This is a genomic window from Citrobacter braakii (assembly GCF_002075345.1).
Taxonomy (GTDB): Bacteria; Pseudomonadota; Gammaproteobacteria; order Enterobacterales; family Enterobacteriaceae; genus Citrobacter; species Citrobacter braakii.
In genome coordinates this window covers 631,650-837,849 of sequence record NZ_NAEW01000001.1, presented here as the reverse complement: position 1 = coordinate 837,849, position 206,200 = coordinate 631,650, and the positions used below count along the sequence as shown (strand labels likewise).

The following is a 206,200-nucleotide window of genomic DNA, read 5'->3' as shown; positions in this document are numbered from 1 at the left end:
GCTTCTCCCAGAAAATGCCGCACACCTCCGGTGAGTGGGCTCGCCGGAAGCTGCGGATAGAGTTTGAACCGTGGCAAAAATTTGCGCTGGGCGTGCCGTTTGGCTGGGTGCGAAAAGATTCAGGCTACCCGAGTAAACAGCGTGGTGTGTGGGTGGAGGGAAGTGCAGGCGTGGCGTTACTGGCCAGAAGGCTGGGTGAAGATGCTATTGCGACGGATATTCTGGCCCGGCTGGCACCGCTGCGCACACGTTACGGTTATATCGACTCATGTGATTACCCGGACGATGACGATATGCCGCCGTGGCCCTCATCCTGTAATACAGCCTGGATGATCCTGGCATGTAATCCGCAGGGATTCTGGAATGTGGATTCACCTGCTATAGATGCCGGATATTATCGGTATTAACCAGACGGATAATTACCGCGCTGTGATTGTATGAACGATGCCAGCAATGAGCCCGTTTCTATGACAATGGCGCAGGCGCAACTTGATCGCAATGATGAGATTTATCGCCGTCAGCGTGAGATGAAAAACGAACTGGATAAGCTGGAGGATTTAGAGGAAGTCAGAGAATTTGATATTGAATAAAATCATTCCCCAAAACGGATTTTATCTTATTGAATTTGCTGGCCTTTTAATATGAGCAATTTAAGCTAAAATGTGGATAAGTATCTATGTAACGACTTGATAAATAGGAGGTTATTTTTATTTTTCCCACCTTCATCCTCGCCAGGTGAAACGCATCGAGACCGAACATGCTTAGCTCCGCAGGCAAAATTGATTTGGCGCAATTCTAAGGCTGCGAAGCAATGGAAGGCAGAAACAGAACAGTTCTTTTTAACCATAACAGTTGTCGTGCTGTTATAGGTTGGCCTGGCTGATATGAAATCTGGAACCTGGATTCCTGTTATCAAATAGCGTCCACGTCTTGAAACACGCGCCTTAGGCAAGGAGCTGTCAGTAACAATGTTGTAAAACTGTTAACTATAACAGTTATAAAAAATGCCCTGATTATGTAAACTGATATATACAGTGCGTGTCACCGACACCGATTATCAGGACGAAAAATGAAAAAATACCAGCGACTGGCTGAGCAAATTCGCGATCAAATCGCGTCTGGCGTATGGCAGCCCGGCGATCGCTTGCCATCCTTGCGCGAGCAGGTGGTCAGCAGCGGCATGAGTTTTATGACCGTCGGACATGCATATCAGTTGCTGGAAAGTCAGGGCCGGATTATCGCCCGGCCGCAGTCGGGTTACTATGTTGCCGCGCGCCCTGAACGTGAGCTGGCAGCGCCGCAGGCGCAGGTGATGCGCGATGAAGCGGTGGATATCAACACCTATATTTTTGATATGCTGCAGGCCAGCCGGGATGCGTCAGTGATGCCATTTGCCTCTGCATTTCCCGATCCGCGTCTGTTTCCCCTCCAGCAGTTGAACCGCTCGCTGGCGCAGGTCAGTAAAACCGCGACCGCCATGAGCGTGATAGAAAACCTGCCGCCGGGAAATGATGAGCTGCGCCATGCCATTGCCCGCCGCTATGCTCAACAGGGGATGACCATTTCACCTGATGAAATTGTCATCACTACCGGTGCGCTGGATGCCCTCAACCTGAGCCTGCAGGCGGTTACCGAACCGGGAGACTGGGTGATTGTCGAAAATCCCTGTTTTTATGGGGCGTTGCAGGCCCTGGAGCGATTACGGCTGAAGGCGCTTTCAATTGCCACCGACGTGAAAGAGGGGATCGATCTTACCGCGCTGGAGCAAGCGTTGCAGGAGTATCCGGTAAAAGCCTGCTGGCTGATGACCAACAGCCAAAATCCGCTGGGTTTTACGCTCAGCCCAGAGAAAAAGGCGCACCTGGTCGCATTGCTGGAAAAATATCATGTAATGCTGATAGAAGATGATGTCTACAGCGAGCTGTACTTTGGTCGCGAAAAACCACTGCCTGCCAAAGCCTGGGATCGCGCCGACAGCGTTTTGCATTGTTCATCCTTCTCGAAGTGCCTGGTGCCCGGATTTCGCGTGGGCTGGGTGGCGGCCGGGAAGCATGCCCGACGTATTCAGCGACTCCAGCTCATGAGCACGTTATCCACCAGTTCCCCCATGCAGCTTGCACTCGTGGATTACCTGTCAACCCGGCGCTATGACGCGCATCTGCGCCGCTTACGCCGTCAACTGGCGGAACGCAAACAGCAGGCCTGGCAAACGTTGCTGCGCCATCTTCCGGCGGAAGTCAAAATTCACCATAACGACAGCGGCTATTTTCTGTGGCTGGAACTGCCAGAACCGCTTGATGCAGGCGTGCTCAGCACCCAGGCACTGGCGCACCATATCAGCATTGCACCGGGAAAAATGTTTTCGACCTCGGGGAGCTGGACTCGTTTCTTTCGCTTTAATACCGCATGGCACTGGGGAGAGCGTGAGGAACAGGCTGTGAAACAGCTGGGAAAATTAATTCGCGAGATGATGAAATAAAACGTAACGCGCTATTCAATATAAAAGAATAGCGCGTTCTTATTTTCGAAATAGAGAATACCTAACCCCGATGTTATTTATATCGGGTGCTACCATACAAAAAATCAATAGTTCTTACTATTGCCACCGTTGCACCTAACTCCTTGTCTATACTCCAGAAGATTAAAGCTCCCGTTCAGCGTCAGTAGCGTAATGAGCGTTAGCTCACAACCTGATTAAATTTCCTTGCGCCAGCAGGAACGCTTACAACACCCCGACTATTTTTAGGAAAGGACATATATTTACGGCAAGGCTGCCGCTCAATATTTTTTAGACAGGAGTAAGACGTTATGAGCAAGCAGTTTGCCCTCAGTAGCCTGTGCGCACTCAGTATGACGCTGATGACTGCACAGGCAGCCGAACCCCCGACATCCTTAGATAAACCGGAAGGCCGTCTGGATATTATTGCCTGGCCGGGCTACATCGAACGTGGACAGACCGATAAACAATATGATTGGGTCTCGCAGTTTGAGAAAGAGACCGGCTGCGCGGTCAATGTTAAAACAGCGGCCACTTCTGATGAAATGGTCAGCCTGATGGCAAAAGGCGGCTACGACCTGGTTACCGCTTCCGGTGATGCCTCATTGCGTCTGATTATGGGAAAACGCGTTCAGCCGATTAATACCGCGCTGATCCCTAACTGGAAAAGCATCGATCCGCGCGTGGTAAAAGGCGAGTGGTTTAACGTTGGCGGAAAAGTTTACGGCACACCGTACCAATGGGGGCCAAACCTGCTGATGTACAACACCAAAATCTTCCCAACGCCGCCGGATAGCTGGAACGTGGTATTTGTTGAGCAAAAACTTGGGGACGGAAAAAGCAATAAAGGGCGCGTTCAAGCCTACGATGGCCCGATCTATATTGCCGATGCTGCACTATTCGTTAAGGCGACTCAGCCGCAACTGGGCATTACCGATCCCTATCAGCTCACCGAACAACAGTATCAGGCGGTGATCAAAGTCCTGAGCGATCAGCACGCGCTGATCCATCGCTATTGGCACGATACCACCGTGCAAATGAGCGACTTCAAAAATGAAGGTGTGGTGGCGTCCAGCGCCTGGCCTTATCAGGCGAACGCCCTGAAAGGAGAAGGCCAGCCTATTGCCACGGTCTTCCCAAAAGAAGGGGTTACCGGATGGGCTGATACCACCATGCTGCACAGCGAAGCCAAACACCCGGTGTGCGCTTACAAATGGATGAACTGGTCATTAACCCCGAAAGTTCAGGGCGACGTCGCAGCCTGGTTTGGTTCTCTGCCAGTCGTACCTGAAGGTTGTAAAGCCAGCCCGCTGCTGGGTGAAAAGGGCTGTGAAACCAACGGCTATAGCTACTTTGACAAAATTGCCTTCTGGAAAACGCCGATCGCAGAAGGTGGCAAATTCGTTCCTTACAGTCGCTGGACGCAGGATTACATCGCCATTATGGGCGGTCGTTAATTCCGCTGGGGGTTTTATGACGTACGCAGTGGAGTTTCATAACGTCTCGCGTCTGTACGGGGATGTTCGTGCAGTTGATGGGGTGAGTATTGCGATTAACGACGGTGAGTTTTTCTCTATGCTGGGGCCATCCGGCTCCGGCAAGACCACTTGTCTGCGCCTTATTGCAGGGTTTGAGCAACTGTCAGGCGGCGCAATCACCATTTTTGGTAAGCAGGCCAGCGAATTGCCGCCCTGGGAACGGGACGTCAATACGGTATTTCAGGATTATGCGCTATTCCCGCATATGTCGATTCTCGACAATGTCGCCTACGGACTGATGGTCAAAGGTATTGATAAAAAACAGCGTCACGCTAAAGCACGTGAAGCGCTGGATAAGGTTGCGCTCGGTTTTGTTTATGAACGCAAACCATCGCAACTTTCCGGTGGTCAGCGGCAACGCGTGGCGATTGCCCGCGCGCTGGTCAATGAACCGCGGGTCCTGCTGTTGGATGAACCGCTCGGGGCATTGGATCTTAAGCTGCGTGAGCAGATGCAGCTGGAACTGAAAAAGCTACAGCAATCCCTGGGTATCACCTTCATTTTTGTCACCCACGATCAGGGTGAAGCCCTGTCGATGTCCGATCGTGTGGCGGTGTTTAATAATGGTCGCATCGAACAGGTGGATTCTCCGCGTGAACTGTACATGCGTCCGCGCACACCGTTTGTGGCAAGTTTCGTCGGGACGTCAAATGTTTTTGATGAAACGATGTCAGCGAACGTTTGCGGGCTACAGGGTATGTTTTCCCTGCGTCCGGAACACATTCGCTTGAATGATACCAGTGGTGAAGTCCAGGCCCGGGGGGTTATCCAGGCGGTGCAGTACCAGGGCGCGGCGACACGTTTTGAGCTGAAACTTGTCGGCGGTGAAAAATTACTGGTTAGCCAGGCGAACCTGACGGGAGAAATGCTGCCGACAACGCTGTCGCCGGGTCAACAGGTGATGGCATCGTGGTCACGCGACGTGATGGTACCGCTGGTTGAGGAGAGGTGAATGGCTATGAATGTCTTACATTCGCCTCCACAGTCGACAAGTCTGAACCGGATCTCAGGGTTCTTCTGGCGTAATCCGGGTCTGGGGCTGTTTTTGCTGCTCCTCGGACCGCTGATGTGGTTTGGGATCGTCTACTTCGGCTCATTACTGACGCTGTTGTGGCAAGGTTTTTATACCTTCGATGATTTCACCATGTCGGTCACGCCCGACCTGACGCTGGCGAATTTGCAGGCGCTGTTTAATCCCGCCAACTACGACATCATTTTGCGTACCCTGACGATGGCGGTGGCGGTCACCATTGCCAGCGCGATTCTGGCGTTTCCGATGGCGTGGTATATGGCGCGATATACCAGTGGCAAAATGAAAGCCTTTTTTTACATTGCTGTGATGTTGCCGATGTGGGCCAGCTACATTGTTAAAGCCTACGCATGGACGTTACTGTTGGCTAAAGATGGTGTGGCGCAGTGGTTTTTAACCCATCTGGGGCTGGAGCCTCTGCTGCTTTCGTTCCTGACGCTGCCTGCGGTAGGCGGCAATACGTTGTCGACTTCAGGGTTAGGGCGTTTTCTGGTGTTCGTCTACATCTGGCTGCCGTTTATGATCCTGCCGGTACAGGCCGCGCTGGAGAGACTTCCTCCTTCGCTCTTACAGGCCTCCGCTGATTTGGGCGCTCGTCCGCATCAGACTTTCCGCTATGTGGTCCTGCCACTGGCGATACCCGGTATCGCGGCGGGGTCGATCTTTACTTTTTCTCTGACGTTGGGCGATTTTATCGTGCCGCAACTGGTGGGGCCGCCAGGCTATTTCATCGGCAATATGGTGTATTCGCAACAAGGGGCGATCGGCAATATGCCGATGGCGGCGGCATTTACTCTGGTGCCGATTGTGTTAATCGCACTGTATCTGGCGTTCGTGAAGCGTCTGGGAGCTTTCGATGCACTCTGAACGCGCGCCCTGGTTACTCAAACTGGCGGCATGGGGCGGGGTTATTTTCCTGCACTTTCCCATCCTCATCATCGCCACCTATGCTTTTAATACTGAGGAGGCTGCTTTTAGTTTTCCACCACAGGGGTTAACGCTGAAGTGGTTTAGCGTTGCGGCGCAACGTAGCGATATTCTGGAATCGGTGACGTTGTCACTTAAAATCGCTGCATTGTCGACGGCCATTGCTCTCGTTCTGGGGACGCTGGCCGCTGCCGCACTGTGGCGCAGGGACTTTTTTGGTAAAAGCGCAATATCGCTGTTGCTGCTGTTGCCGATCGCGCTGCCGGGGATTATTACCGGTCTGGCGCTACTGACGGCGTTTAAAACTATCAACCTGGAACCCGGTTTTCTCACCATCGTGGTCGGCCATGCGACGTTTTGCGTGGTGGTGGTATTTAACAACGTCGTGGCGCGTTTTCGCCGTACCTCATGGAGTCTGGTTGAAGCGTCTATGGATCTTGGCGCCAACGGCTGGCAAACCTTTCGTTATGTCGTGCTGCCAAACCTGGCATCGGCACTGCTGGCGGGAGGGATGCTGGCGTTTGCTTTGTCGTTTGATGAAATCATCGTGACAACGTTCACCGCCGGACATGAAAGAACACTTCCTTTGTGGCTGCTCAATCAACTGGGTCGACCACGAGATGTGCCTGTCACCAACGTTGTGGCATTGCTGGTAATGCTGGTGACAACACTGCCAATTTTAGGGGCCTGGTGGCTAACGCGTGAAGGCGACACTCTCGCCGGAAACGGTAAATAAACGACGATATGGGAAATTGCTATGCAACATCAATTACTGATTAATGGCGAGCTGGTCAACGGTGAAGGTGAAAAGCAGCCAGTCTATAACCCTGCCACTGGAGAACGCATTCTGGAGATTGCCGAGGCGTCAGCCGGGCAGGTTGATGCGGCGGTACGTGCAGCAGACTGCGCATTTGCCACCTGGGGACAAACCACACCGAAAGTTCGTTCCGAACTGCTGCTGAAACTGGCGGATGCTATCGCCGATAACGCGCAAACCTTCGCTGAGCTGGAATCGCTTAACTGTGGTAAGCCGCTGCACTGTGTCCTTAACGATGAAATTCCGGCAATCGTCGACGTTTTCCGCTTCTTCGCCGGGGCAGCTCGTACCCTGCAAGGACAGGCGGCCGGAGAGTATCTGGAAGGGCATACGTCGATGATTCGTCGGGATCCGCTGGGCGTGGTGGCCTCTATCGCGCCGTGGAACTACCCGTTGATGATGGCGGCGTGGAAGCTGGCACCGGCGCTGGCGGCGGGTAACTGTGTGGTGATTAAACCGTCAGAAATTACCCCGCTAACGGCACTTAAACTGGCAGAATTTGCCAAAGATATTTATCCGCCTGGCGTTATCAACGTGCTTTTTGGCCGTGGCAAAACGGTGGGTGACCCGCTGACCGGTCATGAAAAAGTCCGGATGGTTTCCCTGACCGGCTCCATTGCGACCGGTGAACACATTATCCAGCACACCGCGCCTTCGATTAAGCGCACACATATGGAGCTGGGCGGCAAAGCCCCGGTCATCATTTTTGATGATGCCGATCTGGATGCAGTGGTGAGCGGCGTGCGAACCTTTGGGTATTACAACGCCGGACAAGACTGTACCGCCGCTTGTCGAATCTATGCCCAGAAAGGCATTTATGACGCGTTGGTTGAGAAACTCGGTGCCGCGGTTGCCAGTCTGAAAATCGGTGCACCGAATGACGAATCGACGGAGCTGGGGCCGGTAAGCTCGCAGGCGCACCTCGATCGCGTGACTAAAGCGGTCGATGAAGCCAAAGCACTGGGGCATATCAAAGTCATCACCGGTGGTAAAAAAGTGGACGGCGCAGGCTACTATTTTGCTCCGACGCTGTTGGCCGGGGCGAAGCAGGAAGATGCTATCGTGCAGCGGGAAGTTTTCGGTCCGGTGGTCAGCGTCACCGTATTTGAGGATGAAGATCAGGTGCTGGCGTGGGCTAACGATTCGAAATACGGCCTGGCATCCTCCGTCTGGACTCGGGATGTGGGGCGCGCGCATCGATTTAGCGCTCGCCTGCAGTATGGTTGCACCTGGGTCAATACCCACTTCACGCTGGTCAGCGAGATGCCGCACGGCGGACAAAAACAGTCTGGTTATGGCAAGGATATGTCGGTTTACGGGCTGGAAGATTACACGATTGTTCGCCATGTCATGATCAAGCATGAGTAATATCTGAAGCGCGAGCAATAAATGCGGCACGGATAGCTAAATACTGGCAAACGTGTGTCTATATTATTCGCGCCACTGGCCTCGTCGCCATCGGACGGCGGTAAGTTGGAAATATCCGCGAGGTCAGGCTAATTGATACAACAAAGCCCCGGCTTAACGTCGTAATGCCTGTCAATTAAGCATTACGGCGAACATGTGATTTCGGCTCAGGGTTCCGTTCACCTCAGCGATATCAATTCTCTGAGGCTCAGACACCCGTGAACGTGCAAGAGAGGCTTACCGCCGCCTCCATGCGGGCAGACTCGGTCAACCGTCAACGCCTCATCGATTTTCAGCCGGAACGGGGTCATCGCTGCAACGCACTGACTTCCAGTTAAATCTGTTTTGCTGTTCAGATATATTCCAATAAAAACGCAGGTGGTCAGGTGTGGGCTGGTCCGGCTGAAAATTGCCGACGTGTTTCCGGAAGGCCGGGAGAACCCGCAGGGATGCGGGTTCAGGGCGCGTTTTACAGGGAAGTTTCCTCGCGCCCGGCCCGGTAGCCTGGAGGAATAAACGGAGGGGACCACGAAGTGGCAATTTTCCCGCCGGGAGCCGGGATTGTTAAGGGTACGGCGATAGTACCCTTAACACGTTCACAGGTCGTATTGCCTCAGAGATGTGACAAACATAAGGTGAACGTAGCAATACGCCGGAGGCAACAGACTCATTACCTGCGTATGTGCCACTCATCCTCGTTAACTGGCAAGCATTACAGCTTAATGTCAGGAGGATCGTCATCCGGTTATCCGCGGCGCAAGCTGCAAATCCAGGCGAGTAGCGCACAGACGCTCAGAACCAGCCCCAATTGTTGCACCATGCCTGCAGCCCCCAGCATCATTCCCAGCAACAGGTAATAGCTTAATCCGAATAATGCACCGGCGGCCCCGGCCTGTTCACGATAGTGGCGTAGGGCCTGACTCAGCACATTAGGGATCGCGATGCCATAGGCAATCACCGCGCCGAAAACCGGTATCAGAATCCACGCGGAGTGCTGTAACCACCACGCGGCGAGGCCTGACAATGCTGCCAGCGCACAGGCATAACGTACCCTCTGTTCCGACGTCAGGTCTGTCGTCAATAATCTCCGGTTCAGCAGGCTGCCCGACAGCGAAGCAAACGCAAGTAGTCCCCCCGTCCAGCCAAAGGCTCTGGAACTCCATCCCAATTGACCGAAAAGAAACGGAGCCAGGCTGTAATAGCTAAACAGCATGGTGTTCAGCAGCGCAACCAGCATGGTATTTTTCCACAGTTCGCGGTCACGCATCATGCGGGAGAGCAGTGCAGCAAGGCTGGGTCTGAGCGTATTTTCGGGCCGGGTTTCTGGCAGCATGGTCGCAGTCAGTAGTAGCAGTAGCAGCGCCAGCAGCACAAGGGCAATAAATACACCGGTATGACCATACAGGCTGACCAGCCAACCTCCGCTTAGCAGGCCGAAAACGGGACTCAATGCCAGCGCAGCGCCCATCACGGAAAAGACGCGGGATAGCGCGGTTGATTCATACGTGTCCCGTAACATGGTCTGTACCACCACTGACCCGGCAGCCGCGCCGATGGCTGAGATCATCCGTGCCAGCAGCAAAACGCTGAAGTCAGTGGCAACCACGGCCAGGGCACAACCTGACCCATAGCAGATAAGTCCTGCCAGCATCGCCCAACGTCGACCGAGGCAGTCGCTCAGCCAACCCCACATCGCCACGCCGACGGCGAAGGCAATAAAATAAACGGAGAGTGTTTGCGCCGCGCGCTCACTGCTTACGTGATAAGACGTGGCGATTCCTGGCAATGCCGGGCTATAAATGGTTTCCACCAGTTGTGGAAACATAATCAGCAAAGTAAGAAGCCATAGCGGCGGGCGGCGAAGAGTGTTCATAGCAATATCCAGAGAGACAGAAAACTGGCGGGCATTATTGCTGAAAGGGATGTGTCGCATTACCATTATCAAGACTTTAAATATCAAATATCGGACAGATAATGGAAATTGCCCCGGATGATGATTTCGATGCGGATAGCTTTGATAAACCGGTAATCGGGATTGCCTCCGAGATGGGCGTACACGATTCCGGCCGGCATAGCCATCTTCGTCATCAGCTACTTTTTTCGGCAGCGGGAAGCATTACGATTGAGCTGGAGCATGCCCTGTGTCTGCTACCGCCACGGCGCGCGGTCTGGATCCCGGCTGGTACGGTACATCGCGCCATAATGCGTGGGGTGATGGCTTATCGTTCGTTGTATTTTTCAACTACATTGCCGTTATCTAAGTTACCGCTGCAGATAGTCGACGTTAATCCTCTCTTTTTTGAAGTAATAGAACGTATGGCTTTCTGGCCGTGGGAAATGCCTGCCGCGCAGCAGGCCAGTCTTATCACCGTTTTCTGTGAGGAAATGCGGGCCGCCCACAGTGAAAACTGGACGTTGCAGTTTCCCTCAGATCCGCGGCTGAACGTGTGGCTTGAAGGAGTACGTATGGGCGAATTGCCACCACGACTAAATCAATTATCCCAACGGGTTGGGGCATGCGAGAGGACGATCAGTCGAATATTTACCAGGGATACCGGGATGAATTATCAGAGCTGGCGGCAGCAATTTAGACTATTAAAAGCCATGGAGATGCTGGCTGACGGGGGGCAGATCAGCCAGGTGGCGCAATATCTGGAATTTGTCAGTGACAGTGCTTTTATCGCTTTTTTCCATCAGCATACCGGCACAACACCGAGCCGTTATGCGGGCAATATAATGCCGCAGAAGGATTAGGGGTATTACATACTAAGGATAATTTACCGGGTGGCAGGAGAGTGGGAAAATCGTGTACTAATGGCAGAGAGAAGAGTCTCTCTGCCAGCGGACGCTGCAATTAATCAAGAAGAACGACATCAAGCAAACCAGCCAAACCTTGCGGAAATCAGACTGAAAAGTCCTACAGCAGCAAATATATTTATCAGCACCACAGTTTTACTGGAAACATTCATTTGTGCCACCTTTCGTTTTAACCCTTATGGGTATAGTACGGGTTATAACTATCCGCAATAGTACGGATTCTGAACATAATGAAAACGGCTTGTTTTACCGGCGTTTCTCTTAAAATAATTAATAAAACTTGATGTGGGTCATGAAAAAGAGCATATTGCGCGCGATTTTACCTTTCGGCCCGGATGCCTGACATGTCTCTGTACCAAAAAATGTTGGTTTTTTATGCGGTGATGGCCGCTATCACGGCAATCATCACCTGGTTTCTTTCCCGCGATAAAAAGCGGATTCGTTTTCTCAGCGCGGTATTAGTCGGGGCGACCTGGCCGATGAGTTTTCCCGTCGCGTTAATGTTTTCTCTCTTCTGATGACGGCGTAAACGCCGTTTCAGGAGGAAAGCAGGGCATCTAATCGTTTTTTGTCGGCTGCGCAAACATCCTGCGGATGCTGATATCCCACGTTTTCATTGGCGCGGGTATACAAAGCGACCAGCCAGTCGTAAACGTAACGGCTTGCACCATGCGAAGGTTGTTCATCCAGTTTCGTCAACCGTAACATCGGCTGTTGCGCCGGGGCACTAAAAATAGCCGATCCTTTTTGGATCCTGCTGGCCGGACGCTGTTCTTCTGCCACGCTGGCAAATCCAAGCCAGGTAATAAAATCCCCAATATCGGCGTGAAGCTGCGCAGCGCAGACGTTTTCTCGCTGCATAATGCGCTGTAAGCGTTGCGGCATCTCCAGCCGATAGCTGGTGGTAACGAGGATATCAGCAACCTGCCTTAGCGTACGCGGCTCGAGACGTAAACGGCGCGCATTATTTTCATCGCGACACCACTGGCGCACGTGGTTAACCCACATTTTGTGCGCCTGATACCCGGTCTCTTTGCTTTCCGGCGAGTGCGGTGTGTCACGCACCTCGGCAAACAGGTCAATCTCTTCATTAAATAATCCGCTCACCTGTTCCTCGCGCGGCTGCTGAACACGCAGCAGCGACTCAAAGAGGCGCATCGGCGGAAGCAAACCGTCCAGGAGTTCGCCATGCTTTGCCGCCTGGGCCTGGAGCTGGCGGATCACCGACTCATTGCTACCCGATTCGGTTTCAACGGGGTTAATCCAGCCGATCAGGGTTTCGCGTACACGCTGCTGGTGCTGCTCACGCAGGGAGGTCAATCTCGCCTGGCGTTGCTGGGGCGAGGTTGCCTGAGTCAACCATTCGACGAGGCGTTGTAAGCTGTGTTTATCCAGCGCCTGCAGCGTGCCCCAGTGCAGTCCGGGCTTGCCCATTAATTGCTGCACAGATTCATCAAGATTTTGCTGAGTGCTAAACCGCGCATCCTGCGGAGTAATGGCCCAGACCACTCCCGGCAATGCGGCGTCATGTACGGGCTGAGTGTCGTTAACCCAGCCCAGTAGTTTGCGGGTGATGGCGGGCGTCTGGGAGCGGGTAGATACCGCATTACAGATTAAAAGTACATCCGGTTGCAGATGCTGGCGATAATGTTCCAGCATCCAGCCTAATTTGGCCTGCCACAATGGATGGGGATGAACATCCGGGGCGAGGGGAATATCCAGCAGATCGACATTTTCCAGTACAGCGTCTTCAACTGTCAGGACCAGCTCGCGCGTGAGCAGCGCCAGCGAAGCCTGAGAAAGGCTGACCGCATTGAGCAACTGTTCATTTTCTATTGGATGAACCACCACATCGCTTTGCGCCTCATTCCCGTTCAATGCTACCTGAGTCAGGAAACTCTCGGCAGGTAAACCAAAATGGTCAACCAGCAGGCTCAGCGGAGCCGCGAGTTCTTGCGCGCTCCCGGTTTGTTGCAGCGTATGCGCCAGCGCCAACCACTGTTGCGTCAACTCTGGCTGTTCTCCCCACAGTAACGCCCAGGCGTTTGCCCGGGTAGTCAGATCCAGTGCGGGTAGCAGCGTGGCAAACTGATGCCATAGCGCGTCGTCAAATTGCTGTTGTCTGGCCGGTACGCAGGCGCGCCAGAAACGACCAATTGCCGCGACATCCTGCGCGGTAATGCCCGGCACCGGATGACGCTGGCGCAACGTTTGCCATTTTTCCAGGCGCGCCTCAATAATCGATTTCTCGACCTGGCGGTTGTCCGCAAGCGCACAGAACTGGGTAATAAATAGCTGTACCAGTTCGGCTTCACTGAGTAGCCGCAGGCGCAACGGCCATTCACCATCGAGCGGATTTTCATCACGCGTAAAGCGGATCGCCATATTGGTTGGCGCATGACCAGGATTAATATGTGAAAAGTAATCAAAGCTGCGATCCGGGGTAACGATATTCACTTTGCCATTGGCGTTGCTGCACAATGCTGTGAGCAGGTGCGCTTTTGCCGATTGCGAATGTCCGTAAAGCCCAACGCATCCTCGCGATGAAAAGGTCGTCTTCAACGCAGATTCATTAACGGCGGCCAGGGTGAGCTGTGCCAACAGGGCATCCGCTTCATCATCAAGACGCGCCGCACGCTGACGGGTATCAGTTACCCACTCGATGGCGGCCTGCGCGGTGTTTAACATCTTACTCATTTCAGGTACACGCTCCCGCTATCAATCCAGTAATGGCTCCCGCTATGGCGTCGGTCTGCCAGCGTATTCAGTTTTAACGTTAAGGCATTGGCGGTAACGGGAGTGCCATCCTGTAACCACGCATCGCTCAGTACGAAAAATTCCGGGCCGCTTTCTTTGCTACCACCGCGTAGCTGCAGCCGTACATTCAACACGCCATCTCCGGCGATGGTTTTTGCCAGTTCGGCAGAATTTATGCTGAGCGTATACAGCGGTGTGGCAGGCCAACGGCTGTTGGCCAGTTGGCGGAAACCTAATGTTACGTTGCCGCGCAATGGGAAGTGCAGGCGGGCATCCAGTTTCGCGCCGGGCTTATCCAGATCGATATCGTGATACCAGATGTTCTCATCACGCAGCGTATTGACCGTATTATCCAACACGCCGAGATAACGTACAGTCGAGTAAGCGCCGATATCGGCAGCTTTAAAGTTGAAACGCGGCAAGCGTAGATCCAGCGCCAGGCTACACAACATGGCACCAACTGCTGCGGTGGATTTGGGGTTACCAATCCGCCCTTGTTGGCTGAACGGATACCACTCATGTACGCGGTAGTTATCCATCCAGATCATACGATTAACCGGAACGGGCTGCAGATGGCGGATCAACGCCTGTACGCCCGGTAAACAGGCGGGTCTGCCGGTCACTAATAAAATATCGCAGCGATAGTGTGAAATGGCCTCACAGACCGCGTGCAGTGGGGAGGTCAGGGTAAACTGGCCCGCCAGTAACGCTTCTTGTAACTGCCGGAACTGCACCTGTAACGGCACGCTCAACACATCAAACGCTGGCGATCCCGCAGGCAACGCATGATCGATAGCCTGCTGGATGTAATTCAGCACGTTGCGCGTTGGTTGCTGGCTCAGGAGTTCGCCAAAGGTGGCATGCAGACCCGCTACCGGATCGTTAATATCACTTTGTTCCCAGGCTGAAAGTACCGCATGACCGAGCGGCATAAAGAGTTGTAACGCCGTTTGTTGACGCAAAATCGCCTGGGTGTCGATGCGTCCGGAATCGCCAAATAGCGTGGCCAGCAATGCGGCGGCGTCGGTCACGCCAGCCTGTTGCAGACGGGTTTGCAGCGCAGGCAACACGCAACGCTGAATCACGTCCAGCAGCATGTCATCGCCCGCAACCTTAAAGCCTTCACGGAACAGCAGGTGCGGGGTAATTTTGACGTTTGTACCCACGCCGTCATCAAGCTGGTAATGGACGACGGCCATATCCGTTGTCCCGCCGCCAATGTCGATCGATGCCACGCGCAGCGCACGACCTTTAGTCTCACCAGGCTCCGGCAAACGGTCCGGGCGGGCAAGGGCGTTAAAGAACGATTCGGTGTGACCATCGTAGTGAGAGATAGCTTCGTTATACAGCCACACCAGTTGCCCGCAGCTGGCCTCATCCCATTCCATCTGGATCTCAGGTACGGGAACCACGCTCTTTTCCTGCTGTTTACGGGTGGTGAAGTCTTCATCCTGCGGGTGCCAGCCCATTGCTTTCCAGACCAACGCAATGGCTTCAAACATGCGCAGGCGGAAAATCTCACGCTCCTGTTTGGGCATCGCCGACGGCAGGGTCAGGATCAGCGTACGCAACTGACGAGGAGATGCCGGGAATCCGAGGCGCAAACGCGTCGCCACGCTGTTAATTTGCCCCAGCGCCTGGGCCAGTATTTCGCACAACATATGCGTCATCAGCGTACTGCGGCTGTATTGCGGTGAGAATACCGGCAGACGATCATCCTGCGGCAGGCTGAACAGCGGTTGCCCGTCATCGTTCATCAGGTTCATCAGCGGGAAGGCGGTAGCCAGTGGTTCGCGCTGGGTTTTGCCATTCATCTGGCTAAAGCGCCAGTCATGCAACACCGGCGTTTCGTCCCACAGATAACGGCGCGGGCTGGAGATCCCACTGCTGCCTTCAGTGCCCATGCGCTGCATTGCCAGCTTTCGGGCTTCATCGCCAACGCGGACAATCGACGGCCAGATAAAGGCATCATCACGACCGCTCTCCACGGAAAAGTGCTGCTTACCAAAACGCGCTTCGGAAAACTCCAGTCGGCTGGTGAACAACGGATCGTTGAGAAACTGTGGCTCGCTTAACGAACGCACCTGCAATTCGGCTGTCTGGCGCAGTCCGTCATTGGCATCCCCGTGATCTTCAATCAGGACGCCACAGGTATGGGTGTTACCGATATCCAGGATAAGATCAACGGGAATGGCGGGCGTGCTGAGGGTATGCGTGACCAGTTTCACTTCCGGAACGGAAAGCTGCTCGCCTAACAGGGTCAGCACATTCAGCCAGTGCGCCTGATATTCAAAGTTACGCAGCGCCTGCTGGATCTCTTGTTCTGAGCGGTTCTCATGCTGTGTGACATGATGCATAAAGGATTCGCGCAACCAGCCGTCAATCCAGGTCTGGTCGAGGAAATCGGCAATTTCGTTGTCATGCCAGGCCAGCGCAAATCGCGTACCGTTCAGCAGGTCATTTTCGTTGGGGGTTAACGCCGCAGGGGCATTTTCAGTGAGCTGGCTGTCCAGCGCCACGGTGACGCGGTGGGTGTTGCCCGCGCTGTCAGGTTGCGCCAGCTTTCGCACCTGTACGCGCGCCCAGTTATCCGGGCCTTCAACGAACGTACGCGGCGGATTAAAGCGCAGGAACGGCAGCGGCAGCCAGACACCGTCGAGCACGTCCAGCGAATAATGCAGCTTCTGGGTGCTTTCCGGCTTCACCACTTCGGGCTGACCGCCGGTGCTGCCAGGTAAGGTATAACGTCCGGTTGTCAGATCGAAATCCAGCCGCAGCAGGGGACCGTTTGCCGTTTTGCGCACAAAGCGACCATGATGCGCAGATTCCTGCGGCGTCAGGCCAAAATCCAGAAATTGCACACCGCTATTGGCGATGAGCGTCACGCTCTGTTTGTAGTCACACAGATTCACCAACATAAAATCAGGCACCTATCTTTTTGATCGTCAGAGGGATTTCCGCGTGATCGTCATAACGTGCGGTACAGGCGGCGACGTCATTGGTTCCCGCTTTGCAGGTAATTTCCGGCATCGGATAACGTGACCCGTCCGTACAACGGGCATTCCCGCGACTCTTAATCATTAATTCACCTGACTGATGCAAACCGGAGAAAATCTCGGCACGACAAACAATATTGTCGCCATGAACCACGCGCGCAGTACCTTTATTGGCCTGGATCTGATAGCGCAGCGACGGCGCTTTACCGCTAACCGGATCTTTAACATCAACCATTACGCGCCAGTTACCGTTGAGAAAACGCGTCGTTCCTGCCTTCATCTGGTTGGCATCCATCACCAGCGCATCTTTTGGAATCGCGGCGATCACGACCGGTCCCTCGACAGGTTTTTCTTTTTTGGCAGCCGGAACCACTTCAGCCCGATGCAGCGGCAGTGCAGATGTCAGTTCTGGCAGCGGTGCCATATCTGCCTTAGCGACGACTCTTGGGGGAACAGCGGGTACGGGCGGGGTGGGCTGTTGCTTCCACAGCAGCGGCCCAACCATGGCTGCAATGATCACCGCGGCAACGGGCAGGCTCCACAAAGGCAGGCGGCGTGCGGGTTTCTTCTGTGCGAGCGGCGGCGAGACTTCCGGTTCGTTAACAACGACCGGGGGTTGTGGTTCAGGTTCAGCCGGTTTAGGTAGCTCAACGACTGGAGTCAGCAAAGGTGCGTCGGCCTCGACGAAGGTGATTTGGGCAGTGATTTCCTCTTCCGGCTCAGGCTCCGCTACGGTGACGACCGGAGGAATATCGGCAAGGCGCAGGCAATCGAGCACATCGTCGCGAGGATTTTCATTCAGATTGATGAAACCCCAGAACGTAATAACGGGTTTACCTTCAACCAGAAACACGTGATTCTCACCAGGAAACTGGATGGCTTTTTCCAGCAGTGAGCCAAACAGTTGCAGGGAGGTTTTACCCGATTGCAGACTTTTACGGCTCAGCGCCGCCGCATTTTCCAGCGTGCTTCCCAGATAGCGCAGCGCACGAAAACGGGCCTCTTCATCAGCGGCTTTCCATGCAACGGCTTTCCCTTCAATCGGCGAATACCAGTCAACGCGATCGCCGTTGTCGTTAATTTGTGGGATCGCCAGACAATCCACCATCGCCTGCTGTTTACGCAGGCGAAGCGTTTCACGAATTTGCAATGCTGAATCAAACACGGCCTGACCACCGCCGCCCACGGCCTGATAGTCATCCAAATTGCCGCTGCGCAAGAGAGTTTTTGCCACGTTGTTACCCCTTAGACTTCTTCACGTATCTACTTTACGTTTTATAAAAACGAGCAAACGGTGGAAGAGAGGCAAAAAGGGGCGAATTTTCATGGCATAGAGTGCCGGGAAAAATCTTGACGTTTTGAAAAAGACTTAAGGGAAATTAATTCGCTTAGGGTGATGAATTATTCAGCGAAATACACCGGATTAGAATAACCTGATAGTGATTCGTTATTGGTCAGTTTTTGTCAGCTATGCTCTGATATCCCGGTTAATAATAAAATAAGAAGGCTTATAACCATGATTGCAAGGAAAACGTTACTCGCGCTGGCGCTCAGCGCCGTCTTACCATCAGGCGCGGCGTTCGCGGCCAATACTGACACTCTCATTTACTGCTCAGAAGCGTCGCCAGAGTCATTTAACCCGCAAATCGCCAGTTCCGGTCCATCGTTTGTGGCCAGCTCACAGGTGCTCTACAACCGACTCATCAATTTTGATCCGGTAAAAAATACGCCAGTTCCGTCTCTGGCAACGGACTGGACGATTTCGCCGGACGGTAAGACCTACACTTTTACCCTGCGTCAGGGCGTGAAATTCAACAGTAATAAATTCTTCAAACCAACCCGTGACTTCAACGCTGATGACGTGGTTTTCTCGGTATTACGACAGAAAGATGCCGATCATCCGTACCACAAAATTTCTCAGGGAAGCTACGAATACTTCAACGATGTCGGTCTGGATAAACTGATTAAAGAAGTGAAGAAGGTCGATGATTATCACGTTCAGTTTATCCTTAATGAACCTAATGCCGCGTTTCTTGCCGACTGGGGAATGGATTTTGCCTCCATCCTCTCTGCGGAATATGCCGACGTGATGCTGAAAAAAGGCACCCCGGAAAACGTCGATAACTGGCCAATTGGCACCGGGCCATACGTGTTGCAGCAGTACAAGCAGGATTCGCAAATCCGCTATCTCGCCAACCCGAACTACTGGGACGGCGCCGTCCCCACGAAGCACCTGATCTTCTCAATCACGCCAAACGTTCAGACCCGATTGGCGAAACTGCAAACCAATGAATGCCAGATAATTCCGGCACCTGCGCCCGTACAGTTTGACGAGATTAAGAAGAATAAAGATTTGACGCTGCATTCGGTTGAAGCGCTGAACGTCGGCTATCTGGCGTTTAATACCGAGAAAAAACCGTTTGATAACGTGCTGGTGCGTCAGGCGCTTAACTACGCGACAGACAAAAAGGCCATTATTAACGCCGTCTTTTTAGGTTCCGGTACGGTGGCAAAATCGCCAATTCCGCCGAATATGTTGGGATTCAATAAAGATCTGCAGGATTACGCTTATGACCCGCAAAAAGCGAAAGATCTGCTGAAACAGGCGGGACTGGAAAACGGCTTTGAAGCGACGCTGTGGTCAATGCCGGTTCAGCGCCCATACAACCCGAACTCCCGACGGATTGCCGAGATGATCCAAAGCGACTGGGCGAAGGTTGGCGTGAAGGCGAAAATTGTGTCGTACGAGTGGGGCGAATATCTCTCCGGAATGCGTAAAGGTGAGCATGACACCGCGTTGTTCGGTTGGATGTCAGACAACGGCGATCCGGATAACTTCGCCGATGTACTGCTGGGTTGTGACAGCATTAAAACCGGATCTAACGCCGCGCGCTGGTGCGATAAAGAGTATAATTCGCTGGTTCAAAAGGCGAAACTGGTGAGTAAACCGGAAGAACGCGCCGCGCTTTACCAGCAGTCGCAAGAGATTTTCTACCAACAGGCTCCGTGGATCGCGTTGGCAAACGGGAAAACGTTTTACGCGACGCGCAGCAACGTCAGCGGATACAGCGTTAGCCTGATGGGCAGCGATTTTTCAAAAGCAAAATTAAATTAATGAGTTAAGGAGAGGTTATGTCGCATCTGGATGAGGTCAGCGCACGTGTTGATGCCGCCATTGAAGAGAGCGTCATTACGCATATGAATGAATTGCTGATTGAACTCAGCGATGATGTCGTGCTGAGCCGGGAAGAACGTTACAACCAGCAACAGCGTTTGCGTACGGCTATCGCACATCATGGCCGTCAGCATAAAGAGGATATGGAAACCCGTCGCGAACAGTTGACCAAAGGCGGCACAATCCTTTAATTCGTTGTTGCCAGATGGCGAAGTAACACCTTATCCGGCCTGCATGTTCAGGCCGGATAAGCGCAATTAAAACGAACGTCTCGCCACCAGCCAAGCCCCAACAACCAGCAGCACCGCGCCGCAGACCGGCCCCACCAACGCCCGCAGCGGCACGCCATGACTGCGCAGAATATCCAGCACCAGTCCGCCGATTAACTGGCTGGCCACCAGCACCGCGATAGTGGTTGCTGCACCCACATTTTGGTATCCACTGATGCTGGCAAAAACAAAGAACGATCCCAGCAAGCCAGGGATTAGCGTCCACCAGCGCACGTTGGAAACCAGTTCCCCAAACCCCGCCATACCTTGCTTAAACCACAGTATGCTGACAAACAGCACGATCCCGACCAGCGAGTTAAGTAACATGGCGATGAGGATCGTCGAGGACGTCTGCGTGATGCGTACCATCAAGGTATTTTGCACCACCAGACCAATACCTGCGGCAATCAGAAAGGAGAGGGTTAGCGTCTGGTTCATCTGCTGGCATCCGGTTCGCGGCGATCGTCTAACTGCAACTGCATAAAAGTCAGATCCAGCCAGCGCCCAAATTTCGTGCCAACCTGTGGCATTTGCGCGGTGGTTTTAAAACCCAGCGTACTGTGCAGATGCAGCGACGCCTGATTCTGAGACTCAATGCCCGCAACCATCACATGTTTGCCGCACGCGCGGGCTTCTTCTATCAGTCTGCTGAGCAGCGCTCGTCCCAGGCCTTTACCCTGATGAGCAGGATGGACATATACCGAATGTTCAACGGTATGACGGAATCCATCAAAGTTACGCCAGTCGCCAAAGGAGGCGTACCCTGTAATTACGCCATTCTCTTCACTCACCAGCACCGGATAGCCCATCAACTGGCGGGCTTGATACCATGAGATACGGTTTTCGGCATCGACCGTTTGATCGTTCCAGATAGCCGCCGTATGCAGTACCGCGTGGTTGTAGATTTCTGCAATGGCGGCACAGTCTTCTTTGCTGGCAAATCGAATGGACATGTTGAACCTCAGGGGTTGTTCACTATAGTATTACAATATGAATACTATTGAAGACAGCATAAATCAACGGATCGGTGCAAGAATTCGCATTGAGCGGGAGTCTCGCGGCTGGTCTCTGACGGAACTCGCTGAACGCGCAGGCGTGTCGCGGGCGATGATCCATAAAATAGAGCGCGGTGAGAGCAGCCCTACGGCCACGCTGCTGGGCAGGCTCTCCGGTGCCTTTGGTATCAGCATGTCTATGCTGATGGCGCGGGCCGAAATGCAGGAGGGCAAGCTGCTGCGCTTCGCTGATCAGCCTGTCTGGCACGACCCGCAAAGCCACTATCTGCGCCGCCACGTTTCACCGCGCAGCGATCTGCCTATTGATCTGGTGCAGATAGAATTGCCTGCCGGAAGCGATATCCCGATGCCAGCCTCTTCCTACGTGCAGGCAAGACAACTTATCTGGCTACAGCAGGGGGAATTGGTCTTTGTGGAAGGGGACGTGCGTCATGAAATGCGGGCTGGCGATTGCCTGGAGCTTGGCCCACCGAATGATTGTCGGTTTATCAATGAAACCGCACACCCCTGCGTTTACCTGGTTGTGCGGTTAAATCATGTCGTCAGCTAACTGGCGGACACAGGCTGCTACTATTGATGGAATCATGCCAAAAGCAGAGGAGCACATCATGGGTCAACAGACTAATCGCAATCGCCGCTGGGTACTGGCTTCCCGCCCGCATGGCGCGCCGGTCCCGGAAAACTTCCGTCTTGAAGACGATGAGGTGGCAACGCCGGGTGAAGGCCAGGTTTTGCTGCGCACCATTTTTCTTTCCCTCGATCCCTACATGCGTGGACGCATGAGCGATGAGCCGTCTTACTCCCCGCCGGTAGAGATTGGCGGCGTGATGGTTGGCGGGACCGTGAGTCGCGTGGTGTCCTCCAACCATCCTGATTACCAGCCTGGCGAGTGGGTGCTGAGCTACAGCGGCTGGCAGGACTATGACATCTCCGACGGTAACGGGCTGGTGAAGCTTGGCGATAATCCCGAACATCCCTCCTGGGCGCTGGGAGTGATGGGGATGCCAGGATTTACTGCTTATATGGGGCTGCTGGATATCGGTCAGCCAAAAGCGGGGGAAACGCTGGTTGTGGCCGCCGCCACCGGCCCGGTTGGCGCAACGGTAGGGCAGATTGGTAAGCTCAAAGGCTGCCGGGTGATCGGGGTTGCAGGCGGGGCAGAGAAATGCCGACATGCCACCGAGGTATTAGGCTTTGATCTCTGCCTCGATCACCATGCACAAGATTTTGCGCAACAGCTGGCAAAAGCCTGTCCGCAGGGGATCGATATTTACTACGAAAACGTTGGCGGCAAGGTATTTGACGCCGTTTTGCCATTGCTCAATACCTCTGCGCGCATTCCGCTGTGCGGACTGGTCAGCGGTTACAACGCCACATCGCTTCCAGGCGGACCCGATAGATTACCTTTGCTGATGGCAACGCTACTGAAAAAGCGTATCCGGATGCAGGGCTTTATCATTGGTCAGGATTATGGTCACCGTATTCAGGAGTTTCAGCGGGAGATGGGGCGCTGGGTTAAAGAGGGCAAAATCCATTACCGCGAGCAAATCACCGACGGTCTGGAAAATGCGCCGCAGACCTTTATCGGCCTGCTGACGGGCAAAAACTTCGGTAAAGTGGTGATTCGTCTTGCAGACGATGCGTAAAACGGATGGCGGGAGTCATTCCCGCCAGTGTTACTCAAAACGCCAGGCCAGATTAATCCCTACGCCATAGTTTCGTCCTGGCGCCGGTTCGTAATATCGACCATTTGCCTCATTCACTATCACCGAACCGACGTAGGACTTATCAAACAGATTATCCACCCGACCGAACAGGTCGATCATCAGACTGCGGTAATAAAATTTATAGCCGGTATTTAAACCCACTACGGTATAGGACGGGGCTTGCGCCGTATTTTCATCATTGGCCATAATGTTGCTCATATAACGAACATCAGTTCCCGCATACCAACCTTCATCAGGCACGTAGCCCAGCGAAGCAAATCCCATGTTTTGCGCAATGCCAGGCAGGCGGTTGCCGTTGCAGTTTTGATCGCCACAGACGTTGCTGCGGTAGGTCGCATCCAGCCAGGTCCATGCAGCTTTTACGCGCCAGCTTGCGGCAAAGCGTTGGTCCCAGGATAACTCACCTCCCTGACGGCGAGTTTTTCCAGCGTTTTTGTAGGTTGTCCGCCCGCCGCTACTGCTGTCAACCACGATCTCGTCATCGGTATCGGTCTGGAATAGCGCTGCGGTAAACAGCCCATCGCCGATACGCGTTTTACTGCCGATTTCCACGGTATCGTTTGTGGAAGGCTGTAGGTCAAAATTCATCCCACTTTGGCCGTCGGAGCGATAAGACAACTCGTTGATGGTGGGCGTTTCGAACCCGCGTCCCGCGGCCAGGTAGACGTTCCAGGCATCGGTGATGGCGTATTTTAACGATCCGGCAGGTAACCACTGGTGATAGCTGACGTCACCGCTGTCATCTGCGTTACCAGGCGTAATATAGCGATCGTTAGAATCAAACCACACCGAACTGTAGCGAACCCCGGCATCCAGCGAGAGTTTCTGCGTTAATTGCCACTGGGTTTGCAGATAGGGATCGACATTCCACATCAGGTTACGTTCGTTACGTCGTAAGTCGCCTTTCTGACCATATTCTGGCACGCCATCATCAAGGCGAAAGTTGTTGTAGCCTTTACGGCTTTCGCTCAGGTTTTCGTAATTCAGACCGGTGGTGAAGGTCACGGGTATGCCCAGTTCGCCACGGTGAGTCCAGCGGTTGTCTATCCCTTGATAATGACGTTGCAGGGTAATAACGCCTCCGGCATGAGAGGGTTTTAACTGCGGGGCCATCGGGATCGACTGATACTGAGTGGTTTCACGCTCCCCCGCATAGGTCATGATGCTGATATCATCCTTCGCGCTAAGCTGGCGTTCATAGCGCAACCCCGCCTGGGTCTGCTTGATGGTTTTTCGCGTGTTGTATTGCTCAGCGCGGGGAGATTGCTGCGGATTGGCCTGCCACTCCGACTCGGTAAGACCACCAGGATCGTCAGCTTTACTCTCTACGCTATTGAAAATCAGGGTTAGTTTGCTCGTATCGTCCATGCGCACGCCCAGTTTGGCATTGGCCAGATTTTTTTGGGCGCTGCTGCGATCGCGATAACCATGGGTAGTAAACCGGGTTGTGGAAACGGTGTAATCCACATCCCCTCGCTGTGTGCCATCGCCCAGTGCGCCCGTTGCTTTTAACCCGTAGCGCCAACTGCCAAAACTGCCGTAATAACTGCTGGCTTCAATGGTTGGCGGCTCATGTCCCGTTTCAGTGCTGACATTTATCACTCCACCAGACGCATTGCCATACAGAGCAGAGAAGGGGCCGCGTAAAACCTCAATATTTTGTACGCTGCTGATATCAATGTTGGATGTTTGACCCTGCCCATCCGGCATGGTTGCCGGGATCCCGTCGACATACAAACGAATGCCGCGGATGCCATAAGTGGTTCGCGAACCAAATCCGCGAATCGACAACTGGAGATCCTGGGCGTAGTTTTGCCGATTTTGCACCTGTAGCCCAGGGACGCTGGTCAGGGATTCAGACAGATTAATTCGCGGCGTTGCCAGACGCATATCTTCTCCGTCAACGACGCTGACGGCGGCAGGGGTGTCCAGTTCAGAAACGGACTGTGGTGTCGCGCTAACGATCAGCGTTTGATCGTTTATCTCACTTTCTGCCACGGCATAAGGCGAGAGGAAGACAGGCAGTAAAGAAACAGGAAGTGCAGTGTAGCGGGCTGAAAAAATCGTCATGAACAAGGCCAGTTAATGATGCTTACGCCGTAAAACCGGCGATAAGCGCGTGAATTTTTTTATAAAAGATGAATTTTAGCGCTGCTGAATTGCGCTAATTTTCGGGCAATGACAACGATTGTAGTCAATATGTGAAGAAGTGCTCCACTTTGAGATGAATAATGATTACTATTCTCATTCCTAAAAAAGGCAAAACCATGATTTTGCTCATTGAAGCTATGTGAAGCAGTAACAAACGAATTTATCAAAGGGAGTCGTCATGTCTTTACGTCATCTGTTTTCGCCGCGTCTGCGTGGTTCTTTACTGTTAGGTTCACTGCTCGTTGCATCATCTTTTACTACGCAGGCTGCAGAAGAACTGCTGCGCAAAGCCGTGGGCAAAGGCGCCTATGAAATGGCATACAGCCAGCAAGAGAACGCGCTGTGGCTGGCGACTTCGCAGAGCCGCAAACTGGATACCGGCGGGGTGGTTTACCGTCTTGACCCGGTCACCCTCGAAGTGACTCAGGTTATTCATAACGATCTCAAACCGTTTGGCGCCACCATCAACAACGCCACGCAAACGCTGTGGTTCGGCAACACGGTAAACAGCGCGGTGACGGCAATGGATGCCAAAACGGGCGCGGTGAAAGGACGTCTGGTGCTGGATGCGCGTAAGCGTTCTGAAGACGTTCGCCCACTGCAGCCGCGTGAGCTGGTCGCCGATGACGCCACCAACACGGTATACATTAGCGGTATTGGTAAAGAGAGCGTGATTTGGGTGGTGGACGGTGATGCCATTACATTGAAGGACACCATTCAAAATACCGGCAAAATGAGCACCGCTCTGGCTGTCGACAGCAAGGCTAAACGCCTGTACACCGCCAATGCGGACGGTGAATTCATCACCATCGATACCACCACCAACAAAATTCTCAGCCGTAAAAAGCTGCTGGATGATGGAAAAGAGCATTTCTTCATCAACCTGAGTCTGGACACGGCGGGCAATCGCGCCTTTGTCACCGACTCTAAAGCGGCGGAAGTGCTGGTAATCGACACACGTAATGGCAACGTCCTGGCAAAAGTCGCCGCGCCGGAATCCCTGGCCGTGCTGTTTAACCCGGCGCGTAACGAGGCCTACGTGACCCATCGTCAGGCCGGCAAAGTGAGCGTGATCGACGCGAAAAGCTATAAAGTCGTTAAAACGTTCGAGACCCCAACATTCCCGAATAGCCTGGCGCTCTCCGCCGACGGTAAAACCCTGTACGTTAGCGTGAAACAGAAGTCCACCCGCGAGCAGGAAGCCACCCAGCCGGACGATGTTATTCGTATTGCGCTGTAATTAACCGGAGGGGGAAACCCCTCCTGTCACTTCTGTAAATCCCCCGATACGCCTCGTTACACCCCGCCAGTAGCCTGACCTACTTCAGGGACTTACACTACGCCCTCAACGGCTAACTGAATAACACGGGAATACCATGAAAAAGCCATTTATCTGTCTTTGTGCAGGCGTAATGCTGTTTACATTGGCAGGATGCACCACCGATTACGTCATGACGACCAAAAGCGGACAAACCATCACCACCCAGGGTAAGCCAAAACTGGATAAAGACACGGGAATGACCAGCTATACCGATCAGGATGGGAATGCGCGGGAAATTAACAGCAACGACGTAGCGCAGTTGATTGAAGCGAACTAAAAAAGAAGGCCTGAAGGATTAACCTGTCAGGCCTTCTGCCGTTATGGCGCGGTGCGGTGGATCTCTGCAACGCGTTTACGCACGCCGAACCAGCCCGCGACCAGCAGGATGGCAATCAGCGGTAATGACGCGATGGTATAGGTGCCGTTTGGATAGTCAAACGCCATCAATACCAGTACGCTCACCAGGAACAGCAGCGTTAACCACGAGGTAAACGGTGCGCCCGGCAGTTTAAAGCTGACGTCTGCCGTTTTACCTTCTTTTATGGCCCGGCGCAGACGCATCTGACAGACCATGATAAATCCCCACGATGCAATAATGCCCAGTGACGCGAAGTTCAACACGATCTCAAACACCTGTGACGGCACCAGATAGTTCAGGAATACCCCGACGACATACACGACCAGCGTGGCGAGGATCCCGGCCCAGGGCACCTGTTGACGGCTCATTTTAGCCATGAATTTCGGTGCCGAACCGCCCATCGACATGGAGCGTAAAATACGCCCGGTGCAGTACAGCCCTGAGTTAAGGCTGGAAAGCGCCGCGGTGAGCACCACAATATTCATGATACTGCCAATGTACGGCACGCCCAGTTTGGAAAAGAAGGTCACAAACGGGCTTTGCCCCGCCTGATAGGCGTTCCAGGGCAGTAGCAGAACCAGCAGCACGACAGAACCCACATAGAACAGACCAATACGCCAGATAACGCTATTGATTGCTTTCGGCACCATCGTTTGCGGATCTTTGCACTCACCGGCGGCGGTACCCACCAGTTCAATAGAGGCAAAGGCGAAAACCACACCCTGTACCAGTACCAGCGCAGGCAACAGGCCATGCGGGAAGAAGCCGCCGTTGTCGGTAATCAGGTGAAAACCCGTGGCGTTACCATCCAGCGGCTTTCCGGTACCTAAAAAAACGGTACCTACCACCAGGAAAATCACAATTGCCAGTACCTTAACCAGCGCAAACCAAAACTCCATCTCCGCGAACCATTTCACGCCGATCATGTTCATGGTACCGACAATAGCCAGCGCGCCGAGGGCAAACACCCACTGCGGCACGTCGCCAAATGCGCCCCAGTAGTGCATATACAACGCCACCGCGGTGATATCGACAATGCCGGTCATCGCCCAGTTGATGAAGTACATCCAGCCAGCCACATAGGCGGCTTTCTCACCTAAAAATTCACGGGCGTAGGAAACGAAGCTACCGCTGGAAGGGCGATGTAAAACCAGTTCGCCGAGCGCGCGCAGTATAAAGAACGAAAAAATACCGCATACCAGATAGACCAGCGCCAAAGCCGGGCCGGCCATCTGCAGGCGTGCGCCTGCCCCTAAAAACAACCCGGTACCAATTGCGCCGCCAATGGCGATCATTTGTACCTGTCGATTGCCCATCGCTTTGTGATACCCCTCTTCGTGAGCATTCAACCAGCGTCGTTTCGCCGCATGTTGTTCCGCGGCTTGCGTGTTGTTTGTGTTCATTACGATTCCTGTTGACCTGACAAAAATACAACATCCTTATTGCCGCACCTGCTGCGGCGAAAACAGCCTTACCCTTCATTGTGTTACGGGGGAAAACTGCCGGCCGAGCATCCTACATTCAATTGATTGGTTCCGCAAAGCCCCGGTAACAAGAATTCAGCATTTTTATGCAGCCGGTACTGGCGCGGTGTGGCCTCGATTCAGCCAATAAAGGAGAAGGGCGTTTATACCTGTAGAGGTTCTACGCCGGAACCGCCGAAACCCAGTTTAAGTCCGGCAACAAGAGTATCCAGATCGATAAGTTCATTGCTGCTCTGGAGGGTGTAATGCCCGTTCAGTAAAATGTGCTGCAGGCCATCTGTGATATCCGGGTCAGCGCCTCGACGCCTTTGGTATTATCTTCGGCTTCCAGTCTCTCCAGCAAACGTGACAGGAACACGGAGTTGTAATAAATGATCGCATTGGAGATCAAGCGCCCACACTGGGTACTGATGTCCGTTTCAGTATCATTTTTCCCTGTTAACTCTTTCTTACCGCCGACTTTGGCGACTGATGCACGTAACTGGTGATAAGATTAAACGCGATTCTGGGAGCGACGGATATTGCGTTCCAACTGCGGGTCACGCAGATACTTCAGCGTGTAAATACTGCGAACCAGCCGATCGTATTCAAATATCGCCTGTCTTGTCGGGTTGGCCGTTGTATATGTACATAACTTGCGGATCAGCGTTCCCTACGTCATTTCCTTCAGCCCAGGCGTGGCGACGATGCGATCAAGAGTGCTTTTTTCGCGTGTGATAAGGTCCAGAACAATGTGCCCGCAGGCTGGATCAGGCATTTTTTATGTGCTGACGAATCCTTTTATCGGACGCTTTCCCGAGAAAAGTAATGAAAAACTGGATGTAATGAAATTAGCATGGAGCGGTTATGTACAACAACAATGAAGTCATCAGTTATCTACAGGCTAACAGGATCCTTGCATTAAAGCTCGATCATGCAGTTTCTGCCGTCGGTCAGCAGGTTACAAATCAAGTTGAAACCTTGGGAAAGGGCGCTACCCGTCTGCTGTATTACACGTCCTGCTTTACCGATGAATATAATGATATTTGCCAGCAGCAAAAAACGGAGGATCTGCGCTTCAGGAATGCTGTTATTCGCATTATCCAGCATGGTGACGTTGTCTATGAAATGCTTCGTGTCTACTTTGAAGAAGTATTCAAATACAAAACTAATGCCCAATTAGAGCATATTAAAAAAGCACTTATGGCTGTAAATGTTCATATCGCGTCCAGCACCCTTACCGGTGCGGGGTACGCTTTAGCGGTCGCTACCAGCGTCCGTATCGGATTGCATCTAAGTATGCAACTCAGTGCTCTTACGGGACGTGCAGCGGGTACGACTGCGGGGGTTGTGGCCACGTACGGCTTGGTTCAGAAAGCGGCGGATAGTGCTCGTCGTCTACACGTCCAGTATCCAGCTTATTACTCTGCACTTTACATGCAACAACTGGATATGATGTATTTCCTGATTGAACCGGTATTTGAGCGCGCGGGCGCACTTGAAGCGCAATGGTCATCTGATTCCGGTATAGCAAATATCATCACCCGGATGATCAGATAACCATGATTCGATCACTAAAGAAATTTCTACTGTGGCAGCTCAGGTTTTTATCATCGCTGTACGGACCTGTAATTTTTACGATTATTTTCGCATTGCTCCAGGGATATTTTTTCCCTGACAGCCCTGTCTGGCCTACAGGCGTATTCGCCATAGTTATGATTGTTATTTTCACGCGTTACTGTAAATGGTGACAGCGTTAATATCACAGTTACTTAAATCATCACTGATAAGGAAATTATATGTCTACTCCCGCTCATTTATGGCTTGAAGATGAAAATGGAGCGCCGATTGTTGGCAGTTGTTTAATGCCCCTGCGTTTGGGTTCCATCGAATTAAAATCATTTTCGCACGGCGTAACCATTCCAGTAGACCCCAATTGGGGCAAACTTACAGGGACGCGCGTTCATAGCCCGATCACGATAGTGAAGGAATTTGATCAGACAACACCGCTCCTGTACCGCGCTGTCTGTGAAGGCCGAACCATGAAGAAGGCGACAATCAAGATGTACCGTATCCTGGAATCGGGCATCGAGGCGGAGTATTTCAATATCATTCTGGAAAACGTCAAGTTCACAACGGTTGCGCCATACCTGTCACCTAACGGTATGAGTAGTACTCACCTTGAAACGCTCGAGTTGCGTTATGAGGCGATTACCTGGAAGTATACGGAGGGTAATATTATCTATCGAGACTCATGGAACGATCGTTGTTGTGCCTGATGACGAGGGGCACCAAAGGAGGAAAGAAAATGGTCGACTTAACTTCTGAACAACGGCAGTTGGCGAAGATAGTTCATGATAATGATGATGCTCAATTATTGCGGGCTGTTATGACTATATGGATGCCTTTAAACGGGGGATGGACAGCGCTTCAAAAGTCCAGATGCCTGCAATACCCTGGATATTTCGCTTTGCAAAATGGATGGAAAGGCTGGCTCAGGGCATTGCTGATGGAGTCATTGAGGTACCGAAAGATCACTAAAAGCAACGGACCGGAAATTTCGGCGGTTCCGGCGTAGAGCCCCATGTAGAGGAGTGCGCTTATCGAGACATTCACCCAATAAGCGCCGTAACGTTATGCCGATACGCCAAAGACCTGAACGGCCTGCTGTAAGCGTGATGAACGCTGGGTCAGATCGGCGGTGGCGTCGGTGACGCGCTCCACCATCTCGGCATTATTGTGTGTCATGGTGCCAACGCGTGAAATTGAATCGTTAATCAGATCCAAAGCCTGGGTTTGCTCACGCGTGGCCAGACTAATGTCTTTGATCATCATCGACATCTGCAGTACATCCCCAATCATCCCGGTGAGATGCGTTTCCGTTTGCTCCACCATTTTGACGCCGCTATTAACATTGGCGACGTTCTTCTCAATAAGCTGTTTGATCTCTTTTGCCGCAGACGCCGAGTGTTGGGCCAGATTGCGGACTTCTGCCGCGACAACGGCGAAGCCACGCCCGGATTCCCCGGCTCGCGCGGCCTCAACCGCGGCATTAAGCGCCAGAATATTGGTCTGAAAGGCGATGCTGTCGATCACGCCAATGATGTCAACGATCTGCCCGTTGTCACGCGATATCGCCTGCATCATGGCGATAGTTTGTTTCATGATATCGCCGCCTTCTGCAGCGTTGGCGCTGGTTTTATCGGCCATGGTCATGGTATGTGCCGCCGTCTCAGCGGTTTGTTGTACCGCGCTACCAATTTCTTCAATGGCCGCAGCGGTTTGTTGCAGGTCGGCAGAGGTTTCTTCTGAACGCTGATGCAGCGCCGTACCTTCTTTTGACACCCGCTGACTGATAGCGCGAATACCGGAAATTTGCGTACTGACGTCATCGACCAGAGAATTCAGATTAAGCCCGGACTGATTAACCAGTCGCATTAGCATTCCGATCTCATCCACCCGATTTAAATGACAGTTATCAGGTTTACGTCCGGACACCACTTTCTTCATTTGCGTCAGGAGCGTATTAACTGGCTGACAAATTTGATACTTAAGGTAAATAGCCAGCGCCATAAATAACACCAGCAAGCCACCCGACTGAATAAATGGATTAAACGGGGCGAAGATAAATAGCAAGGCGAGCAGGGCCGTCACCCCTAAAGAATAATTGACGCGCTGGCTGATATTCAGCCATTTAAACATGGAGGTCCATGCCAATAAGCCGCGACGAATGATAATCCCTTTAAAAAGTCGAAAGCCTTTAAACTGCTGACTATTCATTTTTTGGTATAAACTTTCGCTGTGAGTTATTTCATCACGCGAAGGAACGGTACGCACGGAGATGTAACCGGTGAGTTTTTCATTGTGCCAGACCGGCGTAACGTTGGCGCGAACCCAGTAATGGTCACCATTTTGGCGACGGTTTTTCACCATACCCGTCCAGCTGTCTCCCTGCTGTAGCGTGTACCACATATCAGCGAATGCAGCGGGAGGCATGTCAGGATGGCGAATAATATTATGCGCTTCGCCCATTAATTGATCTTCGTTAAATCCGCTGGCATCGATAAAAGCAGAGTTAGCGTAGGTAATATGACTTTCTTTATCCGTCGTTGAAAGCAGCGTCGCTTTGTCGTTAAGTGCGTGCTCAATTTGTGTAACGGGCATGTTACTTTTCATAGAGGCCCCATAATGATATGTATAATCCATACAAAAATCCCCGCAATAAAATCGGGAGGAATATTAAAAAGCCGTTTTAAACCGTTTTAATAAGAAACGCTGCATTCTCTACTAATCATCATTTCTGTGGAAGTATTTAAATTAAAAAATCTCTGTGGAATATTCATTCAGGGTCATAAAACTGAAACATTTTATACAACCGCATAACGTTTTAAGTCATTTAACCTGACTTAACGTAAATCGCGTTAAAAAACGTTTTCGCAAAAAGAAAACTGGCATGAAATGATTTGGATGTTATTCCCGTGAGACCAACGACCCTATTATATTTTGTAGGCCATACATTCCGCGTGTTTTCAGTTTCGTGTTCCGACCAGTACAAGGCGATCCGAATTTTAACCCTGACAGCGTCAGGGCTGGTTATCTACTTTTTAGCTGAGTAAATGTGAATTAAATGTTTCTGCATGGTTATCTGATAATTTAATAATAATGACATGTTAACAAGCATAGGCCCGTAACATGTCATATCGCCTGAGTATTCTGGATAAAAGCCCCCTCGGGGAAGGTGAAACCGCCGCGATGGCGCTTGCCCGGACGTTGCGTCTGGCGCAGCAGGCAGAAGAGTGGGGATACCATCGTTTCTGGATCGCGGAACACCATAATACGCCACAGCTGGCCAGCCCATCACCGGAGCTGGTGATTGCCTGGATCCTCGGGCAAACCCAGCGTATTCGCGTTGGCTCCGGTGGCGTGATGCTGCAACATTACAGCCCGTACAAAGTGGCGGAAAACTTCAATCTTCTGGCCTCGCTGGCACCCGGGCGTGTCGATCTCGGCGTAGGGAAAGCCCCTGGCGGCTTACCACTGTCGACTCAGGCACTACAGCAAGGAGTGCATCAGGATGAAAAAGGCAGTTTTGCCGACCAACTTTCCCAGCTTAACGACTGGCTGACGCTGAGCGGCACGGAAAGCGGGGAAACGGTATTTCCGACGCCAATTCCACCGTTACCGCCGCAAGGATTTGTCCTGGGAGCCAGTGTGCAAAGCGCACAGTTAGCAGCGCAATTTAATTGGCATTTTATCTTTGCCGCACACCTCAACGGTGACCGCGCGTTATTGCGTGACGTTTTGTCCTTCTGGCAGACCCACAGCGCACGTCCGACGATAGTTGCCGTCCAGGTGATTGTGGCTGACAGTAACGATACCGCCGCGCAGCTTGCGGAAAACGTGCAAATCTGGGGCGTGGAGCTGGGGAATGGTCAACGTGTCACGGTAGCCAGCGAAGAGCAGGCGCTGGCATTCGCCGCGCAGGCCGGCAGTCCGCCACGCAAAATCGCGCGTCGTGAGCAGGCGTTGTTACACGGCACGGCTCAGGAGGTGATGGCGAAGCTGAATGCCCTGCATACGCAATTTGGCATTGATGAGTTCATTATCGACACGCCAGTGGCGGAAGGTCACGCGCGTCTGACATCGCTGCGGTTGTTGGCGCAAGCCCATAACGCCGTGGAGGTGCTCTGATGACTCTGGCCTCAACGCTTATCAACTGGCGTCGTGAATTACACCAGCACCCGGAACTTTCCCTGCAAGAGGCGGCAACGACGGCGCGCATTCACGCCTGGCTGCACGCAGCGGACGTCGAGATTTTGCCGTTCGACCTGAAAACCGGTCTGGTCGCGGAAATCGGGCAGGGAGAAGATGTCATCGCGCTGCGAGCGGATATCGATGCGCTACCGATAGAAGAAAGCGCCGATGTGCCGTTTCGCTCCCTCACTCCGGGAGTGATGCATGCCTGCGGGCATGACGTCCACACCAGCGTCATGCTGGGCGCCGCGCTGCTGCTTAAACAACAGGAAACACACTTACCGGGTCGCGTACGTATTTTGTTTCAGCCCGCTGAAGAGAGTTTCGGTGGCGCAAAAACGCTGATCCGCGCCGGTGCGCTGCACAACGTTGCGGCTATTTTTGGCATGCACAATGAGCCAGGTTTACCGGTGGGGGAATTTGCCACACGCGGCGGTGCGTTCTATGCCAACGTCGATCGCTTCGTGCTGCGTATTAATGGCAAGGGCGCACATGCGGCGCGTCCGCATGAAGGCAGAGATGCCATCCTGCTCGCCAGCCAACTGGTCACGGTGTTGCAAAGCGTTGCCAGTCGCGACGTTAACACACTGGATTCAGTGGTGCTTAGCGTGACCCGTATTCAGGGAGGAAATACATGGAATGTGTTGCCAGAATCCGTTGAGCTGGAAGGGACGCTCAGAACGCACCGGACTTCGGTGCAGCAGCAGGTTAAAGCACGGGTTAATGACATCGCCGCCGGTTTTGCCCACGCCTTTGGCGCACAAATCGACGTTATCTGGCATGCGGGGCCGACCGCGTTGGTAAACGATGCACGTTGGGCCGATATCGCCACCGCCGTGGCGAAACAATCAGGCTACACCACCCACCATGCCGACCTGCATATGGGCGGCGAGGATTTTGCTGTCTATCTGCAAAATACGCCTGGGGCATTTGTCAGTATTGGCAGCGCCAGTGAATACGGATTACATCACCCGGGCTTCAATCCGGACGAACGTTTAATTGAACCTGCCGCGCATTACTTTGCACAGTTAGCAAAAACGGCATTCGCACATCTTTAAGTTTACCGGTTGGGTAGGGGTTATTATGGCTGAAAATCGGCAACTACGGCTCGGCACTATTCTGCATGGCGCAGCGGGAAATATGTCCGCATGGCGTCATCCGGCGGCGCAGGCCGATGCCAGTATTAATTTTGATTTTGTCAAAGAGACGGCGCTTATTGCGGAAAAAGGGAAGCTGGATTTTATTTTTGTCGCCGATGGTCTGTATATTAATGAAAAATCAATTCCACACTTTTTAAATCGCTTTGAGCCGCTGACGGTATTATCTGCTTTGGCCAGCATTACCCAAAATCTGGGATTGGTTGGCACGGTATCCACGTCATACAGCGAGCCGTTTACTACCGCACGGCAGTTCGCCAGCCTTGATCATCTCAGCCAGGGGCGAGCCGGATGGAACGTGGTCACATCACCTCTGGAGGGTTCGGCAAAGAACTATTCCCGTGCCCAGCATCCAGAACATGCCCTGCGTTATCGTATCGCCGATGAATATTTACAGGTGGTGAAAGGACTGTGGGATTCCTGGGAAGATGATGCTTTTACCCGTAATAAGGCAAGCGGAGAGTTTTTTAATCCGCAAAAACTGCACACGCTTAACCATCATGGAGATTATTTTCAGGTCGCAGGGCCGTTAAATATTGGGCGCACGCCACAAGGCCGTCCGATTATATTCCAGGCGGGCGCTTCACAGGATGGTAAGAAATTAGCGGCGCAGCATGCCGATGCTATTTTTACCCATCAGGAGTCGCTGGCGGAGGCCAAAGAGTTCTATCAGGATGTAAAAAGCCAGTTGGCCTACGCCGGGCGACATCCCGAACAACTGCATATATTCCAGGGCGTCAGCGTGATTGTTGGCGACAGCGCAGAGGATGTTGAGCAGCAGTATCAGACTACCGCTGCGCTGGTCTCTATTACCGACGCGCTGAACTACCTGGGCCGCTACTTTGAACATCATGATTTCGCCCAATATCCACTGGATGCACCGTTCCCGGATCTGGGTTCCCTTGGACAAAACAGCTTTCGCAGTACGACTGATGAGATCAAACGCAACGCGCGTGAGCGTGGCTTAACGCTACGCCAGGTTGCTCTGGAAGCGGCCAGTCCACGCCCACGTTTCAGCGGTACGCCACAACAGGTTGCCGATGGTCTTCAGCAGTGGTTCGACGAAAAAGCCGCAGACGGTTTTATCATCCAGGGGGGAACGCCAGATACCTTCCCGCGTTTTGTCGAACAGGTTGTCCCCGTGCTTCAGGCGCGTGGCCTGTTCCGCCATGAATATCCCGGTACGACCCTGCGCGCAAGCCTGGGACTCGCGACACCTGCAAACCAATTCACACAATAAGAGAAAAACGCTATGCAGAAAAAATCAGTCTTCCTCGCGCTGTCACTGGCTTTCAGCGCTAACGTCTGGGCAAATGATGTGACTATTAACGGTACGGGCGTAAGCCTGGAAGCCAATAAAACGCCAATCAATACGGCAAAAAATCCGCAGGCGATTGCGCAGTTGCCCGCGAACCTGCACCTGGCCGTGCCGGGTAAATTCACCGTGGCGATTGCCGGGTTAAGCCAGCCGCCGCTGACCGTCTTTGCCGATGACAATAAGACACTGATCGGCAGCGAGGCGGACATCGCTCGTCTGGTGGCTGACAGTCTGGGGCTGGAACTCAACGTCGTGCCCACGTCATGGGAAGACTGGCCGCTGGGCGTCACGTCCGGCAAATATGATGCCGCGATCAGCAATATTACCGTCACCAAAGCCCGCAAAGAGAAATTCGATTTCGCGACGTATCGTAAGGACTCCCTTGGCTTCTATGTCAAAACCGGCAGTAAGCTGAAGAAAATCGAGCAGGCAGAAGATATCGCCGGTCTGCGTATCATCGTCGGTTCGGGGACAAATCAGGAAGCCATCCTGCTCGCCTGGAACGATGAGAACGTGAAGAAAGGGTTGCAGCCGTTTACGCCGGTGTATACCAAAGATGATGCCGCGCAAACCCTGGCTCTGCAGTCAGGCCGCGCCGATGCTTACTTCGGTCCTAACGTTATCGGCGCGTGGAAAGCTGCACTCAACGGTAAAACGCAACGGGTGGGCAGCGTTGATGGCGGTTGGCCAAAAGCGGCACACATCGCTGTGACGCTGAAAAAGGACAGCGGTCTGGTTCTGCCGGTACAAACCGCCCTCAACGGCGTAATTGGCAACGGCGACTATGACAAGGTGCTGAACCGCTGGGGAGAAGGGGTGGAACGTATTCCGCAATCTGAAATCAACCCGGCCGGTTTAGGCGACTAAGGAGGTCATCGTGAGCGATCAATTTCGCGTGGTCTCACCTGAAGCCAGCGAGCTGCAGCCAATTTTGAACGGTCTGTTCGGTGAATATGCCGCCCGCTATGGCGATTATTTTTCTCGCGACGCTGAAGTGGAGCTGACCGAATGGTATCTGGCACCGCAGGGACTTTTCGTGGTACTGGAGCGCAGCGGCGAGATTATCGCCACCGGGGCCTACAAACCTTACGACAAAGACACCGCCGAGATTAAGCGCATCTGGACGAAAAGCAGCCTGCGTCAGCAGGGGCTGGCGGCGCGCGTGGTGCAGGAGCTGGAACGCAGGGCGCTGCTGGCGGGCTACAGCCGGATTTATCTGACCACGGGATTTCGCCAGCCAGAGGCCGTGCGACTTTATTTAAGCCAGGGCTACGATCCGCAATTTGATACAGCGCGCGATCCCGAAGAGTACAGCCTGCCACCGTTTGATGGCCGGCTGCGCTTTACCAAACTCTTGACCATCGCCGGTCAGGCCAGAATAGCCTGAGGAGAGAAGATGAAAACGACGGAGAGTATTAAAGTCGTACCGGCGCGCTATCCTATGCGCACCGCAGGAGCAGTCATTGCCTTGTTTGTCCTGGCGGTGATTATCCAGTCCGTGGCGTTTAATCCGCGCTGGGAATGGGGCGTGTTTGCCCGTTGGTTCTTTGATCCGGTTATCTTGTCCGGCCTTGGGCAAACTCTGCTACTGACGCTTATCGGTACGCTGTTGAGTATTATCATCGGTGGTCTGCTGGCGCTGGCACGGCTTTCATCTTCCTGGTTGCTGAACGGTCTGGCATGGGGATACATCTGGCTGTTTCGTTCGTTACCGCTGATTGTGGTGCTCATCGTTTTGTACAACTTCTCCTATTTGTACGACACGCTGGCGATTGGTATTCCGTTTACTCCCATTCAATGGGGCAGTTTTGAGACCATCAATGTACTCGGCCAGTTTTCCACCGCGGTGGTTGGCCTGACGCTGGTGCAAAGCGCCTATACCGCTGAAATTATTCGTGGTGGATTTTTAGGGGTTGACCATGGCCAGTACGAGGCAGCGGCAGCGCTGGGCTTACCCGCATGGCGACGTACGCTGCGGATTATTCTGCCGCAGGCGCTGCGTACTATTTTGCCTGCTGGCTTCAATGAAATCATCAGTCTGGCGAAAGGGACGGCGATGGTATACGTGCTGGCAATGCCAGAGCTGTTCTACACCATCCAGATGATCTACAACCGCACGCAGGAAGTGATCCCGCTGTTGATGGTGGGTGCGGTGTGGTATCTGGTGATCACCAGCGTCCTGTCGTTAATTCAGCACCTGGTCGAACGCGCGCTGGCCCGCAGCGAGCGACGTTCAGCAATCAATACCGCCCGGGTGAGCCGTGCAGAAAAACGCAACCGTCAACGTCCGCAGCAGGAGGCCGTCCATGTCCCACTCGCCTGAAGGCCATATTTCCATTACCGGCGTCAGCAAATACTTCGGTCGCCACAAAGCGCTGGATAATGTGTCGCTGGAGATCCCTCCCGGAACGGTAACGGTTATTCTTGGCCCGTCCGGTTCAGGGAAATCCACACTCTTGCGGACGATCAACCATCTGGAGCGCGTCGATGAAGGGTTTATTCAAATCGATGGCGATTACATTGGTTATCGTCGGCAGGGAGACAAACTGTATGAGCTGAAAGAGGCGGAAATTTTGCGCCAGCGCGTTAACGTCGGCTATGTGTTCCAGAATTTTAATCTGTTTCCGCACTTAACGGTGCTGGAGAATTTGATTGAAGCGCCCATTGCGCACGGTCTGGCATCGCGTAAAGCCGCCACCGAGCGGGCATTAACTCTGCTTGATGCCGTTGGCCTGCGTAATAAAGCCGATGCCTGGTCGCGTCATCTCTCCGGCGGTCAGCAGCAGCGTATCGCTATAGCCCGTGCGCTGGCGCTAAATCCACGCGTTATGCTGTTTGATGAACCCACTTCAGCGCTGGATCCTGAACTGGTAGGCGAAGTTCTGGATGTCATCAAAGCACTGGCGCAGTCGGGAACCACGCTGGTTGTGGTGACGCACGAGATTGGGTTCGCCCGGGAAGTGGCGGATCAGGTGGTGTTTATGGTCGATGGCAAAATCGTCGAACAGGGCAGCAGCGAGCAGGTGCTGAATCATCCACGCCACACGCGCACCCAGCAGTTCTTGTCGAAAGTGCTGTGAACTTCAAGGGAAAGATAGGCAGGTCTGCATAGACTGACGAATGCTGCTCTACACTTAGGGTTTTAACTTTGGGGGGTTGCAGCATGATTAAGGTCTATGGGGGGCCGGGCTGGGGATCGGCCATCAGTGAAGTGATGCTCACACTGGCGGAGATCCCTTACAGCTTTATTGATGTTGATGGTTTTGACCGCGACGGGCCTTCGCGGGAGTTGCTTAAAAAAATGAATCCGCTGTGCCAGGTGCCCACACTGATACTGGAAAATGGTAACGTGATGACGGAAACGGCGGCGATCGCCCTGATGATCCTCGATCGTTGTCCTGAACTTGCGCCACCCGTTGGGCACGCTGAGCGCCAGCAGTTTCAGCGTCTGTTGATATGGCTGGTGGCAAATGTCTATCCAACGTTTACCTATGCCGATTATCCACAACGCTGGGTACCAGACGCCGCGGCGCAGTTGAAAAAGAACTGTATTGAGTACCGCAAATCGCTTTATATGTGGCTGAACGACCAGCTAAGCGCTGAGCCGTACGCGTTTGGCGATCAGCTAACACTGCTGGACGTTTATATTGCCGTTATGCGCACCTGGGGGCCGGGGCATGACTGGTTTCAGGACAACACGCCCAATATCAGCGCCATCGCTGACGCGGTTTGCCAGCACCCGCGACTGCGTACTGTACTGAAAAATAATAAGATTATTTAAACAAAAAAACGCTGTTCCGCAGGAGTGCAAATCCCGGAACAGCGGGCGAACTATCGCCATAAGCTTACATTACGCGACGGACGGGCTCAGCGTAATACGATCCAGTGGCCCCACGATAAACAGATAAGAAATCAGGCCAATCAGCCCCATCGAACCGACGTACAGAATGGCGTAATCGAATGACTGGGTATTCGCCAGAATGACGCCAATCACCAGCGGCGTGATAATACTCGCCATATTGCCGCACATATTGAATACGCCGCCAGCAATGCCGAGCACTTCTTTTGGGGAAGTATCGCTAAGTACGCACCATCCCAGATTGCCAAAGCCTTTGGCGAAAAATGCCAGACTCATCGCCGCGATAACCACAAATTCTGACGAGGTGTAGTTAGCGATAACGATGACACAGGAAAGTAACATTCCGCAGATAACGGGTAGCTTACGAGCAACCGTCAGGCTGTAGCCGCGTTTTAATAGCCAGTCTGAAAAAACGCCCCCTAACAATCCACCGATAAAACCGGCAATAGCAGGAATACTGGCGACAAACCCCACTTTAAGAATCGACATTCCTTTAGCCTGATACAGATAGGTAGGAAACCAGGTCAGGAAGAACCAGGTGATTGACGTCACGCAGAACTGCCCGATGTAAACGCCAATCATCATGCGGTTGACGCAGACGCTTTTTATTTGCGCAAAGGTAATCTTCTGTGGCTCTTTTTTATTTCCCAGCGACGGTTCGCCACCGCCTTCCCGGATATAGTCAATTTCCTGCTGGTTTACCTTCGGATGATGCATAGGATCTCTGACTTTTACCAGCCAGAAGATGCCAAGAATAACGCCAATCGCCCCGATGTAATAAAAAACAAAGTGCCAGCTGAGATTATGCAAAATAATCGTCATTAACGGTGTAATTACCCCTAACGAGATATATTGCGCGGCCTGGTAAACTGAGGTGACAAATCCTCGTTCGTTATTAGGAAACCACTGCACGCTTAATCGGCTGTTGGCAGGAAAGGCCGGAGCCTCAATGGCACCCATCAGTAAACGTAAGATAATCAATACCACAAGTGGACTGGCGTACAGATAAATGGTGCCCTGAAACATGGTCACCAGCGACCAGCCAATCAGGGCGCAGCCGTATACCAGACGAGAACCGTAGCGATCAAGTAGCCAGCCGCCAGGCAATTGCATAATGACATAAGAAATACCGAAGGCAGAAAAGGCCAGCCCCATTGCTTCGGGATCAAAACCTAATTCTTTGCTCATAATCGGAGCCACGACGGATAACGTCGCGCGATCGGCGTAATTAAATACGGTGGCAAGAAACAGAAATATCAAAATACCGTAACGCACTTTTGTGCGCTTTATTATTGTGTTCATCACCCACTCCTTTCATAAGGTTGAGAGCGTTTCTGTAGGGAAGAGGGCGGGTATTACTTACCCGCCAAATAAATTATGGATGTTTACCAAACTCGCAGGTTAATTGCGTCCAGCGGCGTGTCTGCTCGCTGATGCTGAACCCCAGACCGTGACGGTCGGAAACCCACATCCGCCCATCGCGCAGCTCAAGCTGTTCATTAAATAACGGGTTCAGCCATTCGAAATGTTCCAACCATGGCTCAAGCGGGTAAGCGGCGGACAGATGCAGGTGAACTTCCATGGCAAAGTGCGGAGCCAGTTTGCGACCGTGTTTCGCCGCCAGGTCCATAATTTTCAGAAACGGTGAAATTCCCCCCACACGCGGTGCATCGGGCTGCACAAAATCACTGGCATTACCGAGGATCAGCTGTTCATGTTCGCGGAAGCTGGTCAGCATTTCACCGGTAGCAATCGGGGTATCAAGCGCGGCGGCCAGTTGGGCGTGACCTTCCACATCGTAGGCATCCAGCGGCTCTTCAATCCAGATCAGATTGAACTGCTCCATTTTTCGTCCCATACGAATGGCGGTTTCTCGATCCCACTGCTGATTGGCATCGACCATCAGCGGGAAGTCATCGCCCAGCGCTTCACGCACCGCGGTTAAGCGGCGAATATCCTCGGCGCAGTTTGGCTGACCAACCTTGAGTTTGATGCCGCCAATGCCGTTTTCACGGGAAATAACGACGTTTTTGAGCACCTGATCCAGCGGCGTATGCAGGAATCCGCCGGAAGTGTTGTAACACTGCACGGAGTCCCGGTGTGCACCCAATAGTTTTGCCAGCGGCAACCCTGCACGCTTGGCCTTCATATCCCACAAGGCGATATCGATAGGGGAGATAGCCTGAACCGCCATGCCACTGCGCCCCACGGAAGCTCCAGCCCACAGCAGCTTGGTGTAGATCTTGTCGATATCGTTTGGATCTTCGCCTAACAGGTTATCGGCAATTTCTTTGGCATGAGCATAGATTCCCTGGCCGCCAGCCCGTTTGGAGTAACTAAATCCAACGCCTTCAAACCCGTCGCGACTGCGGATCTCCGCGATAATAATGGCAACTTCGGTTAGGGGTTTCTGGCGACCGGTCAGCACTTTGGCATCGCTCACGGGTGTTGCCAGAGGAAGGAAAGCCAGGGACAGCTTAACCCACTCGATACGGTCGCCGGTTTCAGCCGCGGTTTTTGCATTGGCTGATTTGGCATACGTTACGGCATCGGAATTCGCACTTAATGACATTTTAATCTCTCCTGGTGATAACAAATGATTGCGCTAACATTTTTAGTGTTAGCGCAATCATTGCGCCAGCGAATTGAATGCGTTTTGAACAATCGCTCACAAATACTGAGACGAAAGGGCAGTAACTTGTTAACAGCATCACATTCCAATACTTTATGGGTAAATGCACAAGTCATTATGATGGCGCTATCATTTCAGATGGCGCTAATTAACTAAGCTGCTGTTTTCTCAGCGTTATCGTAGAGGGGCGCTGGCAATAGCCGAAATCATGATGAATAATGCCAGGATAAATCAGCGATTTTTGACAAGGGCATCGACAGTGAAAAATCCCAGACCTCCGCGCGCACCCACGCTGGAAGATGTTGCCCGTACCGCGGGATTGTCGCCCATGACGGTGAGCAGGGCGTTGAATACCCCGCAACTGGTGCGCCCGAGAACGGTTGAAAAAGTGATGCAGGCGGTACGCGCCACTGGCTATATTCCCAACGCGCTGGCCGGGGGGTTGGCGTCGCGTCGCAGTAAGCTTATTGCTGTGGTTGTCCCACAAATTAACAACAATATGTTTGTCGATACCATCCAGTCATTAAGCGATGAACTGGCTGAACGCGGATACCACATCTTGCTCTGCGTGTCGGGTTATACGCCGCAAACAGAGGCTGAGCTGGTGGCGACGCTGCTTTCTCGTCGCCCGGATGGTGTAGTGCTCACCGGTATCCATCATACCGCCGAGCTGAAAAAGGTGATTCTTAATGCGGCCATCCCGGTCGTGGAAATTTGGGATTTAACGCCAACGCCCATCGATATGCTGGTGGGGTTTTCGCACGAAAAAGTCGGGCAGGCGGTAGCAGACTATTTGCTGGACAAAGGGTATCGCCGTCCTGGTTTGCTATGGACCGCCGATCGCCGGGCAGGCCAGCGTAAACAAGGACTGTGCGATGCGCTGAGTCGTCATGGTATCGCGGCTGGCGCACAGGTGGATGTCCCGCTTCCTGCCTCTCTGGCATTGGGGCGTAGCGGGTTGGCACAGCTATTGGCTGAACGCGCGTTTGATGTCATCGTCTGTAGCTCAGATACGTTAGCTCAGGGGGCGATCATGGAAGCCGAAAGCCGTGGTCTACGCGTGCCGCAGGAATTAGCGGTAATCGGTTTTGGCGATCTCGACTTTGCCGCCAGTAACCGACCAGCCATCACCACCGTCAGCGTCGACAGACGGGCTATTGGACAACGCGCCGCCTCTCTGCTTGCCGATCGTATCGAACAAATTCCGCGTGAAGACGATATTATTGATGTTGGATTTCACCTGGTGGAACGAGAATCCGCATAAGTTAACTGCATCCCAAAACAATAAGGAATCTGCTATGCCGCACGTCGATATCAAATGTTTTCCTCGCGACCTGAACGACGAACAAAAATCCGCGCTGGCGGCGGATATTACCGACGTCATTATTCGTCATTTGCAAAGCAAAGACAGTTCAGTGAGCGTGGCGCTTAATGAAATTGAGCCCGCGGCGTGGCAGGGCGTGTGGGATGCGGAGATTGCGCCGCAGATGGCAAGGTTGATTAAAAAACCCGGCTACAGCATGTAAGAAAAAACGGGCGGAAAATCCGCCCGTTTTGTCGTGCCATTATTCAGCTGCTGTTATGAGTTTTCCACTGGTGACAAACGTTCCGGCCCCAAGGTGATGCAGGGTATTGAGCTTGCCATCATCAAACTGCCAGCGTCCTTCCACGAAGGCTCGCTCATCAGCGGCAGCCGAGACCACTTCACCAAACAGCGTGTCATATTTTTCCTGTGCCGCAGTGGCAGGCAACAGGCGGCACTCCATCCAGGCCAGACATTTTGCTTCAATCAGCGGTAAACCCAGTACCGGTCCCTGCACCACGGGAATGCCGTAGCAGTTGAATTTATCTTCCACACGACCGGAAACGCTGCCTACGGCCCAGGTCCAGTTGGCGGCGGCAACGCCCGGAATAACGATGCCGAATTTGCCGCTACGTTCAATGAGCTCACGTGACCAGGCGGTCTTGTCGACAACAATCGCGATCCGCGGTGGTTCAAACTCCACGGGCATTGACCACGCGGCAGCCATCACATTTCGCCGCTCGGTATGCTCATCCCGGCTGGTGATTAATATCGTTGGGCCGTGATTTAGCAACCGACTGGCATGTTTTAATTCGATCGGACGAAAATGGCTCATGGATGCTCCTTGGCTGAGAGATAACACACCACAATAAACATAGATATTAACGGTATTAGCGATTTTGTCGCCTCGTCTGGAGGAACAACGCACAAAATCGACGGCGCAAAATTAAAAATGCGCTATAAGTACTGCATTAATCGAACAGGAACTCCGTATGACGCCTTTTTTAACCGCTTATTTTGCCCGTATTGGCTGGTCAGATTTGGCCAGGGTCAACATTGAAACCTTACGGGCGCTACATTTACTGCACAACGCCGCCATACCTTTTGAAAACCTGGATGTATTGCTTCCAAGAGAGATGCAGCTTGACGATTTGTCATTGGAGGAGAAGCTGGTGACGGCGCGTCGCGGCGGCTATTGTTTTGAACAGAACGGAGTATTTGAGCGAGCGCTACGCGAAATCGGTTTTACCGTACGCAGTCTGCTCGGACGAGTGGTACTGGCGAACCCGTCAAGCCTGCCACCACGCACGCATCGTCTGTTGCTGGTTGAGTTGCAGGGAGAGCAGTGGATCGCCGACGTTGGCTTCGGCGGGCAAACGCTGACGGCGCCGATTCGTCTGCAGGCGAATGTTGAGCAGAAGACACCACACGGCGAATATCGGCTGATTCAGGAAGGTGAAGACTGGATCCTACAGTTCTGTCATCACGAACACTGGCAATCAATGTACCGTTTCGACCTGGTCGTACAGCATCAGAGCGATTATCTGATAGGCAACTTCTGGTCCGCTCACTGGCCGCAATCACATTTTCGCCATCATTTGCTGATGTGTCGTCATCTGCCTGACGGCGGGAAATTAACGTTAACCAATTTTCATTTCACCCATTATCAGGATGGACACGCGGTAGAACAGATTAATCTACCTGACGTCGCCAGTCTGTATGCTTTGTTGCAGGAGCGGTTTGGCCTGGGCGTGGATGACGTGAAGCATGGCTTTACCCAGGATGAGCTGGCGACGGTAATGGCGGCGTTTGATACGCATCCGGACGCGGGGAAATAGGGGCATCGGGATTAGTGCCGGATTGGCGTAATCGCCTTATCCGGCCTCCGGGAACAATTAAAAATCTATCGTCCATTCTGCGTGAAACAGGATCACCGCCGAACCGGTAATGGTGACTTTTTCTGGCTGGTTATCACGGATAGTCACCGTCACATCAACAATACCGTCGCGCCCGAGCGCACGGCCCTGATGTCCCTGAACACGTAACGTTTTCCCATCATGCGCCATCAGCCCATGGTGAACCAACCACGCGCCCATTGGACCGTTGGCATTGCCGGTAACCGGGTCTTCCACAATCCCAATTGCAGGCGAAAACATGCGGCCATCGGTGGCGTTTTCGCCCGGGCGGATTTGAAAAGGAAAGAAGCCGTTACAGCCAATTTGTTGGCTGATGGCTGTCAGAGCCTGCAAATCAGGGGAAAGGGCGTCGAGGTCCACCTCGGGCTTGAGCGGAATCATCACTTTCGAATGCCCGGTGGTAGCAACCTGAATCGGCAAGCCTGCCAGCATATCGTCTTCGCTCAGGTGTAGGGCATCGATAATCGCACCACGAATAGCCCCTTCCAGCGGAGGTTCAAATCCGGGTACGCCTTGCTCAAGGCTAATACGATAGTCATTCCCGGTAGCTTCGATATCCACCCGATGACGACTAGCCAGCGAGGTTTGCCAGACTGTACTGTTGCCCAAACCAAGCACGTTTGCCCGCACATAATGTGCAGCGACGGTAGCATGCCCACAGATAGGAACTTCGACCGTCGGCGTGAAATAGCGGATGCGAACATCGCTGTCGTCGCTGGTCAGCAGGAAAGCGGTTTCCGAATGACGCAGCTCGCGAGCAATGAGTTGCATCTGCGCTTCGCTCAGTCCGTCAGCATGCAAAACCACGCCTGCTGAATTGCCGCGAAAGGGTACCGAGGTAAAGGCATCGACGTGGTAAACCTGTGGTTTCATTAACGTTCTCCCTGGAATGGAGAAGCATCATAACGTGCAAAATACCGGATGGCGATGATCGCTATCTTATCCGGCCCACGGTACCTGGTTGTAGGCCGGATAAGGCGTGTCGTCACCCGACATTTCAATGCGAATTTATCGGCGTGAACGCACTATTTGATAGCGGCGGGTAAAGTACTCAAACGGCGCGCTCCACACGTGAACCAGGCGTGTGAACGGGAACAGCAGGAAGATAGTCATCCCCAAAACCAGGTGCACACGGAAAATCAACGCCACGCCATCCAGATGCGCAGACGCGCCGCCCTGGAAAGTCACCACCGACTGCGCCCAACCTACCAGTTTCAGCATTTCACTGCCGTCAGGATGCTGCGCAGAGAATGGGATGGTGGTTAAGCCGAGGATACACTGAATCAGCAGAACGCAGAGGATCAGGATATCGGCAGTGGAGGAGGTTGCACGAATGCGCGGATTGGTCAAACGACGTACCAGCAAGCCAGCGCCACCGACCAGCGTCAGCACGCCACAGAGCCCACCGGCGATCATCGCCATCTGCTGCTTCACCGCAATCGGCAGGAACCAGGCATACATCCAGTGCGGGGTTAACATGCCAAACAGGTGCCCGAAAAAGATCCCCAGAATGCCGATGTGGAACAGGTTTGACCATAACACCATGCCGCGTTTGTCCAGCATCTGGCTGGAAGAGGCTCGCCAGGTGTATTGCCCGTAGTCATAGCGTAGCCAACTGCCGAGGATAAACACCGTGCCACAGAGGTACGGGTAGATATCGTAAAAAAAGACGTTCAGGTACTGTATCATTTCGGGCCTCCCGCGCTGACGTCGACATACTGAGGTGCCACGTCCTGGCTAAAGCGTCGTTGATAGTTTTGTAACGGTGAACTGTCACAGGCGGTGGCGTTATCCTCGATAAACTTCACCTGTTCCTCTTCCCAGACGGCATCCAGCGCCTGTCGGGTATCGTCGCGGGTTTCCGTGCCAACTTGTTTAGTGACACTGTCACTTGAAAGAGGGCTTCCGGCAAGCAGTAGCAGGGCGTCAAACAGTTGATACCACGGCGTATCACGCTGTTTCAAACGCCCCCCCAGCAGCGCCAGAATCGGTGCGACGTTCTGCAATCCTTCTTTGGCCTCCGCTTCCGGCAACACGCTTAAGTACTCCAGATACAGCGGCAGATGATCCGGCAGTTCGCGGCAGTCGAGCTGCAGTCCGACCTTTTCGTACTGCGCCAACAGATCAACCATCGCCTGGCCCCGATCGCGAGACTCGGCGTGCACGTGCTCAAACAGCAGCAGAGAGGTGGCCCGACCCCGGTCAAATATCTCACACCATTCGGCTTGTTTATCCAGTAATGGCGCATTGAGCAGCCCTAGGCTAAATTCGGTAAGCATTGGGGCATCGCTGGCCACAAGCGCCAGCGCCTCGTCTTTACACTCCCACAGCAACTCGTCGGGATATTCCATCAGCAGGCCGATAACCTTCAGGATTTGCATTATTCACCCTCCGCTTTATCACGCACTTCGGTGATGTCGATGGCGTCAATACGACTGCTGTTAAACAGGTTGAATTTGGTATCTGAACCATGGCAGCCGTCGCCAAAGGTAAATCCGCAACCGTTTTTCTCCGGGAACGCATCACGCGCCATTTCACGGTGGCTGGTCGGGATCACGAAGCGGTCTTCATAGTTGGCGATGGCCAGATAGCGATACATCTCTTCAACCTGCTCAACGGTCAGACCCACTTCCTCAATCGCGCGGGTGTCCGTAACGCCTTCTACGGTTTGCGAACGCATATAATGGCGCATGGCCATCATTCGTTTTAGCGCGCGCAGCACCGGACCGGTATCGCCCGCGCTAAGCATGTTGGCAAGGTACTGAACCGGAATTCGCAGTGATTCAACCGCTGGCAGAATGTTGCCATTGTGCGGCAGTCCCCCCGCGTCAGCGACCGACTGAATCGGCGACAACGGCGGTACATACCAGACCATCGGCAGGGTGCGGTATTCCGGGTGCAGCGGCAGCGCCAGCTTCCAGTCCATCGCCATCTTGTAAACGGGCGAACGTTGGGCCGCTTCGATGACGTTGTGCGGAATACCTTGTTTTAATGCCTCTTCAATGACCGCCGGGTCGTGTGGATTGAGGAACACATCGCACTGACGCTCGTAGAGATCGGTCTCATGCTCGGTGCTGGCAGCTTCTTCGATGCGGTCGGCGTCATACAGCAATACGCCAAGATAGCGGATGCGTCCCACGCAGGTTTCCGAACATACCGTCGGCTGGCCGGACTCAATACGCGGGTAGCAGAAAATGCACTTCTCTGATTTACCGCTCTTCCAGTTAAAGTAGATTTTTTTGTACGGACAACCGCTGATGCACAAGCGCCAGCCGCGACATTTATCCTGGTCGATCAACACGATGCCGTCTTCTTCACGCTTATAGATGGCACCGCTCGGGCAGGTGGCGACACAGCTAGGGTTCAGGCAGTGTTCGCACAAGCGCGGTAAATACATCATGAAGGTGTTTTCGAATTGCCCGTACATCTCCTTTTGCATTTTCTCAAAGTTACGGTCGCGGGCACGTTTTGAGAACTCACCGCCGAGCAACTCTTCCCAGTTAGGACCCCAGATAATCTTGTCCATCCGTTTGCCATCTATCAGCGAACGCGGACGTGCGGTGGGCTGATTCTTGCTTTCCGGCGCGCTATGCAGATGCTGATAATCGTAGGTAAAGGGTTCGTAATAATCATCGATTTGCGGGATCACCGGGTTAGCAAAAATTTTGGTGATAACGCCCATCTTGCCGCCCAGGCGCGGCCTTATCTTCCCGTTAACATCGCGAACCCAGCCGCCTTGCCACTCTTCCTGATCTTCCCAGTTTTTCGGATAGCCAATGCCTGGCTTGGTCTCAACGTTGTTAAACCACGCATATTCCATCCCTTCACGTCCGGTCCAGACGTTTTTACAGGTGACGGAGCAGGTGTGGCAGCCGATGCACTTATCCAGATTAAGAACCATGCCTACCTGTGAGCGTATTTTCATTTTTTCGCCTCCTGTACCTGATCGCGACCTTCATCATCCAGCCAGTTAATATTTTTCATTTTTCTAATCATGATGAACTCATCGCGGTTAGAGCCGACTGTGCCGTAATAGTTGAAGCTGTATGCCAGTTGCGCATAGCCGCCGATCATGTGCGTGGGTTTCGGGCAGACGCGGGTGACTGAGTTATGGATCCCGCCGCGCATACCGGTGACTTCCGAGCCAGGGATATTCATGATTCGCTCCTGAGCGTGATACATCATGGTCATTCCCGGCGGCACGCGCTGACTCACCACAGCCCGCGCGGTGAGCGCGCCGTTGGCGTTAAAGGCTTCAATCCAGTCGTTATCCTCAATGCCCAGCTCTTTAGCATCGGTCTCACTGATCCAGACAATGGGGCCGCCGCGCGACAGCGTCAGCATCAGCAGGTTTTCGCTGTAGGTAGAGTGGATCCCCCATTTCTGATGCGGAGTCAGGAAGTTGAGCGCTTTTTCCGGGAAGCCGTTAGGCGGAACTTCGCGCATATTGCTGACGCTACGGGTATCGATAGGCGGACGATATGCCACCAGACTTTCACCAAACGCTCGCATCCACGCGTGATCCTGGTACAACTGTTGGCGACCGGACAGGGTTCGCCACGGGATCAGCTCGTGGACGTTGGTATAGCCTGCGTTATAGGAGACATGTTCACTTTCCAGCCCGGACCAGGTGGGGCTGGAGATGATTTTGCGCGGCTGCGCCTGAATATCGCGAAAACGGATTTTCTCGTCTTCTTTGTTCAACGCCAGATGCGTATGCTCGCGTCCGGTCATCGCTCCCAGCGCTTCCCAGGCTTTCACCGCCACCTGACCGTTCGTTTCCGGTGCGAGGGCGAGGATCACCTCAGACGCGTCCAGCGCGGTGTCTATCAGTGGTCGGCCTTTCGCCGGACCTTCGCGTTTGGTGTAGTTAAGCTTGCCGAGGAAATCGACCTCCGCCTGGGTATTCCACGTAATACCTTTCCCGCCGTTACCGAGCTTGTCCATTAGCGGACCAAGCGAAGTGAAGCGTTCGTAGGTGGCGGGATAGTCACGTTCCACGACGGCAATATTGGGCGCCGTTTTCCCCGGGAGGAGATCGCATTCGCCTTTACGCCAGTCCTGAATGTCAAACGGCTGCGCCAGCTCTGCCGGGGAGTCGTGTTGCAGCGGTTGTAATACCACATCCGTTTCTTGCCCAAGGTGCCCGACGCAAACCTCAGAGAAGACTTTGGCGATGCCTTTATAAATTTCCCAGTCGCTCTTCGATTCCCACGCAGGATCGACCGCCGCCGACAGCGGGTGAATAAACGGATGCATATCCGAGGTGTTCATATCGTCTTTTTCATACCAGGTGGCGGTCGGCAAAACGACATCGGAGAACAGGCAGGTACTCGACATACGGAAATCGAGCGTTACCAGCAGATCAAGCTTGCCCTCTATCGCCGCGGACTGCCATTCCACCTCTTCAGGTTTAATACCTTCGCTTGAACCGAGCGCTTCCCCCTGGATCCCGCTTTCGGTACCCAGCAGATACTTGAGCATGTATTCATGCCCTTTACCGGAGGAGCCGAGCAGGTTAGAGCGCCAGACGAAGAGATTACGCGGATGGTTGTTACCACTATCCGGCTGCTCGCAGGCAAAACGAATTTCACCCGATTTCAGCGCCTGTGCAGTGTATTGCGCAGGCGACACTCCCGCTTGTTCTGCCTTTGCTTTGACGGTCAGAGGGTTGAGGTTGAGCTGCGGCGCGGACGGCAGCCAGCCCATTCTTTCTGCCCGCACGTTAAAGTCGATCAAATGTCCGCTAAACTTCGACGCGTCAGCCAGCGGAGAGAGGAGTTCCTGAGCGGTGAGTTTTTCATAACGCCACTGGCTGGAGTGATTGTAGAAAAACGAGGTGCTGTTCATCTGACGCGGCGGGCGGTTCCAGTCCAGCGCAAAGGCCAGCGGCAACCAACCGGTTTGCGGACGCAGTTTCTCCTGACCCACATAGTGCGCCCAGCCGCCGCCGCTTTGTCCCACACAACCGCAGAACACGAGGATGTTAATCATTCCACGGTAGTTCATATCCATGTGATACCAGTGGTTGACGCCAGCCCCGAGGATAATCATCGAACGGCCATGGGTTTTGTGCGCCGTATCGGCAAACTCACGGGCGATTTGTTCGATATGACGACGAGGGACACCGGTAATTTGCTCTCCCCAGGCCGGGGTGTAGGCTTTCATTTCGCTGTAATCTTGCGCGCTATGAGCGTCATCCAGACCGCGGTCGAGGCCGTAATTCGCCAGCACCAGATCATAGACGCTCACCACCGGGCAACGGCTGCCATCGGCGAGGGTAAGATGTTTTACCGGCAGTTGACGAATCAGCACGGGTTCCTGTTTCACGCTGCGAAAATGTGGGTTTTCGTTACCGCCGAAGTAGGGGAATGCCACGCCAGTCACTTCATCATGCTGACCGAGCAGCGAGAGGGAAAGTTCTGTTTCAGCGCCAGCCGCCAGTGGCTCCAGGTTCCATTTACCTTTCTCGCCCCAGCGAAAACCGATAGACCCGTTCGGGACCACCAGTTCGCCAGCAGTGTTAAAGGCCACGGTTTTCCACTCCGGATTGTTACTTTCGCCCAGACCATCGACAAGGTCTGAGGCGCGCATCATGCGCCCTGGAACGTAGCTGCCATCTTCCCGGGCATCCAGCAAAACCAGCATCGGCATATCGGTATAGCGACGACAGTAATTGATGAAGTAATCGCTTGGATTGTCGAGGTGGAATTCTTTCAGAATCACGTGGCCCATCGCCATCGCCAACGCGCTGTCTGTCCCTTGCTTGGGGGCCAGCCACTGGTCGCACAGTTTGGCGACTTCCGAGTAATCCGGCGTAATGGCAATCGTCTTGGTGCCTTTGTAGCGTACTTCAGTAAAAAAGTGCGCATCCGGGGTACGGGTCTGCGGCACGTTTGACCCCCAGGCGATGATGTAGCTGGAGTTATACCAGTCGGCGGATTCTGGAACATCGGTCTGTTCGCCCCAGGTCATCGGTGATGCAGGCGGTAAGTCGCAGTACCAGTCATAGAAGCTCAGGCAGGTTCCGCCCAGTAGCGAAAGATAACGTGTGCCTGCGGCATAGGAGACCATCGACATAGCAGGGATCGGGGAGAACCCGGCCACGCGATCCGGGCCATAGGTTTTCACCGTCCAGACGTTGGCGGCAGCAATGAGCTGATTAAGCTCTTTCCAGTTGGAACGGATAAAACCACCGCGCCCGCGTACCTGCTTGTAGCTCTGGCATTTTTGCGGGTCGTTCATAATGGATTCCCAGGCCAGCACCGGATCGGGCTGGCGGGACAGGGCGTCGCGCCACAGTTCGATCAGACGTTTACGCACCAGGGGATATTTCAGACGGTTGGCGCTGTAAAGATACCAGGAGTAGCTGGCACCGCGCGGGCAGCCACGGGGTTCATGATTTGGCAGGTCAGGGCGGGTACGCGGGTAGTCGGTTTGCTGCGTTTCCCAGGTCACCAGTCCGTTTTTGACGTAGATTTTCCAACTGCATGAGCCGGTACAGTTAACGCCGTGGGTAGAACGCACAATTTTGTCGAACTGCCAGCGCTGACGATAGCTGTCTTCCCAGTCCCGGTTGGTGTGCATCACTTGCCCGTGCCCATCGGCAAACGTATCGCCCTTTTGTTTAAAGTAGCGAAAGCGATCGAACAGTTTACTCATGACATAACTCCTGCTTTGAGAATATTGCCGACGGTGAATCGAACGGTAGGCCGGATGGCGGTTAACGCCTTATCCGGCCTATCGAACTGTCCGATCCTGCGGTATCCATTTTGTTATTTTTTTTGTGATTTACGGCCATAGACCAGCCAGGTCACCAGCACGCAGACGATGTAAAACACGAGGAATATTTTCATTGCGCCCACCGGAGATCCGGTCAGCGCCAGCGATGAACCAAACGCTTTGGGGATGAAGAAGCCCCCCACAGCGCCAATAGCAGAGATGAATCCCAGCGCGGCAGCGGTATCGGTTACCGCCTCACGTTGGGCCTGTTCTTCAGTACCACCGTGCAGCTTCACCCGGTATATGGTGATTTTGCGAAAGATCACCGCGATCATCTGGAAGGTTGAGCCGCTTCCCAGACCCGCAGTCAGGAACAAGCCCATAAACACCAGGTAGAAGGCGACAAAGTTTCCTTCGCCTGACCCTGGCAGGGTGAGAAACAGCAGGGCGCTAAACAGCGCCATAAAGATGAAGTTAATTAACGTGACGCGCACACCGCCGAATTTGTCAGAGATCACCCCACCTGCCGATCGCGCAAGAGCGCCGATGAAGGGGCCGAAGAACGCCAGTTGCAGGATATTCACGTCCGGGAACTGAGTTTTCGCCAGCATGGCAAAGCCTGCCGAAAAGCCGATAAATGAACCGAAGGTGGCGAGATACAGCAGGCTTAATAACCACAGATGAAAACGCTTGAGGACCGGCAACTGGGAAGCAATTGAGGCCTTCGAACTGGCAATATCGTTCATTCCCATGCCTGCTGCTAAGGTGGCTATCAGCAGTAACGGAACCCAAATCCATGCGGCATTGGCCAGCGACAATAACGAGCCGTCGGCTTGCGGTACGCCCTGTACGCCCAAAAAGGTAAAGATAGGCAGAAAGATCACTAGCGGCGCGATCAACTGCATCACGCTGACGCCAAGGTTGCCGAGACCACCGTTAACGCCTAATGCGCTGCCTTGTTTCGCTTTGGGGAAGAAAAAGCTGATATTACCCATGCTGGAGGCAAAGTTTGCGCCAGCAAAACCACACATCAGCGCAATGATAATAAATACGCCAAACGGAGTAGCGTTATTTTGCACGGCAAAACCGAGCCAGACGCAGGGAATAACCAGAATAATCGTGCTAAAAATGGTCCACCGGCGCCCACCAAATATAGGTACCATAAAGGAGTAGGGAACGCGCAATATTGCGCCAGAAAGAGAAGGCAATGCCGTTAATAAAAACAGTTGGTCAGTGGTGAAATTAAAACCAATTTTATTCAGATTGACAGCCACGGCGCTGAACAACATCCAGACGCAGAACGCCAGCAACAGACAACTTACTGATATCCAGAGGTTTCTACGTGCAATATGCTTACCTTTGTTTTCCCAAAAGGCGGGGTTCTCCGGTTTCCAGTCAGTTAAAAGATAACGATTATTTTTCTCATTTGATGCTGCCATATTATTCTCCATGCCCATGCCGTTCATGAAAAAGAAATAAACGCACACAGCGCCGCGCGAGTTCTTTTTAGAAACTATTGAAAAGTTTTGGGAATATTGACTGAAAGAATAGATAAAAAAGCGCAATAACGCGGCGTGATGAGGGAATTACATGTTGCTTAAGTGTTACCAATTGTAAAAATAAAAGATGTATTATTAATTCATCTATAACATCAATTAACTAACTCTAACGTAATCATACGATCCAAATGGCGTTCGAATGCAGGGTCGGCCATTTCCTCAATGCCTAAGACATAGATGCCATCCAGGCCGCAAACCAATGCGATTAAGCGCCAGGCCACCTCGGCCGCATCCGGTATTGCTGAGAATTCACCTGCACTCTGTCCTTGAGTGATGATAGCGGCGGTTTCTTCATGCCACATCCGCATGGTTAGCAGGTAGGCGCTTTTGATTTCCGGATCTTTATCCGCCAGGACCTGCGCTTCACGCCACAGTTTAATGTAGGGTTCGAACCCACCATCTTCACAGCCCAACATAGCATGCAGTCGTTCGCGGAAGCTGGCGTTATCACTGACCTGTTCGGCATCCAGAAGAGTCCGTATCAGTTGCACAAAAGCGAGGGATTTTAACTCACCCGCAGAGGTAAAGTGATGGTGTACCTGCCCGGTGGACACCTGAGCTTCCGTGGCAATACGCCGCACCGTCATAGCAGTAAATCCTTCCTCAAGCGCGACACGCATGGCCGCTTGCAGAATAACTTCCCGACGTTCGTCCCGATTCAGATAGCTCATCTTTCCTCCTGTACCCGTATAGCACGCAGTCTAACAAAAAGTTGGACATACGTTCAAATTTCCGTAGGATCGCTAAAGCTGGACACGTGTCCAGTTTCAGTTTCGTTAGGGAGTTTTATGTTTCGTCAGTGGTTAACGTTAGTCATTATTGTACTGGTCTACATCCCTGTTGCGATTGATGCAACGGTGCTGCACGTTGCCGCGCCCACGCTGAGTATGACGCTGGGTGCCAGTGGTAACGAGCTGCTGTGGATCATTGATATTTATTCTCTGGTAATGGCCGGAATGGTATTGCCAATGGGCGCGCTGGGCGATCGTATCGGCTTTAAACGTCTGCTGCTGTTAGGGGGCGGATTATTTGGCCTCGCATCGCTGGCCGCTGCCTTTGCCCACAGCGCGGGTTGGCTAATTGCCACCCGGGCCGTATTGGCGATTGGGGCGGCGATGATTGTTCCGGCAACGCTTGCGGGCATTCGCGCCACATTCGCTGAGCAACGGCATCGCAATATGGCGCTCGGTGTCTGGGCTGCCGTGGGTTCCGGCGGTGCGGCATTTGGCCCACTGGTTGGTGGGATGCTGCTGGAGCACTTCTACTGGGGATCCGTATTCTTAATTAATGTACCGATTGTCCTGGTGGTAATGGCCTTAACCGCACGTTTAGTGCCGCGCCAGGCCGGACGTCGCGATCAATCGTTAAATTTCGGTCATGCAATAATGCTGATTGTCGCCATTCTGCTGCTGGTTTACAGCGCTAAAACCGCGCTGAAAGGGCATACGGCGACCGCTGCCATTGCGTTGACGCTGTTAACCGGCGCGTTACTGTTGTGGCAGTTTGTCCGCATCCAGCTTGCCGCTTCCCACCCGATGATAGATATGCGGCTGTTCACGCATCGCATCATCTTGAGCGGCGTTGTGATGGCGATGACCGCCATGATAACTCTGGTGGGTTTCGAGTTACTGATGGCTCAGGAGCTACAGTTTGTTCATGGTTTAACACCGTATCAGGCGGGACTGTTTATGCTGCCGGTGATGCTGGCAAGCGGCTTCAGCGGCCCCATTGCCGGTATACTGGTGTCACGCCTGGGATTACGTTGTGTGGCAACGGCGGGTATGGCGCTTAGCGCCGTCAGTTTTTACGGCCTGGCGATGACAGATTTCAGTACTCAGCAGATTCAAGCCTGGATATTAATGGCTTTGCTCGGTTTCAGCGCCGCCAGTGCGCTGCTGGCCTCAACGGCGGCTATCATGGCGGCAGCCCCGGCAGAAAAAGCCGCAGCCGCGGGCGCCATTGAGACAATGGCTTATGAACTGGGGGCCGGGCTTGGGATCGCTATCTTTGGTTTGTTGTTGAGCCGCAGCTTTTCAGCCTCGATTCTGCCGCCTGTCGGACTTAATCCACAGGAGATAGAACGAGCCTCATCGTCAATGGGTGAGGCGGTGCAACTGGCGCACTCGCTCCCGTCGTCGCTGAGTGAGGCGTTGCTGTCGGCTGCTAAAGAAGCCTTTACCTGGTCGCACAGCGTGGCCTTAAGCAGCGCCGGCAGCATGCTTATCGTATTAGCGGTAGGAATGTGGTTCAGTCTGGCAAAGGTACAGCGTCAATAACTAATGGGCTAAATGACAGGGGTAATCCATCTCTTCGACTTCTTTCCCACTCAGTCGAGCGTATTGCCCCGTCAGCCTCCAGAACGCAGGCTGTGTTTCCGTATAGATCTCTGCCGCTAAAACCAGGCGGCGGCGATCCACCTCATTCAGCTCCAGCAGCGTCCACGGCACAAAATAACGATCGCTACCCGTTAGGGTAAACCACAGCGGGCACCCGCAACCGGAACAGAAGAAACGTTCACCACGATTTGAAGAAGGGAAGTGCGAAGGTTCTGCTGAATCTGGCGACATCAGCGGCTGAGCGCTGGCTTCCAGATACATAGCGATGCCACCTGACCACTTCTGGCACAGCGTACAATGACAGGCATAGACATCCAGCATTTCGACGTCGACGGTAAAATGACTCTGCCCGCAAAGACAACGACCAGTGAATGTCTGCACGGCATACTCCTTATGACCGAGTCTACATTAAGAGAAAAAGCCAGCCCTGGAAGGACTGGCTTTGTATTCAGACTACAACAAAATTAGAACTGGTAGTTCAGACCAACAGCAACGATGTTGTCAGTGCTTACACCGGCAGCTCTTGTGAAGTTGTTGGCATCCAGCAGGTTGATTTTGTAATCAACGAAGGTGGACATGTTTTTGTTGAAGTAGTAGGTCGCGCCCAGGTCTACGTATTCAACCAGATCCTGGTCGCCGAAGACTGCAATATCTTTACCTTTGGATTTCAGGTAAGCAACGGACGGACGCAGACCGAAGTCGAACTGGTACTGAGCAACAGCTTCAAAGTTCTGTGCTTTCTCAGCGATACCAGCAACTTTAGAGCCATAGGTGGTCATGTTGCGAGTTTCGGAGTAGGTGGTTGCCAGGTAGATGTTGTTCGCATCGTATTTCAGGCCAGCAGCCCATACTTCAGCGTTTGCGCCGTTAGCTTTGAAGATGCTGTTATGGTTGTTCTGCTCGTCGGTACGGTCAGATTTCGCATAGGTTGCACCTACGCCGAAGCCTTCGTACTCATAGGTAGTAGACAGACCAAAGCCGTCGCCGTTAGCTTCCTGAACGTCGTTACGGTCGTTTTTGCCCTGGTACTGAGCAGCAAAGTTCAGACCTTCAACCAGACCGAAGAAGTCGGTGTTACGGTAGGTTGCAACGCCAGTAGTACGGCCAGTCATGAAGACGTCAGTCTGGGTCCAGGTATCGCCACCGAACTCTGGCAGAACGTCGGTCCATGCGCCGATGTCGTAAGCTACGCCGTAGTTACGACCGTAGTCAAAAGAACCGTATTCAGCGAATTTCAGACCAGCGAATGCCAGACGGGTTTTATCTTTGTCGGAACCCTGATTTTCAGAACGGTTGCCTTTAAATTCATATTCCCACTGACCAAAACCAACCAGTTGGTCGTTGATCTGAGTTTCGCCTTTGAAGCCCAGACGCGCGTAAGTTTTGTCGCCATCGCTGCTGGTATCGTTAGAGAAGTAGTGCTGAGCGTGAACTTTACCGTACAGGTCCAGTTTGTTACCGTCTTTGTTATATACCTCAGCTGCGTTTACCGCACCTGCCGCCAACAGGCTAGTCACTGCCACTGCAACTAATTTAAGTTTCATTCTAAATAATCCTTATAATTATTTCTTGGTGTGTTTCCTAAACCATTGCTAAACGAAGGGGTTCGTCAATGGCAAACCATTTTTAAATGACGCAGTGGTATAAGTTCAATAATAAGTTTCATAATATTGCGAAATATTTGAAGTTGTGTGATCTAGATCTACATAATATAGCTGATTGTATTAATCTTAATATGTGACAGATCGGAATGGGTATATTTACATGGGGAACTATTGTGCAGGCTATGATTTAAATGGCGTTAGTTTCGCAGGTGTAATATATACATGTGAAGAGATATAGATGACCGAGTAATACTTTCGGGCGTTAATTAATTTCCATATATTTAACATTTAATTAAAAAAATACAAACATAAACCGCAGTGGAATGAACAATTATTATTCATTAAATTGTCTAAAGTATAGCCGGATTTTATTTGTTTGTGATAAAACCCGACTTTTTTTCAGGCACGCCGCGTTGCCAGCCAGCAAAGCAGAGACCCCGCGCAGACCATCAGCGCTCCTTGCCAGAAGGATAGTGACAGCGGGGCGCTGAGCAACACCGCCGCCAGCGCAGAGGAGAGCACTGGAGTAAAATAAGACCCGACGGCCATAACGGTCACGTTGCCATGCAAAATGCCAATATTCCACGCGGCATAGGCAAATCCTAACGTTAATGCTGCAGTGAACATTTTAATCGTCACCGAAGTGCTGAAAACCATTTCCGGTTGAGGCGTAATAAAATAGTAAACCCACAAACTTGCCGCCGTTAGTAAAACGAACACGGTGATGCCGTTAAAACCTTTTGCATATTTATTGGTCACCGTGCAATACGTTGCCCAGATAAAAGCGCCGAGAAAGGCGAGGAAATAGCTAAGCGGGCTGCTGGCAACATTACTGATAATTTCTCCAGGATTGAGGCCGTTTTCGCCCCCCAACACCCAACAAACCCCGGTCAATGCGATGATTAATCCGGGAATCACCAACCAGGTTGTTTTTTGGCCATTAAATAAGATGGCGAATAATATTGTCAGACTTGGCCAGAGATAATTGACCATACCCACTTCAATAGCCTGGTGACGAGTAGCGGCATAGCCGAGGGCCAGCGCTAAGCATATTTCATAGCTAACAAAAAGCACGCTACCGGCGATTAAATATCGCACAGGAATTTTTCTGATATTTGGGAATCCGACGGTAAATATCAGCAACAGGCCGCTTAATGTAAAAATCATCGCCGCGCCGCCTGCCGGCCCCAGTCCTTCGCTTACCCCACGAATAAGCCCGACCATCGTGCTCCAGAGCACGATGGCAATAAGCCCAATTAACGTTGCTTTTTGTTTTGTCATGCTGATTGTCTGTCCATGGTACTGGCAAAAATTAAGCTGAAATGTATAGCACCTTTACACCGTAGCGCGCTAATTAATTCCCTTTTGTCTACTCCCTTATGGGTACAAAGGTTAAGCGAAGTGCACTATTTAGTAGCGGAACCGTTTCGTTATTGATTTGACGCAAAAAAAATATGGATATAGCTGATAGTTTCGTCGCGAAGTTGTACATGTCATCTTTCAATCATGCCGCGCTGGCGCAATTTGAGAGATTTCCTGTACGAATCCCTGCAAAAAAGAGGAAAGCAATGGACGTCAGCCGCAGACAATTTTTTAAAATCTGCGCGGGCGGTATGGCGGGAACAACAGTAGCCGCTCTGGGTTTTGCACCCAAAATGGCACTGGCTCAGGCGCGAAACTATAAGCTGTTGCGCGCCAAAGAGATCCGAAACACCTGCACATACTGTTCCGTAGGTTGCGGGCTATTAATGTATAGCCTGGGAGATGGAGCAAAAAACGCCAAAGAGTCGATTTACCATATTGAAGGGGATCCGGATCATCCGGTGAGCCGTGGGGCATTATGCCCTAAGGGCGCAGGATTACTGGACTACGTGCACAGTGAAAACCGTCTGCGTTACCCGGAATATCGCGCTCCAGGCTCCGACAAATGGCAGCGTATCAGCTGGGATGAGGCTTTCACCCGTATCGCGAAGCTGATGAAAACTGACCGCGACGCCAACTTTATTGAGAAGAATGAGCAGGGCGTAACGGTAAACCGCTGGCTTTCTACCGGGATGCTGTGCGCATCAGCGGCAAGTAATGAAACCGGCATGCTGACGCAAAAATTTGTGCGCTCACTCGGCATGCTGGCAGTAGACAACCAGGCGCGCGTCTGACACGGACCAACGGTAGCAAGTCTTGCTCCAACATTTGGTCGCGGTGCGATGACCAACCACTGGGTTGATATTAAAAACGCCAACGTCGTGATGGTGATGGGCGGTAACGCCGCTGAAGCACATCCGGTGGGATTCCGCTGGGCGATGGAAGCTAAAAACAACAATGATGCCACGCTAATTGTTGTTGACCCCCGTTTTACACGTACAGCCTCGGTAGCGGATATTTACGCGCCAATTCGTTCCGGCACGGACATTACGTTCCTGTCCGGCGTCTTGCTGTATCTGATTGAAAACAACAAAATCAACGCTGAATACGTTAAGCATTACACCAACGCCAGCCTGCTGGTGCGGGATGATTTTGCTTTTGAAGACGGCCTGTTCAGCGGTTACGACGCGAAAAAACGCCAATACGATAAATCGTCCTGGAACTACCAGTTCGATGAAAACGGCTACGCGAAACGCGATGAAACGTTAACCCATCCTCGCTGTGTCTGGAATCTGCTAAAACAGCACGTTTCCCGCTACACGCCGGATGTGGTGGAAAACATCTGCGGTACGCCAAAAGAAGACTTCCTGAAAGTTTGCGAAGTGCTGGCTTCCACCAGCGCAGCGGACCGCACCACCACGTTCCTGTATGCGCTGGGCTGGACACAGCATACCGTCGGGGCGCAGAACATCCGTACCATGGCGATGATCCAGTTGCTGCTCGGCAACATGGGGATGGCAGGTGGCGGGGTCAACGCTTTACGCGGTCACTCCAACATTCAGGGTTTAACCGACTTAGGGCTGCTCTCTACCAGTCTGCCAGGCTACCTGACGCTGCCGTCAGAGAAACAGGCCGATCTGCAAACCTATCTGGCCGCTAACACGCCAAAAGCGACGTTGGCCGATCAGGTGAACTACTGGGGCAACTACCCAAAATTCTTCGTCAGCCTGATGAAATCTTTCTACGGCAATGCGGCGCAGAAAGAAAACGACTGGGGCTTTGAGTGGCTGCCGAAGTGGGATCAGTCCTACGACGTCATCAAATACTTCAACATGATGGATAGCGGGAAAGTCACCGGCTACATCTGTCAGGGCTTTAACCCGGTCGCGTCCTTCCCGGACAAAAACAAAGTGGTGCAGTGCCTGAGCAAACTGAAGTATCTGGTGATTATCGATCCGCTGGTGACCGAAACCTCAACGTTCTGGCAGAACCACGGCGAATCAAACGACGTTGATCCGGCTTCTATTCAGACCGAAGTCTTCCGTTTGCCATCCACCTGCTTTGCGGAAGAGGACGGCTCCATCGCCAACTCCGGTCGCTGGCTGCAGTGGCACTGGAAAGGTCAGGATGCCCCGGGTGAAGCCCGCAACGACGGCGAAATTCTGGCCGGTATTTATCACCGTCTGCGAGACATGTATCGCACTGAAGGCGGTAAAGCCGTAGAACCCGTGCTGAAAATGAGCTGGAACTATAAGCAGCCGGACGAACCGCACTCCGAGGAAGTGGCAAAAGAGAACAACGGCTATGCGCTGGAAGACCTCTATGATGCCAACGGTGTGCTGGTTGCGAAGAAGGGCCAGTTACTCAGCAGCTTTGCGCTTCTGCGCGATGATGGATCTACGTCATCGTCCTGCTGGATTTATACCGGTAGCTGGACCGAGCAGGGCAACCAGATGGCCAATCGCGATAACGCCGACCCGTCAGGTCTCGGTAATACGCTGGGCTGGGCCTGGGCATGGCCGTTAAACCGTCGCGTGCTGTATAACCGCGCTTCGGCGGACCCGCAAGGTAAGCCATGGGATCCAAAACGCATGCTGATCCAGTGGAACGGCACGAAGTGGACGGGGAACGATATCCCCGACTTCAACACCGCAGCACCGGGCAGTGGCACCAATCCGTTTATTATGCAGCCGGAAGGGCTGGGTCGTCTGTTCGCTATCGATAAGATGGCGGAAGGTCCGTTCCCGGAACACTACGAGCCGATGGAAACGCCGCTGGGTACGAACCCGCTGCATCCGAACGTGATCTCCAACCCGGCAGCGCGTCTGTACGAAGCGGATAAGTTACGCATGGGCACAAAACAGGACTTCCCGTACGTCGGGACGACCTATCGTCTGACCGAACATTTCCATACCTGGACCAAGCACGCATTGCTGAATGCGATTGCCCAGCCAGAGCAGTTTGTGGAAATCAGCGAAACGCTGGCGGCAGCGAAGGGGATCTCCAACGGCGATCACGTCAAAGTCAGCAGCAAGCGTGGATTTATTCGCGCAGTTGCCGTGGTTACCCGTCGTCTGCGTACTCTGCACGTCAACGGTCAGCAGGTTGAAACGGTTGGGATCCCGATCCACTGGGGCTTTGAAGGAGTCGCGCGTAAAGGCTATATCGCCAACACCCTGACGCCGAATGTCGGTGATGCAAACTCGCAAACGCCGGAATACAAAGCGTTTTTAGTTAACATCGAGAAGGCGTAAGGGAGGCGAACATATGTCTATGGAAACGCAGGACATCATCAAACGGTCCGCAACAAACGCCATCACGCCGCCGCCTCAGGCCCGTGATTACAAAGCTGAGGTCGCAAAGCTGATCGACGTTTCCACCTGTATAGGCTGTAAGGCCTGTCAGGTGGCATGTTCAGAGTGGAATGATATCCGCGATGAAGTCGGCCACTGCGTCGGGGTGTATGACAACCCTGCCGATCTTAGCGCCAAGTCCTGGACGGTGATGCGGTTTACCGAAACCGAACAGAACGGCAAGCTCGAGTGGTTGATTCGTAAAGACGGCTGTATGCACTGTGAAGATCCGGGCTGCCTGAAGGCATGCCCGTCTGCCGGGGCTATCATCCAGTATGCCAACGGGATTGTTGATTTTCAGTCAGAGCACTGCATTGGCTGCGGCTATTGTATTGCCGGGTGTCCATTTAATATTCCGCGCCTCAATAAAGAGGATAACCGCGTGTATAAATGTACGCTGTGTGTGGACCGCGTCAGCGTCGGGCAGGAACCTGCCTGCGTGAAGACCTGTCCGACCGGGGCAATCCATTTCGGTACCAAGCAGGAAATGCTGGAAATGGGCGAACAGCGAGTGGCAAAACTGAAAGCACGCGGTTATGAACATGCCGGTCTCTACAACCCGGAAGGTGTGGGTGGCACGCACGTGATGTACGTTCTGCATCATGCCAACCAGCCGGAGCTGTATCACGGCCTGCCGAAAGAACCGCAGATCGATACCTCTATCAATCTGTGGAAAGGGGCGCTAAAACCGCTGGCCGCTGCCGGATTTATCGCCACCTTCGCCGGACTGATTTACCACTACATTGGTATCGGTCCGAATAAGGAAGTGGACGACGACGAGGAGGATCATCATGAGTAAGTCGAAAATGATTGTGCGCACGAAGTTTATCGACCGCGCCTGTCACTGGACAGTGGTGATCTGCTTCTTCCTGGTGGCGTTGTCGGGGATTTCGTTTTTCTTCCCGACTCTGCAATGGCTGACGCAGACATTCGGTACGCCGCAGATGGGGCGCATTTTGCACCCGTTCTTCGGACTGCTGATCTTCGTGGCGCTGATGTTCATGTTTGTACGCTTTGTTCACCACAACATCCCGGATAAAAAAGATATCCCGTGGCTGAAAAACATTGTGGAAGTGCTGAAAGGCAATGAACACAAAGTGGCGGACGTGGGTAAGTACAATGCCGGGCAGAAAATGATGTTCTGGTCGATCATGAGCATGATTTTCGTGCTGCTGATCACCGGCATCATTATCTGGCGTCCGTACTTTGCGCAGTTCTTCCCGATGCAGGTCGTGCGCTATAGCCTGCTTATCCATGCGGCTGCGGGGATTATCCTGATGCACGCCATCCTCATCCACATGTATATGGCATTCTGGGTGAAAGGATCGATTAAAGGCATGGTCGAAGGGAAAGTGAGCCGTCGCTGGGCGAAGAAACATCACCCACGCTGGTATCGCGAAGTTGAACGACAAGAAGCGAAAAAAGAGAGCGAGGAAGGGGTTAACTAACTCCTGACGTGCCCTGATCGTAATGGCGCTACACCAGTAGCGCCATTTTTTTTGCCAAAAAAACGTCATATTTCGATAAGCCGGATGACGGGCCTACACGCGCATTTTGCTGATGTAGGCTGCCATCCGGCAATACGGTTTACTCCAGTTGTGAGTTCAGGCGCTCAATCTCCTCACGCCATTGCGCCTGTAACAGCGGCTTTTGATGTTTCGGCTTGCGCGCAAGATCGTCAGCCAGACGCTGCTCCAGCTCAAGAAGTTGTTCCAGCAATCCATCGCTGTCACCGCTTATTTCGGCTCTCGCATCGACCACCGTTTTTGGAACGGTTATCTCCGAGGATGTTTCCCGAATACGCGCATTGACCGCGTCCAGATCGTGCCATTCACTGAGTTCGCCCTTGTCGATCAACCAAAACCGGTTACAGCTTTGGCTAATAAGCTGACGGTCGTGACTGACCAACAACACACCGCCGTTATAGCTTTGCAGCGTTTCTGCTAACGCCTCTTTACCTTCCAGATCCAGATGGTTGGTCGGTTCATCGAGCATCAGCAGGCTGTAGCGCGCAAGCGTTAGCCCAACAAACAGCAGCCGGGAGCGCTCACCGCCGCTTAGGGAACTGATCCGCTGCGCGTGACGAACCCACGGAAAACCCGCGCTAATCAGCGCCATTTTGCGGATATCAGGCTGCGGAGCAAACGGCTCCAGCGCGTCAAATAACGAATCGTTATCTGCGAGTTGGTGCAGTGTCTGGTCGTAATACCCCAACGTAACGCGCGGGTGCAACACCAGTGAAGGTGATGCCAGTTGTGAGTGAAACTGTTGCCAGATAAGCCTTAACAACGATGATTTCCCACAACCGTTGCGCCCGACAATCGCCACGCGATCGCCGCTTTTTAACCGGAGACCGGCAATGGAAAACAGCGTATCGGCGTCGGGAGCAGGGGCCACGGACAGATTAGTCATCTCCAGCAAACGATCCGCACGCAGGGCATCTCCCTGCAATGTTAGTGTCCACTGACTTCCTGACGTCACTTCAGTCTGTACCTCTTTCAGGCGCTGTACCTGCTTTTCCATCTGCTTGGCCTTGCGGGAAAGATCTTCGTTGTCGTAGACCCGCCCCCAGGTAGCCAGCCGTTTGGCGCTGGCGGTCACCCGGTCTATCTCCTTTTGCTCAGCCTTATGGCGCAGAGCATCGCTGATGTCTCTTTCTGCCAGAGCCTGACGCGCTGCGCTACAGGGCAGATCGAAGGCATGAAGAGTTCGATCGCGCAGGATCCAGGTTCCGTGAGTCACCGCGTCTAACAGCTGCGGGTCGTGGGAAACCACCACAAAACTGCCAGACCAGTTTTGTAAGAACTGTTCCAGCCACAGTAATGTTGGCAGATCCAGGTGGTTACCCGGCTCATCCAGCAGCAGCAGGTCAGGGTTTCGCATCAGCGCCCGCGCCAATAACAGACGCGTGTGTTGGCCGCCGCTCAGCGTGTGTGCTGTCAGAGATAAATTCTCCGGCGTGAACCCCATTTCGGCGAGCAGTGCTTCAACTCGCCACTGCTGACCTGCGCGTTCATGCTCGGGCAGTTGAGCCAGAACGGCTTCCTGCAGCGTGAGCGGCAGTATTTCGTCAGGCAGATGTTGTTCTACACGGGCGAGATGGCAGTGATTTGCCTGCGCGATAACCCCACTGGTCGGCGAAATTGTGCCATCGAGCAGTTTTAACAGCGTGCTTTTGCCGCAGCCGTTGTAACCGATAAGCCCGATGCGGTCGCCTTTTTTCAGGGTAAAGGAAAGATCGTCGAATAGCGTGCCGAATGCCGTATCAACGTGTAAGGATTGTGCGGTTAGTAATGTGCTCATTGTTGCTTACTCAAGAGTTACAGGCGTAAAAACGCCTCGTCAAACATCGCTGACGATAACCCGGTAAGCCCGAGAGAAGGGGATTTAGAAGTTAGCTTCGCTCAAGCAGAAGTTATCGCAGCACGATACCGATAACGCTTGAGCACTGGCGATCGCCAAAAGCATGTGAAACGATAAAACGTTCACAGTACAGCATAAGTATCCTCCTTTTGTTTTTCAGAATGTTAATCGGTAGCGAAAGTGTAATCGTAAGTCACGCAGTCGCGCAAGTTCTGAGCGCCCGGCAGCAGAGTGCCGCCGGGCAAACCGTCAGATAGAGGTACGACGGTAGTCGCGGTATTCTGCCTGCCAGAAATTATCGTCAATCGCCTGTTGCAATGCTTCGGCGGAGGTTTTCACCGCCACGCCTTGCTGCTGGGCCATTTTGCCGACGGCAAACGCGATGGCGCGGGAAACGGTCTGAATGTCTTTCAGCTCAGGTAACACCAGTCCTTCGCCGTTGAGCACCAGCGGTGAATACTGCGCCAGCGTTTCACTGGCCGACATCAGCATTTCATCGGTGATACGCGATGCGCCAGAAGCAATTACCCCCAGACCAATACCCGGGAAGATATAGGCGTTGTTACATTGGGCAATGGGATAGATTTTCTCTTTCCACAGTACCGGTGCGAACGGGCTACCGGTCGCAACCAGCGCGTTACCCTCGGTCCAGGCGATAATATCCTGTGGCGTGGCTTCTACGCGGGAAGTCGGGTTAGACAGCGGCATGACGATCGGACGCGGGCAATGCTTATGCATTTCGCGAATGATCTCTTCGGTAAACAGGCCAGTCTGTCCGGAAACACCAATCAGGATGTCCGGCTTAACGTTGCGTACCACATCGAGTAACGACAGCACATCTTCTTGCGTATCCCAGTGCTGCAGATTTTCGCGTTTTTGCACCAGTTTGGTCTGGAAAGAGAGCAGGTTCGGCATCTTATCGGTTAACAGGCCGAAGCGATCGACCATAAACACGCGTTGACGCGCCGCTTCTTCGCTTAAACCTTCACGCTGGATTTGCGCGATGATCTGCTCGGCAATTCCGCAACCGGCGGAACCTGCCCCGAGGAAGACAATGTTCTGTTCGCTTAACTGGCTACCGGCCGCACGGCTGGCCGCAATCAGCGTGCCAACGGTTACCGCAGCGGTACCCTGAATATCGTCGTTAAACGAGCAAATTTCATCGCGATAGCGGGTCAACAGTGGCATGGCGTTTTTCTGTGCGAAGTCTTCAAACTGCAACAGCACGTCCGGCCAGCGATGCTTCACGGCCTGGATGAATTCATCGACAAATTCGTAGTATTCATCATCGGTGATACGCGGATTACGCCAGCCCATATACAGCGGATCGTTGAGCAGTTGCTGGTTGTTGGTTCCGACGTCCAGTACCACCGGCAGGGTGTAGGCCGGGCTGATCCCACCACACGCGGTATACAGCGACAGTTTACCGATTGGAATACCCATCCCGCCGATCCCCTGATCGCCAAGACCCAAAATACGTTCCCCATCGGTGACAACGATGACCTTGATATTGTGGTTAGGAACGTTTTGCAGGATATCGTCCATATTGTGGCGGTTCTGATAAGAGATAAAGACGCCGCGCGCGCGACGATAAATCTCGGAGAAACGCTCACAGGCCGCGCCGACCGTTGGGGTATAGATAACTGGCATCATCTCATCAAGGTGATTATGCACCAGCCGGTAAAACAGGGTTTCGTTGGTGTCCTGGATGTTGCGCAGGTAAATATGTTTATCGATTTCGGTTTTAAATCCCTGATATTGGATCCAGGCGCGTTCAGCCTGTTCTTCAATCGTCTCGACCACTTCCGGCAGTAACCCCAGCAGGTTGAAGTTACGGCGTTCTTCCGCACTGAAAGCACTCCCTTTATTCAGTAAAGGGAATTCCAGCAGAACCGGGCCAGCGTAGGGGATGTAAAGGGAACGCAGTTTTTTAGTTTCGTTTTCCATGTCACTCACTCTTTTTTGAATAACCGTCCCTGGCACTCTTTATGATCGTATGTGGCCTGTCCGCCAGGGAAACGGCCGAAGTATAAAGCATTGTGAATGGGTTAAGGGGTTTTATAAGCAAAAACACCACTGCGGTTGCAATGGTGTTTATCTCGTTATTCAGTCAGACGTGCGAAAGGCTATTTGCCGTCAGCGCGGCGCTTTCTTCCGGTAGGATTATTGACCACGTTGGTTTTGTCACCTTCGGTCACGACTTTGCGTTGGTTTGAGATTTTGTGGTCCAGTCCGAGAATATGACGGGCCTGACGGTTCGATTTCATTCTAACTCCTTAATCCTGTTACTGGTTTCAAGGGCGAGTCCGTATGAGAACGGACGAAATACAACCTGATAGAAAGCCGAAGTTGAAAATAGCGGCTTTCTGGATGGTCGGTCATTTCAGCTGAAAGGTCAATGCTTAAGCGGCAAATGAGAACTATCCCGTATGTGCCATGCTTTTTCTCAGCCGTCCTATACTTGTAACTCCAACGACAACACAGGAGAGCGGTAATGACTATCCATAAGAAAGGTCAGGCACACTGGGAAGGCGACATTAAGCGCGGTAAAGGTACCGTGTCGACCGAAAGTGGGGTGTTGAATCAGCAACCGTATGGGTTTAATACCCGATTTGAAGGGGCGAAAGGCACCAATCCTGAAGAGTTGATTGGCGCGGCGCATGCAGCCTGCTTCTCAATGGCGCTTTCGCTCATGCTGGGCGAAGCGGGTTTTACCCCAGATGCCATTGATACCACTGCCGATGTTTCTCTGGATAAAGTGGATGCCGGATTTGCTATCACCAAAGTCGCGCTACACAGTCAGGTGAGCGTCCCGGGGATAGATGCCGCCACGTTTGACGGCATCATCCAGAAAGCAAAAGCCGGCTGCCCGGTATCACAGGTACTGAACGCGGAAATCACGCTGGATTATCAGTTAACATCGTAAAGAAGGTGTGCCGGATGCGACGGGGTCTTATCCGGCACCAGATGTCTTTATTGCGCCACCCAGCCGCCATCCATATTCCATGCCACGCCACGCACCTGCGACGCCCCGTCTGAGCACAAAAATAGCGCAAGCTCACCCAACTGTTGCGGCGTGACGAATTCGCGCGACGGCTGTTTTTCCGCCAGCAGGGCGTCACGCGCGGCGTCAGGCTCAGCGCCTTCGGCAATACGTTTATCGATTTGCTGCTGGACCAACGGCGTAAGCACCCAACCGGGGCACAGCGCATTGCAGGTAATACCCGTCTGCGCGGTCTCCAGCGCAATGGTTTTGGTTAATCCCACCACGCCGTGCTTCGCTGCCACATAGGCGGATTTCTCTTTTGAGGCCACCAGGCCATGAACAGAAGCGATATTGATGATGCGTCCCCAGTTACGCGCACGCATGCCGGGAAGCGCCAGGCGCGTGGTGTGAAAGACAGAAGAGAGGTTAATGGCGATAATCGCGTTCCATTTATCAACCGGGAAGGTCTCCACCGGTGAAACATGCTGGATCCCGGCATTGTTGACCAGAATATCCACCCCGCCAAATTCGCTATCGGCATAGCGCATCATGTCGGCAATTTGCGCTTCATCGCTCAGGTCCGCGCCATGATAGCCTGGCGTTTTGCCATATTGTGCAATGGCATCTTTGGCGGCTTCCACATCACCAAATCCGTTAAGGATCAGGGTAGCGCCCGCTTGCGCCAGCACCTGTGCGATGCCTAATCCAATACCGCTGGTAGAGCCGGTAACCAGAGCGGTTTTTCCCGTTAAGTTCATGATGATTCTCCTTAAACAATTCCGGTGGTGTAGAAGACGCCGATAACAAACAGCACGGCCAGACTTTTAATTACGGTAATGGCGAATATCCCGCCGTACGCCTGACGATGGCTAAGACCGGTTATGGCCAGCAGGGTAATGACCGCACCGTTATGTGGCAGGGTATCCATACCACCACTGGCCATTGACGCCACGCGGTGGAAGACCTCGAGGGGAATATTGGCGGCATGGGCGGCGGCAATAAAAGTGTCAGACATGGCGGCGAGGGCAATACTCATCCCGCCAGACGCTGAACCGGTGATCCCGGCAAGCGTAGTGATACTGATAGCCTCATTGAGCAGCGGGTCGGGAATGGCCGCCAGCGCTTTTGACAGCACAAGGAAACCTGGCAGGGCGGCGATCACTGCGCCAAAACCGTATTCTGATGCGGTGTTCATGGCCGCGAGGATCGCGCCGCCAACCGCCGTTCGGCTCCCTTCCGCCAGGCGACCTTTAATGTTGCGATAGCCGAAGAGCACCACCAGCAGGATCCCAGAAATCAGCGCCGCTTCTACCGCCCAGATAGCGGTGATTTTACCGACTTCGGTGGTAATCGGTTTGGCAAGGCCCGGAAGTTCCAGTTGATGCGTAGCGCCATACCATTGCGGGATCCAGTGGGTAAATAGTAGGTTAAAAACGCCAACCAGGATCAGCGGAGAGATAGCAATTATCGGGTTCGGCAGGTTAATGTTATCCGGCGTTTCCGGCTCGTTTAACAGTTCAGTACCATACCCTTCATTCTTTGCCTGCGCTTTACGACGCTGGCGCTCGAGATAAACCAGACCGACAACGATGATAAACAGAGAGCCGATCAAACCCAGCCAGGGCGCGGCCCAGGCGTTAGTTCCAAAGAAGCTGGTCGGAATAATGTTCTGGATCTGCGGCGTGCCTGGCAGAGCGTCCATGGTGAAGGAAAACGCGCCCAGCGCAACGGTGGCCGGAATCAGGCGCTTCGGAATATTACTCTGACGGAACAGCTCCGCCGCAAACGGATACACCGCAAATGCCACCACGAACAGCGATACGCCGCCGTAGGTCAACAGTGCACACACCAGCACAATCACAGGGATGGCGTGACGACGCCCGAGAATGTTGATGGCGGCGGCAACGATGGAGCGAGAAAAACCCGATAACTCGATTAACTTGCCAAACACAGCGCCCAGTAAGAACACCGGGAAGTAAAGCTTCACAAAACCGACCATTTTTTCCATAAACAGGCCGGTGAAGGCAGGGCCGACGGCGCTGGGTTCGGTGAGCAATACAGCACCTAATGCCGCGATGGGGGCAAACAGGATGACGCTATATCCGCGATAGGCTGCCAGCATCAGCAGGCCCAATGCTGCCAGGGCGATTAATACACTCATCATGACTCCTCAATATCATTGTTATAGTGGGGGTACAGAAAGAGAAGTTACGGTTTCAGGGCAAAGCGCAGCTGATGCTCTCTGCGTTGCTGGATATATTCCTTGCGCGAATCATCCCAGCGATAAAATCCCTGGCCGCTGCGCAAACCGGTATCACCGTTAGCCACCTTGTCAGCGACCAGAGACATCATGTCGCTCCCGGTTGCCAGCTCCGGTAGCAGATGCCGACAAATGTCCTGTACCGTAGAAAGTCCGGTCATATCCGCCGCCTCCAGCGGACCGACCATCGCATAGCGACGACCGAGCGAGGCGCGCATTACCTGATCCACCACCTCTGCGCTGGCGATCCCGCTTTTTACGATATGCAACGCTTCACGCAGCAGAGCGAACTGCAGGCGATTACCGACAAACCCCGGCGCGGCGCGGTCGAGCACAACGGCTTCCAGTTGCATCGAAAGCAGCAGCTGTTGCAGTTCCTGCAGATATTCCGGCTTCGTGGCCGTGCCGGGTACAATCTCAACCAGTGGAATAAAATGCGGCGGGTGCCAGAAATGGGCGATTAACAACCGCTCAGGATGGGCGAGCTTCTCTGCCAGCGCATCCGGCGGCAGGCCGCTGGTGTTACTGGCAACTGCGCCAATGTCTGCAATACGGTTGCTATCGGTGTCGTACAGCCAGACATCGTGACCATAACGGACGAAGTGGGTGGCAATACCGACACCCATTAAACCCGCGCCCAGTACGCAGATATGCTTACTTTTCATGAGATACCTCCTGCGGGCGCTCAACCGCCAGCGCCACCCCCTGACCGCCGCCTACGCACAGCGTAGCCAGCCCTTTGGCGGCATTACGGCGGGCCATTTCGTGCAGCAAAGTCACCAGAATTCGGCAACCTGACGCGCCAATGGGATGGCCCAGCGCAATCGCGCCGCCGTTTACGTTCACCCGATTGCTGTCCCAGTTCAGGGATTCGCCAACCGCCAGCGCTTGCGCGGCAAAGGCTTCGTTGGCTTCAATGAGATCGACATCATTCAACGTCCAGCCAGCTCGCTTCAGGCACTGAAGTGATGCCTCTACCGGCCCAATGCCCATAATCGCAGGGTCGACGCCGGAGACAGCGTAGCCCGCCACTCTGGCAAGAACCGGCAGATTGAGTTCTGCTGCTTTGGCGGCGCTCATCAACATCACCGCGGCGGCGCCATCGTTGATTGAAGAGGCATTCCCGGCGGTCACCGTGCCGTTACCTGGGCGAAATGCTGGTTTGAGCTGCGCCAGCTTTTCGGCCTGCGTATCCGGACGAGGCTGTTCGTCACGATCCACGACACGCGGCGGTTTTTTGCCCTGCGGGACGCTGACTGGCGTGATTTCCGCGCTAAAACGACCGGCTTCAATGGCGGCGGCCGCTTTTTGCTGTGAGCGCAGGGCAAAGGCGTCCTGCTGCTCGCGACCGATCACGAACTTATCCGCCAGATTTTCCGCGGTAATCCCCATGTGATAGTCGTTAAACGCATCCCACAGACCGTCATGCACCACGCTGTCTTTCATGCTGGCATGACCGAGCCGCAGTCCCGCCCGGGCGCCGTCGAGGAAATAGGGCGCATTGCTCATGCTCTCCTGCCCACCGGCAATCACAATTTGCGCATCGCCGCAGCGAATCGCCTGGACCGCCTGATGCACCGCCTTCATGCCCGAGCCGCACACCAGATTGAGGGTTAACGCGGGCGTGGTGACCGGCAGTCCTGCGCGTAACGCCGTTTGCCTGGCAGGGTTCTGGCCGCAGCCTGCCGTCAGAACCTGGCCGAAGATCACTTCATCAATTTGCTCAGGTGCCACGGCGGTTTTTTCCAGCAGCGAACGGATCACCACTGAACCTAGTTCAACCGCGGAAAGCGGCGCCAGCGCGCCATGAAAACTGCCAATTGGGGTGCGCGTTGCCGCGACAATAACAACATCCTGCATGGTCAGCTCCTCAGCTAAAGTGCATTTCGGGGACATTTTCGGGAACGATCAGCTTGCCGGCGGTTCTGGCGACTATCTCATCCACGCTGATGCCCGGCGCTCGCTCGCGCAGAATGAACGCCCCGTCGGAAATCTCCAGCAGCGCCAGATCGGTAAGCACACGTTTAATACAGGCCACGCCGGTCAGCGGCAGGGTGCAGGCGGGAAGCAGTTTCGACTCGCCGCTTTTAGAGGCATGCGTCATCACCACGATGATGTTGTCGGCTCCGGCAACCAAATCCATCGCGCCGCCCATGCCTTTCACCATTTTTCCGGGGATCATCCATGAGGCGATATTGCCGTTAACATCCACTTCAAACGCGCCGAGCACCGTCAGGTCGACGTGACCGCCGCGGATCATGGCGAAGGATTGCGCCGAGTCGAAGATTGCCGCGCCTTTGCGCGCCGTCACGGTCTGTTTCCCGGCGTTGATCATGTCAGCATCAATTTCATCTTCAGTGGGAAACGGGCCCATACCCAGCAAGCCGTTTTCCGATTGCAGCATTACGTCCATGCCTTCAGGAATGTAGTTCGCCACCAGAGTAGGAATACCAATCCCGAGGTTGACGTAATAACCGTCTCGCAGTTCGCGGGCGACACGCATCGCCATTTGTTCACGCGTTAACATGGTCAGGCTCCTTTCTGGCGCAGGGTGCGTTGTTCAATACGTTTTTCAAACTGCCCCTGGATAATGCGGTTAACGTAAATTCCGGGGGTGTGAATTGCGGCGGGGTCCAGCTCTCCGGGAGGGACAATTTCTTCAACTTCCACGACGGTAATACGCCCAGCGGCAGCCATCAGCGGATTAAAATTCTGTGCGGTGTGGCGATAAATAACGTTGCCGTACCAGTCGGCTTTCCAGCCTTTAACCAACGCAAAATCACCGGTTATCGCCTGCTCTAAGATGTAAGGGCGTCCGGCAAACTCGCGAACCTCTTTCCCTTGCGCGACCGGGGTTCCGTATCCGGTCGCGGTAAAGAATGCCGGGATCCCAGCGCCGCCCGCGCGCAGTTGCTCAGCCAGCGTGCCTTGCGGCGTCAGGATAGCTTCCAGTTCACCGCTGAGAACCTGCTGCTCAAACAGGGCGTTTTCACCTACATAAGATGCGACCACTTTGCGTACCTGGCGCGTTTCCAGCAGAACGCCAAGGCCAAAACCATCCACGCCGCAGTTGTTTGACACAACCGTAAGCCCCTGAACCTCCCGACGGCGTACTTCGGCAATCAGGTTCTCAGGGATCCCGCATAAGCCAAAACCGCCCGCCAGCAGCGTCATGTTATCGGTCAGTCCTTCCAGCGCCTCTTGATAGGTGGCAACCCGTTTATCCAGTCCAGCCATACACTTGCCCCTCCTGTTGTCCTTGCCGACATCATTGGGGGTGAAAAATGATTTGTTAATTTTAAATTTGTGACTCACTAATTGGGTTTTTTTATCAATTTAATGTTAATTAAAGGTATTCAACAAGTTAAAGGAATGCGAAATGGGAATGAGCATCAAACAGTTACGCGCGTTTTTAGCGGTAGCTCACACTCTGAATTTTGCTCATGCCAGTGAAAGACTGAATATGTCGCAACCCGCTTTAAGCCTGGCGATTAAAGGACTGGAGGATTCACTGGGCGGGGCGTTACTGTTGAGAACCACCCGCAAAGTGACCCTGACGCAGGAGGGAGAAACGCTGCTCAACATGGGGCGACAGCTGCTGGCGGACTGGGAGAATACGGAAGAGGCAATGCGTCAGCGCTTTACGCTGCAGCGCGGGAAAATTTCTATTGCCGCCATGCCCTCATTCGCCGCTAACGTCCTTCCATCGGTACTGAAAACGTTTCGTGATTCCTACTCCGGGATCAACGTAACGGTACATGACGTGATTAACGAACAAGTGATTGAGATGGTCAGTGAAGGGCGGGTGGAGATGGGCATTGCCTTTGAGCCGGACTCTTCAGGGCATCTGCATTTCACCCCGCTCGGCGTGGATCGTTTTATCGCGATTGTTCCGCCGACATGCAAACTGGCGGGCCGGGATCGTATTGCGTGGCGCGAATTACTGACGCTGGATTTTATCACTCTGCAACGTCCTTCCGCCGTGCGCCTGATGCTGGAAGAACAGCTGGTGCAAAGTGGGCATACGCTGGAAGTGGCGCTGGAGAGCCATCAACTGGTGACGGTTGGTCGCCTGGTGGCGAGCGGACTGGGCGGCAGCGCCGTGCCCGCATTGTGCCGTACGCAAATGACAGAGCTGGGCGCAACCTGTATCGATCTGGATACGCCGGTGATCCAGCGTCGGATCGGCGTTTTGCGTTCGGCGCATCATAAGTTATCTACCGCTTCTGAAGTGCTGGTGGATTCACTGAAAAAGGCGTATTGCACCTGACTCTCACGCAATACGCCAACCGCTCAGCTCATGCAACCGCCCGCCAGCAGCGAACTTCACCACCGCTATCACTTTTCAGCAATGCCTGTTTCTTCTCACAGCCGCTGGTCGCCAGTGGGCATCTGTCACGGAAAAAACAACCCTGGGGCAGCGTTCGGTTCCCCGGTAGTTCGGTTTTCCGTAACACCAAATCCTCCGCCAGCGGTGCTCCCGTTTTAGGGACCGAATCCAGCAATAACCGCGTGTAGGGATGGGCGGGCTGCGTGAGTACCTGCTGCGCATCGCCCAGCTCAACAATTTGCCCGAGGTACATCACCGCCACGCGGTCGCTCATATGGCGGACCACCGACACGTTGTGCGAGATCAGCACGTAGGTCAGGTTTCTGCGCGCCTGCAATGACACCAGCAGATTGAGAATTTGTGCTTGCACGGAGATATCCAGCGCCGAAGTAGGTTCATCAAGCACAATCACGTCCGGCTCTGATGACAACGCCCGGGCGATGGCAATACGCTGGCGCTGTCCACCGGAAAACGCATGCGGCAGGCGGTCGAGATATTCAGGACGAATTCCCACTTGTCGCGCCAAATCTTCAGCAAGCATACGGCGCTCACGTTCTGCAGGACGTTTTTGGATCCACACCGGTTCGGTGATAATCCGCCATACCGGTAAGCGCGGATCCAGCGATGAAAGGGGATCCTGAAAGACCATTTGCATACCGGTATGCTGCTTGTCACCACGGCGTGCATAGTTGCCCTGACTGGGTTTCAGCATCCCCATCAGCAGTTGCGCCAGCGTACTTTTTCCACAGCCGGACTCGCCAACAATCCCCAGCGTTTCCCCCTGACGGATCTCTAAATCCAGACCATTGAGCGCATGCACCCGTTCCGTTACCTTGCCGAGCCAGTTTTTACGCGCAGGGAAGTTGACATGAACATTCTGCAGCGCCAGTAAAAAATCAGACATGTGTTGTCTCCAGTTGCGGATACCAGCAGGCAGATTGTTGATCCCCGCCTCCCTGACTGCGTAACGCAGGTGTTTCTTCACAACGGGGGCCAGCGGCAAAGCAGCGCTCGCGAAACGCGCATCCCGTCGGTAAGCAGGTTAAGTTCGGCACGGTGCCGGGAATGGCGGGCAGCAATGCGCGCGGCTCGCCGTGTTCCGGCGCGCATTTCAGCAGACCAATGGAATAGGGATGCATCGGGCGTTGAATAACGGTTTGCGTTGGGCCACTCTCAATCACGCTTCCGGCATACATGACGTACAACCGGTCGCATAACTGTGAAACCACCGCCATATCATGGCTGATAAATAACACGGCTGTCCCGCTGGCTCGCGCTTTTAACTTCAGCAAACGCAGCACCTGCAGTTGCACCGTGACGTCCAGAGCGGTGGTCGGTTCATCGGCAATAATAAGCTCCGGTTCACATGAAAAGGCCAGCGCTATCATTACGCGCTGGCGCATCCCGCCGGAAAGCTCAAACGGGAAACGCTTCATGACTTCCGCCGCGTCCGGGATTTGCATCTCCTGGAGTAAAGCGATGGCTTTCTGACGGGCATCCGTGCGGCTTAACGCCTGATGATGGCGGATAACCTCCACCATTTGCTGACCGATGCGTCGGGTCGGATTCAGCGCCGTCATGGGTTCCTGAAAGATCATCGCTACGCGTGCGCCGCGCCATTGGCGCATTTGCTTCTCGCTGGCATTGAGCACATCTTCCCCCAGCAGCGAAACGCGTCCCTGGTGGATATGATAACTGCCTTCCGGCAGCAGACGCATGGTGAGCATGGCCGTCACGGACTTACCGGAACCGGACTCACCAACCACGCCAACGATTTCTCCGCGGTTGATATGCAGCGATACATGGTTAAGCGCATGCACGTCAGCTTTATAGCCGGGAAAACTCAAATGCAAATCTTCGATTTCCAGCACGGGTTGTGTCATGACTGTTTTCCTCCGGCTTTCGGGTCAAGCAGATCGCGAATACCATCGCCAAAGAGATTAAAGCCTACGGCGGTAATCAGAATGGCGGCGCCGGGGAAAGCGCAATACCACCACTGATCAAGCACATAGTTACGGCCTATTGCGACCATCGCTCCCCATTCAGCGCTGGGCTGCTGTGCGCCCAGACCGATAAATCCGAGCGTGGCGGCCATCAGGATCGCACTGCCGATATCCAGCGACGCTTGCACAATTAGCGGGGGCAGAGAGTTACGTAAAATGTGCCAGCTAATCAGATGCCAGCGTGATGCGCCGTAGGTCCGCGCCGCCTGCACATAGGTAAACTGGCGCACTACTAACGTTTGACCGCGTGCGAGGCGCACATAAAACGGAATACGTACGATAGCAATCGCCAGCATGGCGTTAAACAGGCTTGGACCCAACGCGGCGGCCAGCGCCATCGTCAGCACCAGCGAGGGAATGGACAGCATAATGTCCATTATTCGCATAATAATTGCATCGGCGCGTCCGCCCATTACGCCAGACAAACAGCCCAGCAGCGAACCCAATCCCCCGGCGATACCCACCACGACCAGCCCCGCAACGACCGATTGTTGGCTACCCACCAGAACGCGGCTGAACAGATCGCGGCCGACTTCATCGGTACCAAACCAGTGAGCGGCTGACGGGGGCAGCAGGCGCGCACTCAAATTGATGGCATTAGGGTCGTGAGGGGTTATCCACGGCGACAGCACCATCAGCAGCAGTATCAACACAATGATGACCCCGCCAACCAGCGTCAGCGGGCTGCTTTTCATCATCCAGAACAGTTTAGCCCAGTCCGTGCGACGGCGTGCTGTCTGAGGCGCGGCTGGCGTTTCTTGTGTGAGCATCATTGTGCGTCTCCGCGTCCAATTCGTGGATCGATCCACAAGTAGAGTAAATCCACCACCAGGTTAACCAGCACATAGGCGAAAGAGACCACCACGGCAAATCCCATTACCGCCGGGAAGTCGAGCGCCTGAATCGACGTCACCACCCAGGCGCCCATTCCCGGCCAGGCGAAGACCGTTTCAGTCAGAACCGCACCGTAGAGCAGATCGCCCAATGCCAGGCCGAGAACGGTTATCGAGGGGATAAGCGCATTTGGCAACGCGTAACACAACACGATGTACCAGCCCGGCAACCCGCTGGCGCGAGCGGTGCGAATGTAATCTTCACTCAGTTGCTCCAGCATGGCGGAGCGAATCTGGCGGGCAACGATCCCCAGGTGCACAAAGGCCAGCGTCAGTGATGGCAGGATCAGGTGCTGAAGCGCATTGAAAAAGACCTCGCCATTGCCTTCCAGCAGTGCATCAATCAGATAGAACCCGGTGACGTGAGTTGGCGGATCCAGCCAGTCGTCTAAACGTCCACCGCCGGGTAAAATTTGCAGATGACCATAAAACAGCACGATAACCCCCAGCCCCAGCCAGAATGCTGGCGTGGAGATACCGGTGATCGCCATCAGGCGAACGAGGTGATCAAGCCAGCGGTTGCGCCAGACCGCAGATAAAATGCCCAAAGGAATACCGATAACCAGCGCCAGCAACAAGGAGCAGAAAGCCAGCTCAAGGGTGGCCGGGAAGAAGATGCGCAGCTCATCCAGCACCGGACGTCCGGTGCGAATAGAAGTGCCTAAATCACCGTGAAAAATGTCGCTGACATAGCGAAAAAACTGGACATACAGCGGCTGGTTCAGCCCCAACTGTTGGCGAATATTTTCGACAATTTCATCACTGGCGCGATCGCCCGCCAATAGCCGCGCGGGGTCGCCAGGTATCAGGTGCGAAATAATAAAAGTGATTACGCAAACACCGATAACCACCAGAATAAGTCCCCAGCATCGCTGGCGTAAAATGCTCCAGAACGTCATTAGCTTCCCCTTGCGGAGCCAGAGCGGCTCCGCATTAACGTGGCTTATTTACTCATGGTGGAGATATTGAAGACCTGTTCCAGCATGGGGTTGAATACAAATCCTTTGACGTCTTTGTTCATCGCCAACTGATAGTTTTTCTGGAATAAATAGACGTAGGCGGCTTCATCAATCACGATAGTTTGCGCCTGCTGGTAGTCATTGGTTCTGGCAACCTGATCGGTCGTGGCCAGCGCGCTACGCAGCAGCTTATCGACCTCACCGTTTTCATAGAATGAACGGTTACCCGGCAAGCCTTTCTTATCTGACTCAAACCAGTAGTTCATAAACATGTACGGATCGGCGAAATCAGGGCTCCAGTTGCCAATGGCAATGTCGTAATCTCCTTTGCCCACGCGGTCACGCATGGTGGCGTTCGCCAGTTTTTCCAGCTTGACCTTAATGCCCAGTTTGCCAAGGCTTGCCTGGGTCGCGAGCGCGATAGGTTCCCAGTTGGGATCATTATCCGAGTACAGGAAGCTCAGGCTGTCAGGTTTGGTGGCAACTTTCTCCCACGCCGCTTTCGCTTTGGCTTCATCGAAACTGTACTGCATGGCCTTGTCGTCAAAACCCCACATGCCTTCAGGGATCGGACCTCGCATTTGCTTACCGTTGCCGCTCAGGATCCCGTTTACCATGCCTTTATAATCGGTGGCCCACGAGATGGCGCGGCGTAAATCCACCTGATTGAGCGGCGCTTTACTGTTATTCAGATACAGATAGGTCACGCGCAACGAGGGATAATCCGCCACGTTAACTTTGCCTTCCTGTTTTAAGGCGGCAAGCTGGTCAACCGGAAGCGCATCGGCAATGTCGATATCACCCCGCGACAATTGCAGACGGCGAGAGGCGCTTTCACCGATGATTTTTACCGAAACCCGCTTAAACGCCGGTTTTGCACCGGCATAATATGGGTTAGGAACCAGCACCAACTGCTGTCCCTTTTGCCAGCTTTTGAGCATGAAGGGACCGGAGCCTGCCGTGTTCTGCGCCAGGAATCCGCGGGCATCGTCTGCGGCATGCTCTTTTAAGACGGCCGGGTTAATAATTGAGGCCCCGTCATTGGCCAGCGTATACAGGAACGGCGCAAATGGCTGGCTGAGGGTAAACTTCACCGTATTGTTATCGATAGCCTCGACCTTCAGATCTTTCGGGAACGCTTCTGCAGGCCCCTGGCCGATTTTGAGCAAGCGTTCAAAAGATTGCTTTACCGCATCAGCCGTCACCGGCGTTCCGTCGGCGAATTTGGCATCGTTTTTCAGGATAAACGTCCACTCTTTCTGGTCGTCAGAGGCCTTCCAGCCGCTGGCCAAATCGCCTTCAACTTCCGTGGAGCCTTTACCGCCATCTGTTTTGTACTGAACCAGCCGCTGATAAGAGGGATAGGTGACCGTCCAGTCGTTGTTATCGATGGTCACGGCGGGATCGAGCGTCTGCGGATCGGCAGCTTTGCCGATCACCAGCATATCTTTGGGAACGGCGGCCTGCGCAGCGGGCAGGGCAAACGCCAGCGCAACGGCTATCAGAGCGGGGCGAAAAAACGCGTTTAACGCAGGTGTAGTCTTCATAACCAGGCTCCAGAATTAAAGGGAATGTTGTGTTGTTATGGGTGTGACAGTGTAACAATCTATCTGATCGTCAAGCAGCGGATAGCGGGCGGCATCAGGTAATTCAAAATGCCACCACTCGCTGGTGATACCGACAAAACCGCCGCCGAACATAATGGCATTGAGCAGCAGGCGGTTGCGCTGCGCAGCCGGAGGAACAGAAGGGTGCCAGGCATGGGAACGGTCGTGCATCTCATCAAAGCCGGCGCCCATATCGAGAAGATTGCCACGATCGTCCATTAGCGTAACGTCAATGGCCGTCCCGCGGCTGTGATTGGATCCTATCGCCACATCAACAACATACTGAGGATCTGGACACGCATTCCACAGCACCGCCTGCGCCTGCTGCGGGCGATACGCGTCGTATACCACAAGTTTCAGGCTCGCCAGTTGCGCAATACTGATGCTTTTCGCCAGCGCAGTGACCGCCTCGGTGTGCAACAGGCAACGAGCTTCCCGGTAGATAGGGGCGCCGGTAATGTTGTCTGCCGTAGCGTATTTAAGATCGATATGCAGCGACGGGAATATCACCGACAGATCGACCAGTTCTGGGGTTTCTGACATAGCACGTTTCCTGTTTATTGTTCGAATTGACCAAATTGTTGTTGTAACTGGCGATTGGTTTGCAGGCGTTCTGCGAGGGAGTCACCCAGTTGTGCCACCACCGCAGAGAGTAATAAGTTGAACAGACAGCTCACCGGAGCCAGTGAGTCCCAGAAATGTCCGGTGTCAGTTTTCACCTGAAGTAAGTCAATGGAATAGTCTCTGGCCCACGGGCACCACACATCGGTGATTAACGCCAGCGGAATGCAGCGTTCTGTGGCAACGCGGCAATATTGTCGCGAGATAGCGGAATAGGCGCGCATATCGGTAATCACCACGTAAGGCTGGGTGAATCCTGAATTCAGCGACTCGACCCAACTGCCGGAAAGACCTTCGGAGTAGCTGACTTTAGGCCGCAGGTATTCCAGGTGACTGAAAAAGGCGTTAGCGATCCCGCGGGTGGACTGGATCCCAAGGATATACACGGCTTCCGCATGTGCCAGCCGCTGCGCTATGCGTAAAAACGTTTCGCCTTGCGCGAGTTGATAGACATAGGTAATGGCGTCGATTTCCAGTAACAGCGACTGCTGCGCGCGATCTGGCAGGCTTTGTTGCTGGTGCCAGGAGTCCAACCGCTCGTTCATCCCCCAGGGTTGATAGGCGACGACGGGTAGCTCCCGCAGGCTGGCTTTTGCATCTTCCAGATTGCGAAAGCCCAGTTTACGCAGATAGCGTCCAACGGTAATGCCGCTGGTTCCGGTCGCTTTAGCAATACCATCCGCGGTTTCAGGATCTGCACAGCATGGGCTAACAGCCACCCGGCCACGCGCTTTTCGCTGGGCGTCAGTTGGCTAAAGGTCTGCTCTATACGGGTAAATAACTCCGGTTTCGCTGTCATTACCTTCTCGCTGTTAATTGTTTGTCAGAGTACGGGTCACTGTTAGCAAATTAACAATGCAGGACGCGTGCCATGTTGGTAACAGCGGCACGCTGACCATTTTTGTTAAAAATCAACCCATATCCATTAACTAATGATCAACATTTGTGCAGCGTAGTTCAGTTTTGGTGCAGCGACAGGGGAAGAGGGGTATGAATCTGCTGATTTCGTCGGAACGATCACATTGTGGGCACGTTTTACGCCCAGACATCAGAATCAGTAATGTGAAATATAAATTTCAGCCATATCAATGGTGGCAATCTTTATTCTTATGACGTTAGGGGTATTATTTTTTGCGAACTACATTAACGGTTTGAAGCGCAAGTGTAGATATTATTTATATTATAAATGGAGTACTACAATGAATAAATTCTCCCTTTCTACAGCAGGTATTCTGGTCGCAGCGCTGTTAACCAGTGTCAGCGTCAATGCAGCAACTGATAACGCTAAAACTGAAGTGACTCCAAAAGGCATGAATTGCCAGGAGTTTATTGATTTGAACCCGCAAACTATGGCCCCGGTGGCTTTCTGGGTGCTCAATGAAGACGAAGATTTCAAGGGTGGCGATTACGTAGACTATAACGAAACCGTGACTACTGCAGTTCCTCTGACCGTTGAACTTTGTAAAAAACATCCGCAGAGCGAATTAAGCAAAATAAAAGACGAAATCAAAAAAGAATTATCCAAATAAGATTAAGTCATTATTAAAACCCAGCCAAAGTGCTGGGTTTTGCTATTTGTGACAATGTCACCTATTTATTTTGTGATACTTAAGAAAACTTTATAAAGATATAAACGCCTGTGCCGATACTGGATAAAAGTTAGCCTTTTGCAGAAGGAGTTTGTATGGCCTGGTATCCTACTCGTATTTCAACGCGTTTAACCATCGGCGGCATTCTGCTGCTTGCAGTCACGACCTTTGTTATTGTGGTGATTATGCTCTGGCGTGGTCAACCGCGCGTCGTTGAAATCAACACCGCCCTGATCGAAGAAACAGGGCAAGGTTTAACCCGCCAGTTGAGTACCGTATTGTCCCGAATTGAAGGTGAGACCGTCAGCTTGTCACGACTGGCTGAGGTGCTGCCAAATGATGAATCTCTTTATCAAAGCGTCGTTCCGCATCTGATTGGTGAAGATAAAGATTCGATTATTACCGGCGGCGGTATCTGGCCAGAACCAGACGCTTTCACCGCAGGTGTGGAGAAAAGAAGCTTTTTCTGGGCGCGTAATGCTGAAGGTAAACTGGTGTATTCCAACGACTATAACGTCGAAGGGTCAAGCGGATACCACAATGAAAACTGGTATCAGCATGCTAAAGGACATTCACAAAACAGTTGCTTATGGTCTGATGTCTACCAGGACGCCAGTTCAGGCGTCAACATGGTGACGTGCAGCGTACCCTATCAACTGGCGGGCAAGTTTGCCGGTGTCGCCACCACCGATATTCGCCTGGATAACGTCGCCACTTTCATGCAGCAGCAGGGAAACAGCACCGGTGGTTACGCGTTTATGGTGGACAAGCAGGGACAAATCCTCTATTTCCCGCAGGCCGATCTGGCGAAATATAAAACCATTAACGATCTGGCGCAAAGCGCGCAATGGCTTATCCCGGTGGAAAACGGTCTGAAATCTCTGCGCCCAGCGGACGGGGTGAAAACAGTTACGCTTGCAAATGATAACGTCCTGAATTCGGCTTCACGGGTGATGCTGTTCCCGATGGCGGATACCGGTTGGGTTGTTGGTCTTGCGACGCCTGAATCGCGTATCGTCGGCCTTGCCAAAGTGATGATGCAGGACGTGCTGGAAGTGTTGATCCCGATCATGACCCTGTTGCTGGTGGGATCCTGGCTGGTGGTTCGCCGACTGATTTCACGTCTCGATGATACCCGTCAGGCTCTCGATGATATTGCGCAGGGAGAAGGCGATCTTACCCGTCGCCTGGATGTGCGTGGCAAAGATGAGATTTCCGCTATCGCCGAAGCGTTTAACTTGTTCGTCGATAAAATCTCAGCCATTCTGATCACTGTCAGAAGCAGTAGCGTAGTGGTGGCGAATAACGCTGTCAGCCTGGCAGACAGTAATATGGAACTTTCATCTCGCGTGACGCAACAGGCCGCTGCGCTGGAAGAGAGTTCAGCGGCGATGGAACAGTTAAATGCGACCGTTCATCAAAATGCCAGTAATACACAACTGGCGGATGAACTCTCTGATAGCACCGCGCAAACGGCCAACCGCTGCGGCGATGTTATGCAGGGTGTTATCTCTACAATGGATAACGTCAGTGCCTCATCCGGCAGAATGGTGGAAATTGTCGCGGTTATCGATAGCATTGCGTTCCAGACCAATATTCTCGCCCTGAATGCCGCGGTTGAAGCCGCCAGAGCAGGTGATGCCGGGAGAGGGTTTGCCGTTGTGGCCTCCGAAGTGCGTACGCTGGCCCAGCGCAGCGCCACTGCCGCGCAGGAAATAAAAGCATTGATTGATGAATCCGTTTCTCATGTAGGTAGCGGAAGTCAGCAAATTCACAATGCGGGCGAACGTCTGGGAGAACTGGTCAGTAATGTACGTCAGGTACGTCAGTTGATGGGGGAAATACGCGTTGCGGGTGAAGAACAACGCAAGGGTGTTTCCGAAGTTACGCTGGCCGTTACCGAAATGGACAGCACCGTTCAGCAAAACGCCTCGTTAATAGATGATGCCGCCGCGCGAACGCAGGCGCTGAAAGAGGAGGCGGAACAGCTGGCGATGCTGGTCTCATCATTCAGATTGCCTGAGCCTTCAGTTGCCTGATGGATCGGTTAAGAGCGTCCGTATTACCGGGCGCTCTTGCGTTATAAATCTAATTCGGACGACCATTAACGCCCCCAACGACTGCGAATATAGGTCACGGCTTCCTGCGTTTGCGGCTGATTAAGGTAATCTTCGCGAAACAGAATTGTGCCGTTAATGTGCGGTTCAGACTCGTTCAGATCGAGCTGTTTTTTCAGCTCCGGCACACCGCCTTTGACCGTCCAGTCAGGTTCTTTTCGCGACGGCTCACCGACTTTGTACAACGCCACCCCAATATACAGGCGGGTGTTGGTTGATTTGACGACATCTGCCCACCATTTCGCCAACACATCGTAACGCGCCGCGTCGCGGGCAAAAGGCCAGTACAGCTGCGGGGCGATGTAGTCCAGCAAGCCTTGTTGCACCCAGCGGCGGGTGTCCGCATACGATTCATCATAGGCTGCCGCGCCGCGCGTGTCGGAGCCCGCCGGATCGTGCGAACGGTTGCGCCACACGCCCGCAGGGCTGACGCCAAATTCAACTTCAGGTTTGAGTTTCTTAATGGTTCGTGAAACCTGCGCGATCAGGCGTTGCGTGTTATCGCGCCGCCAGTCAGCTTTGGAGACAAATCCCTGGCCGTATCTTCTGAAGGTCTGGCTGTCGTTGAGCGCAGAGCCGGGAGACTCGGTATAGAAGTAATCATCGAATTGCACGCCGTCAACCGGGTAATTCTCAACCACTTCCGCCACGATGCTGGTTATCCAGTCACGCACTTCGGGAATACCGGGATCTAACACAAAACGCTCGCCCGAGGTACGGATCCAGTCCCGATGCAGGACATAAACGCTGGAAGGCGTCTGTGACAGCGTGTTGTTTAATTCGGTAACCGTTGCCGGTTTAGTGTTCACGGACACGCGGTAGGGGTTAAACCAGGCATGGACTTTCATTCCGCGTTTATGCGCTTCATCGAGCATAAACCGTAACGGATCGTAACCCGGATCCTGACCAATCTTACCGGTCAGGGTATCTGACCACGGCAAGATTGTAGATTGCCACAGCGCAGTGGCATCGGGCTTCACCTGGAAAAAAACGGTGTTAATACCAAGACGTTTCAGGTTATCCAGCTTGTCCGTCAGCGCCTTTTGCTGCTGGCTGATACGAACGGCAGGCGAGCTGATGTTGACGGATGAAATCGGCGGCCAGTCAAGACGCGAAACCGTTGCCAGCCAGATACCGCGTACCGGCTCCTTGCTCTGCTGTGGTTTGCCTACCGGGGGCTGTGGGGTGATTTTTGAACCTGGCGGCTGTGAAGAACAGCTGCCAAGTAGCAACATACTGCCTACGAGCAGCGCGAACCATTTCATGTTGGTTCGCGGCAGCCTGGCTCGGGAACGGGCGAGAATATTCGCCAGTTTTTTCTGATAATTTGCTGAAATAAAACCGGATGCTGACATCAGATTTTGCTCTTAATTCTTCTTGTTGCGGCTGTTAGCCCAGGGATCGAACGCCGGTTCGGTGGTGTTACTTGAGGCCAGATCATGCAGTGAATCCAGGTACAGCGCTTCAACTTCTGCCCGCGCCCAGGGCGTGCGGCGCAGAAACTTCAAACTGGATTTAACGCTCGGCTCATTTTTAAAGCAGTTGATATTAATGCGTTGCGCCAGCTCAGCCCAACCATAACGATCAACCAGTGCATTGACCTGCATTTCAAGCGTTACGCCATGTAAAGGGTCTTTAGAAATATGAGCATTCATATGAAGTCCAGTTCAGTGGTTCCAGATTTTGTCAGTAGTGCAACGGGAAGAAGGTTACAAGAAAGCGGGGCGACCAGCAATGGCATCTGTTCCTCAGGCTTTCATGATTAAGAAGTAAACATCAGCCAAACATTGCTGAAGAAAAGATCTGGATTAGATGCGTTCATTAATCTTAAGTAGGTATTTATACCTGGATTGTTACTTCAGCTTCTCTTTATTTATGTATTATTGCTGTCATTCGACTATTAAAATTAAAAAAACAAAAGTTCTAAAAAAACAAAAATAATATATCCATAATGTTAACCATTGATAAAATTAAAGTAACATTTAGTAAAACATGGATATTTTGTTTTTCATGGACGAGAGTTTACATATCATGATATAATATTGCGGAAAAATTTGCAGGCTATTAATCTGCATGTAATGTAAATGAATTTCTGAGGAGACTATTCCAGTGGGACGTAAATGGGCAAATATTGTTGCTAAAAAAACTGCTAAAGACGGTGCAACGTCTAATATATATGCAAAATTCGGTGTAGAAATCTATGCTGCTGCCAAACAAGGTGAACCAGACCCAGAATCAAACTCAGCTTTAAAATTCGTTATTGAACGTGCGAAACAAGCACAGGTTCCTAAACACGTTATTGATAAAGCAATTGATAAAGCCAAAGGCGGCAGCGATGAAACGTTCGTGCAAGGGCGTTACGAAGGCTTTGGTCCAAGTGGTTCACTGATTATCGCTGAAACATTGACGTCAAATGTTAACCGTACGATTGCTAATGTCCGCTCAATTTTCAATAAAAAAGGCGGGAATATCGGAGCGGCAGGTGCTGTCAGCTATATGTTTGACAATACCGGGGTGATTGTATTTGCAGGAACAGATCCTGACCATATTTTTGAAATTTTGCTTAATGCTGATGTAGATGTTCGCGATGTAACCGAAGAAGAGGGAAACATCGTTATTTATACTGAATCTACAGACCTTCATAAAGGAATTGCAGCCCTGAAAGCCGCTGGGATTACTGAATTCTCAACAACAGAATTAGAAATGATTGCTCAATCAGAAGTTGAACTTTCACCAGAAGATTTAGAAATCTTTGCAGGACTCGTAGATGCCCTTGAAGATGACGATGATGTTCAAAAAGTCTATCACAACGTTGCAAACCTCTAATTATAAATAAAGGAATCTGTTATTGCGGCAGATCTTTAACTTATAAAGTTGTTACAAAAATATCTAGCCCGATACATTGATTATAAAAAAAGAAAAAATTTACGGTAGAAAATCAAAGTGGCTGTCTGCTTTTGCTCAAGGCAGACAGTCATGTCCAGCAGTTTTCAGTCAGGATTAGCAGGGGGAGCTTTTCCAGGAATGAAAAAACCGCTTCCTGGCTTCCTGACTCGAAGGCGACAACAGCTCTGACCTTATCGTTTTTCATCACTGTGTACCAACCGGAACCGCCAAACTAAGAATGGCTAAAGAGGGATCTGCATTCGGGGTCATCTGACGAAAACTTTTTACCATAGCAGATAAGGGAGGGGTAAGGATTTGATGGAACGGCGTCAGTTAAGGGGTATGAACTAAGCATTCATCAAATACCAAATTGCATTTAACATAATATACATTATGCGCACTAGTGTTGAGTAAGGTAGAATCTGATGCTTTATGGTAATCCTTGTGCTGCTCGATAATGATGGTCAAACCTCTTTTCAAATGCCGTTACCAGCGCTAACCATTTTCGACCTGTGCCACATCACTCACTGAACATCAAAACTGATAACTGTAGTTCACGCAGGCAAACCACAGACATGCCAATCTGTCTTCCTGGCATATTTCTGCCCTTATCCTTCATTATCATATAATCTTCTAAATGAAATGGCTCACCGGCAAGGACTTATGCGGCCCTTTCTGCCTTTTTCTCTCATACTGGAGATTCATTCATGGCTGACTGGAACCCTTCGCTTTATCTGCAATATGAAACTGAACGTTCAAGACCCGCAGCGGAATTACTCAACAGAGTGGCGTTAGAGAGTGTTCGTTCAGTTGTTGATCTTGGCTGTGGTCCGGGAAACAGCACGGCATTACTGCATCAGCGCTGGCCTTCGGCTGTAATAACCGGGGTTGATTCCTCACCCGCCATGCTGAATGAAGCGCGCAACGCATTACCGCAATGCCATTTTATTGAAGCGGATATCAGTCAGTTCCAGCCCGAGCATCCTGTGGATCTGCTTTACGCAAATGCGTCTTTACAATGGGTACCCGATCACTATGAACTATTGCCGAACCTGGTATCGCTGCTGGGTCGCAACGGCGTTCTGGCCGTACAAATGCCGGATAACTGGCTGGAACCCACGCATGTTCTGATGCGCGAAGTGGCTTATGAACAGGGTTTCCCGGACCGGGGCCGTGCGCCACTGCCTGGCGTACATGCCTACTATGATATTTTGACCGAAACTGGCTGTGAGGTGGATATCTGGCGCACCACGTATTATCACATTATGGATTCTCATCAAGCAATTATCGACTGGGTAAGTTCTACAGGCCTGCGCCCCTGGTTACAGGATTTGAGAGAAAGCGAGCAACGTCAGTATCTGGCGCGCTACCACGAACTACTTCAGGAGCAATATCCACTGCAGGAAAATGGCAAAATTTTACTGGCATTTCCCCGATTGTTTATTGTTGCGCGCCGCAATAATTAAGCATTTATCATCAGATAGATCACAGGAATAGAGGATCGCCTATGAGCGCCCTCGCCTTTTTAACATAAGGATCTAGTGACAATGCGAGGCATCTGCTAGTGTCTTGCCACGTGTTTCTGACGGGAGTTATTATGTCTAAAGTCTACATTGGTGGGTGTCTTTGTGGTTCGATCCGCTTCACGGCCAGCAGTCCTAATAATTCCCATACCTGCTCCTGCGATATATGCCGGAAACATACGGGCGCACCGACCGTCGTCTGGATTGAGTTTGATGCAGAAAATGTAGAATGGACGGGAAAAGCCGGAAAACCGACAACCTGGCGCTCGTCAGAAACGAGTTGTCGAGCCTTTTGCCCTCAGTGCGGCAGTTCCGTGGGCGCTATTGATGACGCCCCGGTAATTGCACTTTTAGCCGGGGCTTTTGATGATCCTAACGATGAAGACCTGGCACCTGAGTTTCATTCGTTTTCCGATATGCAGCCAGCCTGGTGGCAAAACGAACGTAACTAAGTTAGTTGGTAATGCTTATCAGGCATGTGTTTTGCTGGCACATTTGTTTCATCGTTCATCTGCAGCAAATCAATTTCGATCGCATTGCAAATCGCATCCAGCGGCAGGTCATTGTTCTCTGTGCCAAACGGATCTTCAAGCTCTTCTGCAAGCGTGTCGAGCGAGATAAATGTATAGGAAATAAGCACAGAGATAAACGGTGTCATGTAGTGCAGATCCACCACTAACGCGAATGGCAGCATGATACAAAACAGGTATACCGTGCGATGAAGGATCAAAGTATAAGCAAACGGGACCGGCGTATTCGCAATCCGCTCACAACCAGCCAGTACCGCAGACATATCGTTTAACCTATTGTTTAAACTATGAAATAATATGTCTGACAGTTGACCATTACGCCTGCGCACGGCCAACCACTCTCCCATCAACAACAAAATGCGGTTTGCTGGAGATTGTGAGGCAAATACCGTCTGCAGATCTTTCTCGCTGAGGTACTTCGCCAACGGCTCTGCCTGCGGCTTTCGACGTAAAGTCATGCGTAAACAGTGGGCAAACGCGATTTGCAGACGAACAAACTCCCCTAATTCGGCGTCGTCCGGTAAGGTGGTTTTTACCTCACGCAGTAGCGATCGGGAAGCAATCATCAACTGCCCCCACAGGTGTCGGGCCTCAACGTAACGTGAATAACAGGCGTTATTGCGAAAACCTAAAAAGATTGCAATCGCCACGCCGAGAATGCTGAATGGCGCCAGGGTGAATTTGATTCCCAGCATCGTATACCACGGAAGCATGATAATAACGGCGATGGAGAGCAGGAAGTTTAGCAGCAGTCGTGAAAAGATTTTGGATAATACTGACCCATGCCAAACGAATATTAGGCGTAGCCAGTGTTGTTGGGGGCGAACGATCATGGTTTTCTTCGGGAAAATGTGAAATCCATCACATTAGACGCGATCATGATCAATGTTGCAAGTTAATCGCAACATTAACTAAACAACTTTTGCGCTGCCAGAACCACCGCGCACCGGAGTTACAGAACGGTGTAGTTATTAATAAACAATAGTATGTTGTAACTAATGAATGTTCTATAAAAAACCCGGCCTGAGCCGGGTTGTCTTCTTAGCACAATGGCTTAACGGCTTCACGCATGCCTTTGGCCAGAATGGTATCCAGATCGGCTGAAACCTGCTCCACGAGTCCGGAAACCTGAGTCAGATCCTGTTCCCAGTGTTCTTTAACGCCCAGTACCGATTTGACTAACTCGTCGGTGCTTATCTGGCGGTCATGATGCTGGGACCACAGCTGTTGAAAACGTGCCACCCAGTGCGCATCATCCTGGACCGGATAAGCCTCACCGTTACGCTCTCCACGATAGAAAGCAATCAGCGCGGCAAGCGCAAACGTCAGGCGCGCCGGCAGTTTGCCGCTGGCCTGTTGCCCTGCCAGCAGCTGCGGCAAAATACGGGTACGGAATTTAGTCATGCCGTTCAGGGCAATAGACAGCAACTGATGCTTGATGTACGGATTGCAGAATCGACCGGTCACCGCGCTGGCGAAAGACGCCAGCTCATCGCGGGGTAAATCCAGTACCGGAATGATCTCTTCATAAATCGCTTTTTCAACGAAGGCGCAAATCTCTGCGTCATTCATCGCCTCGCCCACGGTGTCCAGCCCTGCCTGCCAGGCAACGGGAACCAGTGCGGTGTGTGCGCCGTTGAGAATCGCCACTTTTCGTTCTTTGTACGGTTTGATGTCATCAACAATCAGGACATTAAGCGGATATTTATCCAGACGCAGCTCTGCAGCTAATGACTTCGGTCCCTGAATAACGAACAGATAGAAGTGTTCTGCAGTGTCGAGGAAGGCATCGTGATAGCCCAACTCAGCTTCCAGTTTCTCCACTTCGTCACGCGGATAACCGGTAACAATGCGGTCCACCAGCGTGGAGCAAAATGCGTTGGCCTGATCCAGCCACTGAATAAATGCCTCTGGCAGCGCCCACTCCTGAGCGTAGCGCAGGACCAGTTCACGCAGCGCATCACCATTGTAATCAATCAGTTCGCAAGGAATGATAATCCAGCCTTTATCCGACGCGCCATTAAAATGGCTGAAGCGTTCGAACAACAATCGGGTCAGTTTAGCCGGATAACTCACCGCCGGTGCATCCTCAAACTTATCGCCCGCGTGGTAGCTGATGCCCGCTTCAGTCGTGTTGGAGAACACAAAACGCATATCTGGATTATGCGCCAGCTTCAGGAACTCATTGTATTCGCTATAGACGCTGATTTCGCGGTTAACCGAACGGATCAAACGGGCATCGCTTACGGCCTCGCCCTTCTCATTCAAACCACGAATGATGGTGGTATAGAGACCATCCTGCGTACTCAGCGATGGCGGGAAGGTACTTTCGATGGGACGAACAATGACTACACCAGCGTTCAGATCGGTATGTTCGTTCAGCAAATCGACTTGCCAGTCAACAAAGGCGCGCAGGAAGTTTCCTTCACCAAACTGAATAATGCGTTCAGGATACTGAGCACCGGGGAAATCGCGACGATTTAGTGTTTGCACAATGGGTTCCCTTTTTAATTAGTCATACAACCTGATTGAATTGGTCCAATAGGTTAGCAAACTTTAATACATTGAAACCCTGTTTTGATCAATCCCCGGCGAAAAATTAGAGAGTTTTGTAGAAAAGTGTGGTCCCGGTCAGCTTCCCGTCAGGCATTTTTGCATAGTCCGGTATCACCCCTACTTTTTGCCATCCACAATTGTGGTAGAACAACTCAGCGCTGCTGCCCGTCGCTGTATCAAGCACCAGCAGCGTTTTCCCTTGCTGACGCGCGCAGTTTTCGAGTTCGTTCATCAACGTCCGGGCAACACCACCGCGCCGCGCTGAGGGGTGAACCAGCAGCTTGGCGACATCAGCACGATGAGGTTGGTTTTCGGGTTGATCGATAATGAGCTGGACGGTACCGACAAGCACTCCCTGTGCGTTCTGCGTACCCAGAACAATCCTTTCTCCACGGTCAACGCTTTGCGCGACGCTCATCCAGAAAGGCCGTGATTTATCACCACTAAAAGGGAGCATAAAGCTGACAGAGGCGCCATCATTGACGCATGTTTCAAGGATGTCGCTGAATTCATCGATTCTCGACAGAATCTGGGCCGCGCTCAGCACAAAGCAGGGTTTACAGGAAGCCATTTTTTTCTCCTTAGAATGACCCCTTCATACTGCTTTTAACAATTGCACAACACAAGGAGTCATATCATAGGATTATGTTATCTATGGCTTGTTCATCTGGATCACTAGCCAGTGATAGATAACCGTGACAACGTAACGCTGCTGTTCATCGTTTAACGCCACACCCTGAGGGATATCATGCCATTTCGCCAGACATCCCCGACAACAGGTCGCCGTAGCATGTTGAGCGATAAATACCGGATGCCCGCGCATGGGTGTCTGCTTACCGTCATTGGCAGGAAACGCGGGCGCCAGCCGTTTGGCAATAAAATCCGTGGCGTGTTGTTCGATAACCGGCGCGCCTTTATCCAGACAATACTGCCTTTCTTTCTGGCCAAGGCGAAATCGCGAGCGAAACGTTGATTTCGCCAGCCGGGCAAAAAGAGGATCGAGCGTGTTCATCAGTAAACCGAGCGCCCCAGTTGTTGCGTTAATTGCTCCAGCACGGCGATACCCGCCAGCGAATTTCCCGCCGCATCCAGTTCCGGACTCCAGACGGCAATCGCCATCTCGTGAGGCACGATAGCCACGATACCGCCCCCCACACCAGATTTCGCCGGTAAGCCCACTCGCCAGGCAAATTCCCCTGCGTTCTGATACATGCCACTGGTCGCCATCAGCGCGTTGATCTGTCGGGCCTGCATGGGCGTCACCACGGGCTCAGCAAGATGAAAAGCATGTCCCTGATTCGCCAGAAAGACGAACGTGCGCGCCAGTTCCACACAGCTCATTTTCAGTGCGCAGTAGTGAAAGTAATTTTGCAAAACGGTGGTCACGTCGTGGTGAAAATTGCCAAAGGACTTCATTAGCCAGGCAATAGCCGCGTTACGCGCCGAGTGCTCAAACTCAGAACGCGCCACCGTCGCATCATAGGCGATATCCGAAACGCCGCTTAACGCCCGTACCACTTCCAGCATCCGTTGACGCGGTGCGCTCAGACGTCCTTGCAGCATATCGCAAACCACCAGCGCCCCGGCGTTGATAAAGGGATTGCGTGGGATCCCTTGCTCCATTTCCAGCTGCACCAGGGAATTAAAAGGATGCCCGGAAGGATCCTTGCCGACGCGTTGCCAGATCTCATCTTCCTGATAGTGACGCATCGCCACGACCAGACTGAGCACCTTTGAAATTGACTGAATAGAAAAGCGCTCTTGCGCATCCCCCGCCTGATAGTGCTGCCCATCGACGGTGCAAATAGCAATACCCAGTTTTGAACCGTCGACAGAAGCTAAGGCAGGAATGTAATCAGCGACTTTACCCTGACCAATCAGCGGACGAACCTGCTGCACAATGGTCTCTAAAATTGAATTGTCCATGGCCCTGGCCACAACATGCTCCTTGTTCGCAGGTATGAAAGGCCTGCGAGTATAACAGAGCTGAATACGCAGCGTCAGGCCGGAAGGCGGAATCTGGCCACGGTCTGCATGAGCGGGTGAGATTCATGCCGTAGACAGAAACATTGCAGAATTTAAGGCCGGTGCCCCCGTCGGAGGCACCCACACCATCAGAGGCGGTTTTTCCAGACGGTCTGTACATTACAAAACTCATGCAGACCAAAGTGTGAAAGCTCGCGGCCAAAACCACTTTTCTTCACGCCGCCAAATGCAACGCGGGCATCGCTGGCGCTGTAACCATTGATAAATACGCCCCCACACTCCAGGCGTGACGCCATCTTCTGCGCCAGAGCTTCATCCGCAGTGAACACCGTGGCTGATAAGCCGAAATCACTGTCATTAGCCAGCGCTAAGGCATGTTCCGCATTCTTTGCAACGGTAATCGCTGCAACCGGGCCAAACAGTTCCTGACGAAAAGCCGTCATCTCCGGGGTGACATCCCCCAGAACCGTCACGGCATAGTAATTGCCCTGACCCGCGATTTTTTCCCCGCCGAGAAGTAACCGCGCGCCTTCGGCAAGGGAGGCTTCGACCTGCTGATGCAGCTCATCGCGCAGATCAAATCTTGCCATCGGACCCAGATCGTTTCCTTCGTTCAGCGGGTCGCCCATTTTGAGCGCGCTCGCGGCCGCCACAAAACGAGCCGTAAATTCTGCCGCAATTCCTTCTTCGATAATAAAGCGCTTTGCTGCCGCACAAACCTGTCCGGTGTTCTGATAACGACCGGCGACCGCCGCCTTAACGGCCAGATCGAGGTCAGCATCATTAAGGACAATAAACGGATCGGAACCCCCCAGTTCAAGCACGCATTTTTTCAACGCCGCACCCGCCTGAGCACCAATCGCCGCACCGGCTCGAACGCTGCCCGTCACCGTTACCGCCGCGATACGCGGGTCATTGATCATCTGACTTACCCCGGCGTTATCGGCATTCACCCAACCGTAAACACCCGCGGGAACGCCCGCATCAGCAAAAACCTGCGCGATAATCGCAGCACAGCCGGTTACGTTTGGCGCATGCTTTAACAGATAGCCATTTCCGGCCAGCAGAATTGGAATGGCGCCGCGAAGTACCTGCCAGAGCGGGAAGTTCCACGGCATGATCGCCAGAATAGTTCCAACGGGGCGATACTCAATCACCGCCTGGTTGTTCTCCACCAGCGTAGGTTCCGGGTTGAGCATCGCCGGTCCATGTTCGGCGTACCAGTCACACAATGCGGCTGATTTGGCAACTTCACCACGCGCCTGCTTAATGGGTTTCCCCATTTCACGTGAGATACACTGCGCCATCTCTTCGGCGCGATGACGCAGAGCCTGCCCGATATGACGCAGCGTTTGCGCACGGTGCTCAACGGCAGTGTGTTTCCATTCGCGGTAGCCATTCGCGGCAAGGCTCAGCGCATGTGCAATCTCTTCAGTACTGGCCCACGGCATTGCCGCCAACCTTTCACCGTTGGTAGGGTTAACGGAAATCGCATGTGTTGCTGCTGTGATAGTCATAAGTGCCTCTCTTTATCGCAGGGTATGGTCATATCATGCGCATATTTACTCTTTCTGAAAAATGAATAATATTAACCACACCATTCACGAACAGAGAACATTATGGATCTGACGCAACTGGAAATGTTCAACGCCGTCGCGGAGACAGGCAGTATTACGCAGGCCGCCGCGAAGGTGCATCGCGTGCCATCCAATCTCACCACCCGTATTCGCCAGCTTGAAGCCGACCTTGGCGTCGATCTGTTTATTCGTGAAAATCAGCGTTTGCGGCTTTCCCCGTCCGGGCACAATTTTTTACGCTACAGCCAGCGGATCCTCGCCCTGGTTGACGAGGCGAGAATGGTCGTCGCCGGCGATGAACCGCAGGGGTTGTTCTCTCTTGGCTCGCTCGAGAGTACTGCCGCTGTGCGGATCCCTGCCACGCTGGCTGAATACAATCAGCGTTACCCCAAAATTCAGTTTGCGCTGGCGACAGGTCCTTCAGGCACGATGCTGGACGGCGTGCTCGACGGGACGCTGAACGCCGCCTTTGTCGACGGCCCAATTACTCATCCAGGTCTTGACGGAATGCCAGTCTACCGTGAAGAGATGATGATAGTCACTCCGCACGGTCATCCCCCTATCCAGCGGGCCAGCGACGTTAACGGTTGCAGCATTTACGCCTTTCGCGCCAACTGTTCCTATCGTCGCCATTTTGAAAGCTGGTTTCATACCGATCGCGCAATGCCCGGCACCATTCATGAAATGGAGTCGTATCACGGCATGCTGGCTTGCGTCATTGCCGGTGCGGGTATCGCGCTGATCCCGCGTTCGATGCTGGAGAGCATGCCAGGACACCATCAGGTCCACGCCTGGCCGCTAAGCGAAAACTGGCGCTGGCTGAATACGTGGCTGGTCTGGCGCAGAGGGGCAATGACAAGGCAACTGGAAGCGTTTATTGAGGTATTGAACCCTCAGTTGTCGAAAAGCACGGAATAATTCGCGATTCTCAAACAACGCCATAAATAGCGTTCCGGGTGAATTCGCACGCCCGGAATTTCATTAATAATGAAACAGTTAAAATTACGCGAAATGTTCGGCAGTCAATTTTGCCACCCAGTCAATGAAATGGGATCTGCATCACGAAATGATTGTATTTTAGCCAGCAAAAGTTTTAAGATCGTGGCCTTACCTTTTCGCAGCTAATCCACCTAATTGATATGACAACAGACACTGTTTCCCGCAAGGTCGCGTGGCTTCGGGTAGTTACGCTTGCCATTGCCGGTTTTATTTTCAATACCACCGAGTTTGTCCCTGTCGGTTTGTTGTCCGACATCGCACAAAGTTTTAATATGCAGACCGCTCAGGTCGGGATCATGCTGACGATCTACGCCTGGGTTGTCGCCCTGATGTCGCTGCCTTTCATGCTGCTTACCAGCCAGGTAGAACGCCGCAAACTTCTGATCTGCCTGTTTGTCGTTTTTATCGCCAGCCACGTTCTCTCTTTCCTGGCATGGAATTTTACCGTGCTGGTGATCAGTCGTATCGGTATTGCTTTTGCCCACGCTATTTTCTGGTCGATCACCGCATCGCTGGCGATTCGCCTGGCTCCTGCCGGGAAACGCGCGCAGGCTCTCAGCCTGATTGCGACCGGCACCGCGCTGGCGATGGTGCTGGGCCTGCCTATCGGGCGCATTGTTGGCCAGTATTTTGGCTGGCGTACCACCTTCTTCGCCATCGGTATGGGGGCGTTAGTCACCCTACTTTGCTTGATTAAGCTCCTGCCAAAATTACCCAGTGAGCATTCCGGTTCATTAAAAAGCCTGCCGGTTTTATTCCGCCGTCCGGCATTGATGAGCCTGTATCTGCTGACGGTGATTGTGGTCACCGCGCATTACACGGCCTACAGCTATATCGAACCGTTTGTACAGACCGTCGCCGGGCTGAGCGCAAACTTTGCCACCGTGCTGCTGCTGGTTCTGGGTGGCGCGGGTATTGTCGGTAGCGTCATTTTTGGCAAGCTGGGTAATCAACATGCTTCCGTATTGATTAGTAGCGCCATTGCCCTGTTGACGGTGTGTCTGGTGCTGTTACTGCCCGCAGCGGACAGCGAAATGCATCTGGCCGTCCTGAGTATATTCTGGGGCATCGCCATTATGTTGATAGGCCTGGGTATGCAGGTCAAAGTGCTGGCGCTGGCCCCGGATGCCACCGACGTCGCAATGGCCCTTTTCTCAGGTATCTTTAATATTGGGATAGGCGCTGGCGCGCTGGTGGGAAATCAGGTGAGTCTGCACTGGTCAATGTCTACGATTGGTTACGTAGGTGCAGTGCCTGCGATTGTGGCGTTCATATGGTCGGTGATTATCTTCCGTAAATGGCCAGTATCACTGGAAGAGCAGCCTCAGCATTCATAAAAGCGTGCCCGGTAGACAATACCGGGCACGTTGTTTTAAGCGTAAGTTTTAATGATTTCCAGCACGCCGTTAATAATAAACTGCACGCCCATACATACCAGCAGGAAGCCCATCAGTCGGGAGATCGCCTCAATACCGCCTTTGCCGACCAGGCGCATGATCCCGCCAGAACTGCGTAAACAGCCCCACAGGATAACCCCGACCACGGCAAAAATAATCGGCGGTGCGACCATTATCACCCAGTCCGGAAACTCAGCCCCATGTCGCACGGTGGACGCCGAGCTGATGATCATTGCAATCGTACCCGGACCCGCGGTGCTTGGCATGGCCAGCGGAACAAATGCAATATTGGCAGTCGGTTCATCTTCCAGTTCTTCTGATTTGCTTCTCGCTTCCGGAGAGTCATGTGCCTTCTGCTGTGGAAACAACATTCGAAAGCCGATAAACGCAACGATTAACCCGCCCGCGATACGTAACCCGGGAATCGAAATCCCGAAGGTATTCATCACCAGTTGTCCGGCATAATACGCCACCATCATGATGGCAAACACGTAAACGGACGCCATGAGTGACTGACGGTTACGCTCTGCGCTGTTCATGTTGCCGGCAAGGCCGAGGAACAACGCCACGGTGGTTAACGGGTTTGCCAACGGTAACAGGACTACCAGCCCCAGTCCTATTGCTTTAAACAAGTCCATCATAATGTCATCTTTCCTGTGCGTTAATCGTCAACGGCAAGTATACGGTGAAATCCGGGAGATAAGCCATTTTCGCGGTGTAAGGATTCATTTTTCATCCGCACGTATAAACCATAATTTTCAAACCGTTAAAATTCCACTCGCCAGATATTGAGTCCGATGATTTAGCAAAACGTGGCATTTGCTGACCCATTCATTTGACTTATATTTGCCTAAGCAATAATATCAGCCGTGACTAACTACTTGCCAGGGCAACCATTGTGAAAAGCACCAGTGATCTGTTCAACGAAATCATCCCACTGGGTCGTTTGATCTACATGGTTAATCAGAAAAAAGATCGTTTGCTAAACGACTATCTGTCACCGCTGGATATCACGGCATCGCAGTTCAAGGTGCTCTGCTCCATCCGTTGCGCGGTGTGTATTACCCCTGTCGAATTGAAAAAAGTGCTGTCTGTCGATCTCGGCGCCCTGACGCGGATGCTGGACAGGCTGGCCTGTAAAGGCTGGATAGAAAGGCTTCCGAATCCACATGACAAGCGAGGCGTGCTGGTGAAACTCACCGAGCATGGCGCGGCAATTTGCGAGCAGTGTCATCAATTAGTAGGGCAAGACCTGCACCAGGAACTAACAAAAAACTTAACGGCGGATGAAGTGACCACGCTTGAGCATTTGCTGAAGAAAATCCTGCCGTAAACAGAAAGAGGTATGACGATGTCCAGACGCAATACTGACACAATCACTATTCATAGCATTTTGGACTGGATCGAAAATAACCTTGAATCGCCGCTCTCGCTGGAAAAGGTGTCAGAGCGTTCAGGTTACTCCAAATGGCACCTGCAACGGATGTTTAAAAAAGAAACCGGTCATTCACTGGGTCAATACATCCGTAGCCGTAAAATGACTGAAATAGCGCAAAAATTAAAAGAGAGTAACGAGCCGATCCTTTATCTGGCGGAGCGTTACGGCTTTGAGTCCCAGCAAACGCTGACCCGGACATTCAAAAACTATTTTGATGTTCCGCCGCATAAATACCGTATGACGAATATGCACGGCGAATCACGCTATTTGCTGCCACTCAATCAATGTAATTGCTAATCGCCAGTTAACGACGTAACCGAGGAAATCATGAAACTTCTGTCTTATGCGATGCTGGCCCTGCTGTATGTTGTTTCAGGCCAGAGCATGGCGGAACAGACCGCGCAGCCTGCCACACAAAACAGTCGTGACGCGATGATTATGCCGCCTGCGCACGATCGGTCCCCGTTCGATTTTAATCATATGGGTGCAGGCAGCGACAAATCCGACGAATTAGGTGTGCCTTATTACAATATGCGCAACCTGTAATTTTTTTGCCCCGTCACTGCGGGGCTTTTTTTTACCCTCTCGCCTGCGCAGTCTTACGCAACCGAAAGCCAAACACATTAATGTACAATCCTGCCATGATCAGCAGCGCACCGAGCAGTTGTAATCCGGTAAGCGTTTCATCCAGCAGCACGGCCGCGCTCGCCAGTCCAACAACCGGCACCAACAGCGACAACGGCGCGACACGCCAGGTTTCATAACGCCCGAGTAAAGATCCCCAGATGCCATAACCCACAATGGTCGCCACAAACGCCAGATAAACCAGTGACAGAATGGTGGTCATATCTATCGCCACCAGACTTTGGATAATTTGCGTTGGGCCATCGAGAAGTATTGAGGTGAGGAAGAATGGGACAACAGGAATCAACGCACTCCATACCACTAACGACATCACGGCCGGGCGTGACGTATGCTGCATGATTTTTTTATTAAAGATATTACCGCTGGCCCAGCTTAGCGCCGCCGCCAGCGTCAGCATAAAACCGAGCATGCCAACATGCTGTCCGTTGAGACTGGCCTCAATCAGCACCAGCACGCCAAATATGGCCAGCGCGATTCCTACCCGTTGTTTACCTTGCAGACGTTCACCAAAGGCGAATGCCCCCAGAATGATGGTGAAAAACGCCTGAGCCTGTAATACCAGAGAAGCTAACCCGGCAGGCATACCGAATTTGATGGCGCTAAAGAGAAACGCGAACTGCCCAAAACTGATGGTCAGCCCATAGCCGAGCAGCAGTGAAAGCGGAATTTTCGGCCGGGCAACAAAGAAAATCGCCGGAAATGCCACCAGTAAAAAACGCAACCCAGCCAGCATTAAGGGTGGCATATTGTGTAGCCCCACTTTGATGACGACAAAGTTCAGCCCCCAAACCACAACGACCAGTAACGCTAATAACCCGTCTTTACGCGACATACCACCGCCCCTGCGAATATTAAATTTTTGTAAACAAATTAAAGTAACGGAAATCGTTGTGCCGTAACAGATCATTAATTCAGGTAGGCCACACAGGGCATTTTCGGACAACTTATTGAGTGTACATCACACTTTTAGCATGCTATTTGTTTCTGATATCTAAAAAAAACATAACAACATGCATTGTCGGGCAGGAAAATGAATATCTCTCTGAGAAGGTCCACTCTCGCGTTACTCGCGTCATCATTGTTATTAACGATTGGGCGTGGTGCCACGCTGCCCTTTATGACGATCTACCTCAGCCGACAGTACAATCTGAGCGTCGACCTGATCGGTTATGCGATGACGGTCGCACTGACCATTGGCGTCGTGTTCAGCCTTGGCTTTGGTATTCTGGCCGACAAGTTTGATAAAAAACGCTATATGCTGCTGGCTATCTGCGGCTTTGCCTCTGGCTTTATTGCTATTCCACTGGTGCATAACGTAGTGGTAGTGGTTTTGCTCTTTGCCCTGATCAACTGCGCCTACTCCGTCTTCGCCACGGTGCTGAAAGCCTGGTTTGCCGATAATCTCTCGGCGACCAACAAGACAAAAATTTTCTCGCTTAACTATACCGTGCTGAACATCGGCTGGACCGTAGGCCCACCGCTGGGCACGCTACTGGTGATGCAAAGCATTAACCTGCCGTTCTGGCTCGCTGCTGCATGTTCAGCACTCCCTCTGGTGTTTATCCAGACCTGGGTAAAACGTTCACCAGCAGCATCAGAAGGTTTGAACGCCGCAGTTTGGTCCCCCTCGGTACTGCTGCGCGACAGAGCATTATTCTGGTTTACGCTGTCAGCATTTTTGGCGTCATTCGTTGGTGGTGCCTTTGCGTCCTGTATTTCGCAATACGTTATGGTGGTTGCAGACGGCGATTTTGCCGAGAAAGTGGTGGCAGTCGTCCTGCCTGTTAACGCCGCCATTGTGGTATCACTGCAATATGCCCTCGGGCGCAGGCTCACCGCCACCAATATCCGCCCGCTAATGACTGTAGGCACGCTGTTCTTTGTGGTCGGTCTGGTTGGCTTTACCTTCTCCGGCAACAACCTGGTGTTATGGGGCATTTCTGCGGCCTTTTTCACTATCGGCGAAGTCATTTACGCACCGGGTGAATACATGCTCATCGACAACATCGCGCCTGCAGGAATGAAAGCCAGCTATTTTTCCGCCCAGTCGTTAGGCTGGTTGGGCGCAGCGGTAAACCCATTAGTCAGCGGCGTCATTTTAACCACATTGCCGCCGTGGTCGCTGTTTGTGGCGCTGATGGTGGCGATCGTTCTTGCCTGGGCGCTAATGATAAAAGGCATGCGCGCCAAACCCTGGGGCCAGACGGCGGTCTGCTAATGATGATCGCGACAGAGCCAAAGCCGCTCTGTCGCGAATCTCAAATGGCGACCAGCCCTCGAACGCCTTCGGATTCCATATTTTTACCGTCACCGCTTTGAATAATGCTGCCTCGCGACATGAGTAAGTATTTGTCGGCCAGTTGCTGCGCAAAATCATAGAACTGCTCCACCAGCAAAATGGCCATGTCACCCCGGTGCGCCAGTTGAGAAATCACCTGCCCAATTTCTTTAATCACTGACGGCTGGATCCCCTCCGTGGGCTCATCGAGGATCAACAACTGCGGGCGACTGGCCAGCGCTCGTCCAATCGCCAGTTGCTGCTGTTGCCCGCCGGACAAATCTCCGCCCCGCCGATGTTTCATCTCCTGTAGAACCGGAAAGAGCGCATAGATATCATCCGGCACACGTCTGGCCTCCTGTGCTGAAAAACGGGAAAGGCCGAGCAGCAGGTTCTCTTCTACCGTCAGACGCGGGAAAATATCGCGACCCTGTGGTACATACGCCACACCGGCCCTGACCCGCTGATGCGGCTTCCAGTGAGTGACATTTTTCTCCTGCCAGAGCACACTCCCGCTGCGGGCAGGAATAAGCCCCATCAGGCACTTCAGAAGCGTCGTTTTCCCCACGCCGTTACGCCCCAGCAGACATGTCACCTCGCCGATACGCGCCTCAAAGTTCACACCTCGCAGAATATGGCTGCCACCATAATATTGATTCAGTTCTTTCACCTGCAGCATCTGTGCTCCTTAACGCCCGAGATAAACTTCAATAACCTGCTCGTTGGCCTGCACTTCGCGCAGACTTCCCTGAGCCAGAACGCGTCCCTGGTGTAAGACCGTGACGCGATCGGCAATGGTTTCGACAAATCCCATATCGTGCTCAACAACCATCAGCGAGTGCTTCCCGGCAAGCTTACGAAACAGCTCCGCAGTGTATTCCGTCTCCGCATCCGTCATGCCCGCCGCGGGTTCATCCAGCAGCAGTAAATGCGGCTCCTGTACCAACAGCATGCCAATTTCGAGAAACTGTTTTTGCCCGTGAGAAAGCAGCCCGGCGCGGCGGACCCGCTCGTTGCCCAGCCGCAACAGCGCCAGTATTTCATCTATACGATCCCGTTGTTCGCCCGTGAGGCGCGCCCGTAAAGAACCCCAGACAGATTTATCGCTTTTCAGCGCCAGCTCCAGATTCTCCTCTACCGTTAACGCTTCAAATACCGTGGGTTTCTGAAATTTCCGCCCAATCCCCTGACGTGCAATGGCGATGGGGTCCAGCGTTGTTAAATCGGTCGACTGATCGTATATCGCCCGACCACTTTGCGGCCTGGTTTTGCCGGTAATAACATCCATTAGCGTCGTTTTTCCGGCACCGTTGGGACCAATGATGCAACGCAGTTCCCCAACGCCAATATTGAGCGTGAGATCCGTTAACGCCTGGAAGCCATCGAAGTTAACGTTAATTTTTTCCAGCTGGAGCACCGGGTCCGTTTGGTTGCGAAACCGATCGCCTGGCATCTGGCGAGTAAAAAGCCCTTCATCTGGCTGCATTATTTGTCTCCCTTGCGAAACAGACCCATCACACCACGAGGTAAAAACAACGTAACGCCAATAAAGATCAGGCCAAGAAACAGTTGCCAGTATTCCGGCATAATGACGGTAAACAGGCTTTTAGCGCCGTTCACCAGTACGGCGCCAAATACCGGGCCAATCAGGGTTCCACGCCCGCCGAGGGCAACCCAAATCGCCGCTTCTATCGAGTTGGTCGGCGACATTTCGCTGGGGTTAATGATTCCCACCTGCGGAACATACAACGCCCCCGCCAGGCCGCACAGCACGGCGGAAAGCGTCCACACCAGCAGCTTGAAACCTTTCGGATCGTAACCACAGAACATCAGACGGTTCTCGGCGTCGCGCACGGCAGTGAGAATTCGACCAAACTTACTGCGGGCCAGCGCCAGTCCCAGCCATATTGCCAGCACCAGCAGTATGACCGTCGCCAGAAACAGCGCGATACGGGTTGAGGTCGCGGTCACCGGAAATCCCAGAATGGTGGTAAAACCGGTAAAACCGTTATTTCCCCCAAAGCCGGTTTCGTTGCGGAAAAACAGTAACATTCCGGCGAAAGTCAGGGCCTGAGTCATGATGGAGAAATAGACCCCTTTGATTTTTGAACGGAAGGCAAACCAGCCAAATACCAGCGCCAGCAGGCCCGGCACCAGCACAACCAGCAACATCGCCCAGATAAAATGTTGCGTTCCCCACCAAAACCAGGGCAGCTCGGTCCACGACAGAAACGACATAAAGGCCGGTAATCCTTCGCCGGAAGCCTGGCGCATCAGATACATTCCCATCGCATATCCCCCCAGCGCAAAGAAAATACCGTGGCCCAGCGAGAGCATTCCCGCATAGCCCCACACCAGATCCAGTGCCACCGCCACAATGGCATAGCAGAGAATTTTCCCGGCCAGAGTCAATGTCCACACCGATATGGCCAGCGGATGATCCGCAGGTAACAGCGCCAGAAACGGCAGAATAATCAGCGCCAGCAGTAAACCCAGCCCCAGGACGCGTGTCGCGCGTGGCGCTTTACGCGCCAGCGTTAATGTCATTGGCATCGTCATCAGTCAATAACCCTCCCTTTCAACGCGAACAGCCCCTGAGGACGTTTCTGAATAAACAAAATAATCAGCACCAGAATCATAATCTTACCGAGAACCGCTCCCACCTGTGGCTCAAGAATTTTGTTGAAGATCCCAAGCCCAAACGCAGCGGCTACACTCCCCGCGAGTTGTCCCACGCCGCCCAGCACCACCACCAGAAACGAATCGATAATGTAGCTTTGCCCCAGCTCCGGTCCTACGTTGCCTAACTGCGAGAGCGCTACGCCCCCCAGTCCGGCAATCCCTGAACCAAGACCAAAGGCCAGCATATCCACTCGTCCGGTAGGTACGCCGCAGCAGGCCGCCATATTGCGATTTTGCGTCACCGCACGTACGCGCAGTCCGAGACGGGTTTTATTCAACAACAGCCAGGTGAAGAACAGCACCAGAATGGCAAAGCCAAGCACCACAATTCGGTTCCACGGCAAAATCAGATTGGCATAAACCTGAATGCCCCCGGAAAGCCATTCCGGATTTGCGACTTCAAGGTTTTGCGCGCCGAAGGACATACGCACCAACTGGATAAGCATCAGACTGATCCCCCACGTTGCCAGCAGGGTTTCGAGCGGACGCCCGTATAAATGGCGGATCACTCCGCGCTCGAGTAGCATTCCAACCCCAGCAGTAAGCAAAAAGGCGACCGGAAGCGCAATAACCGGATACCAGGCCAACCATTGCGGGAAAAACTGGCCCATCAGCTGTTGCACCATCCAGGTACCGTAAGCGCCGAGCATTAACATCTCACCATGCGCCATATTAATGACGCCAAGTAAGCCGTAGGTTATCGCCAGACCCAATGCCGCCAGCAGCAAAATGGAGCCCAGCGACAATCCCATAAATGCCTGTCCAAGAAGATCGCCAACCTTCATGCGATGCGCGATGGCATTCAGGCTTTCGTCAGCGGCAGCACGAACGCGGGCATCAGGTTCATGTTCAGCATGGGTGAATGGCTGCAGGCGCGCCTGGGTTTCAGGATCGTTCGACGCCCCTAGCAGTTCGATTGCCTGACGTCTGATCTCAGGCGAGGTGCTGGTCAGTTGCAGGTTTGCCAGTGCAATAGCCAGTAAGGATTTCACGTCAGCATCGGGCTCCTGGGCCAGTCGTTGCTGCAAAAACGGCAGCATCCCCGGCTGGGCCTCACGCTGTAATGTACGCGCTGCCCCGCTCCTTTGCGTGACACTGTCACTTAAGAGCTGGTGGACGGCCAAGGTTCCGGCAACCAGATTACGCAGACGGTTAGTCAGGCGGATTTTTTTTAGCTCGCCGTTCGGACCTGCCGCCGTTCCTAGCGGTTGTACGTGCGACCCGTTCATGATGAACGCGTTTTTCGCGTTATCTGTCAGCAGGTTCTCATCACTCAGCGCTTTGAGCACCGGCAAGCGTTGAACGTCGGGTTTTACCGACCATTGTTCTAGCAAGGCGGCCTGCTGAGTCCGGTTGGCGGCGGTAAAGGTATCGGCATCTGCGGCCTGCGCTATCCACGGCAAAAGCCACGTCAGCAACAACACACCACGAATAAAGCGCATGGCTTTCATGAGCATTCTCCAAAGCGTTGCCCTCCCGCAGGAGGGCGTAAGATCAGTTGCTGGCGGTTTTAACGGGCTGTTCAGATTTTTTATCATTACCGGCGATATACGGACTCCACGGCTGGGCGCGAACCGGCGCTTCGGTTTGCCACACCACGTTAAACTGGCCGTTGCCTTCAATCTCGCCAATCATGACGGGTTTATGCAGGTGATGGTTGGTCGCATCCATGGTCAGGGTAAATCCTGATGGTGCCGCGAATGATTGTCCTGCCATAGCCGCCCGGACTTTATCCACATCGGTAGTTCCGGCTTTTTCTACTGCCTGCGCCCACATATGCAGGCCAACATAAGTGGCTTCCATAGGGTCGTTGGTCACCACCGAATCAGCATTCGGCAGCTTATGCGCTTTAGCATACGCCCGGTAATCCGCGACGAACTTCTTGTTGGCCGCATTATCTACGGACTCAAAGTAGTTCCACGCAGCCAGGTTGCCCACCAGCGGTTTAGTATCGATACCGCGCAACTCCTCCTCACCCACAGAGAATGCCACCACCGGTACATCCGTGGCTTTCAGGCCCTGGTTCGCTAACTCTTTATAGAATGGAACGTTAGAATCCCCGTTGATGGTCGATACCACCGCCGTTTTTCCCCCTGCGGCGAATTTTTTAATACTGGCAACAATGGTCTGGTAATCGCTGTGTCCGAATGGGGTATACACCTCTTCGATGTCTTTATCGGCCACGCCTTTCGAATGCAAAAAGGCGCGTAAAATTTTGTTAGTCGTACGCGGATAGACATAGTCCGTACCCAGCAGGTAGAAGCGCTTAGCGCTGCCGCCGTCCTCACTCATCAGATACTCAACCGCCGGGATCGCCTGCTGATTAGGCGCAGCGCCGGTATAAAAGACGTTAGGCGACATCTCCTCACCTTCATATTGCACCGGGTAAAACAGCAGACCGTTCAATTCTTCAAATACCGGTAAAACCGATTTACGCGAAACCGATGTCCAGCAGCCGAAAACCGCCGCTACCTTGTCCTGGCTCAGTAACTGACGTGCTTTTTCAGCAAATAACGGCCAGTTCGAAGCCGGGTCAACCACCACCGGTTCCAGCTTTTTGCCCAATACACCGCCCTGCGCATTGATTTCATTAATAGTCATCAACGCCACATCTTTCAGCGGCGTTTCGGAAATAGCCATGGTGCCGGATAACGAATGCATGATGCCAACCTTAATAGTGTCGGCCGCCTGAACGCTAAAACTCATTCCCATTGCGACAACAGAGGCGGAAAGCGCAAAAGCTTTTAAAAATGTACGACGCTGCATAGTTTCACTCCTGAAATTAGTCGTGTTGAAAGCTCCGGTGCAGCCGGGCAGACAAAACGGTGCAAATTAAGGGTATTCAGAAGTGATAAGGCAAAAACGATGCCAGATATTAAAACATCATATAAAATCAATGAGTTATAATTTTAGGCACAAAGATCAGTATTAATTTTTGCCGCCAGAAGGATTAATCGCGTGAAAGATTGAACCACAATGAGACAACTCTGCATTATAAACGTGCAACAATCTGTGTCCGTCACACACGGTCATAACGGCGCGCCCCGGTATAAAAACATGGTTATTTGTTCGCGGATAACCGTGTCTTGTCACTATTATTTATTTTTCCCGACGTAATCATGTCAAAATTTTACTTTTCCGCCGAAATAATCACACAGTTCAGCCTTTGTTTAAGATTGAATTGCTACTATAGTCATAAGCGAGGTGAACTTAAGGTAAGAGAGGAAACTCACAAATAAAGGAGCATTTACTATGCTGGGTAATATGAATATTTTTATGGCTGTTCTGGGAATTATTTTATTTTCCGGTTTCCTGGCCGCGTATTTTAGCCACAGATGGGATGATTGATGAACGGAGATAGTCCTGAACCGACCAGGCCCCTTGCTGCGTAGCTGCACAAGGGGCCATTTTTATACCTGAATTCCCCCTCCCGGCACCTTTTCCCTGATGTACAGATAAAAAAAACCGCCGGATAAACCAGCGGTAAATGCTTGCATGGATAGATTTGTGTTTTGCTTTTATACGCTACCTGGCAATTCCCTGCGAAGATAACGGATAGTTGGCTAATCTATCATCGACAACCCCAATGAACGTTAAACGAAACGTAACTACCTTCTATAAGACATGTTGGCCGCTAATGAGATTCTTGCAAACCGTACAGTAATCCATGTCATCGCAATGGTTATAAAATGAGCTATTTATTGCTTCATAGTGTATGGTAAGCACCCCATCACAAGGACAATCAATATGTCGATACTCAAAGATATTAAGATGCGTACTTTACGACCAGTGAAAAGTACCTGTCCTCACTGCTGCCGCCAGTCAATGCACAGCCTGTCGAGAATAAAAAACAACATAACGTTAGTCTGCCCCAACTGCGGCAATACCTACCTTCCTTCCCAAAGCAAACCAGTCAAGTAACGTAAGAACAGGAAAACAATGCCGACCTTTCACCAGCAGCACTCCCTACCCGAGCGTCTCTATGAGATGCAAGGCATCAATACCCAACAACGATTCATTTTGCTGAAGAAAAAATCCAGCTAACAACCGGGCACCACGCCCGGTTCAATTTTCTGGCTGACCTGTCTTAAGCGCTCAAGCCACGATGTTCCAGCATGGGTTCCATGCGCGGTTCACGCCCGCTCCACTGGCGATAAAGTTCAGTTAAATCAGTGCTGTTTCCGCGGGACAAAATTGCTTCGCGGAATTTCTGTCCGTTTTCACGGGTTAATCCGCCCTGCTCTACGAACCACTGATAGCCGTCATCGGCCAGCATTTGCGTCCACAGATAGGCATAATAACCTGCGGCATAACCGCCACCGAAGATATGGGCAAAATAACTGCTGCGATAACGCGGCGGCACGGCCTTGAGATCCAAACCTTCCGCCGCCAGCGCCTGCTGTTCAAATTGATCGACCGGATGAGATGACTCGCTCAACTCCAGAGAGTGCCAGCGCATATCCAGCAATGCAGCGCTGAGCAGTTCGGTCATGTCGTAACCTTTGTTAAACAGACTGGCTCGCTGCATTTTATCCCGCAATGCCTGCGGCATTTGCTCCCTGGTATCAACATGTCGGGCAAAACGGGCAAAGACCTGAGGATGGCTCGCCCAGTGTTCGTTGATCTGTGAAGGAAACTCAACAAAATCACGCGGAGTGTTGGTCCCAGAAAGCGTGGCATAACGCTGAGTGGCGAACAGACCGTGCAATGTATGTCCAAATTCATGAAATAGCGTAATAACATCATCCCACAGCAGCAATGCAGGCTGATCCTGCGCAGGTTTTTGATAATTACAGACGTTGTAAATAACCGGTCTGGTTTCGTTAAGCAGCGATTGCTCAACAAAATTGCCCATCCAGGCTCCGCCGCTTTTTGATTCCCGGGCAAAGAAATCACCGTAAAATAGCGCCAACCCTACGCCATCATGATCGAATATTTCCCATACCCGAACATCCGGGTGATAAACCGGAATGTCGAATCGCTCAACGAATTTGATGCCAAAGAGTTGATTGGCCGTCCAGAAAACGCCCTCGTTCAGCACCGAATCCAGGGCAAAGTAAGGTTTGAGCTGTGCCTCATCAAGGTCATATTTCTCACGACGGACCTGCTCGGCATAAAACGACCAGTCCCAGGCCTCGGCGCTAAACGACTCGTGTTCTTGAAAGATAACGTTCTGGATTTCAGCCTGCTCATCCAACGCCCGCGCCCGCGCGGCTGGAACAATAGATCGCATAAATGTCAGTGCCGCTTCCGGCGTTTTTGCCATCTGGTCGGCAATTTTCCAGGCTGCGTAATTGGCAAAACCAAGCAGTTGCGCCTGCTGCATCCGGATTGCTACCAGTCGCTGAATAATAGCTCGCGTGTCGTTGCCATCATCATTTTCAGCCCGCGTCCATGCGCGGGTGAACAGTTTTTCGCGGGTCTGACGATCGCGTAAAACCGCAAGCGCCGGTTGCTGTGTTGTGTTTAATAGCGGGATAACCCAACGCGCTTCAAGCCCTTTCGCCCTTGCAGCTTCGGCAGCAACGGCAATTTCTTCTGTGCTCAGCCCCTCCAGATGCCGGATATCATCCACCACCATAGCACCTGACGTGTTGGCTGCCAGCAACCGTTGATTGAACTGGCTGGTCAGCGTGGCTGACTCCGTATTGAGCGCTTTAAGTTTAGCTTTATCGGTCTCGTTCAGTCGGGCGCCGGCCAGTACAAAACGCTGATACACGACCTCCAGCAGACGTATTGATTCGCTATCCAGACTTAACGTACCACGCCTCTGCCAGACGGCTTCGACACGGGCGAAAAGCGCGCCATTGAGATAAATATCATTGGCAAGGTTCGCCAGCTCTGCGGAAAACTCTTCGTCAAGGCGCTGTAGTTCATCGTTGGTGTGCGCCGCCGTCATTGCGAAGAAAACGCTGGTCACACGCGTGAGCAGCCCCCCGCTTTGTTCAAGCGCCAGCAACGTATTAGCAAAATCAGGAACCTGTGAGTTTTGCACAATAGCGTCGATCTCGGCGCGTTTTTGCCGCACGCCCTCATCAAACGCTGGACGATAATGCTGCACGTCGATCTGATCAAACTGCGGTGCCTGATACGGCAATGTGCTGTGGTGTAAAAATGGATTCGTTAACGACATCTTTCACTCCTGAAAACGATTTGTTTACCAGAGTAGACTTCCCGGGAATCGACCGCAATCGCGTTAAGCAGGAATAGCTCTGAACGGAAATGACGTGCTATGGTAGTACTACATAAAAAGCGTTGAGGAACAGTGAGATGATCGTTTTAGTAACCGGAGCAACCGCAGGTTTTGGTGAGTGCATTACGCGTCGTTTTATTGAGAATGGGCATAAAGTTATTGCCACCGGACGCCGCCAGGAGCGCCTGCAGGAACTCAAAGATGAGCTGGGTGACCGCCTCTATACCGCGCAACTGGACGTACGTAATCGTGCATCAATTGAAGAGATGCTGAACGCCTTACCCGCTGAATGGCGCGATATTGATGTTCTGGTCAACAACGCGGGTCTGGCGCTGGGCCTTGAGCCAGCCCACAAGGCCAGCGTTGAAGACTGGGAAAATATGATCGACACCAACAACAAAGGCCTGGTTTATATGACCCGTGCCGTTCTGCCAGGCATGGTTGAGCGCAACCGCGGTCATATTATCAATATCGGTTCTACCGCGGGAAGTTGGCCATACGCTGGTGGGAACGTCTACGGTGCGACCAAAGCGTTTGTTCGCCAGTTTAGCCTGAATTTACGTACTGACTTACACGGCACTGCGATTCGCGTTACCGACATTGAACCTGGTCTGGTTGGCGGTACGGAATTCTCTAACGTACGTTTTAAAGGCGATGACGCTAAAGCTGAAAAAGCCTACGAAAATACCACTGCGCTGACCCCGCAAGATGTTACAGAAGCGGTATGGTGGGTGGCGTCCTTACCCGCTCATGTCAACATTAACACCCTTGAAATGATGCCTGTCACACAGTCTTTTGCCGGACTGAGTATTCATCGGAGCTAATTTCTCTGCCCGGCCTTGCGCCGGGTATAGATAGCCTGAAATAAGTGATAAGATCTCCGGGTTAACTCTCTAAAAAGTAAGAATGAATGACCGTAGAAACGCAGCTCAACCCTACACAACCGGTAAATCAACAGATTTACCGTATTCTTCGTCGTGATATCGTGCACTGTCTGATTGCACCCGGTACGCCGCTGTCGGAGAAAGAGGTTTCCGTACGCTTTAATGTGTCACGCCAGCCGGTACGAGAAGCATTCATCAAACTGGCAGAGAACGGTCTGATTCAGATCCGCCCGCAGCGTGGCAGCTACGTAAACAAAATTTCGCTGTCGCAGGTGCAGAACGGCTGTTTTGTTCGCCAGGCAATTGAATGTGCCGTGGTCCGCCGCGCCGCATCACTGATCACTGATAAACAGTGCTATCAGCTCGAACAAAATCTGCATCAGCAGCGCATCGCGATTGATCGAAAACAAATCAATGATTTCTTCCAGCTAGATGACGAATTTCATCAGAAACTGGCTTTAATCGCCGAGTGCCAACTCGCCTGGGACACCGTTGAGAATATTAAGGCCACGATTGACCGCGTTCGTTATATGAGCCTGGATCATATCTCTCCGCCTGAAATGCTGCTGCGTCAGCATCACGATATTTTTACCGCACTTGAGAAACATGATGGCGATGCCGTAGAGCGCGCAATGATGCTGCATCTCCAGGAAATTGGTGAGTCCGTTCAGCTAATCCGTCAGGAAAATAGCGACTGGTTCAGCGAAGATTAATATTACGCTCACCTCACACCGAGGTGAGTTTCTCCTGCCTTCCCCCTCTCCCGCACATCTGCATAAAAAAAGCTGTGATTTTGATCGAAAACAAAAAAAATCATTAACGAGAAGCGTATTTATATTGCGCCCGTTACGTGGGACTAGAGCCCACGGGCTTTGACGGTAAGTTGGAAAGGAGAAAACACCATGAAAACATACGATCGTAACCGTAACGCAATCACCACTGGCAGCCGCGTCATGATTAGCGACACCGGACTTACAGGCCGCATTACAGCGATAGATACCGATGGCCTGACCGCTGAGCAAATTCGCCGCGGGAAAACAGTGGAAATCGAAGGGTGTGAAGGTAAATATGCCCCCCTCGAACTGATTCGTTTGGGCATGAACTAATTGGTGTGAATGCCAAAAAACAATGCGCCATCTGGCCTGTTTATAGCCAGATGGCGACTTAAATGATGTTCTCGTTACTTCAGTTTTGCAGCATACTTCGCAACGGTTGCTTTCGCCCCTTCAGCCAGTAAAGCAAGATAGGCTTGTGTGACCTGGTTCTTGAACAATTCTACCTGCGGCAGTTCACGACCAAAAATAGCATCGATCGCCAGCAGCGCCTGGACACGATCTTCGCCCTCGTTACTGCTATGCACCGTTTTCTGGATCACCGGTAACAGCGGATCGCTGATTTCAATCGCCTGACCCTGATCATCGACACCGCCGACGTAACGCATCCAGCCGGCAACGCCCAGCGCCAGCAGTTCAAAGTGGCTACCGTGCGCAATGTGCCAGCGAATGGAGTCCAGCATACGCTGCGGCAGTTTTTGACTGCCGTCCATCGCGATCTGCCAGGTGCGATGACGCAGTGCCGGGTTGCTGTAGCGCTCAATTAACAGATCGGCATAGTGCGGAAGATCCACACCTTTCACTTTTAACGTGGGCGCTTGTTCCTGCAACATCAGCGCGCGCGCGGCGAGGCGATAATTTTCATCGCCCATGCAATCGTTAATGTGCTGATATCCCGCCAGATATCCCAGATAAGCAAGGAAAGAGTGGCTGCCGTTGAGCATACGCAGTTTCATCTCTTCAAACGGAATGACATCAGCAACCAGCTCCGCTCCCGCCTTCTCCCATTCAGGGCGGCCAGCGACAAAGTTATCTTCAATAACCCACTGACGGAACGGTTCACATGCCACGCCTGCCGGGTCGCGTACGCCGGTGATGTGTTCAATTTTGTCCAGCGTATCCTGGGTAACTGCAGGGACAATACGGTCAACCATAGTCGACGGGAATGTGACATGTTGTTCGATCCACGCAGCCAGTTCCGCATCCACCGCCCGGGCATACGCGGTGACAACATTGCGTATCACATGACCGTTTTCCGGCATGTTGTCGCAGGACATCACGGTAAAAGCGGGTAACCCCGCAGCTTTGCGGCGTGCAAGCGCCTCAACCACAACGCCTGGCGCAGTTTTTGGCTGTTTTGGATTTTGTAGATCGGCGGAAATCATCGGGTTGTCTAACATCAATTGACCGGTCGCCGGAGAATGGCAATACCCTTTCTCGGTAATGGTCAGGGAAACAATCGCAACCTGCGGTTCACTCATCGCAGCCAGTACGCTTTCCAGACCATCAACCTGCGCATGCAGCGCATTTTTCACCACGCCCACGACTCTTGCAGTCCATGCATCCGCAGACATTTCTGCAACGGTATACAGGTTATCTTGCTGTTTCAGATCGGCAATCTGCTGCTCGCCGCCAATCAGGTTCACTTCGCAATAGCCCCAGTCACTGCCGTGATCCGCAGCGAGAATGTCAGCGTAAACCCCCTGATGTGCGCGGTGAAATGCGCCAAACCCCAGATGAACAATACGCGGGACCAATTTTGTACGATCGTAGTCGGGAAGTGCAGCCTTTGCCGTTAAGAGCTTGTTTTGCATGGTATGACCTACTTATCAATGAAATCAGGATTGATTCAGAGTAACGCCTGTATGGTTGTATGTTTTGATTTGCATTAAGCTTTTAATGATTGGTATGACATCACTTAAAGCTGTGTACCATAAAAGGTAAATTTGGCGGCATATTGCCGCCAAAGGATATTAATGTTTCTGCCACTGCTGGTATTCACGTTTAAGCCTTTGCGGTGCAGTTTCCGGCATCATCAGCAAACCAATAACTGAGATGACGCCAAGTACAATCACATAGGTTGCGAGTCCATAATAATGTCCACCAGTTACTTGCAGAATTTTTACTGCTACTAAACCAAGAATCCCACTACCAATTAGCGATCCCAACTGCCAAATTAATGCTATTCCGCTACAACGAATATGAGTCGGGAAAAGCTCTGGGAAATAAGATGCCTGAGGTGCATAACACATACTATGCCCAACGCTCAGTACCAGGATCATTACTATTTGCGTAAGCCAAAAGCTATCCTGATTAATTGCAAGGAAGAAAGGAATAATCATAACAACCTGGAGCAATGCGCCGATAATATAAACTGGTTTACGCCCAATTTTGTCGCATAGCGAGCCCATCATCGGTATTGCAATTATTTCTATAATCACCGCAACAATCATTGTCTCCATCAAGATATTTGCATCGAGATTGTTTGCCTTACCGTATGCAAGGACAATCACTGTAAACATTGCAAATGTGCAGGCCTCAATCAGCTTCGCACATACTCCCTTAACGACAATTCCCGGAAAATCACGGATAACTTCAACTAATGGACGTGATTCTTCTGCTTTTGTCTCCCTAATCTGAGCAAAGACTGGTGATTCATCAATTTTTAAGCGGATAAATAACCCAACAATAACCAGCAACAGACTTAACAGGAACGGTATACGCCACCCGTAATCCATCATTGCCTCTGGAGAAAGTGTGGCATTTAACAACGCAAAGAGTGCTAACGGCAGAAGAAAACCAACTGGGGCACCGATTTGAACCCAACTCGAAAAAAATCCACGATGTTTGGGCTCAGAATATTCAGCAGTCATCAATACTGCACCGGCTTGTTCTCCTCCAACACCAAAGCCCTGTAATACACGAATAAATATAAGTAAAGCTGGAGCCCATACACCTATTTTTTCATATGTAGGTAACAACCCAATACAGAATGTCCCTAAGCCAACGATTAATATAGTAATAACCAGTGCTTTTTTGCGCCCGACCTTATCGCCAATATGCCCAAAGACAATTCCTCCTAATGGTCTAGCCAGGAAACCAACGGCATAGGTTGCAAAAGCAGCCAGCGTACTAATTAACGGATCGTCACTTGGGAAAAATAAATGACCAAAAAAGAGTACGGCTGCTGTCCCATATGCAAAGAAGTCATAGTATTCGGCAGCAGTACCAATTGCGGAGGCTGAAGCCACTCTGCGAATAATGGGTTTATTATCTACGTTATTTTTAATATCGACTGAACTAACCATAAGTTTTACCTTCTGTAGGGTATTGAGTTAATCAACATCTTTCGTACGTAAAATTTATATTTACCAGTTCCACAACGTGCCATCTTCCAGACGAGCAACAGGCAGATATGCAGGGTCATACGGATATTTCGCCGCCAGCTTTTCATCAAACTCGATCCCAAGACCTGGTTTGTCTCCAGGATGCATATAGCCGTTATCAAAGGTCCAGTTGTGCGGGAACACTTCCAACATTTGCTCGGAATACCCCATATATTCCTGTACGCCGAAGTTCGGCACCCACAGATCAAAGTGCAACGCGGCGGCCATGCATACTGGAGACAGATCGGAAGGTCCATGCGAACCGGTACGTACCTGATACAGCGACGCGAAATCGGCAATTCGACGCATGCCAGTGATACCGCCCGCATGGGTGATGGTGGTGCGGATATAGTCGATCAATTGCTCTTCGATAAGCTGTTTGCAGTCCCAGATGCTGTTGAAAACTTCCCCTACCGCAATCGGCGTGACCGTATGCTGGCGGATCAGGCGGAAGCATTCCTGGTTTTCAGCCGGGGTTGGGTCTTCCATCCAGAACAGACGGTATTGCTCGATGCTTTTGCCGAAACGGGCCGCTTCAATTGGCGTCAGACGGTGGTGCATATCGTGCAGAAGATGTTCGTTGAAACCAAACTTATCGCGCACGGCTTCAAACAGTGTTGGTGTGAAATCGAGATATTTCTCCGTTGACCATAACTGCTCCTCTGGCCACTGCCCTTTGGTGGCGGGTTCGTAGGCCAGTCCTTTGCCTTTAGACATACCGTAAGTGGTTTTCATACCCGGCACGCCGCACTGCACGCGAATTGCTTTAAAGCCCATCTCTTTATGGCGCGCATAATCTTCAAGTACGTCATCAACGGTATGGCCTGTGGTGTGACAGTAAACCATAACGCCTTCACGAGATGCACCGCCGAGCAACTGGTACAACGGCATATTCGCCGCTTTCGCTTTGATGTCCCACAATGCCATATCCACCGCGGAAATCGCCGACATGGTGACCGGACCACGACGCCAGTACGCGCCTTTGTAGAAAAACTGCCAGATATCCTCAATTCGGTGCGCATCGCGACCAATCAGCTGCGGACAAACATGATCTTTCAGATAGGACGCTACGGATAACTCGCGTCCGTTTAACGTGGCATCTCCCAGCCCAGTGATCCCATCGTCTGTCGTAATTTTCAACGTGACAAAATTACGCCCCGGACAGGTGACAAACACTTCAGCCCCAACAATCTTCATCTCTTATTCCTTGCATTTGTTCTTGTGATGCAGGAAATTTACCCAACTGAGCTACTACCATACAAGTATGAAGATCAAAAAAGCGCTGATTGATCACAAAAAAGGCGCTATGCGCGCCCCCATCCAGCCACAATAATCAGCATGCCGCACAGGGCCACCAGCGCACCTGACCAGTCGTACAGGCTAAGTTTTACGCCGTCAACAATGCGTAGCCAAAGCAACGCAGTCACCACGTAAACTCCACCATAGGCCGCGTACACACGCCCGCTTGCTGCCGGATGCAGCGTCAGTAACCAGACGAATAAGGCCAGTGACATCCCGGCGGGTATCAGCAGCCAGGCCGTAGCCCCTCGCTTAAGCCAGAGCCAGGGTAAAAAGCAGCCAATGATTTCGCATAACGCGGTGATGAAAAAAAGGAATGTGGTCTTAAGCATTGATGTTATTCAGTTACCTTCGGTTTAACCATGATACGACAGAATGTCGTTAGCGTATCCATCTCCGCTGAGTGGGTATGCCCGCAAGCCAGAATAGTGTAGAATTTAACCCTGTTTTATTGTTTTTCCCCTTTCCCATAAAAGGAATTCGCCATGAATATGACACTGACCAAACGCCTGTGCCTGACGGCTATGCTGACGCTGGCTGCGGCTGTGTACACCTCTTCCGCTTTTGCTGAAACCAGTAAACTGGTCATTGAATCCGGGGACAGTGCGCAAAGTCGTCAACAGGCAGCAATGGAAAAGGAACAATGGAACGATACGCGTCAGTTACGCCAGAAGGTCAACAAGCGTGCAGAGAAAGAGTGGGACAAAACCGACGCAGCTTTCGATAGCCGTGATAAGTGCGAACAGAGCGCTAATATTAATGCGTACTGGGAGCCCAACACCCTGCGCTGCCTCGACCGCCGCACTGGCCGCACCGTTGCCCCATAATGATTGCACTTTGAAAGATATTGAAAGGATACGATATGACTAGCGCCCTCAGTGTTAAGCTGCGCCCGCTGGAGCGTGAAGATTTACGATTTGTCCATCAGCTTGATAACAACGCCAGCGTAATGCGTTACTGGTTTGAAGAGCCTTACGAAGCATTTGTTGAGCTGTCAGATCTGTATGACAAGCATATCCACGACCAAAGCGAACGTCGCTTTGTTGTGGAATGCGACGGTGAAAAAGCCGGACTGGTGGAGCTGGTTGAAATTAACCATGTGCACCGCCGGGCAGAATTCCAGATCATTATTTCGCCGGAATATCAGGGCAAAGGTTTGGCTTCCCGGGCTGCTAAGCTGGCGATGGATTACGGCTTTACCGTACTTAACTTATATAAGCTGTATCTGATCGTTGATAAAGAGAACGAAAAAGCCATCCACATCTACCGTAAACTCGGGTTTATGGTCGAAGGCGAGCTGATTCATGAATTCTTTATCAACGGTCAATACCGCAACACTATCCGCATGTGTATCTTCCAGCAGCAGTATCTGGCAGAACATAAAACGTCAGGTCCCAACCTGCTGCAACCTACCGCTCAATAAAGACTGACTAATAGTAATCGATGGTGTTTTCAATCGAGTAATGGTGTTCAACTGCCGGCTTCACGCTCTCGTCAACGATAACAAGCTGGCAGTTGACCGGATTAGCATAGTCATCATACTTGCACGTTTGTTTTACATTACCTAACGGATGGTTATTGAGCAGACTTACCGCGGTGTAATCCAGCTTCTTCAAGGGGTCAACCGACGGTTTGGCATCAACCTGCAAGGTATTGTCCTTATTGACGGTGGTTTTACCCAGCGGGTAGCCTTCCGCATCATAGCGATATTGCACCTTCATCTCTTTTCCCGTGGCGGAAACGACAAAACCGTTATCGTCGGTATCCCATACCACGCCCGCCGCAGGCAGTTCTGCTAACTGACATTTACCCTGTAAGCGGATCCGTTTTTCCAGCGTTTTGGCGTCCCGGTAATAGTTAGCATCAAGGACCAGCGCCATGCCGGTATTGCTTTCAATATCATGCAATTCAAGCGTATCGAAGCACCCTTCCTGTGAGAGCGTACCGACAACGCGCTTGGTGACTACACCTTTGTCATTAAGCAGCGTCTGGCTGAAATCTTTTACTGGCCCGCGCAGCGGATCGAAATCAAATTCATTGGAAAAACTGGCCATTTCCGGCGTAAAGGAATCCAGGCCTTTGGCGTTATCACACCCGGCCAGCACGACGCACAGGAAACCTAATAAGATCTTTTTCTTCACATTTTTCACCGGGATAAGAAGATAATTCTCAATCATATTAGCAAATACAGTTATTTACACCAGAAATGCTAATCTTAGTCCAGGTCGATCATAAAGGAGCTGATGATGAAATACATAACAGGAATTGCCGCGCTCTTACTGGCCGTCGCGTCCCCGCAGGTTTTGGCGGCACCGGCGTCATGTGAACGTGTGAAAAGTGATATCGAACAGCGCATCATTAATAATGGCGTTGCTGAATCCAGCTTTACGCTGAACATTGTCCCCAACGATCAGGCCGATCAGCCTGATTCACTGGTCGTGGGACATTGTGCAAACGATACGCACAAAATTCTCTATACCCGAACCAACAGTGGCAACGCCCCTGCCAATAGCACCCCTGCCCAGGACGGGCACGTCGCCGAACCGCAATAAATCACGCCCTCCGTGCGCGGAGGGTCACTCCAGTTTGATATGCATTAAGATGACATACCCATAACTGGGTAAACTCAAACCATTATTAGCATGCTATTAATTTCGTTATAGAAATTAATATATAGCGATAACTATAATGGGGTGAGTAATGTCAAAAACTGAGCAATACGGAGGCATTAGCCGCAGGACGTTAGTGAAATCCTCGGCAATCGGTTCGCTGGCGCTTGCCGCGGGTGGGCTGTCGTTACCTTTCGGAATGCGCACTGCCGCCGCAGCGGTACAGCAGGCGATACAACCCGTTGAAGAAAAAGTGGTTTGGGGCGCTTGTTCCGTAAACTGCGGCAGCCGTTGTGCCCTGCAACTCCACGTTAAAGATAATGAAGTCGTTTGGGTGGAGTCCGATACGACCGGGGACGATATTTATGGTCAACACCAGGTTCGCGCCTGTTTGCGTGGCCGCTCAATCCGTCGACGGATCAATCATCCGGATCGCCTGAATTACCCCATGAAGCGCGTGGGCAAACGTGGTGAAGGTAAATTTGAGCGTATAACCTGGCAGGAAGCACTGGACACCATCAGTGCCAGTTTGAAAAATACCGTGCACAAATACGGTAACGAGGCCGTGTATATCAACTACACCTCTGGCATTGTAGGCGGCAACATTACTCGCTCCTCCCCTTATGCCTCGCTGGTCGCTCGCCTGATGAACTGCTATGGCGGATTCCTGAGTCATTACGGCACCTACAGTACCGCACAAATCGCGGCGGCAATGCCTTATACCTACGGTTCAAACGAAGGCAACAGCACCTCCGATATCGAAAACACGAAGCTGGTGGTGATGTTCGGCAATAATCCCGCCGAAACGCGTATGAGCGGAGGTGGAATAACTTACTTCCTGGAACAGGCCAGGGAGCGCTCTAATGCCCGGATGATCGTCATCGACCCGCGTTATACCGATACCGCAGCGGGTCGTGAAGATGAATGGATCCCTATTCGTCCAGGCACCGATGCTGCATTAGTAGCCGGAATCGCCTGGGTCCTGATTCACGAAGATCTCGTTGACCAGACGTTTCTGGATACATACTGCATTGGTTACGACGAGAAAACCCTGCCCGCCGACGCACCCGCTAATGGGCACTACAAAGCCTATATTTTGGGCAACGGTGATGACGGTATCGCTAAAACTCCCCAGTGGGCCTCACATGTTACCGGGATCCCAGCCGAGCGCATTATCAAACTGGCTCGGGAAATCGGCAGTACAAAACCCGCATATATTTGTCAGGGCTGGGGCCCGCAACGCCAGGCTAACGGCGAGCTGACCTCACGCGCAATCGCGATGCTGCCGATCCTGACCGGCAACGTTGGCATCAACGGCGGCAATAGCGGTGCACGAGAATCAACCTACACCATCACGATTGAGCGTATGCCGCTGCCAGAGAATCCCATTAAGACCCAGATATCCTGCTTTAGCTGGACCGACGCAATCGTCCGGGGCCCGGAAATGACCGCTACCCGCGATGGCGTACGTGGGAAAGATAAGCTCGACGTGCCGATTAAATTTATCTGGAACTACGCGGGCAACACCATCACCAATCAGCACTCAGATATCAATAAAACGCATGAGATCCTTCAGGACGACACGAAATGCGAAATGATTGTGGTCATCGAAAACTTCATGACCTCTTCGGCCAAATATGCCGATATTCTGTTGCCTGATTTAATGACCGTCGAACAGGAAGACATCATTCCTAACGATTATGCAGGCAACATGGGTTACCTCATTTTTATTCAACCCGCGACGTCGCCTAAGTTCGAGCGCAAACCGATCTACTGGATAATGAGTGAAGTCGCAAAACGTCTTGGCGATGATGTCTATCAACGGTTTACTGAAGGCCGTACCCAGGAGCAGTGGCTTCAGTATCTGTATGCAAAAATGCTGGCTAAAGACCCCGCGCTCCCGACTTATGACGAGCTGAAAAAAATGGGGATCTATAAACGCAAAGATCCTAACGGACACTTTGTCGCCTATAGAAAATTCCGCGAGGATCCACAGGCCAACCCGCTCAAAACACCGTCTGGCAAGATTGAAATTTACTCCAGCCGACTGGCGAAAATTGCCAGTACATGGGAACTGCAAAAGGACGAGGTAATCAGTCCGCTTCCCGTTTATGCATCCACGTTTGAAGGGTGGGATGACCCGAAACGCAGTTCATTCCCGCTGCAGATGTTTGGTTTCCACTACAAATCCCGCACCCACTCCAGCTACGGCAATATCGATGTTCTCCAGGCATCCTGTCGTCAGGAAGTATGGATCAATCCCATCGATGCCCAAAAACGGGGGATTGCAAATGGCGATATGGTGCGAGTCTTTAACGATCGCGGTGAACTGCGTATCCCGGCAAAAGTAACGCCACGAATTTTGCCCGGAGTAAGCGCAATGGGCCAGGGTGCATGGCACGATGCCGATATGGCTGGCGATAAGATTGACCACGGCGCCTGCGTCAATACGCTGACAACTCAGCGCCCGTCGCCGCTGGCAAAAGGCAACCCACAGCATACTAACCTGGTCGAGATCGAGAAGGCATAAGGACTAACCCATGACAACTCAGTATGGATTTTTTATTGATTCCAGCCGTTGCACGGGGTGTAAAACCTGCGAGCTGGCCTGCAAAGATTACAAGGATCTCACTCCCGACGTCAGTTTCCGGCGTATTTACGAATACGCTGGAGGCGACTGGCTGGAAGATAACGGCGTCTGGCAACAGAATGTCTTCGCCTATTACCTCTCCATTGCCTGTAACCACTGCGAAGATCCGGCCTGCACCAAGGTTTGCCCCAGCGGCGCTATGCATAAGCGTGAAGATGGTTTTGTGGTGGTGGATGAAGACATATGCATAGGCTGTCGCTACTGCCACATGGCCTGCCCGTACGGCGCACCGCAGTACAATGCCGCCAAAGGTCATATGACCAAGTGCGATGGCTGTCATGACCGCGTGGCCGACGGCAAAAAGCCCATCTGCGTCGAATCCTGTCCGCTGCGCGCGCTGGACTTTGGTCCAATTGATGAGCTGCGCAAAAAGCACGGTGAACTGGCGGCGGTCGCTCCGCTGCCAGGTGCGCACTTCACCAAACCGAGTATTGTGATCAAACCCAACGCCAATAGCCGCCCGACCGGGGATACCACGGGTTATCTGGCGAATCCGCAGGAGGTGTAACATGGGCAATGGATGGCATGAATGGCCGCTGGTCCTGTTTACGGTGCTGGGCCAGTGCGTGGCCGGAGCGCTGATAGTGAGTGGCTATGGCTGGCTGACCGCTAAAGACGAGGTGGCAAAACAACGTATCGTGCGCAGTATGTTTTTTCTGTGGCTGATAATGGGCATCGCCATTCTCGCCTCGGTAATGCACCTGGGTTCGCCACTGCGCGCCTTTAACTCGCTGAACAGAGTTGGCGCATCTGCGCTGAGTAACGAAATCGCCAGTGGTTCACTGTTTTTCGCCGTCGGTGGCCTGTGGTGGCTGGTGGCGTTTCTCGGTAAAATGCCCGCAGCGTTAGGTAAAATCTGGCTGCTGGTGGGCATGCTGCTGGGTCTGGTATTTGTGCTGGCGATGACCAGCGTCTACCAGATAGACACTGTCCCGACCTGGTATAACGGCTACACTACGGTGGCATTTTTTATGACGATGTTGCTGAGCGGACCGCTGTTTGCCGCCCTGCTACTGCGTGCTGCGGGTGTTTCCTCTGGCACCGCCAGATTCGCCTACGTGAGCGTTTTGGCCCTACTGGTGATCGTGGCGGTTATTGTTCTGCAGGGGCTGTCGCTCGGCGGGATCCACAGTTCGGTACAATCCGCCAGCGCGCTGGTTCCCGACTACGGAAGCTTGCAGGTCTGGCGCATCATTCTGCTGGCCGCCGGTCTGGGCTGCTGGATATGCCCGCTGATCCGTCGTAAAGCACCATCCGTCGGCGGCCTGGCGCTGGGCTTAGTGTTAGTCCTCGCCGGTGAAATCATTGGCCGCGGATTGTTTTACGGTTTACATATGACAGTCGGAATGGCTGTTGCAGGTTAACTTTCGGGTGCGGGGCAACCCGCACTGTTCAGGATTGTTTGCATGACCCATTTTTCGCAAGGTGACAACTTTTCTACCGCGGCGCGTGTACTCGGCGCACTGTTTTACTATGCGCCAGATAGCGCGGAAGCCTCTGCTTTAGTCAGCGCGTTAAGAGCCGATGGCTGGCAGGCGCAGTGGCCGCTCGATCAGGCAATGCTTTTCCCGCTGGCAGCACGGCTACAAGCCGAGGTCGATGAGCCTCTCCCGCAGGCCTGGCAACGCCTGTTTGTCGGTCCATATGCGCTACCCTCTCCGCCCTGGGGATCTGTCTGGCTGGATCGCGAAAACGTGTTGTTTGGCGACTCTACGCTGGCACTTCGTCAGTGGATGCGGGACAACGGCATCCAGTTTGCCATGCAGCAAAATGAGCCAGAAGATCACTTTGGTTCACTGCTGTTGCTGACGGCCTGGCTTGCTGAAAATGAACGCCACACCGAGTGCGAACAGCTGCTGGCCTGGCATCTGTTCCCGTGGTCATCCCGCTTCCTTGATGTGTTTATCGAAAAAGCTGATCACCCGTTTTACCAGGCGCTGGGGGAGCTGGCCCGTCTGACGCTGGCGCAATGGCAGTCGCAGTTACTGATCCCGATAGCCGATAAGCCACTTTTTCGTTAGTTTCACCACAGGCAGGATGTGTCCTGCCTGTGTAGCATCCTGTTGCGCACGCTTAGCTTTTGCTTCTGTTGCCAAATAGCCGCAAAATAAAGCGTCTGAAATTTCCTGTCTGGCCACTCATGCATCATTTACATGCTTATCCTGACCTGCGCGCCATGTTCCGCCGCCTGCTGATTGCTGCGGTGATTGGTATCCTTGCTGCGTTGGCCGTCGCAGGATTTCGCCACGCCATGCTCCTTCTTGAATGGTTGTTCCTGAGCAATGACACAGGGAGTCTGGTCAACGCGGCAACAAACCTTTCCCCTGTAAGACGCATGCTGACACCTGCGTTAGGAGGGCTGGCGGCGGGTTTGCTGCTTTGGGGATGGCAAACGTTCAACCGGTTACGCCCGCAGGCTCCCACTGATTACATGGAAGCCTTGCAAACTAACGGACAATTTGACGTCAGTGCAAGTCTGGTGAAATCGCTGGCCTCGTTACTGGTCGTCTCCAGCGGGAGTGCCATCGGGCGCGAAGGTGCCATGATTTTACTGGCAGCGCTGGCAGCCTCCAGCTTTGCTCAACGCTTCACCCCGCGCACAGAATGGAAGTTATGGATTGCCTGCGGAGCCGCTGCGGGTATGGCCGGAGCGTATCATGCCCCACTGGCGGGCAGTCTATTTATTGCTGAAGTGTTGTTTGGCACCTTGATCCTCGCGTCACTGGGACCGGTGGTGGTATCCGCCGTCGTCGCCTTGCTCACCACCAATATGCTGAGCGACAGCAATGCGCTGCTGTATGCCGTGCACTTCACACGGGAACTGCATGCGCTGGAATACGTCATGATCATCAGTACCGGTCTGGCTGCCGGCGTTTGCGGACCGCTATTCATGTGGTTGATGACCATCAGCCATAATGGTTTTTTGCGCTTAAAACTCTCGCCCCCGTGGCAACTGGCGCTTGGCGGGCTGATCGTTGGCCTGATGTCATTGCTCACGCCTGCGGTCTGGGGTAACGGCTACAGCGTGGTGCAGTCATATTTACTCTCCCCACCGCTGCTGGCCGTGGTGAGCGGGATCTTCATCTGCAAATTACTGGCGGTGCTTGCCAGCAGTGGTTCCGGTGCGCCTGGCGGTGTGTTTACGCCAACGCTGTTTGTCGGTCTTTCGGTGGGTATGCTGCTGGGACGAGTGTGGGGATTATGGCTTCCGGGTCCGGATGAGATTGCCATTCTGCTGGGATTAACGGGGATGGCCACGCTGCTGGCAGCGACCACGCATGCGCCAATAATGTCGACACTGATGGTTTGTGAAATGACCGGGGAGTATCGTCTGCTCCCCGGATTGCTGATTGCCTGTGTGGTGGCGTCTGTGCTGTCGCGAACGTTACGCCAGGACTCTATCTACCGACAACACGCTGCCGAGCATTGACAGACGGATGTACTGAGACAGCTCGCGCTGCTCTGCGCGAGGCAGATAAGGCAGTTCACCGATCAGCGGTGCGGGTAATTTTTTGCCCAGCACATCAATGATTTCCGCATAATGCGCTAGCCCCGGGTTGATTCGGTTCGCGACCCAGCCAATCAAAGGCAGTCCGTCACTGGCAATCGCCTGCGCGGTGAGAATGGCATGATTAATACAGCCTTCCTGGATACCCACCACCATCAGCACCGGCAGTTGTTCCTGCACCACCCATTCAGATAACGGACGCAGATCGTTCATCAGGCTCCGCCAGCCTCCGGTGCCTTCCACGACAACGTGATCCACTTTTTCGCTGAGGCTTGCGAGGCCGTTGGATAACAGGGTGTAATTGACCGGACCACTATGCGCTACGCTGCTTTCATCCTCACTCAACGCAATCGGGTTGACCGCCTCGTAGGGCAGTTCGATAGTGGAGACGCTTTGCAGCACCAGCGCATCTTTGTTGCGCAGACCTTCAGGTGTCTCTTTGCTTCCTTTGGCCACGGGTTTGTAGCCCGCAACGCTTTTACCCCCTGACGCTAACGCTTGTAGTAATGCGCGGGAAACCACGGTCTTCCCAACAGAAGTGTCTGTACCTGTAATAAAGAAACGCTTCAGCATCACTAACTCCACCGTTATGCTTTGAAAATATAAGTCAGGAAAATAATACAGTGGAGAAAGTCTAAGGTATGACGACGAGAATCGGCTTGAGATAGCGCAATTTTTCGTACAACAGTTAAAAAATGTTAACCCTGTAATAGACGAATCAACAAAGAACCGTTATACATCGCGTCCTTCACGAGCGCCGCCCCTGCCATCGTCCCTTGATTGGTGAACTGCGTACTTTCGACGACAATATGCTGACTGTAGGCCGGGAGCGCTTGCTGACGAATGCTGTCAGCAATAGTGGGAAACAAAATATCCGCCGCTTTACTGAGCGGAGAACCAATCAATATCTTTTGCGGGTTGAACAAATTCACCATGATGGCCAGAATCCGTCCGACATGGGTCCCGACGCCGCTAATGATATCTTTCGCCAATAAATCCCCCTGCATCGCCGCCAGACACAGCGCGTCTACCGTTAACGGTTGCCCGTGTAGAGAAGAACTCATTGACTGCTTCAAGCGTACCTGTGCCAGTTCGAGCACGCTGTCGACGCTGGCGATCGTTTCCAGGCAACCATGGTTGCCGCAATAGCAGCGTTTGCCGTAGGGGTCCACCTGGGTATGACCAATTTCCACCAGGCTACTGCTGCCGGCATGCAGTAGATGACCGTCGGTGATTACTCCGGCCCCCACGTTATGATCGATCACCACCTGAATGACGTCGCGTGCGCCGCGCGATGCGCCAAAAAGCGCCTCGGCCATAGTCCAGGCGCTGATATCATGCTGAATATAGACCGGCACGCCGGTATGATTTTCAAGCGCTTCACCCAGCGGCATCTCTTTGACATCGTCGTAGAATGGCATGCGATGAACGATACCGTTTTCAGTATCAATAATGCCGGGTAAGGTAATGGCGATGGAGGTTAAGCGCTCCAGCTTTTGCTGGTGGCGGATGAAAAACTGATCGACCTGGGTAATAACGCGTTCCAGCAATGGTGTTTCACTGACCAGCGCCATTTCAAGACAATCTTCAACCACCAGTTTGCTGCTCAGATCGCGCAGCGCCAGAAAGATCTCGCCGCGACTGATACGAATGGATAAATAGTGCCAGGCTTCCGTTTCCACAACCAGCCCAACGGCCGGACGTCCACGGCTGCCCGCTTCCTTGATTTCCAACTCTTGCACCAGGTGCGCTTCGAGCATTTCGCGGACAATTTTAGTAATACTGGCAGGCGCCAATTGTGCCAGGCGAGAGAGATCAATACGCGATACCGGACCCAGCTGATCAATCAGGCGATAAACCGCGCCCGCATTGGTCTGCTTAATTTGATCGATATGCCCAGGCTGACTATCAGCAACCACCACTTACTCCCTTTATTTTCGCGCTCCGAAATAATCTGCGGGCTATGGTGAAGCACTTCAATGGCTTCCGTCAACTTTTTACTTAGCCTTGTGATTTACTGCACATTTTCGCCCATTTTTAAACTAAATTAATCGCCTGAACGGCCGCCAACAGTTGCTCGCGAAAGCGTTGCGCGGCGTGACTTTGCTCATGATGTTTTGGCCACACTAGCCACATTTCCGAAACGGCATCTTCTTCCGCTATCGGGATCCAACACATTTCATACAATTGCACCCGTTTAAAGGAAGCGGGAAGAATGGAAACGCCTAATCCTGCGGCCACCAGCCCGATGATAGTCATCGCCTCGCCAACCTCCTGAGTGATAGTCGGCTTCAGTCCATAGCGACGCATGAGGCCAAGAATATCGTCATACAACCCCGTCCCCACATGCGGATCAAAAAAGACAAATGGCTCATTGGCCAACTCCGCCAATGTGACCACCGGCTTTTGCGCCAGCGGATGCGCGCGCGGGATCATCGCCATCAGCGGCTCATGCAGAATGATTTCACGCTCCAGCGTTTCCGGAAGCTGCGTGTTGCGCAGAAGTCCCAAATCCAGCGTTCCTTCATTGAGCGGGGCAATTTGCTCGCGCGTGTTCATTTCACGGGTTTGCATATGTACAGCGGGGTAGCTCTGGCGAAAGAGGGATAACGTATCTGAAACCGCTTTGATAAACGGTGCCGATGACGTAAAGCCGATACGCAATTCCCCCGCTTCACCCAGATGCAGACGCTCAGCCCTGGCAGCGGCCTCATTAACCAGCCCCAGGATCTGCCGACTGTCTGCCAGAAACTGCTTTCCGGCTGAGGTCAGCGCCACGCTGCGGTTAGTGCGCGCCAGAAGTCGGGCGCCGACCTGCTGCTCGAGGATCTGGATTTGCTGGCTCAGCGGCGGTTGCGAAATATTCAGCCGTGCCGCCGCCCGGCCAAAATGCAATTCTTCGGCAACCGCTACAAAGTAACGTAAATGACGCAGCTCGATATTCATATTTTTAAAATATCATTTGAGATTATTAATATATTAGACAGAATAATGCGATTTTCATACTCTTAAAGCTAGTCATGTAGAGGTAATTGATTGAGCAAGGATTTCAAGTGAGCCGTACAACAACTGTCGATACCGCGCCGACAAGCAATGTTGATGAACAGAGAGTTACCCCGCCGGATAGTTTTATCAAACGCGGAACATCCCCATTTATGCGCGTCACGCTGGCGCTGTTTTCGGCCGGACTGGCGACATTTGCTCTCCTCTATTGCGTGCAACCCATACTGCCAGTGCTCTCGCACGAGTTTGGGGTCTCTCCCGCCAGCAGCAGTATTTCGCTTTCCATCTCAACGGCGATGCTCGCGATCGGTTTACTGTTTACCGGTCCACTTTCCGATGCGATAGGCCGCAAGCCGGTGATGGTTACCGCCCTACTGCTCGCGTCCTGTTGTACGTTGCTTTCGACGATGATGACCAGCTGGCACGGTATTTTAATCATGCGTGCGCTGATAGGTCTTTCGCTCAGCGGCGTGGCGGCAGTGGGAATGACCTATCTGAGCGAGGAAATACATCCCAGCTTCGTCGCCTTCTCAATGGGCTTATATATCAGCGGTAACTCGATTGGTGGTATGAGTGGCCGTTTAATAAGCGGCGTGTTTACCGACTTTTTTAACTGGCGTATCGCGCTGGCGGCGATCGGTTGTTTTGCCCTCGCCTCCGCGCTGATGTTCTGGAAAATCTTGCCGGAATCTCGTCATTTCAGACCAACGTCGCTGCGACCGAAAACGCTGTTTATCAACTTTCGTTTGCACTGGCGCGACAAAGGGTTGCCGCTGCTGTTTGCGGAAGGTTTTTTACTGATGGGGTCGTTTGTCACGCTGTTTAATTACATCGGCTACCGTCTGATGCTCTCGCCGTGGGAACTCAGCCAGGCGGTTGTCGGTCTGTTGTCCGTGGCCTATCTGACCGGGACCTGGAGCTCACCGAAAGCGGGGTCGATGACCACCCGCTATGGACGTGGTCCGGTAATGCTCTTTTCAACCGGCGTGATGCTGATTGGACTGTTGATGACCCTGTTCACGTCGCTGTGGCTGATCTTCGCCGGGATGCTGCTCTTTTCAGCCGGGTTCTTTGCTGCGCACTCTGTGGCAAGCAGTTGGATTGGACCACGGGCAAAACGCGCTAAAGGCCAGGCATCTTCCCTGTATCTGTTCAGCTATTATCTGGGTTCCAGTATTGCCGGTACGCTGGGTGGCGTATTCTGGCACAGCTACGGCTGGAACGGCGTGGGCGGATTTATCGCCCTGATGCTGGTGCTGGCGTTGCTGGTCGGTGCACGTCTGCACCATCGTCTGCACGTATAATCCACGATGCCCGGGTTCCGGGCATCGCCTTCATCAACCATGCTGTAACGTCTGAGCCCCCATTTGCAGGGCTATAACCGTCCCGTTCATCGCTATATGCAGCATAACCGGCATCAGCAGGCCGTTGCTTTTCATTCTGGCGATGATCAAAACCTGCGACACAAGAAACAGCATCAGCAACGTGCGCAGATCCACATACTGGGTATGCATGATGGCAAAAATGACCGATACCACCACCGACGACAGCCAGGTTTTATTATTGAACCAATACTGGAATGCATTGAATAAACAGCCCCTGAAAACAATCTCTTCATACACTGGCGCAATAAATATCAGGGTCAGAGTGGATAACCACAGCGCGTAGCTGTTTAGGGATATCTGGCTGGTCACCCACGCTTCGGTTTGTCTGAGGCCCAGAAACCATGGCAGGATAAGCTGAATAAACAGCAGCGCCACGAACAAAATGGCAAACCATCTGGCGTTGAAAATTCCCTTTCCCAGCCCCTCTCTTTTTCTGAAGAAGAAGTAATACAGCGGGACCAGCACAACAAATTCCAGCGCAAACAGCAGCGGAAAAAGTAGCCCTTTGGCAAGCAGAACCTGGCTGGCGGGGAAAAACAACGGAAGAAACGTGAGGCCAAACATCAGCAAAAACATGGTAAAACAGCCAGCAACCGCTTGGGTCCTGACGATATACAGGTTGTCGGCATCCAGTGACATACGATCTCCTTGCGCTTATCAAAGATAACTTGATGAATTATCAATATATGATAAAAATTCTCATTATCACTGGCAACCTACCAACTTTTACGCAATGCCCACGGTTTACAACGCGTATAGCGTTACAGACTCTTTTCAGCGGAACATTCTCATCAGCTACTCAGTGGGGAATCCGCCAGCGGCAACGAAAAACGGAAACAGGCCCCTGCCGTTGAATTAATCAGGCGGATATCTCCCCCATGCAGTTCGAGCATTCTGCGCACGATCAGTAAGCCCAGACCACCACGCTCAGCCCGCTGCTCACGGGGTAGTAACGCCGTCGGGCGCTGAAATAATACTTCGCGAACAGCCTCTTCGACGCCAGGCCCGCTGTCCTGCACTTCTGCTAACAAGCGGTCTTCATCACGCCAGACTTTTAGCCACACTTCGCCCCCGTCAGGCGTATGACGGATAGCGTTATCCAGCAAATTCGTGACGATTCTTTCCATCATCGATAAATCGGCATTCACCAGCGGTAACGGACCAATTACGTCAAGGTGCAACTGCAAATGACGCGTGGCAACGGGTAGATCAAATTTCTGTGCCACATCCTGGATCAGCTCGCCAATAGCAAAACGTTCACGCTGTGGTTTTATGCCGCCATGCTCAAGTCTCGCCAGCTCAAAAAGCTGTTGTGACAGATGGCGAACCTTATGCCCCTGGCGCAGTGCAATGCTTAGATAATGCCGGTTTTCCTCCGGCGTCATCGTATCGGCTTTCAGCGACAGCATTTCCAGATACCCCAGCAGTGAAGTGAGCGGCGTACGTAAATCGTGCGAAATATTGGCGATAAACTCTCTGCGCTGACGATCGCTGTCAGCTAATAAATCCCATTGGTGGGCAATTTTCTGTGCTAACTCGATAAATGCATTGTTCAGCAACGCAATTTCATTCGCCGGAGCTAAATCGGGCTTTTTCTGCGCCAGCTGTTTGATGACGCTAATGCTGTCCTGCTCCAGATTAACCACCTGACCGGTCAGCCTTTTCACCGGATTCGTCACCCATCTCCACACCAGGTACCCCGCGATTGCACCGGCTAATAAAACCAGTATTAACGTCCCGGTCACGGTGTTCCAAAGCGTTTTTTGCCAGGCGGTATTCGCCAGCATATTGAGATCTTCGCCCTGGAGAATAATGTACAAATAGCCATGCAGCTTGCCGTTAAATAAAACTGGCGCAGCGCTGAATACCTTTTGCTGGCTGCTGCGCGGATCATTGCCATAAACGGGCAGCTCGTCCGAATTAAGGAAAACCTGGATCGGCTGTACGCTAATGTTCTGGCGCTGAATATGCCCAGGCGGAGCGGCATCAGCAAGTATCTCGCCTGACGGTGAAACCAGATACAGCTCCACGCTAGGGTTGAGCGTCATCAGGTGATTGAACAGTCCTTTTAAGGTCTGCCGATTAACCTGCCCGCTGGCATCAATAAGCGACTCACTTTTGACAATTTTGCTTGCCAATTCCAGCGAGAGCCTTTGCACCATGGCGTCGCCATACTGTTTACTGCTGCGGATCTGGACAACGCTGACCGCAACCGCGCAAATCAACATAATAGCGGTAAAGACCAGGGTCAGACGCTGGCTCAGCGACAATCGATAAATCATGGTTGATGCTCCGCGTTAACCGCAGCAAGCTTATAGCCTCGTCCCCAAACGGTAAGAATAATTTCCGGCTCCGCAGCATCTTTTTCAATTTTGGTGCGCAGGCGATTAATATGACTGTTCACCGTATGCTCATATCCTTCGTGCTGGTAGCCCCACACCTGGTCTAACAACGCCTGACGCGAAAAGACCTCCCCGGGATGGCGGGCGAAAAAATAGAGCAGATCGAATTCACGCGGCGTTAAATCGAGGGATTTACCCTGCAGGCGGACTTCCCGGGCTAATGGATCAATCTCCACACCATGGACGGTGATAATCCCCGCCTCCATACGCAGGTTCTGACTCATCGCCTCCTGACGGCGAAACAACGCCTTCACCCGGGCCATCAATTCCAGCACCGAGAAAGGTTTGGCTAAATAATCATCAGCGCCCATTTCCAGCCCCAGTACGCGGTGAGTTTCACTGGTGCGAGCGCTGATAATAATGACAGGTAGATAGAAACTCATTTGCCGAATGCGACGACAAATTTCCAGACCGTCCACCCCCGGCAGCATTAAATCGAGGATAACGGCATCCCAGACGTGCTTCTCCAGTAGCTCGACCGCTCGTGCCCCATCAGCCTCATGAATAATTTCGTACCCCTCATCCTTCAGGCTAAGTTGCAAAAGTGAGGCGATATCGCTGTCATCTTCCACCAAAAATATCTTTTTCGCGCCTGCCATCAGTGTCATCCCCCTCTCGTCATGCTGAAAGCTTACCTCAGGCAAGGGGCGGAAGTTATCACAAAATTTTTAACTTTTCGTGAGGAATCAGGGATACGCATGCGTCCAGTATGTCGTTATAGATAGGTCAGGCATCAACAGGGAAACGTCGATTTGTTTTCCTTAACATGAAAATAAAAAGGAAAAGTTATGCAGAAAAAACATCCACTTCGGGAAGCTGATGTTACCGCCGAGTCCGTTTTTTTTATGCAACGACGACAGATCCTCAAAGCTCTTGGGATAGGCGCGGCGGCGGCTTCGCTCTCTTCCCCGACACAGGCCGGTCTGTTGAATTGGTTTAAAGGCAACGATCGCCCGTCTGCACCAGCGGGCAAACCGCTCGAGTTCACAAAACCAGAGATCTGGCAAAACAATCTGCCCTTGACGCCGGAAGACAAGGTAACGGGCTACAACAATTTCTACGAATTTGGTCTGGATAAAGCCGATCCTGCCGCGAATGCCGGTAGCCTGAAAACCGATCCCTGGACGTTAACCATCAGCGGTGAAGTGAACAAACCTTTAACGTTGGATCATGATGCGCTGACGACTCGTTTTCCATTAGAAGAGCGTATTTACCGGATGCGCTGCGTTGAGGCGTGGTCGATGGTTGTACCGTGGGTCGGCTTTCCTTTGCATAAATTATTGGCGCTGGTTGAGCCCACCAGCCACGCCAAATACGTCGCCTTTGAAACACGCTACGCGCCTGATGAAATGCCCGGCCAGAAAGATCGCTTCATTGGTGGCGGGTTGAAGTATCCCTATGTTGAAGGTTTACGTCTGGATGAGGCCATGCACCCGCTTACCCTTCTGACCGTGGGCGTGTATGGCAAAGCGTTGCCGCCGCAAAACGGAGCGCCAATACGCCTGACCGTACCCTGGAAGTACGGCTTCAAGGGCATTAAATCGATAGTCAGTATTAAGCTGACGCGTGAACAGCCGCCGACGACCTGGAATATGTCGGCACCTAACGAATACGGTTTTTACGCCAACGTAAATCCGCAAGTCGATCACCCCCGCTGGTCTCAGGCCACAGAGCGTTTTATCGGTTCGGGTGGCATTCTCGATGTGCAGCGACAGCCCACGTTGCCTTTTAATGGTTATGCCGATGAGGTGGCTTCTTTATATCAGGGCATGGATCTACGGGAGTATTTTTAAGTGAGGTTAACCGCAAAACAGATAACCGGCCTGAAAGTACTGCTGCATCTCGCCGGTTTATTACCCCTGCTATGGCTCTTCTGGGCCGCGCAGCGTGGTGAGTTGGGGGCCGACCCGGGTAAAGATATCCAGCACTTTACGGGCATCACCGCGCTGAAGTTTCTGCTTGCTACCCTGCTGGTGTCACCGCTTGCCCGCTACGCAAAGCAGCCGTTGTTGTATCGCACCCGTCGATTATTAGGGTTATGGTGTTTTGCATGGGCCACGCTGCATATGACCAGCTATGCGCTGCTGGAGTTGGGTATACAAAATCTGGGATTATTGGGACGTGAACTGGTTTCACGCCCATGGTTAACGTTGGGCATGACTGGTTGGATAATCTTATTCCTGCTGACGCTGACCTCCACGCAAGCCGCGCAACGTAAAATGGGCAAACGCTGGCAAACGTTGCACAACTACGTCTACCTGGCGGCCGTTTTGCTTCCGCTGCATTATCTGTGGTCGGTAAAAGTGTTATCACCGCTCCCCATTATTTATGCCCTCTATTTTCTCGTGCTACTGGCTTTTCGCTATAAAAAGCTGTTACGCAAAGTCGGGTACAAAGGTGTGTTTATGAAAAGTGAATGAATCACGGTAAACTTCTCACCACACCTAAACAGAACGAGAACAAAAAATGAGTAACAATGATAATTACCATCAGCTCACCCGCACGTTCCAGCGGCTCTCTCGCTTCTCCCACCTCTCGGCAATCGCCAGTTGGGACATGTTTACCATGATGCCATCTGGCGGCAGCAAAGCTCGCGGCGAAGCACTGGCCGAGCTGAGCGTGCTTGAGCACCAGTTGTTAACCGACCCGAAGGTGGCAACGTGGATCGCCGCAGCCCAACAGGAAGACCTTAACGATGTTGAGCAAGCCAACCTGCGCGAAATGTCGCGACTGCATCATCAGGCATCCTTACTACCTGAATCGTTGGTAGAAGCGAAATCACTCGCGGGTAGCCGCTGTGAGCATGCCTGGCGCAGCCAGCGACCAGCCAATGACTGGGAGGGATTTTCCGAAAACCTGAAAGAGGTCGTGAAGCACAGTCGTGAAGAAGCCCGGCTGCGTGCCGAAGCCACAGGCTGTTCGCCGTATGACGCGCTACTGGACATATTCGAACCAGGGATGACCAGTGCCCAATTGGATGTCTTGTTTGCAGACGTTAAGAGCTGGTTACCGGATCTGCTCAACAAGGTGGTGGCAAAGCAGTCTCAGCAGTCGCTCATCGCCCCGGTTGGGCCTTTCCCAACCGCAATCCAGCGAGAGTTGGGCCTTGAAACGATGGCGCAGTTGGGATTCGATTTTACTGCTGGTCGACTGGATATCAGTGCGCACCCCTTCTGTGGTGGCGTACCTGAAGATGTGCGTATCACCACCCGCTATGATGAAAACGAATTACTTAGCGCGCTGTTTGGCGTGATCCATGAAACCGGTCACGCCCGCTATGAGCAAAATCTGCCGCACAGTTGGTCAGGGCAACCTATCGCCCTGGCACGCTCAACCGCTATTCATGAGTCCCAGAGTCTGTTCTTTGAGATGCAACTGGGGCGCAGTAAAGCATTTCTGACGCGGTTAATTCCTGCTGTGACGCGCCACTTTGGCGATCAGGCTGCGTTTGAAGAAAGCAATTTCATCGCCTGGAACCAGCAGGTTAAACCCGGTTTTATCCGTGTTGATGCCGACGAGGTGAGCTATCCTGCTCACGTTATCCTGCGTTATGAAATCGAACGCGCACTCATTAATGGCGATATTGAAGTGGATGATATCCCGGCATTGTGGAATGAGAAAATGCAGTCCTGGCTGGGGCTGTCAACCATCGGCAACTATCGTAATGGTTGTATGCAGGATATTCACTGGACCGATGGCGGCTTTGGCTACTTCCCTTCCTATACTTTAGGCGCCATGTATGCGGCGCAGTTATTCAGTGCCGCTAAGCGTGCATTGCCTGATTTAGAGCAGTCTATTGCGCAAGGTGAGTTTGGTGCCCTGTTTGACTGGTTACGTCAGAATATTTGGCAGCATGGCAGCCGTTTCACCACTGAACAGCTTATTACCCAGGCCACCGGAGAGCCGCTCAGCAGCCGTTATTTCCGCGCTCATCTGGAAGCCCGCTATTTGTAATCTCATACCGTGAGTCATTGTACATATCGTTACACGTCGAAACCAATGACTCACGGAAGCCCTGTGATTACAGCGATATAGTTATTTCAACGGCCCCGCAGTGGGGTTGAATGAAAAACCAAATCGAGGGTATGAGAATGAAAAAAGTATTAGCTCTGGTTGTTGCCGCTGCTATGGGTCTGTCTTCTGCTGCATTTGCTGCTGAAACAACTGCTACCACCGCTCCGGCTGCTGCTGCAACCACCAAAGCAGCTCCGGCAAAAACCACTCATCATAAAAAACAGCACAAAGCAGCGCCGCAGAAAGCGCAGGCTGCCAAGAAACACGCTAAAAAATCCACCACAAAACCGGCTGTAGAACAGAAAGCGCCAGAGCAGAAAGCTCAGGCTGCTAAAAAACACACCAAAAAAGCAGCGACCAAACCCGCTGCAGAACAAAAAGCACCAGAGCAGAAAGCTCAGGCAGCTAAAAAACACACCAAAAAAGCCGTAAAACACGACACCGCTAAACCCGCTGCTCAGCCAGCTGCATAACACATTTGTAGTTACTATGGCGTCCCCCACGCCATAGCATACGGCGCTAAATCAACCTGATTTAGCGCCGCCTTTTGGAGGGTAAAATGGTGTCACATTATCGCTTTGAGTTCATTCTTATTACCCTGATAATTTGCGCCCTCATTGCCATGCATTTTTATCTTTCCTGAGTGTAGTTATCTGATTTTACTCCCACTTTCCCGCCGTCCCGTCTATAGTATTAACTGAGGGTTTGCTGTTAAAAATCATAATTCCCCACCAGAGTGTGATATGCATAAAACCATTGCTGTGTTACTGGGTTCAATTTGTTTACTTCCTGTCGTTGCGCATGCGGACCAGCCTGCAACGGCCAGCGCTGAAGCAGAAAACGTAAAAACGCTGTTTTTTGGTCATGACGATCGCATAAAAGTGACTGACCCAACGCAATCTCCTTGGGACGCTATCGGGCAACTGGAAACCGCCAGCGGTAACCTGTGTACTGCCACGCTCATTTCACCACGACTGGCACTGACTGCCGGACACTGCTTACTCACCCCCCCGAAAGGCAAGCCGGATAAAGCCGTGGCATTACGCTTCGTGTCGAAAAAGGGTGTCTGGCGCTACGAGATCCACGGCATTGAAGGACGGGTTGATCCCTCACTCGGAAAACGTTTAAAAGCCGATGGCGATGGCTGGATTGTGCCGCCTTCCGCGGCCCCGTGGGATTTTGGTCTGGTGGTGCTGCGTTACCCACCTTCTGGCATCACACCGCTGCCATTATTTGAAGGTGATAAAGCGGCATTAACCGCGGCGCTGAAAACCGCAGATCGTAAAGTTACGCAGTCGGGTTACCCGGAAGATCATCTCGATGACTTGTACACGCATCAGGATTGCGTGGTGACCGGTTGGGCACAGAATACCGTTTTGTCGCACCAGTGCGACACACTCCCGGGCGACAGCGGTTCGCCATTGATGTTGAAGACAGATACTGGCTGGCAGTTGATTGGCGTACAAAGCTCCGCTCCGGCGGCGAAAGATCGCTGGCGGGCCGATAATCGCGCCATATCCGTGACCGGTTTTCGCGATAAGCTGGATGAGTTGGCGAACGAATAACCTATGCTGCCCGTAGTAACGGGCAGCACTGAGATCAGGCAAGTTTAATCATCACCATTCCGGCAAGCAGCAGCGCCAAACCGATCCAGCCTTTATGATTCAGGCGCTGACCAAACAATACCCAACCTGCCGCTAACGTCGCAGCAATCCCAAAGCCGCCCCACAAGGCGTAGGCAACAGAAAGGTCGATACCTTTTACCGCCTGGGACAGCGCGCTAAAGGCCGCTAACACCGCTGCCAGCGACAGCACGCCATAAGTCTTGCGGCGAAACCCATCTGAAAATTTCAAAAAGACGTTAGCGACGATTTCGAGCACAATGGCTATGCCAAGCCATGCGCCATGAACCCACTCAAACTGCTGCATGGCTCACCTCTCTGCCCGCCTTTGTCGGTTTTCGTGTACCGGATTTAATCAGCACAATACCTAACACCAGCGAGACCAGTCCAGCCACCTTCATCGTGGACAAGGTTTCGTCAAATAACAGCACGCTGAACAGCGTAATAAATAAAATACCGATACCTTCCCATAAGGCATAGGCCACACCAAGGGCAATTTTTTTAACGGCAAAACTGAGAAAAATATACGATAAGGCAATCATTACCAGCATTAAAATAAAGCCCGAATTACCATGGCCGACGCTTGCCCATTTCATTGACAGCGTACCAGTAATTTCAGCCGCGATGGCCAGACCTAATAATATCCAGTAAAACATAATGCTTCTCCTGCTTGAGAATATAGTCCTTTGGGCCTACTGCATGCAGTAAACCAAAAAATAAAATTAGTTAGCTCAGCGCACAGCGCCAGCTCAGGCAGAAGAAGGGACTAAAGCGCGTTGCGCCAGTGTTGCTCACCCGCAAGCAAGAAAGTGGAGGAGGTACGAAGAAGTGAAGGTAAACGCAAAAACATCCTGAACATATTGTCCATAATATTACAATTATCCGCAGTGTTGCTTCTCATCATCGCGGATGATAATTGTCCTCGGTAGTTAAACACAGATGATTTGTACCATAGCTTCAATGCGAACTCAAAGTCTTTTCACTTCTTTACCTGCCCCATTTGATTTTTGTTATAACGGCTCGACGCAAATCACATTATTATTCAGATTCAAAAATGAAAAATGCAGGAATACACATGGCGAAACCGATCATCACGCTTAACGGCCTAAAAATAGTCATTATGCTGGGCATGCTGGTTATCATCCTGAGCGGCATCCGCGTTGCCGCAGATATCATCGTCCCATTTATTCTGGCGTTATTTATTGCCGTCGTGCTTAACCCCGTGGTGCAGCGGATGGTCAAACTTCGTATACCGCGCGTAATAGCGGTATCATTGCTCATTGTTATTATTGTGATGCTAATGGTGTTGCTATTAGCGTATTTAGGTACATCCTTAAACGAGCTTGCGCGAACGCTGCCGCAGTATCGCTCTTCACTGGTTATCCCACTCAAAAACCTTGAGCCGTGGTTACAGCGCGCAGGGATCGGCGTTTCCGTGGATGAACTCGTCAAATATATCGACCCGAACGCAGCAATGACGCTGGTGACCAATTTACTGGCGCAGTTGTCTAATGCCATGTCATCGATATTTTTACTGCTGTTGACGGTGGTTTTTATGCTGCTGGAAGTACCGCAGTTACCCAACAAACTCAAACAAATGATGAGTCGTCCCATTGAGGGAATGGCGGCGATTCAACGCGCCATAGACAGCGTTTCCCACTATCTGGTGCTCAAAACGGCGATCAGCATTGTGACCGGGTTGGTGGCCTGGGGCATGCTCGCCGCACTCGACGTGCGTTTCGCTTTTGTCTGGGGACTGCTGGCCTTTGCGCTCAACTATATTCCTAATATCGGTTCGGTGCTGGCCGCCATTCCCCCTATTGCTCAGGTGCTGGTATTTAGCGGCCTTTATGACGCCCTGGTGGTTTTCGCAGGTTATCTGGTCATTAACCTGGTGTTCGGGAATATCCTCGAACCGCGGATTATGGGACGTGGACTTGGGTTGTCTACGCTGGTGGTGTTTCTGTCGTTAATCTTCTGGGGCTGGTTACTGGGGCCTGTCGGGATGCTGCTTTCTGTACCGCTGACCATCATCGTGAAAATCGCGCTTGAGCAAACCAACGGCGGTCAAAGCATTGCCGTGTTGCTGAGCGATCTCAATAAAGAGTGAATTCGCCCCGCCATTGCGGGCATTTTTATCGTTTAGCCCGTAGCGCCAGAACGGCGCTACACAACGTAAATAACGCAATTATCCAGGCCATAGTCCATGGCGTTCCGTCGCTGAAGGCGGCCAGCAGCAATGACGAGATAATGCCGCTACCGTATTGTAACGCGCCAATCAGCGCGGAGGCTGAACCGGCGATGCTCGGTACTGCGTCCAGCGCAGCAGCGGTTGAAGTAGCAGCAATAATGCCATTCATTGAGAAAAACAGAAAAACGGTGATGATAATGGCTTCAACGCCACCTGACTCCAGCTTAACCAGCACCGCAAGCGCCACTGCAGCCAGCGCCGCCAGCATCGTCGCATACTTTAGCAGTTGCTCCAGAGAATGCCGTTGCACCAGACGACGGTTTACTACGCTCATGACCATGACTCCGACAATATTGAGCGCAAACAGCCAGCCGTATTGCTGTGGTTCAACATGGTAATAGCTAATATAAACAAACGGCGAACCGGTAATAAACGCATACGCGGCAACGTAATAACACGTCAGGCTCAGGGTGTAGCGCATAAAACGTCCATTGGCGAATAACGAACGATAATTACGAAATGCGCCAGCTAAAGAAGCTTTCACCCGTTTCTCTTCCGGCAATGTTTCCGGCAGCCAGTTTAAGGAGATAAACATCAGCGCCCCTATCACCGCCAGCAGCCAAAAAACAGAGTGCCAGGTGCTCAGGCGAATAATTTGTCCGCCAATCAACGGTCCTGCTATTGGCGCAATCGCCATGACCAGCACCAGAGTTGAAAGCATGTGCGCCGCGCGAGTACGTGCAAAGAGATCGCGGATCATCGCCCGCGCCAGCATAGGTCCGGTACAGGCTCCAAGCGCCTGAAAAACTCGCCAGAAAACAATTTGCGTAATACTCGTGGACATCGCACATCCTGCGGAGCCGATGATAAAAAGCACCATGCCAATAAACAGCGGTTTACGCCGTCCCAGATGATCGCTTATCGGCCCCCAAATCAATTGCGCAATGGCGAAACCTACCAAAAAACCGGTGATCGTCAGTTCTACATTGCCATGCAAATCCTCTGCCATTGTCGGCATTGCCGGAAGATAAATGTCGGTGGAAAGCGAGGCAAAGGCCATCAGGCCACTGAGGATCAGAATAAAAGTAAGACCAGTCTGGCTTGCTATAGCCGCCGACGAGGCATGTTTACGTGTACTCATAGCGCCCTGTTATGTTCTAAAAAGTCAGGAAGCAGTATATACACGGCGTTTTACGGTGATTAGACGGTTAAAACCGTATGGGTTTATGAGCGGTAATCATGAATAGCGGAGTATTAAAAAGACGGCCTCCGCAGAGGCCGTCTTGGTTTGCGCTGACGATTACAGCGCTTTCAGGATCGCATCCACGCTGGCTTTGGCATCGCCAAACAGCATATGGGTGTTTTCTTTAAAGAACAGCGGGTTCTGCACGCCAGCATAGCCGGTGTTCATAGAGCGTTTGAACACGATAACGTTCTGCGCTTTCCATACTTCCAGCACCGGCATACCGGCGATTGGGCTACGCGGATCGTCCTGCGCCGCCGGGTTTACCGTATCGTTGGCGCCAATCACCAGCACGGTATCGGTATCGGCGAAATCATCATTGATTTCATCCATTTCCAGCACGATGTCATAGGGTACTTTGGCTTCCGCCAGCAGTACGTTCATATGACCTGGTAAGCGCCCTGCTACCGGGTGAATACCGAAACGTACCTTGATGCCGCGCGCGCGCAGTTTCTCGGTGATTTCAGCAACCGGATATTGCGCCTGTGCCACGGCCATGCCATAGCCCGGGGTGATTATCACGGAGTGCGAATTCTTCAGCATTTCTGCCGTGTCTTCCGCATTAATCTCACGATGCTCACCGACTTCTTCATCAGACCCCGTAGAAGAACCGTCAGAACCAAAGCCACCGGCAATCACGCTGATAAACGAACGGTTCATCGCCTTACACATGATGTAAGACAGGATCGCACCGGAAGAACCGACCAGCGCACCGGTGACGATCAGCAGATCGTTGCTGAGCATAAAGCCCGCCGCCGCCGCCGCCCATCCTGAATAGGAGTTAAGCATTGAAACGACGACCGGCATATCCGCACCGCCGATGGACGCCACCAGATGCCAGCCAAAGGCTAACGCAATAATGGTCATCACCAGCAGCGCCAGAACCTGCAGACCCACGCTTTCGGTACGAACAAACACCACCAGCAGCAGGAAAGAAACAACCAGCGCCGCCAGGTTCATTTTGTGACGATTCGGCAGCATCAGCGGTTTAGAGGAGATCTTACCGCGCAGTTTGCCAAACGCCACCACGGAACCGGTAAAGGTCACCGCACCGATGAAGATACCAAGGAACACTTCCGTCAGGTGAATGTTCACCAGAATCGGTTCCAGGCCCGTGTCGTGATACAGGTAGCTGTTGAAACCCACCAGTACCGCCGCCAGACCGACGAAGCTGTGCAGAATCGCCACCAGCTCCGGCATCTCGGTCATCTCGACTTTCTTCGCCAGACGAATACCAATCGCGCCGCCGATGATCATCGCCACCAGGATCCACGCAACGTTGCCGGTCTCAGGGCCAAAAATCGTGGCAATCAGCGCAATCGCCATCCCGGCGATACCGTAGTTGTTACCCTGTTGAGAGGTTTCGTGTTTCGAAAGCCCCGCCAGGCTGAAAATAAACAGGATCGCGGCAACAATGTATGCAGCTGTAACTAATCCTCCAGACATATGTTACCCCTTAGTTTTTCCGGAACATTTTCAGCATGCGCTGAGTCACGGTGAAGCCACCGAAAATATTAATGCTGGCAATAAGCACCGCGATAAAGCTCAGGAAACTCACCCAGCCACCCTGGCCAATTTGCAATAACGCCCCGACAACGATGATCCCGGAGATAGCGTTCGTCACGGACATCAGTGGAGTGTGTAGCGCGTGCGACACATTCCAGACCACGTAGTAACCCACTACACAGGAAAGCGCGAACACCGTAAAGTGACCCAGGAACTCTTTCGGCGCGACATCAGCAAGCCAGCCAAACAGTATGACGACCAGTGCCATCAACGCATATTTGCGCCACGGTGAGGCCGGTTTTTTCTCTTCTTTCGGCGCGGGCGCGGCTTTTGGCGCAGCCTGCGGCTGAGCAGAAACCTGGATAGGCGGCGCAGGCCAGGTGATTTCACCCTCGCGAACTACCGTAACGCCACGTACGACTACGTCGTCAAAATCGACGGTGATATTGCCGTCTTTCTCTTTGCACAACAGCTTGAGCAGGTTAACGAGGTTCGTGCCATAAAGCTGGGAAGACTGCGTCGGCAGTCGACCTGGCAGATCGGTATAACCGATAACCTTCACCCCGTTCTCGGTGGTGGTCACCTGGTTGGGCACGGTATATTCGCAGTTACCGCCGTTTTGCGCGGCGAGATCGACAATCACGCTGCCCGCCTTCATCGAATCGACCATTTCGCGGGTGATCAGTTTCGGTGCCGGTTTGCCCGGAATCAACGCGGTGGTAACGATAATATCAACGTCTTTCGCCTGTGCGGCGAAGAGCGCCATTTCGGCTTTGATGAACGCTTCGGACATCACCTTGGCGTAACCGTCGCCGCTGCCGGCCTCTTCTTTAAAGTCCAGTTCGAGGAACTCAGCGCCCATACTCTGAACTTGCTCTTTCACTTCCGGACGGGTGTCAAAAGCACGAACGATAGCGCCCAGGCTGTTTGCCGCACCGATAGCAGCCAGACCTGCCACACCCGCACCAATCACCATGACCTTGGCAGGTGGAACCTTGCCCGCGGCGGTGATCTGGCCGGTGAAGAAGCGGCCAAATTCATGAGCGGCTTCAACAATGGCCCGATACCCGGCGATATTCGCCATCGAGCTTAAGGCATCAAGCGACTGCGCGCGCGAAATACGCGGCACGGAGTCCATCGCCATAACCGTCACGTTGCGCTCTGCCAGCTTTTGCAATAACTCAGGGTTTTGCGCGGGCCAAAGAAAACTCACCAGCGTCGTGCCCGGGTTGAGCAACGGGATTTCCGCCTCTTCCGGCGCGTTGACCTTCAGGATGATCTCTGACTGCCAGACGGCATTTCCGTCAACAATTTCTGCGCCTGCTTGTACAAACGCCTTATCGTCAAAACTTGCCAGTTGACCTGCACCGCTTTCAACCGCGACGCTGAAACCCAACTTAAGCAGCTGCTCAACCGTCTTCGGCGTAGCTGCGACGCGGGTTTCATTGGTTAACCGTTCTCTTGGTATGCCAATTCGCATAATGTTCCCTTCCATCTGTATTTGTGATGATGGTTTATCAATGTTCGCACGAGGCATGCGCGCACTCTCGAAAGAGGTCAGTGTTACCCCAATAAAATAAAACAGTAACAAACTCTGTATAACCTACTGAAAATGACGCCTGTGATCTAGCGCCAAAAAACAGTATTTATTATGAAATTCGCGAAATAGAGATGAATCGAATCGCTGGCAGATAAAATACCCTAAAAATAGCCCACAAAGGCCGATAATTCGCTCAAGCGAAGCGGCAAAACATGATTACGTGCCTGCAAAAAACAATTGATTAACATTAAATTAACTTATGAAATTCAACTGCTTTATCAGTTTTGGTCGCCAAACGCCGAAATTTTCGACATATCACAAAATGTTATCTGTGTTGTTACGTCACATGGCACGATGAGTGAAAATTGACGCAGACACTGACACAATTTAAATGCAATAATCAGCGACGTTTCTAGTCAATAACAATACCAGTACCTGGTTTGCGCAAGGCGAAGGATTATTTTTATGAAGCTTAAGAACACTCTCCTGGCGTCCGCACTTATTTCTGCGACTGCTTTTTCTGTAAATGCAGCGACAGAATTGACGCCGGAGCAAGCGGCTGCCCTGAAACCCTATGACCGCATTGTGGTTACCGGTCGTTTTAATGCTATCGGTGACGCGGTGACCGCCGTATCACGCCGTGCAGATAAAGACGGTGCAGCCTCCTTTTATGTTGTTGATACCTCAGATTTTGGCAGCGGCGGTAACTGGCGCGTTGTAGCCGACATCTATAAAGCCGATGCTGAAAAAGCGGAAGCGTCCAAAAACCGTGTCATTAACGGCGTGATGGAATTACCGAAAGATCAGGCCGTTCTGATAGAACCATTCGATACCGTTACGGTGCAGGGCTTCTACCGCAGCCAGCCTGAAGTGAACGATGCCATCACCAAAGCAGCGAAAGAGAAAGGCGCTTACTCCTTCTACATCGTGCGCCAGGTCGATGCCAACCAGGGCGGCAACCAGCGTATTACCGCATTCATCTATAAAGCTGATGCGAAAAAACGCGTAGTACAAAGCCCTGATGCGATCCCAGCAGATTCAGATGCCGGACGTGCCGCATTAGCCGCCGGTGGCGAAGCCGCGAAGAAAGTTGAGATCCCAGGCGTTGCGACTACCGCGTCTCCGAGCGCTGAAGTCGGTCGTTTCTTCGAAACGCAATCCACCAAAGGTGGGCGTTACACTGTCACGCTACCGGATGGAACCAAAGTTGAAGAACTGAACAAAGCAACCGCCGCTATGATGGTGCCGTTCGACAGCATCAAGTTCACCGGTAACTATGGCAACATGACTGAAATCTCTTACCAGGTTGCCAAACGCGCAGCGAAGAAAGGCGCTAAGTATTATCACATCACCCGCCAGTGGTCTGAACGTGGTAATAACATGACCATCAGCGCTGACCTGTATAAGTAATACTCAGTACCTTATCAGGTCTACAGCCTTGTAGACCTGATAATTTCCCGCCATCCTCCCCTCGGGCGAAACAAAAACAGCAGTATTAAGACTACTTTTCACACTATTAGTCACAAATCTCTCTATCCCCATTGCATGCGTTCTCTTCTCTCCGTAAAATCCCGCGCCTTAGTGGCTTTCACCATTTTTATGCGGTTTGCCAAAATAATTATTCTCTCACTCTCGTTTTTGTCACTGGATACAAATGGAAAAGAAATTGGGTCTGAGCGCACTCACCGCGCTGGTTTTAAGCTCAATGCTCGGCGCTGGTGTTTTCAGCCTGCCACAAAATATGGCGGCGGTAGCAAGCCCGGCTGCATTACTGATTGGTTGGGCGATTACCGGTGCGGGTATCCTTTTGCTCGCCTTTGCCATGCTGATTCTGACGCGTATCCGTCCTGAACTGGATGGCGGCATATTTACCTATGCACGTGAAGGTTTTGGTGAGCTGATTGGCTTTTGCTCCGCGTGGGGATATTGGCTGTGTGCTGTTATCGCTAACGTTTCGTATCTGGTGATTGTTTTCTCTGCGCTCAGCTTCTTTACCGACACGCCGGAGTTACGTCTGTTTGGCGATGGTAATACCTGGCAGTCGATTGTTGGCGCATCGGTGCTGTTGTGGGTGGTCCATTTTCTGGTGCTGCGTGGTGTGCAAACGGCAGCCAGTATTAACCTGGTGGCGACGCTGGCGAAATTACTGCCGCTTGGTCTGTTTATCGTGCTGGCGTTTATGCTGTTTAAGCTCGACACCTTTACCCTCGATTTTACCGGCGTAGCGTTGGGCGTTCCCGTCTGGGAGCAGGTAAAAAACACCATGCTCATCACCCTGTGGGTTTTCATCGGTGTGGAAGGCGCGGTGGTGGTTTCAGCTCGTGCCAGAAACAAACGCGACGTCGGACGCGCTACGCTGCTGGCGGTACTCGCCGCGCTGGGCGTTTACCTGCTTGTCACCCTGCTGTCTCTGGGCGTTGTCGCACGTCCCGAACTGGCGGAGATCCGCAACCCGTCAATGGCCGGTCTGATGGTGAAAATGATGGGGCCATGGGGGGAAATTATTATTGCCGCAGGTCTGATTGTCTCCGTGTGCGGTGCTTATTTAAGCTGGACGATTATGGCGGCGGAAGTGCCGTTCCTCGCCTCCACGCACAAAGCGTTTCCACGTATTTTTGCGCGGCAGAACGCGCAAGGCGCGCCATCGGCGTCGCTGTGGCTGACCAACATCTGCGTACAGATTTGCCTGGTGCTGATCTGGCTCACAGGTTCCGACTACAATACGTTATTAACCATCGCCTCAGAAATGATTCTGGTGCCCTATTTACTGGTCGGCGCATTTCTGCTGAAAATTGCCACTCGTCCAATTCATAAGGCTGTCGGTATCGGAGCGAGTATTTATGGCATATGGTTATTGTATGCGTCAGGTCCGATGCACCTGCTGCTGTCTGTGGTGCTGTATGCGCCAGGGCTGCTGGTCTTCCTTTATGCCCGTAAAACACACGCGCATGAAAACGTATTAAAACGCCAGGAAATGGCGCTGATCGGCCTGCTGCTTGTTGCTGCTGTTCCGGCGACCTGGATGTTGATGGGGTAACATTGTCCCCATCGTTCGCGACACATGGAGATTACGATGGGTAAAAAACCCCCTTTGCCAATTCTTATCACCGGAGGAGGTCGACGTATCGGCCTCGCCGTCGCATGGCACTTTATTAATCAAAAACAGCCAGTTATCGTTAGCTACCGCACGCATTATCCGGCTATTGATGGCCTGCGAGATGCGGGGGCGCTGTGTATCCAGGCTGATTTTTCCACCGATGAAGGCGTACTGGCCTTTGCGGATGAGGTCAAAGCACAGACGGATGGCCTGCGCGGTATTGTGCATAATGCCAGTGCCTGGCTTGCAGAAAAGCCCGGTGCGCCGTTAACCGAAGTGCTGTCAGCCATGATACAGATTCACGTCAATACCCCCTACCTGCTCAACCACGCGCTGGAAGGATTGCTGCGCGGGCATGGACACGCGGCCAGCGATATTATCCATTTTACGGATTATGTTGTAGAGCGTGGCAGCGATAAGCACATTGCTTATGCTGCCAGCAAAGCGGCGCTGGACAACATGACCCGCTCGTTCGCGCGCAAACTGGCACCGGAAGTGAAAGTGAACGCGATTGCCCCCTCGCTAATCCTGTTTAACGAGGGTGACGATGCAGAGTATCGTCAGCAGGCATTGAACAAATCACTGATGAAAACAGCGCCGGGTGAAAAAGAGGTCATTGATTTAATTGACTATCTGTTGACCAGCTGTTTTGTCACCGGGCGTAGTTTTGCCCTTGATGGCGGACGTCATCTGCGTTAGTGCAGTTTAATCCAACAAAAAATAAGCAACCATGCGCTCAGGCCCCAGCACACCACTGAACCGCCGAGCGCAACGGGTAAGCGCATAAATCCGGTGAAATACCACAGCGAAACGAGGTAGACAAAATAGGGAATAATCGACCACATGCTGAAGACAATGGTTGTACGCAACGCTTCGATCCCACGTTCACTGGCCACGATATAGTGGGCAATCAACGCAAAGGTCGGGAACAACGGAATTAATCCGGCAATATAGTAGTTCTTTGTTTTCGCCAGCACACCAATCAACACCACCACCAGCGCACCGAGCGCCGCTTTTATAACGAGTCCCATCACTCTGCCTTAACACATCAATAACATCAGCCCCTAGCATAACGGAAGCGTTCTTGTTTAGAAAAGATTAATGGAAGGAAAAACCGGGGCGGTGTATGTTGGCGTTTTATATTCAAAATGAATGATATGAACACCATCGTATTTGTTGAAGATGATCCCGAAGTTGGCTCGCTGATTGCAGCCTATCTGGCCCGGCATGATATTGAGGTTATCGTTGAGCCTCGAGGTGATTTGGCCGAGGAGAAAATCCTGCAAGTTCAACCCGATTTGGTGTTATTAGATATCATGCTGCCGGGCAAAGATGGGATGACTATCTGCCGCGATTTGCGCGGACGCTGGCAGGGTCCAATTGTCCTGCTCACCTCGCTGGACAGCGATATGAACCATATTCTGGCGCTGGAAATGGGTGCCTGTGACTATATTCTGAAGACAACGCCGCCAGCTGTACTGCTTGCTCGCCTGCGTCTGCATCTGCGCCAGAATGAACACTCAGTCCAGTCTAAAGGCATTCAGGCGGCAACCATCACGCCGCACACAACGCTGCGCTTTGGCACACTCACTATCGACCCAACCAATCGTTCCGTGCTGCTCGGCGGCGAGCAAGTCTCACTCTCCACCGCAGATTTTGAATTACTGTGGGAGCTGGCAACCCATGCCGGGCAAATTATGGACCGCGATGCGCTGCTGAAGAACCTGCGCGGCGTAAGTTATGACGGCATGGATCGCAGCGTTGATGTCGCGATTTCCCGGTTACGCAAAAAACTGCTCGATAACGCGACTGAACCCTATCGAATCAAAACGGTGCGCAACAAAGGTTATCTGTTCGCACCGCACGCCTGGGACGATGAACCTCAAATGTAATCCCTCCGGGCCGACCATTATACGTTACACCGTCACTTTTAATATCATCCAGATTTGGGTGATGAAGATGGTGAGTATCATCACCGCGAATTAGTCAGCCCTCAAGTAAGATCCAAGCCTTCCCTTGCACGGAAGGCTTTCTTTTGTGTCAACTAAACGTCAGCCCGTCGTATTTTTTCCAACGGTAATTTATTGCAGAAATAATCCAGCAGCCGATAAAGACGCCAATAATCGCAAACCCGACATTCCCCATATGGTCACTCAACTCGCTGACGGTATCCCACAAACCTCCCTGGAGCGAAAATGCGTCAGAGAGAAGCCCCAGCGCCTCCAGCCCGCCAATAAAAAGCGCAACAATTACCGAGGTCCCGGTGATGGTCATATTGTAATAGAGCTTACGCTGCGGCTTATTGAATGCCCATCCGTAGGCCTCAACCATCAGGATACTGTCGAGGCAGTCAATCAGCGCCATGCCGCAGGTAAACAGCGCCGGGAACACGAGAATTGACCACACCGACATGCCACTGGACGCGCTTGAAGCTGAAATTCCGAGCAGAGAAATTTCAGTAGCGGTATCAAAACCCAGGCCAAACAAAAAGCCGACAAAATACATATGCCAGTCTTTGCCTACCAGCCGAAACGCCGAGCGGAAAAGCCAGTTCAGCGGGCCTGAAACTGTCATTTCCTCTGTGGTGCCATCGTAAGTACCGGTGCGTTTTAGATGACGAAAAGCCTTCCAGACATGACAGAAAATAACGAGATTAATGGTAGCCAGAATCAGCAGAAATACGGCAGAGACCGTGGTACCAATCAGACCGCCGACATTCTGAAACCATGCCATGTGTTGCTTAAACACGCTGGTGGTCAACGCAATGCCAATGCTTGCCAGTACCACAATGGTGGAATGCCCCAGGGAAAACCAGGCTCCCGTCGTCAGGGCGCGTTTTTTCTGCTGCATAAGTTTGCGCGTAGCGCTATCTATCGCGGCGATATGATCGGCATCAACAGCATGGCGCAAACCATAGCACCATGCGATCAGACTAAGCGCCAGTAACGACGTGTTGTTGCTAAACACGGTGAAAGCCCACAGCCACGCCACGATGTTTGCCCCGATGAGTAAGACCAGCAACAAAATAATGTTCGGGCGTTTTTTTAATAAAAAAAACAATGCGTTCATTGCTCACAGCCTGTCAAATTTTCGCTAAACAACACACCACACCGCCGTTCACTGATTGATTAATAAAACATTTACCAGGCTAATGATAACTCTAAAGAATTACCAGCCCAGTGTCGTAGATCAAAATTGATTATCCCCAAAAGCGAGTTCCGCGCTCGCTAACTCTGCGATGCGCAGGGGTATCGTGGCGCAGTCTCCTTCTTGCAGAAACCAGGCAGACGACAACCCACACCAGGCAATAATCCACATCAGCAAACGCTGCCGTTCAATCCTCGCGATTTCAGACACAATATTTACCCGTTGTGTGAATTTTTCTGGCTCAATGACGACAGGTTTGGTGGGGTCGGCAAGATCGGGATTAGTAAAAATATTGGCGTAATCAAAGCCACGCTCGCCCACCAGCCCTTTAGGATCGATAGCCAGCCATCCTTTCGTTCCGAAATCAAGAATATTGCCGTGGTGTAAGTCACCGTGCAATACGACTTCATTCTGGGGAGAGGAGAGCAATACGTTTGCCACCTCTGCACAATGCGTCAGGATGCCGCCATGCTTTTTTGCGGCAGGAGCCAGATCGCGAAACCAATAAAGTAGCGGTGTTAACGCAGGCGTTGACGCATTCCGGGGGAGATGGAGTCGACTGGCTGCATGGCAAATAATGCGACAGGCCTGCGCATCATTGCCGGACCAGGACATGTCCGCTAAAGACCCCGCCCCTGTTGCACGTTCTAACAGAATCGCCCCTGCTGCATGAGCAAGCACTTTCGCAGCACCATTCCCGTTCCACCAGACCATTAGTTCGCAGCCGTTTCGTTCACTGTCATCGTCGGTGAGTTTGAGTATGGCTTTCTGACCATCTTTGGTCACCACGGGCAAAAGCTGTGATGTGTGCGTCTCAAGCGGTTGGCCATCAGGAGTAAGTCCCCAACGGCTGAGCCAGGAGTTGAACAGACTATTTTCCAAACATTATCCTCATTTTTTCGCCGGAAATGACCCTCGACAGGGACGGTGTAGACATTATTCCTGCTTTCTGCTGGTTGGGCCACAACGACCCACGCCCACCATTCCTGGCTTATCGTGTAGAGCACTAAAGGGCACACCCTTGCGTATCGGTGTGCCATGCTGACTGTGTTTTTTCAATAGAGGAAGACACGATGATCACGTTATGCAAAGCCTGTGGAACATCCTATGAGGTGGCAGACGCCCTTCCTGAACATTGCGATATCTGCCAGGACGAACGTCAGTATGTCCCCGCGACCGGGCAGGAATGGGTCGATTTTGCCGCACTTTGTGCTTCGCACACAAATAAGTGGCGGCAACATGACAGCGACCTCCTCAGCATCCGCACCGTTCCTGGTTTTGCAATTGATCAACGGGCGTTTATTCTGCGTACTCCGGAAGGCAATATTTTATGGGACTGCATTGCCACGCTCGACGACGCCACAAAAATGCTAATAACGTCCCTGGGCGGGCTTAAGGCCATCGCGATTTCGCATCCTCATTACTACACCACCATGCAAGACTGGGCTGACGAATTTAACGCTCCCATTTATCTCCATGCCAATGACCGCAAGTGGGTAATGCGCGACAGCTCGTGGATAAAATTTTGGGATGGCGACACCCTGGAACTGACACGCGACGTCAGTGTGATACGCCTTGGCGGACACTTTGCTGGCGGCTGCGTTCTGCACTGGGCGCGAGATGAAGGCGTGGTGCTTTCCGGCGATATCGTTCAGGTCACCCCTGGGGCGCATGCCGTCTCCTTTATGTGGAGCTACCCCAATATGTTGCCACTGCCAGCCGCAACGGTCAGCGACATTACCCACCGCCTGAGTACGGTGAAATTTAAGCAACTCTATGGCGCGTTTGAAGGGAAAGACATAACGAAAAATGCCGATGACATCGTGCAGCGCTCAGGTGAAAAGTACGTTTCCTGTCTCAAGTAAGCAGGCTGCCTGTCACTGACGTTCACCAGGATGAAATGGGATAGAAATGATAGGCCGCTCCGATGACAGACACATTAACTATCACACTGATAATAAAGTAGGTTTTGAATGGCTGTTTTTGTGTTTTATGGCGAAAGAGTTGTTGAGCGGCTATCGCGCCACCCCACCCGCCAACAACGCCAAACAGCAGCAAAGTGGACTCCGGCACTCGGCGCCAGGCCCTGCGCGCTGCCATTTTATCCGCACCGTACATTGCCAACGTCAGTATGTTGGCGAGCAAAAACCATATAACAAAGGGATGCGAGGTGAAAATGCAGCCTAACGCTGCGAAAATGAGTAGTAAATAACAACAGCGATTGAAATTCATATTTTTATATCACAGCAATTTTGAGAGTATCGGTGAGCATTATATTATGTATTCGGTGATTTTTTATGAAGAAGCTGTTTGTACAGTTTTATCTCCTGCTGTTTGTCTGCTTTCTGGTGATGACCCTGCTGGTCGGCCTGGTCTATAAATTCACCGCAGAGCGCGCAGGCAGACAATCGCTCGACGATTTAATGAAAAGCTCGTTATACCTGATGCGCAGCGAGCTTCGCGAGATCCCGCCACGTGACTGGGGTAAAACGCTGAAGGAGATGGATTTGAACCTCTCCTTTGACCTGCGCGTTGAACCGTTAAATAAGTACACGCTGGACGTTCAAACAATGCAACGTTTGCGCGAAGGCGATATCGTGGCGCTTGACGATCAATACACATTTATTCAACGGATCCCACGCAGCCATTACGTGCTGGCCGTCGGCCCACTTCCCTATCTCTATTTTCTTCATCAAATGCGCTTGCTGGACATCGCGTTGATGGCATTTATTGCCATCTCGCTGGCCTTTCCGGTACTTATCTGGATGCGTCCGCACTGGCAGGAAATGCTGCGACTGGAAGCTGCTGCACAGCGTTTTGGGGAAGGACATCTGGGCGAACGCCTCCATTTTGACAGCGGTTCCAGCTTTGAGCGATTGGGTATCGCGTTTAACCAGATGGCAGACAATATCAATGCGCTAATCGCCAGTAAGAAACAACTTATCGATGGCATTGCCCATGAGCTTCGTACCCCACTGGTACGCTTACGTTACCGGCTGGAAATGAGTGATAACCTCACCGCGCAGGAATCCCAGGCGCTAAATCGCGATATTGGCCAACTGGAAGGGTTAATCGAAGAATTACTGACCTATGCCCGGCTGGACCGCCCGCAAAATGAACTGAAGCTCAGCGTACCAGACCTGGCCGTTTGGCTGACAACCCATCTGGAGGATGTGCAAAGCGTAAACCCTGAGCGTGCGGTGCGCTTACGCCATCTTAATATTGGCGACTACGGCGCGCTGGATATGCGCCTGATGGAGCGCGTACTGGATAATCTACTGAATAACGCCCTGCGCTATTGCCAGTCTACGGTGCAAGCGAGCCTGTTATTGAATGGTAATCAGGCGACGCTGGTTGTGGAAGATGACGGTCCCGGTATTGCTCCAGACGCCCGCGAACAGGTTTTTGAACCGTTTGTACGCCTTGACCCCAGCCGTGACCGGGCGACTGGTGGTTGCGGGCTTGGGCTAGCCATTGTTCACTCGATCGCATTGGCTATGGGCGGTACGGTCGTTTGTGATGAAAGTGAACTCGGCGGCGCCCGCTTTTGTTTCAGTTGGCCCGTCTGGCATAACATTCCTGAAATTTCAGCTGCCTGACCCATTCGGCTCGGTGGTCAAATGGTGGAGGTTGTGCTATAAAAAAGTATGTTGTAACTAAAATGGTAAATCTATGGCCCGTTACGATCTCGTCGACCGCCTGAACGGCACCTTCCGCCAGATGGAGCAAGAGCTGGCGCTTCTGAACGACAATCTGTTGCAGCAGACGCTGCTGATTGCGCGCGTCTTCTCGTTACCGGAAGTGGCCAAAGAGGCAGAGCATGCCCCACTGCAGAACATTGATGTTAAGCAACATTTAGGTAAAGAGGCTGAAACGCTGGCGCTACGCCACTATCGTCATCTGTTTATCCAGCAACAGTCCGAGAATCGTAGCAGCAAAGCGGCCGTCCGCCTGCCAGGCGTACTGTGTTATCAGGTAGATAACGCAGCTCAGCGCGCTCTGGAAGAGCAAATACAGCGTATTAACCAGCTAAAAACCACCTTCGAGCGCATTGTCACGGTGGAATCAGGGCTGGCACCGGCAGCGCGTTTCGAATGGGTGCATCGCCACCTGCCGGGACTGATTACGCTGAATGCCTATCGTACGCTCACCCTTGTCAGAGAGCCTGCCACCCTGCGATTTGGCTGGGCCAACAAACACATTATTAAAAATCTGAAACGCGATGAAGTACTACAGCAACTGGAAAAAAGCCTGACGTCGCCGCGCAGCGTACATCCCTGGACGCGGGAAGAGTGGCAGGCGAAGCTTGAACGGGAATATCAGGATGTCGCCGCCCTGGGCCAGCAGGCGCGCCTGAAGATTAAACGGCCGGTAAAAGTGCAGCCCATCGCCCGCGTCTGGTACAAAGGAGAACAAAAGCAGGTGCAATATGCCTGCCCGACGCCCTTGATCGCGTTGCTCAACAATGAAAACGGCATGACCGTACCAGATATCGGCGAGTTACTGAATTATGATGCCGACAATGTTCAGCATCGTTATAAACCTCAGGCGCAGCCGTTGAGATTGATTATTCCCCGGCTGCACCTGTACTACGTTGCGGATTAACTGCCTGGCCGCATACTGCCAACCATCAGTTCCGGGCGTACCCAGCTGTCAAACTCCGCTTCGGTTAGATACCCCAGCGCCAGGGCGGAGGCTTTTAACGTCAGCCCCTCTTTGTGCGCCTTTTTGGCAATTTCAGCGGCTTTATCATAACCGATATGGGTATTGAGCGCGGTCACCAGCATTAGCGACTCGTTGAGCAGTTGATCGATTCGTTCACGATTGGGCTCGATCCCTGTCGCGCAGTGCTCGTTAAAGCTTTCCATACCGTCAGCCAGCAGACGCACCGACTGCAAGAAATTGTGGATGACCATTGGTCGGTAAACGTTGAGCTCAAAATTACCTGACGCTCCGCCCATGTTGATGGCGACATCGTTGCCCATTACCTGACAGCAAAGCATGGTGAGCGCTTCACACTGGGTAGGATTGACCTTACCCGGCATAATGGAGCTGCCCGGTTCATTTTCTGGAATCGAAATTTCGCCAATCCCGCAACGCGGACCGGATGCCAGCCAGCGCACATCGTTGGCGATTTTCATCAGCGATGCCGCCAACCCTTTTAGCGCGCCGTGGGCGTGAACCAGTGCATCGCAGGTAGCTAGCGCTTCAAATTTATTCGGTGCGGTAACGAACGGCGCACAGGTAATGTCCCGCAATTCATCCGCGACCCGACGGGCATATTCCGGATGCGTGTTCAGTCCGGTCCCTACCGCGGTTCCTCCCAGCGCCAGTTCCGCCACGTGGGGTAAGCTGTTTTCAATGTGTCTGAGGTTATGTTCAAGCATTGCCACCCAGCCGGAAATCTCCTGGCCAAGCGTAAGCGGGGTTGCATCTTGCAGATGTGTACGACCGATTTTGACGATATCCGCGAAAGCGTGTGATTTATCACTGAGCGTTTTGGTTAACACATTTAACTGCAGGATCAGTGAGTTACGCAGCGCCAGCAGCGCGGCAACGTGCATTGCGGTCGGGAACACATCATTCGAGCTTTGGCTTTTATTAACATCATCGTTGGGGTGAACTTTCCGTTCCATCCCCCGCACGCCGCCCAGCAACTCGCTGGCCCGGTTTGCCAGCACCTCGTTCATGTTCATATTGCTTTGCGTACCTGACCCGGTTTGCCAGATGGCCAGCGGAAACTCATCGCGGTGTTTATCCGCCAACACCTCATCTGCGGCCTGCATAATAGCCCTGGCTTTATCCTCCGCCAGCAGCCCGAGATCCTGGTTAACCTTTGCTGCGGCGCGTTTCGTCAGCGCCAGCGCATGGATCAGCGAGACCGGCATTTTCTCCGTAGAGATACGAAAATGCTCCAGCGAACGTTGGGTTTGCGCGCCCCAAAGCTTATCGGCTGGAACATCAATAGCCCCCATTGAATCATTCTCGCGGCGTACCGTTACCATTACCTGCTCCTTACATTAACAATTGATTAGGTTATGTTTCGACATTGCCCATTTGCATTGGTCTTATGAGTATTAACGAGGATTAATCTGTCGTTTGGTGGTTCGTGCGGTAAAAAAAAACCGCCCCGAAGGGCGGCTGACGTTACTTAACGCAGCGTGCGCACTGCGACGTCTGAATCTGTTTGAAGAAATCGTTGCCTTTGTCATCCACCAGGATAAACGCCGGGAAATCTTCCACTTCAATTTTCCAGATGGCTTCCATCCCCAGTTCAGGGTATTCCACACACTCCAGACTCTTGATACTGCCCTGGGCCAGCACCGCTGCCGGGCCGCCGATGCTGCCTAAGTAGAAGCCGCCATGCTTATGACAGGCATCGGTCACCTGCTGGCTGCGGTTGCCTTTCGCCAGCATGATCATGCTGCCACCTGCGGACTGAAGCTGGTCAACATACGAATCCATACGCCCTGCCGTGGTTGGTCCAAGCGAACCAGAGGCATAGCCTTCCGGCGTTTTTGCCGGGCCAGCGTAATAGATCGGATGATCTTTAACATACTGCGGCAAACTTTCGCCGTTATCCAGCCGTTCTTTCAGTTTCGCATGCGCAATATCACGGCCAACAATAATGGTACCGTTAAGCGACAGACGTGTAGAAACCGGGTACTGCGACAGCTGAGCCAGGATCTCTTTCATCGGACGATTGAGGTCAACGCGTACCGCTTCGCCTTCTCCCGCCTGGCGCAACTCTTCTGGTATATATTTGCCTGGATTATGCTCCAGTTTTTCGATCCAGATACCTTCACGGTTGATCTTAGCTTTGATATTTCGATCGGCTGAGCAAGAAACGCCCATACCAACCGGACACGACGCACCGTGACGCGGCAGGCGGATCACGCGGATATCATGAGCGAAATACTTCCCGCCGAACTGCGCGCCCAGCCCCAAATTCTGTGCCTCAATCAGCAGCTCTTTTTCCAGCTCCACATCGCGGAATGCCTGACCATGTTCGTTACCTTCGGTCGGCAGCTCATCGTAATATTTAGCCGACGCCAGTTTCACCGTTTTCAGCGTGGCTTCCGCTGAGGTTCCACCGATCACAAACGCAATGTGATACGGCGGGCAAGCCGCTGTTCCCAGCGTTCGCATCTTCTCAACCAGGTAATTTTTTAATTTGCCCGGCGTGAGCAGCGCTTTGGTCTCCTGGTACAGATAGGTTTTGTTCGCCGAACCACCGCCTTTGGCAATACACAGGAATTTGTATTCATCGCCATCGACGGTATACAAATCTATCTGTGCCGGCAGGTTGGTACCGGTGTTCACCTCTTTATACATATCCAGCGCGGCGTTTTGTGAATAGCGCAGGTTATCTTCGATGTAGGTGTTATACACACCGCGCGCCAGCGCAGCTTCATCACCGCCGCCGGTCCAGACGCGCTGACCTTTTTTACCCACGATAATCGCAGTGCCGGTGTCCTGACAGGTCGGCAAAATACCTTTTGCCGCAATATCAGAATTCCGCAGGAATTGCAGGGCCACATATTTGTCGTTTTCGCTGGCCTCCGGGTCACGCAGAATGTCGGCCACCTGCTGCTGATGCGCAGGACGCAGCATAAACGAGGCATCATGGAAGGCCTGACGAGCCAGCAGCGTTAAGGCTTGCGGCGCGACTTTAACAATCTCCTGCCCTTCAAATTCGGCAACGGAGACATGGTCGCTGGTCAGCAGATAGTATTCGGTATCATCCTTTTTGAGGGGGAAAGGATGCTGATAATGAAAGGGTTTGTTTGACATTGTGCTCTCACTTACTGCTCGGTATGGTTATTCTCTGGGCAGATGTTCCATTGCCCTGCTTCCCTGCCGCAGGTCGGGTTGTAGAAGGAAAGGCTTTCTGCAACCGGAATTACTCAGGGTATTAAAAGCGAGTCACCATATCCTACACAATTTTTTAACAAAAACTGAGACAAGTACGACTTTTTACATGTGCAGGTTACTTCGCTCAGGGTTTCTTGGTTTAATAGCCGTAGAAAATTCCACATTGAAACAGGGCTTGAGAATGCAAAAACTCATCAACTCAGTGCAGAACTACGCCTGGGGAAGTAAAACTGCGTTAACGGAACTTTATGGGATTGCCAACCCCAATCAGCAACCGATGGCTGAGCTGTGGATGGGCGCGCATCCGAAAAGCAGTTCGCAGGTTCTGAACGCTAACGGCCAGACGGTCGCTCTGCGTGATGTCATCGAACACGATAAATCCGCACTGTTAGGCGATGCCGTTGCGAAACGCTTTGGTGAACTGCCTTTCCTGTTTAAAGTGCTGTGCGCCGCGCAACCTCTTTCGATTCAGGTTCATCCTAACAAGCACAACTCTGAAATCGGATTTGCCAAAGAAAACGCGGCGGGGATCCCGATGGATGCCGCAGAGCGCAATTACAAAGATCCTAACCACAAACCGGAACTGGTTTTTGCTTTGACGCCGTTCCTGGCGATGAACGCATTCCGCGAGTTCTCAGACATTGTCGCATTGTTACAACCGGTGTCCGCCGCGCATCCGGCTATTGCGCATTTCCTGCAGGAACCGAGCGCGGAACGTCTGAGCTATCTTTTCGCCAGCTTGCTGAATATGCAGGATGAGGAGAAATCCCATGCGCTGGCGATCCTGAAATCGGCGCTGAACAGCCAGCAGGGTGAACCGTGGCAAACCATTCGCCTGATCGCCGATTTCTATCCGAATGACAGCGGGCTCTTCTCCCCGCTGCTGCTCAATGTGGTGAAACTCAATCCTGGCGAAGCGATGTTCTTATTTGCCGAAACCCCACACGCCTACCTGCAAGGTGTGGCGCTGGAGGTAATGGCTAACTCGGACAACGTGCTGCGCGCCGGACTGACGCCAAAATACATTGATATCCCGGAGCTGGTCGCCAACGTTAAGTTTGTCGCCAAGCCAGCCAATCAACTGCTGACCACGCCAGTTAAGACTGACAGCGAACTGGACTTCCCCATTCCGGTCGACGATTTCGCGTTCTCCTTGCATGAACTGACCGCCAATGGCGCAGATATCAACCAGCAAAGTGCGGCCATTTTGTTCTGCATCGAAGGTGAAGCCGTGCTGAGCAAGGGCGAGCAGCGTCTGGTGCTGCAGCCGGGTGAGTCGGCCTTTATTAGCGCGAGTGAATCGCCGGTAAACGTCAGCGGCACGGGCCGTTTAGCTCGGGTTTATAACAAGCTGTAGCAAGATACTGATATTTTTAACAACTCTTGCTAAGCTGTAGTGAGTTAAAGACATGTCACTCCTCCAGGCGTCTTCAAACGCCTGGTTTTATTTTATGGATATCAAAATGAAAAAATCGCTGGTAGCTGCGGGTGTGGTGGTTGCACTGGGTATCGTCTGGACGGGCGGCGCCTGGTACACAGGAAAGAAACTCGAAACGCATCTCGCCGAGATGGTGACGCAGGCAAACGATCAGTTAAAACGCTACTCCCCAGAGGCGGGCATTGAACTGAGTTATCAAAACTACCAGCGCGGCGTGTTCAATAGCCAACTGCAGTTGGTGGTGAAACCTGTTGCCGGGCAGGCAGATTCCTGGCTGAAACCGGGACAAAGCATCGTCCTGAATGAAACCGTTGATCACGGTCCTTTCCCGCTGGCTCAGCTGAAATCACTGAATCTTGTTCCGGCAATGGCCTCCGTGAAAACGACGCTGGTCAATAACGACGTGACGAAACCGCTGTTTGATATTGCCAAAGGTGAGACGCCATTCATCATCAATTCCCGTATTGGCTACAGTGGGGATACCCGTTCCGATCTCTCCCTCAAACCGCTGAACTACGAGAAAGGCGACGAAAAAGTGGCCTTTAGCGGCGGGGAGTTCCAGTTTACGGCTGATAAGGATGGTAATGCGGTGTCGCTGACTGGCGAGGCGCAAAGTGGCCTGGTTAATGCCGTCAATGAGTATGATCAGAAAGTACAAGTTACTTTCAATAACCTGAAAACTGAAGGTTCCAGCAGTATCGCAAGCTTTGGTGAGCGCATCGGCGATCAGAAATTGTCCCTCGAAAAACTGTCGATTTCAGTTGAGGGCAAAGAGTTGGCGGTGCTGGAAGGCATGGGTATCGATGGCAAATCCGATCTGATTAACGATGGCAAAACCGTCAACAGCCAGTTGGATTACACCCTGAACAGCCTTAAATTGCAGGGCCAGGATATGGGGAGCGGTAAGCTGACGTTGAAAGTTGGCCAGATTGACGGTGAAGCACTGCACCAGTTCAGCCAGCAGTACAGCGCCCAAACCAAAGCGCTGATGGCGCAGATTGATGTGGTGCAAAATCCTGAGCTTTATCAGCAGAAAGTCACCGAAGCCTTCTTTAGTGCGCTACCGATTTTGATGAAAGGCGAACCGGTTGTCACCATTGCTCCACTGAGCTGGAAGAATGCAAAAGGTGAAACCACATTTAATCTGTCACTGCTGCTAAAAGATCCGACCGCAAACACGGTGGAGACGCAAACGCTGGCCCAGGAAGTGGATCGTTCCGTCAAATCGCTGGATGCGAAACTGACCATCCCTGTCGATATGGCGACTGAGTTCATGACGCAAATTGCCAAACTGGAAGGATATCAGCAGGAAGAAGCGGCTGGTCTGGCGAAGCAACAGGTTAATGGCCTGGCGGCGATGGGGCAGATGTTCCGCATTACGACTTTGCAGGACAACGTTATCGGTACCAGCCTGCAATACGCAAACGGCCAGGTGACGCTGAACGGACAAAAAATGCCGCTGGATGAGTTTGTTGGTATGTTCGGTATGCCTTCTCTTACACAGCCGGATGCCCCTGCCATCCCGCAACAATAATCACTCGTCAGTGACAGGCCCGATAACAGTGTTTATCGGGCTTTTTTATTTCGCCGCCACCAGACGAGCGGAAAGCGTCAGATTGCGTGAATGACCTTCATCGTGGGCAATGCGTTGTAGCATACGTTCAGCAAGGGTGTATCCCATTTCACGCGCGGGCGAACAGGCCCAGGTAATCGGGATATCGTCCAACGCGTTTTCCGCCACATCAGCGAATCCGGCCAACGATATTTGCTGTTCGAAATAGCGATCGACACCAATTTCACCACTCTGGCGTCCCGCTCTCATCAGGCCAAACCAGGCGCCTATGGCGATTATTTCGTTGTAGCACACCACCGCGCTGATCGTGGGATTGCGGCGTAACAGCGCCGTTACCTCTTCTGCGGCCTGCTTCTGGCTGGATGAACACTCCAGCACCCAGTCGCTATGAAACGGTAAACCATATTTTAATAAGGTTGCACAATAACCGCCGACGCGCTCTGCGCGAGTCAATGAAGAACTCTGCCCGCCCAGCCAGGCAATACGCTGGTGTCCGTGGCGGATAAGATGTTCAACCAGTAACTGTGCAGCCTGTATGTTATCGGGCCTGACGGTGTCTGCGTCATCCATGTAGCTGGCGCGTGATGCAAATACCACCGGGATCCCTTTATCAGCGGCCAACTGTTGCAGCGCATCACTGCTGCCAGCGGCCCCGGCAATGACCACGCCATCCACCCCTTGGTTGAGTAGCATCGCGAAACGCTGCGCCAGCTGCTCCCCATCTTTACCGCCGTGCAGTAAGAAGACCATGCGCCCCTGCGCTTCCAACGCTTCCGTCAGACCCGCCGTCAGCTCGGCGTAAAACGGCGTTGAAAGATCACGTACAATCAAACCAACTACTCCGCTCTGCCCGCCGCGCAGCGCTGATGCCTGGCGGTTACGCACAAACCCCAGTTGCTCAATAGCAGCATTCACCCGCTCCCCGGTCGCTGATGAAATTCGCCCTTTTCCACTGAGCACCAATGAGACGGTGCTGACCGAAACCCCCGCAGCCAGCGCAACATCATGGATGGTTATTTTTTTGGCTATAGCCATAAAAACAGAAAACTCCCTGATAACGTGACGGATAAAACGTTTTATCAATCACTTATATTTATACCCCCTATTATCGTTCGATAATGTGATTTATACCGCACTAAAATTAGGTAAAACGTTTTATCTTCTCGCCATCATTAGTCAGCTAGCCTTTACAAGGAGTCGTTTGATGACGGCGAGAACCACACCAAAAATAACGTTATGGGAATTTTTCCAGCAGTTGGGCAAAACCTTTATGCTGCCTGTAGCGCTGCTTTCATTTTGCGGGATCATGTTGGGGATCGGCAGCTCGTTGAGCAGCCATGATGTCTTAACGCTGATCCCGGCGTTGGGGAATCCGGTGCTTCAGGCCATCTTTACCTGGATGAGTAAAGTTGGCTCATTTGCGTTTAGCTTCCTGCCAGTCATGTTCTGTATTGCCATTCCTCTGGGCCTGGCGCGCGAGAACAAAGGCGTTGCGGCGTTTGCCGGTTTTGTCGGTTATGCGGTCATGAACCTCGCCGTCAATTTCTGGTTAACCGCCAAAGGTATCTTACCCACCACAGATGCGGCGATCCTGAAAGCCAACAACGTGCAAAACATTCTGGGGATCCAGTCGATCGACACCGGGATCCTCGGTGCCGTTATTGCCGGGATCATTGTCTGGATGCTGCATGAACGCTTCCACAACATTCGTCTGCCGGATGCGCTGGCGTTTTTCGGTGGTACGCGCTTTGTGCCTATCATCTCCTCGGTGGTGATGGGATTGGTCGGGCTGGTCATTCCCCTGATTTGGCCGGTTTTCGCCATGGGCATTACCGGACTCGGTCACATCATCAATAGCGCGGGGGAATTTGGTCCTATGCTGTTTGGTACCGGTGAACGTCTGTTGCTGCCTTTTGGCCTGCACCATATTCTGGTGGCACTCATTCGCTTCACCGAAGCTGGCGGCACACAGGAAGTCTGCGGCCATAGCGTGAGCGGCGCACTGACTATTTTCCAGGCTCAACTGAGCTGCCCGACAACGCAAGGTTTCTCTGAAAGCGCAACACGCTTCCTGTCCCAGGGTAAAATGCCGGCGTTCCTCGGCGGTTTACCGGGTGCAGCATTAGCCATGTACCACTGCGCACGTCCTGAAAATCGTCATAAAATTAAAGGGTTATTAATTTCTGGTCTGATTGCCTGTGTCATCGGCGGTACAACTGAACCACTCGAGTTCTTATTCCTGTTCGTCGCTCCGGTTCTGTATGTAATCCACGCCCTGCTAACCGGTCTTGGCTTCACCGTGATGGCAGTGCTTGGCGTCACTATCGGTAACACTGACGGTAACCTGATTGACTTCGTGGTGTTCGGCATCCTGCACGGATTGTCCACCAAGTGGTACCTGGTCCCTGTTGTCGCGGCTATCTGGTTTGCGGTGTACTACGTGATCTTCCGCTTCGCCATCACGCGTTTCAATTTGAAGACGCCGGGCCGTGAAGTCGAAATTGCCAGCAATATCGAAAAAGTAATGGCCGGAGCGCCTGGTAAATCAGGTTACAACGTCCCTGCTATTCTGGCGGCGCTGGGCGGCGCGGAAAACATTGTCAGCCTGGATAATTGCATCACCCGTCTGCGCTTGTCAGTGAACGATATGTCGCTTGTTAACGTACAGGCTCTGAAGGACAATCGTGCCATTGGCGTAGTACAACTCAATCAGCATAACCTTCAGGTCGTTATCGGTCCGCAGGTCCAGTCAGTGAAAGACGAGATCGCGGTTCTGATGAACACCGTACAGGCTTAAGGACAACAATATGTTTGATTTTTCAAAGGTTGTGGACAGGCACGGTACCTGGTGTACTCAGTGGGATTACGTTGCCGACCGTTTTGGTTCAGCCGACCTGCTGCCATTCACCATCTCCGATATGGATTTTGCCACCGCACCTTGCATTCTGGAGGCGCTGACTCAGCGCCTGTCACATGGCGTGTTGGGTTACAGCCGCTGGAAAAACGATGAGTTTCTGGCGGCGATAAGCCATTGGTTTCTTTCGCGACATAACACTCAAATAGATCCTCAGTCGCTGGTATATGGCCCCTCGGTCATCTATATGGTGTCGGAGTTGATCCGCCAATGGTCATCCGTGGGCGATGCGGTGGTTATCCATACTCCGGCTTACGATGCGTTTTACAAAGCGATTGAAGGTAATCAGCGCCAGGTACACGCAGTCGGACTGGAAAAACGCGCCGACGGCTGGTTTTGCGACATGGTTGCGCTGGAGAAAGCCCTGTCTCGACCTGAAAGCAAAATTCTTCTGCTTTGCAGCCCACAAAACCCAACGGGCAAAGTGTGGACGCGCGACGAGCTGGAAACCATGGCAGAACTGTGTCAGCGCCATGGTGTAAAAGTTATCTCCGATGAGATTCATATGGATATGGTATGGTCAGACCGGCCGCACATCCCGTGGAGTAACGTCGCGCGCGGCAGTTGGGCACTGCTCACTTCCGGCTCAAAGAGTTTTAATATTCCGGCATTAACCGGGGCTTACGGACTCATTGAAGATGCTCAAAGCCGCAACGATTACCTCAGCGCGTTAAAAGGCCGCGATGGTCTTTCCTCGCCTGCGGTGCTGGCGCTTAGCGCACATATTGCCGCTTATCAACAGGGTGCAAGCTGGCTTGATGCGCTGCGCGATTATCTTGCCAGCAATCTGCATTACGTTGCGCGTGAGCTTAATGCCGCATTCCCCGAACTCAACTGGCAGATTCCTCAATCCACCTATCTGGCATGGATTGACCTGCGTCCGCTCAATATTGATGACCATGCCTTGCAGGATGTTCTCATCCACCAGCAGAAAGTGGCTATCATGCCGGGATACACCTACGGAGAAGAAGGTCGCGGTTTTGTACGTCTCAATGCCGGATGCCCAAGATCCAAGCTTGAAAAAGGCGTTCAGGGGCTGATTAACGCCATCCGTTCTGTACGCTAATTAAGTTTGCGCAATGAAATTATTCATTGCGCAACATAGCTTTTTATCCCGATTTTTTCATATAATACGACGCACTTTACCTAAATACACGAGTGCGACCATGATTGATACTTCCCTCCCCCTGACCGACGTCCATCGCCACCTTGATGGTAACATCCGTGCCCAAACGATCTTGGATCTGGGTCGTCAGTTCAATTTAACGCTTCCGGCACAAACGCTGGAAACGCTGATCCCTCATGTGCAAGTCACATCAACTGAGCCGGATTTAGTGAGCTTTTTATCCAAGCTCGACTGGGGCGTGAAGGTACTGGCCTCGCTGGATGCGTGTCGCCGCGTGGCATTTGAGAATATTGAGGATGCAGCACGTAACGGCCTGCACTATGTAGAATTACGTTTTTCACCCGGCTATATGGCGATGGCACATCAACTCCCCGTTGCGGGCGTGGTTGAAGCCGTCATTGCCGGCGTTCGCGAGGGCTGCAAGACCTTTGGCGTCGAAGCTCGCTTAATTGGCATTATGAGCCGTACCTTTGGCGAAGCCGCCTGCCTGCAGGAACTGGATGCGCTGTTAGCCCACCGTGACCATATTACGGCACTGGATCTGGCGGGTGACGAACTCGGTTTCCCGGGCAGTCTGTTCCTGTCGCATTTCAATCAGGCGCGCGACGCCGGCTGGCGTATTACCGTGCATGCGGGCGAAGCCGCGGGACCAGAAAGTATCTGGCAGGCTATTAAAGAGCTGGGCGCAGAACGTATTGGTCACGGCGTAAAAGCCGTTGAAGATCGTGCATTGATGGATTACCTCGCCGAACACCGTATCGGCATCGAATCCTGCCTGACATCGAACATTCAGACCAGCACCGTCGCCTCTCTGGCAACCCACCCGCTGAAAACATTCCTTGAGCATGGCGTTTTAGCCAGCTTGAATACGGACGATCCGGCGGTACAGGGTGTGGATATTATTCACGAGTACACCATTGCCGCGCCAGCGGCAGGACTCACGCGCGAACAGATCCGTCAGGCGCAAATCAACGGCCTGGAAATGGCATTTCTGAGTAACGAAGAAAAACGTGCCCTGCGCGAGAAAGTCGCCGCAGCGTGACGGTTAAAGTGCCGGATGAGATGCTGAGCATCACCATCCGGCATTTGCCTAATCAGGCAAGGCACAGCGTCGAGCGATGTTTCGCAGATTCAAGACCCAGCTCAATCAGCTCCATGATTTGAATAGCTTGTCTCGCCGGTACCGGGTTTTCACCATGACCATTTAGCGCATCACGAATGCCAGCATAGTACGCCGGGTAATTACCCGGTACAGTCAGCCAGGTCTCTTCAACCTGCTCTTCGCCTTCTATTCGCGTCAACACGCCATCGCGCATGTCATAACCCCAGTCTTCCTGAGGCAGTCGCTCGCCATTTTTCAGGCGCTCTTCCTGCGGGTCAAGACCATACTTCACATAGCTGCCACGCGATCCGTGCACGATATAACGGGCCGACTCAGCGGCAGCGAGCATGGTGCCGTGCAGAATCACACGACGCTGCGGGTAAGTCAGGATGGCATGGAAGTAATCCGTCGCTTGCGCACCTGGGCGGAGCTGAGCCAGATCTACCGTCATGCTGACGGGCAAACCAAACAGGTTAATCGCCTGATCCAGAAGATGCGGAGCTAAATCATACCAGATGCCGCTTCCCGGCCCCCCCTGTTCACGCCAGCGGTCACGAACCTGCGGGCGGAATCGATCGAAATGGGATTCGAAATACGCCACCTCCCCCAAAACGCCATCCGCCAGCAGGGCTTTCAACGTCAGAAAATCACTGTCCCAACGGCGGTTATGGAAAACGGACAGCACACGGCCAAGGCTACGCGCCAACGCATCCAGTTCGCGTGCTTGTGACAGTGTCACGGTGAAAGGCTTATCAACAACCACATGTTTGCCCGCTTCCAGCGCAGCCTTCGCTAACGGGAAGTGAGTGTCATTAGGCGTGGGGATCACAATCAGGTCGATATTCGGATCGTTAAAAAGGTGTTTAGGCTCAGCAACAACCGCCACCGTTGGCCAGTCTGCCTTCACTTTTGCTTCATCACTACTGGAAACCGCAGCCAGTTCGAGGCCCGGTGTGCCCACAATCAGGGGAGCATGGAAGGTTTTACTGGCGTAACCATAGCCAATTAGCCCAACGCGGATGTTGTCACTCATGTTATAGCCTCTCAATTCAGGACTTATCTATTTCACACCATACCCTGCAACGTCTCAATAGTTTAATAACCATTGCGCTACAAAGGTTGTTTATTAACTTAAGTCAAACATATGCCACTTATGCTTAACTTGCAGCGAAAAAGAGGGAGAAATCGTTCCCAATTATCTTGCTGTATTATTGAGAGATTAGTAACATTTGCAGCCTGTGTTTATGGATAAATCAAAGCAAATGTCATCAGTAATGAATCGTCTTATTGAATTAGCAGGTTGGATTGTTCTCACCGTCTCTGTGATCCTGCTGGGTGTTGCCAATCATATTGACAATTACCAGCCACCGGAGCCCGTTGCTGCTGTTCAGAAGAAATAAGCATCTGCAGTCCCTTATAACCCGGCAATTAACATCGAGTAACGGCAGGGTTTGGCTGCAAAAGATCGAATTTTGTCAAAAAAAGAGAATAATGCCGCATCCCACTCCGGTGCATATTGCCTGCTGTAGCGAAGCGCGTTACCCTTACCGCAGGTGCGCATAGCGCCTGCTTTTCCACAGGTATGAACACTCTTCTCACATTTGCGCGTCAATCCGCTTTTACCTGTGCATGTTGTTTATTATTTATATTTACTACTCCGTTGGTATTATTTTATTAATATGGATTTCCATTTATGACTGTTCAGGATTACTTATTAAAATTCCGCAAAATCAGTTCACTCGAAAGTCTGGAAAAACTGTTCGACCATCTTAACTACACGCTCACCGACGATAGCGACATTATCAATATGTATCGCGCTGCAGACCATCGCCGTGCGGAGCTTATCTCAGGAGGTCGTCTGTTTGATGTTGGTCAGGTACCCAAATCAGTCTGGCATTACGTGCAATAAAGAAGAAAGTAGCGCTCAACGTTAAAAGCTTTATAATAATTGCCCCAAAATGAATGGCATGTTTGATTGCGCGCGTAAACCTGGAGAAGAGATGACTACCACACCGGCACAACGTATCGGGGGCTGGCTACTTGGGCCACTGGCCTGGCTGTTAGTCGCATTGTTGAGCGCTTCGCTGGCGTTATTACTTTATGTCACTGCGCTGGCTACACCGCAAACCTTCCAAACGCTGGGTGCGCAAAGTACGGCAAATTTGCTGTTATGGGGCGTCTCTTTTATTACCGCGATTGCCATGTGGTATTACACGCTGTGGCTGACGATTGCGTTTTTCAAACGCAGAGCCTGTGTGCCTAAGCATTATATTCTATGGCTGCTGATCTCCGTGTTACTGGCGATTAAAGCGTTTGCGTTTTCACCGGTTCCGGACGCCTTTGCCGTGCGCCAACTGCTGTTCCCATTGCTGGCTGCAGCACTGCTGGTGCCCTATTTCAAACGCTCGCAACGCGTTAAATCGACGTTTGTGAATCCGTAATAACCCTACAGTTAACCTGTTGTCGCCTGTTGTAGATTGTCAGATAATAGGCGGCTTTTTTATTTCAGGCCGAAAAATGACTGATTACCTGCTGCTGTTTGTCGGAACTGTACTGGTCAATAACTTTGTACTGGTCAAGTTTCTGGGGCTCTGCCCGTTTATGGGCGTTTCCAAAAAACTGGAAACCGCAATGGGTATGGGCCTTGCCACGACGTTTGTCATGACACTGGCATCCATCTGCGCATGGCTGATTGACACCTGGATCCTCATTCCACTCAATCTCATCTATCTGCGCACGTTGGCTTTTATTCTGGTCATCGCCGTCGTCGTGCAATTTACCGAGATGGTTGTACGCAAAACCAGCCCTGCACTTTACCGCCTGTTGGGGATCTTCCTACCGCTGATCACCACTAACTGCGCGGTATTAGGCGTGGCGTTACTGAACATCAATCTCGGTCATAACTTTTTACAGTCGGCGCTATACGGTTTTTCCGCCGCCGTCGGCTTCTCACTGGTGATGGTACTGTTCGCCGCGATCCGCGAACGCCTCGCCGTGGCGGACGTGCCTGCTCCGTTTCGCGGTAATGCGATTGCGCTGATTACCGCTGGTTTAATGTCATTGGCCTTTATGGGCTTTAGTGGTTTGGTGAAGTTGTAATGAATGCTATCTGGATTGCCGTTGCCGCAGTGAGTCTACTGGGTCTGGCGTTCGGCGCTATTTTGGGTTACGCCTCACGACGTTTTGCCGTCGAAGATGATCCTGTCGTGGAGAAAATTGATGAAATTCTCCCGCAAAGCCAGTGTGGACAATGCGGCTATCCGGGCTGTCATCCTTACGCTGAAGCGATCGGCTCCCAGGGCGAAAAAATCAACCGTTGCGCACCCGGAGGCGAAGCGGTGATGTTAAAAATTGCCGCCCTGCTGAACGTCGACCCGCAGCCGATTGATGGTGATGAACACGATGTTACCCCCGTGCGTATGCTGGCGGTCATTGATGAAAATAACTGTATCGGTTGTACAAAGTGCATTCAGGCCTGCCCGGTTGATGCGATCGTGGGCGCGACCCGCGCCATGCACACGGTGATGAGCGATCTCTGCACCGGGTGCAACCTGTGCGTTGATCCGTGCCCGACGCAATGTATCGAATTACGCCCGGTGGCCGAGACACCTGATAGCTGGAAATGGGATTTAAACACCATCCCTGTGCGCATCATTCCCGTGGAACAACATGTTTAAGTTATTCTCTGCATTCAGAAAAAACAAAATCTGGGACTTTGATGGCGGCATTCATCCACCAGAAATGAAGACCCAGTCGAACGGTACGCCGCTGCGACAGGTTCCGCTGGCGCCACGCTTTGTTATTCCGCTGAAACAACATATTGGCGCGGAGGGTGAGCTGTGCGTAAACGTAGGCGACACCGTGCTGCGTGGTCAGGCGTTAACCCTTGGGCGTGGTAAAATGCTTCCGGTACATGCGCCAACGTCAGGCACCGTTGTTGCTATTGCGCCGCATTCTACTGCACATCCATCGGCATTAGCTGAGCTGAGCGTTATTATTGACGCCGATGGCGAAGATCGCTGGATTGAGCGAGATGGCTGGGCCGATTACCGTTCCCGCAGCCGGGAAGAGCTGATCGCACGTATTCACCAGTTCGGCGTCGCCGGACTGGGTGGCGCGGGTTTTCCCACCGGCGTTAAGCTGCAGGGCGGCGGAGATAAAATTGAAACGCTGATCATTAACGCTGCTGAATGCGAGCCGTACATTACGGCTGATGACCGCCTGATGCAGGACTGCGCGGCGCAGGTCGTCGAAGGTATCCGCATCCTGGCGCATATTCTTCAGCCACGCGAAATTCTACTGGGCATTGAAGATAACAAGCCACAGGCAATTTCCATGCTGCGCGCGGTGCTGGCTGATTCACACGATATCAGCTTACGCGTGATCCCCACCAAGTACCCGTCAGGCGGGGCCAAACAGTTAACGCAAATCCTGACCGGCAAGCAGGTTCCCCACGGGGGACGCTCCTCAGATATCGGCGTGCTGATGCAAAACGTTGGAACCGCCTACGCGATTAAACGTGCGGTGATTGACGGAGAACCGATTACCGAACGTGTCGTGACGCTGACCGGCGAAGCCGTCAGCCGTCCGGGCAACGTCTGGGCGCGTTTAGGCACGCCGGTTCGTCATCTGCTCAACGACGCGGGCTTCTGCCCTTCCGCCGACCAGATGGTGATTATGGGCGGGCCGCTGATGGGCTTTACGCTGCCGTGGCTGGATGTACCGGTGGTGAAGATAACCAACTGTCTTCTGGCGCCCTCTGCCAGTGAAATGGGAGAAACGCAGGAAGAGAAAGGCTGCATTCGCTGTAGCGCATGCGCCGATGCCTGTCCGGCCGATCTCCTGCCGCAACAGCTTTATTGGTTCAGTAAAGGGCAGCAGCACGACAAAGCAACGGCGCACAATATCGCGGACTGCATTGAATGCGGTGCCTGCGCCTGGGTATGCCCAAGCAATATTCCACTGGTTCAGTATTTCCGTCAGGAAAAAGCCGAGATTTATGCCATTAGTCAGGAAGAAAAACGTGCCGCTGAAGCGAAAGCGCGATTTGAAGCCCGACAGGCCCGACTCGAACGTGAAAAAGCAGCCCGTCTTGAACGTCACAAAAGCGCTGCCGTTCAGCCTGCGGCTAAAGATCATGATGCCATTGCCGCCGCGCTGGCTCGCGTAAAAGAAAAGCAGGCTCAGGCAATGCAGCCGGTAGTCATTCAGGCTGGCGAAAAACCTGACAATAGTGCCGTGATTGCCGCACGCGAGGCGCGTAAGGCGCAAGCTCGCGCAACCCGGATGGAAAACCCTCCCCAAGCTGGAGGCAACAGCACAAAGGTCGACCCGCGTAAAGCTGCAGTGGAAGCTGCAATCGCCCGCGCCAAAGCCCGCAAACTCGAGCAGGAAACCGTAACGGAAACAGCCGAACCGGTGGATCCGCGTACAGCTGCAGTGGAAGCGGCAATCGCTCGTGCCAAAGCCCGCAAGCTTGAACAGGAAACCGTAACGGAAACGGCCGAACCGGTGGATCCGCGTAAAGCCGCCGTCGCGGCCGCTATTGCACGCGCTCAGGCAAAGAAAGCCGCCCAGCAGCAGGTTGTAAACGAGGAATAAATGGTATTCAGAATAGCAAGCTCCCCTTATACCCATAACCAGCGCCAGACATCGCGTATCATGATGCTGGTGTTACTGGCTGCATTGCCGGGGATCGCCGCTCAGCTGTGGTTCTTTGGCTGGGGTACGTTGTTCCAGATAGTTCTGGCCGCCATCAGCGCTATCGCCGCCGAAGCGGTCGTGCTTAAACTGCGCAAACAACCCATTGTCGCGATTTTAAAAGACAACTCCGCGTTGCTCACCGGGTTACTGCTGGCCGTGAGTATTCCCCCGCTCGCCCCCTGGTGGATGGTAGTTTTAGGCACGGTATTCGCCGTTATCATTGCTAAACAGCTGTATGGCGGCCTCGGTCAGAACCCGTTTAACCCCGCCATGATTGGTTACGTGGTGCTGCTGATTTCATTCCCGGTACAGATGACAAGCTGGCTGCCGCCGCATGAAATTGCGGCGACTGTGCCTGGCTTTTTTGACGCCCTGAACGTTATCTTTAGCGGACATACCGCCAGTGGCGGGGATATGAACACGCTGCGTATGGGTATTGATGGTATCAGTCAGGCAACGCCTCTCGATACCTTTAAGACTTCGCTGCATGCGGGACGTACTGTTGAGCAGGTGATGCAATACCCAATCTACAGCGGCATGCTTGCAGGCGCTGGCTGGCAGTGGGTTAACCTTGCCTGGCTGGTGGGCGGCGTCGTGTTGCTATGGCAGAAAGCGATTCGCTGGCATATCCCGGTTAGCTTCCTGCTGTCGCTCGCCGTTTGTGCCACTTTAGGCTGGATTTTCTCGCCAGATTCGCTGGCCTCGCCTCAGTTGCACCTACTTTCCGGCGCGACCATGCTGGGTGCATTCTTTATTCTTACCGATCCCGTTACAGCATCAACAACCAACCGTGGCCGCCTGATTTTTGGCGCACTTGCGGGCCTGTTAGTGTGGTTGATTCGCAGTTTTGGCGGTTATCCTGATGGTGTGGCTTTTGCCGTATTGCTGGCAAATATCACGGTTCCCCTGATTGATTATTACACCCGCCCTCGCGTGTACGGACATCGCTAAGGACTCCCTATGCTGAAAACGATTCGTAAACACGGTATTACTCTGGCGCTGTTTGCAGCGGGCTCGACGGGGTTAACCGCGGCAATCAATCAATTAACCAAGTCCACCATTGATGAACAGGCCGCGCTGCAGCAAAAAACGCTGTTCGATCAGGTTCTGCCAGGCGATCGCTACAATAATAACTTGTCCGAAAGTTGTTATCTGGTCGATGCGCAGGCGTTGGGTAAAGGCACTCACCGAGTTTATATTGCCCGCCAGGACGATCGTCCCGTTGCAGCCATTCTTGAAGCTACGGCGCCAGATGGTTATTCCGGGGCTATTCAACTGCTGGTTGGTGTCGATTTTTCGGGTACCGTGTTGGGTACGCGGGTGACCGAACATCATGAAACGCCAGGGCTGGGTGATAAAATCGAACTGCGACTGTCCGACTGGATCACCCACTTTAGCGGCAAAACGATCGCTGCGGGTAACGACGCTCACTGGGCGGTGAAAAAAGACGGCGGCGACTTTGACCAGTTTACTGGCGCAACCATTACGCCACGTGCGGTAGTTAATGCAGTAAAACGCGCCGGTTTGTATGCGCAGACGCTGCCCGTGCAACTTCCTCAACTTAGCGCCTGTGGAGAATAAACCATGAGCGAAATTAAAGACGTTATTGTCCAAGGGTTATGGAAAAATAACTCCGCGCTTGTGCAGTTACTCGGGATGTGTCCGCTGTTGGCCGTCACCTCGACCGCCACTAACGCGCTGGGCCTGGGACTCGCGACTACGCTCGTCCTGACGCTGACGAACCTGACGATTTCTGCCCTTCGTCGCTGGACACCGCCTGAAATACGTATTCCGATTTATGTCATGATCATCGCCTCCGTGGTGAGCGCGGTGCAAATGTTGATCAATGCCTACGCTTTTGGCCTGTATCAGTCTCTGGGCATCTTTATCCCACTGATTGTGACCAACTGTATTGTTGTTGGCCGCGCTGAAGCCTTCGCAGCCAAAAAAGGCCCTGCGCTATCCGCACTCGATGGCTTTTCCATCGGCATGGGCGCAACTGGCGCCATGTTTGTTCTGGGCTCGCTACGTGAAATAATTGGTAACGGTACACTCTTTGATGGCGCAGACGGTTTGTTGGGTAGCTGGGCCAAAGTATTGCGCGTTGAGATCTTCCAAACCGATACGCCGTTTCTGCTGGCCATGCTGCCACCAGGCGCGTTTATTGGCCTGGGTCTGATGCTGGCTGTTAAGTATCTGATTGATGAGAAAATGAAGAAACGTCGTGCCGAGGCGGCTGTCACGGACAGTCCGGCCGGTGAAACAGGGAATGTGTAATGAACAAAGCAAAACGGCTGGAAATACTGACGCGCCTGCGTGAGAACAATCCGCATCCGACAACCGAGCTAAATTTTACATCGCCGTTCGAACTGCTGATTTCAGTCTTGCTCTCCGCGCAGGCCACCGATGTCAGCGTCAATAAAGCGACGGCTAAGCTCTACCCCATCGCCAATACGCCAGCCGCGATGCTGGAGCTTGGCGTTGAAGGGGTTAAGTCCTACATCAAGACAATCGGTTTGTTTAACAGCAAAGCGGAGAACGTGATTAAAACCTGCCGCATTCTGCTGGAGCAACATAATGGCGAAGTACCTGAAGACCGGGCCGCATTAGAAGCCCTGCCCGGGGTTGGGCGAAAGACGGCTAATGTGGTGTTAAATACCGCCTTTGGCTGGCCCACTATTGCCGTAGACACCCATATTTTTCGCGTTTGTAATCGTACCCAGTTCGCCCCGGGTAAAAACGTTGAGCAGGTTGAAGAGAAGCTGCTGAAAGTCGTACCCAGTGAATTTAAAGTCGATTGCCATCACTGGTTAATTCTTCATGGCCGCTATACCTGCATAGCCAGAAAGCCGCGCTGCGGTTCCTGTATTATCGAAGATCTTTGCGAATTCAAAGAGAAAGTCGATATCTGATGCTGCCGGGGCATACTGCTTGCCCCTCGCTAACATAACGATTAGTTATGCACTCCCCTGAGTTTATTTTCCCGACAATGATGCCGTTCAACCGCGCATATCTAATGCAATATTCTTGTTAATTAACACCTGAGCAGGTTAATCGTTTTTTTAGTAAAAGAAATTTCTATCTATACGTGATCCAGATCATCCAGACAACACAATGTTAAAAAATATTTATTTTTTAGTTAAAGTGACAATCAGATGACCTAACTGAACAGTTTCTAAACAAAACATTACACTGGCTATTTTTCAGATAATGGCCTATATCACTGGATTCAAGCGCAAATAGCAGAACATATCGCCACATTGAGGTTTTTACCCTGATTAAACAGTGTAAAAATCTGCCATTTTTCAAATGAAGAAATTTAACGCTAGATAACATTTCACAGTTCCGACGATTTCACCAGTCATGATATATGTAACAGATTATTACAAACCACTTGTCTGAATGGTCAAGATAGTGAACATTACTTGCCGTTTCCCCTCCCACTATAACAATCGGACGGATGAACTTGACTCATCACGTGCCTGAACACCCCCGTTGATATGGGATGTAAAAAAAGAGGTAAAAGTGTCTACTGCAAACAATAAACCAACAGAAAGCGTAAGTTTAAACGCCTTCAAACAACCAAAAGCGTTCTATCTCATTTTCTCTATTGAGCTGTGGGAGCGTTTTGGTTATTACGGCCTGCAAGGAATTATGGCCGTCTACCTGGTTAAACAACTGGGTATGTCAGAAGCGGATTCCATCACCCTTTTCTCGTCCTTTAGCGCCCTGGTGTACGGTCTGGTTGCCATTGGCGGCTGGTTAGGTGATAAAGTTCTGGGTACAAAACGTGTCATTATGCTGGGTGCCGTTGTCCTGGCCATCGGTTATGCGTTGGTAGCATGGTCTGGTCACGATGCGGGTATCGTTTATATGGGCATGGCGGCCATCGCGGTCGGTAACGGCCTGTTTAAAGCAAACCCATCATCCCTGCTCTCTACCTGCTATGCCAAAGATGACCCGCGTCTTGATGGTGCATTTACCATGTACTACATGTCCGTCAACATCGGTTCATTCTTCTCTATGCTGGCAACACCGTGGTTGGCTGCGCATTACGGCTGGAGCACCGCGTTCGCTCTGAGCGTCGTGGGTATGCTGATTACCGTTGTTAACTTCGCATTCTGTCAGCGCTGGGTTAAACAGTACGGTTCTAAACCTGACTTTGAGCCGATCAACTTCCGTAACCTGTTGCTGACTATTGTTGGCGTCGTGGTGCTGATCGCGATTGCAACCTGGTTGCTGCACAACCAGCAGATCGCTCGTATGGTTCTGGGCGTCATTGCTCTGGGTATCGTGTTTATCTTCGGTAAAGAAGCATTCACCATGCACGGTGCTGCGCGTCGTAAAATGATCGTCGCCTTCATTCTGATGCTGGAAGCGATTATCTTCTTCGTGCTGTACAGCCAGATGCCGACCTCACTGAACTTCTTCGCGATTCGTAACGTTGAGCACTCTATTCTTGGCATTGCTTTCGAACCTGAGCAGTACCAGGCACTGAACCCATTCTGGATCATCATTGGTAGCCCAATCCTCGCCGCTATCTATAACAAGATGGGCGATACCCTGCCGATGCCAACCAAGTTTGCGATTGGTATGGTGCTGTGTTCCGGTGCGTTCCTGATCCTGCCGCTGGGTGCTAAATTCGCTACCGATGCGGGCATCGTTTCCGTTAACTGGCTGATCATCTGCTACGGTCTGCAAAGTATCGGTGAACTGATGATCTCCGGTCTGGGTCTGGCAATGGTGGCTCAGTTGGTTCCGCAACGCCTGATGGGCTTTATCATGGGTAGCTGGTTCCTGACCACTGCCGGTGCAAACATCATCGGTGGTTACGTAGCCAACATGATGGCTGTACCAGAGAACGTCACTGACCCGCTGATGTCCCTTGAAGTCTACGGTCGTGTGTTCCTGCAGATTGGTGTTGCTACGGCTGTTATCGCTGTTCTGATGCTGCTGACGGCGCCGAAACTGAATCGTATGACTCAGGACGATGACGTCAATGAGAAAGCCTCTAAGGCCGCGACAGCGTAATTCTCAGGGAAACTCTTTTTCAGGCCGCTAACTGGTGTTAGCGGCTTTTTTTTTGCCTGAGCTAGCACTACCATACGATATACCTCAGCCAAAAGGAGTTACCGATGAAACTGTTCTACAAACCGGGCGCTTGTTCTCTTGCTTCCCACATCACACTTCGTGAGAGCGGTAAAGATTTCACGCTGGATGGTGTTGATCTGATGAAGAAGCGTCTGGAAAACGGCGATGATTTTTTCGCGGTAAACCCAAAAGGGCAAGTTCCCGCGCTGCTGCTGGACGACGGTACGCTACTGACCGAAGGCGTCGCCATCATGCAATACCTGGCGGACACCGTTCCAGACCGTCAACTCCTTGCCCCGACCAGCAGCCTCTCCCGTTACAAAACCATTGAATGGCTTAACTACATTGCGACAGAACTGCATAAAGGCTTTACCCCACTGTTCCGTCCCGATACGCCGGAAGACTTCAAGCCAACCGTTCGCGTGCTGCTGGAGAAAAAAATGCAGTATGTGAACGACGCGCTGCAAGATAACCAATGGATCTGCGGTTCGCGCTTCAGCATTGCGGACGCCTATCTGTTCACCGTGCTGCGTTGGGCGTATGCGGTTAAGCTGAATATGGCAGGGTTAAGTAATATCGATGCGTATATGGCGCGTATGGCTGAACGTCCGGCGGTTGCCGCAGCGTTGAAAGCAGAAGGGTTAAATTAATTGTTGTTGCCGGGTAGCGCTTGCGCTTACCCGGCTTTCAGCCAAACGCAGGCCCGATAAGCGTGAGCGCCATCGGGCATTGGTTACAGCTGCGTCGCGCTGAAGTAGTGTTCAGGCTTCGCGATACAATCCTGCGCAGCCACGACCTGCAGCTCATACTCGTGCATTTTTTTGGTGGCAATCATCACTTCGTACACCGCCGCCGTCACGTGCTCCAGCGCCTGCTGTAAAGACGCGCCCTGCAGCAGTTTAACCAACAATAAGCCGCTGGTGACATCACCTACGCCAACCGGTTGACGTGCGCCAAAATCGACTAACGGTCGGCTGATATGCCACGCCTGTTCAGCAGTAACTAACAGCATCTCGAAACGATCTGCGCTGATACCCGCGCGAGCCAGATGCTTCACTAGCACAATTTCTGGTCCCTGAGCGATGAGCTCACGCGCTGCCGCCACGGCCTCATTGACATTGTTCACCGCATGCTCGCACAGAATTTCGAGCTCAACTAAATTCGGGGCGATAATATCGCTGGCCGGAAGCGCATGGCGTACATGAAACTCCGCTACGCCCGGCGCGACGATACACCCTTTTTCTGGATGGCCCATCACCGGGTCACAAAAATATTTCGCCTGCGGATTGGCCGCTTTTACTTTGCGTACAATACCCAGAATATGCTCGCCCTGTTCAGCCGAGCCAAGATAGCCGCTCAGTACTGCGTCACAAGTCTGGAGTTTATCGATATCGGCAATGCCCTGGACAACGTCAGTCAGATGACTCGGCGGCATAACGCAACCGGTCCATTTGCCGTACTGTGTGTGGTTAGAAAACTGAACGGTATTCAGCGGCCAGACATTTGCGCCAAGACGACGCATTGGAAATTCTGCTGCACTGTTGCCCGCATGACCAAAAACAACGTGGGACTGGATGGCGAGGATATTCTTCATTTTACTTACCACAACCCTGAAAAAATAAAGGGGCGTAGTTTCCCACGCCCCTGCTAACTAAATCTTACTTCCAGCAAATCAGACAATAGTTCTTCTTGCCACGGCGCAGTAAGGTGTAGCGCCCGAACAGGATATCACTCTCCTGGAAGAAATATTCCGGATCGGATTGCTTCTCACCGTTGATGGTCACCGCATTAGACGCGATAGTCTTACGTGCCTGGCCGCGAGAAGGTTGCAGCTCGGAGTCCACCAGCGCCTGCATCAGATCGGCACCTTTGTCCATCTCGATCATCGGCACGCCATCTTGCGCGAGCTGTTCGAAATCCGCTTCGCTCAAATCGCTCAGATTACCGTTGAACAAGCTTTCGGTAATACGTTTTGCCGCTACCAGCCCTTCTTCGCCGTGAACCAGACGCGTTACTTGCTCAGCCAGAACATACTGGGCGCGCGGCGCTTTACCGCTATTTTTATCTTCTTCTTCCAGCGCATTGATCTCTTCAATGTCCATGAAGGTGAAGAATTTCAGGAAGCGATAAACATCCGCATCGGCGGTATTGATCCAGAACTGGTAGAATTTGTACGGACTGGTTTTCTTCGGATCCAGCCACACAGCGCCGCCTTCCGTCTTACCGAATTTCGTGCCGTCAGCTTTAGTGATCAACGGAACGGTCAGACCAAACACCTGGTTCTGGTGCAGGCGACGGGTCAAATCGATACCCGAAGTAATATTGCCCCACTGGTCAGAACCGCCAATCTGCAGCGCAACACCGTGCAGTTTGTTCAGGCAGGCAAAGTCATAACCCTGCAGCAGGTTGTAAGAAAACTCGGTAAACGAGATCCCCTGATCGTCACGGTTCAGACGCTGCTTCACCGCTTCTTTGTTGATCATCTGGTTAACGGAGAAGTGTTTGCCGATATCACGCAGGAAAGTCAGTACATTCATACTGCCAAACCAGTCATAGTTGTTCGCAGCAATCGCCGAGTTGTCGCCACAGTCGAAATCGAGGAACGGCGCAACCTGTTTGCGGATTTTATCCACCCACTGCTGCACGGTGTCTTCGGTATTCAGTTTACGCTCGGCGGCTTTAAAGCTCGGGTCACCAATCAGACCGGTTGCGCCACCCACCAGTGCGACAGGCTTATGGCCTGCCTGCTGGAAGCGTTTCAGGCATAACAATGGAACCAGATGCCCCAAATGCAAGCTGTCAGCGGTAGGATCGAAGCCGCAATAGAGCGCGATCGGGCCTTGCGCCAGTCGCTCTGCTAACGCTTCCTCGTCCGTCACCTGGGCCACCAGCCCCCGCTCTTGCAATTGTTTAATCAAGTTACTGCTTGCCATCAAAATCTCCATGTATAAAACGACTGCACCTTAGCCGGTACACGACTTTTCGCCTGATGCGAAAGAAACATAGAATAAAGCGCCGGATTGTTCAGCACCAGCGCTTAAAACAAGAATTTTGCATCTTTAGGGGGCCAGGCGATCAATTTTCCACGCGTTATCTTCGCGTTGGTATAAAAAACGATCGTGCAGACGGTTTTCGCCACCCTGCCAGAACTCCATCTGCTCAATACTTACGCGAAAGCCTCCCCAGAAACTGGGCAGTGGAACTTCTCCTTGCTGAAACTTCTGCTTCAGTTCGAGGAATTTGCTTTCCAGAATACCGCGCGCGGAGATCCGACTGGATTGCTTAGAGACCCAGGCGCCAATCTGACTATCACGTGGGCGACTGTGGAAGTATTTCACCACTTCCAGCGTGGAAAGGCGCTCAGCCTTGCCGATCACCATCACCTGCCGTTCCAGCGTATGCCAGGGAAACAGGAGGCTGATGCGTGGGTTTTTCTCAATCTGATGTGCCTTACGGCTACCGAGGTTGGTATAGAACACCAGCCCTTTGTCATCATAATGTTTGAGCAACACGATACGCTGATAAGGCTGACCGTTTTCATCGACGGTAGCAACGACCATCGCAGTGGGATCGGCCAGTTTGGCGTCACAGGCTTGCCCCAGCCAGCGCTCGAACAGCGCAAGGGGTTCGGCGGGAAGATCGCGGCGGCGGAGACCGCCTTTCGTGTATTCACGGCGCAAATGCGCGATTTGCTGCAATTCGTCGTTATCAGACATGATGTTGGCTACGGATTGTCAGTGGGTGACGCTATTGTGCGCCGCCCAGGTGAAAATCTCAACGCTTCGGGTTCTGTAACTGACAGTTATTTAGCACAATTCTGTCTCGTTTATAGACCGTTGCCTCGTCGCCTTTAGACCAGAAGACGTAAATACCATCGGTATAGCGAGCACCTGATGCCGACACGCCCTGTTTGAGGTTCAATAGCTGATTATCATAAACAAAACTCGCCATCTGACGGGTATTGTTCAGCTTCACGGTAAGCGGTTTTTCGTCACAGCGGTATTCAAGCGTATCCGTTTGCATACGCTCGACAAATTGGTTGTACACGCTGCACCCGCTAAGTAGTACCGGCAGACACACTAACAACAGTTTTTTCATAGCCATATCCTGAAGACTTTCCTGGTCCTGGAGGGTAATGGCACCCTCCCTAATATCCCTAGTTTATCGACATATGGCGCTGAATAATTTCAGTTAACTCTGAGTTCGTGGGTTAGCGGGATAAATCGCCCCTAAAACGCTCGGTTCTGATGCGCCGGTCACGGAAGGCAGATTTCCCGGTAATCCCGCCAGCGTTCGCCACGCCAGCCAGGCAAAAGCCAGGGCCTCCATATCATCGCCGCTGATCCCAGCCTCATCGGTTGAGGTGACCTCTGTCCCTGGCAATAACGCCGCCAGACGCATCATCAGCAGCGGATTACGGCTGCCGCCGCCGCATACCATTAGCCGTTCACAGCCTCCGCTTAGCAAGACCTGCTCGGAAATGGTCACGGCCGTCAGTTCGGCAAGCGTCGCCTGCACATCCCGCGGGCTTATTCCCGGGAACTGCGCCATATGACGTTCTATCCAGCCATAATTGAAATACTCGCGGCCAGTGCTTTTCGGCGCAGGCGCAGAAAAATAAGGATCGTTAAGCATATTTTGCAGTAAAGGCAGGATCACCGTTCCCGATGTGGCCCACTGCGCATCTTTGTCGTAGGGTTGGCCGCATTGCCGCCAGATCCAGGCATCCATCAGCATATTGCCCGGCCCGGTGTCGTAACCGCGAACGGGTTGCTGTGGGATAAGCAGAGACAGATTGGCAATTCCGCCGATGTTTAGCACCATCCGCCGCTCCGTTGGATGAGCCAACAGCGCCTGATGAAAAGCGGGAACCAACGGCGCGCCCTGCCCGCCGAGAGCGATATCGCGGCGACGAAAATCGCCGATCACCGTTATCCCGGTACGCGCAACGATTTGATTGTTGTCGCCAATTTGCAGCGTGTGCGGCGCGATTCCCGTCGGTTCATGCCACACGGTTTGCCCATGACAGCCAATCGCAACGATCTCCTGCGGTTTCAATTTTTCCTGTGCCAACAGTGCATTCACCGCCTCGGCAAACAGATAACCGAGCTGTGCGTCGAGTTGGCCAAACTGCGATAGCGTAAGCTGCTGCCCCTGGCAGATATCCAGGATCGCCTGCTTTATATGGAGAGGGATAGGCCAGGTCAGACTCGCCTGTTGCGCAACCATCGTTTCATCTATTGTCGCCAGCACAACATCGACGCCATCAAGGCTGGTTCCAGACATTACACCGATAAAACGGCCCGATTTCATATGTCATCCTTTTAAGCAAATTAGCCTTGACACTCAACCATAAAGTGCCGACTAATGCCATGCTTCCTTAATGATTTTTGAGGGCTAATCATTACAATGGACGCTTTATTACATCAATTATATGAATGATTCGTTTATACTCGGTATATCCGATTTCGGTTAAGATTTTCATATTGTTCCAGTAGAACATGTGACCTTAGGCTCACAAGTGCCATATAATTTAGCCATGAAGGGTGCTTTATTAGCGTTTCGTGGTGTTAAAGGAGATTTGTAAATGATTAAACGTGTGCTGATTGTTGCATTAATGGGTGTGTCTTTGGCGGGCTGCGTTAACAATGATAGCCTTTCAGGCGACGTATACACCGCATCCGAAGCGAAACAAGTTCAGAACGTTACCTACGGTACAATTGTTCATGTTCGTCCGGTGCAAATCCAGGGTGGCGATGACGCAAACGTGATTGGCGCCATTGGTGGTGCGGTACTCGGCGGGTTCCTGGGTAACACCGTCGGCGGCGGTACGGGTCGTTCATTAGCCACGGCGGCTGGCGCAGTTGCCGGTGGCGTAGCGGGTCAAGGCGTACAAGGTGCGATGAATAAAACCCAGGGTGTAGAACTGGAAATCCGTAAGGACGACGGTAATACCATCATGGTGGTTCAGAAACAGGGTGCAACCAAGTTCTCAGCTGGCCAGCGCGTTGTTATGGCTAACAACGGCAGCCAGGTTACCGTGTCTCCACGCTAATCGAATACACGTGTGGTCAGGCTCTGGCCACACGTCATCTTATCGTTTCAGCCCTGTGACTGCAGTTCAATAATATTGTGTTCCAGTCTGGCGACCAGTTTAATCAGCAGATCAATTTCCTCAGCTGAAATCCCTTCCAAAATTTCTCCACGCGTCTTATTGATAACCGCTTCCATATCTGCAATCAGCGGCTCTGCTTTTTCTGTCAGTTTAATTCTCTTTGCCCGACGATCGCTGGCGCAAGTCTGTCGTGAAATGAGTCCCTTTTCTTCCAGCTGGTCAAGCGTGCGTACCAACGAAGGCTGCTCGATGCCAATCGCTTTAGCCAACTGAATCTGCGATTGATCAGGCGGCAATTGATGAATGTTGTGCAGCGTAACCCAATGCGTCTGCGTCAACTCCAGAGGTTTCAGGCGATGGTCAATCAGAGCACGCCAAATGCGCACCAACCGTGCCAGATCAGAACCTAATGGCGATTCCAATTTCATCTCCTTATAATTAGCTTGCTAAGTTATTATGCTGATTTTAGAATAGTGTGCAGCATTTGTATTCCCAAAACAAATGTATTGCCAAATTTGCTTACCGGCTGACATTTTTTCAGACATTATGCGTTACAGAGACTCATTGTCTCTTTTTTGCTAAACCTATAGCAATGCTCTCTTCCGCCAAGGATTTTGCCCGTGAAGTTTATGTTTAATGCAACAGGATTGCCCCTACAAGATTTAATGATCGGAGCATCTGTCTACTTCCCTCCTGTTTTCAAGGCGTTTGTAGCAGGATTTATTCTCTGGCTGATTTTTCATCGCCTGCTACGCGACTGGATTTACTCCGGCGAAATCTGGCATCCCCTGTTAATGGATCTGTCACTCTTTACGCTTTGCGTATGTCTGGCCTTTGTAATGCTGATTGTGTGGTGATTATGTCGCTTAAAACCATTAAATACTTCTCCACCATTATAGTCGCTGCAATCGCAGTTTTCGCCGGATGGTGGATGTGGAATTACTATATGCAATCGCCCTGGACACGTGATGGCAAAGTGCGTGCTGAGCAGGTCAGCATCACGCCGCAGGTCTCAGGCAGCATTAGCGAACTCAATATAAAAGATAACCAGTTTGTGAACAAAGGCGATGTCCTTTTTATCATCGACAAGACGCCGTTTCACATTGCTGAACTGAATGCGCAAGCGCAGCTGGCGAAGGCACAGTCCGATCTGGCGAAAGCCAATAACGAAGCCAACCGCCGCCGTCATTTATCGCAAAATTATATCTCAGCCGAAGATCTGGATACTGCTAACCTCAACGTGAAAGCCATGCAGGCCAGCGTTGAAGCAGCCGAGGCCAGTATGCGCCAGGCACAGTGGCAACTGACGCAGACGGTGGTCAAAGCGCCCGTAGCGGGCTGGGTCACCAACCTTTCAACTCGTACTGGAGACTACGCCTCAACCGGTAAGCCCCTGTTTGCCCTTGTCGACAGCCACTCTTTCTATGTGATGGGGTATTTTGAAGAAACCAAGTTGCGCCACATTCGTGAAGGTGCTCCTGCGGTTATCACGCTCTACAGCGACAACATAAAGTTACAGGGTCACGTATCCAGTATTGGTCGCGCCATCTACGACCAAAGTGTGGAAAGCGATTCCGGCCTGATTCCCGACATCAAACCCAATGTGCCGTGGGTGCGTCTGGCCCAACGCGTTCCGGTCCGCATCGAATTCGACGCTCTGCCGCAGGATGTCACTCTGGTTTCTGGTACGACCTGCAGCGTGTCTATCGGCCAGCGTAAATGAAACTGTCCCACCTGATGCCAGGCCATTGGCCGTGGTTTAAAGCCACGGTAGCGCAGTGGCGTTATGCGTTGCGAAATACCATTGCGATGTGTCTGGCGTTAACGTTCGCCTATTACCTGAATCTGGATGAGCCCTACTGGGCGATGACCTCGGCGGCAGTGGTCAGCTTTCCCACCGTCGGCGGGGTTATCAGCAAAAGTCTGGGTCGTGTTGCGGGTAGCTTACTGGGCGCCACCGCCGCGTTGATTATTGCCGGTCATACCCTCAATGAGCCGTGGTTGTTTTTGCTGAGCATGTCAGTGTGGATCGGTTTTTGTACCTGGGCCTGCGCGCACTTCACCAATAACGTCGCCTACGCCTTTCAACTGGCCGGTTATACGGCGGCGATCATTGCTTTTCCCATGGTCAATACCATAGAGATTACGCAGTTGTGGGATATCGCTCAGGCCCGCGTATGCGAGGTCATCGTCGGTATCCTGTGCGGCGGCATGATGATGATGATCCTCCCCAGCACCTCCGATGGCACCACATTGCTTACCGCGCTGAAAAACATGCATTCGCGTTTACTGGAGCATGCCAGCTTACTCTGGCAACCGGAGACAACGGATGCAATTCGCACAGCCCATGAAGGTGTTATCGGTCAGATTCTGACCATGAACCTGCTGCGTATTCAGGCGTTCTGGAGTCACTACCGTTTTCGCCGTCAAAATGCGTTGCTCAATTCGCTGTTGCATCAGCAGTTACGTATGACCAGCGTGATATCCAGTCTGCGCAGGATGCTCCTGAACTGGCCCAATCCCCCGGCTAATACCCGGCAAATCATCGAACAACTGCTCAGCGAGCTGGTCAAATCCAATACCGACACCTACACCGTGGCGCGTATTATCGCCCCCCTGCGTCCCCTCGATGCGCGCGACTATCGGCACGTCGCCTTCTGGCAACGACTGCGTTATTTTTGTCGGCTATACTTACGCAGCAGTCATTATCTGCATTTACTGGAAAATGGCGTTACCGCCGAGCGTATTACTATCGCCCGCACGCCAGGACTTGCCCGTCATACCGATAATGCGGAAGCCCTCTGGAGCGGATTGCGTACGTTCTGTACCCTGATGCTTATCGGCGCATGGAGCATTGGCGCGCAATGGGAATCAGGCTCTGGCGCACTAACGCTCGCGGCCATCAGCAGCGTGCTCTATTCCGCCGTAGCCACGCCGTTCAAGTCACTTTCTTTGCTGATGCGCACGTTGGTTCTGCTGTCGCTGTTTAGCTTTGTGGTTAAGTTTGGCCTGATGGTGCAAATCTCTGACCTCTGGCAATTCATTCTGTTTCTCTTCCCGCTACTCGCTACCATGCAACTCCTGAAGCTGCAAATGCCTGCGCTGGCGGGTCTTTGGGGACAGCTAATCGTGTTTATGGGATCGTTTATCGCGGTGACTAATCCGCCGGTTTATGATTTTGCTGATTTCCTGAATGACAATATGGCGAAAATCACCGGCGTGGCGCTATCGTGGCTGGCATTCGCCATTCTGCGGCCTGGATCGGATGCGCGGAAAGGTCGCCGCCATATTCGCGCCCTGCGCCGGGATTTTGTCGATCAGCTCAGCCGACATCCCTCGCTCAGTGAAAACGAATTTGAGTCGCTGACCTATCACCACGTCAGCCAGCTCAGCAACAGTCAGGATGCCCTGGCGCGACGCTGGCTATTGCGTTGGGGGGTTGTCTTGCTGAACTGCTCGCACGTGGTGTGGCAACTGCGCACCTGGGAGGTGCGTTCAGATCCTCTGGCTCGCGTCAGAGACGTGTGTATATCGCTGCTTCGCGACGTAATGAGTGAGCGCGGCGTTCAGCAACGGCCGCTGAATGCCACGCTGAGTGAGCTACAGCGTATTTGCGACACGCTCGCCCACCATCATCAACCTGCGGCGCAGGAACTGTCGGCGCTTATCTGGCGACTACACTGCTCGCTTTCTCAGCTCGAACAGGCGCCTCCGCCGGGTACGCTAGGCAATTGATTATTTGATAACGCCACAAGCGTAGCGCGCTCCGCCACCGCCAAGCGGTTTTGGTTGATCGGACATATTATCGCCACCGACATGGATCATCAGCGCTTTGCCTTTAACCTCATCGAGCGTTTTCAGCCGCGGCGCAATGACCGGTGTTGTGGCGTTACCGTCGTTATTCACCACCAGCAGCGGCAGGTCGCCCATGTGGCCTGCGCCTTCCGGACCTTCGTGCTTGCCGGTTTGGTGCGGATCATAATGGCCTCCAGCCGATTCCGCGGCTGAGGCTTTTCCTTCTTTAATCGCCGGTTGGCAACTGCCATTCGCATGCACATGGAAGCCATGTTCACCCGGCGGTAGCGCTTTCAGATCGGGCGTAAACTCCAGCCCTTTCCCGGTTTCAACAATAGTGACCGTACCAATCGCCTGGCCGACGCCTTGCGACGTTACCAGATTCATCGTCACTTTTTCTTCACTGGCAGCCTGCGCACCTGCACAGGCGAGTAGAGTAATAATGGCCAAACTCAAACGCTTCATAAGACCTCCGTCCAAAAGGTGTCTGATTGATAAGTGTAAACCAGTGACACAAATTTGAACGGAGAAGCGTCAAAAACGCGATTACGGTACGTCGTAACCCAGCGCGGCTTTGCGAATACGGAACCACTGCTGGCGAGACATGTTCAATGACTCAGACTCAACGGCAGCACGTACACGCTCTATCTTCCCTGAGCCAATAATCGGCAGCGGCTGAGACGGCAGACGTAAAATCCAGGCGTACACCACCTGCTCAATGAACTGCGCGTTTAACTCTTCTGCGATTGTGGCAAGTTCATTACGTAATGGCTGGAACGCATCGTCATTAAACAGACGACCACCGCCGAGGCAGGACCAGGCCATCGGACGAATGCGTAGTTGTTGCAGTTGATCTAAAGTACCATCCAGCAGGAGCGGCTGATGTACCGGTGAGATCTCAACCTGGTTAGTCGCCAGCGTGAACGGCAGACGCGATTGCAGCAGTGAGAACTGTGCCGGGGTGAAGTTAGATACGCCAAAGTGACGCACTTTTCCGCTATGGTGCAATTTTTTGAACGCGTCGGCGACGTCGTCCGCATCCATGAGCGGATCGGGACGGTGGATGAGCAGCAAATCAATATGATCGGTCGCCAGTAACTTCAACGATGCTTCCGCAATGGCAATAATATGCGCGCTGTCGGTGATGTAATGACCCAGCGCATTTTCCGTGCGCGCCGTCGTGGCGATCCCGCACTTGGTAACAATCTGCATTTTTTCACGCAGATGCGGGGCCAGCTTCAGTGCCTCACCAAACGCCGCTTCACACTGGTATCCGCCGTAAATATCGGCGTGATCGACGGTGGTAACACCCAGATCCAGATGTTCTTCAATAAAGCTGACTAGCTGGCGCGCGGACATATTCCAGTCCATCAGGCGCCAATACCCCATTACAAAGCGAGAAAATTCCGGACCTTGCGGCGCAATAGTAATACGCTGAACCATAGCAGCTTCCTTATAAGTGAATGTGCATCGAGTATACGCAATTACGCTTTTAAAAGAGTGAAGGTTGTTGCGGTTCTTCCGAAGGGTTGGCTTTGTTTGCTCGTAATTTACGCATCAGGCGCTGACGACAAAGCCGTAGCACTTCCTGCTTTTCAGCATCGCTCATCTTTTGCCAGTTAAAACGCTCATCCCGACTGCGAAAACAGCCGCGGCAAAAACCGCGCTCGTCAGACTGACATATTCCACGGCATGGGCTCTGGACGGGGAAAAACTCCAGCTGTTCGGCCACATCCCCTCCTTTCGTAAGATTGATATACCTATTGAAGACGTTAACTGAATTTCTCGCAAGCGCTATTGCATTAGACCGACTGGTCTATTACACTCCTTTCCATGAACAAAATCACTGAACACGATACACGCGAACATCTGCTGGCGACTGGCGAACTGCTGTGTATGCAGCGCGGTTTCACCGGTATGGGCTTAAGCGAACTACTGAAAACCGCTGAAGTCCCCAAAGGTTCGTTTTATCATTATTTTCGCTCTAAAGAAGCGTTCGGTGTCGCGATGCTGGAACGCCACTATGCGGCCTATCATCAGCGACTGGCTACGCACTTTGATACGGGGGCAGGAAACTATCGCGACCGTATTCTGGCCTACTATCAGGAAACTCTGAACCAGTTTAGCCAGCACGGTATTATCAGCGGTTGTTTAACCGTAAAACTGTCTGCCGAAGTGTGCGATCTGTCAGAAGATATGCGCACGGCGATGGATAAAGGCGCGCGGCACATTATTGCGCTGTTAGCGCAGGCGCTGGAGAAAGGTCAGGCAAATCATTGTCTGTCCTTTGTTGGCGAGCCGTTACAACAGGCGCAGGTATTGTATGCTCTGTGGCTGGGCGCCAACCTGCAGGCCAAGATTTCTCGTAGCGCCACCCCGCTGGAAAATGCGCTGGCGCACGTTAAAACCATCATTACTACGCCTGCCGTTTAACAGGCGTTTTTATTTCTTTTATTACTAGACGACCGGTCTATTCAGGAGTGCCATATGTCATCTGAAAAACTTTTTTCCCCACTGAAAGTGGGTGCTATTACGGCAGCAAACCGCGTATTCATGGCGCCACTGACGCGTCTGCGCAGCATTGAGCCTGGCGACATCCCTACTCCGCTGATGGCCGAGTATTACCGCCAACGCGCCAGCGCGGGTCTTATCATCAGTGAAGCTACACAGATTTCCGCGCAGGCGAAAGGCTATGCGGGGGCACCCGGCTTACACAGCGAAGCGCAAATTGCCGCATGGAAAAAAATCACCGCTGCCGTACATGCGGAGCAAGGTCATATTGCGGTCCAGTTGTGGCATACCGGGCGCATCTCTCACGCCAGTCTGCAGCCCAACGGTCAGGCACCGGTCGCACCTTCCGCGATTAGCGCCGGTACCCGGACCTCGCTGCGTGATGAAAATGGTCTGGCAACACGTGCGGATACCTCCATGCCGCGTGCGCTCGAAACTGAAGAAATTCCCGGCATCGTTAATGACTTCCGTCAGGCGATTGCCAACGCGCGCGAAGCGGGTTTCGACATGGTTGAACTGCACTCCGCTCACGGCTATCTGCTGCACCAGTTCCTGTCGCCAACGTCTAACCAGCGTACCGATCAATACGGCGGCAGCATCGAAAATCGTGCACGTCTGGTGCTGGAAGTTGTCGATGCCGGTATTAAAGAATGGGGTGCCGACCGTATTGGTATTCGCGTCTCTCCGATTGGCTCATTCCAGAACGTTGACAACGGCCCGAACGAAGAAGCCGATGCGCTTTATCTGATTGAACAACTGGGCAAGCGCGGAATCGCTTACCTGCATATGTCTGAGCCGGACTGGGCTGGCGGCGAGCCGTATTCCGATGCGTTTCGCGAAAAAGTTCGTGCACGTTTCCACGGTCCGATCATTGGTGCGGGTGCCTACACACCTGAAAAAGCAGAAGCACTGATCGAGAAAGGCCTGATCGACGCCGTTGCTTTTGGTCGCGCCTATATCGCTAACCCGGATCTGGTTGCGCGTCTGCAGCGTAAAGCGGAGCTGAATCCGCAACGTGCCGAAAGCTTCTACGGCGGCGGCGCGGAAGGTTACACCGATTATCCTACCCTCTAACGTCACAAACTCCGTTCTGCCATTGATAGCGGCGTAACAACGCCGCTATACTAAAACAACATTTTGAATGTATTAGCCATTTTCGAAGGGGAAAAAGATGCGTTTACTTCATACCATGCTGCGCGTGGGTGACCTGCAGCGTTCCATCGAGTTTTATACCAACGTGCTGGGCATGAAGCTGCTGCGTACCAGCGAAAACCCTGAATACAAATACTCCCTGGCCTTTGTCGGCTACGGCCCTGAAACCAGCGAAGCCGTGATCGAACTGACCTATAACTGGGGTGTCGACAAGTATGAGCTGGGCACTGCCTACGGCCATATCGCCCTGAGCGTAGACAACGCAGCCGAAGCCTGTGAACGTATTCGTCAGAATGGCGGTAACGTCACGCGTGAAGCCGGTCCGGTAAAAGGCGGCACCACCGTAATTGCGTTCGTTGAAGATCCAGACGGTTACAAAATTGAACTGATCGAAGAGAAAGACGCCGGGCGCGGCCTGGGCGACTGACCTCCCCACGGGCGCAGATCGTCTGTGCCCGTAGTTTTATACTCATCATTTTGCCATAATACGCGCTGCAATTTTCCCGTATTAAGAGACCCAGATGTCCGATAACGCTCAACTTTCCGGTCTGTGTGACCGTTTTCGTGGTTTTTATCCTGTCGTCATTGATGTCGAAACCGCAGGGTTCAATGCCAAAACCGATGCGCTGCTTGAGATCGCAGCCATCACACTGAAAATGGATGAACAAGGCTGGCTGATGCCGGACACGACGTTACATTTCCACGTAGAGCCATTTGAAGGCGCGAATTTGCAGCCGGAAGCCCTCGCCTTTAACGGAATTGACCCTAACAATCCGCTACGCGGCGCGGTCAGCGAATATGACGCTCTGCATGCCATCTTTAAAATGGTGCGTAAAGGGATTAAAGACAGCGGCTGCAATCGGGCGATCATGGTGGCGCATAACGCTACGTTCGACCACAGTTTTATGATGGCCGCTGCAGAACGCGCCTCGCTCAAACGTAATCCATTTCATCCGTTCGTCACCTTTGATACTGCAGCCTTAAGCGGCCTGTCTCTGGGGCAAACTGTGTTGTCGAAAGCGTGCCTGGCGGCGGGAATGGAATTTGACGGGACTCAGGCGCACTCGGCGCTGTATGACACCGAACGGACGGCCGTGCTGTTTTGCGAAATTGTTAACCGCTGGAAACGTCTCGGCGGCTGGCCTCTTCCCGTGCCTGAAGAGGCATAACGGACCGATAAAAAAAGCGACCATCACGAGGTCGCTTTTTTATTTACGCTGATATTATTCAGCGTCCGGCTCTTCGGTTTTGTATTTCGCCGCTGTTTCTTTAATCAGCTGCTGCAACTCACCGCGCTGGTACATTTCGATCAAAATGTCACAGCCGCCAACCAGCTCGCCATCAACCCACAGCTGCGGGAAGGTTGGCCAGTTTGCGTATTTCGGCAGCTCGGCGCGAATATCCGGGTTCTGCAGAATATCAACATAAGCAAAGCGTTCACCACAGGCGGACAGCGCCTGCACAGCCTGAGCGGAGAAACCGCAGCTTGGCAGTTTAGGGGAACCTTTCATGTACAGGAGAATCGGGTTTTCAGCGATCTGGCGCTGGATTTTTTCGATAGTGGTGCTCATTATCTTGCTTCCTTAAACTTCTTTTACGGCAGTAGTCTGACATTGTAGCGGGTCAGACAAGCAACGGAAAATAACATTTTCATTACGCGTTATTATTTTATCCCCTGACGCCAAAAGTTGCATTCACAATCTCACTTATCCCTTTAAAGCCTGTGGATTTGATTATTCGTTCACCAACGCCAACTTTAATTGCTGATTTTTTTTGCGGTCGGTTACGAAACGTAGTTTTAAACAAAAAAGCTATTAACTTTCCCTCTTTCTATAGATTAGAATCATCAAGTTTTGAAAATCACACGCAGGCATGATAGACCTGCCTTACCAGAGGATTGCTCAGTGGCGCGGATAAACCGAATCTCGATCACGCTCTGTGCTTTACTTTTTACTACACTGCCCTTTACGCCCATGGCTCATGCTTCCAAGCAGGCCAGGACGACACCTACCCATTCCCACACCATCAAAACGGTAGATAAAAAGAAAAGCGCAACAACCAGCCAAAAAACAACAAAGACCAGCAAAAAAACGGCGACAAAAACCACCAGCAAAACCAGCACCAAAACCGCTTCCTCTTCTAAACATCGCACTGCCGCTCCGGCAAAGTCGACTAAAACGGCAAACCGTCGTGGTAAAAACACCGCAGCACAAACCGCTGCCGTTACCTGGACTGAAAAATGCACGCCGCGCAAAGGTCATAAGCCGCGCTGTGTAAAAGTGAAAACCACCGCACCAACGACGCTGGCTGACGCGCATAAAGTGAAAGTGCAGAAAGCCACTAAAACCGCCATGTCCACGCTGATGAACCAAATCGGCAAGCCTTATCGCTGGGGCGGCACCTCACCAAGAACCGGGTTTGACTGCAGCGGTCTGGTCTATTACGCCTATAAAGATCTGGTGAAATTCCGCATTCCACGCACTGCGAACGAAATGTATCATCTGCGCGATGCCGCGCCGATTGAACGTGGCGAACTGAAAAATGGCGACCTGGTATTTTTCCGTACCCAGGGGCGTGGAACTGCCGATCACGTTGGCGTTTATGTTGGCAACGGTAAGTTTATTCAGTCACCGCGCAGCGGCCAGGAAATTCAAATCACCTCTCTGAGTGAAGATTACTGGCAGCGCCACTATGTGGGCGCTCGTCGGGTAATGACGCCAAAAACAATTCGTTAAAAACTTACCCTACAGTACATGCTGTAGGGTAAGTTCTTCTTTTGCATAACCTTTCAATTTGCTACCCTATCCTTACTCACAATGAGGCTATTGTGTGTACTCAATATTAATAATAAGGAGAGAAGCAATGTCGTTTGAATTACCTGCATTACCGTATGCCAAAGATGCTCTGGCACCGCACATTTCTGCCGAAACGCTGGAATATCACTATGGCAAACACCATCAAACTTACGTGACTAATCTGAACAACCTGATTAAAGGCACGGCGTTTGAAGGCAAATCACTGGAAGAGATCGTACGTAGCTCTGAAGGCGGTGTATTCAATAACGCAGCACAGGTATGGAACCACACGTTCTACTGGAACTGCCTGGCACCGAACGCAGGTGGCGAACCTACCGGTAAACTGGCCGAAGCAATTGCCGCCTCCTTTGGCAGCTTTGCGGATTTCAAAGCGCAGTTCACCGATGCCGCTATTAAAAACTTCGGTTCTGGCTGGACCTGGCTGGTAAAAGGAACAGATGGCAAACTGGCTATCGTTTCCACCTCCAATGCAGGTACACCGCTGACCACCGACGCGACGCCGCTGATGACCGTTGACGTATGGGAACACGCCTACTACATCGATTATCGCAATGCCCGTCCTGGCTACCTGGAAAACTTCTGGGCGCTGGTGAACTGGGAATTTGTTGCGAAGAACTTCGCAGCATAAAAAAGATGACGCAGAAGGAGAACCCTTCTGCGTTTTAGCATTAATTCGCGGTAGTGAACGCCTCTTCAGGCTGTTTGCGCGCCGAGATAAAGACCAGCAGCAGCGCAAGTCCTGCCACAATTGCCCCCATCACCGGAACAAAGCTATAGCCCAACCCACCGGAAATCACCGCCCCACCGGCTGCGGCACCCAGAGCATTCCCCAGATTAAACGCGCCAATGTTGACTGACGATGATAATCCAGGCGCTTCGCTGGCAACGCGCATCACGCGCATCTGCAACGGCGGAACGACCGCAAACGTCGCTGCCCCCCAGACCACCATACTAACTGCCGCACCCAGCTCATTACGCGCCAGGAAAGGAATGGCCAGCATAATAACCATCAGCAGCAGTAAAAAGCCTTTTAGCGTACCGTTGACGGAACGGTCAGCCAGTTTGCCACCAAGATAGTTACCGATTGAGAAGCCAACGCCAATCAGCACCAGCATACCGGTCACAAACGCCGGTGTGGCATGGGTGATCGTATGTAACACTGGTGAGATATAGGTATAAAGCGTGAACATCGCCCCGGCTCCCAGCACGGTCGTCAGCAGCGCCGACAGCACCTGCGGACGCAAAAGTACCGCCAGTTCGCTACGGACATCCGGGCGCTCTCCCGCCCCACCTTTGGGTAAAGAGAAGAACAGGCTGACCATGGCGATGACGCCCAGACCCGCCGTTGCCATAAACGACATACGCCAGCCGATGGTTTCACCAAGCCAGGTCGCCGCAGGAACGCCGCCAATATTGGCAATGGTCAACCCCATAAACATGGTTGCCACGGCGCTGGCCTGCTTATGTTTGGGTACTACACTTGCAGCGACAACGGAGCCAAGACCAAAAAATGCCCCATGGTTCAGACTGGTCAAAATACGCGATAACATCAGGGTGGTGTAATCCGGCGAAATAGCCGAAAGCACGTTGCCCAGCGTGAAAATCGCCATCAGGAATATCAACGCATTACGTCGCGCACGATGGGACAGCAGTAATGTCATCAGCGGAGCACCCACCATTACCCCAACCGCATACGCGCTGATTAACATTCCGGCCGCGGGAATCGAGACATCCACACCTTTGGCAATGACGGGCAATAATCCCATTGGCGAAAATTCAGTGGTGCCAATGCCAAACGCGCCGATCGCCAGCGCCAGTAAAGGATAATTGAGTTTCATATTTCGACTCCGTAACGTCGAGCCGGGGCGCGACATAAAATAAGAGTCAAAAGCATGACATTGATCGCAAAATTAATAAAGTTAACAAAATTGCAAAAGACTTTTGCTTATTCGCAAACAATCGACGGGAAAGGCAAGCAGAAAGGATGAGGGAGAGCGAACTCCCTCGGGGGAAATCAATGCAGCGCTGCGGTCAGGCCACCCGCGACGATCAAACCCAGAACAATAATGGTAGTCACTAACGAAAATTTCAGATCGGTGCTCATCAAGTTTTCTCCTTTTTATTCCCACACAAAAAGTGATATTGCGCATTTTTACACACTTGAAAGCAAAAATCTCTCACGATTTATATTGATAACTGCTTTTAACTCTTCCCCTTTTCGTAAAGATCAGACAAAATTCCACGCTTACTTGATTAGCGTACCGGCCATTGACCCCTTCCTGACGTTCCGTGTCGTTTTCCCGGCGTGCCGCAACCCTTACGTTGCGCTAAGGGTGTGTTAAGGCAAACGTTTACCTGGAGTATTCTCAGGAGCTTAGGATATGGTCTGGAGTGAGATGTAATGGCAACAATTAAAGATGTAGCGAAGCGAGCAAACGTTTCCACTACAACCGTATCACACGTAATTAACAAAACGCGCTTTGTCGCGGAAGAAACGCGTAATGCTGTCTGGGCGGCGATCAAAGAGCTGCACTATTCTCCGAGCGCCGTGGCGCGCAGCCTGAAGGTGAATCACACCAAGTCTATTGGCTTGCTGGCCACCAGCAGCGAAGCGGCCTATTTCGCTGAAATTATCGAAGCCGTTGAGAAAAACTGTTTCCAGAAAGGCTATACCCTGATTCTGGGTAACGCATGGAACAGTCTCGAAAAACAGCAGGCTTATCTGTCAATGATGGCGCAAAAGCGCGTTGATGGTCTGCTGGTGATGTGTTCTGAATATCCGGAGTCGCTGCTTTCGATGCTCGAAGAGTACCGCCATATTCCGATGGTCGTCATGGACTGGGGCGAAGCTAAAGCCGACTTTACCGATACGGTCATTGATAACGCCTTCGAAGGCGGTTACATGGCGGGTCGGTATCTGGTAGAACGCGGTCATCGTGAGATTGGCGTGATCCCAGGACCAATGGAGCGTAATACTGGAGCCGGGCGTCTGGCAGGCTTTATGAAAGCGATGGAAGAAGCGCTGATTAAAGTTCCTGAAAACTGGATTGTGCAGGGCGATTTTGAGCCTGAATCGGGCTATCGCGCCATGCAGCAAATTCTGTCACAGTCGCATCGTCCGACTGCCGTCTTCTGCGGTGGCGATATCATGGCGATGGGTGCGCTGTGCGCCGCTGACGAGATGGGACTGCGCGTACCGCAGGATGTTTCGCTCATCGGTTACGACAACGTGCGCAACGCCCGCTTCTTCACGCCGGCTCTGACGACCATTCACCAGCCTAAAGATTCACTGGGGGAAACGGCCTTCAACATGCTGTTAGACCGTATCGTGAATAAACGTGAAGAGTCGCAGTCTATCGAGGTTCATCCGCGCCTGGTAGAACGCCGCTCCGTTGCCGACGGCCCGTTCCGCGATTACCGTCGTTAAGACAGTTGTGCGGGAGCCTCATCGGGCTCCCGCAGCCATTCCTTATTCAGCGTTTCACTATCCCCTAAATAGTCCAGCAGCCAGCTCAATGCCGGCGACGTATCGTTCTGTTGCCATGTCAGGCAGCATGCGGCATCAGGAAATGGATTCTCCAGCTGCAGAGCGACCCATTTGCCGCTATCAATCCACGGTTTGGCAAAATGCGTCGGTACCATGCCCACGCACAAACCTGCCGATAAACAGGTCGCAGAAGATTCCCAGTCAGGCACCACGACGCGCTTTTGGTTATCCAGCAGCCAGGTAATACGCTTAGGAAGCGTACGCGACGTGTCTTCACGCACCAGCGACGGCCAGTTGCGCAACGTGTCGTCGCTTAGCGGTCCGGGCATTGACGCCAACGGATGATGGCTTGCCACCACGCAGCTCCAGCTCAGCATTCCCATGTCGCGGAAGGTATAGCGCCCCCCTACCGGAATCGCTTGCGTGGCGCCGATTGCCAGCTCAACGCGCCCATCGGACAGCGCATCCCAGACACCGTTAAACACCTCCTGGAAAACCAGCAGCTCCACATCATCAAAATGACGATAGAAATCCACGATCATCTGTCGGGTACGATCCGGGCGGACAATATTATCTACCGCGATCGCCAACTGCCCGCGCCAGCCGTTGGCAATTTGCTGACATTGCTGGCGGGTGATCTGCATTTTTTTGATAACAGAGCGGCCTTCTTTGAGAAACCATGCACCGGCAGGCGTCAATTCCACGTCCCGATGGCGTCGCTCAAAAAGCGGCACCGCCAGCCACTCTTCCAGTTGACGCACGGTGTAGCTTACCGCCGAGGGTACGCGGTGCAACTCCTGCGCGGCCGAACTAAAGCTACCGTTACGCGCAACCGCATCCACAACTTCAAGTGAATATTCCGACCACATATTCAGCCTACAAAAAATTTGAAATCAGTAAGCAAATATTAGCGTTTCACAGCAAGAATTACACTCACTACACTCAGCGGCATTGTTCTACTGCTAAAAAAAGAGAAATGATGATGCAACCTGGGAAAGGATTTTTAGTCTGGCTGGCGGGTCTTAGCGTACTCGGCTTTCTGGCAACGGATATGTATCTGCCCGCCTTCGCCGCAATTCAGTCCGATCTGCAGACGCCTGCATCTGCCGTCAGCGCCAGCCTTAGCTTATTCTTAGCGGGTTTTGCCGTCGCACAACTTCTGTGGGGGCCGCTCTCTGACCATTATGGTCGCAAGCCTGTTTTGCTGCTGGGTTTATCCATCTTCGCGCTGGGCAGTTTGGGCATGCTGTGGGTTGAAAATGCCACCGGTCTGCTGGTACTACGCTTTGTTCAGGCCGTTGGCGTTTGTGCGGCATCGGTTATCTGGCAGGCGCTGGTCACCGATTATTATCCTTCACAAAAAGTAAACCGCATCTTTGCCACCATTATGCCATTGGTCGGGTTATCCCCGGCATTAGCGCCGTTATTAGGCAGTTGGATCCTGGTACATTTTTCCTGGCAGGCCATTTTCGCCACCCTGTTTGCCATTACTCTAATCCTGATGCTTCCGGCTCTGCGCTTAAAACCAACAGCTAAAGCACGCGACGACAGCCAGGATAAACTGACTTTCGCTACCCTGTTGCGCTCAAAAGTTTACCGCGGAAACGTGCTGATTTATGCCGCCTGCTCCGCGAGCTTCTTCGCGTGGCTGACAGGTTCCCCGTTCATCCTCAGCGAAATGGGCTACAGTCCGGCGGTGATTGGCCTGAGCTATGTTCCACAAACCATCGCTTTCTTAATTGGTGGTTACGGCTGCCGCGCTGCGCTGCAAAAATGGCAGGGCCGTCAGTTGCTGCCCTGGTTACTCATTCTGTATGCCTTTAGCGTAGTGGCCACCTGGGCAACCGGCTTTATTCACCATGTTGCGCTGGCTGAAATCCTCATCCCATTCTGCGTTATGGCGATTGCCAATGGAGCAATCTACCCAATTGTTGTGGCTCAGGCGTTACGTCCTTTCCCACAAGCTACGGGACGCGCAGCGGCATTGCAGAACACACTGCAACTGGGTTTATGCTTCCTGGCAAGCCTTGTGGTTTCCTGGTTGATCGCCACCCCGCTGCTCACCACCACCAGCGTGATGCTGACAACGGTGCTGCTGGCGGCCGCGGGTTACAAAATGCAGTCGCAGAAGGCTAACGCCCCGCACACAGATGATCGGGCGCAAATTGCCCACGGTGAGTCTCACTAGTAATCACCTTTGATAATTGATTAGCCTGCTAATATTTATTGGTTGAATCGTCAAAAATTCAGGCCTATACTGATTTCCGGTTGTTAAAAAAACGATAATTGTTATGTGTTAACGGGGACAAGAACGTTCCCGTTTTCCCATGGATGGTCTTTTCGGCAAGGGTTCCTCCCTTCCTCTGTTCTACGTCGGATTATAGATTCGCGGATTAATTCCGTGAGAGTTCTCACAAAGCCCAAAAAAGCGTCTACGCTATTTTAAGGTTCTGATCACCGACCAGTGATGGAGAAGCTATGAGTTCATCGTGTATAGAAGACGTCAGCGTACCGGATGATGACTGGTACCGCATCACCAATGAATTATTGAGCCGTGCAGGTATTACCATTAATGGTCCGGCACCGGCAGATATTCGCGTAACGAACCCCGATTTTTTCAAACGCGTATTGCAGGAAGGATCGTTAGGGTTGGGCGAAAGTTATATGGATGGCTGGTGGGAATGCGACCGGCTGGACATGTTTTTTTGTAAAGTCCTGCGCGCCGGTCTTGAAAACCAACTCCCCCGCCACTTTAAAGACACGCTACGTATCGCCACGGCTCGCCTGTTCAATTTACAGACCAAAAAACGTGCGTGGGTCGTCGGCAAAGAACACTACGATTTGGGCAACGATCTCTTTACCCGCATGCTGGACCCTTATATGCAGTATTCCTGCGCCTACTGGAAAGATGCCGATACCCTGGAATCTGCCCAACAGGCGAAGCTAAAAATGATTGCCGAAAAACTGCAGTTGAAGCCAGGCATGCGGGTGCTCGATATTGGCTGCGGCTGGGGCGGCTTATCCCAGTTTATGGCGTCACAATATGGCGTTAGCGTGGTGGGCGTGACCGTTTCGGCAGAACAGCAGAAAATGGCGCAGGCGCGTTGTGCGGGGCTGGATGTCACAATTTTGCTGCAGGATTATCGCGACCTGAACGACAAATTTGATCGCATTGTCTCCGTCGGCATGTTTGAGCATGTGGGGCCGAAGAACTACGCGACTTATTTTGAAGTGGTTGATCGTAATTTAAAACCCGACGGCCTCTTTTTGCTGCATAGCATCGGCTCTAAAAAGACCGACAATAACGTTGATCCGTGGATCAATAAATATATCTTCCCGAACGGCTGTTTACCGTCAGTTCGCCAGATTGCCAACGCCAGCGAGCCGCATTTTGTGATGGAAGACTGGCATAATTTTGGCGCGGATTACGATACAACGTTGATGGCATGGCACGAGCGTTTCATGAGATCCTGGCCTGAAATCGCCGATAACTATACCGAACGCTTTAAACGGATGTTCAGCTATTACCTGAACGCCTGCGCCGGTGCGTTTCGTGCTCGCGACATTCAGCTGTGGCAGGTGGTTTTTTCCCGCGGCGTTGAACACGGCCTGCGCGTTCCCCGCTAATCGTTATCACCCCCGTGCCAACGGGGGTTTTACACTCTGGCTTAGGCTCCCGCCTCACCCGTTACGTTACTGATGGCGTTTTCACGCGCCGCCAGTACGCGCTCAACGGTATCAACCACCGCCTGGGTTTGAGGATCGATTTCGATATTGACCCGCGCGCCTAACTTTTTCTTACCCAGCGTCGTACGTTCCAGCGTTTCCGGGATCAAATGCACACAGAAACGCGTCGGTGTCACCTCGCCGACCGTCAGACTGATGCCATCAATTCCGATAAATCCTTTGTACAAGATGTATTTCATCAGCGACGGGTCCTGAACTTTAAACCACACCTGGCGGTTGTTCTCCGAGGTCAGAATTTTCGACACTTCGGCGGTCGTCATAATATGGCCCGACATTAAATGTCCGCCAATTTCATCACTGAATTTTGCCGCACGCTCAACGTTGACCAAATCCCCAACCTTCAGGTCACCCAGATTGGTGATACGCAGCGTTTCTTTCATCAGATCAAAGCTTATCTGGTTACCGTTGATTTCGGTTACCGTCAGGCAGCACCCATTGTGGGCAACCGATGCGCCGGTCTCCAGCGCATCCAACATATATTCAGGTAACTCCACAACATGCGTACGAAAATTTGGTTTTTCATCAATGGACACCAATTTCGCGGTGCCCTGCACAATACCCGTAAACATACTTCTAACTCCTGAACTGAATTAAGACATCTCTGCACAGCACAATAGCAGGTGGAAATTCAGGTTGCCAGCGATGCGCCGCTACTGCCTGTTTTTTCACTGGAGAATTACGTATTCCTCGCTACAATAGACTGAAATTTCCCCTGCTTTTTCTCCTTGCTGCCATATAAGGCGGCTTTTTTAGTCTCTCAAATAACAACAATATAGTGGTGTACACGTGCAAAAGTATGTAAGTGAAGCGCGTCAGTTATTAGCTCTGGCAATTCCGGTGATTCTTGCGCAAATCGCTCAAACCGCAATGGGATTCGTTGATACCGTCATGGCGGGCGGATACAGCGCCACGGACATGGCGGCCGTCGCCATTGGCACATCTATCTGGTTGCCGGCCATTCTGTTTGGTCACGGACTGCTGCTGGCCTTGACGCCAGTGATTGCGCAACTCAATGGTTCCGGGCGCCGCGATCGCATTGCCCATCAAATACGCCAGGGTTTCTGGCTGGCGGGCAGCGTCTCCATTCTGATTATGATCGTGCTCTGGAACGCGGGATACATTATTCGCTCCATGCATAACATCGACCCGGCGCTGGCAGATAAAGCCGTCGGCTACCTGCGCGCGTTGCTGTGGGGCGCGCCGGGGTATTTGTTCTTCCAGGTAGCCCGTAACCAGTGTGAAGGTCTGGCCAAAACCAAACCGGCGATGGTGATGGGATTTCTCGGCCTGCTGGTGAACATTCCTGTTAACTATGTTTTCATTTATGGGCATTTTGGCATGCCGGAGCTAGGCGGCGTGGGCTGCGGCGTGGCAACAGCGGCGGTTTACTGGGTGATGTTTATCGCCATGCTGTCATACGTTAAACGCGCACGCTCGATGCGTGATATCCGTAATGAGCGTGGTTTCCAGAAACCGGACACCGCCGTAATGAAGCGCCTGGTACAGCTGGGTTTACCTATCGCGCTGGCGTTATTTTTCGAAGTGACGCTGTTTGCTGTGGTGGCGCTGCTGGTTTCCCCGCTGGGGATTGTCGACGTGGCCGGACACCAGATCGCGCTCAACTTCAGCTCGTTAATGTTCGTCCTGCCGATGTCTCTGGCTGCAGCCGTCACCATTCGAGTCGGTTATCGTCTGGGCCAGGGTTCCACGCTGGATGCGCAAACCGCAGCCAGAACAGGTCTGGGCGTCGGCGTCTGCATGGCGGTTGTGACGGCGATTTTCACCGTAACATTCCGTGAGCACATTGCCCTGCTCTACAACAATAACCCGGAAGTTGTCGCTCTGGCAGCGCAGCTCATGTTACTGGCCGCGGTGTA

Annotated in this window: 193 protein-coding genes and 8 pseudogenes (1 of these 201 running past the window's edge); 105 read left to right on the top strand and 96 right to left on the bottom strand. The window is 52.4% G+C overall.

Annotation, left to right across the window (positions count from 1 at the left end; all coding sequences use genetic code 11):
- The 8 genes and pseudogenes from BZK42_RS04310 to patD form a co-directional block, all read left to right on the top strand.
- A pseudogene (locus BZK42_RS04310) lies at positions 1-407 on the top strand (hypothetical protein); the annotation flags it as partial.
- A 66-nt stretch (positions 408-473) separates the two neighbouring features.
- A pseudogene (locus tag BZK42_RS04305) lies at positions 474-590 on the top strand (DUF4376 domain-containing protein); the annotation flags it as partial.
- A gap of 479 nt (positions 591-1,069) precedes the next feature.
- Positions 1,070-2,479 (top strand): aminotransferase-like domain-containing protein, encoded by a 1,410-nt coding sequence (locus tag BZK42_RS04300; RefSeq protein WP_019076828.1) that lies wholly within the window; start codon positions 1,070-1,072, stop codon positions 2,477-2,479.
- Positions 2,480-2,808: 329 nt separating this feature from the next.
- Positions 2,809-3,954, top strand: coding sequence for a putative ABC transporter substrate-binding protein YdcS (gene ydcS, locus BZK42_RS04295; RefSeq protein ID WP_016153154.1), 1,146 nt, complete (start codon positions 2,809-2,811; stop codon positions 3,952-3,954).
- Positions 3,955-3,970: 16 nt separating this feature from the next.
- Positions 3,971-4,987 carry an ABC transporter ATP-binding protein gene (locus BZK42_RS04290; protein WP_016156582.1) on the top strand — a complete coding sequence of 339 codons (1,017 nt, stop codon included), beginning with the start codon at positions 3,971-3,973 and terminating at the stop codon, positions 4,985-4,987.
- Positions 4,988-5,932 (top strand): ABC transporter permease, encoded by a 945-nt coding sequence (locus tag BZK42_RS04285; RefSeq protein ID WP_016153152.1) that lies wholly within the window; start codon positions 4,988-4,990, stop codon positions 5,930-5,932.
- The gene (locus BZK42_RS04280) at positions 5,922-6,728 is read left to right on the top strand and encodes an ABC transporter permease (protein ID WP_003020204.1); all 807 of its coding nucleotides are present in this window, start codon (positions 5,922-5,924) and stop codon (positions 6,726-6,728) included. Before BZK42_RS04285 ends, BZK42_RS04280 begins: the two co-directional genes overlap by 11 nt.
- Positions 6,729-6,749: 21 nt before the next feature.
- Complete coding sequence (gene patD / locus BZK42_RS04275; RefSeq protein WP_080858798.1) at positions 6,750-8,177, top strand: aminobutyraldehyde dehydrogenase; 1,428 nt, start codon at positions 6,750-6,752, stop codon at positions 8,175-8,177.
- Positions 8,178-8,961: 784 nt separating this feature from the next.
- Here the strand turns inward: patD and BZK42_RS04265 are convergent.
- Positions 8,962-10,089, bottom strand: a complete 1,128-nt coding sequence (locus tag BZK42_RS04265; RefSeq protein WP_080858796.1) for a multidrug effflux MFS transporter — start codon at positions 10,087-10,089, stop codon at positions 8,962-8,964.
- Positions 10,090-10,190: 101 nt separating this feature from the next.
- Here BZK42_RS04265 and BZK42_RS04260 point away from each other — a divergent pair, with 101 nt between their 5' ends.
- Entirely contained in the window at positions 10,191-10,970 is a 780-nt protein-coding gene (locus BZK42_RS04260; RefSeq protein ID WP_047417382.1) for an AraC family transcriptional regulator, read from the top strand.
- Between the two features lie 119 nt (positions 10,971-11,089).
- On the opposite strand, the gene yncL is transcribed toward BZK42_RS04260, so the two are convergent.
- Positions 11,090-11,185, bottom strand: a complete 96-nt coding sequence (gene yncL / locus BZK42_RS04255) for a stress response membrane protein YncL (protein ID WP_071524268.1) — start codon at positions 11,183-11,185, stop codon at positions 11,090-11,092.
- A gap of 192 nt (positions 11,186-11,377) precedes the next feature.
- Between yncL and BZK42_RS04245 the strand changes: the two genes are divergently transcribed.
- The gene (locus tag BZK42_RS04245; RefSeq protein ID WP_016153148.1) at positions 11,378-11,551 is read left to right on the top strand and encodes a GhoT/OrtT family toxin; all 174 of its coding nucleotides are present in this window, start codon (positions 11,378-11,380) and stop codon (positions 11,549-11,551) included.
- Positions 11,552-11,570: 19 nt separating this feature from the next.
- Here BZK42_RS04245 and BZK42_RS04240 read toward each other — a convergent pair whose 3' ends face one another.
- From BZK42_RS04240 to BZK42_RS04230, 3 genes are read right to left on the bottom strand one after another with little or no spacing between them, the layout of a single operon-like run.
- Positions 11,571-13,730, bottom strand: coding sequence for a virulence factor SrfC family protein (locus tag BZK42_RS04240; RefSeq protein ID WP_080858795.1), 2,160 nt, complete (start codon positions 13,728-13,730; stop codon positions 11,571-11,573).
- The gene (locus BZK42_RS04235; RefSeq protein WP_080858813.1) at positions 13,727-16,708 is read right to left on the bottom strand and encodes a virulence factor SrfB; all 2,982 of its coding nucleotides are present in this window, start codon (positions 16,706-16,708) and stop codon (positions 13,727-13,729) included. Before BZK42_RS04235 ends, BZK42_RS04240 begins: the two co-directional genes overlap by 4 nt.
- 4 nt (positions 16,709-16,712) lie before the next feature.
- Complete coding sequence (locus tag BZK42_RS04230; RefSeq protein ID WP_080858794.1) at positions 16,713-18,020, bottom strand: SrfA family protein; 1,308 nt, start codon at positions 18,018-18,020, stop codon at positions 16,713-16,715.
- 282 nt (positions 18,021-18,302) lie between these two features.
- Between BZK42_RS04230 and BZK42_RS04225 the strand changes: the two genes are divergently transcribed.
- Both BZK42_RS04225 and BZK42_RS04220 read left to right on the top strand, forming a co-directional pair.
- Entirely contained in the window at positions 18,303-19,901 is a 1,599-nt protein-coding gene (locus BZK42_RS04225) for an ABC transporter substrate-binding protein (RefSeq protein ID WP_016156573.1), read from the top strand.
- A gap of 17 nt (positions 19,902-19,918) precedes the next feature.
- Positions 19,919-20,152: a YdcY family protein gene (locus BZK42_RS04220; protein WP_080858793.1), complete on the top strand. Its 234-nt coding sequence runs from the start codon at positions 19,919-19,921 to the stop codon at positions 20,150-20,152.
- A gap of 66 nt (positions 20,153-20,218) precedes the next feature.
- Here the strand turns inward: BZK42_RS04220 and BZK42_RS04215 are convergent, their stop codons facing one another.
- Both BZK42_RS04215 and BZK42_RS04210 read right to left on the bottom strand, forming a co-directional pair.
- Positions 20,219-20,668, bottom strand: a complete 450-nt coding sequence (locus tag BZK42_RS04215) for a DMT family transporter (RefSeq protein WP_080858792.1) — start codon at positions 20,666-20,668, stop codon at positions 20,219-20,221.
- Complete coding sequence (locus BZK42_RS04210) at positions 20,665-21,183, bottom strand: GNAT family N-acetyltransferase (RefSeq protein WP_016156571.1); 519 nt, start codon at positions 21,181-21,183, stop codon at positions 20,665-20,667. The genes BZK42_RS04215 and BZK42_RS04210 overlap by 4 nt, the downstream gene beginning before the upstream one ends.
- A gap of 37 nt (positions 21,184-21,220) precedes the next feature.
- Between BZK42_RS04210 and BZK42_RS04205 the strand changes: the two genes are divergently transcribed.
- A complete protein-coding gene (locus tag BZK42_RS04205) occupies positions 21,221-21,796 on the top strand; it encodes a helix-turn-helix domain-containing protein (protein WP_046275593.1) in 576 nt (191 codons plus the stop codon).
- Positions 21,797-21,854: 58 nt separating this feature from the next.
- Positions 21,855-22,892, top strand: coding sequence for an NADP-dependent oxidoreductase (locus tag BZK42_RS04200; RefSeq protein ID WP_080858791.1), 1,038 nt, complete (start codon positions 21,855-21,857; stop codon positions 22,890-22,892).
- 30 nt (positions 22,893-22,922) lie between these two features.
- Here BZK42_RS04200 and pqqU read toward each other — a convergent pair whose 3' ends face one another.
- Positions 22,923-25,043, bottom strand: coding sequence for a TonB-dependent receptor PqqU (pqqU, locus tag BZK42_RS04195; RefSeq protein ID WP_080858790.1), 2,121 nt, complete (start codon positions 25,041-25,043; stop codon positions 22,923-22,925).
- Positions 25,044-25,302: 259 nt separating this feature from the next.
- Between pqqU and yncE the strand changes: the two genes are divergently transcribed.
- The gene (yncE, locus tag BZK42_RS04190) at positions 25,303-26,364 is read left to right on the top strand and encodes a 7-bladed beta-propeller protein YncE (protein ID WP_046275590.1); all 1,062 of its coding nucleotides are present in this window, start codon (positions 25,303-25,305) and stop codon (positions 26,362-26,364) included.
- Positions 26,365-26,500: 136 nt separating this feature from the next.
- Positions 26,501-26,722, top strand: a complete 222-nt coding sequence (locus BZK42_RS04185; protein ID WP_003020157.1) for a YgdI/YgdR family lipoprotein — start codon at positions 26,501-26,503, stop codon at positions 26,720-26,722.
- A 41-nt stretch (positions 26,723-26,763) separates the two neighbouring features.
- On the opposite strand, the gene ansP is transcribed toward BZK42_RS04185, so the two are convergent.
- Positions 26,764-28,206: an L-asparagine permease gene (gene ansP / locus BZK42_RS04180; RefSeq protein ID WP_047358134.1), complete on the bottom strand. Its 1,443-nt coding sequence runs from the start codon at positions 28,204-28,206 to the stop codon at positions 26,764-26,766.
- A gap of 224 nt (positions 28,207-28,430) precedes the next feature.
- Positions 28,431-29,064, bottom strand: a pseudogene (locus BZK42_RS04175) (Tn3 family transposase); the annotation flags it as partial.
- Positions 29,065-29,133: 69 nt separating this feature from the next.
- Here BZK42_RS04175 and BZK42_RS04170 point away from each other — a divergent pair.
- The 3 genes and pseudogenes from BZK42_RS04170 (at position 29,134) to BZK42_RS04155 (ending at position 30,807) form a co-directional block, all read left to right on the top strand.
- Entirely contained in the window at positions 29,134-29,826 is a 693-nt protein-coding gene (locus BZK42_RS04170) for a hypothetical protein (RefSeq protein ID WP_080858789.1), read from the top strand.
- Between the two features lie 239 nt (positions 29,827-30,065).
- A complete protein-coding gene (locus tag BZK42_RS04160) occupies positions 30,066-30,545 on the top strand; it encodes an Hcp family type VI secretion system effector (RefSeq protein ID WP_053389794.1) in 480 nt (159 codons plus the stop codon).
- A gap of 29 nt (positions 30,546-30,574) precedes the next feature.
- Positions 30,575-30,807 (top strand): annotated as a pseudogene (locus BZK42_RS04155) (hypothetical protein).
- A 93-nt stretch (positions 30,808-30,900) separates the two neighbouring features.
- Here BZK42_RS04155 and BZK42_RS04150 read toward each other — a convergent pair.
- Positions 30,901-32,442 (bottom strand): methyl-accepting chemotaxis protein, encoded by a 1,542-nt coding sequence (locus BZK42_RS04150; RefSeq protein WP_080858788.1) that lies wholly within the window; start codon positions 32,440-32,442, stop codon positions 30,901-30,903.
- Positions 32,443-32,958: 516 nt separating this feature from the next.
- Here BZK42_RS04150 and BZK42_RS04145 point away from each other — a divergent pair.
- The 7 genes and pseudogenes from BZK42_RS04145 (at position 32,959) to BZK42_RS04110 (ending at position 40,276) form a co-directional block, all read left to right on the top strand.
- Complete coding sequence (locus BZK42_RS04145) at positions 32,959-33,957, top strand: MsnO8 family LLM class oxidoreductase (protein WP_080858787.1); 999 nt, start codon at positions 32,959-32,961, stop codon at positions 33,955-33,957.
- Positions 33,957-35,078 carry an amidohydrolase gene (locus BZK42_RS04140; RefSeq protein WP_046275586.1) on the top strand — a complete coding sequence of 374 codons (1,122 nt, stop codon included), beginning with the start codon at positions 33,957-33,959 and terminating at the stop codon, positions 35,076-35,078. The genes BZK42_RS04145 and BZK42_RS04140 overlap by 1 nt, the downstream gene beginning before the upstream one ends.
- Before the next feature lie 25 nt (positions 35,079-35,103).
- Positions 35,104-37,362 (top strand): annotated as a pseudogene (locus tag BZK42_RS28910) (NtaA/DmoA family FMN-dependent monooxygenase).
- Positions 37,363-37,372: 10 nt separating this feature from the next.
- A complete protein-coding gene (locus tag BZK42_RS04125; RefSeq protein ID WP_016153131.1) occupies positions 37,373-37,882 on the top strand; it encodes a GNAT family N-acetyltransferase in 510 nt (169 codons plus the stop codon).
- Positions 37,883-37,891: 9 nt separating this feature from the next.
- Complete coding sequence (locus BZK42_RS04120) at positions 37,892-38,818, top strand: amino acid ABC transporter permease (RefSeq protein ID WP_016153130.1); 927 nt, start codon at positions 37,892-37,894, stop codon at positions 38,816-38,818.
- Complete coding sequence (locus BZK42_RS04115) at positions 38,802-39,575, top strand: amino acid ABC transporter ATP-binding protein (protein WP_016153129.1); 774 nt, start codon at positions 38,802-38,804, stop codon at positions 39,573-39,575. The genes BZK42_RS04120 and BZK42_RS04115 overlap by 17 nt, the downstream gene beginning before the upstream one ends.
- Positions 39,576-39,658: 83 nt before the next feature.
- Entirely contained in the window at positions 39,659-40,276 is a 618-nt protein-coding gene (locus tag BZK42_RS04110; RefSeq protein ID WP_080858786.1) for a glutathione S-transferase family protein, read from the top strand.
- A gap of 69 nt (positions 40,277-40,345) precedes the next feature.
- Here BZK42_RS04110 and BZK42_RS04105 read toward each other — a convergent pair whose 3' ends face one another.
- Both BZK42_RS04105 and BZK42_RS04100 read right to left on the bottom strand, forming a co-directional pair.
- Positions 40,346-41,656: an MFS transporter gene (locus BZK42_RS04105; RefSeq protein ID WP_016156557.1), complete on the bottom strand. Its 1,311-nt coding sequence runs from the start codon at positions 41,654-41,656 to the stop codon at positions 40,346-40,348.
- Positions 41,657-41,729: 73 nt separating this feature from the next.
- Positions 41,730-42,926 (bottom strand): L-talarate/galactarate dehydratase, encoded by a 1,197-nt coding sequence (locus tag BZK42_RS04100; protein WP_080858785.1) that lies wholly within the window; start codon positions 42,924-42,926, stop codon positions 41,730-41,732.
- Positions 42,927-43,197: 271 nt separating this feature from the next.
- On the opposite strand from BZK42_RS04100, the gene BZK42_RS04095 reads away from it, so the two are divergent.
- Both BZK42_RS04095 and pptA read left to right on the top strand, forming a co-directional pair.
- On the top strand, positions 43,198-44,250 hold the full coding sequence (locus tag BZK42_RS04095; RefSeq protein ID WP_370468755.1) for a LacI family DNA-binding transcriptional regulator: 1,053 nt from the start codon (positions 43,198-43,200) through the stop codon (positions 44,248-44,250).
- 34 nt (positions 44,251-44,284) lie between these two features.
- The gene (gene pptA, locus BZK42_RS04090; protein WP_080858784.1) at positions 44,285-44,512 is read left to right on the top strand and encodes a tautomerase PptA; all 228 of its coding nucleotides are present in this window, start codon (positions 44,285-44,287) and stop codon (positions 44,510-44,512) included.
- Positions 44,513-44,551: 39 nt separating this feature from the next.
- On the opposite strand, the gene BZK42_RS04085 is transcribed toward pptA, so the two are convergent.
- A complete protein-coding gene (locus BZK42_RS04085) occupies positions 44,552-45,124 on the bottom strand; it encodes a flavin reductase family protein (protein WP_053389788.1) in 573 nt (190 codons plus the stop codon).
- Between the two features lie 157 nt (positions 45,125-45,281).
- Here BZK42_RS04085 and nhoA point away from each other — a divergent pair, with 157 nt between their 5' ends.
- Positions 45,282-46,127, top strand: a complete 846-nt coding sequence (gene nhoA / locus BZK42_RS04080; protein ID WP_080858783.1) for an N-hydroxyarylamine O-acetyltransferase — start codon at positions 45,282-45,284, stop codon at positions 46,125-46,127.
- A 57-nt stretch (positions 46,128-46,184) separates the two neighbouring features.
- Here the strand turns inward: nhoA and BZK42_RS04075 are convergent, their stop codons facing one another.
- The 7 genes from BZK42_RS04075 to BZK42_RS04045 all read right to left on the bottom strand — a co-directional run bounded on the left by BZK42_RS04075 (position 46,185) and on the right by BZK42_RS04045 (position 56,157).
- Complete coding sequence (locus BZK42_RS04075) at positions 46,185-47,078, bottom strand: PhzF family isomerase (RefSeq protein ID WP_080858782.1); 894 nt, start codon at positions 47,076-47,078, stop codon at positions 46,185-46,187.
- 135 nt (positions 47,079-47,213) lie between these two features.
- A complete protein-coding gene (gene narI, locus BZK42_RS04070; protein ID WP_003833047.1) occupies positions 47,214-47,894 on the bottom strand; it encodes a respiratory nitrate reductase subunit gamma in 681 nt (226 codons plus the stop codon).
- The gene (gene narW, locus BZK42_RS04065; RefSeq protein WP_053389785.1) at positions 47,891-48,586 is read right to left on the bottom strand and encodes a nitrate reductase molybdenum cofactor assembly chaperone; all 696 of its coding nucleotides are present in this window, start codon (positions 48,584-48,586) and stop codon (positions 47,891-47,893) included. The genes narI and narW overlap by 4 nt, the downstream gene beginning before the upstream one ends.
- Positions 48,586-50,130 (bottom strand): nitrate reductase subunit beta, encoded by a 1,545-nt coding sequence (narH, locus tag BZK42_RS04060; protein WP_016156550.1) that lies wholly within the window; start codon positions 50,128-50,130, stop codon positions 48,586-48,588. The genes narW and narH overlap by 1 nt, the downstream gene beginning before the upstream one ends.
- On the bottom strand, positions 50,127-53,867 hold the full coding sequence (locus tag BZK42_RS04055; RefSeq protein ID WP_080858781.1) for a nitrate reductase subunit alpha: 3,741 nt from the start codon (positions 53,865-53,867) through the stop codon (positions 50,127-50,129). Before BZK42_RS04055 ends, narH begins: the two co-directional genes overlap by 4 nt.
- Before the next feature lie 113 nt (positions 53,868-53,980).
- Positions 53,981-55,366, bottom strand: coding sequence for a NarK family nitrate/nitrite MFS transporter (locus BZK42_RS04050; RefSeq protein WP_019076799.1), 1,386 nt, complete (start codon positions 55,364-55,366; stop codon positions 53,981-53,983).
- A gap of 212 nt (positions 55,367-55,578) precedes the next feature.
- Positions 55,579-56,157: a TetR family transcriptional regulator gene (locus tag BZK42_RS04045; RefSeq protein ID WP_080858780.1), complete on the bottom strand. Its 579-nt coding sequence runs from the start codon at positions 56,155-56,157 to the stop codon at positions 55,579-55,581.
- Positions 56,158-56,274: 117 nt separating this feature from the next.
- Between BZK42_RS04045 and BZK42_RS04040 the strand changes: the two genes are divergently transcribed.
- Positions 56,275-57,762, top strand: coding sequence for an MFS transporter (locus BZK42_RS04040; RefSeq protein ID WP_080858779.1), 1,488 nt, complete (start codon positions 56,275-56,277; stop codon positions 57,760-57,762).
- Here BZK42_RS04040 and BZK42_RS04035 read toward each other — a convergent pair whose 3' ends face one another.
- The 3 genes from BZK42_RS04035 to yddG form a co-directional block, all read right to left on the bottom strand.
- Positions 57,763-58,203: a GFA family protein gene (locus BZK42_RS04035; protein WP_016153111.1), complete on the bottom strand. Its 441-nt coding sequence runs from the start codon at positions 58,201-58,203 to the stop codon at positions 57,763-57,765. It abuts the gene before it with no gap.
- Between the two features lie 83 nt (positions 58,204-58,286).
- Positions 58,287-59,366 (bottom strand): porin OmpD, encoded by a 1,080-nt coding sequence (ompD, locus tag BZK42_RS04030; protein ID WP_046276367.1) that lies wholly within the window; start codon positions 59,364-59,366, stop codon positions 58,287-58,289.
- 459 nt (positions 59,367-59,825) lie between these two features.
- Positions 59,826-60,707 carry an aromatic amino acid efflux DMT transporter YddG gene (gene yddG, locus BZK42_RS04025; RefSeq protein ID WP_016156546.1) on the bottom strand — a complete coding sequence of 294 codons (882 nt, stop codon included), beginning with the start codon at positions 60,705-60,707 and terminating at the stop codon, positions 59,826-59,828.
- A gap of 287 nt (positions 60,708-60,994) precedes the next feature.
- On the opposite strand from yddG, the gene fdnG reads away from it, so the two are divergent.
- From fdnG to fdnI, 3 genes are read left to right on the top strand one after another with little or no spacing between them, the layout of a single operon-like run.
- Entirely contained in the window at positions 60,995-64,042 is a 3,048-nt protein-coding gene (gene fdnG / locus BZK42_RS04015; RefSeq protein ID WP_137366989.1) for a formate dehydrogenase-N subunit alpha, read from the top strand.
- A 13-nt stretch (positions 64,043-64,055) separates the two neighbouring features.
- Positions 64,056-64,940 carry a formate dehydrogenase N subunit beta gene (gene fdnH, locus BZK42_RS04010; protein ID WP_016153107.1) on the top strand — a complete coding sequence of 295 codons (885 nt, stop codon included), beginning with the start codon at positions 64,056-64,058 and terminating at the stop codon, positions 64,938-64,940.
- On the top strand, positions 64,933-65,589 hold the full coding sequence (gene fdnI / locus BZK42_RS04005; RefSeq protein ID WP_016153106.1) for a formate dehydrogenase-N subunit gamma: 657 nt from the start codon (positions 64,933-64,935) through the stop codon (positions 65,587-65,589). Before fdnH ends, fdnI begins: the two co-directional genes overlap by 8 nt.
- 139 nt (positions 65,590-65,728) lie before the next feature.
- On the opposite strand, the gene BZK42_RS04000 is transcribed toward fdnI, so the two are convergent.
- The 3 genes from BZK42_RS04000 to sra form a co-directional block, all read right to left on the bottom strand.
- A complete protein-coding gene (locus tag BZK42_RS04000; RefSeq protein WP_080858778.1) occupies positions 65,729-67,444 on the bottom strand; it encodes an ABC-F family ATP-binding cassette domain-containing protein in 1,716 nt (571 codons plus the stop codon).
- 309 nt (positions 67,445-67,753) lie between these two features.
- Positions 67,754-69,451 carry a malate dehydrogenase gene (gene maeA / locus BZK42_RS03995; protein WP_016153104.1) on the bottom strand — a complete coding sequence of 566 codons (1,698 nt, stop codon included), beginning with the start codon at positions 69,449-69,451 and terminating at the stop codon, positions 67,754-67,756.
- A 179-nt stretch (positions 69,452-69,630) separates the two neighbouring features.
- Positions 69,631-69,771 (bottom strand): stationary-phase-induced ribosome-associated protein, encoded by a 141-nt coding sequence (sra, locus tag BZK42_RS03990; RefSeq protein ID WP_006684530.1) that lies wholly within the window; start codon positions 69,769-69,771, stop codon positions 69,631-69,633.
- A 227-nt stretch (positions 69,772-69,998) separates the two neighbouring features.
- Here sra and BZK42_RS03985 point away from each other — a divergent pair, with 227 nt between their 5' ends.
- A complete protein-coding gene (locus BZK42_RS03985; protein WP_047359112.1) occupies positions 69,999-70,430 on the top strand; it encodes an OsmC family protein in 432 nt (143 codons plus the stop codon).
- 47 nt (positions 70,431-70,477) lie between these two features.
- Here the strand turns inward: BZK42_RS03985 and BZK42_RS03980 are convergent, their stop codons facing one another.
- Genes BZK42_RS03980 through BZK42_RS03955 form a run of 6 tightly spaced genes read right to left on the bottom strand, consistent with a single transcriptional unit; the run spans position 70,478 to position 75,987 of the window.
- Positions 70,478-71,248: a 3-hydroxybutyrate dehydrogenase gene (locus tag BZK42_RS03980; protein ID WP_049271553.1), complete on the bottom strand. Its 771-nt coding sequence runs from the start codon at positions 71,246-71,248 to the stop codon at positions 70,478-70,480.
- Between the two features lie 11 nt (positions 71,249-71,259).
- On the bottom strand, positions 71,260-72,654 hold the full coding sequence (locus BZK42_RS03975; protein ID WP_196615732.1) for a GntP family permease: 1,395 nt from the start codon (positions 72,652-72,654) through the stop codon (positions 71,260-71,262).
- Between the two features lie 44 nt (positions 72,655-72,698).
- Positions 72,699-73,415 (bottom strand): 3-hydroxyacyl-CoA dehydrogenase family protein, encoded by a 717-nt coding sequence (locus tag BZK42_RS03970; protein ID WP_080858777.1) that lies wholly within the window; start codon positions 73,413-73,415, stop codon positions 72,699-72,701.
- A complete protein-coding gene (locus BZK42_RS03965) occupies positions 73,405-74,610 on the bottom strand; it encodes an acetyl-CoA C-acetyltransferase (protein WP_047417444.1) in 1,206 nt (401 codons plus the stop codon). The genes BZK42_RS03970 and BZK42_RS03965 overlap by 11 nt, the downstream gene beginning before the upstream one ends.
- Positions 74,611-74,620: 10 nt before the next feature.
- Positions 74,621-75,277, bottom strand: coding sequence for a CoA transferase subunit B (locus BZK42_RS03960; RefSeq protein WP_080858776.1), 657 nt, complete (start codon positions 75,275-75,277; stop codon positions 74,621-74,623).
- A gap of 2 nt (positions 75,278-75,279) precedes the next feature.
- Complete coding sequence (locus BZK42_RS03955; RefSeq protein ID WP_016153096.1) at positions 75,280-75,987, bottom strand: CoA transferase subunit A; 708 nt, start codon at positions 75,985-75,987, stop codon at positions 75,280-75,282.
- A gap of 142 nt (positions 75,988-76,129) precedes the next feature.
- Between BZK42_RS03955 and BZK42_RS03950 the strand changes: the two genes are divergently transcribed.
- A complete protein-coding gene (locus BZK42_RS03950) occupies positions 76,130-77,020 on the top strand; it encodes a LysR family transcriptional regulator (RefSeq protein ID WP_016153095.1) in 891 nt (296 codons plus the stop codon).
- A 28-nt stretch (positions 77,021-77,048) separates the two neighbouring features.
- Here the strand turns inward: BZK42_RS03950 and BZK42_RS03945 are convergent, their stop codons facing one another.
- The 7 genes and pseudogenes from BZK42_RS03945 to BZK42_RS03915 form a co-directional block, all read right to left on the bottom strand.
- Positions 77,049-77,984 (bottom strand): ABC transporter ATP-binding protein, encoded by a 936-nt coding sequence (locus BZK42_RS03945; protein WP_047359106.1) that lies wholly within the window; start codon positions 77,982-77,984, stop codon positions 77,049-77,051.
- Positions 77,977-78,963 (bottom strand): ABC transporter ATP-binding protein, encoded by a 987-nt coding sequence (locus BZK42_RS03940; RefSeq protein WP_075848212.1) that lies wholly within the window; start codon positions 78,961-78,963, stop codon positions 77,977-77,979. The genes BZK42_RS03945 and BZK42_RS03940 overlap by 8 nt, the downstream gene beginning before the upstream one ends.
- Entirely contained in the window at positions 78,960-79,856 is an 897-nt protein-coding gene (ddpC, locus tag BZK42_RS03935; RefSeq protein ID WP_049281776.1) for a D,D-dipeptide ABC transporter permease, read from the bottom strand. The genes BZK42_RS03940 and ddpC overlap by 4 nt, the downstream gene beginning before the upstream one ends.
- Positions 79,853-80,875, bottom strand: a complete 1,023-nt coding sequence (locus tag BZK42_RS03930; protein WP_016153091.1) for an ABC transporter permease — start codon at positions 80,873-80,875, stop codon at positions 79,853-79,855. The genes ddpC and BZK42_RS03930 overlap by 4 nt, the downstream gene beginning before the upstream one ends.
- A 44-nt stretch (positions 80,876-80,919) precedes the next feature.
- Positions 80,920-82,482: an ABC transporter substrate-binding protein gene (locus BZK42_RS03925; protein WP_016153090.1), complete on the bottom strand. Its 1,563-nt coding sequence runs from the start codon at positions 82,480-82,482 to the stop codon at positions 80,920-80,922.
- A 15-nt stretch (positions 82,483-82,497) separates the two neighbouring features.
- Entirely contained in the window at positions 82,498-83,085 is a 588-nt protein-coding gene (gene ddpX / locus BZK42_RS03920) for a D-alanyl-D-alanine dipeptidase (RefSeq protein ID WP_080858775.1), read from the bottom strand.
- A 14-nt stretch (positions 83,086-83,099) separates the two neighbouring features.
- Positions 83,100-83,962, bottom strand: a pseudogene (locus BZK42_RS03915) (MurR/RpiR family transcriptional regulator).
- A gap of 400 nt (positions 83,963-84,362) precedes the next feature.
- Here BZK42_RS03915 and hdeB point away from each other — a divergent pair.
- A complete protein-coding gene (gene hdeB / locus BZK42_RS03910; protein WP_003019999.1) occupies positions 84,363-84,692 on the top strand; it encodes an acid-activated periplasmic chaperone HdeB in 330 nt (109 codons plus the stop codon).
- 155 nt (positions 84,693-84,847) lie between these two features.
- Positions 84,848-86,791: a methyl-accepting chemotaxis protein gene (locus tag BZK42_RS03905; RefSeq protein WP_080858774.1), complete on the top strand. Its 1,944-nt coding sequence runs from the start codon at positions 84,848-84,850 to the stop codon at positions 86,789-86,791.
- Between the two features lie 65 nt (positions 86,792-86,856).
- Here the strand turns inward: BZK42_RS03905 and BZK42_RS03900 are convergent, their stop codons facing one another.
- Both BZK42_RS03900 and BZK42_RS03895 read right to left on the bottom strand, forming a co-directional pair.
- Positions 86,857-88,224 carry a glycoside hydrolase family 10-like protein gene (locus BZK42_RS03900; RefSeq protein ID WP_080858773.1) on the bottom strand — a complete coding sequence of 456 codons (1,368 nt, stop codon included), beginning with the start codon at positions 88,222-88,224 and terminating at the stop codon, positions 86,857-86,859.
- A 12-nt stretch (positions 88,225-88,236) separates the two neighbouring features.
- Entirely contained in the window at positions 88,237-88,524 is a 288-nt protein-coding gene (locus BZK42_RS03895) for a VF530 family protein (protein WP_065554450.1), read from the bottom strand.
- Between the two features lie 454 nt (positions 88,525-88,978).
- On the opposite strand from BZK42_RS03895, the gene BZK42_RS03890 reads away from it, so the two are divergent.
- Positions 88,979-89,695 (top strand): YebC/PmpR family DNA-binding transcriptional regulator, encoded by a 717-nt coding sequence (locus BZK42_RS03890; RefSeq protein WP_016153084.1) that lies wholly within the window; start codon positions 88,979-88,981, stop codon positions 89,693-89,695.
- Between the two features lie 187 nt (positions 89,696-89,882).
- Here the strand turns inward: BZK42_RS03890 and BZK42_RS29625 are convergent.
- Positions 89,883-89,984, bottom strand: a pseudogene (locus BZK42_RS29625) (alpha/beta hydrolase); the annotation flags it as partial.
- A 478-nt stretch (positions 89,985-90,462) separates the two neighbouring features.
- Between BZK42_RS29625 and tam the strand changes: the two are divergent.
- Together tam and BZK42_RS03880 are read left to right on the top strand one after the other, a co-directional pair.
- The gene (gene tam, locus BZK42_RS03885; RefSeq protein WP_016157955.1) at positions 90,463-91,221 is read left to right on the top strand and encodes a trans-aconitate 2-methyltransferase; all 759 of its coding nucleotides are present in this window, start codon (positions 90,463-90,465) and stop codon (positions 91,219-91,221) included.
- A gap of 131 nt (positions 91,222-91,352) precedes the next feature.
- On the top strand, positions 91,353-91,730 hold the full coding sequence (locus BZK42_RS03880; RefSeq protein ID WP_016153082.1) for a GFA family protein: 378 nt from the start codon (positions 91,353-91,355) through the stop codon (positions 91,728-91,730).
- Here the strand turns inward: BZK42_RS03880 and BZK42_RS03875 are convergent.
- The 6 genes from BZK42_RS03875 to sad all read right to left on the bottom strand — a co-directional run bounded on the left by BZK42_RS03875 (position 91,727) and on the right by sad (position 97,867).
- Positions 91,727-92,641: a bestrophin family protein gene (locus tag BZK42_RS03875; protein ID WP_046276379.1), complete on the bottom strand. Its 915-nt coding sequence runs from the start codon at positions 92,639-92,641 to the stop codon at positions 91,727-91,729. The genes BZK42_RS03880 and BZK42_RS03875 overlap by 4 nt on opposite strands.
- Before the next feature lie 208 nt (positions 92,642-92,849).
- The gene (locus BZK42_RS03870) at positions 92,850-94,301 is read right to left on the bottom strand and encodes a tagaturonate reductase (protein WP_080858772.1); all 1,452 of its coding nucleotides are present in this window, start codon (positions 94,299-94,301) and stop codon (positions 92,850-92,852) included.
- A 106-nt stretch (positions 94,302-94,407) separates the two neighbouring features.
- A complete protein-coding gene (locus BZK42_RS03865) occupies positions 94,408-94,935 on the bottom strand; it encodes a GNAT family N-acetyltransferase (RefSeq protein ID WP_047359048.1) in 528 nt (175 codons plus the stop codon).
- Positions 94,936-95,016: 81 nt separating this feature from the next.
- Positions 95,017-95,376, bottom strand: coding sequence for a DUF4186 domain-containing protein (locus BZK42_RS03860; RefSeq protein ID WP_016153078.1), 360 nt, complete (start codon positions 95,374-95,376; stop codon positions 95,017-95,019).
- The gene (gene glsB / locus BZK42_RS03855) at positions 95,376-96,302 is read right to left on the bottom strand and encodes a glutaminase B (RefSeq protein ID WP_016153077.1); all 927 of its coding nucleotides are present in this window, start codon (positions 96,300-96,302) and stop codon (positions 95,376-95,378) included. The genes BZK42_RS03860 and glsB overlap by 1 nt, the downstream gene beginning before the upstream one ends.
- A 176-nt stretch (positions 96,303-96,478) precedes the next feature.
- Entirely contained in the window at positions 96,479-97,867 is a 1,389-nt protein-coding gene (gene sad, locus BZK42_RS03850; RefSeq protein WP_080858771.1) for a succinate-semialdehyde dehydrogenase, read from the bottom strand.
- 102 nt (positions 97,868-97,969) lie between these two features.
- Between sad and ptrR the strand changes: the two genes are divergently transcribed.
- Together ptrR and BZK42_RS03840 are read left to right on the top strand one after the other, a co-directional pair.
- Positions 97,970-98,845 (top strand): putrescine utilization regulator PtrR, encoded by an 876-nt coding sequence (ptrR, locus tag BZK42_RS03845; protein ID WP_080858770.1) that lies wholly within the window; start codon positions 97,970-97,972, stop codon positions 98,843-98,845.
- 221 nt (positions 98,846-99,066) lie between these two features.
- The gene (locus tag BZK42_RS03840; RefSeq protein WP_016156486.1) at positions 99,067-100,263 is read left to right on the top strand and encodes a sugar transporter; all 1,197 of its coding nucleotides are present in this window, start codon (positions 99,067-99,069) and stop codon (positions 100,261-100,263) included.
- A gap of 35 nt (positions 100,264-100,298) precedes the next feature.
- Here the strand turns inward: BZK42_RS03840 and BZK42_RS03835 are convergent, their stop codons facing one another.
- On the bottom strand, positions 100,299-100,964 hold the full coding sequence (locus BZK42_RS03835) for a MarC family NAAT transporter (RefSeq protein WP_016153073.1): 666 nt from the start codon (positions 100,962-100,964) through the stop codon (positions 100,299-100,301).
- A gap of 257 nt (positions 100,965-101,221) precedes the next feature.
- Here BZK42_RS03835 and marR point away from each other — a divergent pair, with 257 nt between their 5' ends.
- Genes marR through marB form a run of 3 tightly spaced genes read left to right on the top strand, consistent with a single transcriptional unit; the run spans position 101,222 to position 102,307 of the window.
- Positions 101,222-101,656 carry a multiple antibiotic resistance transcriptional regulator MarR gene (marR, locus tag BZK42_RS03830; protein ID WP_016156485.1) on the top strand — a complete coding sequence of 145 codons (435 nt, stop codon included), beginning with the start codon at positions 101,222-101,224 and terminating at the stop codon, positions 101,654-101,656.
- An 18-nt stretch (positions 101,657-101,674) separates the two neighbouring features.
- A complete protein-coding gene (gene marA / locus BZK42_RS03825; protein ID WP_003032424.1) occupies positions 101,675-102,058 on the top strand; it encodes an MDR efflux pump AcrAB transcriptional activator MarA in 384 nt (127 codons plus the stop codon).
- 30 nt (positions 102,059-102,088) lie between these two features.
- Positions 102,089-102,307 carry a multiple antibiotic resistance protein MarB gene (marB, locus tag BZK42_RS03820; protein ID WP_016153071.1) on the top strand — a complete coding sequence of 73 codons (219 nt, stop codon included), beginning with the start codon at positions 102,089-102,091 and terminating at the stop codon, positions 102,305-102,307.
- Between the two features lie 31 nt (positions 102,308-102,338).
- On the opposite strand, the gene eamA is transcribed toward marB, so the two are convergent.
- Positions 102,339-103,238, bottom strand: coding sequence for an O-acetylserine/cysteine exporter (gene eamA / locus BZK42_RS03815; protein WP_080858769.1), 900 nt, complete (start codon positions 103,236-103,238; stop codon positions 102,339-102,341).
- Between the two features lie 198 nt (positions 103,239-103,436).
- Here eamA and ydeE point away from each other — a divergent pair, with 198 nt between their 5' ends.
- Positions 103,437-104,624 (top strand): efflux MFS transporter YdeE, encoded by a 1,188-nt coding sequence (ydeE, locus tag BZK42_RS03810; protein WP_047359042.1) that lies wholly within the window; start codon positions 103,437-103,439, stop codon positions 104,622-104,624.
- Between the two features lie 40 nt (positions 104,625-104,664).
- Here ydeE and urtE read toward each other — a convergent pair whose 3' ends face one another.
- The 5 genes from urtE to urtA are packed head-to-tail and all read right to left on the bottom strand — an operon-like array spanning position 104,665 to position 110,132.
- Positions 104,665-105,363: an urea ABC transporter ATP-binding subunit UrtE gene (gene urtE, locus BZK42_RS03805; protein WP_047500443.1), complete on the bottom strand. Its 699-nt coding sequence runs from the start codon at positions 105,361-105,363 to the stop codon at positions 104,665-104,667.
- A 9-nt stretch (positions 105,364-105,372) separates the two neighbouring features.
- A complete protein-coding gene (gene urtD, locus BZK42_RS03800) occupies positions 105,373-106,170 on the bottom strand; it encodes an urea ABC transporter ATP-binding protein UrtD (RefSeq protein ID WP_080858768.1) in 798 nt (265 codons plus the stop codon).
- Positions 106,170-107,243, bottom strand: a complete 1,074-nt coding sequence (gene urtC, locus BZK42_RS03795; RefSeq protein ID WP_080858767.1) for an urea ABC transporter permease subunit UrtC — start codon at positions 107,241-107,243, stop codon at positions 106,170-106,172. The genes urtD and urtC overlap by 1 nt, the downstream gene beginning before the upstream one ends.
- Entirely contained in the window at positions 107,243-108,817 is a 1,575-nt protein-coding gene (gene urtB / locus BZK42_RS03790) for an urea ABC transporter permease subunit UrtB (protein WP_065554454.1), read from the bottom strand. The genes urtC and urtB overlap by 1 nt, the downstream gene beginning before the upstream one ends.
- A gap of 43 nt (positions 108,818-108,860) precedes the next feature.
- A complete protein-coding gene (gene urtA, locus BZK42_RS03785; protein WP_016156478.1) occupies positions 108,861-110,132 on the bottom strand; it encodes an urea ABC transporter substrate-binding protein in 1,272 nt (423 codons plus the stop codon).
- 486 nt (positions 110,133-110,618) lie between these two features.
- Between urtA and mgtS the strand changes: the two genes are divergently transcribed.
- Entirely contained in the window at positions 110,619-110,714 is a 96-nt protein-coding gene (gene mgtS / locus BZK42_RS28190) for a protein MgtS (RefSeq protein ID WP_003032406.1), read from the top strand.
- Between the two features lie 399 nt (positions 110,715-111,113).
- Entirely contained in the window at positions 111,114-111,287 is a 174-nt protein-coding gene (locus tag BZK42_RS29620; RefSeq protein WP_213083734.1) for a YnfU family zinc-binding protein, read from the top strand.
- A gap of 166 nt (positions 111,288-111,453) precedes the next feature.
- On the opposite strand, the gene dcp is transcribed toward BZK42_RS29620, so the two are convergent.
- Positions 111,454-113,499, bottom strand: a complete 2,046-nt coding sequence (gene dcp / locus BZK42_RS03780; protein WP_080858766.1) for a peptidyl-dipeptidase Dcp — start codon at positions 113,497-113,499, stop codon at positions 111,454-111,456.
- A gap of 137 nt (positions 113,500-113,636) precedes the next feature.
- Here dcp and ydfG point away from each other — a divergent pair, with 137 nt between their 5' ends.
- The 3 genes from ydfG (at position 113,637) to ydfZ (ending at position 115,549) form a co-directional block, all read left to right on the top strand.
- Positions 113,637-114,383 carry a bifunctional NADP-dependent 3-hydroxy acid dehydrogenase/3-hydroxypropionate dehydrogenase YdfG gene (gene ydfG / locus BZK42_RS03775; protein WP_016153061.1) on the top strand — a complete coding sequence of 249 codons (747 nt, stop codon included), beginning with the start codon at positions 113,637-113,639 and terminating at the stop codon, positions 114,381-114,383.
- An 86-nt stretch (positions 114,384-114,469) separates the two neighbouring features.
- Positions 114,470-115,156 (top strand): GntR family transcriptional regulator, encoded by a 687-nt coding sequence (locus tag BZK42_RS03770; protein ID WP_016153060.1) that lies wholly within the window; start codon positions 114,470-114,472, stop codon positions 115,154-115,156.
- Positions 115,157-115,345: 189 nt separating this feature from the next.
- Entirely contained in the window at positions 115,346-115,549 is a 204-nt protein-coding gene (ydfZ, locus tag BZK42_RS03765) for a putative selenium delivery protein YdfZ (protein ID WP_003032393.1), read from the top strand.
- A gap of 74 nt (positions 115,550-115,623) precedes the next feature.
- On the opposite strand, the gene BZK42_RS03760 is transcribed toward ydfZ, so the two are convergent.
- From BZK42_RS03760 to BZK42_RS03745, 4 genes are all read right to left on the bottom strand, one after another.
- Entirely contained in the window at positions 115,624-117,090 is a 1,467-nt protein-coding gene (locus BZK42_RS03760) for a mannitol dehydrogenase family protein (protein ID WP_080858765.1), read from the bottom strand.
- A 159-nt stretch (positions 117,091-117,249) separates the two neighbouring features.
- The gene (locus BZK42_RS03755) at positions 117,250-118,584 is read right to left on the bottom strand and encodes an MFS transporter (protein ID WP_049041486.1); all 1,335 of its coding nucleotides are present in this window, start codon (positions 118,582-118,584) and stop codon (positions 117,250-117,252) included.
- 60 nt (positions 118,585-118,644) lie between these two features.
- Positions 118,645-119,859, bottom strand: a complete 1,215-nt coding sequence (gene rspA / locus BZK42_RS03750) for a starvation-sensing protein RspA (protein WP_016153056.1) — start codon at positions 119,857-119,859, stop codon at positions 118,645-118,647.
- Positions 119,860-119,966: 107 nt separating this feature from the next.
- Entirely contained in the window at positions 119,967-120,293 is a 327-nt protein-coding gene (locus tag BZK42_RS03745) for a YnfA family protein (protein ID WP_016153055.1), read from the bottom strand.
- Between the two features lie 153 nt (positions 120,294-120,446).
- Between BZK42_RS03745 and BZK42_RS03740 the strand changes: the two genes are divergently transcribed.
- The gene (locus BZK42_RS03740) at positions 120,447-120,788 is read left to right on the top strand and encodes a DUF1283 family protein (RefSeq protein ID WP_049268647.1); all 342 of its coding nucleotides are present in this window, start codon (positions 120,447-120,449) and stop codon (positions 120,786-120,788) included.
- A 35-nt stretch (positions 120,789-120,823) separates the two neighbouring features.
- Complete coding sequence (gene speG / locus BZK42_RS03735) at positions 120,824-121,384, top strand: spermidine N1-acetyltransferase (RefSeq protein ID WP_006684613.1); 561 nt, start codon at positions 120,824-120,826, stop codon at positions 121,382-121,384.
- A gap of 7 nt (positions 121,385-121,391) precedes the next feature.
- On the opposite strand, the gene BZK42_RS03730 is transcribed toward speG, so the two are convergent.
- Positions 121,392-122,102: a YnfC family lipoprotein gene (locus tag BZK42_RS03730; protein WP_080858812.1), complete on the bottom strand. Its 711-nt coding sequence runs from the start codon at positions 122,100-122,102 to the stop codon at positions 121,392-121,394.
- A gap of 102 nt (positions 122,103-122,204) precedes the next feature.
- On the opposite strand from BZK42_RS03730, the gene BZK42_RS03725 reads away from it, so the two are divergent.
- The 6 genes from BZK42_RS03725 to clcB all read left to right on the top strand — a co-directional run bounded on the left by BZK42_RS03725 (position 122,205) and on the right by clcB (position 128,650).
- Entirely contained in the window at positions 122,205-122,513 is a 309-nt protein-coding gene (locus BZK42_RS03725; protein WP_085951053.1) for a DUF1161 domain-containing protein, read from the top strand.
- A gap of 148 nt (positions 122,514-122,661) precedes the next feature.
- Complete coding sequence (ynfE, locus tag BZK42_RS03720; RefSeq protein WP_065554459.1) at positions 122,662-125,100, top strand: selenate/tellurate reductase subunit YnfE; 2,439 nt, start codon at positions 122,662-122,664, stop codon at positions 125,098-125,100.
- Between the two features lie 10 nt (positions 125,101-125,110).
- Entirely contained in the window at positions 125,111-125,728 is a 618-nt protein-coding gene (locus BZK42_RS03715; protein ID WP_046276317.1) for a DMSO/selenate family reductase complex B subunit, read from the top strand.
- A gap of 1 nt (position 125,729) precedes the next feature.
- Positions 125,730-126,584: a dimethyl sulfoxide reductase anchor subunit family protein gene (locus BZK42_RS03710; RefSeq protein ID WP_080858764.1), complete on the top strand. Its 855-nt coding sequence runs from the start codon at positions 125,730-125,732 to the stop codon at positions 126,582-126,584.
- A gap of 42 nt (positions 126,585-126,626) precedes the next feature.
- Complete coding sequence (dmsD, locus tag BZK42_RS03705; protein ID WP_016153048.1) at positions 126,627-127,241, top strand: Tat proofreading chaperone DmsD; 615 nt, start codon at positions 126,627-126,629, stop codon at positions 127,239-127,241.
- Between the two features lie 119 nt (positions 127,242-127,360).
- Positions 127,361-128,650 carry a voltage-gated ClC-type chloride channel ClcB gene (gene clcB / locus BZK42_RS03700; protein WP_080858763.1) on the top strand — a complete coding sequence of 430 codons (1,290 nt, stop codon included), beginning with the start codon at positions 127,361-127,363 and terminating at the stop codon, positions 128,648-128,650.
- Here clcB and bioD read toward each other — a convergent pair.
- The 3 genes from bioD to BZK42_RS03685 form a co-directional block, all read right to left on the bottom strand.
- Positions 128,606-129,301 (bottom strand): dethiobiotin synthase, encoded by a 696-nt coding sequence (gene bioD / locus BZK42_RS03695; protein WP_016153046.1) that lies wholly within the window; start codon positions 129,299-129,301, stop codon positions 128,606-128,608. The genes clcB and bioD overlap by 45 nt on opposite strands.
- A 125-nt stretch (positions 129,302-129,426) precedes the next feature.
- Positions 129,427-130,647 (bottom strand): sugar metabolism global transcriptional regulator Mlc, encoded by a 1,221-nt coding sequence (gene mlc, locus BZK42_RS03690; RefSeq protein WP_016153045.1) that lies wholly within the window; start codon positions 130,645-130,647, stop codon positions 129,427-129,429.
- Positions 130,648-130,765: 118 nt separating this feature from the next.
- Positions 130,766-131,674, bottom strand: coding sequence for a LysR family transcriptional regulator (locus tag BZK42_RS03685; RefSeq protein ID WP_016153044.1), 909 nt, complete (start codon positions 131,672-131,674; stop codon positions 130,766-130,768).
- 107 nt (positions 131,675-131,781) lie between these two features.
- Between BZK42_RS03685 and BZK42_RS03680 the strand changes: the two genes are divergently transcribed.
- Complete coding sequence (locus BZK42_RS03680; RefSeq protein WP_016156466.1) at positions 131,782-133,035, top strand: MFS transporter; 1,254 nt, start codon at positions 131,782-131,784, stop codon at positions 133,033-133,035.
- Between the two features lie 33 nt (positions 133,036-133,068).
- On the opposite strand, the gene BZK42_RS03675 is transcribed toward BZK42_RS03680, so the two are convergent.
- From BZK42_RS03675 to BZK42_RS03665, 3 genes are all read right to left on the bottom strand, one after another.
- A complete protein-coding gene (locus BZK42_RS03675; RefSeq protein ID WP_016156465.1) occupies positions 133,069-133,755 on the bottom strand; it encodes a CPBP family intramembrane glutamic endopeptidase in 687 nt (228 codons plus the stop codon).
- A 152-nt stretch (positions 133,756-133,907) separates the two neighbouring features.
- On the bottom strand, positions 133,908-135,398 hold the full coding sequence (locus tag BZK42_RS03670) for a sensor histidine kinase (protein WP_016156464.1): 1,491 nt from the start codon (positions 135,396-135,398) through the stop codon (positions 133,908-133,910).
- Positions 135,395-136,117: a response regulator transcription factor gene (locus BZK42_RS03665; RefSeq protein WP_016153040.1), complete on the bottom strand. Its 723-nt coding sequence runs from the start codon at positions 136,115-136,117 to the stop codon at positions 135,395-135,397. Before BZK42_RS03665 ends, BZK42_RS03670 begins: the two co-directional genes overlap by 4 nt.
- Positions 136,118-136,306: 189 nt before the next feature.
- Here BZK42_RS03665 and msrP point away from each other — a divergent pair, with 189 nt between their 5' ends.
- The 6 genes from msrP (at position 136,307) to BZK42_RS03635 (ending at position 141,097) form a co-directional block, all read left to right on the top strand.
- The gene (gene msrP, locus BZK42_RS03660) at positions 136,307-137,311 is read left to right on the top strand and encodes a protein-methionine-sulfoxide reductase catalytic subunit MsrP (protein ID WP_016156462.1); all 1,005 of its coding nucleotides are present in this window, start codon (positions 136,307-136,309) and stop codon (positions 137,309-137,311) included.
- Positions 137,312-137,938 carry a protein-methionine-sulfoxide reductase heme-binding subunit MsrQ gene (msrQ, locus tag BZK42_RS03655; protein ID WP_016156461.1) on the top strand — a complete coding sequence of 209 codons (627 nt, stop codon included), beginning with the start codon at positions 137,312-137,314 and terminating at the stop codon, positions 137,936-137,938.
- 46 nt (positions 137,939-137,984) lie between these two features.
- Positions 137,985-139,472 carry a carboxypeptidase M32 gene (locus tag BZK42_RS03650; RefSeq protein ID WP_016156460.1) on the top strand — a complete coding sequence of 496 codons (1,488 nt, stop codon included), beginning with the start codon at positions 137,985-137,987 and terminating at the stop codon, positions 139,470-139,472.
- A 137-nt stretch (positions 139,473-139,609) separates the two neighbouring features.
- Positions 139,610-140,005, top strand: coding sequence for an acid resistance repetitive basic protein Asr (asr, locus tag BZK42_RS03645; RefSeq protein WP_003028934.1), 396 nt, complete (start codon positions 139,610-139,612; stop codon positions 140,003-140,005).
- An 86-nt stretch (positions 140,006-140,091) separates the two neighbouring features.
- Positions 140,092-140,175, top strand: coding sequence for a small membrane protein YdgU (ydgU, locus tag BZK42_RS29825; protein ID WP_049259791.1), 84 nt, complete (start codon positions 140,092-140,094; stop codon positions 140,173-140,175).
- Between the two features lie 100 nt (positions 140,176-140,275).
- Entirely contained in the window at positions 140,276-141,097 is an 822-nt protein-coding gene (locus tag BZK42_RS03635; RefSeq protein ID WP_016156459.1) for a trypsin-like serine peptidase, read from the top strand.
- A 34-nt stretch (positions 141,098-141,131) separates the two neighbouring features.
- Here the strand turns inward: BZK42_RS03635 and mdtI are convergent, their stop codons facing one another.
- The 3 genes from mdtI to BZK42_RS29615 all read right to left on the bottom strand — a co-directional run bounded on the left by mdtI (position 141,132) and on the right by BZK42_RS29615 (position 142,091).
- Positions 141,132-141,461 (bottom strand): multidrug/spermidine efflux SMR transporter subunit MdtI, encoded by a 330-nt coding sequence (gene mdtI / locus BZK42_RS03630; RefSeq protein WP_016153035.1) that lies wholly within the window; start codon positions 141,459-141,461, stop codon positions 141,132-141,134.
- Positions 141,448-141,813: a multidrug/spermidine efflux SMR transporter subunit MdtJ gene (gene mdtJ / locus BZK42_RS03625; protein WP_161623250.1), complete on the bottom strand. Its 366-nt coding sequence runs from the start codon at positions 141,811-141,813 to the stop codon at positions 141,448-141,450. The genes mdtI and mdtJ overlap by 14 nt, the downstream gene beginning before the upstream one ends.
- A 107-nt stretch (positions 141,814-141,920) precedes the next feature.
- The gene (locus BZK42_RS29615; protein WP_085951052.1) at positions 141,921-142,091 is read right to left on the bottom strand and encodes a protein YdgV; all 171 of its coding nucleotides are present in this window, start codon (positions 142,089-142,091) and stop codon (positions 141,921-141,923) included.
- A gap of 138 nt (positions 142,092-142,229) precedes the next feature.
- Here BZK42_RS29615 and BZK42_RS03620 point away from each other — a divergent pair, with 138 nt between their 5' ends.
- The gene (locus BZK42_RS03620; protein WP_019076755.1) at positions 142,230-143,264 is read left to right on the top strand and encodes an AI-2E family transporter; all 1,035 of its coding nucleotides are present in this window, start codon (positions 142,230-142,232) and stop codon (positions 143,262-143,264) included.
- A 25-nt stretch (positions 143,265-143,289) separates the two neighbouring features.
- Here BZK42_RS03620 and BZK42_RS03615 read toward each other — a convergent pair whose 3' ends face one another.
- From BZK42_RS03615 to pntA, 3 genes are all read right to left on the bottom strand, one after another.
- Positions 143,290-144,486, bottom strand: coding sequence for a multidrug effflux MFS transporter (locus tag BZK42_RS03615; protein WP_080858762.1), 1,197 nt, complete (start codon positions 144,484-144,486; stop codon positions 143,290-143,292).
- A gap of 159 nt (positions 144,487-144,645) precedes the next feature.
- On the bottom strand, positions 144,646-146,034 hold the full coding sequence (pntB, locus tag BZK42_RS03610) for a Re/Si-specific NAD(P)(+) transhydrogenase subunit beta (RefSeq protein WP_016153031.1): 1,389 nt from the start codon (positions 146,032-146,034) through the stop codon (positions 144,646-144,648).
- A gap of 10 nt (positions 146,035-146,044) precedes the next feature.
- Positions 146,045-147,574 (bottom strand): Re/Si-specific NAD(P)(+) transhydrogenase subunit alpha, encoded by a 1,530-nt coding sequence (gene pntA, locus BZK42_RS03605; protein ID WP_029139532.1) that lies wholly within the window; start codon positions 147,572-147,574, stop codon positions 146,045-146,047.
- A 525-nt stretch (positions 147,575-148,099) separates the two neighbouring features.
- Between pntA and ydgH the strand changes: the two genes are divergently transcribed.
- The 3 genes from ydgH (at position 148,100) to folM (ending at position 151,430) form a co-directional block, all read left to right on the top strand.
- Positions 148,100-149,044: a DUF1471 family protein YdgH gene (ydgH, locus tag BZK42_RS03595; RefSeq protein WP_016156455.1), complete on the top strand. Its 945-nt coding sequence runs from the start codon at positions 148,100-148,102 to the stop codon at positions 149,042-149,044.
- A 244-nt stretch (positions 149,045-149,288) separates the two neighbouring features.
- Positions 149,289-150,671 (top strand): amino acid permease, encoded by a 1,383-nt coding sequence (locus BZK42_RS03590; RefSeq protein WP_016153028.1) that lies wholly within the window; start codon positions 149,289-149,291, stop codon positions 150,669-150,671.
- A 36-nt stretch (positions 150,672-150,707) separates the two neighbouring features.
- Complete coding sequence (gene folM / locus BZK42_RS03585) at positions 150,708-151,430, top strand: dihydromonapterin reductase (protein WP_080858761.1); 723 nt, start codon at positions 150,708-150,710, stop codon at positions 151,428-151,430.
- Here the strand turns inward: folM and BZK42_RS03580 are convergent.
- Positions 151,427-151,762, bottom strand: coding sequence for a GlpM family protein (locus BZK42_RS03580; RefSeq protein WP_016153026.1), 336 nt, complete (start codon positions 151,760-151,762; stop codon positions 151,427-151,429). The genes folM and BZK42_RS03580 overlap by 4 nt on opposite strands.
- A 117-nt stretch (positions 151,763-151,879) precedes the next feature.
- On the opposite strand from BZK42_RS03580, the gene rstA reads away from it, so the two are divergent.
- Positions 151,880-152,623 (top strand): two-component system response regulator RstA, encoded by a 744-nt coding sequence (rstA, locus tag BZK42_RS03575; protein ID WP_016153025.1) that lies wholly within the window; start codon positions 151,880-151,882, stop codon positions 152,621-152,623.
- A gap of 148 nt (positions 152,624-152,771) precedes the next feature.
- On the opposite strand, the gene BZK42_RS03570 is transcribed toward rstA, so the two are convergent.
- Together BZK42_RS03570 and BZK42_RS03565 are read right to left on the bottom strand one after the other, a co-directional pair.
- Positions 152,772-153,800 (bottom strand): HoxN/HupN/NixA family nickel/cobalt transporter, encoded by a 1,029-nt coding sequence (locus BZK42_RS03570; RefSeq protein ID WP_080858760.1) that lies wholly within the window; start codon positions 153,798-153,800, stop codon positions 152,772-152,774.
- Positions 153,801-153,920: 120 nt separating this feature from the next.
- The gene (locus BZK42_RS03565) at positions 153,921-154,760 is read right to left on the bottom strand and encodes an aminoglycoside phosphotransferase family protein (RefSeq protein WP_046276332.1); all 840 of its coding nucleotides are present in this window, start codon (positions 154,758-154,760) and stop codon (positions 153,921-153,923) included.
- Between the two features lie 191 nt (positions 154,761-154,951).
- On the opposite strand from BZK42_RS03565, the gene BZK42_RS03560 reads away from it, so the two are divergent.
- A complete protein-coding gene (locus BZK42_RS03560; protein WP_046276333.1) occupies positions 154,952-155,743 on the top strand; it encodes an MBL fold metallo-hydrolase in 792 nt (263 codons plus the stop codon).
- Positions 155,744-155,765: 22 nt separating this feature from the next.
- Here BZK42_RS03560 and BZK42_RS03555 read toward each other — a convergent pair whose 3' ends face one another.
- Entirely contained in the window at positions 155,766-156,110 is a 345-nt protein-coding gene (locus BZK42_RS03555; RefSeq protein WP_049041453.1) for a DUF1294 domain-containing protein, read from the bottom strand.
- Between the two features lie 65 nt (positions 156,111-156,175).
- Here BZK42_RS03555 and rstB point away from each other — a divergent pair, with 65 nt between their 5' ends.
- Both rstB and tus read left to right on the top strand, forming a co-directional pair.
- Positions 156,176-157,477: a two-component system sensor histidine kinase RstB gene (gene rstB / locus BZK42_RS03550; protein ID WP_016153020.1), complete on the top strand. Its 1,302-nt coding sequence runs from the start codon at positions 156,176-156,178 to the stop codon at positions 157,475-157,477.
- A 73-nt stretch (positions 157,478-157,550) separates the two neighbouring features.
- Entirely contained in the window at positions 157,551-158,483 is a 933-nt protein-coding gene (gene tus / locus BZK42_RS03545; protein WP_080858759.1) for a DNA replication terminus site-binding protein, read from the top strand.
- On the opposite strand, the gene fumC is transcribed toward tus, so the two are convergent.
- Both fumC and fumB read right to left on the bottom strand, forming a co-directional pair.
- Complete coding sequence (gene fumC / locus BZK42_RS03540; protein ID WP_053389100.1) at positions 158,480-159,883, bottom strand: class II fumarate hydratase; 1,404 nt, start codon at positions 159,881-159,883, stop codon at positions 158,480-158,482. The genes tus and fumC overlap by 4 nt on opposite strands.
- 142 nt (positions 159,884-160,025) lie before the next feature.
- The gene (gene fumB, locus BZK42_RS03535) at positions 160,026-161,672 is read right to left on the bottom strand and encodes a class I fumarate hydratase (RefSeq protein ID WP_016153017.1); all 1,647 of its coding nucleotides are present in this window, start codon (positions 161,670-161,672) and stop codon (positions 160,026-160,028) included.
- A 262-nt stretch (positions 161,673-161,934) separates the two neighbouring features.
- Here fumB and manA point away from each other — a divergent pair, with 262 nt between their 5' ends.
- Positions 161,935-163,110, top strand: a complete 1,176-nt coding sequence (gene manA, locus BZK42_RS03530; protein ID WP_080858758.1) for a mannose-6-phosphate isomerase — start codon at positions 161,935-161,937, stop codon at positions 163,108-163,110.
- Between the two features lie 106 nt (positions 163,111-163,216).
- Positions 163,217-164,725, top strand: coding sequence for a YdgA family protein (locus BZK42_RS03525; protein WP_080858811.1), 1,509 nt, complete (start codon positions 163,217-163,219; stop codon positions 164,723-164,725).
- Positions 164,726-164,770: 45 nt separating this feature from the next.
- On the opposite strand, the gene BZK42_RS03520 is transcribed toward BZK42_RS03525, so the two are convergent.
- A complete protein-coding gene (locus BZK42_RS03520) occupies positions 164,771-165,799 on the bottom strand; it encodes a Mal regulon transcriptional regulator MalI (RefSeq protein ID WP_080858757.1) in 1,029 nt (342 codons plus the stop codon).
- 169 nt (positions 165,800-165,968) lie between these two features.
- On the opposite strand from BZK42_RS03520, the gene malX reads away from it, so the two are divergent.
- From malX to add, 3 genes are all read left to right on the top strand, one after another.
- Positions 165,969-167,561 (top strand): maltose/glucose-specific PTS transporter subunit IIBC, encoded by a 1,593-nt coding sequence (malX, locus tag BZK42_RS03515; RefSeq protein WP_080858756.1) that lies wholly within the window; start codon positions 165,969-165,971, stop codon positions 167,559-167,561.
- A 10-nt stretch (positions 167,562-167,571) separates the two neighbouring features.
- Positions 167,572-168,744, top strand: coding sequence for a MalY/PatB family protein (locus tag BZK42_RS03510; RefSeq protein WP_047358427.1), 1,173 nt, complete (start codon positions 167,572-167,574; stop codon positions 168,742-168,744).
- Between the two features lie 100 nt (positions 168,745-168,844).
- Complete coding sequence (gene add / locus BZK42_RS03505; RefSeq protein WP_016153011.1) at positions 168,845-169,846, top strand: adenosine deaminase; 1,002 nt, start codon at positions 168,845-168,847, stop codon at positions 169,844-169,846.
- A gap of 52 nt (positions 169,847-169,898) precedes the next feature.
- On the opposite strand, the gene BZK42_RS03500 is transcribed toward add, so the two are convergent.
- Positions 169,899-170,939, bottom strand: coding sequence for an oxidoreductase (locus tag BZK42_RS03500; protein WP_016153010.1), 1,041 nt, complete (start codon positions 170,937-170,939; stop codon positions 169,899-169,901).
- A gap of 241 nt (positions 170,940-171,180) precedes the next feature.
- Here BZK42_RS03500 and blr point away from each other — a divergent pair, with 241 nt between their 5' ends.
- The 12 genes from blr (at position 171,181) to gstA (ending at position 181,350) form a co-directional block, all read left to right on the top strand.
- Positions 171,181-171,306 carry a division septum protein Blr gene (gene blr / locus BZK42_RS03495; protein ID WP_019076739.1) on the top strand — a complete coding sequence of 42 codons (126 nt, stop codon included), beginning with the start codon at positions 171,181-171,183 and terminating at the stop codon, positions 171,304-171,306.
- 293 nt (positions 171,307-171,599) lie between these two features.
- Positions 171,600-171,815, top strand: a complete 216-nt coding sequence (ydgT, locus tag BZK42_RS03490; RefSeq protein ID WP_003832804.1) for a transcription modulator YdgT — start codon at positions 171,600-171,602, stop codon at positions 171,813-171,815.
- Positions 171,816-171,906: 91 nt separating this feature from the next.
- Positions 171,907-172,347, top strand: a complete 441-nt coding sequence (locus BZK42_RS03485) for a DUF2569 domain-containing protein (RefSeq protein WP_016153009.1) — start codon at positions 171,907-171,909, stop codon at positions 172,345-172,347.
- A 76-nt stretch (positions 172,348-172,423) separates the two neighbouring features.
- Entirely contained in the window at positions 172,424-173,005 is a 582-nt protein-coding gene (rsxA, locus tag BZK42_RS03480; RefSeq protein WP_003029144.1) for an electron transport complex subunit RsxA, read from the top strand.
- On the top strand, positions 173,005-173,583 hold the full coding sequence (rsxB, locus tag BZK42_RS03475) for an electron transport complex subunit RsxB (protein ID WP_006684670.1): 579 nt from the start codon (positions 173,005-173,007) through the stop codon (positions 173,581-173,583). Before rsxA ends, rsxB begins: the two co-directional genes overlap by 1 nt.
- Positions 173,576-175,507 (top strand): electron transport complex subunit RsxC, encoded by a 1,932-nt coding sequence (gene rsxC, locus BZK42_RS03470; RefSeq protein ID WP_080858755.1) that lies wholly within the window; start codon positions 173,576-173,578, stop codon positions 175,505-175,507. The genes rsxB and rsxC overlap by 8 nt, the downstream gene beginning before the upstream one ends.
- On the top strand, positions 175,508-176,560 hold the full coding sequence (rsxD, locus tag BZK42_RS03465; protein ID WP_016153007.1) for an electron transport complex subunit RsxD: 1,053 nt from the start codon (positions 175,508-175,510) through the stop codon (positions 176,558-176,560).
- Between the two features lie 9 nt (positions 176,561-176,569).
- Positions 176,570-177,190, top strand: a complete 621-nt coding sequence (rsxG, locus tag BZK42_RS03460; protein ID WP_047417619.1) for an electron transport complex subunit RsxG — start codon at positions 176,570-176,572, stop codon at positions 177,188-177,190.
- Positions 177,191-177,193: 3 nt separating this feature from the next.
- On the top strand, positions 177,194-177,886 hold the full coding sequence (locus BZK42_RS03455; protein ID WP_080858754.1) for an electron transport complex subunit E: 693 nt from the start codon (positions 177,194-177,196) through the stop codon (positions 177,884-177,886).
- Positions 177,886-178,521: an endonuclease III gene (nth, locus tag BZK42_RS03450; RefSeq protein WP_016153004.1), complete on the top strand. Its 636-nt coding sequence runs from the start codon at positions 177,886-177,888 to the stop codon at positions 178,519-178,521. The genes BZK42_RS03455 and nth overlap by 1 nt, the downstream gene beginning before the upstream one ends.
- A gap of 613 nt (positions 178,522-179,134) precedes the next feature.
- A complete protein-coding gene (gene dtpA / locus BZK42_RS03440) occupies positions 179,135-180,640 on the top strand; it encodes a dipeptide/tripeptide permease DtpA (RefSeq protein ID WP_016153003.1) in 1,506 nt (501 codons plus the stop codon).
- Between the two features lie 104 nt (positions 180,641-180,744).
- Positions 180,745-181,350 carry a glutathione transferase GstA gene (gstA, locus tag BZK42_RS03435; RefSeq protein WP_046276342.1) on the top strand — a complete coding sequence of 202 codons (606 nt, stop codon included), beginning with the start codon at positions 180,745-180,747 and terminating at the stop codon, positions 181,348-181,350.
- A gap of 83 nt (positions 181,351-181,433) precedes the next feature.
- Here the strand turns inward: gstA and pdxY are convergent, their stop codons facing one another.
- The 5 genes from pdxY to anmK form a co-directional block, all read right to left on the bottom strand.
- Positions 181,434-182,294, bottom strand: coding sequence for a pyridoxal kinase PdxY (pdxY, locus tag BZK42_RS03430; protein WP_047358432.1), 861 nt, complete (start codon positions 182,292-182,294; stop codon positions 181,434-181,436).
- 64 nt (positions 182,295-182,358) lie between these two features.
- Positions 182,359-183,633, bottom strand: a complete 1,275-nt coding sequence (gene tyrS, locus BZK42_RS03425; RefSeq protein ID WP_047500530.1) for a tyrosine--tRNA ligase — start codon at positions 183,631-183,633, stop codon at positions 182,359-182,361.
- 126 nt (positions 183,634-183,759) lie between these two features.
- Positions 183,760-184,416, bottom strand: a complete 657-nt coding sequence (gene pdxH, locus BZK42_RS03420; RefSeq protein WP_003029169.1) for a pyridoxamine 5'-phosphate oxidase — start codon at positions 184,414-184,416, stop codon at positions 183,760-183,762.
- Between the two features lie 58 nt (positions 184,417-184,474).
- Entirely contained in the window at positions 184,475-184,804 is a 330-nt protein-coding gene (gene mliC / locus BZK42_RS03415; protein ID WP_085951051.1) for a C-type lysozyme inhibitor, read from the bottom strand.
- An 87-nt stretch (positions 184,805-184,891) separates the two neighbouring features.
- Positions 184,892-186,013 (bottom strand): anhydro-N-acetylmuramic acid kinase, encoded by a 1,122-nt coding sequence (gene anmK / locus BZK42_RS03410; protein WP_016152999.1) that lies wholly within the window; start codon positions 186,011-186,013, stop codon positions 184,892-184,894.
- A gap of 274 nt (positions 186,014-186,287) precedes the next feature.
- Between anmK and slyB the strand changes: the two genes are divergently transcribed.
- Positions 186,288-186,755 (top strand): outer membrane lipoprotein SlyB, encoded by a 468-nt coding sequence (gene slyB, locus BZK42_RS03405; protein WP_046276343.1) that lies wholly within the window; start codon positions 186,288-186,290, stop codon positions 186,753-186,755.
- 47 nt (positions 186,756-186,802) lie between these two features.
- Here the strand turns inward: slyB and slyA are convergent, their stop codons facing one another.
- Positions 186,803-187,243: a transcriptional regulator SlyA gene (gene slyA / locus BZK42_RS03400; RefSeq protein WP_019076732.1), complete on the bottom strand. Its 441-nt coding sequence runs from the start codon at positions 187,241-187,243 to the stop codon at positions 186,803-186,805.
- A gap of 192 nt (positions 187,244-187,435) precedes the next feature.
- On the opposite strand from slyA, the gene BZK42_RS03395 reads away from it, so the two are divergent.
- The 3 genes and pseudogenes from BZK42_RS03395 (at position 187,436) to BZK42_RS03385 (ending at position 190,575) form a co-directional block, all read left to right on the top strand.
- Positions 187,436-187,672: a DUF1656 domain-containing protein gene (locus BZK42_RS03395; RefSeq protein WP_080858752.1), complete on the top strand. Its 237-nt coding sequence runs from the start codon at positions 187,436-187,438 to the stop codon at positions 187,670-187,672.
- 2 nt (positions 187,673-187,674) lie between these two features.
- The gene (locus BZK42_RS03390) at positions 187,675-188,538 is read left to right on the top strand and encodes an efflux RND transporter periplasmic adaptor subunit (RefSeq protein WP_080858751.1); all 864 of its coding nucleotides are present in this window, start codon (positions 187,675-187,677) and stop codon (positions 188,536-188,538) included.
- Positions 188,535-190,575: pseudogene (locus BZK42_RS03385) on the top strand (FUSC family protein). Before BZK42_RS03390 ends, BZK42_RS03385 begins: the two are co-directional and overlap by 4 nt.
- On the opposite strand, the gene sodC reads toward BZK42_RS03385, so the two are convergent.
- The 3 genes from sodC to BZK42_RS03370 all read right to left on the bottom strand — a co-directional run bounded on the left by sodC (position 190,551) and on the right by BZK42_RS03370 (position 192,342).
- Entirely contained in the window at positions 190,551-191,075 is a 525-nt protein-coding gene (gene sodC, locus BZK42_RS03380) for a superoxide dismutase [Cu-Zn] SodC (RefSeq protein ID WP_016152994.1), read from the bottom strand. The pseudogene BZK42_RS03385 and the gene sodC overlap by 25 nt on opposite strands.
- Before the next feature lie 81 nt (positions 191,076-191,156).
- Positions 191,157-192,053, bottom strand: a complete 897-nt coding sequence (locus tag BZK42_RS03375; RefSeq protein ID WP_080858750.1) for an aldo/keto reductase — start codon at positions 192,051-192,053, stop codon at positions 191,157-191,159.
- A gap of 49 nt (positions 192,054-192,102) precedes the next feature.
- The gene (locus BZK42_RS03370; RefSeq protein WP_016156428.1) at positions 192,103-192,342 is read right to left on the bottom strand and encodes a DUF1289 domain-containing protein; all 240 of its coding nucleotides are present in this window, start codon (positions 192,340-192,342) and stop codon (positions 192,103-192,105) included.
- Positions 192,343-192,443: 101 nt separating this feature from the next.
- On the opposite strand from BZK42_RS03370, the gene BZK42_RS03365 reads away from it, so the two are divergent.
- The 4 genes from BZK42_RS03365 (at position 192,444) to rnt (ending at position 195,442) form a co-directional block, all read left to right on the top strand.
- A complete protein-coding gene (locus BZK42_RS03365) occupies positions 192,444-193,043 on the top strand; it encodes a TetR/AcrR family transcriptional regulator (RefSeq protein WP_016152991.1) in 600 nt (199 codons plus the stop codon).
- Between the two features lie 54 nt (positions 193,044-193,097).
- Positions 193,098-194,195, top strand: a complete 1,098-nt coding sequence (nemA, locus tag BZK42_RS03360) for an alkene reductase (RefSeq protein WP_047358437.1) — start codon at positions 193,098-193,100, stop codon at positions 194,193-194,195.
- A gap of 97 nt (positions 194,196-194,292) precedes the next feature.
- The gene (gene gloA, locus BZK42_RS03355) at positions 194,293-194,700 is read left to right on the top strand and encodes a lactoylglutathione lyase (RefSeq protein ID WP_003029198.1); all 408 of its coding nucleotides are present in this window, start codon (positions 194,293-194,295) and stop codon (positions 194,698-194,700) included.
- A gap of 94 nt (positions 194,701-194,794) precedes the next feature.
- A complete protein-coding gene (rnt, locus tag BZK42_RS03350; RefSeq protein WP_016152990.1) occupies positions 194,795-195,442 on the top strand; it encodes a ribonuclease T in 648 nt (215 codons plus the stop codon).
- Between the two features lie 54 nt (positions 195,443-195,496).
- On the opposite strand, the gene grxD is transcribed toward rnt, so the two are convergent.
- Positions 195,497-195,844, bottom strand: coding sequence for a monothiol glutaredoxin 4 (gene grxD, locus BZK42_RS03345; protein ID WP_003832760.1), 348 nt, complete (start codon positions 195,842-195,844; stop codon positions 195,497-195,499).
- Between the two features lie 333 nt (positions 195,845-196,177).
- Between grxD and BZK42_RS03340 the strand changes: the two genes are divergently transcribed.
- Both BZK42_RS03340 and sodB read left to right on the top strand, forming a co-directional pair.
- A complete protein-coding gene (locus BZK42_RS03340) occupies positions 196,178-197,008 on the top strand; it encodes a C40 family peptidase (RefSeq protein WP_019076728.1) in 831 nt (276 codons plus the stop codon).
- Between the two features lie 127 nt (positions 197,009-197,135).
- Positions 197,136-197,717 (top strand): superoxide dismutase [Fe], encoded by a 582-nt coding sequence (sodB, locus tag BZK42_RS03335; RefSeq protein WP_016152988.1) that lies wholly within the window; start codon positions 197,136-197,138, stop codon positions 197,715-197,717.
- Between the two features lie 40 nt (positions 197,718-197,757).
- Here sodB and BZK42_RS03330 read toward each other — a convergent pair whose 3' ends face one another.
- Both BZK42_RS03330 and cydH read right to left on the bottom strand, forming a co-directional pair.
- A complete protein-coding gene (locus BZK42_RS03330; RefSeq protein WP_016156425.1) occupies positions 197,758-198,927 on the bottom strand; it encodes an MFS transporter in 1,170 nt (389 codons plus the stop codon).
- A 176-nt stretch (positions 198,928-199,103) separates the two neighbouring features.
- Entirely contained in the window at positions 199,104-199,193 is a 90-nt protein-coding gene (gene cydH, locus BZK42_RS28180) for a cytochrome bd-I accessory subunit CydH (protein ID WP_003029209.1), read from the bottom strand.
- Positions 199,194-199,490: 297 nt separating this feature from the next.
- Here cydH and purR point away from each other — a divergent pair, with 297 nt between their 5' ends.
- Positions 199,491-200,516 carry an HTH-type transcriptional repressor PurR gene (gene purR, locus BZK42_RS03320; protein WP_003832757.1) on the top strand — a complete coding sequence of 342 codons (1,026 nt, stop codon included), beginning with the start codon at positions 199,491-199,493 and terminating at the stop codon, positions 200,514-200,516.
- On the opposite strand, the gene punR is transcribed toward purR, so the two are convergent.
- Entirely contained in the window at positions 200,513-201,445 is a 933-nt protein-coding gene (punR, locus tag BZK42_RS03315; RefSeq protein ID WP_080858749.1) for a DNA-binding transcriptional activator PunR, read from the bottom strand. The two genes, purR and punR, sit on opposite strands and share 4 nt — an antisense overlap.
- A gap of 113 nt (positions 201,446-201,558) precedes the next feature.
- Here punR and punC point away from each other — a divergent pair, with 113 nt between their 5' ends.
- Together punC and cfa are read left to right on the top strand one after the other, a co-directional pair.
- Positions 201,559-202,764, top strand: coding sequence for a purine nucleoside transporter PunC (gene punC, locus BZK42_RS03310; protein WP_016156423.1), 1,206 nt, complete (start codon positions 201,559-201,561; stop codon positions 202,762-202,764).
- Positions 202,765-203,054: 290 nt separating this feature from the next.
- Positions 203,055-204,203 carry a cyclopropane fatty acyl phospholipid synthase gene (gene cfa / locus BZK42_RS03305; RefSeq protein ID WP_016152983.1) on the top strand — a complete coding sequence of 383 codons (1,149 nt, stop codon included), beginning with the start codon at positions 203,055-203,057 and terminating at the stop codon, positions 204,201-204,203.
- A gap of 41 nt (positions 204,204-204,244) precedes the next feature.
- Here cfa and BZK42_RS03300 read toward each other — a convergent pair whose 3' ends face one another.
- The gene (locus BZK42_RS03300) at positions 204,245-204,892 is read right to left on the bottom strand and encodes a riboflavin synthase (RefSeq protein ID WP_047417658.1); all 648 of its coding nucleotides are present in this window, start codon (positions 204,890-204,892) and stop codon (positions 204,245-204,247) included.
- 217 nt (positions 204,893-205,109) lie between these two features.
- Between BZK42_RS03300 and mdtK the strand changes: the two genes are divergently transcribed.
- Positions 205,110-206,200, top strand: the 5' portion of a protein-coding gene (gene mdtK / locus BZK42_RS03295) for a multidrug efflux MATE transporter MdtK (RefSeq protein WP_016152981.1). The gene runs 283 nt beyond the window's last position; the window shows 1,091 of its 1,374 coding nt (coding positions 1-1,091); its start codon is at positions 205,110-205,112; the stop codon falls past the right edge of the window.

What these genes read in the sequence shown, in the direction of transcription:
- hdeB (WP_003019999.1), top strand. Translation starts at nt 84,363, where the DNA reads ATGAATAAATTCTCCCTTTCTACAGCAGGTATTCTGGTCGCAGCGCTG.
- tam (WP_016157955.1), top strand. Translation starts at nt 90,463, where the DNA reads ATGGCTGACTGGAACCCTTCGCTTTATCTGCAATATGAAACTGAACGT.
- grxD (WP_003832760.1), bottom strand. Translation starts at nt 195,844, where the DNA reads ATGAGCACCACTATCGAAAAAATCCAGCGCCAGATCGCTGAAAACCCG.
- BZK42_RS03970 (WP_080858777.1), bottom strand. Translation starts at nt 73,415, where the DNA reads ATGAAAAGTAAGCATATCTGCGTACTGGGCGCGGGTTTAATGGGTGTC.
- BZK42_RS04285 (WP_016153152.1), top strand. Translation starts at nt 4,988, where the DNA reads ATGGCTATGAATGTCTTACATTCGCCTCCACAGTCGACAAGTCTGAAC.
- BZK42_RS04105 (WP_016156557.1), bottom strand. Translation starts at nt 41,656, where the DNA reads ATGAACACAATAATAAAGCGCACAAAAGTGCGTTACGGTATTTTGATA.
- ydgT (WP_003832804.1), top strand. Translation starts at nt 171,600, where the DNA reads ATGACTGTTCAGGATTACTTATTAAAATTCCGCAAAATCAGTTCACTC.
- yncL (WP_071524268.1), bottom strand. Translation starts at nt 11,185, where the DNA reads ATGAATGTTTCCAGTAAAACTGTGGTGCTGATAAATATATTTGCTGCT.
- gstA (WP_046276342.1), top strand. Translation starts at nt 180,745, where the DNA reads ATGAAACTGTTCTACAAACCGGGCGCTTGTTCTCTTGCTTCCCACATC.
- BZK42_RS04045 (WP_080858780.1), bottom strand. Translation starts at nt 56,157, where the DNA reads ATGAGCTATCTGAATCGGGACGAACGTCGGGAAGTTATTCTGCAAGCG.
- BZK42_RS03925 (WP_016153090.1), bottom strand. Translation starts at nt 82,482, where the DNA reads ATGAAGACTACACCTGCGTTAAACGCGTTTTTTCGCCCCGCTCTGATA.
- BZK42_RS04055 (WP_080858781.1), bottom strand. Translation starts at nt 53,867, where the DNA reads ATGAGTAAACTGTTCGATCGCTTTCGCTACTTTAAACAAAAGGGCGAT.
- malX (WP_080858756.1), top strand. Translation starts at nt 165,969, where the DNA reads ATGACGGCGAGAACCACACCAAAAATAACGTTATGGGAATTTTTCCAG.
- fumB (WP_016153017.1), bottom strand. Translation starts at nt 161,672, where the DNA reads ATGTCAAACAAACCCTTTCATTATCAGCATCCTTTCCCCCTCAAAAAG.
- manA (WP_080858758.1), top strand. Translation starts at nt 161,935, where the DNA reads ATGCAAAAACTCATCAACTCAGTGCAGAACTACGCCTGGGGAAGTAAA.
- rsxB (WP_006684670.1), top strand. Translation starts at nt 173,005, where the DNA reads ATGAATGCTATCTGGATTGCCGTTGCCGCAGTGAGTCTACTGGGTCTG.
- BZK42_RS03835 (WP_016153073.1), bottom strand. Translation starts at nt 100,964, where the DNA reads ATGATGGACTTGTTTAAAGCAATAGGACTGGGGCTGGTAGTCCTGTTA.
- mdtI (WP_016153035.1), bottom strand. Translation starts at nt 141,461, where the DNA reads ATGCAGCAGTTTGAGTGGGTTCATGGCGCATGGCTTGGCATAGCCATT.
- ptrR (WP_080858770.1), top strand. Translation starts at nt 97,970, where the DNA reads ATGGATCTGACGCAACTGGAAATGTTCAACGCCGTCGCGGAGACAGGC.
- rnt (WP_016152990.1), top strand. Translation starts at nt 194,795, where the DNA reads ATGTCCGATAACGCTCAACTTTCCGGTCTGTGTGACCGTTTTCGTGGT.
- BZK42_RS03950 (WP_016153095.1), top strand. Translation starts at nt 76,130, where the DNA reads ATGGGAATGAGCATCAAACAGTTACGCGCGTTTTTAGCGGTAGCTCAC.
- BZK42_RS04150 (WP_080858788.1), bottom strand. Translation starts at nt 32,442, where the DNA reads ATGAAAAGTAACATGCCCGTTACACAAATTGAGCACGCACTTAACGAC.
- dmsD (WP_016153048.1), top strand. Translation starts at nt 126,627, where the DNA reads ATGACCCATTTTTCGCAAGGTGACAACTTTTCTACCGCGGCGCGTGTA.
- BZK42_RS04240 (WP_080858795.1), bottom strand. Translation starts at nt 13,730, where the DNA reads ATGAGTAAGATGTTAAACACCGCGCAGGCCGCCATCGAGTGGGTAACT.
- nemA (WP_047358437.1), top strand. Translation starts at nt 193,098, where the DNA reads ATGTCATCTGAAAAACTTTTTTCCCCACTGAAAGTGGGTGCTATTACG.
- BZK42_RS03685 (WP_016153044.1), bottom strand. Translation starts at nt 131,674, where the DNA reads ATGAATATCGAGCTGCGTCATTTACGTTACTTTGTAGCGGTTGCCGAA.
- ydgU (WP_049259791.1), top strand. Translation starts at nt 140,092, where the DNA reads ATGGTGTCACATTATCGCTTTGAGTTCATTCTTATTACCCTGATAATT.
- bioD (WP_016153046.1), bottom strand. Translation starts at nt 129,301, where the DNA reads ATGCTGAAGCGTTTCTTTATTACAGGTACAGACACTTCTGTTGGGAAG.
- patD (WP_080858798.1), top strand. Translation starts at nt 6,750, where the DNA reads ATGCAACATCAATTACTGATTAATGGCGAGCTGGTCAACGGTGAAGGT.
- BZK42_RS04300 (WP_019076828.1), top strand. Translation starts at nt 1,070, where the DNA reads ATGAAAAAATACCAGCGACTGGCTGAGCAAATTCGCGATCAAATCGCG.
- ydfZ (WP_003032393.1), top strand. Translation starts at nt 115,346, where the DNA reads ATGAAAACATACGATCGTAACCGTAACGCAATCACCACTGGCAGCCGC.
- BZK42_RS03330 (WP_016156425.1), bottom strand. Translation starts at nt 198,927, where the DNA reads ATGAAACTCAATTATCCTTTACTGGCGCTGGCGATCGGCGCGTTTGGC.
- narI (WP_003833047.1), bottom strand. Translation starts at nt 47,894, where the DNA reads ATGATACAGTACCTGAACGTCTTTTTTTACGATATCTACCCGTACCTC.
- BZK42_RS04170 (WP_080858789.1), top strand. Translation starts at nt 29,134, where the DNA reads ATGTACAACAACAATGAAGTCATCAGTTATCTACAGGCTAACAGGATC.
- BZK42_RS03945 (WP_047359106.1), bottom strand. Translation starts at nt 77,984, where the DNA reads ATGTCTGATTTTTTACTGGCGCTGCAGAATGTTCATGTCAACTTCCCT.
- BZK42_RS03955 (WP_016153096.1), bottom strand. Translation starts at nt 75,987, where the DNA reads ATGGCTGGACTGGATAAACGGGTTGCCACCTATCAAGAGGCGCTGGAA.
- BZK42_RS03900 (WP_080858773.1), bottom strand. Translation starts at nt 88,224, where the DNA reads ATGTCAGCATCCGGTTTTATTTCAGCAAATTATCAGAAAAAACTGGCG.
- yddG (WP_016156546.1), bottom strand. Translation starts at nt 60,707, where the DNA reads ATGACAAAACAAAAAGCAACGTTAATTGGGCTTATTGCCATCGTGCTC.
- BZK42_RS03930 (WP_016153091.1), bottom strand. Translation starts at nt 80,875, where the DNA reads ATGACGTTCTGGAGCATTTTACGCCAGCGATGCTGGGGACTTATTCTG.
- clcB (WP_080858763.1), top strand. Translation starts at nt 127,361, where the DNA reads ATGCATCATTTACATGCTTATCCTGACCTGCGCGCCATGTTCCGCCGC.
- ydfG (WP_016153061.1), top strand. Translation starts at nt 113,637, where the DNA reads ATGATCGTTTTAGTAACCGGAGCAACCGCAGGTTTTGGTGAGTGCATT.
- rsxD (WP_016153007.1), top strand. Translation starts at nt 175,508, where the DNA reads ATGGTATTCAGAATAGCAAGCTCCCCTTATACCCATAACCAGCGCCAG.
- BZK42_RS03840 (WP_016156486.1), top strand. Translation starts at nt 99,067, where the DNA reads ATGACAACAGACACTGTTTCCCGCAAGGTCGCGTGGCTTCGGGTAGTT.
- slyB (WP_046276343.1), top strand. Translation starts at nt 186,288, where the DNA reads ATGATTAAACGTGTGCTGATTGTTGCATTAATGGGTGTGTCTTTGGCG.
- BZK42_RS04215 (WP_080858792.1), bottom strand. Translation starts at nt 20,668, where the DNA reads ATGAACCAGACGCTAACCCTCTCCTTTCTGATTGCCGCAGGTATTGGT.
- BZK42_RS03485 (WP_016153009.1), top strand. Translation starts at nt 171,907, where the DNA reads ATGACTACCACACCGGCACAACGTATCGGGGGCTGGCTACTTGGGCCA.
- BZK42_RS04075 (WP_080858782.1), bottom strand. Translation starts at nt 47,078, where the DNA reads ATGAAACCACAGGTTTACCACGTCGATGCCTTTACCTCGGTACCCTTT.
- BZK42_RS04085 (WP_053389788.1), bottom strand. Translation starts at nt 45,124, where the DNA reads ATGAGCCATTTTCGTCCGATCGAATTAAAACATGCCAGTCGGTTGCTA.
- cydH (WP_003029209.1), bottom strand. Translation starts at nt 199,193, where the DNA reads ATGAGCACCGATCTGAAATTTTCGTTAGTGACTACCATTATTGTTCTG.
- rsxA (WP_003029144.1), top strand. Translation starts at nt 172,424, where the DNA reads ATGACTGATTACCTGCTGCTGTTTGTCGGAACTGTACTGGTCAATAAC.
- pptA (WP_080858784.1), top strand. Translation starts at nt 44,285, where the DNA reads ATGCCGCACGTCGATATCAAATGTTTTCCTCGCGACCTGAACGACGAA.
- urtC (WP_080858767.1), bottom strand. Translation starts at nt 107,243, where the DNA reads ATGACGATGCCAATGACATTAACGCTGGCGCGTAAAGCGCCACGCGCG.
- BZK42_RS03670 (WP_016156464.1), bottom strand. Translation starts at nt 135,398, where the DNA reads ATGATTTATCGATTGTCGCTGAGCCAGCGTCTGACCCTGGTCTTTACC.
- BZK42_RS03715 (WP_046276317.1), top strand. Translation starts at nt 125,111, where the DNA reads ATGACAACTCAGTATGGATTTTTTATTGATTCCAGCCGTTGCACGGGG.
- yncE (WP_046275590.1), top strand. Translation starts at nt 25,303, where the DNA reads ATGTCTTTACGTCATCTGTTTTCGCCGCGTCTGCGTGGTTCTTTACTG.
- BZK42_RS04205 (WP_046275593.1), top strand. Translation starts at nt 21,221, where the DNA reads ATGAATACTATTGAAGACAGCATAAATCAACGGATCGGTGCAAGAATT.
- BZK42_RS03650 (WP_016156460.1), top strand. Translation starts at nt 137,985, where the DNA reads ATGAGTAACAATGATAATTACCATCAGCTCACCCGCACGTTCCAGCGG.
- ompD (WP_046276367.1), bottom strand. Translation starts at nt 59,366, where the DNA reads ATGAAACTTAAATTAGTTGCAGTGGCAGTGACTAGCCTGTTGGCGGCA.
- ydgH (WP_016156455.1), top strand. Translation starts at nt 148,100, where the DNA reads ATGAAGCTTAAGAACACTCTCCTGGCGTCCGCACTTATTTCTGCGACT.
- marA (WP_003032424.1), top strand. Translation starts at nt 101,675, where the DNA reads ATGTCCAGACGCAATACTGACACAATCACTATTCATAGCATTTTGGAC.
- sad (WP_080858771.1), bottom strand. Translation starts at nt 97,867, where the DNA reads ATGACTATCACAGCAGCAACACATGCGATTTCCGTTAACCCTACCAAC.
- BZK42_RS04200 (WP_080858791.1), top strand. Translation starts at nt 21,855, where the DNA reads ATGGGTCAACAGACTAATCGCAATCGCCGCTGGGTACTGGCTTCCCGC.
- anmK (WP_016152999.1), bottom strand. Translation starts at nt 186,013, where the DNA reads ATGAAATCGGGCCGTTTTATCGGTGTAATGTCTGGAACCAGCCTTGAT.
- BZK42_RS03675 (WP_016156465.1), bottom strand. Translation starts at nt 133,755, where the DNA reads ATGTCACTGGATGCCGACAACCTGTATATCGTCAGGACCCAAGCGGTT.
- dcp (WP_080858766.1), bottom strand. Translation starts at nt 113,499, where the DNA reads ATGTCGTTAACGAATCCATTTTTACACCACAGCACATTGCCGTATCAG.
- BZK42_RS03865 (WP_047359048.1), bottom strand. Translation starts at nt 94,935, where the DNA reads ATGGCTTCCTGTAAACCCTGCTTTGTGCTGAGCGCGGCCCAGATTCTG.
- BZK42_RS04225 (WP_016156573.1), top strand. Translation starts at nt 18,303, where the DNA reads ATGATTGCAAGGAAAACGTTACTCGCGCTGGCGCTCAGCGCCGTCTTA.
- BZK42_RS04110 (WP_080858786.1), top strand. Translation starts at nt 39,659, where the DNA reads ATGATTAAGGTCTATGGGGGGCCGGGCTGGGGATCGGCCATCAGTGAA.
- BZK42_RS03760 (WP_080858765.1), bottom strand. Translation starts at nt 117,090, where the DNA reads ATGCAAAACAAGCTCTTAACGGCAAAGGCTGCACTTCCCGACTACGAT.
- BZK42_RS04280 (WP_003020204.1), top strand. Translation starts at nt 5,922, where the DNA reads ATGCACTCTGAACGCGCGCCCTGGTTACTCAAACTGGCGGCATGGGGC.
- BZK42_RS03300 (WP_047417658.1), bottom strand. Translation starts at nt 204,892, where the DNA reads ATGTTTACGGGTATTGTGCAGGGCACCGCGAAATTGGTGTCCATTGAT.
- folM (WP_080858761.1), top strand. Translation starts at nt 150,708, where the DNA reads ATGGGTAAAAAACCCCCTTTGCCAATTCTTATCACCGGAGGAGGTCGA.
- BZK42_RS04095 (WP_370468755.1), top strand. Translation starts at nt 43,198, where the DNA reads ATGAATAATGCCAGGATAAATCAGCGATTTTTGACAAGGGCATCGACA.
- ddpX (WP_080858775.1), bottom strand. Translation starts at nt 83,085, where the DNA reads ATGTCAGAAACCCCAGAACTGGTCGATCTGTCGGTGATATTCCCGTCG.
- ddpC (WP_049281776.1), bottom strand. Translation starts at nt 79,856, where the DNA reads ATGATGCTCACACAAGAAACGCCAGCCGCGCCTCAGACAGCACGCCGT.
- BZK42_RS04185 (WP_003020157.1), top strand. Translation starts at nt 26,501, where the DNA reads ATGAAAAAGCCATTTATCTGTCTTTGTGCAGGCGTAATGCTGTTTACA.
- sodC (WP_016152994.1), bottom strand. Translation starts at nt 191,075, where the DNA reads ATGAAGCGTTTGAGTTTGGCCATTATTACTCTACTCGCCTGTGCAGGT.
- blr (WP_019076739.1), top strand. Translation starts at nt 171,181, where the DNA reads ATGAATCGTCTTATTGAATTAGCAGGTTGGATTGTTCTCACCGTCTCT.
- BZK42_RS03365 (WP_016152991.1), top strand. Translation starts at nt 192,444, where the DNA reads ATGAACAAAATCACTGAACACGATACACGCGAACATCTGCTGGCGACT.
- urtD (WP_080858768.1), bottom strand. Translation starts at nt 106,170, where the DNA reads ATGCAGCCAGATGAAGGGCTTTTTACTCGCCAGATGCCAGGCGATCGG.
- rsxC (WP_080858755.1), top strand. Translation starts at nt 173,576, where the DNA reads ATGTTTAAGTTATTCTCTGCATTCAGAAAAAACAAAATCTGGGACTTT.
- BZK42_RS03510 (WP_047358427.1), top strand. Translation starts at nt 167,572, where the DNA reads ATGTTTGATTTTTCAAAGGTTGTGGACAGGCACGGTACCTGGTGTACT.
- BZK42_RS04245 (WP_016153148.1), top strand. Translation starts at nt 11,378, where the DNA reads ATGTCTCTGTACCAAAAAATGTTGGTTTTTTATGCGGTGATGGCCGCT.
- pdxH (WP_003029169.1), bottom strand. Translation starts at nt 184,416, where the DNA reads ATGTCTGATAACGACGAATTGCAGCAAATCGCGCATTTGCGCCGTGAA.
- cfa (WP_016152983.1), top strand. Translation starts at nt 203,055, where the DNA reads ATGAGTTCATCGTGTATAGAAGACGTCAGCGTACCGGATGATGACTGG.
- tus (WP_080858759.1), top strand. Translation starts at nt 157,551, where the DNA reads ATGGCCCGTTACGATCTCGTCGACCGCCTGAACGGCACCTTCCGCCAG.
- nth (WP_016153004.1), top strand. Translation starts at nt 177,886, where the DNA reads ATGAACAAAGCAAAACGGCTGGAAATACTGACGCGCCTGCGTGAGAAC.
- ydeE (WP_047359042.1), top strand. Translation starts at nt 103,437, where the DNA reads ATGAATATCTCTCTGAGAAGGTCCACTCTCGCGTTACTCGCGTCATCA.
- BZK42_RS03555 (WP_049041453.1), bottom strand. Translation starts at nt 156,110, where the DNA reads ATGAATTTCAATCGCTGTTGTTATTTACTACTCATTTTCGCAGCGTTA.
- asr (WP_003028934.1), top strand. Translation starts at nt 139,610, where the DNA reads ATGAAAAAAGTATTAGCTCTGGTTGTTGCCGCTGCTATGGGTCTGTCT.
- BZK42_RS03740 (WP_049268647.1), top strand. Translation starts at nt 120,447, where the DNA reads ATGAATATGACACTGACCAAACGCCTGTGCCTGACGGCTATGCTGACG.
- BZK42_RS04115 (WP_016153129.1), top strand. Translation starts at nt 38,802, where the DNA reads ATGTCCCACTCGCCTGAAGGCCATATTTCCATTACCGGCGTCAGCAAA.
- urtB (WP_065554454.1), bottom strand. Translation starts at nt 108,817, where the DNA reads ATGAAAGCCATGCGCTTTATTCGTGGTGTGTTGTTGCTGACGTGGCTT.
- add (WP_016153011.1), top strand. Translation starts at nt 168,845, where the DNA reads ATGATTGATACTTCCCTCCCCCTGACCGACGTCCATCGCCACCTTGAT.
- BZK42_RS03455 (WP_080858754.1), top strand. Translation starts at nt 177,194, where the DNA reads ATGAGCGAAATTAAAGACGTTATTGTCCAAGGGTTATGGAAAAATAAC.
- fdnI (WP_016153106.1), top strand. Translation starts at nt 64,933, where the DNA reads ATGAGTAAGTCGAAAATGATTGTGCGCACGAAGTTTATCGACCGCGCC.
- BZK42_RS04220 (WP_080858793.1), top strand. Translation starts at nt 19,919, where the DNA reads ATGTCGCATCTGGATGAGGTCAGCGCACGTGTTGATGCCGCCATTGAA.
- BZK42_RS03940 (WP_075848212.1), bottom strand. Translation starts at nt 78,963, where the DNA reads ATGACACAACCCGTGCTGGAAATCGAAGATTTGCATTTGAGTTTTCCC.
- fdnH (WP_016153107.1), top strand. Translation starts at nt 64,056, where the DNA reads ATGTCTATGGAAACGCAGGACATCATCAAACGGTCCGCAACAAACGCC.
- rstB (WP_016153020.1), top strand. Translation starts at nt 156,176, where the DNA reads ATGAAGAAGCTGTTTGTACAGTTTTATCTCCTGCTGTTTGTCTGCTTT.
- sodB (WP_016152988.1), top strand. Translation starts at nt 197,136, where the DNA reads ATGTCGTTTGAATTACCTGCATTACCGTATGCCAAAGATGCTCTGGCA.
- BZK42_RS04000 (WP_080858778.1), bottom strand. Translation starts at nt 67,444, where the DNA reads ATGAGCACATTACTAACCGCACAATCCTTACACGTTGATACGGCATTC.
- BZK42_RS04260 (WP_047417382.1), top strand. Translation starts at nt 10,191, where the DNA reads ATGGAAATTGCCCCGGATGATGATTTCGATGCGGATAGCTTTGATAAA.
- punR (WP_080858749.1), bottom strand. Translation starts at nt 201,445, where the DNA reads ATGTGGTCGGAATATTCACTTGAAGTTGTGGATGCGGTTGCGCGTAAC.
- BZK42_RS04160 (WP_053389794.1), top strand. Translation starts at nt 30,066, where the DNA reads ATGTCTACTCCCGCTCATTTATGGCTTGAAGATGAAAATGGAGCGCCG.
- rstA (WP_016153025.1), top strand. Translation starts at nt 151,880, where the DNA reads ATGAATGATATGAACACCATCGTATTTGTTGAAGATGATCCCGAAGTT.
- BZK42_RS04050 (WP_019076799.1), bottom strand. Translation starts at nt 55,366, where the DNA reads ATGGCAGCATCAAATGAGAAAAATAATCGTTATCTTTTAACTGACTGG.
- BZK42_RS03975 (WP_196615732.1), bottom strand. Translation starts at nt 72,654, where the DNA reads ATGATGAGTGTATTAATCGCCCTGGCAGCATTGGGCCTGCTGATGCTG.
- BZK42_RS03710 (WP_080858764.1), top strand. Translation starts at nt 125,730, where the DNA reads ATGGGCAATGGATGGCATGAATGGCCGCTGGTCCTGTTTACGGTGCTG.
- pntB (WP_016153031.1), bottom strand. Translation starts at nt 146,034, where the DNA reads ATGTCTGGAGGATTAGTTACAGCTGCATACATTGTTGCCGCGATCCTG.
- narH (WP_016156550.1), bottom strand. Translation starts at nt 50,130, where the DNA reads ATGAAAATACGCTCACAGGTAGGCATGGTTCTTAATCTGGATAAGTGC.
- BZK42_RS03620 (WP_019076755.1), top strand. Translation starts at nt 142,230, where the DNA reads ATGGCGAAACCGATCATCACGCTTAACGGCCTAAAAATAGTCATTATG.
- maeA (WP_016153104.1), bottom strand. Translation starts at nt 69,451, where the DNA reads ATGGAAAACGAAACTAAAAAACTGCGTTCCCTTTACATCCCCTACGCT.
- BZK42_RS03770 (WP_016153060.1), top strand. Translation starts at nt 114,470, where the DNA reads ATGACCGTAGAAACGCAGCTCAACCCTACACAACCGGTAAATCAACAG.
- purR (WP_003832757.1), top strand. Translation starts at nt 199,491, where the DNA reads ATGGCAACAATTAAAGATGTAGCGAAGCGAGCAAACGTTTCCACTACA.
- urtA (WP_016156478.1), bottom strand. Translation starts at nt 110,132, where the DNA reads ATGCAGCGTCGTACATTTTTAAAAGCTTTTGCGCTTTCCGCCTCTGTT.
- slyA (WP_019076732.1), bottom strand. Translation starts at nt 187,243, where the DNA reads ATGAAATTGGAATCGCCATTAGGTTCTGATCTGGCACGGTTGGTGCGC.
- BZK42_RS03875 (WP_046276379.1), bottom strand. Translation starts at nt 92,641, where the DNA reads ATGATCGTTCGCCCCCAACAACACTGGCTACGCCTAATATTCGTTTGG.
- BZK42_RS03725 (WP_085951053.1), top strand. Translation starts at nt 122,205, where the DNA reads ATGATGAAATACATAACAGGAATTGCCGCGCTCTTACTGGCCGTCGCG.
- BZK42_RS03965 (WP_047417444.1), bottom strand. Translation starts at nt 74,610, where the DNA reads ATGCAGGATGTTGTTATTGTCGCGGCAACGCGCACCCCAATTGGCAGT.
- BZK42_RS04145 (WP_080858787.1), top strand. Translation starts at nt 32,959, where the DNA reads ATGTCATATCGCCTGAGTATTCTGGATAAAAGCCCCCTCGGGGAAGGT.
- tyrS (WP_047500530.1), bottom strand. Translation starts at nt 183,633, where the DNA reads ATGGCAAGCAGTAACTTGATTAAACAATTGCAAGAGCGGGGGCTGGTG.
- BZK42_RS03560 (WP_046276333.1), top strand. Translation starts at nt 154,952, where the DNA reads ATGATCACGTTATGCAAAGCCTGTGGAACATCCTATGAGGTGGCAGAC.
- BZK42_RS03980 (WP_049271553.1), bottom strand. Translation starts at nt 71,248, where the DNA reads ATGAACTTAACGGGAAAAACCGCTCTGGTTACCGGCTCTACCAGCGGT.
- mgtS (WP_003032406.1), top strand. Translation starts at nt 110,619, where the DNA reads ATGCTGGGTAATATGAATATTTTTATGGCTGTTCTGGGAATTATTTTA.
- speG (WP_006684613.1), top strand. Translation starts at nt 120,824, where the DNA reads ATGACTAGCGCCCTCAGTGTTAAGCTGCGCCCGCTGGAGCGTGAAGAT.
- BZK42_RS03615 (WP_080858762.1), bottom strand. Translation starts at nt 144,486, where the DNA reads ATGAGTACACGTAAACATGCCTCGTCGGCGGCTATAGCAAGCCAGACT.
- mliC (WP_085951051.1), bottom strand. Translation starts at nt 184,804, where the DNA reads ATGGCTATGAAAAAACTGTTGTTAGTGTGTCTGCCGGTACTACTTAGC.
- BZK42_RS04100 (WP_080858785.1), bottom strand. Translation starts at nt 42,926, where the DNA reads ATGTCATTAAGTGCGAATTCCGATGCCGTAACGTATGCCAAATCAGCC.
- pntA (WP_029139532.1), bottom strand. Translation starts at nt 147,574, where the DNA reads ATGCGAATTGGCATACCAAGAGAACGGTTAACCAATGAAACCCGCGTC.
- BZK42_RS29620 (WP_213083734.1), top strand. Translation starts at nt 111,114, where the DNA reads ATGTCGATACTCAAAGATATTAAGATGCGTACTTTACGACCAGTGAAA.
- ydcS (WP_016153154.1), top strand. Translation starts at nt 2,809, where the DNA reads ATGAGCAAGCAGTTTGCCCTCAGTAGCCTGTGCGCACTCAGTATGACG.
- BZK42_RS03895 (WP_065554450.1), bottom strand. Translation starts at nt 88,524, where the DNA reads ATGAATGCTCATATTTCTAAAGACCCTTTACATGGCGTAACGCTTGAA.
- BZK42_RS04290 (WP_016156582.1), top strand. Translation starts at nt 3,971, where the DNA reads ATGACGTACGCAGTGGAGTTTCATAACGTCTCGCGTCTGTACGGGGAT.
- msrP (WP_016156462.1), top strand. Translation starts at nt 136,307, where the DNA reads ATGCAGAAAAAACATCCACTTCGGGAAGCTGATGTTACCGCCGAGTCC.
- ansP (WP_047358134.1), bottom strand. Translation starts at nt 28,206, where the DNA reads ATGAACACAAACAACACGCAAGCCGCGGAACAACATGCGGCGAAACGA.
- gloA (WP_003029198.1), top strand. Translation starts at nt 194,293, where the DNA reads ATGCGTTTACTTCATACCATGCTGCGCGTGGGTGACCTGCAGCGTTCC.
- BZK42_RS03525 (WP_080858811.1), top strand. Translation starts at nt 163,217, where the DNA reads ATGAAAAAATCGCTGGTAGCTGCGGGTGTGGTGGTTGCACTGGGTATC.
- nhoA (WP_080858783.1), top strand. Translation starts at nt 45,282, where the DNA reads ATGACGCCTTTTTTAACCGCTTATTTTGCCCGTATTGGCTGGTCAGAT.
- BZK42_RS03375 (WP_080858750.1), bottom strand. Translation starts at nt 192,053, where the DNA reads ATGGTTCAGCGTATTACTATTGCGCCGCAAGGTCCGGAATTTTCTCGC.
- marB (WP_016153071.1), top strand. Translation starts at nt 102,089, where the DNA reads ATGAAACTTCTGTCTTATGCGATGCTGGCCCTGCTGTATGTTGTTTCA.
- pdxY (WP_047358432.1), bottom strand. Translation starts at nt 182,294, where the DNA reads ATGAAGAATATCCTCGCCATCCAGTCCCACGTTGTTTTTGGTCATGCG.
- BZK42_RS03860 (WP_016153078.1), bottom strand. Translation starts at nt 95,376, where the DNA reads ATGAACACGCTCGATCCTCTTTTTGCCCGGCTGGCGAAATCAACGTTT.
- BZK42_RS03880 (WP_016153082.1), top strand. Translation starts at nt 91,353, where the DNA reads ATGTCTAAAGTCTACATTGGTGGGTGTCTTTGTGGTTCGATCCGCTTC.
- ynfE (WP_065554459.1), top strand. Translation starts at nt 122,662, where the DNA reads ATGTCAAAAACTGAGCAATACGGAGGCATTAGCCGCAGGACGTTAGTG.
- BZK42_RS03500 (WP_016153010.1), bottom strand. Translation starts at nt 170,939, where the DNA reads ATGAGTGACAACATCCGCGTTGGGCTAATTGGCTATGGTTACGCCAGT.
- BZK42_RS03580 (WP_016153026.1), bottom strand. Translation starts at nt 151,762, where the DNA reads ATGGGACTCGTTATAAAAGCGGCGCTCGGTGCGCTGGTGGTGGTGTTG.
- BZK42_RS03905 (WP_080858774.1), top strand. Translation starts at nt 84,848, where the DNA reads ATGGCCTGGTATCCTACTCGTATTTCAACGCGTTTAACCATCGGCGGC.
- BZK42_RS03985 (WP_047359112.1), top strand. Translation starts at nt 69,999, where the DNA reads ATGACTATCCATAAGAAAGGTCAGGCACACTGGGAAGGCGACATTAAG.
- BZK42_RS04210 (WP_016156571.1), bottom strand. Translation starts at nt 21,183, where the DNA reads ATGTCCATTCGATTTGCCAGCAAAGAAGACTGTGCCGCCATTGCAGAA.
- BZK42_RS04235 (WP_080858813.1), bottom strand. Translation starts at nt 16,708, where the DNA reads ATGTTGGTGAATCTGTGTGACTACAAACAGAGCGTGACGCTCATCGCC.
- BZK42_RS03390 (WP_080858751.1), top strand. Translation starts at nt 187,675, where the DNA reads ATGTCGCTTAAAACCATTAAATACTTCTCCACCATTATAGTCGCTGCA.
- BZK42_RS03665 (WP_016153040.1), bottom strand. Translation starts at nt 136,117, where the DNA reads ATGGCAGGCGCGAAAAAGATATTTTTGGTGGAAGATGACAGCGATATC.
- eamA (WP_080858769.1), bottom strand. Translation starts at nt 103,238, where the DNA reads ATGTCGCGTAAAGACGGGTTATTAGCGTTACTGGTCGTTGTGGTTTGG.
- BZK42_RS03960 (WP_080858776.1), bottom strand. Translation starts at nt 75,277, where the DNA reads ATGTTAACGCGTGAACAAATGGCGATGCGTGTCGCCCGCGAACTGCGA.
- BZK42_RS03570 (WP_080858760.1), bottom strand. Translation starts at nt 153,800, where the DNA reads ATGAACGCATTGTTTTTTTTATTAAAAAAACGCCCGAACATTATTTTG.
- rsxG (WP_047417619.1), top strand. Translation starts at nt 176,570, where the DNA reads ATGCTGAAAACGATTCGTAAACACGGTATTACTCTGGCGCTGTTTGCA.
- urtE (WP_047500443.1), bottom strand. Translation starts at nt 105,363, where the DNA reads ATGCTGCAGGTGAAAGAACTGAATCAATATTATGGTGGCAGCCATATT.
- BZK42_RS04120 (WP_016153130.1), top strand. Translation starts at nt 37,892, where the DNA reads ATGAAAACGACGGAGAGTATTAAAGTCGTACCGGCGCGCTATCCTATG.
- punC (WP_016156423.1), top strand. Translation starts at nt 201,559, where the DNA reads ATGCAACCTGGGAAAGGATTTTTAGTCTGGCTGGCGGGTCTTAGCGTA.
- BZK42_RS03635 (WP_016156459.1), top strand. Translation starts at nt 140,276, where the DNA reads ATGCATAAAACCATTGCTGTGTTACTGGGTTCAATTTGTTTACTTCCT.
- pqqU (WP_080858790.1), bottom strand. Translation starts at nt 25,043, where the DNA reads ATGACGATTTTTTCAGCCCGCTACACTGCACTTCCTGTTTCTTTACTG.
- BZK42_RS03520 (WP_080858757.1), bottom strand. Translation starts at nt 165,799, where the DNA reads ATGGCTATAGCCAAAAAAATAACCATCCATGATGTTGCGCTGGCTGCG.
- BZK42_RS04140 (WP_046275586.1), top strand. Translation starts at nt 33,957, where the DNA reads ATGACTCTGGCCTCAACGCTTATCAACTGGCGTCGTGAATTACACCAG.
- BZK42_RS04040 (WP_080858779.1), top strand. Translation starts at nt 56,275, where the DNA reads ATGTTTCGTCAGTGGTTAACGTTAGTCATTATTGTACTGGTCTACATC.
- BZK42_RS03590 (WP_016153028.1), top strand. Translation starts at nt 149,289, where the DNA reads ATGGAAAAGAAATTGGGTCTGAGCGCACTCACCGCGCTGGTTTTAAGC.
- narW (WP_053389785.1), bottom strand. Translation starts at nt 48,586, where the DNA reads ATGCAAATCCTGAAGGTTATCGGCCTGCTGATGGAATATCCCGACGAG.
- BZK42_RS03755 (WP_049041486.1), bottom strand. Translation starts at nt 118,584, where the DNA reads ATGGTTAGTTCAGTCGATATTAAAAATAACGTAGATAATAAACCCATT.
- sra (WP_006684530.1), bottom strand. Translation starts at nt 69,771, where the DNA reads ATGAAATCGAACCGTCAGGCCCGTCATATTCTCGGACTGGACCACAAA.
- rspA (WP_016153056.1), bottom strand. Translation starts at nt 119,859, where the DNA reads ATGAAGATTGTTGGGGCTGAAGTGTTTGTCACCTGTCCGGGGCGTAAT.
- BZK42_RS03745 (WP_016153055.1), bottom strand. Translation starts at nt 120,293, where the DNA reads ATGCTTAAGACCACATTCCTTTTTTTCATCACCGCGTTATGCGAAATC.
- BZK42_RS04265 (WP_080858796.1), bottom strand. Translation starts at nt 10,089, where the DNA reads ATGAACACTCTTCGCCGCCCGCCGCTATGGCTTCTTACTTTGCTGATT.
- fumC (WP_053389100.1), bottom strand. Translation starts at nt 159,883, where the DNA reads ATGGTAACGGTACGCCGCGAGAATGATTCAATGGGGGCTATTGATGTT.